Below are 230,686 nucleotides of genomic sequence, written 5' to 3'. Positions count from 1 at the left end.
CGCCACCGGCAAGCTGGATGTGGACACCGCCGCCCGCGTTATCACCGGCATTGCCGAAGGCTGCAAACAATCTGGTTGCGCACTGGTGGGCGGTGAAACCGCCGAAATGCCCGGCATGTACCACGGCGACGACTACGATGTGGCCGGTTTCTGCGTCGGCGTGGTGGAAAAAGCCGATATTATCGACGGCAGCAAAGTCCGTGAAGGTGACGCGCTGATCGCGCTGGCGTCCAGCGGCCCGCACTCCAACGGCTACTCGCTGATCCGCAAAATCCTCGAAGTGAGCGGCGCCAACCCGGAACAGGTTCAACTGGACGGCAAACCGCTGGCGGACCATCTGCTGGCCCCGACCAAAATCTACGTCAAATCGGTGCTGTCATTGATTGAAAACGTGGACGTACACGCCATCTCCCATCTGACCGGCGGCGGCTTCTGGGAAAACATCCCGCGCGTACTGCCGGAAGGCATGCAGGCGACCATCGACGAATCCAGCTGGCAGTGGCCGGCAGTGTTCGAATGGCTGCAGCAGAGCGGCAATGTTAGCCGTCATGAAATGTACCGCACCTTTAACTGCGGCGTCGGCATGATCATCGCCCTGCCGGCGGATCAGGCGGATAAAGCCATTGCTCACCTCAACGCCAGCGGCGAAACCGCCTGGAACATCGGCGTGATTACCCGCACCGACGGCGGAGAGACAGTGGTTATTCAGTGATGAAAAACATCGTTGTCCTGATTTCGGGTCAGGGAAGCAATCTGCAGGCGTTGATCGACGCCTGTCAGAGCGGCCGCATCGCAGGGCGAATTACCGCAGTATTCAGTAACAATCCGGACGCTTTCGGTCTGGAACGAGCGCGTGACGCCGGCATCGCCGCCCACGCGCTGTTGCCGGGCGATTACGCCAACCGCGCGGATTTCGACCAGGCGCTGGCGGCGGAAATCGACCAATACCAGCCGGACGTAGTGGTGTTGGCCGGCTACATGCGCATCCTCAGCACCGGGTTCGTGACGCGCTTCCTTGGCAAGATGCTGAACATCCACCCATCGTTACTGCCGAAATATCCCGGTCTGCACACCCATCGTAAGGCGTTGGAAAACGGCGACGACGAACACGGTACCTCGGTACATTTCGTGACCGAAGAGCTGGACGGCGGCCCGGTGATCCTGCAGGCCCGAGTGCCGATTTTCCCCGGCGATACCGAGCAGGACGTTCAGGAACGGGTGCAAACGCAGGAATACAGCATCTACCCGCTGGTGGTGGGCTGGTTTCTGGCTGGACGGCTGGCGTTGCGCGACAATCAAGCCTGGCTTGATGGCGAGGCCATTCCCGTCGGCGGTTACGCCGCCGAGTAAGCGTACCTTTTCCCTACTACGCTGGTTACCTACTCGCCCTGACGCTTTGTCGGGGCGTTTTCCCTGAGTGATACTCCTCCGACGAGCGTTGCCACACCTGGTCGCCGTCATTCTTGCCAGATAATGACCTTCGTCACAAAGGTTACAGAATTGTATGTAACCGCTTTCATTGCTGTGACCTGACTCACGCAGTCTCTCCATAACGCCTGACAGAATAGTCCGAACAGCTTGAGTGTCAGGGCCGCCCTCGTGAACTTTTTCTTCTGTGGTGAGTATTGATGATTACCATTCGTGATGTCGCGCGCCAGGCAGGCGTTTCCATCGCCACCGTTTCCCGCGTGCTCAACAACAGCAGCTCGGTCACCCAACAGACGCGCGAGCTGGTACTGCAGACGGTCGAGCAGTTGGGCTACCGACCCAACGCCAATGCGCAGGCGTTGGCTTCGCAGGTCAGCGACACCATCGGCGTGGTGGTGATGGACGTGTCTGACCCGTTCTTCGGCGCTATGGTCAAAGCGGTGGACACCGTGGCGCAGCGCCTGCAAAAACATGTGCTGATTAACAACTCCTATCATCAGGAAGAAAAGGAGCGGCACGCCATCGAAGTGCTGATCCGCCAGCGCTGTAACGCGCTGATCGTACATGCAAAAGCCTTATCTGATGAAGAACTGGCGGAGTTCATGGACCAGGTGCCCGGTATGGTGCTGATCAACCGGTTGCTGCCGGACTACCCGCACCGCTGCGTTTGCCTCGACAACGTCAGCGGCGCGATGATGGCGACCCGTATGCTGTTGCAGCAGGGGCACCAGCGCATCGGTTATCTCCGCTCCAGCCACCCGATAGAGGACGTGACGGAACGCCTTACCGGCTGGCGACAGGCGTTGCAGGAACAGGGTACCGAGCCGCCCGACGAGTGGATCGCCAGCGGCGAGCCTGACCTACAGGGCGGTGAAGCGGCGATGGTGGAACTGTTGGGGCGCAACCAGCAACTGACCGCGGTGTTCGCCTACAACGATGGCATGGCGGCCGGCGCGTTGATGGCGCTGAAAGATAACGGCATCACGGTGCCGGAGCGGTTTTCGGTGGTCGGTTTCGACGATATCCCGATTTCCCGTTACACCGACCCGCGCCTGACGACCATCCGCTACCCTATTGTTTCTATGGCGAAAATCGCCACGGAACTGGCGCTAAAAGGCGCGGCCGGACTGCTGGACCCCACCGCCAGACACTGTTTCATGCCGACGTTGGTGCGGCGGCATTCGGTGGCAGCCCGTTAACATTCGGTGGCTGCCGTTAAAATGTGGGAGCTGTCACTAATTCTTTCAAATCCTCCATGTAACCGCTTTCAATCTGTGAGTAAATTCACAGTTAATTAACATTGCGCTCTCTATGATGAGGGCGTACTGCGTAGGCCGGACGCCTTGTAATACGGTCGCCCAGTCAGTTGAATCGTTAGCGGCCGCCACGGCGAAAACGTTCACAATATCGGTTTCAGGACGCTATCTGTTTCAGGATGCATTACCGGGCGGCGCCACCGAACAGGTGAGCACTGCCTGAAAACAGGGAAGTCAGGCTTTAAGCGGGCCATGCCTGCAAACTCCGTCAGCCTGGCGTTACGACGCCGCACTGACGATGACTAACTGACTGCCGTACTACGTCTACCCTGCGTCGTGCGGCCGGACTGAGAACTACCCTGCATAAACCCGGAGATATCATGAATAAGAAGGTTTTCACTCTCACCGCCCTGGTTGCCAGCATGATGTTCGGAGCCTCCGCCCATGCCGCGGATACCCGTATCGGCGTCACCATCTACAAATACGACGATAACTTCATGTCGATGGTACGCAAAGATATTGAAAAAGAAGCCAAGGCTCTGGGTGGCGTCGAGCTGCTGATGAACGACTCACAGAACGACCAATCCAAACAGAACGATCAGGTGGACGTGCTGCTGGCCAAAGGCGTGAAAGCGCTGGCTATCAACCTGGTTGACCCGGCCGCCGCCGCGATTGTGGTGCAGAAAGCGAAGGCCGCCGACGTACCGGTGGTGTTCTTTAACAAAGAACCGAATGCCAAAGTTCTGGCCAGCTACGACAAAGCCTACTACGTCGGTACCGACTCCAAAGAGTCCGGTATCATTCAGGGTCAGTTGATCGCCAAACACTGGAAAGCGAATTCGTCCTGGGATCTGAACAAAGACGGCACCATTCAGTACGCCCTGCTGAAAGGCGAACCGGGACACCCGGATGCCGAAGCCCGCACCAAATATGTGGTGGACACCCTGACCAAAGAAGGGTTGAAAGTCCAGCAATTGCAGATGGACACCGCCATGTGGGATACCGCGATGGCTAAAGACAAGGTTGACGCCTGGATGTCCGGTCCTAACGCCAACAAGATCGAAGTGCTCATCGCCAACAATGACGCGATGGCGATGGGTGCGGTAGAAGCGCTGAAAGCCCACAACAAGAGCAGTATTCCGGTGTTCGGCGTTGACGCCCTGCCGGAAGCGCTGTCGCTGATCAAATCCGGCGCGCTGGCCGGCACCGTGCTGAACGATGCGGAAAACCAGGCCAAAGCCACGCTGGATCTGGCGAAAAACCTGGCGCTGGGTAAACCGGCGGGCGAAGGCACCAACTTCAAAATTGAAAACAAAGTGGTACGCGTACCGTACGTGCCGGTTGATAAAGACAACCTGACGCAGTTCCTGAAGTAATCTCGTCGGGGCGCGGCAACCGCTGCGCCCCTACTGCTTGAACGAATGATTTTTTCAGCCAGGCAGTCATGTTCGGCCCGGCAACGTTTCAGCCAGGTAATTATTTCGACCAGGTAAAATATGACCAGTGACACTCTAACCACTCAGCGCGAATTCCTGCTGGAGATGACCAATATCAGTAAGTCGTTTCCCGGTGTAAAGGCATTGGATAATGTCAACCTGAAGGTGCGCCCCCACTCCATCCATGCCCTGATGGGAGAAAATGGCGCAGGAAAATCGACGCTGCTGAAATGTCTGTTCGGCATTTACCAGAAAGATTCGGGCAGCATTCAATTTCAGGGGCAGGAAGTCGATTTCAAAAGCGCCAAAGAAGCGCTGGAGAATGGCGTATCCATGGTTCATCAGGAATTGAACCTGGTTTTACAACGTTCGGTCATGGATAACATGTGGCTCGGGCGTTACCCGAAAAAAGGACTGTTCGTCGATCAGGAAAAAATGTATCGCGACACCAAAGCGATTTTCGATGAACTGGATATCGATATCGATCCGCGCGACAAAGTGGCCTCGCTGTCGGTGTCGCAAATGCAGATGATCGAAATTGCCAAAGCGTTTTCCTACAACGCCAAAATCGTCATCATGGACGAACCCACCTCGTCGCTGACGGAAAAAGAGGTGAACCATCTGTTCACTATCATCCGCAAGCTGAAAGACCGGGGCTGCGGCATCGTCTACATCTCCCACAAAATGGAAGAGATCTTCCAGCTGTGTGATGAGATCACCATACTGCGTGATGGTCAGTGGGTCGCCACCCAGCCGCTGGAAGGCCTGAATATGGACCAGATCATCGCGATGATGGTCGGCCGTTCCCTCAATCAGCGTTTTCCGGACAAAACCAACACGCCCGGCGACGTCATGCTGGAAGTGCGCGGCCTGACCTCAATGCGCCAGCCGTCGATCCGCGATGTGTCGTTCGACCTGCGTCAGGGCGAGATTCTGGGAATTGCCGGTCTGGTCGGCGCCAAACGCACCGACATCGTCGAAACCCTGTTCGGTATCCGCGAAAAACTCAGCGGTACCATCAAACTGCACGGCAAAGACATCAACAACCATACCGCCAACGAAGCCATCAACAACGGCTTCGCGCTGGTCACCGAAGAGCGCCGCTCTACCGGTATTTACGCCTATCTGGATGTCGGCTTCAATTCGCTGATTTCCAACATTCACAAATACAAAAACAGCCTTGGCCTGCTGGACAACAAACGCATGAAAAGCGATGTGCAGTGGGTCATTGATTCCATGCGGGTGAAAACCCCCGGCCACCACACCGCCATCGGCTCGCTGTCCGGCGGTAACCAGCAGAAGGTGATTATCGGACGCTGGCTGCTGACCCAACCGGAAATCCTGATGCTGGACGAACCGACCCGCGGCATTGACGTCGGCGCCAAATTCGAGATTTATCAGCTTATTTCAGAGCTGGCGAAAAAGGGCAAAGGAATCATCATCATCTCGTCTGAAATGCCGGAATTGCTGGGCGTTACCGACCGCATTCTGGTGATGAGTAATGGCCTCGTCGCAGGCATTGTCGAAACCAAGAACACCACGCAGAACGAAATTCTCCGTTTAGCGTCGTTACACCTTTAATGATGCAAGGGCTGTTACCATGAAAGCTACAACTAAAAAAAGTGCGCTCACCTGGCTGAAAGACAGCGGCATTTACGCCGTGCTGCTGGTATTGCTGGTGATTATTATTATCCAGGATCCCACCTTTCTCAGTCTCACCAACCTGAGTAACATTCTGACCCAGTCTTCGGTGCGCGTGATCATCGCGCTCGGCGTGGCCGGGCTTATCGTCACTCAAGGCACCGACCTGTCGGCCGGTCGTCAGGTCGGCCTCGCCGCGGTGGTCGCCGCCACGCTGTTGCAGGCGATGGATAACAGCAACAAGGTATTCCCGCACCTTGAAACTATGCCGATTCCGCTGGTAATCCTGATTGTCTGCGCCATTGGCGCGCTGATCGGTCTGGTCAACGGCATCATCATCGCCTACCTGAAAGTGACGCCGTTCATCACCACATTAGGTACGATGATCATCGTCTACGGCATCAACTCCCTGTATTACGACATCGTCGGCGCGTCGCCGATCGCCGGCTTTGACGACCGTTTCTCCACCTTCGCGCAGGGTTTTATCCGCTTCGGTGACTTCAAACTGTCCTATATCACCTTCTATGCGGTGATTGCAGCGGTGTTCGTGTGGATCCTGTGGAACAAGACCCGCTTTGGCAAAAATATCTTCGCTATCGGCGGCAACCCGGAAGCAGCCAAAGTCTCCGGCGTGAACGTCTCGCTGAACCTGATTCTGGTGTACATGCTGTCCGGTGTGTTCTATGCCTTCGGCGGTATGCTGGAAGCCGGCCGTATCGGCAGCGCCACCAACAACTTAGGCTTCATGTATGAACTCGACGCCATCGCGGCGTGCGTGGTCGGCGGTGTGTCCTTTGCCGGCGGCGTGGGTACGGTGGCAGGCGTGGTGACCGGGGTTATCATCTTTACCCTTATCAACTACGGTCTGACTTACATCGGCGTCAGCCCTTACTGGCAGTACATCATCAAAGGCGGCATCATCATCTTCGCCGTAGCGCTGGACTCTCTGAAATACGCCCGCAAAAAATAACGCGCGCGCCGTACATCGCACCGTCAAACCTGCCACCCCGGTGGCAGGTTTTTCTTTTTTATAGGACTAATAGCGCTCATATGGCGCCGCCAATCACCGATGCTTATGCCCTTCCCCCTGTTCGTCCGACGAAGACCTTATTTTGCACACGCCCGCTGCTGCTATAAGATAGAGGGCTTTTGTGATTTCCATTGACGGGACGCGGCAGGCAGCCCCGCGTTGTCCGTCGTGACGCTAGTTTGTAGGGAAAATGGATGAAAAAACTTCTCGCACTGATGGCGCTCGGTCTCAGCGCCTGTTTCATGCTCAGCGCCGCGCAGGCCGGCAGCACGCTGGATCGGGTAAAACAGACCGGTGTGGTCCGTAACGTCCTGTTCAATGACTACCCGCCGTTTAGCTATCTGGACGATAAAAATCAGCTAGTCGGTTTCGATGTGGACGTCGCCAACGCGGTGGCGCAGAAGCTGGGCGCCAGACTGGAACTGGCGACGCCGGGTTGGGAAACCATCGTCGGCGGCAAGTGGCAAGGCCGCTGGAACATGTGCATCTGCTCCATGACTCCAAACGCCGAACGCGCCAAGGTGCTGGATTTCGCCACCCCCTACTACAGCACCTTCGCCGTGTTGATCGTCCATAAAGATGAGAAAAACATCCAATCCGCCGCCGACCTGAGCAACAAGAAAGTCGGTCTGGGGCTGGGTTCCAGCTACGAGAATTACCTGAACAAAAGTCTGGCGATCCCGGGCGGTAAGCCGATCGCCTTCCCGTTTGATCATGTGCAGGCGGTGCCTACCGATGAAGAAATGGCGTTCCGTAATCTGGCGCTGGGTCCGGGTAAACGGCTGGATGCGGTGATTTCCGATCGCATCACCGCCAAACCGCGTATCGAGAAGCTGCCGCAACTGCGTATCCTGCAGGAACTGTATGCCGAACCGAACTGGATTGCCGTCGACAAAGGCGACCCGGAATGGAGTAAAACGCTGGCCGATGCCATCACCGCGCTGCGCGCCGACGGCACGCTGAAAGCCATCTCCATGAAGTGGTTTGGTGAAGACATCACCGGGGTCACCCCGTAATGTCGCGTTCGTCTGCTGAAACCCCGTCTCACATGCCGCCGGCGCCTGAGCGCGCCGGATTTGGTTTTCGTCTGCGCGCCGGCCTGACCTGGCTGGTGCTGCTCAGCCTGCTGCTGTGGCTGTTTTCGTTTATGGACCTGGACACCGGCCTGATCCGGCAGAAACTGCCCTCCATGCTGGGGATGCACCTGTCGCCGGACGGTTTCATCCAGGGTGCGGTGCTGAGCGTCGTCATTACCATCATTTCCATGCTGTTCTGCATCTTGCTGGCGGTGATCACCGCCGCAGGCCGCCTGTCTTCCAGTGCGATCGCTTTCGGCTGCGCCACATTCTATGTATCGCTGTTTCGCGGCACGCCGCTGCTGGTGCAGGTGCTGATTATCTACCTCGCGCTGCCGCAGGTCGGCATCGTGATGAGCGCCTTTACCTCTGGCATCATCGCGCTGTCGTTAAACTATGGCGCCTATCTGGCGGAAACCATCCGTAGCGGCGTACTCGCGGTTCCCCGCGGTCAGAAAGAAGCCGCCATGGCGCTGGGGCTGTCGCGCTGGGTGATCACCACCCACGTGGTGGCGCCGCAGGCGCTGCGCATCATCATTCCGCCCGCCGGCTCTCAGTTCATTTCGATGATCAAAGACTCTTCGCTGGTGTCGCTGATGGGGCTGTGGGAACTGAACTTTCTGGCGCAGTCTTATGGCCGCAGCACCTACCACTACATGGAGATGCTCACCACCGCCGCCGTCATTTACTGGCTGCTGTCCATCGGGCTGGAATTGCTGCAAGGGCGGCTGGAACGCCACTTTAGCCGCGGCTACGAGCACCACGACGGTAAAACGCCCTCCTGAATCCCCGGCTCGCCTACTCACCACCCTGTCGCGGCGACTTTAATTATTTACATAACCTTTGCCAGCCCTGTGAAATATCAGGGCTTTTTCTTTTTTAGCCTCAGTTCCCTTTAGTTTCCATTGCAAATAAAAATAATTATTATTATTTTTTCCTGCCTCATTTTGACGCGAACAGCCTTATTTTTTACGAGAAAAGAACATGCGCATCGTTTTTCTCCTCTTTGTCGTGCTCGGGTTCAGCCCGCTGACGCAGGCCAAAACCGTCACTGACATCACCGGTCGTCAGGTTACGATTCCCGATAACCCGCAGCGCATCGCGCTGGGCGAAAGCCGCATGCTGTATACGCTGGCCTTGCTGGAACCGGGCAACCCGGCGCAACGCGTGGTGGGATGGCCGGGCGACCTGGCACGTTACGATGCCCAAAGCTGGAACCACTACATCGCCAAGTTTCCCGACATTGCTCGCATCCCGCAGTTGGGTAACGGCAATCTCAACAACGTCAACGCGGAAGCCCTGCTGCCGCTTAAACCGGATCTGGTGATCCTGCCGCGACTGGCTAAAGGCGCCGACAACGAACAAAGCATCCAGCAGGCGCTGACTCAGGCGGGCATCCCCTATATTTATGTCGACCTGCGCGTTGACCTGCTGAAAAACACCGTGCCCAGCCTGCGCCTGCTCGGCGACGCGCTCAATCGGTCGTCACGCGCCGACGCGTTTATCGCGTTCTACCAGCAGCACATGGACGCCGTCAAAGCGCGGCTGGCGCAGTATCAGGGCCGCAAAACCACGGTGATGCTGCACCTGCATCTTGGCCGCCGCGACACCTGCTGCACCACGGCGGTCAACGGCAATCTCGGCGAACTGCTGGCCTTCGCCGGCGGCGACAACATCGCCGCCGGCAAGGTGAAAGGCGTATACGGCGAACTCAGCCCGGAACAGGCGTTAGCCGCCAGACCGGATGTCTACATCGCCACCGGCATGGCCGGACCGGACGGCAAACGCCTTTCCGACCTGATGCTCGGCCCGGACGTTACCCCCCGGCAGGCCAGCGACAGTTTCCGCACCCTGCTGATGCAGGAACCGCTGCTCTCACATCTGAGTGCCGTCGGCACCGGCCGCGCCTGGAGCATGTGGCACAATTTTTATCTCAGCCCGTATCACGTGGTGATGGTGGAAATGTTCGCCAAAGCCCTCTATCCGACGCTGTTTGGCGACATCGACCCGCAGCGCACCTTACAACAACTCTATCAACAGTTTTTACCGCTTGATTTTTCAGGGACCTATTGGAGTCAGTTAACACATGAATAACCTTCATTGGCAAAAGGGCTGGCCGCTGCTGGCCCTGCTGCCTTTCAGTCTGCAAGCCGCCACCACGTCGGCCGATAGCGACGCCGCCGCAAAAAATACCAAAAAGCAGGACGACACGATGGTGGTGACCGCCAGCACGCCTGCCAGCGGCGCACGGGAAACCGGCTACCAGCCGCACAACGCCGTCACCGGCACCCGCACCGACAGCCGCCTGCTGGACATCCCGCAAGCCGTCAATGTGGTGCCACAGCAGGTGCTGGAAGATCAGGCGGCCAGAAATCTTGATGAAGCGTTGTACAACGTCAGCGGCATCACCCAGGCTAACACCCTCGGCGGGACGCAGGATGCGGTGATGAAGCGCGGTTTCGGCGATAACCGTGACGGTTCCATCCTGCGCGACGGCATGCGTTCGATTCAGGCGCGCAACGTCACCCCAACCACCGAACGGGTGGAAGTGCTGAAAGGACCGGCGTCGATGCTGTACGGCTGGGGCGAACCCGGCGGTATGATCAACATCATCAGCAAAAAGCCGGAACTGGTGCAGAAAACCCATATCGAAGGCTGGAACAGCAGCTTCAACGGCGGCGGCGGTCAGTTGGACGTCACCGGCCCGCTCGGCACCTCCGGCCTGGCCTACCGCATGATCGTCGATCACGATGAAACCGACTACTGGCGCAATTTCGGCCGCAACCGCCAGACCACCATTGCGCCGTCGCTGATGTGGTACGGTGAAAACACCACCGTGCGGGTCTCTTACGAGCACATGGAATACCTGACGCCGTTCGATCGCGGCACGGTGATCGACAGCCGCACCGGCAAACCGGTCAATACCCCGCGCGAACGCCGGTTTGACGAAGCTTACAACGCCACCCGCGGCGATCAGGACACGCTGACCTTCCAGATGGAAAGCGCCATTAACGATCGCTGGAAAACCAAGCTGAATTACGCCTACAGTCGTAATACTTACAACGACAATCAGGCACGCGCCACCAGCTATAACGCCACCACCGGCATCCTGACACGTCAGGCCGATGCGACCGCCGACGCCCGCAGCCAGTCGCAGAACGTGCAACTGACGCTGAACGGCGATATCGACTGGGGCAGCATCAACCATCAGTTGCTGTTTGGCGTGGACCACGAAGCCGACCGCACCCATCGCGGCGATATGTTGCGCAGCACCCAGCGTTACAGTTTCAACGTCTATAACCCGGTCTACGGCTTGCAACCGGCCTCCACCACCGTCAGCGCGGCGGACAGCGACCAGCGCGAGAACGTCGATAGCACCGGTATCTTTATGCAGGATGCTATGCGTCTGGATGAAAACTGGATGCTGCTGGGCGGCGTGCGTTACGACCGCTTTGATGTGATGTCAGGCAAAGGGCGTCCGTTCGTTACCAATACCGATGGCTCCGACAGCCGACTGGTACCGCGCGCCGGGGTGGTCTACAACCTGAACTCCTGGTCATCGCTGTACGCCAGTTACAGCGAGTCGTTCAAACCCAACACCTCGATCGCCACCCAGATTGGGTCAATGGCGCCGGAAACCGGCAAGTCTTACGAAGTAGGCGCCAAGCTGGATCTGCCCAACCGCGTGACCGCCAACCTGGCGCTGTTCGATATCCAGAAGCGCAACGTAATGGTTAGCGAGCTGGTGAACGGAGAAACCGTCACCCGCACCGCCGGCAAGGTTCGTTCGCAAGGGGTGGAAGTGGATGTGGCAGGCAAACTGACCGACAGCCTGAGCCTGATTGGCACCTACGCGTTTACCGATGCCCGCGTCACCTCAGACCCGGATAATCAGGGCAATGAGATGACCAACGTGGCGCGTCATACCGCCTCGCTGTTCCTGACCAACGACTTCGGTAATCTGGGCCTGCACGCCGGCGACGATCTGCGCGCCGGCGTCGGTGCTCGCTACGTCGGCCGTCGCCCCGGCGACGCCGCCAACAGCTTCTTCCTTGACGACTACACGGTGGCGGACGCCTTTGTCACCTACAGCGTGCCGATCAACGGTTATAAGGTGAAGTGGCAGCTCAACGTCAAAAACCTGTTCGACAAAACCTACTACCCGTCGAGCGGCAATAACCTGCGTGTGGCGATTGGCGACCCGCGTGAAGTGGTGCTGCGCGCCAGCGTCGATTTCTAATCATCGGAACCACCCACTGAATCGCGCAGCCTGCATCAAGGCTGCGCGTCTTTCCACACGTTCTTTCCGCACGTACTTTCCACACTTTCGCCGCCCACCGATTGACCCGTTCCCGCAAGCTGGTTAACGTCACGCCCTAGTAGCCCACTAGCAGGATACCTTATGCCAGACACCCATGAACCCAACATCCATGAAGTCGTGCGCCTGCGGCCGCTGGAGCGCGACGACCTCAGCTTCGTCCATCAGTTGGACAACAACGCCAGCGTGATGCGCTACTGGTTCGAAGAGCCTTACGAAGCATTTGTCGAACTGAGCGACCTGTACGACAAACACATTCACGACCAGAGCGAGCGTCGTTTTATCATCGAGCACGATGCCATCAAGGTCGGATTAGTAGAACTGGTGGACATCAACCATATCCACCGCCGGGCCGAATTCCAGATCATCATCGACCCTGCTCATCAGGGCCGGGGCTATGCCAGTGCCGCCGCCCGGCTGGCGATGGATTACGGTTTTTCGATTCTCAACCTCTACAAGCTGTACCTGATTGTGGACAAGGAGAACCAGAAGGCGATCCACATCTACACCAAGCTGGGGTTTGAGGTGGAAGGCGAGTTGATTCACGAATTTTTCATCAACGGCGAATACCGCAACACTATCCGGATGTGTATTTTCCAGCATCAGTATCTGGCGAAATGCAAAAACCCCAGCGGCAAACACGGCGAAGGCAATATCACCCGTTAATAACACGACGGTTAAAAAAGCCAGAGACAAGTTCTGGCTTTTAAGCGTTTATCGCGGCATCAGGCGTGATAACGCCGGAACAGCGCATTGCCGCGCAGCAATCGCAACCCCAGCCAGCCGCCATACAGCGACAACAGCAGCGTCGCCACTACCGGCAGTCCGCCCCACAGCCACAAATTCGGCTGCCACGGAAAATCGAACACCTTGCGTTGCAGCAGCCATAACGCCGCTTCCGCGCCCAGCGCCGCCGCCACGCCGGCGGACAGCCCCAGCACCGCAAATTCCCACCACAGCGTGGCGCGCAACAAACGACGCCCGGCTCCCAGCGTGCGATACACGATCAATTCCTGACGCCGCTGGCGCATGCCAACCTGAATCTGCGCCAGCAACAACAACGCGCCGCAGAACAGCACCAGCACCACCATCACTTCCAGCGCCAGCCCCACCTGCTGCAACACGGTGCCGATCTGCTTGAGAATGGCGCCGACATCCAGCACCGTCAGCGTCGGAAACTGGCGGTTCAGTTGGGTGATCAACGTATCCCCGCCTTCATAGCGGAAACTGGTCAGCCATGACTGCGGCTGACTATCCAGCGAGCCGGGCGGAAAAATGAAGAAGAAATTCGGTCGCAGGCTTTCCCAGTCCACCTGCCGCAGGCTGCTGATCGTAGCCTGAAACGGCTGAGTATCGCCGGTGAAGGTCAGCGAATCGCCGATCTTCACCCCAAGGCGTTGCGCCACGCCTTGCTCTATCGATACCTCGCCCGCTTTCGGCGGCCACAGCCCCGCCACCAGCGGATTATGGTCCGGCAGTTGGGTCAGCCAGGTCAGGTTCAGTTCGCGGTTGACGGTTTCCCCGCCGGGGTCATCCTCATGCACCAGATCGGTGGCCCGCAGCCCGTTGATTTCCTTCAGACGGGCACGAATAATCGGGTAGAACGTTTCCGGTTTCACCTGATGCTGCGCCAGAAAATCCGTTACCTGCGGCACCTGATCGGCGCTGATATTCAGCACGAAATAATTAGGGCTGCCGGGCAGCAACTGCTGCTGCCAGCGTTCCAGCAAATCGCCGCGCAACAGCAGCAGCAACGCCAGCAGCATGAAAGACAGCGAAAACGCCGCCAACTGGCCCAGCGTCACCCACGGCTGACGCAGCAGACGGTTAATGGCAAGGCGCAGCGACAGCGTTTTCAGCGTCAGGCGGCGCAGCAGCAGCAGGCTACCCCAGCCAATGCCGCCGAGCAGCAGCGCCAACGCCAACATACCGCCCAGCAACGACCATAACAGCGCGCCGCCGCCGGACAGTATCACCAGCAAACCGATTACCACCACCGCCACTACCGGCAGGTAGTAGCGCAGCGGCCAGACATTCGCCACCACATCCTGACGCAACACCCGCAGCGGCTGGGTCGCCAGCAGTTGCCGGTAAGGACGCATCCCCACCAGCAGCGAAATCAGCACCAGCGTGCCCAGCGCCCAGCTCCACGGCCACAGCCCGGCGGCCGGTAATTCGCCGGGCAACACCGGTGAAAGCGCGCGTATCAGCAGCGCCTCGAACCCCATTCCCAGCAGACTGCCGCACAACGCCGACAACGCCAGCACCGATACCCACTGCCCGACGATTAACCGACGCAGCGCCTGCCGCCCGGCACCCAGCGTTTTCAGCACCGCCACCAGATCGTAGCGGCTACGGCAGTAATGCCCCATCGCCACCGCCACCGCCGCCACCGACAGCAGCAGGGTCAGCAATGCCGACAGCAACAGAAACTGCTGGGAGCGTTGCAGAGATTTGCCCAGCGCGCTTTGCGAATCCTCCATGCCGTACCAGCGCTGATCCGGCTTCAACTGCGGTTTGATCACGTCGCTGAAACGGGCGATTTGCGACGGCGTACCGGCAAACATATAGCGCCAGGTAATACGTCCGCCGGGCTGAATGGCGCCGGTTTTTTCCACATCCGCCAGATTCATCAGCACCCGCGGCGCCGTCTCAAACGGGTTAAAGCCGGCGTCCGGCTCCTGCACCAGCTCCCCGGCGATGATCAATGAGGTATCCCCGACATCCAGCCGGTCGCCCGCCTTCAACCCCAGCAAGGCCAGCAGACGCGGCGCGGCCAGCACCGTACCCGGCGCTACCCGCAGCCCGGCCGGCTGGGTTTTCAACTCGCCATACAGCGGATAACGCTCGTCGGTAGCCTTGACCTGCGCCAGTTGCGCGTTGTCGCCCGCGTAGGTCATGGTCATGAACGATACCTGCCGGCTCTGCGTCAGCCCCTGCTGCTGCGCCTGTTGCAGCCAGTTCTCATCCACCGGACGGGACGCCCGCAGCACGCGGTCGCCGGCCAGGAAGTCCCGACTCTGCTGGCTCAGCCCCTTCTCCATGCGGTCGCTGATAGCACCGAGCGCCAGCACGCAGGCCACCGACAGCGTCAACGCCAGCCAGACAATCAGCAACGACGGCGAGCGCCACTCCCGCCAAAACCAACGCCAGATCATGCGTCCTCCCACAGTTTGCCGTCGAGCAGCCGCAGGCAACGTTCACAGCGCGCCGCCAGTTGCTCGTCATGCGTTACCAGAATCAGGGTGGTGGCAAAGTCACGGTTGAGGGAAAACAACAGGTTGGCAATGCGCTCGCCGGTATGACGATCCAGGTTGCCGGTCGGTTCATCGGCGAACAGCACCCGAGGGCGACCGCTAAATGCGCGCGCCAGCGCCACACGCTGCTGCTCGCCGCCGGAAAGCTGCGCCGGCAGATGCTGCAACCGCGCGCCCAGACCGAGCTGCTGCAACAGTTGCTCCGCCTGCTGGCGGCTCTGGCGATCGCTTTCACCGCGCAGCAACGCCGGTAACTGCACGTTTTCCAGTGCGGTCAACGTAGGCACCAGCATAAAAGACTGGAACACGAATCCTACGTCCTTCGCCCGCAGCGCCGCCCGTCCTTCCTCGTCCAGTTGGTCCAGTTGCTGACCGAGCAGCGACACCTGTCCGCTGCTGCCGTCATCCAGCCCGGCCAGAATTCCCAGCAAGGTGGATTTTCCCGAACCGGATTCGCCCACCAACGCAATGGTCTGCGCAGGTTTGACAACCAGCTCAACTCCGGTGAGGATGGAGAGCTGATGTTCCCCCTGACCAACGTGCTTACTAAGATGATGAACTTCAAGAATGTTTTCCGCTGGCATGTCGTTGTCCTTCTATTTTGGGGCCTGTTCAGTCTGCGCGCCTTCGCGGCGGATACGTTGTTGGTACTGGGCGACAGCCTGAGCGCCGGCTATCGTATGGCGGCGAATCAGGCCTGGCCTTCGCTGCTGGATGCAAACTGGCAGTCCAGATCTCCCGCGCCCAAGGTCCGGGTGGTGAACGCCAGTATCAGCGGCGACACGGCAACGCAGGGGCTGGCGCGTCTGTCGACATTGCTGCAACAGCACCAGCCGCGCTGGGTGTTGATCGAGCTGGGCGGCAATGACGGGCTGCGTGGTTTCCCCCCGCAGAACGTAGAGCGGGATCTCGCCAGCATCATTACCCAGGTCAAGACGGCCAACGCCCAACCGCTGCTGATGCAAATCCGCTTGCCAGCCAACTACGGGCGACGCTATACCGAATCGTTCAGTGCTGTTTATCCGCGCCTCGCCAAAAAGTTTGATATTCCGTTGCTGCCGTTTTTCATGGAGCAGGTTTATCTCAAACCGGAATGGATGCAGGATGATGGCATCCATCCCAATCGCGATGCCCAGCCGTTTATCGCCGGATGGATGGCAAAACAGCTCGAACCCGTTGTTAATCAGCACTAAGAACCGATCCTATCAGGCGTCATTGGCGCAGCCAGTTCGGACACGGGAAGCCGCTGAGACAACACGCAACACATGTTGAACGGACAAGGCAATTGTCCGGCCCAACGGGCGAGCGCAGCGAGTAATAGTCCTAATGGGATAGGTTCTAAGTCAGTAAAGATTACTAGTTAACCACGACTCTTGATATTTAAGCGTTTTCATTAGGTAAAGTTATGCAAAAAGCGGTTTTGATTACTGGTTGCTCCAGCGGCATTGGCCTGATTGCCGCTCAATGTTTGCAACAACGCGGCTATCGCGTACTGGCGGCCTGCCGCCGTCATCAGGATGTGGCGCGCATGAACTCGCTGGGTTTTGAGGGGATCGATCTGGATCTCGACAGCAGCGCCAGCGTCAGGCAGGCCGCCGACGTCGTGATTACCCTGACCGGCAACCGGCTCTACGGCCTGTTCAACAACGCCGGTTACGGGTTGTACGGGCCGCTCAACACCATTTCCCGTCAGCAACTGGAGCAACAATTCTCCAGCAATCTGTTCGGTACTCATCAGTTGACCCAGTTGCTGCTGCCGGCCATGTTGCCTCACGGCGAAGGGCGAATTATCCAGACCAGCTCGGTGATGGGGTTGATCTCCACCCCGGGGCGCGGCGCTTACGCCGCCAGCAAATACGCGCTGGAAGCCTGGTCCGACGCGTTGCGCATGGAACTGCACGGCAGCGGTTTGCACGTATCACTGATCGAACCCGGCCCGATCAGCACCAGGTTCACCCACAATGTCGATCAAACGCAGCAGGATAAGCCGGTCACCAACCCCGGCATCGCCAGTCGCTTTACCCTGCCGCCGGAAGCGGTGCTGCCCAAACTGATTCACGCGCTGGAAAGCCCGCGCCCGAAACTGCGCTACCCGGTGACGCTGCTCGCCCACGGTATCACCGTACTGCGTCGCCTGTTGCCGGGCCGCGTGCTTGATCACCTGTTGCGGACAAAATCCTGATTCGGGGTTGAAGTGGCGGACATCGCCCCCATTAATGGCTGAAACGGCTAAGAGAGAATGACATGTTAGAACAACACGCCACCACGATTGATATCAACGAGACCAACCTGCATCAGGTGCTGGAACAGTCCATGAGCGCCCCGGTGCTGTTCTATTTCTGGTCCGAACGCAGCACCCATTGCCAGCAACTGGAGCCGGTGCTGGACAAACTGGCGGCGGAATACGCCGGTCAGTTTATTCTGGCCAAAGTGGATTGCGACGCCGAGCAGCGCGTGGCGGCCCAGTTCGGCCTGCGCGCCATCCCGACGGTTTATCTGTTCAAGGACGGTCAGCCGGTGGACGGTTTTCAGGGGCCGCAGCCGGAAGAGGTTATCCGCGACCTGCTGCAGCGGGTCTTGCCCAAAGCCGAAGACCTAAAACTGGCGCAGGCTCAGCAGTTGATCCAGGAAAACCAGTTGAAAGAGGCGGCCGTACTGCTGAAAGACGCCTGGCAACTGGACGCCAAACGCAGCGATATCGCGCTGCTGTTGGCGGAAGTGCAGATCCAGCTCAACCGCACCGAGGACGCGCAAACGGTGCTGGACGCGATCCCGCTGCAGGATCAGGACACCCGTTACCACGGGCTGGTGGCGCAAATCGAACTGATGAAACAGGCGGCGGATACGCCGGAAATCCAGCAATTGCAGCAGCAACTGGCGGCCTCGCCGGATAATCAGGAGCTGGCAGTGCAGCTCAGCCTGCAACTGCATCAGGTCGGGCGCAACGAAGAAGCGCTGGAACTGCTGATGGGAATGCTGAAGAAAGATTTGACCGCCGCCGGCGGCAACGCCCGTAAAACGATGATGGACATCATGGCCGCGCTTGGCACCGGCGACGCGCTGGCAGCCCGCTATCGCCGTCAGTTGTACTCACTGCTGTACTGATCCCTACCATTACTGCGGGGGCCGTTGCCCCCGCGCTCTGCGTTTCCCGACGGCGGCTTACAACGTCTCCAGCACGCTGATCCAGCCATGACCGCCATACACCGGCCAGCCATTAAGCCAGCGGCGCAGCATGTTCATCGCCAGCATCGCCACCACATCCTGATGGGTTTTACGGCTATAACGCCGCACATTCACCTGAATCGTCTGGGCGAATGTCCCTTCGGGGGTGTGCAACGCCAGCGTCAGAACCCCGTCATCAGAACGGCCGACGTACAGCGCCAGTTCCGTTTGATGGCGTTGCGCCAGCGTTTGGGTCGCCCCGGCGACGGCCGCCAGCGTCAACGCCTCGTCCTCCACCCGTAGCTCGCCGCCGGACAGCGGCACATCCGCCTCACGCAGTTGCCAGTTGAGCAGACCGGCGGTGAAGTCTTCCGCCACCGTCAGACGCAACCCACGCTCGCCAAGGCGGCGCGCCAGCTGCGCCGGCAGCCCATCGGTGCCCTCGAAAATCGCATTTTCACCGGCAATGTCGCGCACCGTTTCCCACACGGCTTCCATCTCCGCACGTCGTGTGGCCGGGCCGGTCAGCTTCAGCTCGATAATCGGCATGGAGGAGCGATACCCCAGCACCACGTCCGGCGGCAGCGGCAGTCCGTCGAGCTGGCTGGCGAGATCGCTTTCGGAACGGCCGAAAGTGGTCAGCCGCAGGCACAACGGCGGCTCGGCAACGGCAAAACGCTGACGCAGGCGCGGCAGAATCTGCTGCTCCACCATCACTTTGAATTCAGACGGTACGCCTGGGGTGAAAAACATCAGGCACTGGTTCAGTTGCATCGCAAAACCGCAGGCGGTGCCGACCGGGTTATCCACCAATTCAGCGCTGGCGGGCAATTGAGCCTGTTTGCGGTTGCTGTCGGCCATGACCCGGCCACGCTCGGTGAAGAAAGCTTCCATGCGGGCGATCCATTCGGCATGCTCGACCAGCGTTTCTCCGGCCGCCGTGGCCGCCGCCAGCGAGCTGAGGTCATCGCTGGTCGGCCCCAGACCGCCATTGACGATCAGCACATCGGCGATTTGGCTGCGCTCGGTCAACGCGGCCACCAGTTCCTCCAGCTTATCGCCCACCGTCATGCGGCTGGTCATCGGCACGCCCTGTGAAAACAGGTAATCCGCCAGCCAGGCGGCGTTGGTATCCACAATCTGGCCGTGCAGCACTTCATCGCCGGTACATAACATCTCAACCCTAAGCATCCACGTCACTCCTTATGATGGTTTCACACCACTTTAGAAACTCGACGCCATAAACACAATCACGCTCTCCGCCGGCCCCAAAAAACAAAAGGCGTGATAAGCACGCCTTTTGTTTTGGTTTGCCAACGATGCAGGAGGATCAGAAATTCAGACCCACGCCAACGTAAGCGGTATCCGCCACGCGGTTGTCGTTACCGTCTTCGCCGGACGCCATGTTGATATAGCGATACCCGACATCCAACGACAGCGGACGGAGCGGCTGCCAGCGCACGCCACCACGGGCTTCCACATAATGGTCCACATGACTGGAGAACGCGTCCGGCGAGTAATAGCCTTCGCCATACAGGGAAATGGAACTGGTCACCGGCACCTGCAAGCCGCCGCCCAGCGCGACGCCATAACCATCTTTAAAATGGTTCTGGTTCAGGTAAAGCCCTTTGGCTCCCACTTTGAGCGACGCGTTGCTCAGCGCGAAGGTGTAATCCAGACCGGCGCTGTAGACGTCATTGCTGTGTTTGTCATCATGGCTCCAGCCTGCATTGCCGGACAGACCAGGCACGCCCAGACCAAAGCCGGCGTTGACGCCCGTATAGTCACGACCCGCTTCCCCGGAAATACCGATGGCATGAGCGGAAACGGTCGCCAGCAGCAAACTTCCCGCACAAGCAATAACCCACTTTTTCATTTCTATAATCCTTAAAGACAAATAAGAACCTATCCCAATAGGCACCATTGGCGCAGCCAGTTTGGACACGGACAGCGCGGAAAAACCGGAGCGTACACGGAGTACGTGAGGATTTCGAGCACTGACCAAGTCCCAAATGGCAAGTAAAATAGCCTATTGGGATAGGTTCTACGTTAAACGCGCACAACACCGTAATGTTAACACGCATTTTACCTAAATCTTCAGCAGCCAAAAGCATAAATAACCGACGAATGATGCTGTCGCGACGAAAAACAGGGCATTTTGCTCTTCCCGGCCGATGACCGAGCGCCCGCGCTATCACGCCGCATCCCTGTCACGTTACTCAGCGCGGCTGCTGCTCCACCCAGCTTTTCACCTGCTGGCGGGATACCTTGATCCCGCCGTTTTTCAACGTAGCCGGCAGCGGATAACACGCCACCGGACGCTGAAACCCCGCCAGGCGGGATTGCCACCATGCGACCAACTGGGACAACGGCAGGGCGTTTTCCACTTCAACGACCGCCACCGGGCGCTGGCCGAACTCCGGATCATCCACCGGCACCACGCAGGCATAGGTTACATCCGGATGCTGCAGCAGAACCGCTTCCACATCTTCCGGCTGAATCCCCTCGCCGCCACTGAAGAACTGATTATCCAGCCGCCCCAGAATTCGCCATTCATGCCCATCCCACTGACCGCGGTCACGGGTATGAAACCAGCCTTGCGCATCAGTGAGCGGGCTCACCCCGCCTTCGCGCCAGTATCCCGCCGCCAGACAGCGGCCGCGCAGCAGAATTTCTTCGCCTTCCAGCCGTATTTCACGCCCCACCAGCGGCAACCCAACGCCGCCGCCGGCATCCGCGCGCTTGGCGCACACCGTGGACGCCAGTTCCGTCAGACCGTAGCCGCACCAGCAGCGGATGCCCTGCGCTTCCGCCTGTTGTGTCAGCTCCGCCGGGATCATCGCACCGCCCAGCAACACCGCACGCAGGCTGACAGGAGAGCGGTTCTGCGACAGAAGACGCCAAAGCTGGGTGGGAACCAGCGAAGCGTGAGTACACACTCGCAAGGCGACATCCAACGGCTGATCCGGTCTGACCACCAGCGATGCCCCGGCGGCCAGCCAGCGCCAGACAATCCCCTGTCCGGACACGTGAAACAGCGGCAGCGACAGCAACCAGCGATCGCCCGCGCTGAACGCCATCAGCGCCAGTACGCCTTCGGCGCTCACCAGATGAGCCTCGCAGGTGTGCACCGCCGCTTTCGGCATGCCGCTGGAACCGGACGTCAACGTCATGGTCGCCAGCCGCTGTGATTCCCACGGTAATGCCGGCTGCACGTCATCCGGCGATGACGCCGACAAGCTGAGAGGGATGATGCTCTGCGGCCACGCATAGCCATCCACGCTCAGCCCATACTCGATATTCAGCGCGGGCAACAACGCGTCCAGCAGCGTATCGGGCAGTTGAGGATTTAATGGCAACAGACGCGCCCCGCACTGCAACAGCGCCAGATAGCAGAACAGCATCTCGGTACTGTTTTTGCCGCGCAGCGCCACCCCCATGCCGGGCCTCACCCCCTGACGAACAAAGCCGGTCGCCAGTTGATTAAGATGATTCGCCAGTTGCTGCCAGCTCCAAATCCCGTCGTCGTCCATCAGCGCCGGCGCCATCGGCTGAGACGCAGCCCAGCTTCGCCACGGCCAGTCGGTCAGGCTTGCCATATCGGTTCCAGACAGTCCGCCGCGATCAACGGCAACGTGCTGTCAGGCCAGGCGCGCACCACCTGCGCCTGCATCAGATCCAGCGTATCCAGCCCCGGCAGAACGCCCGGCGTCAGCCAGCGCGCCAGCCGCGCCAGCTGCGTCAACCCCAGGCTGGACTCGATGCCGGAGCTGATCACCGCCGTCAGGCCAGCCTGACGCGCCTGCGCCACCAGTTGACGACAGCGATTCAGGCTACCGGTCAGCGAAGGTTTGATAATAATGGCGGCCACGCCCGGTTCCGCTTCAACCCGAAATCCCGGCTCGCGTACGCTTTCGTCCCAGGCGATGGCAATACCGGTATCGCGGGCGAAATCGCGCGACTCGTCGCGGGTTTTGCAGGGTTCCTCCAGAAAAGCGATGCGGGAACGATAGGCAGGCGTCACATAGCGGGCGAATCCGTCGGCTTTGGCTCGCGTCCAACTGCGGTTGGCGTCCAGTCGCAAGCGCAGTTCGGGTAGCGCGTCCAGCAACAGGTTGACGATCATGCCGTCGCGTACCGCTTCATACAGCCCGACCTTCACCTTCGCCACCGGCTCGGGCAGGCTTTGCAGCATGGCGAACAATTCATCCGGATCGCCATTGCACAGCGGCGCCTTACGATAGTCCGCGTCGTCGGGCAGCAGGCCGGACAGTTCAGCCAGCGCGCAGCTAACGCCGAAATCGACCGAGGGCAAGCCGCACTCGTCCGGCTCCTGCCCTGACAGCCAGGCTTGCAGTTGCGTCTGCGCCGCGCTGGACGCCTCCTCCAGCGTTTCCACACTGAACTGCGGCAACGGCGCGACCTCGCCCCAGCCTTCCCGCTCGCCGTCACGCAGGCGGATAAGCAGCCCGTCGCGGGTTTTCAGGCGTTGGTTGCGCAGCACCACCCCGGCGTCCATCGGCACGCTGTAACGGTAGAGGATGGCCTGACGCATCAGGGATTCCGCTTGAATTTGCTGAAGTCGGGCTGGCGTTTTTCGTTAAAGGCATTGCGGCCTTCCTGCCCTTCTTCCGTCATGTAGAACAGCATGGTGGCGTTGCCGGCCAGTTCCTGCAACCCGGACTGACCGTCGCAGTCGGCGTTCAGCGCGGCTTTCAGGCAGCGCAGTGCTATCGGGCTGTTTTGCAGCATTTCACGGCACCAGCGCACGGTTTCGCGCTCCAGCTCCGCCACCGGCACCACGGTGTTGACCAGTCCCATATCCAGCGCCTGCTGAGCATCATACTGACGGCACAAGAACCAGATTTCGCGGGCTTTTTTCTGGCCGACGATGCGCGCCATGTACGACGCGCCCCAGCCGCCGTCAAAAGAGCCGACGCGCGGTCCGGTCTGGCCGAAAATGGCGTTTTCCGCCGCGATGGTCAGGTCGCACATCATGTGCAGCACATGGCCGCCGCCGATGGAATAACCCGCCACCATCGCCACCACCGGTTTCGGGCAGGTGCGAATTTGACGCTGGAAATCCAGCACGTTGAGATGATGCACGCCGCTGTCGTCTTTGTAGCCGCCGTAATCGCCGCGCACTTTCTGGTCGCCGCCGGAACAGAACGCTTTCTCGCCGGCGCCGGTCAGGATGATCACGCCGATGCCGTCGTCATGACGGGCATTGTCCAGCGCCTGAATCATCTCTTTTACCGTTTGCGGGCGGAATGCGTTGCGCACCTGAGGACGATTGATGGTGATTTTGGCGATGCCGTCGGTCGACTTGTGATAAAGGATATCGACAAAATCCCCGCTGCAATCGTGCCATGCTACCGGTGCGTAAAGCAGTTCTTCACTGGGATAAAGCATATTGAATCTTCCTTTCGGGATGCGAAATGAACTGGCGGATCCGTTCGGCATACGCCGACGGATTCGCCTGATGAGCGTTGTGCCCGGCGCGGTCCACACTCAGCAACGGCAAACGATGCTGTGCGGCCAGCGCCTGAAATTTTGTGTCCTGACTGCCGCAGAGGTAACCGAACGGCACCTGTAACTGCCGCAGAGCGTCAACCAGACAAGGTTGGCGGGATAGCGAGGTCGCTTCCAGCATTTCGGCGACCGCCGGTCCGTGATTGCCGCGCCGTAAGGTAACCAACCGGTCGCGTTGCGCCGGCGACAGGCGGGCGAAAACCGGCTGCTGATACCAGTCCGGCAGCACGCTATCCAGCGCCTCATGGCGAAAACGCCGCGCCCAGTCGGCATCATGCCGCTGTCGTGCGTCGCGCTCCCCTGCTGACGCCAGCCCCGGATGCCCGCCTTCCACCAGCAGCCCTCGCAAACCGGCAGCGTCGCCCTGACAGGCGTGATACATGGCAATGCGTCCGCCCAGCGAATACCCCAGCAACCAGTAGTCAGCCACCGCCTGTTGCGCCAGCAGCGCGGTCAATTGCCGACTCACGTCGTTGAAATCCGCCGCCGACAACGACCGGGACGCGCCATGCCCCGGTAAATCCACCAGCAGCAACGGCCAGTCGGCCAGATACGGCAACACCGGCTGCCAGTCTTCGCCGCTGCCGAGCAGGCCATGCAGCATCACCAGCCAGGGTTGCCCCGGCTGCGGCTGACCAACCCGACGGCAATACATCGTCACCACGACGGCACCTCGGCCGACAGCCGTTTTAACGTTTCGGCGCCAGCTTTAGGCTCTACCACCACTTCCAGCAGCGTGGTGCCGCCCTGCCGCCACCCGGCGTTTACCGCATCCTGCACGTCGGGCCATTGCTGCGCCCGTGCGTAACGCAGCCCGAACAGCGCCGCCGCATGGCGAAAATCCACCTGTTGCGGCATGCAGTAAAAGGCTTCGCGCTGCGCCTCGGGCGTCGGCAATAACGAAAAAATCTGCCCGCCGTCATTGTTCACCACCACCAGCACCAGCGGCGCAGGCGGTTGACGCAACAGCGCCAGCCCGTTGAGGTCATACAACGCCGACAGATCGCCGACGATGGCGAGCATCGGCCGGGCATTGGCACGCTGTACGCCCGCCAGCGTCGACAGCAGACCATCAATACCGCTGGCGCCGCGGTTGGCATACACAGGATACCCCGCCGGCAGACGGGCAAAGGCATCCACCAGCCTCACCGTCAAGCTGTTGCCGACGAAAAACTGCCCTTCCGGCGGCAGCAGTTCGGCGACGCGATGCGCCAGCTGCGCCTCGCCGAAACCGCCGGACAAGCGGGCGGCCACCTGTTGGATGACCCGCTCCGCACAGGCTTCCACCTCCGGCGCCCAGGCCGGTTGAACAACGGCCGGATGCGCCGCCAGCCAGTCGACAATGTCGGTCACCAATCGGCGGCCGCGATGCTGCGCGGGATCAAGCCGCCCCGGAAGGCTGTCGACCAACCAGTATTGCTCGGGTGTCGACGTCGCCTGCCACTGCAGCAGGCGTTTACCGGTCAGGCTGGCGCCGAACTGCACCACGATCTCAGCCTGACGCAGCGTTTCCGCCTGCGGATGCTGAAGCCACAAATCGGCGCAGGCCAGTGGTTGACCGGTTTGCGACAGTACATCGCCAATCAGCGGCCAGCCGAGCCGGCGCGCCCAGGCGGCGATCTGCTCGCCGGCCGATGCGGACACCCGTCCGACGATCACCACGCCGCGCCGCTGCCGCCATTGCGGCCAGCCCGGTTGCATCGTTGTTACCGGCGTCGCCCGCGCATCCTGCAGCCACGGCTGCGGTTGATGCCACCAGTCGCCCAGCGCCAGCAGCCAGTCCTGAAAGGCGGCCGGATCGTCTTCGCCATATAACGGTTCGGCAAACGGGCAATTGATATGCAGCGCGCCGTGGCGCAGCTCGCTCATGGCGTTGTCGAGGGCGGAAACCAGCCAGCGGGCCGGAATATCACAGGTGGGACGCGGTAAATTAAGCGTTGATGTCGGGTGCGAGGCAAACATGCCGGGCTGCCGAATCGCCTGATTGGCGCCGCAGTCGATCAGTTCCGGCGGGCGATCCGCGGTCAGTATCACCAGCCGCTCGCCGGTCAGCCCGGCTTCAATAATCGCCGGATAGAGATTGGCCGCCGCCGTACCGGACGTCACTATCACCGCCACGGCGTCGCCAGAGGCTTTGGCCAGCCCCAGCGCCAGGTGACCAAGACCGCGCTCATCAAAATGAGTGTGACAGACCAGCGCCGGATGCGAAGCAGCCGCCAGCGTCAGCGGTGTGGAACGCGATCCCGGCGCAATACAGATATGACGGATACCCTGATGGCTGAGCGCCTCAACGATTACCGTTGCCCAGCGGCGGTTAAAAATATGTGTGGACATGATCGACTCAACAACTCCGGTTGCGGGTTGTGGCAATAATTATATTTTTTTTCATCCGGCTAACTTTGATGTAAACCAGTAACAGGCAATAAATCGCACTATGAAATAGCATCTTCCAGCAACGACTTCAGTCCGGCGGCCTTGTTTTCCAATTCCTGCCATTCTTGTTCTGGATCAGATCCCGCCACAATGCCCGCGCCGGCATACAGCGTTAGCTGCCGCTCCGCCACGCTGGCGGAGCGCAACGCCACGCTGAATTCAGACTGCTGACGCGACAAATACCCCGCCGAACCGGCATACCAGCCGCGGTGAAACGGCTCATGTCGGGCCAGAAACGCCCGCGCGGCGGCGCGCGGCAAACCTGCCACCGCCGCGGTCGGCTGCAGCAGATGCAAGCACTCGCTATCCGTACCACTGCGCAGCGTCGCCTGAATTGTTCGCCGCAAATGTTGCACCTTACGCAGACGGACGATCTCCGGCGGCATCACATCCAGCGTCAACGCCGCTTGATGCAGGCGCTGACAGATATCGTCCACCACCAGCATATTCTCACACTGGTTTTTTACGTCATTCATCAACCAGTCTGCCAGCACGGCGGCTTTTTCATCGTCATGATCGCTGGCGACCGTTCCAGCCAACGCTTCCGTTTCCAGACGGGTCTGCCGCCGCCGATAAAGCCGCTCAGGGCTGGACCCCAGAAACGCCTGATGCGGCGCGAAAGCCAGCATGAAATGATAACAGCGGTAATTGGCCGCCCGGCTAGCCGCCATCAGCGTGGTCGCCAGCAATGGCCGATCAAGCGACAGAACCGAGGCGCGGGCCGGCACCACTTTTTCCATCTGCCCGGCGGCAATGTCCGCCAGCGCCAGATGCAACAGGTCGATCCACTGCTGGCGATCCGGACAATGGCGGGTAGCTTCTATACGGGTATGCAGCGTCGGCAACGGCTGCGGCGGCAATAGCCGGCGCAGAAAATCCTGTGCGTCGCGCGCATCATCACGCAGCGAGGTATCACTACACAGATTGACCCGCAGGCGCAGGCGCCCCCCTTGCCGCAACAGGGCGATGCGTGGCAGAAACAGAAACGCGGCGGCGGAATTAGTCTTCGCTGCCGGATGCTGTTCAAACGCATTCAATCCCCAGAGGCGTACGCTGTCGTCCACATCGTGGCGTTGCAGGAAGTCTTCAGCGTGCGCGATATCGCCAAACACACGTACCTGACCACACACCGCCGCCTCTTCATCGTCCTGACGATGCTGCCAGTAAAACTGCGGATAGACAGGCTGCGAGGCCAGCCACGCCAGCAACGGCGAGCCGTCCTGTAACGACATGGTCAACGTGACTGCATGAAAGCCCGCCTGCTCAGGCAAGGGTTCGTTGAGCGCCTGATGCATCTGGCGCAGCAGGTCAGAAAATTGCTGCACATTCACCCCATAGCCTAACTGAAAGTAGGGAATTATACGGGGCTATCCCTACAAAAAAAAAGTCATTAGCTTGATACCTACCCCGTAATAACCTGCTTACCCACCCGCTATTTCCACGTTTAGGCCTTTCCCCGACCGCCTGCCGGCGAACCGAACGCGCCCGCGGCTGAATAACGCCGCGTAGAAGTGGGCACTAGCTCCACGGAGGTTTATCTCAAATTGCGGCGCCCCCCAAAACCATTGCGATAATTCATCGTTTCAATCCTGGGTTGCCGCTACGCCAAATACCCCCCTCGCTTAAACCACAATAAAAGCAGGGGTTAGTTTATTCTTTATCATGCATTTTTATTTGCAGGTTGATGCCACAAAAAGTATTCACCGTATAAAAGATTTCGTCGCTTTTTATTTTATTTTTTGACAAAAGATAACGACGGGTAACGTATTGTCATGTCAGCATATTTGGCCAGAGACACGCCAGACCAGCCAGCACGGCGCTCAACGAACGCCCGGAGGGATGGCTATATCGTAATTCCTTTATCTACGATAATGTCATCCCGTTTATATTTTCTGACGTTGTTCACCGCACAGAATGAAAAAGCAACCCGATGAAATTAGCATTAAGTGACAAAATTCTTACGACCGACAGTTCTAGAATTTCTTCGCTATCATCAAATTATTCATTCCGCTTTATCATAAATTACCTTCTTATTGCCGGGCTTGTCCCGGCATTTTTTATCCGTGCGGCTTATTATGGAACCCTTCCCGCATTTTCTGTCGGCGATACACATCCTCTTTCGATAAAACGCCGTAATTGTGGTAAAAATACCCCTCTGTCAGATTCAGCGACGATAGTTATTCAGCAATGAGTTCAATCTTGAGTTCCTCCACGCCGGGTCAGTCACAGCGACCGGACGACAAAGCGTTACAGTTCGCCACACGGGCGGCGTTTTTCATCACGGGCGCGGCGATGTCCGTCTCGGTGGCAGGCAAACAGCGAGTCATGCCCGCCGGGCTGGCCGTTGCTTCAGTCAGCACTCTCGGTTATACCGGTATTCTGACCGGTCTGGCGCTGCCCGGCTTTATCGCACAATGGAGCAGCCTGTCGCTGGCTCTGGGCTGTGTCGCGCTGTTGCTGCTGGTTGTCAGCCTCAGTATCCGTCTTCTTACCCGTTCATCAGGAGCCTGATTTCATGCCTGCGGCTATCGTGCGTTTTTTCCTGCTGTTTATTCTGTTGCTGCTGCTGATGACCGGCGCCTACAGCTATAACTACGTCAACAGCTGGATGACGGAGAAAAAATCCGCGCTGACGGACATTGCGGAAGGAATGCAAAAGCGCATCGACGCCTACCGCTTCTTCACCGATCAGATCTACAAAAATCTGATCAGCGATCCGACGCAGCCCGACACTCCCAACATCAATCTGATTACGCTGATGCCGAATGTATTTTATGTCGAGAAAAGCGGCCATAAAACGGATGCCCTGATTTTCGGACCACACGACAAAACCACGCTCGGCGCCATGCACCGGATATCGCAATATCTGGACGTATTGTGGGGCGCGAAAACCGATATCTACTCGATGTACTACCTCAACGGGCAGGACAACAGCCTGACCATGGTATCCACCCAGCCGCTGAAAGATATCTCGTCACAGTTCCGCGGCAGTTACCTCTCATCGATGGTGGAATCGCGCAAAACCGAGATGCTGCAGCAGGCGAACACGCTGGATGAACGGGAAAGCTTCTCTCCCTTGCGCAAACTGCGTTTTTACAACGACTATTACTTTACCCTGCGCACGACGTTCAATCAGCCCGGGCATCTGGCTACCGTCATTGCGTTCGACTTGTCTATCAACGATCTGATCCCGCGCAATATGTCGCGAGACAATTTCATGCTGCGTCAGCAGACACCGCCGGTAAACGCCGACGCCAACGCGGACAACGATATCCCCACCGATATTCGCCGCGAAGGCGCGCTGCTGGAAATATCGGCTCAGTTGATGAACTCGCCAATCAAACTGGTCTATGCCATTCCGCTGGGCCGGTTGGTAACCGACATGCTGCGCAACAACATCTGGGTGATTGCGCTCAATCTGGCGTTGCTGACTCTCTCGCTGATGGGGTTCTACGCGTTACGGCGCTACTACGCCCGGCCAAAGGATGACCTGTCGCATCACCTGAAAGAACAGCAGCGGATGTACGGCGAGATCGTCAGCCGTATCCCGGTAGGGGTGCTGGTTTACGATTTCAGCAACAATAAAGTGATGGTGGCGAACGCGCTGGCGGAAAGGTTGTACCCGCACCTTAGCCTGAAGAAAATCTCCACGCTGGCGGAGGAACATCAGGGCGTCATTCAAGCCACGGTGGACAACGAGATGTACGAAGTGCGAGTTTTCCACAGTCAACACACGCCGTCGCTGTGCCTGTTCCTGCTGCGCGAACAGGATCAGGAGATATTGATTACCAAAAAACTGCAGCTGGCGCAGCGCGAATTCGACAAAAACGTCTCAGTTCGCAAACGCCTGTTCCGCAACCTAAGCCAGGAATTTAAGCAACCGCTGTCCGCCGTACATCAGTTGGCGCTGATGCTGCGCAAAACCGACAATCCGCCGGAACAGCAGAAAACGATTCAAGCGCTGATTGCCGAAGCCAGCGGCGCCATCCGCCTGATGGAAAACATCGCCCTGCAGGCACGGCTGGAAACGGTGGAATGGCATATGGTCCATGATTCGTTTTCGCCGCTAACGCTGATCGACGATTTGATGCTGGAACTGCTGCCGCGCATCCAGCAAAAAGGGCTGAAACTGTTCAATCACTACAAGCTCGACCCGCGCCAGACCTATCTGGGCGACAGCGAATTGCTGAAGAAAACCCTGTCGCTGCTGCTGGATTATTCCATCACCAATACCGACTACGGCAAGATCACCCTGTCCTGCGAACCTTCGGCGCACTCTCCTGAACAGTTGCTGATCCGCATCAGCGATACCGGCACCGATATTTCCGGTATGGAACGGGACAATCTGGTGCATCCGTTCGCCACCACCCCGCTATCCGATCGCTTCCGGCACAATTCCGGATTAACCCTATTTCTATGCAATCAGCTTTGCAACAAACTGGGGGGTCAACTGCAAATCAACAGTCGACCAGGACTCGGCACCCAGTACGTGCTGACCTTGAAAATGCAGCCGGACCCGCTGCCTGCGGAAGAAGATGAGAAATTATTGGACGACATCACGCTACTCCTGAACATTACCTCGGATGAGGTGCGTACTATTGTCAGCCGCATGGTGAATAACTGGGGTGCTGATGTCGCGGTATACGACGAACGACTGGTGAGCCAGGATGCGGAAATCACCATTACCGACGATCCCAGCCGGGTAGCCGACGATACCTTGCTGGTGACCAGTGACGATACTCTACTGGTGCCGCTGGGGCATCGCCGCCTGCGTACCAACTACAATATCAGCCAGTTACTGCTGGATGGTCTGCTGAAACTGATCGAACAGCAACTGGAGACATCTCCGGACGATACCCTGCCTGAAGAACAGGACGATATCGGCTTCTATGTCCGTCAGTTACGCAATAGCGACTACTATTCCTTGTTTGTTGATACAGTACCGGAGGACTTAAAGAGACTATATACTGAGACCCAAGATGGCGATTTTTTGTCACTTGCGCAAACAGCACACCGCCTGAAAGGTGTCTTTGCCATGCTGAATCTTCATCCCGGCAAGCAGTTATGTGAAGCGCTGGAAAAGCTTATTACCACCCAGGATCGCGCGCAGATAGAAACCAACCTTCAGCAGATCGAAGGCTTTGTCACAGCATTGCTGCAGCCCGGTGGCCAACAATATGAGTAAAAAACAATGAGCAATCTAAACGTAATTATTGCAGACGACCATCCTATTGTTTTGTTTGGCATTAAAAAGTCGCTGGAACAAATCGAATGGGTTAACGTCGTGGGTGAATTCGAAGACTCGACAGCCCTGATTAACAATCTTCCCAAACTGGACGCCAATGTCCTGATCACCGATCTATCCATGCCAGGGGATAAATACGGCGACGGCATTACCCTGATCAAATATATCAAGCGCCATTTTCCGCACCTGTCGATTATTGTACTGACCATGAACAATAATCCGGCTATTCTCAGCGCCGTGCTGGAGCTGGATATCGAAGGGATTGTCCTGAAACAAGGCGCGCCGACCGACCTGCCCAAAGCGCTGGCCGCGTTGCAGAAAGGCAAAAAATTCACGCCGGAAAGCGTCAGCAAAGTGCTGGAAAAAATCAGCGCCAGCGGTTACGGCGACAAACGCCTGTCTCCCAAGGAAAGCGAGGTTTTGCGCCTGTTTGCCGAAGGATTTCTGGTCACTGAAATCGCCAGAAAACTCAACCGCAGCATCAAGACCATCAGTAGCCAGAAGAAATCGGCCATGACCAAACTTGGCGTGGACAACGATATCGCCCTGTTGAACTACCTCTCTTCCGTCGGCGTGTCGCCGTCTGACAAAGAGTAATGCTCTTGCCGGCGAGCGGGTAATCTGCTCGCCGGCCTTCCTCACCCAAACTGGCCTGGCTTACGACTGAACCGACTTGTTCTGCCTGACCAAATTACTGTAATACGACAACGACTGCTGTAACGTATCCAGCGTCACCGGTTTGGACAAACAGTTATCCATACCGGCCTGCAGACAGCGCTGCCGCTCTTCCGCCAGCGCATTGGCGGTGACGCCAATCACCGGTAAAGTCTGCTCCATTTCCCGCAGCCGCTGGGTAAAGCGATAACCGTCCATATTCGGCATGTTGACGTCGGTCAGGATAATATCCACCGGATTCTTCGCCAGTACGTCCAGTGCATCCAACCCGTCATTGGCCGTAATGACCTGATATCCCAGCGAACCGAGTTGATCGGCTAGCAAACGACGGTTAATCGGGTGGTCATCCACCACCAGAAGGCGAATATCGCTGTTTTCGCTGCGATTGTAACTGACCGATGGCAGGGACAGCGCCGCCGTGGACAATTCATCCTCACCCCGATAAATACGTTGCAGCAACACCGGCAATTCATGCAGCGCGGCCGTACTGTACAGCCAGTAACCCGCCCGAACCTCCTGTGCGGCACCTGCCTGCATACCGCTAATCTCCACACAGGCGTGCGCATTTGGCAGCGTATCCGGCACATGATCAGAAATCATCACGTCATCTCTACTGACAAGCTGCCCGTCTTCGTAACGCCGCGCATCCAGACCACAGGCATTCAGCAACCCCAGCAGATAGCGTTCCATCTGCGCATTGCGAATCTGTAACCAGCAGGTTTTCCCCTGCAAATCCGGCACCTGCAACGTCTGCGGGTAGTGAGCGCGATAAAGCGGAATACGAATGCCGAACTCGCTGCCAAGCCCCGGTTCGGATTCAATGGTGATATCCCCATCCATCAGGCTGACCAGCTTTTCACAAATCGCCAGCCCCAGCCCGGTTCCCTGAAAGTGACGCTGCACCCCAGTCCCGGCCTGAAAGAAGGGATCAAACAATTTCATCACCGCGCGGGTATCGATACCGACGCCGGTATCCCGCATCTTGAACACCAGATACCCGTCATCGCAGCACGCCACCTGGAACACGATACAGCCTGTATCGGTAAACTTGATGGCATTACTGAGCAAATTGCTCAACACCTGCTGCAACCGCACCGCATCGCCCAGCAGCCGGAAGGGTACGTTAGGGTCGATATAGCAATACAGCACCAGCCGCTTTTTCACCACCAGCGGCAGGTAGTTACTCACGATATGGTTTATCACCTCGCGCGGCGCGAATTCACCAGGTTCTATCTTCAGCTGTTCCGACTCAATCTTGGAGAAATCAAGAATGTCGCTGATGATCTTCAGCAGCAGCGCCGAAGAGTTTTGCATCGCCGTCACCAGCCGGTTGGCATCCGATGGCAACGATTTCGTTTGCAATAAATCCAGATTGCCGATGATGCCGTACAGCGGCGTGCGTAATTCATGGCTGACAGTCGCCAGAAACATCGATTTGGACTGGCTGGCCTGCTCGGCGGCGTTAGCCATCTCCTGCAACGACTCTTCCATGCGCACCCGGGCGCTGACGTCGAGCAGCACGCAGATAGCCACGTTTTCGTTGCGGTAGCGCGAGTGTACAAAGCTAATTTGCAGATGGTGATTGCGCCCGGTCACCACATCCAGCGATTTGGATTGCTGCTCGCAGATGATGCGCACAATACGCACCCGGTCTTCATACGTCAGCAGGCTGAGGTAGTTATGCGCCAGTTCGTTGCTGATAATATTGGTGCCGTCGCTGATCCTAAGAATGCAGATGCCCACCGGCGCCGACGCCACAATTTTGCGGTTGAACTGTTCGTTCTCTTCCAGCTGGAGCGCGTTGCGCTCCGCCGGCAGAAAAATTTTTCGCTCAAACAGCCGGGTCAGTAAAAACAGACAGATAGCCGATGCCAGATTCAACAACGCGATATTGATAATCAGCGTATTGAGCGACATCAGAATCACTTCCAGCGGCAGCGAATACACCACTGTCATCGACGTAGGCGGCAGCGCCTTTTTCATCAATAAGGCCCCGTAGCCATCGCTGTAGCCAAAGTAGTTGTTCGAATCCGGGTAATGGCTGAGGCTATTGCCGGACTGGCTGTCGGTAAACTGCAACAGAGCCCGATCATTCTGATCCAGTAATCTGACACTGAACGGCAGGTCGCCATTCAACATAAAGTCATCCAGCCGGATAGTCTGTTCGATCCCCATCATGGTCACCAAACGGTTATCCACATACACCGGCGTCAACGCGTACAGATACCCCGAGTCCGGCGTCGGGCCAGGCATCACCCAGAACAGGCTCTCCTCGCGACGATTCCCCGCCCGGTTGGACTTCTGATTCTGCAATCGCTCCTGCACGCTCTTCATCAAGCTGTCGCTATCCAGCGACTGATTGCGAATGCCAAAATCGACAATACACTGCTGGCTGCTGTCGACAAAAAAGATGCGATTAAGGTCATAGACCGACGAGAAATCATCATGCCATTGATCGAAAAAGCCGGTCAGCGACTGCAATTGAGCAGGGTTCTTCTCATATTGTTCGCTACAGTCAAAAGTGGACGACAGCGGATAAATGGCGGACGGCGTTTTTTTAGCGGTGCTGCGTTCCCGCGGTGCGACAGGCGTGCTGAGGCGGTTAGCAGCAATGTACCGCAGCTCGCGCGCCACATCGGTGGTATGGCGAATATACCCCAGCGATTGTTCGAAATTGAGGGAGAAAATCTGTCGCAGGTGCGATTCCCGCTGATTCAGTTCCTTGTTCACGTAAAAAACCGAAATCAGTGCGCCCAGAATCCACAGCGTGGTCGCCAGCGCCCGGAACATATACCGGGAGACTTTAAGGGTGGTCTGAAAAGAAGCGATAACTTTCAAAGGCATACCGTAAAGGTTGTCAGCAAGGGAAAATCAGATAGGGGTCAGTCGATACAGTACCGATCCTGCATAAAAAAAGCCAGCGCATCGGGCGCTGGCTCTGGTCGGTCATCACCGACGGATGAAGGGATTATTCATCGTCTGCCGGCGTATCGTCATCGTTCTCCGGTTCATCGATGTCCTCTTCCGGCAGCTCACCGTCAACCGGCACCACGCTGTCGAGCTCATCGTCTTCCACCGGTTCAGCCACGCGCTGCAGGCCAACCACTTGCTCGTCCTCGGCGGTGCGGATCAACGTCACGCCTTGGGTATTACGGCCAACGATGCTGACCTCGGATACCCGAGTACGCACCAGCGTACCGGCATCGGTGATCATCATGATCTGATCGGCGGAGTCGACCTGCACCGCACCGACCACCTTACCGTTGCGCTCGCTCACCTTGATAGAGATAACGCCTTTGGTAGCACGGGATTTCACCGGATACTCGGTAACGGCGGTACGCTTGCCGAAGCCATTCTGCGTCACGGTCAGAATATCGCCTTCGCCGCGCGGCACAATCAGCGACACCACCCGATCGTCGTCCTGCAGGTTGATGCCGCGCACCCCGGTAGCGGTACGTCCCATGGTACGCACAGCCGATTCGGAGAAACGCACCACCTTACCTTCGGCGGAGAACAGCATCACCTCGTTGCTACCGTCGGTCAGGTCGACGCCAATCAGTTCGTCGCCGTCGTTGAGATTAACGGCGATGATACCGGCGCTGCGCGGACGGCTAAACTCGGTCAACGCGGTCTTCTTCACGGTGCCGCTAGCCGTGGCCATGAACACGTTCATGCCCTCTTCGTACTCGCGTACCGGCAGAATGGCGGTGATACGCTCATCCGGCTCCAGCGGCAGCAGGTTGATGATCGGACGACCGCGAGCGCCGCGGCTCGCTTCCGGCAACTGATAAACCTTCAGCCAGTAGAGACGGCCACGGCTGGAGAAGCACAGAATGGTGTCGTGGGTATTCGCCACCAGCAGCCGATCAATGAAATCTTCTTCCTTGATGCGGGCGGCCGATTTACCTTTGCCGCCACGACGCTGAGCTTCATAGTCGCTCAGCGGCTGATACTTGACGTAACCCTGATGCGACAAGGTCACCACCACGTTCTCTTGGGAGATCAGATCTTCAATATTGATGTCGGCGCTGTTGTGGGTGATCTCGGTGCGGCGCGCGTCGTTATACTGTTCACGAATCGCTACCAGCTCTTCACGGATCACTTCCATCAGACGTTCGGGGCTGCGCAGGATGAACAGCAATTCGGCGATCTGCGCCAGCAATTCCTTGTACTCATCCAGCAGTTTTTCATGTTCCAGACCGGTCAGTTTCTGCAAACGCAGATCCAGAATCGCCTGCGCCTGCAACTCGGTCAGGTGATAGTAGCCATCGTGGATGCCGAACTCCGGCTCCAGCCATTCCGGACGCGCGGCGTCATCGCCGGCGCGTTCCAGCATGGCGGCCACGCCGCCCAGCGCCCACGCCTGCGCCACCAGCGCGGCTTTGGCGTCGGCCGGGGTCGACGCATGACGGATCAGTTCGATGATCGGGTCGATATTCGCCAGCGCAATCGCCAGCCCTTCCAGGATATGAGCCCGTTCGCGCGCTTTGCGCAGTTCGAAAATGGTACGACGCGTCACCACTTCGCGACGGTGACGGACAAACGCCGACAGAATTTCCTTTAGGGTCATCAGCTTCGGCTGGCCCTGATGCAGCGCCACCATGTTGATGCCGAACGACACCTGCATCTGGGTCTGAGAATACAGATGGTTGAGCACCACCTCGCCCACCGCATCGCGCTTGATTTCAATCACGATGCGCATGCCGTCTTTATCGGACTCGTCGCGCAGCGCGCTGATGCCTTCAATGCGCTTTTCTTTTACCAGTTCGGCGATCTTTTCAATCAGTCGCGCCTTGTTCACCTGGTAAGGGATTTCATGCACGATGATAGTTTCACGGCCGGATTTGGCATCCGCTTCGACTTCGGCGCGGGCGCGGATATACACTTTGCCGCGGCCGGTGCGGTAGGCTTCTTCAATACCCCGTTTGCCGTTGATGATGGCGGCGGTCGGGAAGTCCGGCCCTGGAATATGGGTCATCAGCCCTTCGACGCTGATGTTTTCATCATCGATATAGGCCAGACAACCGTCAATCACTTCAGACAGGTTGTGGGGCGGAATGTTGGTCGCCATCCCCACCGCAATCCCGGAAGAACCGTTGACCAGCAGATTCGGGATACGGGTGGGCATCACGTCCGGGATCTGTTCTGTGCCGTCATAGTTAGGCACAAAATCCACCGTCTCTTTCTCCAGATCGGAAAGCAGTTCGTGGGCGATCTTCGACATGCGCACTTCGGTATAACGCATCGCCGCGGCGGAGTCGCCGTCGATGGAACCGAAGTTGCCCTGGCCGTCCACCAGCATGTATCGCAGCGAGAACGGCTGAGCCATACGCACGATAGTGTCGTAGACCGCACTATCACCATGCGGGTGATATTTACCGATAACGTCCCCGACTACACGGGCCGATTTCTTATAAGGCTTGTTCCAGTCGTTACCCAGCACACTCATCGCGTACAGCACGCGGCGGTGTACCGGCTTAAGACCATCGCGAACGTCCGGTAACGCACGCCCGACGATGACGGACATGGCGTAATCCAGATATGAACTTTTCAGCTCTTCCTCGATGTTGACCGGTGTAATTTCTCTGGCTAGGTCGCTCATGGAGCCGCTATCCCTCTATTCACATCTACCCGATTTTAAAAGGTGGAAAATCATATCATAAACCGGGGTTTCAGGGGAAACTTCGCACCGGTTTCCTGACGCTTCTTTATGGAGGCGCCTCGCGTTTTGTTACCGTAATGTTACCGCCATCACAAGGCGCGAAAACCACGACGCTATCGTTAATGACGACAACACGCGTTAGCGACTACAACAAGCGCCTCCCGCTCGTTATACTCGCCCCAGTCAATATTGATGAAAGGTGATCGCTCTCCATGAACACAGACGCCATGAACACAGATGCCGCAAACGCCGGCGCCGCTAATCCTGATGTGCTGAAGGCATCCGCCCCGACCCCGAACGTCGACCACGATGAAATCGCCAAATTTGAAGCCGTCGCCTCGCGCTGGTGGGATCTGGAAGGCGAATTCAAGCCGTTGCACCGGATCAACCCGCTGCGCCTGAACTACATTCTCGAACGCGCCGGCGGTATTTTCGGCAAACAGGTGCTGGATGTCGGCTGCGGTGGCGGCATTCTGGCCGAAAGCATGGCGCGGGAAGGCGCGCACGTCACCGGACTGGATATGGGCGGCGAACCTTTGCAGGTGGCCCGGCTGCACGCGCTGGAAAGCGGTGTTCAGGTCAGTTACGTGCAGGAGACGGTGGAAGCCCACGCAGACGCCCATGCCGGCGCCTACGACGTGGTGACCTGCATGGAAATGCTGGAGCATGTGCCGGACCCGCGCTCAGTGGTGTTGGCCTGCGCCCGGCTGGTCAAACCCGGCGGCCATGTCTTTTTCTCGACCATCAACCGTAACGCCAAGGCCTGGCTGATGCTGATCGTCGGCGCGGAATACCTGACCAGGATGGTGCCGCGCGGCACGCACGACATCAAAAAATTCATCCGCCCGGCGGAACTGCTGGACTGGGTGGACCAGACGCCGCTGCGCGAGCGCCATATGATCGGTCTGCACTATAACCCGCTGCTGGACAGCTTCCGGCTCGGCGCGAATGTCGACGTCAACTATATGATCCATACCTCACACCTTGGATGATCCATACCTCACACCTTGGCTGAGCCGGTCAGACACAGATCGACCTCTCCAGTTTCCCAATCACCCCATTCCGGTGGATAAAACCACCGGCTTTTTTATCGCCAGAGAATAAGTTTTCAGGCATAAACCACGCTTCATTCGTTGTCTGACGACATATCAATCTCAGACAATTCTTAATTATTTGTCTGAAACACTGTTTTGATCAGGCAGATAGTTTTGCCTCCGGATAAGAAACCGGCGGTTGATCAATTTTTTTATTTTTTCTCCCCCCGAGGTTGACAAAAAAGGAAGCCGCGTAGTGGCTGGGATTTAGCGCGCTTGTAACATTTATTCCCTATGTTATCCACAAGAGTGGGCCGTTTTGCTCACTTGCAATGCGGAAATTTTCACATTATCTTGTTATCAAAAACCGCTCCACCCCCTATATATAGTGTTTACTTCTGACAGAAAACACTATTTTTTTATTGGCGTTTTTTGTGAATAAAAAAGCGGGTGGGCCAGGCAAAACAAAATACGTGTCAAAAAAACAGGTGCTACGCCACATGAACCAGAGTCTGCTTGTTACCAAACGCGATGGCAGTAAAGAACGCATCAACCTGGACAAAATCCACCGGGTAATTACCTGGGCAGCAGAAGGGTTACACAATGTCTCGGTTTCTCAGGTAGAACTACGTTCTCACATCCAGTTCTACGACGGCATCAAGACCGCCGATATCCACGAAACCATCATCAAGGCCGCCGCCGACCTGATCTCCCGCGAAAGCCCGGACTACCAGTATCTGGCCGCACGTCTGGCTATCTTCCATCTGCGCAAGAAAGCCTACGGCCAGTTCGAACCGCCAAAGTTGCACGACCACGTAATAAAAATGGTCGAAATGGGAAAATACGATCGCCATTTGCTGGAAGACTACACGGAAGAAGAATTTGCTCAGATGGACGCTTTCATCGATCACTGGCGTGACATGAATTTCTCCTACGCAGCGGTAAAACAGCTGGAAGGGAAATATCTGGTACAAAACCGCGTGACCGGTGACATCTACGAAAGCGCCCAGTTCCTGTATATTCTGGTCGCCGCCTGCCTGTTCTCCGGTTACCCGCGCGAAACCCGTCTGGACTATGTAAAACGCTTCTATGACGCGGTATCGACGTTCAAAATTTCGCTGCCGACGCCGATCATGTCCGGCGTGCGTACCCCTACCCGCCAGTTCAGCTCCTGCGTGCTGATCGAGTGCGGCGACAGCCTGGATTCCATCAACGCCACCTCCAGTGCGATCGTGAAATACGTCTCCCAGCGCGCCGGCATCGGCATCAACGCCGGCCGTATCCGTGCGCTGGGCAGCCCGATCCGCGGCGGCGAAGCGTTCCACACCGGCTGTATTCCGTTCTACAAACATTTCCAGACCGCGGTGAAATCCTGCTCTCAGGGCGGGGTGCGCGGCGGTGCGGCTACGCTGTTCTACCCGCTGTGGCATCTGGAAGTGGAAAGCCTGCTGGTGCTGAAAAACAACCGCGGCGTGGAAGGCAACCGCGTGCGTCACCTCGACTACGGCGTACAGCTCAACAAGCTGATGTACCAGCGTCTGGTCAAAGGCGAAGACATCACGCTGTTCAGCCCGTCCGACGTGCCGGGGTTGTACGACGCCTTCTTCACCAATCAGGATGAATTCGAGCGCCTGTACGTGAAATATGAGCAGGACGACAGCATCCGCAAGAAGCAGCTCAAGGCGGCGGAACTGTTCTCGTTGATGATGCAGGAACGCGCCTCCACCGGCCGTATCTATATTCAGAACGTCGACCACTGCAACACGCACAGCCCGTTTGATCCGCTGGTCGCACCGGTGCGCCAGTCCAACCTGTGTCTGGAAATCGCGCTGCCGACCAAACCGCTGGAAGACGTCAACGACGAAAGCGGCGAAATCGCGCTTTGCACCCTGTCGGCCTTCAACCTGGGCGCCATCAGTTCGCTGCACGAACTGGAAGAGCTGGCGACATTGGCGGTACGCGCCCTGGATGCCCTGCTCGACTATCAGGACTACCCGATTCCGGCCGCCAAACGCGGTGCGATGGGCCGTCGTACGCTGGGCATCGGCGTGATCAACTTCGCTTACTATCTGGCGAAACACGGCGTACGCTACTCCGACGGCAGCGCCAACAACCTGACGCACCGCACCTTCGAAGCGATTCAGTACTATCTGCTGAAAGCCTCGAACCAACTGGCGCGCGAACAGGGTGCCTGCCCGTGGTTTAACGAAACCACCTATTCGCAGGGCATTTTGCCGATCGACAGCTACAAGCGCGATCTGGACAGTATCTGCAGCGAACCACTGCACCATGACTGGGAAGCGCTGCGCAAAGACATCCAGACTTATGGCCTGCGCAACTCCACGCTGTCGGCGCTGATGCCGTCTGAAACCTCGTCGCAGATCTCCAATGCCACCAACGGTATTGAGCCGCCGCGCGGTCATATCAGCGTTAAAGCGTCGAAAGACGGTATCCTGCGTCAGGTGGTGCCGGAATACGAAACGCTGAAAGACGCCTACGAGCTGCTGTGGGACATGCCGTCCAACGACGGTTACCTGCAACTGGTGGGCCTGATGCAGAAATTCGTCGATCAGGCGATTTCCTCCAACACCAACTACGATCCGGCGCGTTTCCCGTCAGGAAAAGTGCCGATGACCCAGTTGCTGAAAGATCTGCTCACGGCGTATAAGTTCGGGTTGAAAACCCTGTACTATCAAAACACCCGCGACGGCGCCGAAGACGCGCAGGATGACCTGCTCGACACCGCGCCGCAGGATGACGGCTGCGAAAGCGGCGCCTGCAAGATCTAAGCACGACGCCGGGGAAATCCGTGATAGCGGATTTCCCCGGCATGACGATATTCCTAATCCTGTCGTCGCTGCCCTGCCAATAGCGCCTGACGCAGAGACGACGCAACCCGTTTGGGTTGCCAAAAGTTTAACAGCGCCGCCTTACAGGTCGCGCTGTTGGCTTGTTTGGAGAAACCATGGCCTATACCACTTTTTCACAGAATAAAAACGATCAGTTGCTGGAACCCATGTTCTTCGGCCAGCCGGTCAACGTGGCGCGTTATGACCAGCAAAAATATGAAATTTTCGAAAAGCTGATCGAAAAACAGCTTTCGTTCTTCTGGCGCCCGGAAGAGGTGGATGTCTCCCGCGACCGTATCGACTATCAGGCATTGCCGGAACACGAAAAACACATTTTTATCAGCAACCTGAAATACCAAACGCTGCTGGATTCCATTCAGGGCCGCAGCCCTAACGTCGCGCTGCTGCCGCTGATCTCCATCCCGGAGCTGGAAACCTGGGTGGAAACCTGGGCGTTCTCGGAAACCATCCACTCTCGTTCCTATACCCATATCATCCGCAATATCGTCAACGATCCGTCGATCGTGTTTGACGATATCGTCACCAATGAGGAAATCCTCAAACGGGCGAAGGACATCTCCGGGTTCTACGACGAGCTAATTGAACTGACCAGCTACTACCATTTGCTGGGAGAAGGCACCCATCAGGTCAACGGCAAGACCGTGAACATCAACGTGTATGAGTTGAAGAAAAAACTCTACCTGTGCCTGATGAGCGTCAACGCGCTGGAAGCCATCCGCTTCTACGTCAGCTTCGCCTGCTCCTTCGCCTTCGCCGAGCGCGAATTGATGGAAGGCAACGCCAAGATCATCAAGCTGATCGCCCGTGACGAAGCGCTGCATCTCACCGGCACCCAACACATGCTTAACCTGATGCGCGCCGGTCAGGACGACCCGGAAATGGCTAAAGTGGCGGAAGAGTGTCAGCAGCAGTGCTACGACCTGTTCGTGCTGGCTGCCCAGCAGGAGAAAGAGTGGGCGGAATACCTGTTCCGCGACGGCTCGATGATCGGCCTGAACAAGGACATCCTGTGCCAGTACGTGGAGTACATCACCAACATCCGTATGCAGGCGGTGGGGTTGCCGTTGCCGTTTGAAACCCGCACCAACCCGATTCCCTGGATCAATGCCTGGCTGGTATCGGACAACGTGCAGGTGGCGCCGCAGGAAGTGGAGGTAAGCTCCTACCTGGTCGGCCAGATTGACGCGGAAATCAACACCGACGACCTCAGCGACTTCCAGCTGTAACTACATTATTTATAACCACGATGACCGCTCCCACCATCACACTGCGCCTCTCCGGGGCGCAGTTGCTCTGCTCCGATGAACACACCTCCTTGCTGGAAGTGCTCGAATCCCAGCGGGTGCCGGTCGAATATCAGTGTCGTTCCGGTTATTGCGGTGCCTGCCGGTTACGGTTGACCAAAGGCAAGGTCGCCTACCGGGAAACGCCGCTGGCCTGTGTGCAACAGGACGAAATTCTGCCCTGCTGTTGTATGCCGCTGGACGATATCGAACTGGATATGTAACCGCCTCCCGGCCATTGCAGCCCGCTTTCCGTGCGGGTTCGCATAATCCCTTGTTCGCCCGCAACTTTATTACGCCAGTCACCACATCCTGCGTTACACTTTCCACAGGAAAAAACCATGGAGAGCAAAGCACATGCTGACATTTATTCCGGTTCTGATTGTCGTTGCGCTGGTGATTGTCTGGTCCGGCATCAAGATCGTGCCGCAGGGCTACCAGTGGACAGTCGAACGTTTTGGCCGCTACACCCGCACTCTGATGCCCGGTCTGAATCTGGTGGTGCCGTTCATGGACCGAATTGGCCGCAAGATCAATATGATGGAGCAAGTGCTGGAAATTCCCTCACAGGAAATTATCTCCAAGGACAACGCCAACGTCACCATCGACGCCGTCTGCTTTATTCAGGTGGTGGACGCACCACGCGCCGCCTATGAAGTCAGCAATCTGGAACTGGCCATCATCAACCTGACCATGACCAACATCCGTACTGTACTCGGCTCGATGGAACTGGATGAAATGCTGTCCCAGCGCGATAGCATCAACACCCGGCTGCTGCATATCGTGGATGAAGCCACCAACCCGTGGGGCATCAAGGTCACCCGTATTGAAATCCGCGACGTGCGCCCGCCCGCCGAACTGATCGCCTCAATGAACGCCCAGATGAAGGCGGAACGTACCAAACGTGCTGATATTCTCGAAGCGGAAGGGATCAGGCAGGCAGCCATCCTGAAAGCCGAAGGGGAAAAGCAGGCGCAAATTCTTAAAGCCGAGGGGGAACGTCAATCCGCCTTCCTCGAAGCGGAAGCCCGCGAGCGCGCCGCCGAGGCTGAAGCCCGCGCCACCCAGATGGTGTCCGAAGCGATCGCCGCCGGCAACATTCAGGCCATCAACTACTTCGTGGCGCAGAAATACACCGACGCGTTGCAGACCATCGGCGCCGCCGGCAACAGCAAAGTCATTATGATGCCGCTCGACGCCAGCAACCTGATGGGCACCATCGGCGGCATCAGCGAGCTGATTAAAGAGAGCCAGGCGGACCGGAGAAAGTAATCATGATCGCGCTGGTGCTGGAAAACGCCCACTGGTTCTGGCTATCGCTCGGCGGCTTGCTGCTGGCGGCGGAAATGCTGGGCGCCGGCGGTTATCTGCTGTGGAGCGGCATCGCCGCGCTGCTTACCGGGATCCTCGCCTGGCTGTTGCCGTTGGACTGGACATGGCAATGCATCGCCTTCGCCGTGCTGACGGTGGTGGCGGCGCTGCTGTGGTGGCAGTGGCTGCGTCGGCGCATCGAAAAGCAACCGCCCCCGGTGCTCAACCAGCGCGGACAGCAATTGATTGGTCTGCATACCACGCTGACCGAACCGTTGGTTAACGGCTTCGGTCGGGTCAACATCGGCGACAGCAGTTGGCGGGTACAAGCGGAACAGGATTTACCCGCCGGTACGGTGGTGGAGATTGTCGCCGTGGAAGGGATTACGCTGCGGGTGCGGCCGCGTACCTGATACGCCGGGGCGTGCATTTCGTTGATACGCGACGTTGCCGCTATCCGATGACATAACCGTTAGATGGCATCACCGCTAATGGACACTAACCGTTTATGAACACTAACCGTTGATGAACACACCGTTGATGGACACTAATAGCCGCTAATGCTTGCCATGCTCTCCTGACGATGCGTGGCAGCAGCCCGCCAGTTGAGTAATGATCGGGCACTCGGCGCTACTGTCGCCGGGGCAGGACTCCGCCAGCGCAAGCAGACGCTGACGCATCGCCTTGAGTTCCTCGATCTGCTGTTCGATATCGTCCACTTTCTGCAATGTACGCGCCTTAACGTCGGCGCTGTGCCGTAGCGGGTCATTGAACAACGTCACCAGTTCGCGGCACTCCTCCAGCGTGAACCCCACCTGACGCGCCTGACGCAACAAGGTCAGTTCCTCAATATGGTGGAGATCATAACTGCGGTAACCATTTTCACATCGCAGCGGCGCCGTCATCAGCCCTTTTTCTTCATAGAAACGGATGGTCTTGCTGGTCAGCCCGGTTTTTTTCGCCACATCGCTGATATTCATGATTCCCCCTTGACCCTTCCCTTGCTGGAAGGTTTACGCTTCAGGTAGTGCTTAGAACTAATCAAAATCACGCTTGCGGTCAATGTCTTTGACGTTCGGCTGTGATCACTGAGGAATATTATTATGTCGCAAACCATACTGCTTTCATTGCAGGGATTATCCTGCGAACACTGCGTCGGCAGGGTAAAAAAAGCCCTGGAAGCCCGCCCGGATGTGGAACAGGCTGATGTATCGCTGAAATACGCCAACGTCACCGGCGAAGCCGATAGCCAGTCGCTGGTAGCGACAATCGAAGCCGCCGGCTATGAAGCCAGCCCAGCTACCGTGCCGAATATCACCTTGCAGCTCTCCGGCCTCAACTGCCAGCATTGCGTCGCATCGACCCGCAAAGCGCTGCAAGCGGTGCCAGGCGTAGCGGCGACGGACGTTACCCTACAACAGGCGGCAGTCTATGGCGATGCCGAACCACTGGCGCTGGTGCAGGCGATCGAACAAGCCGGTTTTCATGCCACGCTGGCGCAGGAGAACACCCTCCCAAAATCTGAGCCGCTGACACCCCACGCCTCCTCGCCGGACAGGCTGTCAGCGGCTTTCAACCCGGTTCCGGCAAACACCGTTCATGATGACAACGTCGCCCATGATGATGGCAACCGTATTCATGATAACGGCGGCATTCATGACATCAGCAACGTTCATGATAACGACAGCGTTCATGATAACGACAGCGTCCAACTGTTGCTGAGCGGCATGAGCTGCGCCAGTTGCGTCAGCCGGGTACAGCGGGCGCTGCAAAGCGTCCCCGGCGTTACGCAGGCGCGCGTCAATCTGGCCGAGCGCAGCGCGCTGGTCAGCGGCGACATGCCGCATCAGGCGCTGATCGATGCAGTACAAAACGCAGGCTACGGCGCAGAAATCATTCTTGATGAAGCCGAGCGGCGCGCCCGGCAGGAGCAAACGTCTCGTCAGGCTATCCGACGTTTTCGCTGGCAGGCCGCACTGGGGCTGGCGCTCGGTATCCCGCTGATGGTCTGGGGTATGATCGGCGATAACATGATGCTCACCGACGACAACCGCTCCGGGTGGTTATTGGTCGGTGGGCTGACGCTGGCGGTCATGATCGCCGCCGGCGGGCATTTCTATCGCAATGCCTGGCGTAGCCTGATAAACCGCAGCGCGACCATGGATACGCTGGTCGCGCTCGGCACCGGCGCCGCCTGGCTTTACTCCATTACCGTCAACCTGTGGCCGGCGTGGTTCCCGATGGAAGCGCGTCATCTTTATTACGAAGCCAGCGCCATGATTATCGGCCTGATCAATCTCGGCCACGCTCTGGAACAAGGTGCCCGTCAGCGTTCCTCTCAGGCGCTGGAACGCCTGCTGGATTTGACGCCGCCGACCGCGCGGCTGGTGACGCCGCAAGGCGACCGCGTTATTCCGCTGGCAGAGGTGCAAACCGGCATGGCGCTGCGGCTGACCACCGGCGACCGCATTCCGGTGGATGGCCTGCTTGAACAGGGGGAGCTGTGGATTGACGAAGCCATGCTCACCGGCGAGCCGATCCCGCAACAGAAAGCGGCCGGCGACAAGGTGCACGCCGGAACCCAGGTGCAGGACGGCAGCGCCACGTTACGTGCAGGCGCGATCGGTAATCAGACCACGCTGGCGCGCATCATTCATCTGGTGCGCCAGGCGCAGAGCAGCAAACCGGCGATAGGCCAGTTGGCCGACCGGATTTCCGCCGTCTTCGTACCGGTGGTAGTGGCGATAGCGCTGCTGAGCGGCGCCATCTGGTACGTTGTCGGCCCGGCGCCCCATATCGTGTACACGCTGGTGATTGTGACTACGGTGCTGATCATCGCCTGTCCTTGCGCGCTGGGGCTGGCGACGCCGATGTCGATTATCTCCGGCGTCGGGCGGGCTGCTGAGCTGGGCGTACTGGTGCGGGACGCCGATGCGCTGCAACAAGCCAGCCAGCTTGACGTGCTGGTATTCGATAAAACCGGAACGTTGACGGAAGGCAAACCGCGCGTAGTGGCGATCCACACCTTTGGCGATATCAGCGAATCGCAGGCGCTGCGCTGGGCCGCGTCGCTGGAACAGGGAGCCAGCCACCCGCTGGCGCTGGCGATTGTTCAGCGAGCTGATGGCGTAGAACTGGGCGACGTCACGCAATTCCGCACCCTGCCCGGTTTGGGCGTCAGCGGTCAGGTCGACGGCGCGTCGCTGCTGCTCGGCAACCCGGCGCTGCTGGCGCAGCACCAGATCCCGCTGGCTGGCGGCGAAAACTCGCCGCGCGACTGGCTGGAGAACCAGTCGGCGCTCGGCATGACGCCGGTGCTGCTGGTAGCGAACGGTCAGGTGGCGGCGCTGTTTTCAGTGCAGGACACCCTGCGTCAGGACAGCATCAGCGCATTACAACGGCTGCACCGTCAGGGCTATCAGTTGGTGATGTTGACCGGCGATAATCCGACGACGGCCCAGGCCATTGCCCGCGAAGCCGGCATCGATCAGATCATCGCCGGGGTACTGCCGGACGGCAAAGCGGACGCCATTCGCCATCTGCAATCACTGGGAAAACGGGTCGCCATGATTGGCGACGGTATCAACGACGCGCCGGCGCTGGCGCAGGCCGACGTGGGGATCGCCATGGGCGGCGGCAGCGATATCGCCGTGGAAACCGCCGCCATGACGCTGATGCGCCACAGTTTGCACGGCGTCGCCGATGCGCTGGCGCTTTCCCGCGCCACGCTGAGCAACATGAAGCAGAACCTGTTGGGGGCCTTTGTCTACAACACGCTTGGCATTCCAATCGCCGCCGGTGTGCTCTACCCGTTGACCGACACCCTGCTAAGCCCGGTGGTAGCGGGAGCGGCCATGGCGCTCTCATCCATTACCGTGGTGAGCAACGCCAACCGATTGCTGCGTTTCACCCCAGCCGACGCGCCAGCCAGACGCGACTGAGTTCGGCTTTCTACCACGGCGCGGTGTTCCCTCCTGGACATCGCGCCGCTTTCCACCGCTTACGTCCTGCGGCACTTAGCGAACGCATTCCTAATTAGCGATACAACTTGCTGGCTGAACCGTTTAGCATAGAGACCTGACGACGCGAAAACGCACGTCCTGCAACTGCGCGACGCCCGATTGCAGGATAACGTCCTGAGTCGCCACTACCGGAGACGTCGATATGAAACGGTTGATACACCAGATTGCAACGTTCCTCGGCCTTCTCTCGCCCGCGGGTTACCGTTACCCGGCGTTGGACGTCGAGCTCGTCAATCAACGCCGGTTCCATTTGGTGGGCAGTATTCACATGGGTACGGTGGATATGTTTCCTCTACCGCCTGAATTGCTGGCACGGTTGGAGCAGGCGACGGCGCTGATCGTGGAGGCCGACATTTCCGGCGGCGATTCGCCGTTTGACCCAGTAGGCGCCGAACCGCCGCTAGCGGAGCGTCTGGACGACGCCACGTTGCAGCGCTTGCAGCGGTTATGCCGTGAATTATCGTTCAACTACGACAGCCTTGATCGCGTGCCGGCCTGGCAGGCAGCGCTGATGTTACAGGCGCGTCAGGCCATGATGCTGGGTCTGCGTCCGGATTACGGCATTGATTACCAGTTGATTAACGCCGCCCGGGACAAAGGGGTGGATATCATCGAACTGGAAGGCCAGCAGGCGCAGATCGACATGCTGCTGCAACTGCCGCAGGGCGGCCTGCCGTTGTTGGAAGACACGCTGACCCACTGGCATACCAACGCGCGCCTGTTACAAACCATGGTCAGTTGGTGGCTCAGTCACAAACCGACCTGGGCGGATAACGTGCCGCCCACCTTCAGCAACGAGATAACGGAAATGCTGATGAATCACCGGAATCAACGCTGGCAGCAGCAACTGGCTGCGCTGCCGCAGGGGAATTATGTGGTGTCTGTCGGCGCACTGCATTTATACGGTGAAAACAACCTGCCCGACTTGTTACAGGCCCATACGGCTACCTTTTGAAGCAAGGACAGTACATTATGACGCCCGCAGTAAAACTGCTTGAGAAGCAAAAAGTCGCTTTTACGCTTCACAGCTACCATCATGATGCAGATGAAACCAATTTCGGCGAAGAAGCCGCCCGCAAGCTGGGGCTGGACAAACAGCAGGTCTACAAAACCCTGCTGGTATCGCTCAACGGCGATGCCAAACAGCTGGCGGTGGCGGTCACCCCGGTCGCCAGTCAGCTGGATCTGAAAAAAGTAGCCAAAGCGCTGGCCGCCAAAAAAGCCGATATGGCGGATCCGCAAATCGCCCAGCGCGTAACCGGCTATCTGGTGGGCGGCATCAGCCCGCTGGGGCAGAAAAAACTGCTGCCCACCGTGATCGACGACGGCGCGCAGCAATTCGACACGATTTTTATCTCCGGCGGCAAACGGGGGTTAGACCTTGAACTGGCCGCCGTCGACCTGGCCCGGCTGTTAAAAGCGCAGTTTGCCGATATCGCCAAGCGTGATTAACCGTAAAAATGAAGACGGCGGCAGAGGGTTCCACGGCCAGTGTTGCCCTCTGCCGCCGCTTCATAAGCGTCGTTCCGCGGGAAGTGCACTCACACTCACTTCCCGGTACGTTATCGGGTAACGTTTGCCCCTTTATCCAGCAACAACGCATCCCCTTGTTTTACGTTAAGGTTCAGCCCTTTAGTCGCCAGTTCCGCATTGCGCACCCGTAGCCCTTTTTCAGCGTCAATCCGCACCTGTTCAAAATGGAAACCGCTCAGCGGCGCTTCCGGCACGCCAATAATGTACCCGGCAGCCTTGCTGCGACCGGTTGATTCCAGATCAACGATAGTGACCTGACTGAAATGCGGCGTTTTCACCTTATCGAACGGCTGGGCCGGCTCGGTATCCGGCGGATAGATTTGTTCGCCCAGCGTGAACCCGCCCGCCTGCAACAATTTGTCCACCTCGGCCTGTACGATAGGCGCAGCCTGATAGTAGCCGGAGAACACCAGCGGCACCTCGACATCCACCATGCGGGTATGACGATAGGTGACATTCTTCACCTCGCCGCCCTTGCCGCGCAGCGACTTGATACGAATGCCGTACATCGACCCTTCAAAGCGGTTATTTTCCACCAGCACATTGTTGACGCCGCCGGAGGTTTCGCTGCCGATGGAAATGCCGCGCCCCTGCTTTAACACGTTGTTGGCGATATAAATATTGTCTACCACGCCGTTCGGGAAGCGACTGTCGGGTTTTTCCGCCTTGATGGCGATATGGTCATCGTTGCAGTCGATGACGTTGTTGGTGATACGGATATTCTGGCTATCGATCGGGTCGATAGCATCCGTGTTAGGCGCGTGCCAGGGTGCAATAATATGGGTGCCGTTCACCGTGACATCATGGGCATAGCGCATCACCACATGGAAACTGGGAGAGTTGGTCAGGGTTACGCCGTCAATCAACACCCGGTTGGAACGGGTGACGTAAATCAGCCGCGGTCGGTCGGTGCCGCCTTTCTTACCGGTGGCGCGAATCGCCGCACGCCAGCGCTCCCACCACACCGCGCCTTGTCCATCAATGGTGCCTTCGCCGGTAATGGCGACATTCTGCGCGTCGGCAATGCTGATAAACGGCAGCCAGCCATTTTCCGCTTCGGCGTAACGAGTACTGTCGGTGGCGCGGTAGGTATTTTCTCCAGTCGATGCCACCAGCGTGGCATTCTTTTCCAGATGCAGGCGAACGTTGCTTTTCAGGAATAGCGGCTCCACCAGATAGTTGCCCGCCGGTACCAGCACGGTGCCGCCGCCGGCGGCGGCGCATTCATCAATCGCTTTCTGAAAAGATTCCGTGTTCAGCGCAATCTGCAAACGATGCCCTTCGGCACCATACTGGGTCACGTTGCAGACCCGGTCCGGAAACGCCACCTTTTCAGCCGCCTGAGCCGCCACACTTGCCAGTGCGCAGGACGCCAGCAACGAAAACGCCACACCTTTGTGCATAATCACCCCATAAGTAAAACAACGTTTCATTTATGGGGAATGTATCATCGCCCGCTTCCCAAAACGGTTGTAGCGATCACGATTTTGTTTGTGAAACAAGGTTTTGGAGATCTGCCTAGTTTTATTGGCAAATAATCGGAGAATTGAACAGCCGTGTAAAAAGCGGCACTGAATCAGATTGCGTTAACGCGGCATCAGGAAATAGTGGCCTCTGATCTACCCAGAGCACCGCATACCATCCGCCGCCGGTTTTATTTTCTCGCTACTTTATTTTCCCACTACTTTACTTTCCCACTACGCCGAATGACTAATCGTCAGAGTGCCGTGACTATGGCCGGCGCCGTCAGTATTGAAATAAGCCACAGATTCTTTCAGCCGCTGAGCCTGTGCTTCCAGTTCATTTGCCGCGGCTACCGCCTGTTGAACCAGGGCGGTATTCTGTTGGGTGATCGAATCAATCTGGACAATCGACTCGTTGATATAGCTAATTCCTTTTCCTTGTTCACTCGTCGCCGTAGAGATTTCCACCATAATATCAGCCACATGCTGTACAGCACTCACCACTTCCTGGATGTTGCTGTCGGCCACTTTTATCTTCGTTGAGCCGCTATTAACGCGAGAAACCGACTCTTCTATCAGGCTTTTTATCTCTCTGGCTGCCTGCGCACTACGCAGGGCAAGGCTTCGCACCTCTCCGGCCACGACGGCGAAACCACGTCCCTGTTCACCGGCTCGCGCGGCTTCCACCGCCGCGTTCAGGGCAAGGATATTGGTTTGAAAGGCAATATTATTCACCACCTCGGTAATGTTGGCGATTTTGTCGGAGCTTTCAGAAATACCATTCATCGTGTCGTTCACTTCCTGCATCACCGCCCCGCCCCGTGAGGCTATCTCAAGGGCGGAGTGCGCCAGTCGACGGGCCTGCTCCGTATTGTCAGCATTCTGTTTAACGGTGGAGGTAATTTCCTCCATACTGGCTGACGTTTTCTCCAGAGAAGTGGCCTGTCGTTCCGTGTGTGACGACAACTCCAGGTTACCGGCAATAATTTCGCCAGTGCCGGCATTGATAACCTCGGCTCCGGAACGAATATCTTCGATAACCGTGATGAGCTGTTCCCGCATCAGGCCCATCTCATGCAGCAGGCTGACTTTATCGCCAGGCAATGTCGTGACCGGATAAGACAAATTACCTGCTGCGATGCGGGCGGCCACTTCTGCGGCGTAAGTGGGTTCACCGCCAAGGATGCGCAAAATACTGCGATTTATATAATAAGCCAGAAATAAAAGTACGGCGCTAATTAATACAAAGACAATAACATTCTGATATAAAGAATAAATAAACGCCTCATTAATGTCATCAACATAAAGGCCGGTGGTAATTATCCAGTCCCAGGGAGCGTAGGGTGAATTATATGCCACTTTAGGCTGCGCAACGGTGGAACCGGGACGAGGAAAAGCGTAAGCCGTATAACCAGACTGGTTATCTCTGGTTACCGTAACCATCTCTCTGAAAAGATAGACGCCATTCGCATCTTTGAAATCCTCACCCTGCCCAATAAGTTTTTCATTGATCGGATGCATTAAGACTCGGGCCTGAGAATTTAGTATTGTGAAATACCCTGAATCGCCATAACGCAGGTCTTTTATAGCTTTCATTGCACGCTGTTGTGCTTCACTCTGAGAAATCGCCCCGCTACTGGCTTGCTCGGCATTGGTTTTTACCACCCCCAACGCCAGTTGCGTAACATGCATTAGCTCACTTTTGCGTAGCGATATCTGATCCTGCTTGATTTTTAGCGAACCATAAAACAGCGTTCCGGCCAGACACAGCAAACTAATAATAAGCGGAAACCAAAGCCTCCTGGCGAGGGATATCTTCATGGGTTGATCACCTTTTATGAGATTATGTTATCAATTTTCTATGCCATACCCACCGCTTATGACACTATTTCGAATAAAATCAGCAATACACCATCTTTTTTAAATAGCAGAAAATATAAATCTCTCTTATATGCTTTTCGAGCACAAAAAAGATTATTCATTAATAAATCCGGTTTACTCTCAACCTGAGCCAACCGGGTCCGGTACAGTGAAGAAAAGAGGCATCATCCTTACCCCACGAGCATCAACAGTATCACAGGGTTAAGGCCGCGCTCCCACAGAACGTTATAAAATTGATGCCGACGTCACTGATTTGCAACAAGACTGGTCAACGCACACTCCCCCGTTAACATTAGCGCGCCCTTTTCTTCGTTAATAACGCGAACCTATCGCCTGATTTAAATGCATTTATGAATATTGTCTTTTGGGATAAAACCATTAGAAAAGTGGGATTATTATTTAATTCCCACTGCATGCCGGAAAATAAGCATGTCCAAACTTGAGATTCAGGCAACCAGCGCTTCATATGCGCCAGCGCGCACACTCCAGATTGAGTCAGAAGGCAACGCCTTCGGAATTGAGCTTAAAAAAGCACAGGCAGAGGCGTACATCCCCTCCAGGAATGAGACTAACGTCAGGTCGCAACCCCATCTGCCCGCAGCGGCACAGGAGCATATAAAAGAAATGGCAAGAGAAGGCCGTTACCCTTCAGCGCTCCAGGCATGATTTCCTGGCTCATAATGAAGCGGCGGTTTCCATTCTCAATAACAGAACGGAAAACCATTACGGTGCGTCACGTATGACTGATGCGCTGCGCGCGCACAGGGCCTGACGCATCATTTAAAAACCAACGCCTTGCTTAGAGCAGTGTTCATGCTTACGGGTAAGATAACTGCATGACTACAACCAACGTGCTTTAGTAGAAACGACGATGTAGTAGAAACGGCGATGTAGTAGAAACTGCGATGTAGCGCCCACACCAGAAATACTGATAGAGCGCTATTTAAAGGCTAATACCACTAATCATCTACTGATGACATGAATGTATTCAGTAGTAAAACTATAAGCCTGAATCTATCTTTAAAACTAAACCCATATCCATAATTCAAATTATCTGGGAGCGAATTAGTTTGCTTTTTGTATCAGCAACGTCGCCTGACCAATATTATCATTGCAATTATCATCGCTGATATAGGCGATAAACGGTGATGTCGTTGTATCCACAACAACCGGAGTGCTGGTAACAGAGACGCCCCAACGAGAGTTTTTAAACCCACCTTGCACCATGACGGTATCGATAGGGCAACTATTACTTGATGAACTGGTACAATTCATACTATTAGAAACAAGAGACAAAACATATCTTCCTTGTTCTAACGAAAACTTTGCCGATGTGCCCGACAGGGTATCCATTGATGGCGCTGTCAGACAATTTCTTTGAGAATCAATAGTTATGCTTGTCGCCGCTTCACTGACGAAAGGAAGAAATGTCAGCATGAATATGCCAATAGAGGTATTGCGCATAATTAAATCTCCTGAAATAAATAAGGCATTGAGAAATAGCAACACTTGATTTACTGATAAAAATCCATTCTTTAAATAACTACGAGCGGCATCATCCTAATCGATAAAATCAAAAAGTGTCAACAGACTCACCTTACGACCTGCTTCGCCATCAAAATAAAAACAGAAATCATTAGCCATTTATATCAACATAGCAAATATTGCTATAATTTTAAAATAGCCACCCTATTATATTTCCCATCAAACAAAATTTAGCACTAAAAAACGACCAGAACGGATTTATTTCCAATACACTTAAAAAACAACAGCAACAATATCGCTGTCGACAACCAGCCTGTAGCATATAATAATTATTATTTTTTCGAGATACGATAAAATACACTCTTCATATATCTCGACATAATCGACACTATTAGCATGATGCCAATAAAAAACGCTAAGCAGCCTCCAATGAGGCTATCACCCGTATTTTATGATCGAATAATACCGGGGTAGCAATGTTGTCAGGTGAATAAGAATGGGGTATTCATGGATGAGATTACAGAAGGTTTTTGCAAGAGCGTTTTCAGCGGATAAAACGGCGGTCTCTATTCTCGATAGCAGAACAGAAACCGCCATACACATTAATTATTTATAAACAATCTCGCCTTTCGGCTCGTAGTCTGCCGCCTGCAATGGAGAATGTTTTTCGACGTACTGACGCAACACTTCCGCGTCCACAAAGCCGGTATTGACGTAGCTCGGCAGGTCGCTCAGTTTCGGATAGCCGTCACCACCGGTGGCGTTAAAGCTCAGGGTGGAAATACGGTAGATCTTGTCCGCCTGCAGCGGCTCGCCCTTGATCTTCACGTTCTTCACGCCGGCGCCGTCCGCTTCCAGGCTGACATTTAGGAACTGCGCATAAGCGCCGGAATCCACCTTCTTATTGGCGACCACCGCCAGGTATTTTTCCACTTCGCTACCTTTCAGGTCGGCGTATACCAGCGTATTACCGAACGGTTGTACCTTGAGCAGGGTCTTGTAGGTGATGTCGCCGGATTCAATCGAATCCCGCACACCGCCGCCGCTCATTACCGCCAAGTCTGCTTTGGCCCGCTCCAGTTGGGCGGACAGCAGCACCCGCGACAGGTTGGTTTGCACGAAGCGAACCTTGTTGCGGTCCCCTTCCAGCCGGCCGTTCACGCTACCCACTTTTACATCCAACTGCGCCTTGCCCTTTTCCTGGAACGGCGTCAGCAGTTTCATCATGTCCGGGTTTTGGTTGATTTCCTGGGTGTAGTACACGCGTTCGCTGGTGCCGTCGGCCTTCTCGACTTTCTTCTTCAGGTTAACCGGAATCAGCTGGTAGTGCGCCAGCGTCAGTTCGCCGTTACGGAAGGTGAAATCGGCGCGACCCACGTATTTGCCCCACTCATGCGCCTGCACAATCCAGGTGCCGTTCTGGCGATCCGGCGCACAGGGCGTGCCGGGCACATAATTCACCTGTTTTTTATTCTCGCTGGCCATGCACACCGGGTCCTGCGAATGGCCGCCGACGATCATGTCGAGATATCCCGCAGGCAGGCTGCGCGCCATTTCTACGTCGCCCGGCGCGTTGGAACCGTGATCGCCGTTATCGTAGTGCCCCATGTGGGTGGCGGCGATGATGACATCCGGTTTCTCTTTTTTGCGCAGCTGTTCCACCACCTTTTTCGCCTCGTCGGCCGGTTTACGGAACTCGATGTCGTGGAAATACTCCGGATTGCCGATTTTGGCGGTGTCGTCGGTCGTCAGGCCGATAACGGCAATCTTGATCCCCTGACGGTCAAACAGCGCGTAAGGCTTGAACAACCGCTTTTTGGTGCTTTTCTGGTAGATGTTGGCGGAAAGCAGCGGGAAATGCGCCCATTTTTCCTGCTGGCGCAATACCGTGAGCGGGTTATCGAATTCATGATTGCCGATCGCCATCGCGTCGTAGCCCACCAGGTTCATGCCGCGAAAGTCCGGCTCAGCGTCCTGCAAGTCGGATTCCGGCACCCCGGTATTGATATCGCCGCCAGACAACAGCAGTACGCTGCCGCCTTTGCCTGCCACTTCCTGACGAATCTGATCCACCAGCGTTTTCTGCGCCGCCAGACCGTATTCGCCGTAATCGTTCTGCCAGAAATGGCCGTGGTGGTCATTGGTGTGCAAAATCGTGATGTTGTAGGTTTTATCTTTTTCCCATGCCAGCGCGTAAGTTGACGACAGCGCCAGTGTTACCGCCATCAGGCATCCCAGATTTTTGACAGAAAAATGCATACCCACTCCCCGTAATAAAAATCCCTTATAGAATTGTTACATTAAACCTGTTGTGACGCGCACAAATTAACACAAATCAGGGCAGGATGGTTGACGCTATGATGAATATGAGGTGCCTCGCGCTCTCGCAAATCGACCATACTATTAGTCTAATTAATCGATAAGTTGAATCACGGCAGGAATAATTACGGATGCGGCTGGCGGGATTTCTCCGCAAACAGAGATTGAATTAGCTCTATATATCAACGATAAAAGCAATAATTTAACTGAAAATATGTGTTACACTATTTAAATAGATGAAAAACACCATTTATGTCTCACTCTGCCCGTCTTCCTGACGGTTTTCCCCCTCTGACGTTGAATAGTGCCATCGATATACAGATAGGGAACGGTTTGGGCCGGCAGGGTACATAAGCATTCAGGAGCCGCAACTCACTGACGGCTCAGGAATATCCGCTCATTCTCGTTACGCATGGCAAAGGAGTCGGAATGCATGATAATACCACCCCCTTAATCTCCACGATGGCCATCGGCCTGGTGCTGGCTTTTCTGCTCGGTATTCTGGCTAACCGACTGCGTATTTCGCCGCTGGTCGGGTATTTGGTGGCCGGTGTGCTGGTAGGTCCCTTTACGCCGGGTTTTGTCGCCGATACGCAACTGGCGCCGGAAATTGCCGAACTGGGCGTGATTTTGCTGATGTTTGGCGTTGGGCTGCATTTTTCATTGCGGGATTTAATGGCGGTGAAATCGATTGCCATTCCCGGCGCCGTAGCGCAAATCGTGATGGCGACCCTGCTGGGCGCCGGACTATCGGCAGTGCTGGGTTGGAGCTTGCCGGAGGGGTTGGTGTTTGGTCTTTGTCTGTCCACCGCCAGTACCGTGGTGCTGCTACGCGCGCTGGAGGAACGTCAGTTAATCGACAGCCAGCGCGGGCAAATCGCCATTGGCTGGCTGATTGTCGAAGATCTGGCGATGGTGCTGACGCTGGTGCTGCTGCCTGCTTTCGCCGATATGCTGAAAACCGATACCACCAATACCAGTAAACTGCTGCAGGACCTGGCGATTACCCTTGGCAAAGTGGTGGCGTTCATTACGCTGATGGTGGTGGTGGGCCGGCGCGTGGTGCCGTGGGTTCTGGCGAAAAGTGCCAGTACCGGCTCGCGTGAGCTGTTTACGCTGGCAGTGCTGGCAATGGCGCTCGGCATCGCGTTCGGCGCGGTTAAACTGTTTGACGTCTCGTTTGCGCTGGGCGCGTTTTTCGCCGGTGTGGTGCTGAATGAGTCAGAGTTAAGCCAGCGCGCCGCGCACGACACCCTGCCGCTACGCGATGCGTTCGCGGTGCTGTTTTTCGTTTCCGTCGGCATGCTGTTCGACCCGATGATCCTGGTGAGCGAACCGCTGGCGGTGCTGGGCACGTTGCTGATTATCGTGATTGGCAAGTCGATGGCCGCCTTTGTGCTGGTGCATCTGTTCGGGCATTCCAAACGCACGGCGCTGACCATTTCCGTCAGTCTGGCGCAAATTGGCGAGTTCGCCTTTATTCTGGCCGGCCTTGGCATTTCACTTGGCATGCTGTCGGAAAACGGCCGCAATCTGGTGTTGGCCGGCGCGATTTTGTCGATCATGCTCAACCCACTGCTGTTCGCCCTGCTGGAACGCTATCTGGCCAAGCACGAAACCATCGAAGAGCAGATCGTCGAAGAAGCGATCGAAGAGGAAAAACAGATCCCGGTTGACCTGTGCAATCATGCGTTGCTGGTGGGTTATGGCCGCGTAGGCAGCCTGATCGGTGCCCGGTTGTATCAGGCTGGCGTACCGATGGTGGTGATTGAAACCTCGCGCGCGCGCGTCGATGCGCTGCGGGAGCAAGGCATCAAAACCGTGCTCGGCAACGCCACGCGGCCCGATATTATGGACATCGCCCGTCTCGACTGCGCCAGTTGGCTATTGCTGACCATTCCCAACGGTTACGAAGCCGGAGAAATTGTGGCGGCGGCGAGAGCGCGTCGTCCGGATTTGAAAATCATCGCCCGGGCTCACTATGACGATGAAGTGGCTTACATCACCGATCACGGCGCCGATCACGTGGTCATGGGCGAGCGGGAAATCGCCGAAACCATGATCACCATGCTGAACGTCGACGAGATGGTCGCCGCCAAAGCCTGCCCGCTCTAAATCCTCCTCTGTCAGGCGCCGCCGGCGCCTGACGTCACGTACCGTACATCAATGACTTGCCTTACGCCGGCGTATTCACCAGTTGCGCCAGCAACGCAATGTGTAGCGGGTCGTCGTTCAGTGCCGGGATATACTGGAAAGACTCCCCGCCGGCATGCAGGAAAATTTCCCGGTTCTGTTCTTTGATCTCTTCCAGCGTTTCCAGACAATCAGCGGCGAAACCGGGGCAGATAACCTGAACCCGTTTCACTCCCTGCTGCGGCAACGCCTGCATGGTTTCATCGGTGTAAGGCGTCAACCAGGCTTCACGACCGAAGCGCGACTGGAAGGTCATCATCACCTGTTCCGGCGGCAAACCAAGCGCGGCAGTCAGCGCCTGAGCCGTCGCGGCACAGCGTTCAGGATAATCATCGCCTTCGTCGGCGTAGCGCTGCGGAATGCCGTGGAATGAAATAACCAGCTTATCCGGCACGCCATGCTCCGCAAATGACTGCTCGACACGGTGCTTCAGCGCCGCGATATACGCCGGGTGCTCGGCATAATCACGGATAAAACGGATGCCCGGCACCTGACGCCGGGTACTCAGCAGCTTCGCCACACCATCCCACACGGCGGCGGTGGTGGAACAGGAGTACTGCGGGTACATCGGCAACACGGTCACCTCGGTGACGCCCTGCGCCAGCAGCGCATCCAGCGCGGATTGCAGGCTCGGCGAACCGTAGCTCATGCCCAGCTCCACTGGCATATCCGGCAGGCTCGCCGCCAGCGCCTGATGCTGTCGACGGCTGTAAACCAGCAGCGGCGACCCCTCTTCCATCCACACCGACTGATAGAGCTTCGCCACTCGCGGCGAACGGGTCGGCAGAATAATGCCGCGCAGAATAGCGCCCCACAGCAGCCGATTAAGATCCACGACGCGTTTGTCACTCAGAAATTCGGCCAGATAACGTTTTACCGCCTGCGGCGTCGGCGCATCCGGCGTGCCCAGATTCACCATCAACACACCGCGTTTTTCTTTTTTCATCAACGTTTTCCTCTGCTGCCGCTTCGGCATCATCGTTTGGACGGGAACGGAGTGTCATTGTAGCGGAAACAACGCCGTGAAAAACCGGCTGACAACGTGGTTAAGGCCGATACCAGCAATTGTCGGGAGCAATAAAACAGGAGAGAACAACGGGAGAATGTGGGAAGAAGCGCCATCAACCATGATGGCGCATCCGAAACCAAAAAACGGAATCAGCCGAGGATACGGGCCAGCTCTGCGCTGACGTCGCTGACCGGGCGGGTGCCGTCAATCTTGTGGTAGCTTGTGTGGTTGGCCGCGGCTTCCTGCTGATAGTAATTCACCAGCGGCGCGGTCTGCTGGTGGTATTCCACCAGACGTTTACGTACGGTGTCTTCCTGATCATCTTTACGGATGGTCAGCTCTTCACCGGTCGCGTCATCTTTGCCTTCCACTTTGGGCGGATTGAATTTCACGTGATACACGCGACCGGACGCCGCATGCACGCGACGGCCGATGATGCGCTCGACGATCAGCTCGTCAGGCACGTCGAACTCAATCACGTGATCAACCTTAATGCCGGCTTCTTTCATCGCGTCAGCCTGAGGAATGGTACGTGGGAAACCATCCAGCAGGAAACCATTGCGGCAGTCATCTTGTGCGATACGCTCTTTGACCAAGGCAATCACCAGTTCGTCTGTCACCAGTTTACCCGCATCCATGATTTCTTTTGCCTGCTTGCCCAGTTCACTACCGGCCTTTACCGCCGCACGCAGCATATCGCCGGTGGAAATTTGCGGAATGCCATACTTCTCCATGATGAACTGAGCCTGAGTACCTTTGCCTGCGCCCGGAGCGCCCAGCAGAATAATACGCATTGCGTAATTCCCCTTGCTATGTAGTTTTTTTAAAAAAAATTTGAAAAACGCTAAACCATACCATTCCGGAGGCGCTTCCTCAAGGAACGGGCTCGGTTCAGCGGGCGCGGTACTACTGAAATCTGTGATGGCGTATGACTTTTTCAGCCGGTTCTGAGAGTGTAGACGACGAATCGACAGGCGGGAAATGGGATTGGCCGGCGAAGAAAAACGCCCCGATCAGCCGGGGCGTTACATCACTGTCGTCAGAATATGAATCAGGCGGTCAGTAATTGGTTCATTCGACGAATAAACTGGTTAGGGTCTTCCAGCGTGCCGCGTTCGGCAAACAGCGCCTGCTCCAACAGCAGTTCCACCCACTCGCCGAACTGTGCGTCATCTTGCGTGTCCGCGGCGCGTTTCACCAGCGCGTGTTCCGGGTTCAGTTCGAAAATGTACTTCACTTCCGGCGCCTGCTGGCCCGCAGCGGCGAACAGCTTCGCCATCTGGGTGCTCATGTCGTTGGCGTCGGTGGTGACGATCGCCGGCGTGTCGGTCAGGCGGTGCGTCAGACGGACCTCTTTCACCCGTTCGCCCAGCAGCGTCTTAACGCGTTCGACAAACGGCTCCAGCGCCTTCTCCGCTTCCTTCTGCGACTCGTCCGCCTCATCCGCCAGTTTGTCCAGCGATTCATCGGCCTTGCTGACCGACTGGAAGGACTTACCGTCAAACTCGGTCAGGTAGCTCATCATCCATTCGTCGATGCGATCGGAGAGCAGCAGCACTTCGATGCCTTTCTTACGGAACAGTTCCAGGTGTGGGCTGCTCTTGGCGGCGGCATAGCTGTCGGCGGTGATGTAATAGATCTTGTCCTGACCTTCCACCATGCGGCTGATGTAGTCGTCCAGCGACACGCTCTGCTCATCGCTGTCGTTATGGGTGGTGGCGAAACGCAGCAGTTTGGCGATGGTTTCGCGGTTGCCGCCATCTTCCGCCGGGCCTTCTTTCAGCACCAGACCGAACTGGCGCCAGAAGGTCTGGTATTTTTCGCCGTCGTCTTTGGCCAGTTTTTCCAGCATCTGCAGCACACGCTTGGTCAACGCGGTGCGCAGACTCTGCGTCACGCGGTTATCCTGCAGGATTTCGCGGGATACGTTGAGCGGCAGGTCGTTGGAATCGATCAGACCGCGAACAAAACGCAGGTAGTTCGGCATGAACTGTTCGGCGTCGTCCATAATGAACACGCGCTGCACATACAGTTTCAGGCCATGTTTGTGATCGCGGTTCCACATGTCCCACGGCGCCTGGGAAGGAATGTACAGCAGGCTGGTGTACTCCTGTTTCCCTTCCACCCGGTTGTGGCTCCAGCTCAAAGGCTCGGTAAAGTCATGGGCGATGTGCTTGTAGAACTCGTGGTACTCGTCATCACTGATATCAGACTTGCTGCGGGTCCACAGCGCCTGAGCCTTGTTGATCTTCTCCCAGGTGACGGTTTCTTCCCCGCCCTCTTCCTCGCTTTCAGTGCGGGATTCAATTTCCACCGGCAACGCGATGTGATCGGAATATTTGCTGATCACCGAGCGCACGCGCCAGTTGTCGAGGAACTCATCCTCGCCTTCGCGCAGATGCAGGGTGATTTCAGTGCCGCGCTCCGCTCTGGCGATGTCGGCGATGGTGTATTCGCCTTCACCGGCGGATTCCCAGAACACGCCCTGATCGGCGCTGGCGCCCGCCACGCGGGTTTTCACCGTCACCTTATCGGCAACGATAAACGCGGAGTAGAAACCGACCCCGAACTGGCCGATCAACTGGCTGTCTTTAGCCTGATCGGAACCGAGAGACTCCAGAAACGCCTTGGTGCCGGATTTAGCGATAGTACCCAGGTTGTCAATCACGTCATCGCGGCTCATGCCGATGCCGTTATCGCTGATGGTCAGGGTCCGCTGTTCCTTATCGATCGATACACGAACGCGCAACTCACCGTCGCCTTCATACAGATCCGGCGCAGACAGTGCACGGAAGCGCAATTTATCCGCCGCATCGGATGCGTTGGAGATCAATTCGCGCAGGAACACTTCTTTATTGGAATACAGCGAATGGATCATCAGGTGCAGCAGTTGCTTCACTTCAGACTGGAAGCCGCGGGTCTCTTGGCCTTTCATACTCATTATTACTTCCCTCAATACGTATTTATTCAGGCTGATTCAACGGAGGATAAGCAACAAATGGGGATAAACCGATGGGGTTTCAAGGGGGAAACGGTAATTGGTCACACGATTGATCACACGATTGATCACACTAACGGATATCAGTGTCATGTCGGCCGCCTGTCGGCGGCCGCGAAAATCAGAATCGGATCGGGTGTCGCCCGGCCAGCGAATGAGACAGCGTGGTGCCGTCCACCATCTCCAGCTCGCCGCCAACCGGCACGCCGTGAGCGATACGGCTGGCCATGACCCCATTTTCGGCGCACAACTCGGCGATGTAATTAGCCGTTGCATCGCCTTCCACCGTCGGGTTGGTCGCCAGAATCACTTCACTGATGGTTTCCGTCGCCAGACGCTCTTCCAGCCGATCCAGCCCGATATCGCCGGGACCGATGCCATCCAGCGGCGACAGATGCCCCATCAGCACAAAGTAGCGGCCGGCGAACTGCCCGGTCTGCTCGATGGCGTGAATATCCGCCGGGCTTTCCACCACGCAAATCTGGCCGTTCTGCTGACGGCGCGGATTGGCGCAGATAGTGCAGATATCCTGCTCGGTAAAGGTCCGGCAGTCCGCGCAGTGGCCGATCTCCGACATAGCACGGGTCAGCGCCTGCGCCAGACGCATACCGCCGCTGCGATCGCGCTGTAACAGGTGAAACGCCATGCGCTGCGCCGATTTTGGCCCCACGCCGGGTAAACAGCGCAGCGCCTCCATCAGCGATTCAAGAAGCGGGCTGGTTTGCATCAGAACGGCATCTTGAAGCCGGGCGGCAGCGGAATACCGCTGGAAACCGACGCCATTTTTTCCTGCTGAACTTCGGCGATACGGCGAGCCGCATCATTGAAAGCCGCAGCAATCAGGTCTTCCAGCATCTCTTTGTCGTCTTCCATCAGACTCGGGTCGATTTCAACACGACGGCAGTTGTGGGCGCCATTAATGGTCACCTTCACCAGCCCGGCGCCCGATTCCCCGGTCACTTCCAGATTGGCAATCTCTTCCTGCGCCTTCTGCATTTTTTCCTGCATCTGCTGAGCTTGCTTCATCAGATTGCCTAAACCGCCTTTACCAAACATATCGTTCTCTCTACCACTTCGGGCTGCCGGTGGGCAGCGGGGTTAAACGGGGCGGATACTCTCTTCGTCCAGTTCCGCATCGAAGAAACGCCGTAGCGTTTGAATATTATTATCATCCATGATGGACTGGCGCGCTTGCGCCAGCTTCTCTTCATAAATGGCCTGACGCCATTCCAGCGGCGTACGGACCGCCAGCGTATCGTCTTCGGTGATCGTCAGGCTGATCGGGCGCCCGTAGTACGTCGCCAACGCTTCAGACAGCGTTTTCTGCGCCGCCGCTGAATTGAGATGGCGCTGGGAAGAGCGCAGGTGCAGGTGAATCACCCCCTCTTCCGGCATCTCTTTAAACGCATTCAGCGCCAGCTGTTGTACCAGCTTCGGCAGCGTCAGACGATCGATTTCCGCCGCCCAGGCATCGCGTTCGACGGCTTCCACCGCCAGTCGCGCCGCCAGTTCCGGCGTTTTTTCATATTCCAGCGCCGAGCGCAGCGCTTTGGGCGTGGTCACCGGCGCCGTTTCAACCGGCTCGGCTTTCTTCTGCGCTCGCCAGCGATACGCTTCCTGCTTTTTCTGCTCTTCCTGCGCCACAGCTTTGGCCGCCATTTGCTGCTGGCCGCGCTCGGTCACTGAAGCCAATCGCTCCAGCGCCGAGTTTACCGGCCGCGTTTTTCCTGACGCCGCCGGTTCAGTCTTTTTTGTTGGGGTGTTTCCCTGTCGACTCAGCAACTGGCTGCGCGCCTGCAACAACTGTGCGGTCGCATCCGGCAAATTGCTGTCCGGGGCTGACGCCGCCGGCGGTTCGTTGCCAACTGCCGGAACATGACTGACCGCCGGTTCATCGCCGGATGCGACGGGCGTCGCGCCGGGTCTGATCGATGGCGGCACGCGCGCCGGTTCGGCGGGTAACGACGCGCCCGCCGCAGGCATCGCGGATGGCGCAGGAACATTAACCGGAACCGGTTCGGCGATCGTCTGGCTGGGATGAAACGCCAGCGCCCGCAACAGGGTCATTTCCACGCCCATCCGGCGATCCGGCGCGTACGGCAACTCCTTGCGCCCCACCAGCAGCGTCTGATAATAAAGCTGTACCTCGGCGGGCGGGATCACCCGCGCCAGTTCACGCAACCGCGGCGCGACCTGATTGTATTCTTCACCCAATGCGGAAGGCAGCAGTTGCAGCATGGCAATTCGGTGCAGTAGCGTCAGGGTTTCAACCAGCAACGCTTCCCAGTCAACGCCGCGCGACGCCGCCTGCCCCATCAGCGCCATGACCCCGGCGCCATCGCCTTTTACCAGCGCTTCAATCAGCGCCAGCGGCTGTTCATCATCCAACGTGCCCAGCATCTGGCTGACGGCGGCGGCGGTGACCTGCCCTTGCCCCATGGCGATCGCCTGATCGGTCAGGCTCAGCGCGTCGCGCAGGCTGCCGTCGGCGGCGCGGGCCAGCAATTGCAGCGCACGCGGTTCCGCAGCCAGCTGTTCCTGCTCCAGCACCTGTTGCAGATGCTGACGAATCTGCTCGGCATCAAGCGCTTTGAGATGAAACTGCAAACAGCGGGACAGAATCGTCACCGGCAGCTTTTGCGGATCGGTGGTCGCCAGCAGGAATTTCACATGCGGCGGCGGCTCTTCCAGTGTTTTCAGCAACGCGTTGAAGCTGTGACGGGAGAGCATGTGCACTTCGTCGATCAGGTAAACCTTGAAGCGACCGCGAGCCGGGGCGTATTGCACGTTATCCAGCAGGTCGCGGGTGTCTTCCACTTTGGTGCGGGACGCCGCGTCAATCTCGATCAGATCGACGAATCGCCCTTGTTCGATTTCCCGACAGGTATCGCACTGACCACAGGGCGTAGCCGTTATCCCGGTTTCGCAATTCAGCCCTTTCGCCAACAAACGGGCGATAGTCGTCTTGCCTACGCCCCGGGTACCGGAAAACAGGTAAGCATGATGGATACGGCCTAACGAAAGACCATTGGCTAACGCCGTCAGGACATGTTCCTGTCCGACCACGTCAGCAAAGGTTTGGGGACGCCACTTACGGGCAAGAACCTGATAGCTCATCAATACCGCAGCAGTTGAGTTATTGAGGAGGTGATGCTAACACAGTCTCGCCGCCATCGGCGAGACTGCCGTCATCAATGGCCGGGGAAATCGACCAGGCTGTAGCAGGCGATGCCCATGCTTTCGAGGCGCTGCTGTCCACCCAGGTCAAAGAGATTGATAATGAAAGCGGCGTCGGCGACCTGACCGCCGAGACGACGAATCAGTTTGACGGTTGCTTCGATCGTGCCGCCGGTCGCCAGCAGATCGTCCACCACCAGTACCTTGTCGCTGGCGGTAATGGAATCGGCGTGAATCTCCAGCGTATCGCTGCCGTATTCCAGTTCATAGCTTTCGCTCAGCGTCGCGCGCGGCAGCTTGCCCGGCTTGCGCACCGGAACGAATCCGACGCCCAACGCCAGCGCCACCGGCGCGCCAAACAGGAAACCACGCGCTTCGGTGCCGACAACTTTGGTAATGCCGACGTCCTGATAGCGTTTAACCAGCATATCGATGCTCGCCGAATAGGCCTGCGGATTCTCCAGCAGGCTGGTCACATCACGAAACAGTATGCCCGGCTTGGGATAATCCGGAATACTCTTGATACTGTTTTTAATCAATTCTGGCTGCTGATGCTGAGTTGCGGTCATAATGTTGTGCCTGATAAAACCTTATATTCACTGAACACCGCCACGGATCTTCGCCATGCCGCCCGCAGGCGCTGGCGATAAAAAATACGGTGGCGGCTCGCACACGAAAACGCTCAAATCTAGTCAAACTGACCGGCAAATGCAACCGGCCCGCGTAGATCTGCGCGTTTTTATCGCAGGCTATTGCTTCGGATCAATAACCGGCAAACGCAGCATAAAGGTTAGCAACGCAACCAGAATCACCAACAGCAAGCCCCTGACCCAGTTAATCTCCACCAGCCACAGCGACACGGCAAACGTAGCGATAATCACCAGCACCGCCTTGGTCTTGACGCCCGGCGGCAGCGCACGATGCTGCTGCCAGTGACGCAAATAGCCGCCGAACCAGGAGCGGTACAGCAGCCAGTAATGGAAGCGCGGCGATGACCGGGCAAAACACCAGGCTGCCAGCAGCAGAAAAGGCGTGGTCGGCAACAATGGCAGCACCACGCCCAACGCCGCCAGCACCACCGCCAGCCACCCCACGCTTATCAGCACTACTCGATACATCTTGCTCCACTCCGTTTCCACACGCGCCTTCATTCCCCGAACCGGCCACAACAGACCCGATCGCAATCTACAGGAATCGTTGTATCATACCGCCACGTTAACTCAATCCGTCCGCCGTACATGTTTGATCATTCCATCCTCGACCCCATTCATGCCTTTCTTACCGTCACGACGCCAGATGAGTGGATCGACGAAGCTCGCAAACCGGAAAATCTGCCCCTATTGCTGCGCGATCATCTGCTGTGCGAACTGAAAGCCGCCCAGAGCGCGCTGTTTCTGATCCGTCGTTACGCGGTGGATCAGGCGAGCCGGCATCAATTGCAGGACTGGATTGCCCCGTACGAGAATTTTGCTTTCCGACAACTGGGCGACGTGCAGGCGCTGAAAGCTGGCGGGCAAATTACCCGTCAGATCACCGCCCGTACCGGCTGCCATTACAGTCAGGATATGATCGATAAAATGGTGATGCTGATTCGCGAAGAACTGCACCATTTCTATCAGGTGCTGGACGTCATGGAACAAAAGGGCATTCCTTACCAGAACGTCCCTGCCAGCCGTTACGCCCGCGGCATGACGCAACATATGAAAACGCATGAGCCGGATGCGCTGGTGGATAAACTGATCATCGGCGCCTTTATCGAAGCGCGTTCCTGCGAACGCTTCGCCAGACTGGCGCCGCATCTGGAAGAAGACGTGCGCAAGTTCTACATTTCATTGTTGCGTTCCGAAGCGCGTCACTATCAGGATTATCTGGCGCTGGCGGAACAGATTGCCGGTAAAGATATTACCGCGCGCGTCGCCTTTTTTGCGCAAACGGAAGCGCAGTTAATTACCAGCCCGGACCACGATTTCAAATTCCACAGCGGCAAACCGGTGTTCAGCACCCACTGAACCGGCCCGTGATTCCACATGCCGCGGTTTACGGATGCCGCGGTCGACCGACGGAGGAAACGCCATGGAAACACAGGCACTGCTGGCCGTGCTGGAACGCCAGATTGATACGCTGGCGCGGGATGTCGAGCCGATTGCCGCGCGACAGGCGCCCCGTTCGCGTTTTGATCGCCAGCTATTTAGCTGTTACGGCACCCGGCTGGGCGATTATCTCGACGAGATCCGTCATAACTACCAGCACCTGCAGCAATATGTACAGGAGCAACGTCTGGATCGGGTGGCGTTCATGGCGGAGAAATTGCTGGCGCAAATGACGGCGTTGCAGCGGGAACTGGCGACCCAACCGCTGCGGGAGCAAGAACCCGCGACGCCGGAGCCACAGGACCGCTATCAGAAACTGGCGGAATATCAGGGCTATGAGCGTCGTTTGCTGGCGATGATTCAGGATCGGGAAAGCATGCTGGCGACCCAGAGCCAACTCAGCGAACAGCAACGCCTGCAACGCGAGCTGGCGGCGCTGGAAGGCCGGCTGACTCGCTGCCGTCAGGCGCTGTCGCGGCTGGAGCGTCAGATTGAACGTCAGGAGCAGGGGTTTTGACCTTTCGTGACCCTCGTTCACTATTCTCTGCTATGTTTTAAAAAAAACAGAACAGGATCGGAGTGAGGTAGAAAAATCATGTCGCTGGAAAATGAAACGCCAGAAGTTAAGCTGGCGGTCGATCTCATCATGCTATTGGAAGACAACCAGATAGCGCCGAACGTGGTGCTGGCGGCGCTGGAAATCGTACGCCGTGACTATCAGTCGAAGACCAACGATCAGTCGAAGGCCGACGCCCCGCCCCACCAGGCGCCCGCCTGACGCCGGAGCAGGCGGGCCCGCTCCGGCGCATATTCTCCGTCACGTTATTTATCGGCTTTCCACCACATCCTGCGGCTGGGTCAGTACGCGGGATATTTCCTGTACCTCGTTGCCCTGCGCGTTATGCAGGTGTACTTCCAACTGGTTGAAGGCGATGTCGATATTGTTCTCGCGGCACAGGCGATCGATGGTGCGGTTCAGTTCATCGACGGTGTAGCTGCGATCCCGCAGTTCCCGCACGTACAGACGCAGTTCATGATCCAGTGAGCTTGGACCGAACGACAGGAAAAATACCTGTGGCTCCGGGTCGGTCATCACGCGTGGGTTATCACGCGCCGCCTGCAACAACACCTCTTTCACCTTGTCCAGATCGGAACCGTAGGCGACGCCGATACGGATCAGCACACGCGTGATGGTATCCGACAACGACCAGTTGATCAGACGTTCAGTGACAAACGCCTTGTTGGGAATGATCACTTCCTTGCGGTCAAAATCGGTAATCGTGGTGGCACGGATACGGATCTTGCTTACCGAACCGGAGAAGGTGCCGATGGTGATGGTGTCGCCGATGCGCACCGGCCGTTCGAACAGGATAATCAGGCCCGACACGAAGTTAGCGAAGATTTCCTGCAAACCAAATCCCAGCCCTACCGATAACGCCGCCACCAGCCACTGCAGCTTGTCCCAGGAAACCCCGAGCGAGCTGAGCGACGTGACCGCGCCGACGGCAGTAATCAGATAGGTCAGCACGGTGGTGATGGCATAAGAGGCGCCCTGTCGCAGTTGCAAGCGCGACAGCACTAGTACCTCCAGCAAACCGGGCAGGTTGCGGGTCATCACATAGGCCACGCCGCCAATCACCATCGCCACCAACAGGTTGCCCAGCGTCACCGGCTGCATGACGGTGCCACTGGCGCCGGCCGTGCTGTAATGCCACAGCGTGATGCTATCCAGATAGGAGAACACGGTCACCAGATCGGCCCAGATCCAGTAAAACGCGCCGGAGAACGCCAGAAACAGCACCATCGTCGTCAGACGCAAAGATTGCTGGCTGATTTGTTCCAGCGCCAGCGGCGCTTCCGGCACCGGCTCGCTGCCTTCCGCGCCTTCCTTGACCAGATTCTGGCGTCGCGCCACCGCGCGGCGATACGCCAGACGGCGGGCCGCGACGCTTAAGCCGCGAATAGTAGCGAAATAGACGATATTCCAGACGATCAACAGATACAGGCTGTCAATCCAGCGGCTGGCCAGTCGCAGCGTGGTATAGAAAAACCCATTCAACATCAGCCCGATCAGAAACAGCGGCATGGCGGCCATCATGGTCACCACAATCAACTGCACCGTGTGGCGTTCCTTTTCTCGCCAGCAGTCGCGGCATACCGGGAACACCAGAATGGTCAGCAACAGCAGATTACAGACGATAATGATCTGCCCGATAGCATCGTCCACCAGGTACAGCGGCGCTTTCTCTCCTACCACCGACCAGAACATCAGCGGCAGCAGCGCACCGCCAAGCCGCACCGTCTGACGCCGGTAATGCGCGCAGCGAGACACCGGAATATTAAAGTGACGCTCGCTCAGGCTGCCCGGCTTGAGGCTGAACCAGGCGGTGGCGAACACCATCCAGAACAACGCCAGATTTTCGCTAAGTACCCAGGCGAAGCTGCTGATCTGGCTATCCGTCCGCTTCAGCCATAGCCCCAGCGACAAAATTACCAGCACGCCCGGCAGGGTGCGCAAAATCAACAGCAGAATGGCTTTCGGCGTATGCAACTGGCTGTCGCGCTTGAGTTGCCCCACATCGTCCGCCAGCTTGCTCATATAGGCATCGATGCTTTTGCGCCGCCACAGCAACAGGCCAACCACGAGCAACGCCGGGATGGTCAGCAACAGCGAATCCATCATCCCCTGTCCCAGCTGAGCGCCTTTCAGGTTGAAATGCAGGTTTTTTATCTGCTGTTTTAGTGTCGATGGCAGATCTTTCAGCCAGTTCCAGTCCATCGGTTTATTGCTGCTGACCCAGAAGATTTGCTGAGTCAGCGTACGTTGCAGCGAGCCATTCACGCTCATCAACTGTTGACGGCTGATTTGCAGGTTAATCGCCAGCATCAGCTGATTGCCAAGCTGCTTATTAAGCTGGTCGAGCAGTTCGCGGCGCATGTCCAGAATCTGCTCCAGCGCATCGGTGACTTCGGCGTCTACCGTGGCATTGCTGTGAACGACCAGTTGCTGGATATATTCATCGCCACGGAACAACAGGTCGCGCTGCTGGTTGATATCAAACTGTTCCAGTCGCAGATCGGCGATTTGGGTGCTGATGTCGCCCATCGCATCGGCCGATGGCAAGTTTTGCTGTTGTTGATAAAGAATGCGCGACAGCAACAGACTACCTTTCAGCACCGTAATCTGTTCTTTCAGGTTGCGTTCCGACTGCGTGGCCCGATCCAGCCAGTTTTTTACCTGGATGCTCTCCTGAACCAGCGTATTACCGGCTTCGGTCGCTTTGATCAGACGCTGGCTGAGTTGACGGTTGGTTTCCATCTCCGTTTTTACCAGCGGGTTCTCCTGAATACGCTGCAACTCATCCGAATTCTGCGCTTCCTTGGCGGTTTTCTCCGATAGGTTGAGGCGTTTGTTGTTGATCACGCCTTGTAGCGTCTGCACCATGTGTTCCAGTTGGCCGATCTGCGCGGCGGTGTAATCCCGCTGCTTCTGCAACAGATCCTGCATGGTGGTGTTCACTTCCAGACTTTTGCGCTGCTGTTCCATTTGCAGCCCGACCAACGCCTGCTCCGCCTGCAACAGGATTTGCTGGCTCGGCCGCAACGGCTCCTGCGACGGATCAAGCCCACTGAGCTGGGTGCGTAGTTGCTGGCTGCGTTGCGAGGCGGCATATAACGCGCTCTGCACCCGCTCCGGCTGGGTCTGCAACGAAATCAGCTGACTATTGTAGGTAGACAGGTTTTCCTGTGCCGACTGCAAATCATCCAGCGTTTCATTCAGACGGGCCTCCAGCTGTTTTAGCGACAGCGACTCCAGCGATGTCTGAGACACCGGCACCGCGCCACCCAACGATACCAGATCTTCATTCACCTGCTTCAGCTTGGCCGGAGCCTGTGCCGCCTGCTGCTTCAGCTGGCTGGTTTCCTGCCGGACCCGGTCGATAGAATCCAACACATCCAGTGTTTGGGTTAGATCCTGCTGGGTCAGCTTGTCTACCGAAGTCAGACTTTTTTGTTTGTTGAGGGTATCAAGCCGATTCTGAATCTCAGTCCGGGTCGGCAAATCGTTACCGGCGGCAAGCGCCGACCACTGCGGCATCAATCCGAGCAGAAACGCCCAGAGATACGGCAGGCTACGGCGAACAGAATCATAAAGAAAAGAACGGAAAAGAACGGCAAACGAACCAGAAACGGCGAAACAGCGACTCATGATGCATCATCGGTTTTACAGAGATGGCGCAGTCTATCACGTCTGCCGGAAGACAAGGTATGTCGGGCTGTATTTATGCTTATCAGACCTCTGAGCTACCACTCAGGCGTAAGGCCGGGCTGGTACGCAACATATCAATAAACCCGTCAACCAGATACGGCGCTTCGCTTTTCAGGTCAAAGCTTTCCGGCAAAAACAACCAGTTCTCCATGATCCCCGACAGATAAGCGCGCATCACCACCGCTGCGCGCCGGGGATTAATGTCCGACGGCAGCATTCCCTGCCGAATACAGTTCATCAAAGAGATTTCTATTTTAACATAGCAGTCGAAATACAAATCCTTACGGGCCTTGAATGTCGGCAATAGCTCACCGACAAACTCACATTTATGGAATATGATCTCCATCATTGAGCGCCACTCGGCATCGGACTCCGTCAAGGTCAGTATATAAATCAGTAACTCTCTGAGAACATGCAGTGGATCATCAGGAAATTTTGCCTGATACTCTATTTCGAAATCAGAAATTTTGGCTTCTGATCGCGCCCATATCTCATCAAACAGTTCAGCTTTGTTTTTAAAGTGCCAGTAAATAGCACCGCGAGTCACGCCGGCGGCAGTCGCAATATCGGACAATGATGTTGAGGAAACACCATGCTCAGAAAACAGGCGCAGTGCTGCGTCCATAATCTGGAGTTTGGTTTCATGAGCCTGTTGTTTGGTTTTTCGTGCCATAGCGCCGACTTTCAAGAGAAGCGAGATTTACATACATTCACGGATGTATGTAACATAGCACGGGCCTGAATTTATCGCAGCAATGGGTTTAAAAGCTTGTGATCCATTGGTCAATTAAAAATCGGATACTTGGGGTTTATCTATGAATAAAAACAGAAGGCTTACGCCTCTGGCGGCTATGCTGATATTTTCTGGCGGCCTTGTGCTCACAGGATGTGACAACAATGCGTCTCAAGAAGGGGCTCACCAGGGAGGCGCACCGGAAGTCGGCATCGTTACGATAAAATCACAAACTCTGAATATCATCACCGAACTGCCGGGCCGCACAAGCGCCTATCGTATTGCTGAAGTACGCCCTCAGGTAAACGGTATTATTCTGAAGCGCAACTTTGTGGAAGGCAGCGACGTCAAAGCAGGCACCTCGCTGTATCAGATTGACCCGGCCACGTATCAGGCCCAGTACAACAATGCCAAAGCCGCACTGGTCCAGGCGCAGGCCAACGCCGAAATCGCACGGCTGACCGTCAACCGCTACAAACCGCTGCTCGGCACCAACTACGTCAGCAAACAGGATTACGATCAGGCGGTAGCCACCGCGCGCCAGACCGAAGCTTCTGTCGCCGCGGCGAAAGCCACCCTCGACAACGCCCAGATTAGCCTGAACTATACCCGCGTAACGGCCCCGATTACCGGCCGCGTCGGTAAATCCACCGTGACGGAAGGCGCGCTGGTGTCCAACGCACAGACGACAGCGCTGACCACGATCCAGCAGTTGGATCCGATCTATGTGGACGTTACCCAGTCCACCAACGATTTTCTGCGCCTGAAAAAGGAACTGGAAAACGGCACCCTGCAACAGACCAACGGCAAGGCCAACGTCCAACTGACGCTGGATAACGGCACCCGCTATAGCCAGCCTGGGACGCTGGAATTCTCCGACGTTACCGTGGATGAAACCACCGGCTCCATTACGCTGCGCGCCGTGTTCCCCAATCCGGATCACAACCTGCTGCCGGGGATGTTTGTCCGCGCGCAATTGGATTCCGGCGTCACTCCCAACGCGATTCTGGTGCCTCAGCAAGGCGTGAGCCGCACACCACGCGGCGACGCTACCGTGATGCTGGTCGGTGAAGGCGATAAAGTGGAAGTTCACTCGATCACCACCGGCAAGGCTATTGGCGATAAATGGCTGGTGACGTCGGGCGTCAAGCCGGGTGACCGTATCATCTTGACAGGCCTGCAGAAAATCAGACCGGGTATGCAGGTAAAAGCGCAGGAAGTGGCCGCAGGTAATGCGCAACAGCAGCAACCGCAGTCCCAACCCGCTAAGTCTTAACAGGAGCCGGTAATCCATGGCCAAGTTTTTCATAGATCGCCCGATTTTTGCCTGGGTCATCGCCATCATGGTGATGCTCACCGGGACACTGGCAATCCTGAAGTTGCCTATTGCGCAGTACCCGACCATCGCGCCGCCCGCGGTTCAGATAACCGCAAACTACCCGGGCGCGGATGCGAAAACCCTGCAGGATACCGTGACGCAGGTAATCGAACAGAACATGAACGGGATCGACAAGTTACTGTATATGTCTTCCAACAGTGACTCGTCAGGTACCGTGCAGATCACGCTGACGTTCGATGCCGACGCCAACCCGGACATTGCACAGGTGCAGGTACAGAACAAACTGCAACTGGCAATGCCGTTGCTGCCGCAGGAAGTGCAGCAGCAAGGCGTTAGCGTGCAGAAGTCCAGCAGTAGCTTCCTGATGGTGCTCGGTTTTATCAGCGATGATAACAACATGACCCAGCAGGACATCGCGGACTTCGTCGGTGCCAGCATCAAAGACCCGATCAGCCGCGTACGCGGGGTGGGTGATACCCAGTTGTTCGGCGCCCAGTACGCCATGCGTATCTGGCTCGACCCGGACAAACTGAACAATTACCAGCTCACTACCAGCGACGTAGTCTCGGCGATTCAGGTGCAGAACAACCAAATCGCCGCCGGTCAGCTTGGCGGTACGCCGCCGGTTCCCGGTCAGAAGCTGAATGCGTCGATTATTGCGCAGACCCGGCTGAATTCGCCGGAGCAGTTCGGCAATATTCTGCTCAAAGTGAATCAGGACGGTTCACAGGTTCGCCTGAATAATGTGGCCCGCATTGAGCTCGGCGGCGAAAGCTACAGTGTCATCGCCCGCTATAACGGTCGTCCGGCCGCCGGTTTGGGTATTAAGCTTGCCACCGGCGCCAACGCGCTGGATACCGCTTCAGCGGTAAAAGCGGAAATCACCAAATTGCAGTCGACCTTCCCGGCCGGGCTGAAAGTGGTTTATCCGTATGACACCACGCCGTTCGTAAAAATCTCCATTTACGAGGTGGTGAAAACCCTGCTTGAAGCGATCGTGCTGGTGTTTGTGGTGATGTATCTGTTCTTGCAGAACTTCCGTGCCACGCTGATTCCCACTATCGCGGTGCCGGTGGTGCTGCTGGGTACATTCTCCATTCTGTCCGCCTTTGGCTATTCGATTAACACACTGACCATGTTCGCCATGGTGCTGGCCATCGGCCTATTGGTGGATGACGCCATCGTCGTGGTGGAGAACGTGGAACGCGTGATGGCGGAAGAGGGATTATCGCCCAAAGAAGCCACCCGCAAGTCCATGGGGCAGATTCAGGGCGCGTTGGTCGGTATCGCTCTGGTGCTGTCTGCGGTATTCATACCGATGGCGTTTTCCGGCGGTTCGACCGGCGCAATCTACCGCCAGTTCTCCGTCACTATCGTATCTTCCATGGTGTTGTCGGTACTGGTTGCGTTGATCCTGACACCGGCGCTGTGTGCGACCATCCTGAAACCGATCACCAACCATGGCGAGAAAAAAGGCTTTTTCGGCTGGTTCAACCGTCTTTTCGACAAGAGTACCCATCACTACACCAATAGTGTCGCTAATATCCTGCGCAGCACTGGTCGTTATGTTGTGGTGTATCTGATCGTTGTTGCCGGTCTGGGTCTGATGTTTACCCGTCTGCCAAGCTCCTTCCTGCCGCAGGAAGACCAGGGCGTATTGCTGACGATGGTGCAGTTGCCGGTAGGCGCCACTCAGGAAAGCACCCAGAAAGTGCTTGATCAGGTGAATGATTACTACCTGCAACACGAAAAAGAAAACGTAAAATCGGTCTTTACCGTTAACGGCTTTGGCTTCGCCGGTCGTGGTCAGAACATGGGTATCGCCTTCGCCAGCCTCAAAGACTGGGATGAGCGCTCTGGAGCGGCCAACAAAGTTGATGCAATTATCGGTCGTGCCTTTGGCGCCTTCTCGCAAATCAAGGAGGCGCTGGTCATCCCGTTCAACATACCGGCGATCGTCGAACTAGGTACCGCCAGTGGTTTTGACTTTGAACTGATCGATCAGAACAACCTCGGCCACGATAAGCTGATGGCTGCCCGTAACCAACTGCTGGGAATGATTGCGCAGCATCCCGATACGCTGGTGCGTGTTCGTCCCAACGGGATGGAAGACATGCCGCAATACCGGCTTGAGATCGATCAGGAAAAAGCGGAATCGCTTGGAGTATCGATTGCCACCATCAACGCCACGCTGTCCACCGCGCTGGGGGGAACCTACGTCAATGACTTTATTGACCGCGGCAGGGTGAAAAAAGTGTACGTCCAGGCTGAGGCCAAATTCCGTATGTTGCCCAACGATATCCAGAAATGGTATGTCCGCGGCACCTCCGGTCAGATGGTCCCCTTCTCGGCTTTCGCTTCCGAGCGCTGGGAATACGGTTCACCACGTCTGGAACGTTACAACGGCCTGCCGGCAGTAGAATTGGTCGGTGAAGCCGCGCCCGGCAAGAGTACCGGTGAAGCTATGGCGCTGATGGAGGAACTGGCGGCGCAGTTACCGCCGGGAATCGGCTTCGACTGGACCGGTATGTCCTATCAGGAACGGTTGGCCGGTAACCAGGCGCCGGCGTTGATTATTATCTCCGCTATCGTGGTGTTCCTGTGTCTGGCCGCGTTGTATGAAAGCTGGTCAATTCCCTTCTCTGTTATGCTGGTGGTACCGCTGGGTGTATTTGGTGCGGTGATGGCCGCCGGCCTGCGCGGTCTGGAAAACGATGTCTACTTTAAGGTTGGCCTGCTGACAACCATCGGTTTATCCGCCAAGAACGCCATTCTGATCGTCGAGTTCGCCAAGGACCTGATGGAGAAAGAAGGGAAAGGACTGGTGGAAGCGACGCTGGATGCTGTGCGTATGCGTCTGCGCCCCATTCTGATGACATCGCTGGCGTTCATTCTGGGCGTCGTACCGCTGGTGATCAGCACCGGCGCAGGCTCTGGCGCACAGAACGCGGTCGGTACCGGTGTAATGGGCGGGATGATCACCGCTACCGTACTGGCTATCTACTTCGTGCCGGTGTTCTTTGTGGTGGTACGCCGCCGCTTCGGCAAGAAAAAGGAAGCGGACGACTCACATAACGAGCACACCCAGACCAGCCACTAACGCATTATATCGCTTCTAAAAGGCCGCCTGTGCGGCCTTTTTCTTTTTAGGCAACAAGCATATGACGCGCGCTCCCCTCTCCCCCACCACCTCGCTATCTCCCTGTAAATCGTAACGTTGATCATAACGTCAAAAAAGCGCAGAATATAGATATGTTATAACATAACAATGAGGTCAACATGAAAGCGGGTATCCATCCCAACTACCGCACTGTGCTGTTCCACGATACCAGTGAGAATGTATTTTATAAAATCGGCTCCACGATCAAAACCGATCGAACCTATGAGCACGAAGGCGAAGTCTATCCTTACGTCACTATCGACGTTTCTTCCGCTTCTCATCCTTATTACACCGGCAAGCAGAAAGAATACGCCAAAGAAGGTAGCGCTGCGCGTTTCCAACAGCGTTTCGGCCGTTTTCTGAAATCGTAATCTGGGGAATTATCCATGCAGGTATTAAGTTCTCTTCGCAGCGCCAAAACGCGTCACAAAGATTGTATCGTGGTCAAACGGCGCGGGCGTGTCTATGTCATCTGTAAGAGCAACCCACGTTTCAACGCGGTGCAGGGTAGGAAAAAGAAAAAGCGCTAATTATTATTTGCTCAAAAATTATCAGAAGGTGCTCATCACTGCACCTTCCTTCACTACACTCATTCATTAATCCCCTTTAAAAACAAAAAGATAAAATAAATATCTTTTTGCCTCATCAAAATCTTTACAAATAAAGACAAGCCAGAAAAACTAATTAACACTGTGATTCTTGCTAACACAGAAAAAAATTAAATATACTTACTCTAGTGGTCGATAAATATATCACGGCACACCGGAAGCAGCCCGCACCGATGGCAGCTATCGTCATAAAATTGGTTCGACCACACCGTAAACGTTGGCTTTTTTGCTATAATGAATTCAGAATGATTGTTGACAGTGACGTCGAGTCATTCTCTGGCATTCACCGTGTTACCCCTGTCCGTCTTAAGATTAAGGGAAATTGAGGCATACTGAGGGGCATTCTATCTTCTGCACTTCATCACACCACCTGTCTGACCGAGTGGTGGCCCTAAGTGACACTAAATCGTAGCTTACGGAGGGATAGAAATGGATGAGTACACACCTCAACATTATGATATTGCCCAACTCAGATTCTTGTGTGAAAATCTGCACGACGAAAGTATCGCGACATTAGGTGACAGCAGTCGTGGCTGGGTGAATGATCCGACCTCTGCGGTCAACCTTCAACTAAACGAACTTATCGAACATATTGCGGCATTTGTTGTTACCTACAAAATAAAATATCCGCATGAAGCGGCGTTATGTGAACGGGTTGAGAAATATCTAGACGACACTTATATTCTTTTCAGCAATTACGGTATAAATGACACCGAGTTGCGGAAATGGCAAAAATCCAAGTCACAATTATTCAGAATGTTCTCAGAAAAGAGCATCTGTACGGTAGTAAAAACTTAAGCAATAATTTGTTTCATACTTAATTTAAATCCAGGAAAATTAACAAGGTCACTATGAAAAAAATCGACTATTTGATGCGTTTGCGTAAATGTACAACCATCGACACGCTTGAACGTGTTATAGAAAAAAACAAGTACGAGCTTTCCAACGACGAGCTTGAAATGTTCTATTCAGCTGCAGACCACCGCCTGGCAGAGCTGACGATGAATAAACTTTACGACAAAGTACCGACTGCTGTGTGGAAATACGTTCGCTAAGCATTAAAAACAGCAACTTAAATACATAAAAACACTGTGCCGATATTCTGTCGGCCTTTGTTTTTATGGACTGTAAAAAATAACGCTCCCTTTGTAACAAGAAGTATCACGCATTACTTAAATTTCCCTTTATTAATTCGTTCACTCTCGCTGGAATTAAATCGAACCTTTCTGATTAGCAACCTTTTCACCGAATTTATCGTATAAAAAACGCTGTATCTTTTATTGATAAAGTATCAGACGGGAATATTAGAATAACGTTACAGCCGGGGAAGAGAGATAAAATGGTGGAGGCCCCGCCAGCTACATCCCGGCACACACGTCGCCTGCTGCGGCTGCTTCCTTCCGGACCTGACCGGGTCCACAGGTTAGTGTTGCGGGAGAACCAACGGGGCCTCCATTGACAGCCCCACTGTTGTGGAGCGGAGGGCATTATCGGCGATGAACTGGGCAATTGCAAGTTACCACCGCCTAACCGCTGTTTTCTTACCCATCGCCAGCTTTTATACTGCTGATACCGTTCATTCCCTACCGGTTTCAACATATTGGATCCCGCCATGACTACCGAAGCGGACAATTTTCGTCAGCGTGTCATCCACGTTATCGCTGCCATTCCTTACGGCTACGTCGTTACTTATGGCGATGTCGCACGTCTTGCCGGTTCTGCCCGAGCCGCGCGACAGGTAGGAGGTATACTGCGGGGTCTCCCCGCCGGCAGCCAGCTCCCCTGGTATCGGGTGATTAATCGAAAGGGGGAGATTTCGCTTACCGGCCCGGATTTCCAGCGGCAAAAATCGGCCCTTCAATCTGAAGGAGTGGTACTAGATTCGGAAGGGAAGATCGATCTGGACAGATTTCGCTGGCGGTACGTGCAGGATTTATTGTAGGCAGGTACCGCCAGCGCGATTAACAACACTCTAATATGAGAGTGATGACGAATCTGAAACACCATCGGACGCTGCTGGCGCATTCGGCGTCAAAAACCCGCCGGGCTTCGCCGGCACTGGTACAGTCGGAACCGGTATCAGTGTCAGATCAGCGTTATTCACCCCATTGCTCACCACCGGCATCACATGCTCGGTAATCAGTGTCACCCGATGATTAATGGCAACGGCGGCGCTGAGCAGGATACGAGCGTCCGGCCGGATTTCCGCCGGGTTATAAGGCAGCACAAACCGGAATGGCGCCTGCTGCCCTTCCGTGCGGATAACCCGCTGGGAAATCACTTTTGAAGGTACATCCGGAATCGATGCATCTGATACGGTCACCGTCAGCACCGAATCCGGCGGCAACGCGATTTTTTGGCGAATATTGACTGTGCCGGTCACAGCGGGCATGCCGCTAACAGGTTGAGAAAGAGTCTGAGTCTGCTCCGTTGCCGGCGCAGTCGCTTCAGGAGCAACACCATGGTTATTCACACACCCAGAGAGCGCGATCGATACCGTGATACCACCAAAGATATGCCATAATCTCATAGGTAAGTCTCCTTAATTATTTTATCAGGATGACGGTCAGAAAAACCGCCACCTGTTAAGAAGTATGAACCAACCGTCATAACAATTATGGTGGAAAATTCCGATAGTTATTGTGTCAGCGCCTTAACATCCCGGATGCCTGCCACTATCTTCGTGTCTCAATTTGACAAAAAACGTTCTTTTAAGCGCACGATGAGCCGTTCGCGTAATCATGATTAACCCAAAGGCGGAGCTATGAGCCAGGCATTACAAAATCTTCTCGACCTGTTAAATCTGGAAAAACTTGAAGAAGGCCTGTTCCGCGGCCAGAGTCAGGATCTGGGGTTACGCCAGGTATTTGGCGGTCAGGTGGTCGGTCAGGCGTTATCAGCCGCTAAACAGACCGTGCCGGCGGAACGCTTTATTCACTCGTTTCACAGCTACTTCCTGCTTCCCGGCGACAGCCAGAAACCGATTATCTACGATGTGGAGACATTGCGGGACGGCAACAGTTTTAGCGCCAGACGCGTCAGCGCCATTCAGAATGGTCGCTCGATTTTTTACATGACGGCCTCTTTTCAAACCCGGGAAAGCGGCTTTGAGCACCAGAGCAACATGCCGCAGGTGACGCCGCCCGACGATTTACCATCAGAGCAGGATATCGCCCGCAGTATGGAACATCTGATCCCGCCGGTTATGCGCCAGATTTTTACCAATGACCGGCCGATCGAGATTCGTCCGGTAAAATTCCACAACCCGTTAAAAGGCGAAGCGGCCCCGCCGATCAGGCAGGTATGGTGCCGGGCCAACGGCGCCATGCCAGATGACGAGCGAACCCATCAATATCTGCTCGGCTATACCTCCGATTGCCATTTTCTGCTCACCGCGCTGCAACCGCATGGCGTGGGATTTCTGGAACGGGGTATGCAAGTCGCGACGATTGATCACGCTATGTGGTTCCACCGACCGTTCCGACTGGACGACTGGTTGCTTTACTCGGTCGAAAGCCCCTCGGCTTCCGGTGCCCGCGGGTTTGTTCGCGGCCAGTTCTATACCCGTGAAGGGGTGCTGGTGGCATCCAGCGTACAGGAAGGCGTCATCCGGCGTCACGGTCAGTAAACACGGTGTCAGACATAAAAAAACCACCTTTTTCAAGGTGGTTTTTTTGTTTGGTGCATGACGATAACCGTTATTATCGATTACCGAACAGGAATTACTGGTTGTACGCGTTTTCGCCGTGGCTGTTGACGTCCAGACCTTCACGCTCTTGTTCTTCCGGTACGCGCAGACCAACAGCAATATCCGCGACCTTGAAGGAGATGAACGCTGCGACGCCGGACCATACGATAGCGACGATCACACTGAACAGCTGTACCCATACCTGATGAGCCATGGTCACACCCTGCGCATAACCGGTCCCCCCCAGCGATGCGGCGGTGAACACGCCGGTCAGCAAACACCCTACGACGCCGCATACGCCGTGCACACCGAATACATCACACGGATCGTCGACGCGCAGCCATTTTTTCAGCACGGTCACGCCCCACAGACCAGCAAAGCCACCTGCAAAACCGATAACCATCGCGCCACCGATACCCACGGTGCCCGCGGCCGGCGTAATGGCAACCAGACCTGCGATACAGCCAGAACAGGCGCCCAGCAGAGACGGTTTGCCGCGAGTAATCCACTCGCCAACCACCCAGGCCAGAATCGCAGCAGCCGTCGCCACCACGGTGGTCAGGAACGCCAGACCCGCTACGTTGTTGGCGGCAGCGGCAGAACCGGCGTTGAAACCGAACCAGCCGATATACAGGATAGCCGTGCCCAAAAATACCATCGGCAGGTTATGCGGCTTGAAAGCCTCTTTGCCGAAACCGACACGTTTGCCTAACAACAACGCGCCAACCAGACCCGCCACAGCGGCGTTGATGTGTACTACGGTACCGCCGGCGAAGTCCAGCGCCCCGTCCGCCGCCAGATAACCGCCGCCCCATACCATGTGGGTCATCGGCAGATAAGACAAGGTGAACCACAATCCGGAGAAGATCAGCACAGCGGAGAAACGAATACGCTCGCCCAGCGCGCCAATCACCAGCCCCACGGTAATGCAGGCAAAGGACGCCTGATAAGCCACATGGATAAACTGGTAGAAAGTACCGCTGACAGAGTTGATATCAATACCATTCAGCATGAAATTGGTCAGGCCGCCGAAGAACGGGCTGCCCGTGCTGAATGCCACGCTGTAGCCATAAATCACCCACAGAATGCAAACCAGCGCAAAAGCCACCATAATCTGAGTCAGCATGGACAGCACGTTTTTGCTACGAATCAGGCCGCCGTAAAACAGCGCCAATCCTGGAATCGTCATGAACAGCACCAACGCGGTACAAATCATCATGAACGCATTGTCCGCTTTGTCCGCCACAGGCGCCGGCGTATCCGCCATGGCCCATGCCGGAAGCATGGCAGCCGCCCCTAAACCTAATGACAAGGAAAGTTTCTTCATTTTTTCTTCATCCCTATTTAATAAGGCTAAATCAGGTAATTGTTATAGTGCGGCTTCGTCAGTTTCGCCGGTGCGGATACGGATGACACGCTGCAGTTCCGCGACAAAGATTTTGCCGTCGCCAATCTTACCGGTGTAGGCGGCTTTGCTGATGACATCGATAACTTCATCCAACTGGTCGTCGGCAATCGCAATATCGATTTTCACCTTTGGCAAAAAGTTAACGCTGTACTCCGCGCCACGATACAGTTCCGCATGCCCTTTCTGACGCCCAAACCCTTTCACCTCAGTGACGGTGAGCCCCTGGATGCCCACAGAAGACAATGCTTCACGTACGTCTTCCAGCTTGAACGGTTTAATTACCACAGTAACCAGTTTCATCCTCATCCCCCTAACCATGTAAGTTCAGGCCCGCGCCCGTCACTCTCAAATATGTCCACGCATCACTTAAAGCAAATCGTGTGCCATAAATGTTGAACCGAAGCAAAAGCGATAAAACGCGACCCGTTAGGGACAGAACGGAAGATGACTGTATGAAGTATGGACAATGAACAGGAAAAACAGGAGCGCGCGACGCACAAAAATAGTGCGTCGCGCTTGGTTTCAGTGCAGCGCACTGCACAACAAGGCGGGCTCTGCCAAATTATGGTGCGAAACGCTGCACTGCGTTGGTTGTCATGGTGCCTGAGATATCAGTTCGGAAGAATCGTGCGGTTGCGAAAAGGCTAACTCTCTGCTCGCCTGCTGCAACTGGTACATCTGGTAATAGCGCCCTTCTCTGGTCAGCAACTGTTCGTGTGTTCCCTGCTCCACCGTTTTACCGTGGTGCAGCACCAGAATGTTGTCCGCCTCGACAATGGTTGACAGACGATGCGCGATCACCACGAGCGTGGTATGGGAACGTACCAGCCGCAACGCTCGCTGGATAGCCTGCTCGGTGCCGGAATCGATATTGGCGGTCGCCTCATCCAGAATCAGAATTCTGGGGGCCGCTACCAGCACTCTGGCCAGCGCCAGCAGCTGTTTTTGCCCAACCGACAGGTTGTTGCCCTGCTCGCCGATACGGCTATGAAGGCCTTCCGGCATGGCTCGCACCAGCGGCGCCAGTTGCACCGCTTCCAGCACCTGCCAGACGTTTTCCTCACTGATGTCGCGCCCCAGCGTGACATTGGCGTACATGGAATCAGCCAGCACCACCGGGTCCTGTTGCACCATTGCCACATGCTGACGCAGCACCTGATGCGACAACGTCGACAACGGACGGTCATCCAGACGGATTTCCCCGCTATCCGGCACGTAATACCCCATCAACAGACTTGCCAGCGTACTCTTACCGCTTCCGGTATGCCCAACCAACGCGACAAATCCTCGATCCGGCACATGCAACTCAATGTCATGCAGTACTGGCTTGCCTTTATGATAGGAAAACGTCACCTGACTGATATCGATACGCCCGCTCTCCAGCGCACGTACATCGTCGCCATAACGCTGGCGGGCGCCGTCCATCAGCTCAAAAATACGCTCTCCCGCTACGACAGCCTGCTGTAACATCGACTGCTGGGTGGTCAGTTCGATCAGCGGCTCATTCAGGCGGCCCAGATAGTTGATAAAAGCATACAATACCCCGACCCCAACAGAACCGACCGAACTGAAACCAAACTGCAGCAACAGACCGCACATCACCAGTGCCGAAAACAGGCTCAACAGCGGACGCAGCAGGAAGCCATCCAGCCGCAGCGTCTGCATGCGCGTATCATAATGCGACCAACTGGCCTCACTCAGCTTTTTGCCAAATCGTCTCTGCTGACGGAACTGTTGGATGACGCTCATGCCGCTGATGGATTCGTTGAAACCATCGTTGATTTCCGCCAGGTAGCTACGCATCCGCCGGACAATCGGCGTGCTGTAGCGCTGATAAATTACCATGACAATCGCGACCGCCGGGAAAATGGTCAACGCCACCAGCGCCATACGCCAGTCCAGGGTGAACATGGCTATCAGCATCGCCCCGATCAGCGCGGCGCTGCGCAGCACGCTGCCTACCACCATTACATACAGATCCCGAACCACTTCCGTATCGTTGGTCACGCGGGAGATCAGTTGCCCGACCGGCTGGGTATCAAACACCGCTAACGGTTGACGCAAAGCCGCATCCATCACATCAATACGCAACTGCTGCACGACGCCGACCGCTACTCGGTTGAACATCAGCGCCTGAACATAATGCAACAACGCCGCAATCCCCTGCAGCACGACATAGCCTGCCGCCAACTCGGCCGCCACCATCAGCGGAAATTCGCCTTTGCTCACCAGATGATCGATGAAATAGCTGACCAGCACAGGCCCCGCCACTTCCGCTCCCGCCGCCACCCACAGTAGCAAAACCCCAGCCCCTACCGTTTTCTTCCACGGCAGACCGTAAGCCAGCAACCGTTTCAGCGTCGGCCATAATGCGCGGGAATTACTCATTCGGTTGCTCCTCATGAGGGGAATCATCCAGCGCGGCTTCCAGTTGTTGATAACGATACATATCGCGATACCACCCGGCCTGCTGCGACAGTTGCCCATGAGCGCCGCGTTGCGCGACATACCCTTGCTGCAACACCAAAATTTCATCGGCATCCACTAGCGCCGACAGACGATGCGAACTGATGATCAGCGTTCGCCTCTGCCCCCACTGACGTAAATTGCTCAAAATCTGATGCTCCGTGCGGCCATCCACCGCTGACAACGCGTCATCCAGCACCAGCACTTCGGCCTCCAGCAACAACGCGCGGGCAATAGCAATGCGCTGTTTCTGGCCGCCAGACAGCATCACCCCTCGTTCGCCGACTTCGGTCTGATAGCCCTGCGGCAAGCGAAGAATATCGTCATGCACATTTGCCAGCCGCGCCGCTTCTTCGATCTGCTGTTGGGAAGCATCGGGGCGCCCCAGCGCAATATTGTTGGCTACCGAGTCCGAAAACAGGAACGGCGTCTGACCGACCACCGCAAACCGGCTCCGCAGTTCATCCAGTCGAATCTGGTGTAATGGCTGTTGGTGATAGGTTATCCGACCTTGTTCAACATCAAAATAACGCAGCAGCAATGCCAGCAGCGTACTCTTGCCAGAACCGGTCGGGCCGCACAGCCCTAGGGTTTTACCTGGCTCCAGCGTAAAACGGACATCATTGAGCACCGACGCCGGATGTCCCGGATAATGGAAAGCAGCGATCTCCGCCGCCAGCGTCCCCGACTCGGCAGGCAACGGCTGAGAGCCATCCACCACCACCGGAGCCTCAGACAAAAGCTGACGGATACGGCTATAGGCGGCGCTACCGCGCTCGACAATATTAAACATCCAGGCCATCGCCAGCATCGGCCAAATCATCAAGCCAAGGTACATGACGAAACTGGTCAACGCCCCCAACGTCATGGAACCGTTAATCACCATCCAACTGCCGCCCCCGACCGCCAGCAGGTTGGAGAAGGCCACCGCGATATAAATCGTCGGGTCGAAACGCGCATCTACCCGCGCCACTCGCATGTTTTTCCGACCGGCGTCGGCGGCGACGCGGGCGAAACTGCCCGACTGGTGATCTTCCAGACCAAACGCTTTAATCATGCGAATACTGGTGAGGCTCTCCTGAGCATGGTCATTGAGCGAGGAGAATGCCGCCTGCGCGTCTTTGAAACGCTGATGCAACTGCGTACCATAGCGCTTGATGATCACCGCCATCAGCGGCATCGGCGCCAGCGCCATTAGCGTCAGTTGCCAACTGAGTTGGGTGCACATCACCACCAGCACCGCACACCCCATCACCAGCGAATCCACCAGCGTCAACACCCCTTCCCCGGCGGCAAATACCACCCGATCCACGTCATTGGTCGCGCGGGCGATCAGGTCGCCGGTGCGATGGCGAAGATAAAAAGCAGGATGCTGTCGGCTCAGTTGGCGATAGAAATCTTCACGCAGCTCAACGGCCAGTTGATAGGCTGCGCCAAACAGCCAGATGCGCCAGAAATAACGCAACAGATAGGTCAATAACGCAACCAGCAGAATCCCGCCGATCCACCACAGTACCGTGGTCGTGGCCATTTGACGCTGCGTTACGCCGTCAACAATGATGCCAACCAGTCTGGGCGGCAGCAATTGCAGGATAGCAATCACAATCAATAGGATTACCGCCCCCAGATAACGCTTCCATTCACGGCGGAAATACCATCCCAGTTGAACAAAAAGTCTCACGCGATTTCAGTCCATTAGCTACAGAATTATGATGCAGTAAACAAATTATTATACATAAAGTGTATGGCGAATAAATTTTATACCTGCAAAGGCAAAGCCGTTGTCTGTTTCATGCATTCCATAGCGAAACTGGACGTGACATCAACTAACCCCGGAATGCCATTGACCAGCCGTTTGTAAAATGCGTCATAGCTTTTCATATCCGCCACCTGAACCTGCATCAGATAGTCGTATTCTCCCGCCATGCGGTAAAACGCCAGCACTTCGGGCATATCGGAGACGAAATGGGAAAACTCCTGGTACCAGGCGCTGTTGTGCTGTTGGGTTTTCAATAGTACAAATGCCGTCAGCCCCAATCCCAGTTTTTCGTTATCCAGCAAAGCGACGCGGGACTTAATGTACCCGTCATCCTCCAGTCGCTTTAGCCGTTTCCAGCAAGGGGTGGACGTCAGGTTCACCGCCTCGGCCAGCGCCTGTAACGATAGAGTACAATCCTGCTGTAGCAATGACAGCAACATACGATCAGTTTTATCCAGCATGACGATATAAAAGAGAAAAATTTTCTCCCATTACTCCTTTTTACAAACAAAAAGGCAATCTTTTTTTCTGCGAAAACCGATACGCTAAATTTGAAAACATAACTCTTATTCAGCAGGACAACATCACACATGACCAGCACCTGGGTACGCGACGCCGTCAGCGCGATTGAAGCCGATTTTCAACGCTCGGCAGACACTCACCTGATTCGCCTGACCTTGCCGGGCTACCCCGGCATCTACTTTTATCTCAAAGATGAAAGCACGCATCCGAGCGGCAGCCTGAAACATCGCCTTGCCCGCTCGCTGTTTCTGTACGGTCTGTGCAACGGTTGGATTAACGAAGGCACGCCGATTATTGAAGCCTCGTCCGGCAGTACCGCCGTGTCGGAAGCCTATTTCGCCCGTTTGCTGGGGCTGCCGTTTATTGCCGTGATGCCTGCCTGTACCGCCAGACGGAAAATCGAACAGATCACGTTCTATGGCGGGAATTGCCATTTCGTTGAACAATCCGGCCAGATTTACGCCGCCTCCGAAGCGCTGGCCAAAGAACTGCACGGCCACTACATGGATCAGTTTACTTACGCCGAACGCGCCACCGATTGGCGCGGCAACAACAACATCGCAGACAGCATCTACCGGCAAATGGAGCGCGAACCATTCCCGGTGCCGGACTATCTGGTGATGAGCGCCGGCACGGGCGGGACGTCCGCCACGCTGGGGCGTTACATCCGCTATAAAGGTCTGGATACGCAACTGGTGGTGGTAGATCCAGAAAATTCGGTGTTCTACGACTGCTATCGCCAGCAAGATCGTACACTCACCGGGAAATGCAGCAGCCGTATCGAAGGAATTGGCCGCCCGCGCGCCGAACCCTCGTTTATCCCCGGCGTTATCGACGACATGATGAAAGTGCCCGACGCCGCCAGCATCGCCACCCTTTACTGGCTGGAGCAAATTCTGGGACGCAAGGTCGGCCCGTCCACCGGCACTAATGTCTGGGGGATGCTGCAACTGGCCGGGCAGATGGTGGCGGAAGGGCGTCGCGGCGCGATCGTCACGCTGCTGTGCGACAGCGGCGAACGTTATCTCGACACTTACTACAATCAGGATTGGGTACGTACCCAGATTGGCGATATTACCCCTTATCTTCAGCAACTGACTGAAGGATATCGAGTTCCCTGATGGCATTCCGGGAGGCCGCGTTGCCCTTACGCTGAACTGCGCCAGGATTTCAGGTACCATAACCGCCAGAATATGTTTGACGGATAGCGGCCGCCTGGCGGCTCCCACGCATGAGGGTGAACGAGAATGACAAGCGCAGTTGTAGTTTTCAGCGGTGGCCAGGATTCCACCACCTGCCTGATACAGGCCCTGCAGCAGTATGATGAAGTCCATTGCGTCACATTTGATTACGGGCAACGCCATCGTGCTGAAATCGACGTCGCCGCGGAACTGGCGCAAACGTTGGGAGCCCGAGCGCACAAGGTGCTGAATGTCGGTTTGCTCAACGAGCTGGCGGTCAGTAGTCTGACCCGTGACAATATCCCGGTCCCCGAATTTGATGCCAATGCCGACGGGTTGCCCAGTACCTTTGTTCCCGGTCGAAATATTCTTTTTCTGACTCTGGCCTCGATTTACGCCTATCAGGTGGGAGCTGACACCGTCATTACCGGCGTCTGCGAAACCGACTTTTCCGGCTATCCCGACTGCCGGGACGAATTCGTCAAGGCGTTGAATCAGGCGATAACGCGGGGTCTGGCAAGAGACATTCGCTTTGTCACACCGCTGATGTGGCTCAACAAGGCGGAAACCTGGGCGCTGGCGGACTATTATCAACAGCTTGATACCGTTAAAAACCATACGCTCACTTGCTACAACGGCATTAAAGGAACCGGGTGCGGGCAGTGTGCCGCATGCCACCTGCGGGCAAAAGGGCTGGCGGAATACCAGCATAATCCATCGGCCGTGATGGCTTCCCTGAAGCACAAAACCGGTCTGAAATGAAAGTAGCGGGTACCAGACAAGCCAACGCTTGCCTGGTACTGACCTTTCACATTCGCTTTTTGCCACTGACGGGGAACAGGCGCACTTGTCAGTATCCCCGAGAATGAATCGGTTTACAGACGCAAGCGGGACTGGTTACGTTCGATCAGCGCATTGCCAATTCCCGGCACTTCCTGCAGTTGTTCAATCTGGGTAAACGGCCCATTTTGTTCACGATAGGACACTATCGCCTGCGCCTTTTTCAGCCCCACCCCATTGAGCGCCGCGGCCAGTTGTTCCGCCGTTGCGGTGTTAATACTCACTTCTTCTTCATCTGTCGCCGCCTTGGCCGCCTTTTCAGGCTTCTGCTCCGGCGAAGCGGACTTCACCACAGCAACCCCGGTTTTATCCGGCGTCGTTGCAGCCGGCGAAGCATGAAGCCATGTTGATACTCCGGCGAAACTCATCCCCACAATCAGACATAACGCTTTGATTCCTGATTTTTTCATGCTGCTTCCTCCTTGTGTTTGACAGCACGGTCACAATGCCCGAGCGTTCAAAACACGGCAAACAGCAAACTGAAAATGTGGAAAAGGCCGCGAAAGCGGCCTTTGGATGTTGCAGTGATTTGCAGAATTCTGCGAGGCTTATTGCACTTCTTGTGCCGCGCTACCGTACTTGATTTTCGCCTGGCTACGCAGGCTCGTCAGCAGGGTATCAAACAGCGCGCCGACAGAACTCTGTTCCAGTTGGGCGCCAAACTGTTTTTTCTGGTCATCCGACAAGACATGCGGCTTCACTGCGTCCAGCGCGATCAACACCACATTGCCGGCCTGATCCTGAGCCACCGCGTAAGAAGGCTTGTCTTTCTTCGGTTGCTGCATCGCAAACACGGTTTCCGCCAGCACATCGGTCTGCCCGGTCGAGGACATCTCTTTCGCGGCGCCAAAGCTCAGGCCAGCGGCTGTCATGCTGTCGGTTTTCCCCTGATAAAGATCAGCCAGAATCTTCTCAGCTTCAACTTTGGCCTGCTGCTCGGCTTTCTGGCGCTTCAGCGTCTGAACCACCTGCTCACGCACCTGATCCAGCGGCTGGGTCGTTTCCGGTTTATGCTCGGTCACGCGCAATACAAACGCCCGGTCGCCTTCAACGCTGATCACATCCGAGTTATTACCCGGCGTGCCATTCTCACCGACCAGCGAACCACCGAAAATCGCCTGAGTGACCGGCTGGAAGTTCAGTGCAGCCGGCACATTGTCACGCGTGAACCAGTCGGTTTGAACCGCTTTGATGTTGGCGACCTTCTCAGCGGAAGCCAGCGACTCGTTATCATTGCTGGCGGCTTCGCTGATCTTCTGCTGCAGAGAATAGAACGCATCCAGTGATTTCTCGCGTTTTACCTTCTCCGCCAAATCGGCACGAACTTCGTCCAGCGCCTTGACGTGCTGCGCCTGAATGTCATCCAGACGGATAATCAGGTAACCTACCGAGGATTTGATAACGTCAGACAATTGGCCTTTCTGCTTCAGACCGGCCTGTTTGATTTCATCCACGGTGGATCCGTCATCCATCCAGCCCAGGTCACCGCCATTGCGACGGGAAACGATGTCAGTGGATTTTTCTTTAGCCAGCGCGGCAAAATCAGCGCCTTTCTTCAACTGCTCCAACGCGGCCTTGGCATCGGCTTCGGTTTTCAACTGAATGACGCTGTACTTTTTACGTTCCGGCTGGGTGAACTCGCTCTTATGCTGCTCGTAATACGCCGCGATATCAGCGTTATCCACTTTGGTTTTATCCATGATGGAAGCCGCATCCAGCATGATATAGCTGACTTTGAACTGCTCAGGCGCCAGATAACGGTTCTTGTTCTGATCGTAGAAGTTTTTCACTTCCTCGTCAGAAACCGTCTGGTTCCTGGCACGGGCGCTCAGATCGATAGTCGCCGTGCGAATGGTGCGATCCTGCGATGCCATCGCCACCAGGTTATCGAGCTCCTGCTGCAATACGAAATCAGTATTGCCCAACCCGCGAATCAACTGCTGGGTTAACAGCTGCTTGCGCAGGAACTGCGCGTAAGCATCCGGCGTCAGCCCCAGCTGACGCACCTGCGCCAGGTATTTATCATTATCGAAACGGTTGTTGGTCTGGAATTCAGGCACGGAGAAAATCGCCTGCTTGACCTGCTCGTCGCTGATATTCAGCCCCAGGGTGTGGGCATACTGCACAACCAGCGTTTCATCAATCAGCTGTGACAGCACCTGCTTGCGCAACTGCTGCATATACCCCTCGTTGGCGGCCAGCGCGGAGAAGTTTTCTCCCAGCATCTCCTGCTGACGACTGCGTTCGTTCTGTACGCCCTGCTCAAGCTGAGCCCGGGTAATTTCCTGCCCATTCACCTTGGCCGCGTAGTCACCTGAACCTCGTATCAGGTAGTCCCCCACGCCGGTCAACACGAATGAACCAATAATCAAGGCAAGAATAATTTTCAGCACGACGTTATTAGCGGCCGCGCGTAAATTGTCCATCATAATGTGACAACACTCCGCTGTAGAATGGATAACACTTCCCCTGCGCAGGCCGTAGCCATGCCTCCCTGCTATTGCTATAGCCGCACTCGGCTAGGGCGCACTCAAGTATTTGCCTGATAACAGTAATCTTAATGACCTGTAAAAAAAGGCACATCATACCATGATGCGCCTTATATCTTACCCTACCCATCACGCTGAGTCAGGTAGTTGTTTGGACTGGAAAACCGTCCCACCTCAGATTTTGCTACTTATATCATCAATTCACTGAGTCTTTCAGTGCTTTGCCAGCACGGAAACCCGGCACTTTAGCGGCCGGAATACTGATTTCTTTCCCGGTTTGCGGATTACGACCGGTGCGTGCTGCACGCTCACGCACGGAGAACGTACCAAAACCGACTAAAGCAACGTCATCCCCTGCTTTCAGAGATTCAGTAACAGACCCAATAATTGCATCCAACACACGCCCTGCTGCCGCTTTGGAAATATCAGCATCTGCGGCAATTTTGTCGATCAATTGTGACTTGTTCACACTCTCATCCCCTCTGAAATACTGTTATTACGCCAGAGCGTCCAGCGCAACACGTAGCTTTATGAATTCAGTCAAGCCGCAGGTTATCTGCCAGCAGGCTCAACAGTGCTCTAACTTAGCGGCACGAAAAAAGGCTGGCAAGCATCATTTTACTTACCAGCCTTTATTTTCTCAGTGGTTTTTGCGATAGGTCACTATTTTTTGGCTACCGACTTCACCACATCCATGCCATAAGGCGAGTTCTGCAAAGCAATAGTGAGCACTTCCTCAATACGCTTGACCGGATGAATCTCCAGATCGGCGATCACATTCTGCGGAATTTCTTCCAGATCACGCTTATTCTCTTCCGGAATCAGCACGGTCTTGATCCCGCCACGATGTGCGGCCAGCAGTTTTTCTTTTAACCCGCCTATCGGCAACACCAGCCCGCGCAGGGTAATTTCACCGGTCATCGCCACGTCGGCGCGCACCGGGTTGCCGGTCAGGCAGGATACCAATGCCGTACACATGGCGATACCGGCGCTCGGGCCATCTTTCGGCGTCGCGCCTTCCGGTACATGCACATGGATATCGCGTTTTTCATAAAAGTCGGAATTGATCCCCAACTTTTCGGCTCTGGCGCGGACTACGGTCAACGCAGCCTGAATCGACTCCTGCATGACTTCGCCCAGCGAACCGGTATAGGTCAGCTTGCCTTTGCCCGGAACGCTGGCGGTTTCAATGGTCAGCAGGTCGCCGCCGACTTCCGTCCAGGCAAGACCCGTTACCTGGCCCACGCGGTTCTCTTCGTCCGCACGGCCGTAATCGTAGCGTTGAACGCCGAGATATTCCTTCAGGTTGTCGCCGGTGATCTGGATATGCTTGAGAGCTTTGTCCATCATCAGCGATTTTACCGCCTTACGGCACAGTTTGGAGATTTCGCGCTCCAGACTACGCACCCCGGCTTCGCGGGTGTAATAGCGAATGATGCCGATAATGGCGCTGTCTTCGACCGTCAGCTCGCCTTTTTTCAGGGCGTTGCGCTCAATCTGCTTCGGCAGCAAATGCTGGCGGGCGATATTGAGTTTTTCATCCTCGGTATAACCGGACAGACGAATCACTTCCATACGATCCAGCAGCGGTGCCGGAATATTCATGGAGTTGGACGTCGCCACAAACATGACGTCGGACAGATCATAATCCACTTCCAGATAGTGATCGTTAAACGCCACGTTCTGTTCCGGATCCAGCACTTCCAGCAAAGCGGAAGCCGGGTCGCCACGCATATCGGAGGACATCTTGTCGATTTCGTCCAACAGGAACAGCGGGTTTTTCACCCCCACTTTCGCCATCTTCTGGATCAGCTTGCCCGGCATGGAACCGATGTAAGTACGGCGATGGCCGCGGATTTCCGCTTCGTCACGCACGCCACCCAGCGCCATACGCACATATTTACGGCCGGTAGCTTTGGCGATCGACTGACCCAGAGAGGTTTTCCCCACCCCCGGCGGCCCAACCAGACACAGGATCGGCCCTCTGATCTTGCTGACCCGGCTCTGCACCGCCAGATATTCGAGGATGCGTTCCTTGACGCGTTCCAGACCATAGTGATCGCTGTCCAACATCTCCTGAGCTTTGACCAGATCTTTCTTCACTTTGCTGCGCGCCTGCCACGGCACCTGCACCATCCAGTCAATGTAGCTGCGCACCACGGTCGCTTCAGCCGACATCGGCGACATCATACGCAGCTTCTGCAACTCGGCTTCGGCTTTTTCGCGCGCCTCTTTCGGCATGCTGGCGGATTCGATCTTGCGTTTCAGCGCTTCCTGTTCGTCAGGCGCATCATCCATTTCTCCCAGCTCTTTCTGAATGGCCTTCATCTGCTCATTCAGGTAATACTCGCGCTGGCTTTTTTCCATCTGTTTTTTAACGCGGCTACGGATCCGTTTTTCCACCTGCAACAGGTCAATTTCGGACTCCATCATCGCCATCAGGTATTCCAGACGTTCGGTCACGTCGGACATTTCCAGCACGGACTGCTTGTCCGCCAGCTTCAGCGGCATATGCGCGGCAATGGTATCGGCAAGACGCGCCGCATCATCAATACTGTTAAGAGACGTTAATACTTCAGGGGGAATTTTCTTGTTCAGTTTGATGTAGCCTTCAAACTGATTGATGGCCGTGCGCATGAGCACTTCCTGCTCACGCTCTTCAATTGCCGGCGACTCCAGGTATTCCGCCTGAGCCGCAAAATGTTCTCCGCTATCAGAGAGTGTCGTGATGCGCGCTCGCTGCAAGCCTTCCACCAGCACCTTCACGGTGCCATCAGGCAGTTTCAGCATTTGAAGAATAGAGGCGACCGTCCCTACCGAGAAAAGATCGTTAACACCAGGCTCATCCGTTGAGGCTTCTTTCTGTGCCACCAGCATGATCTTTTTGTCGTGATCCATAGCCGCTTCAAGGCACCGAATTGATTTCTCCCGACCAACAAACAACGGAATGACCATGTGCGGATAAACCACCACATCGCGCAACGGCAATACGGGGATTTCTATGCGTTCGGAACGCTCAGGGTTCATAGAGCTCTCTCTTAGTTTCGTTTCCGCCAGGTTAAGGGAATCCGTGAAACGCGGGCATCACGGGTTTCGCCTATAGGTAATCGAGTATATGGGGATAAATATCTCACATTCAACGACTGAACGTATGTAAAAAAAAATGGGGGGCTAAAACCCCCCATTTTATCGTTTACCGTTGTTTTTTAGGCTAATTATTCGCCAGATGCCTGCTGTGCTTCAGGCTTGCCGTAAATCAGCAGCGGCTCGGTTTGCCCCGAAATGACAGAGTCGTCGATCACCACTTTATCCACGTTTTCCAGAGAAGGCAGGTCGTACATGGTTTCCAACAGCGCCGCTTCTACGATAGAACGCAAACCACGTGCGCCGGTCTTACGCGCCATAGCTTTCTTCGCAATGGCGGTCAGCGCTTCGTCACGGAATTCCAGCTCCGCGCCTTCCAGTTTGAAAAGCGCCTGATACTGTTTGGTCAACGCATTCTTCGGCTCGCGCAGGATCTGGATCAATGCTTCCTCATCCAGCTCTTTCAGCGTCGCCACCACCGGCAAGCGACCGATAAACTCGGGGATAAGGCCAAACTTGATCAAATCGCCCGGCTCCACCTGGCTCAGCAGTTCACCCTCTGTCGCCTTTTGGGACAGGCCCTTCACGGTGGCGTTGAAACCAATGCCGCGACCAGTATCGGTACGCTGTTCAATAACCTTGTCCAACCCGGCGAATGCGCCGCCACAGATAAACAGGATTTTGGAGGTATCCACCTGCAGAAACTCCTGCTGCGGGTGCTTACGCCCCCCCTGCGGTGGAACAGCGGCGATGGTGCCTTCAATCAGCTTCAGCAACGCCTGCTGCACCCCTTCGCCGGATACATCGCGGGTGATGGACGGGTTATCGGACTTACGGGAAATCTTGTCGATTTCATCGATGTAGACAATACCGCGCTGCGCTTTCTGCACGTCGTAGTCACACTTCTGCAGCAGCTTCTGGATAATGTTTTCAACGTCCTCGCCCACGTAGCCGGCTTCGGTCAGCGTGGTGGCGTCAGCCATAGTGAAAGGCACGTCCAGGAAACGAGCGAGCGTTTCCGCCAGCAATGTTTTCCCGCTACCGGTCGGACCGATCAGCAGGATGTTGCTTTTGCCCAGTTCGATACTATTATTGCTGTCGCCATTACGCAGACGTTTGTAGTGGTTGTAGACAGCAACCGCCAGCACCTTTTTCGCCTGCTCCTGACCGATCACATAATCGTCCAGATGACGGCGGATTTCGTGTGGCGTCGGCAACGCACTGCGCTCACGGTGTGGCGCTACCTCTTTGATTTCTTCGCGAATAATGTCGTTACACAAATCAACACATTCATCGCAGATATACACTGACGGCCCGGCGATCAGCTTACGAACCTCGTGTTGGCTTTTGCCGCAGAAAGAACAGTACAGCAGTTTTCCTGAACCGTCTTTGCGCTTATCTGTCATGAGTTAAACCTCTTCTCTAGTCTCTTGCCCGCAGGCCAACCACATAGCAATCGCGCCACAGCAAACGCCAGCCTGCTACCATAACGGCCGGCAACCCGCGTCATCTGGCTATTTCGCATCCATGGCATTATTCACGATGGGTAAGTACAGAATCCACTAACCCATAGTCTACTGCCTCGGCGGCAGAGAGGAAACGGTCACGCTCCGTGTCGTTTTCTATCACTTCAAGAGGCTGACCGGTATGTTTGGCCATCAACTCGTTCATCCGGGCCTTCACCTTGAGGATCTCTTTGGCGTGAATCTCGATATCCGTCGCCTGTCCCTGGAATCCGCCCAGCGGCTGATGGATCATCACCCGGGAATTCGGCAGGCAGAAACGCTTGCCCTTGGTACCCGCCGTCAGCAGGAAAGCACCCATCGACGCCGCCTGCCCCATACAGATGGTGCTGACGTCCGGTTTAATAAATTGCATGGTGTCGTAAATCGACATGCCGGCGGTAATCACGCCCCCTGGAGAGTTAATGTACAGGTAGATATCTTTTTCAGGGTTTTCGGCTTCCAGAAACAGCATCTGCGCCACAATCAGGTTAGCCATGTGATCCTCGACCTGACCGGTCAAAAAGATCACGCGTTCCTTCAGAAGTCGAGAATAGATATCGTAAGAACGCTCCCCACGCGAAGTCTGCTCAACTACCATCGGCACCAAAGCCATGTGAGGGGCCTGTTTTTCTTGTTCGCCACTGTATGACATTAACGTCTCCTAGATAAAATGCATTTGGCGCATACCGCCTGATTCTACTTGAGATGGAAAGTGATGACCATGCTCAGACACGCAGTTAGCCATCTCTCCGTCGCCGGAATCGGGCGGATTTCCCTGACGATGCAATCTACGCGGTATTAACCAATTGGGGACCGATGCATCCTTTTTCAAGCTTACACCAGCGATTCATTTTGGTTAAAGCGATATCCTGCGCTGAAAGCGGGTTTGATTGCGCCGTGAATAATCAGCTATCGATGATTAATCGCTATTAATCATAGTGCAGATTTGGCAGGACCTGGCGGCAGGCCGTTCAGTTTGTCGCATCCGGGAAGAAAAAAGCCCGCAGCAAGCCGCGGGCTTTTGAAGAAACGATTTAAGGTGAAAAATCGTGGTTAGGCAGCGGTCGTCTGATTCATCAGCTCGTTGAAGCTGACCGCTTTTTCTACTACTTTCGCCTTGGACAGCAGCGCTTCGATAGCCTGTTCTTCCAGGGCAACGTTACGCATGTTGTTCATCATTTCTTTGTTTTTCTTGTAGTACTCAACCACTTCACGCGGATCTTCGTACGCGGAGGCGATTTCGTCGATCAGCACGTTGACGCGGTCTTCATCGGCTTTCAGCTCGTTGGAAGCGATCACTTCGCCCAGCAGCAGGCCAACAACAACGCGGCGTTTAGCCTGTTCTTCGAACAGTTCACGCGGCAGTTCCAGCGCCTGTTTCTCATTGCCGCCGAAACGCTGAGCAGCCTGACGACGCAGTACGTCGACTTCGCTGTCGATCAGTGCGGCCGGCACGTCAATGTCGTTCGCCTTGACCAGGCCGTCGATAACCTGAGATTTCACGCGATTGCGGATCGCGCCTTTCAGTTCGCGCTCCATGTTCTTACGGACTTCGGCGCGCAGGCCATCCAGAGAACCGTCGTCAACGCCAAAACGCTTGATGAAATCGGCAGTCAGTTCCGGCAGTTCACGCTCTTCCACTTTCTTCAGCACGATGGCGAATTTAGCGTCCTGACCTTTCAGGTTTTCAGCGTGGTAGTCTTCCGGAAATTTCACCTCAATGGTGAACTCATCGCCCGCCTTGTGACCAACGATACCGTCTTCAAAGCCCGGGATCATACGGCCCTGGCCCATAGCCAGAACGAAATCGGAGGCTTTGCCGCCTTCGAATTCTTCACCGCCGACAGAACCGGTGAAATCGATGGTTGCGCGGTCTTCAGCCGTCGCGGCACGATCGGTTTCTTTCCAGGTTGCCTGCTGTTTGCGCAGGGTATCCAGCATGCCGTCGACGTCGGTTTCAGAAACGTCCACCAGCGGTTTTTCAACCTCGATAGTGTCCAGACCTTTCAGCTCGACTTCCGGATAAACTTCGAACTCTACGGAGTAGGTAAAATCACCACCAACCTGGTACTCGCCCGGAACATAGTTCGGCGCGCCAGCCGGATTGATTTTTTCTTTGATGATGGCATCAACGAAGTGACGCTGCATCAGATCGCCCAGCACGTCCTGACGGACGGATGCGCCGTAGCGCTGCTCAACAATTTTCGCCGGCACTTTGCCTTTGCGGAAACCATCGATACGAACTTTTTTAGCCACATTGCCCAGTTCGCTCTTAACGGCATTCTCAATGCTGTCAGCAGCAACGGTAATCGTTACGCGGCGCCCAAGGCCTTGAGTGGTTTCAACTGAAACTTGCATCTTGTTACCTCAAAAAATCACAGTGCTCGGTCAACCTCAGAGGCCGTTTTCATAAAGCGCCCTGGGGCGACCTTGCTGATCACAGTCTCACAGAACCAGGACGGCCACTTTACCGGACCAGTTCCCTATAGTCAGAAGCGTCCCGAATACATTCCGGAAAATAAGACGCGGCATTATAGCGGCATCGATAGACCGAGTCGAGGAGAGTAACCAGACTATTGGCGGAGGGCTTTCACACTTTTCATTTGCAAACACATTTTTTATCTGCAAACACATTTTTCGTCTGCAAACCCTCTGCAAATGGGTCGACCGGCGTTGCCGGCGGTTCGTCGCCGGACGGTTTAAGATCGCTCAGCGCTGTAATCCCGCGCCGCCGCAGGCCGGAGAAGAAGGCACAGCCATTTGCAGGTCCAGCCACTCTTTCGGCGTGTAGGTATGCAGCGCCAGCGCATGCACCGCCCCGGCCAGCTCATCAGCCAATACGCGGTAAATCGCGCGATGGCGGCCAATCACCCGCTCGCCGGTAAAACATTCACTGACCAGCACCACCTTGAAATGGCTTTCAGAACCGGCAGGTACGTTGTGACGGTAACTTTCATCAATGACTTCAAGGTGTTGCGGCTCAAACTCCGAACGCAATTTGGCTTCTATCGTTTCACGAATCATAGGGTTACCTTTTTCCGGCATCAGTGAAAATTGTGTCGATAAAACGGGTTTTATCACTGACTGCACGCTTATCCACTTCAATTTTAGTCATTTTTTGATTATTAATGGAAACAATTGATTATCAGGATACGCGCAGACGAGCGGATTTGTCATTCCGGCATGTCATCATCCGGTTTCGAACCTCATTCGCGCTAAGTACGATGGAAAAAAGGAATGCGGCTCATAAGGATACTGGCCACTTTCTGCTCTTTCCCTTGTCCAAGACGATGATATGATACCGAACTATGTTTATTAGCCCACCACCGTTTCATGACGAGAAGAGACGCATGTTAAAAAAATTCATTTTCCCGCTGTTCGCCGCCCTTGTGCTGGCTGGCTGTGCCAGCAAGAGCAACACGCTGGATGTCACCCCGAAAATCACCCTGCCCTCGCAGGATCCGACACTGATGGGCGTGACCATCAGCATCAACGGCGCCGACCAGCGTGCCGACCAGTCGCTGGCGCGGGTCAATCGTGACGGCCAGTTGGTGACGCTGACGCCGTCGCGCGACCTGCGTTTCCTGCTGCAGGAAGTACTGGAGAAACAAATGTCGGCCCGCGGTTACATGATCGGCACCGGCGGTCCGGTGGCGCTGCAGGTGGTGGTTAATACCCTGTACGCGGATGTCACCGAAGGCAACCTGCGCTACAACATCACCACCCGCGCGGATATCTCCATCACCGCGCAAGCCGCCAACGGCAATAAGCAGATCAAAAACTATCGCGCCAGCTATAATGTACAGGGTGCGCTTACCGCGACCAACAGCAAGATTACCGAGTCGGTCAATCAGGTGCTGAGCGATGTCATTAACGATATGGCGCAGGACACCAGCATCAGCACGTTCATCAAAACCAACTCCCGGTAATCGTTTATTCGTCTCATCCCCTTGCCCTGTCAGGGCAAGGGAAAAGGACCTCGCATGCTCAGCCGTCTTTTGTCGCTTTTCCGTGAACCCAACAGTGTCATTCTTCTGATTTTGGGTTTTGCCTCGGGTTTACCGCTGGCGCTGACCTCCGGCACGTTGCAGGCGTGGATGACGGTGGAGAATGTGGATCTGAAAACCATCGGGTTCTTTTCGCTGGTGGGGCAAGCCTACGTCTTCAAATTTCTGTGGTCGCCGTTGATGGACCGCTACACGCCGCCGTTTATGGGGCGCCGCCGCGGCTGGCTGCTGGTGACGCAGCTGGCTCTGGTCGCGGCGATTGTCGTTATCGGCACGCTGACCCCCTCGCATCATTTATGGTGGCTGGCGATGCTGGCTGTGATTATCGCGTTCTGTTCCGCATCGCAGGATATCGTGTTTGATGCATACAAAACCGATTTGCTGCCGCCCGAGGAACGCGGCAGCGGCGCGGCCATTTCGGTTCTGGGCTACCGGTTGGCCATGCTGGTTTCCGGCGGTCTGGCGTTGTGGATTGCCGACCGTTTTCTCGGCTGGCACGCCACCTACTGGCTGATGGCGGGTCTTTTGTTACTGTGTACGCTGGCGACCTGGCTGTCGCCGGAACCCGTCGTCAGAGAACCTGCGCCACGATCTCTTGAACAGGCGGTCTTCGCACCGCTGAAAGATTTTTTCAGCCGCAATAATGCCTGGCTGATTCTGATGTTGATTGTGCTGTACAAACTGGGGGACGCGTTTGCCGTCAGCCTCAGTACCACCTTTCTGATCCGAGGAGTCGGTTTTAATCCCGGCGAAGTGGGATTGGTCAACAAAACGCTGGGTCTGTTTGCCACGATTATCGGCGCGCTATACGGCGGAGTGCTGATGCAACGCTGGACACTGTTCCGGTCATTGATGCTGTTCGGCCTGCTGCAAGCCGTGTCGAATGCCGGTTACTGGCTACTGGCCGTCACGGACAAGCAGTTAGTGACCATGGCATCGGCGGTATTTCTGGAGAACTTGTGCGGCGGCATGGGAACCGCGGCCTTTGTGGCGTTATTGATGATGCTTTGTAACAAATCGTTTTCCGCCACCCAGTTCGCCCTGCTGTCCGCCCTGTCGGCAGTCGGACGGGTTTATGTCGGTCCGATTGCCGGCTGGTTTGTCGAACTGTATGGCTGGGCATGGTTTTACCTGTTTTCGATCATCGTCGCCGTCCCAGGGCTGCTCTTGCTGAAAATTTGCCGTCCATCGCTGGAACAGACGCAATCAGGAGGCGATTTCACCCGTCGCAACGCCTATCCACATTTTTATGCGCTGGCTTCCCGCCTGTTTTTTATCGGCTGCGCGCTGTTTGCCGGCGGGCTGATTGCCTGGGGAATGATGGGCCTGGGCTGGTTGGGAAAGGCCGGCGTGGAAAAGATACTGATGGCCGCCGGCGCTATACTGGCGGTACTGGCGATGCTGCTTGGTGGCATGCTGGATTATCTATCTTCACGCCGTCGGTAAATCAGCCGGTTGTAAATCAGCCGGTTGTAAATCAATAAATGGGGGCTATCGCTAAAAAACGGACCTCCATTATCTATTATCACTTTATTAAATTATTTTTCTTCTCAGGCATCAGCGAGTAGAAACATTTATTTCATTATTCTTAATAATTTCGCCTGGCCATGTTATTTAATGCAACGTTATAGAAACGAAATATTAACACCAGAGCGAAATAGTATTCAGAAATAGTTGTAATTCCTGAAAAGCGATACATACTTTTTCTGTAGTCGGTTTACCCACTGTTTTTAAAAGTAATTTTGAGAAATGTATCTCAGATGTGACAGGTCAGGCAAAAACTGTAAACAGCAGGCTGACATCTCTTTAATCATGTTTACAGTACGGTAACCTTCCCGTAAAATGCCCGCTCGCGTGAAATGACAATAGAGCCCTTGTAATTGAGGTCGCTAGATGAGACTCAGGAAATACAATAAAATTTTTGGGATGTTGTCTTTAATCGCAACCGCACTGCTCCTCAGTGGTTGTGATATGGCATTGATGAACCCCAAAGGACAAGTCGGGTTAGAGCAACGTTCGTTGATACTGACAGCACTCGGTTTGATGCTGATCGTTGTTATCCCGGTGATCATTATGACGATTGCCTTCGCCTGGAAGTTCAGAGCTTCCAACGAAAAAGCGAAGTACACGCCAAACTGGTCGCACTCCAACAAAATCGAAGCCGTTGTCTGGACGGTTCCCATCATCATTATCATCATCCTTGGGACGATCACCTGGAAAACCACCCATTCGCTTGATCCCTACAAGCCTCTGGATTCCAATGTCAAACCCATCAATGTTGAAGTGGTGTCGCTGGACTGGAAATGGCTGTTCATCTACCCGGACCTTGGCATCGCCACGGTCAATGAACTGGCGTTCCCGACCAATGTTCCGGTCAATTTCAAGATTACGTCCGATACGGTGATGAACTCCTTCTTTATTCCGCGTCTTGGTGGTCAGATCTACGCCATGGCAGGTATGCAGACCAAGTTGCATCTGATCGCCAACGAGCCGGGCAAGTACGACGGCATTTCCGGCGGTTATAGCGGCAAAGGGTTCTCCGGCATGAAATTCACCGCCATCGCGACCCCGGATCAGCAAGCGTTTGACCAATGGGTTGAGAATGTACGCAAGTCATCCAAGACGCTGAGTACGATGAATGACTTTAACAAACTGGCGCAACCGACCGAGTACCATCCGGTGGAGTACTACTCTCAGGTTCAACCTGAGCTGTTCAGCCAGATCATTACCAAATTCATTGGCAACAACATGAACATGCAGCACGGTGCCGAAGGCGAGCCTAAGAAAGAAGAAGGCATGCAGAACCACCAGGGCATGAACATGAGCGAGCACTCCTCTCATTAAAAGGAGTCGAGGGATAAACGATGTTCGGAAAATTAACTCTTGATGCGATCCCCTACCATGAGCCGATTATCATGGTCACGGTGGCGGCAATCATTGTAGGCGGATTGGCGCTGCTGGCTGCCGTTACCTATTTTGGTAAATGGAAATGGCTGTGGTCCGAGTGGTTCACCTCCGTGGACCACAAGAAAATCGGTATCATGTACATCATCGTCGGCCTGGTGATGATGCTGCGTGGTTTCGCCGATGCCATCATGATGCGTGGTCAGCAGGTGCTGGCCTCCGCCGGTGAAGCGGGTTTCCTCAACCCTCACCACTATGACCAGATCTTCACCGCGCATGGCGTGATCATGATCTTCTTCGTGGCGACGCCGTTCGTGGTCGGTCTGATGAACCTGGCGGTTCCGCTGCAGATCGGCGCACGCGATGTTGCCTTCCCCTTCCTGAACTCACTCAGCTTCTGGCTGTTTGTAGCCGGCGTGATTCTTATCAACCTGTCTCTGGGAATCGGCGAGTTCGCCCAGACCGGTTGGGTAGCCTATCCGCCTCTGTCAGGCAAGGAGTACAGTCCCGGCGTCGGTGTAGACTACTGGATCTGGAGTCTCCAGATTTCCGGTGTAGGTACCACGCTGACTGGCGTTAACTTCTTCGCCACCATCATGAAAATGCGTGCGCCTGGCATGACGCTGATGAAAATGCCGGTGTTCACCTGGACGGCGTTGTGCACCAACGTACTGATTATTGCCGCTTTCCCGATTCTGACGGTCACCATCGCCCTGCTGACGCTGGACCGTTACCTCGGCACCCATTTCTTCACCAATGATATGGGCGGCAACATGATGATGTACATCAACCTGATTTGGGCCTGGGGCCATCCGGAAGTGTACATTCTGGTGCTGCCGGTCTTCGGTATTTACTCCGAAGTGGTGGCAACCTTCTGTAAAAAGCGTCTGTTCGGTTATACCTCGCTGGTATGGGCGACCATCGCTATTACCGTCCTGTCGTTCATCGTTTGGCTGCACCACTTCTTCACCATGGGGTCGGGCGCCAACGTTAACGCCTTCTTCGGTATAGCGACGATGATTATTTCAATCCCGACCGGGGTTAAAATCTTCAACTGGCTGTTCACCATGTATCAGGGGCGCATTCAGCCGCATTCCGCCATGCTGTGGACCACCGGCTTCATTATTACCTTCTCCATCGGTGGTATGACCGGGGTACTGCTGGCCGTGCCGGGCGCCAACTTTGTACTGCACAACAGTCTGTTCCTGATCGCTCACTTCCATAACGTGATCATCGGCGGCGTGGTGTTTGGCTGCTTTGCCGGTATCACTTACTGGTTCCCGAAAGCGTTTGGCTTCAAGCTGAATGAAACCTGGGGCAAACGCGCCTTCTGGTTCTGGATCATCGGCTTCTTCGTCGCCTTTATGCCGCTGTACGTGCTGGGCTTCATGGGGATGACCCGTCGCCTGAGCCAGCAGATCAATCCGGAATTCCACCCGCTGCTGGTGGTGGCCTCTATCGGCGCCGGCCTGATTGCACTGGGCGTGCTGTGCCAGATCATCCAGTTTGCCGTCAGTATCCGCGACCGTGACCAGAACCGCGATCTGACCGGCGACCCGTGGGATGGCCGTACGCTGGAATGGGCAACATCTTCTCCGCCTCCGTTCTACAACTTTGCCATTGTGCCGCATATTCAGGAACGCGATGCATTCTGGGAAATCAAAGAAAAAGGCGATGCTTATCGCAAACCGGCCCAGTATGAAGAAATTCATATGCCGAAGAATACCGGCGCAGGCGTGATCATCTCCGCATTCAGCCTGGTATTTGGTTTCGCGATGATCTGGTACATCTGGTGGCTGGCGATTATCGGCTTTGTGGGCATGGTTGCGACCTGGATCGTGCACAGCTTTAATCAGGACGTGGATTACTACGTGCCGGTTAAAGAGGTCGAACAAATCGAAAATCAAAACTTCGATAAACTCAGCAAAGCAGGCGTGAAAAATGTCCACTGATACGTTAACTCATCACAATGCAGCCCATGCCGAGCATGGGCACCACGACACCGGCGCCAATAAGGTCTTCGGTTTCTGGATCTACCTGATGAGCGACTGCATCCTGTTCGGGATGTTGTTCGCGACCTACGCCGTTCTGGTGAACGGCACCGCTGGCGGCCCAAGCGGCAAAGAACTGTTCGATCTGAAGTTCGTGCTGGTGGAAACTTTTGCCCTGCTGTTCAGTAGTATCACCTACGGCATGGCGATGATTGCCATGAACAAAGGCAACAAGAGCCAGGTTAACGCCTGGCTGGGTTTGACCTTTCTGTTCGGGCTGGTGTTCATCGGGATGGAAATCTACGAATTCCATCACCTGATCGCCGAAGGCGCCGGTCCTGACCGCAGCGCGTTCCTGTCCGCGTTCTTTGCGCTGGTCGGCACCCACGGTATCCACGTGACCTCCGGTCTGATCTGGATTGCCATCATGATGATCCAGGTAACGAAATACGGCCTGACCAGTCGCAATAAGACCCGTCTGATGTGCCTGAGCCTGTTCTGGCACTTCCTTGACGTGGTATGGATTTGTGTCTTCACTGTTGTTTATCTGATGGGGGCGATGTAATGAGTCATTCCACACACGATCATGCCGGCGCCAGCCACGGTAGCGTGAAGTCCTATCTGATTGGTTTCGTCCTGTCCATCATCCTGACCGTTATTCCATTCGGTCTGGTGATGAACGGTTCGGCTTCCCACAGCGTCATTCTGCTGACCGTGCTGGGCTGCGCCGTTGTCCAGATTCTGGTTCATCTGGTGTACTTCCTGCATCTCAATACCTCATCAGAAGAGCGTTGGAATGTGGTAGCCATTGTGTTTACCGCCCTGATTATCGCAATCGTGGTGGTGGGATCCCTGTGGATCATGATGAATGCGCACCACAACATGATGATTCAGTAACCGAGCCTTTTACATGATGATTAAGCAATACCTGCAGGTCACCAAACCGGGCATTATTTTTGGCAACCTGATTTCCGTTATCGGTGGATTCTTGCTGGCGGCCAAAGGCACCATCAACTATCCGCTATTTGTCGCGACCCTGATCGGGGTGTCGCTGGTCGTTGCATCGGGTTGCGTCTTTAACAACGTTATCGATCGCGATATCGACAAAAAAATGGAGAGGACCAAGAATCGGGTTCTGGTGAAGGGGCTGATTCCGCTGAAAAACACGCTGATTTACGCTTCGCTGTTGGGTATTGCCGGCTTTACGTTACTGTACCTCGCGGCAAATCCGCTGGCCATGTGGCTGGCGGTGATGGGGTTTGTGGTCTATGTCGGCGTTTACAGCCTGTACATGAAACGCCATTCGGTCTACGGCACGTTGATTGGCAGTCTGTCAGGCGCCGCGCCGCCGGTAATCGGCTATTGCGCCGTCAGCAACCAGTTTGACGCCGGTGCGCTGATTCTGCTGCTGATTTTCAGCCTGTGGCAAATGCCGCACTCCTATGCCATCGCCATTTTCCGCTTTAAGGATTATCAGGCCGCCAATATTCCGGTACTGCCGGTCGTCAAAGGCATCTCAGTGGCGAAGCATCATATTACGCTGTATATCCTGGCGTTTATGATTGCGACGCTGATGCTGTCGCTGGGCGGTTACGCCGGGTACAAATACCTGGTGGTGGCGGCGGCGGTCAGCGTCTGGTGGCTCGGCATGGCGTTGTCCGGCTACAAAAACCCGAACGACGATCGCGTGTGGGCAAGAAAGCTGTTCGTGTTTTCCATCGTGGCCATCACGTCCCTGAGCGTCATGATGTCGGTGGATTCAATGGCGCCGATGCAGGAAACCCTGCTGACTTACCTGCACTGATATTCATCAGCACACGCTTACAGACAGACGGGCTTGCCCGTCTGTTTTTTATTTCATGCGATGAACGGCGCCGAATTTGGCTAATCTACGCCAAGACCAGCCACACCACTGCGAGTTTTTCCAAGCATCAGCCTGACCAAAATCACATTCACACGTCCGCTCTCCCCTCCCCCAGCAAGCCTCGCTGAGTATCGAGTAAGTCGGGAAACGCTGAAAAATCTGGTCCCCAAACGCCGGACGCTTTAGGATAAAAACCCACTTTTATTTGCCAATCGTCCGCGAGCGCTGATGGATCCTCTTTCCGATGTTTTAGCTTTATTGAAGCCAGTGAATTACATGTCTACCGGATTCGACGGCGGCGGCGACTGGGCGATTCAATTCCCCGACCAAACGGGAACCATCAAGAGTGGTGCGATAGTCACGGGTCGCTGCTGGCTAGCGGTGGAAGGGGTTGACGAGCCGCTTCAACTCGAAAGCGGCGACTGTTTTGTTCTTCCACGAGGAGAGCCATTTCACCTTGCCAGCCAAATGGGTGTTCAGCCGGTGCAAGCGGCAGAGGTGTTCACGGGAGCGGAAAGCGGCGGCATAGTTAGCTGGAACGGCGGTGGCGACGTATTTATCGTCAGTAGCCGTTTCTCCGTTTCCGAACTGCATGCCGACATGCTGTTGAAGCTTTTGCCCCACATCGTCCACATCCGTAGTACCTCGGATCAAACGACACTGCGGTGGCTGGTCGAACGGATGATGCAGGAACTGCGAGCACCGCAGCCCGGCAGCGTCCTCATCTTGCAGCATTTGGCGCACATGATCCTGGTGCAAGCGCTCAGGCTGCATCTGGATTGCCGCGGCGTCGGGCTGCTATCAGCGTTAGCCGACAAAAACGTTGGGGCGGCAATCGCCGCCATGCATGAAAAACCGGCACTGAACTGGACGGTTCAGGAACTGGGCAAACTGACGGGAATGTCACGATCCTCATTCGCACAACGTTTTAAAGAAACTGTCGGTACGTCCCCAATCGATTATCTGACGCGATGGCGTATGTTGCTCGCCAGCGATCGACTAATGAACTCAGACGATCCGATTTCCACCATCGCCTTTTCGCTTGGGTATGAATCGGAAAGCGCGTTCAGCACCGCGTTCAAGCGAATTATAGGGCGCTCGCCAAGGCAATATAGCCACTCGGTTAAACCGCGAGCATAACTTGCCTTAGCACTACTTGCCTTAGCACTACTTGCCTTAGTACTAGTTGCCTTAGCACTTACGTTCGGATGAAACCCCAAGAACGCCATATCCCTCCCTCTTAATTCAGGGTAGCATTTTGCCAAAAAAGCCGCCCCCAAATCTGGACGATAGCGAAAGATATTTGGATTTTCCGGTATAGATCGTACAGAACGGGTTCAATAGAATGCCCCAACAGCTTGAGATTGAGGAACGCAATCACCCGCAATCATCAGCCGTTATTTTCACCCGTGTTCTCCACCAGGAAATGAAAAAGGGGCTCGACCATGCGAATTTTTGTTACTGGAGCCAGCGGATTCGTCGGCTCTGCGGTTGTCCGCGAACTGATCGCTAACGGATACCAGGTTCTCGGACTTGTCCACTCGGACAAGTCCGCCGATGATTTACGGGCCATCGGCGGGTCGGCTCATCGTGGCGATATTCAGGATCTCGATAGCGTCCTCGCTGGGGCAGCGGTCTGTGACGGCATTATCCATACCGCCTTTGACAATGATTTTTCCAAATTTCAGGCCAACTGCGAAACTGATCGCCGCCTGATCGAGGCGCTAGGATCCGTTGTGGAAGGGTCTACGCGCCGGCTTGTGATTACATCAGCCATTGGCATTCTTCCCAAGAGCCAAAGAACCACCGAGGACTCCATGCCCGCGATGGGGTCTGCCGCGAATCCCCGCGCAGCAACGGAAGACGCTGCCGACAAGATAATCGCAAAGGGCGTACATACCTCAATCGTCCGGCTCGCCTCATCCGTTCACGGCGAAGGCGACCACGCGTTCGTACCTTTACTGATCGACATTGCACGCAGAACGGGGGTTTCAGCCTACATTGGAGATGGCCAAAATTGCTGGCCAGCCGTGCATCGTCTTGATGCCGCCATGTTGTATCGTCTCGCACTGGAACGAGGTACGTCGGGCGCTCGCTATCATGCCGTCGACGAGGAACGCATTCCGTTCAGGGACATCGCCATTGCTATCGGTCGTGGGTTAGGCGTGCCCATCGTTTCGAAGTCCCCGGCAGAAGCTGAAGCGCACTTCGGATGGTTCTCGCATTTTGTTTCATTTGACCTGGACGCGTCGAACAGCCTGACGCGGGAAAGGCTCGGCTGGAACCCGATTATGCCTTCGCTGCTTTCCGACCTCGAAGGAGACATGTACTTCCAGACTCCTGAGTCTTCCCGCACCTAGCGTCGACTGAACAGGTAATGTGTCCTGGAATGCAATCTGCTAAACAGGCAGTAAAAGCTCTAAGGAGGCAAACATGAAACAGATTTATCCCGATCTCTGGCAAACCCGTGTAGAGCACCCATTTTCGGGCGTAAACTCCCACGCCTACCTGCTGGTACAAGACACCGGCAACATCCTCTTTTACAACTCCGGCTCGCGGGAGGAGTATCAACACATTCAAGAACTGGGCGGGATAGCCTATCAGTTTTTGAGCCACCGGGACGAGGTAGGCGGCGCGCTCGCCGAGATCAAGACGCTTTTTGGCTCGAAACTCTGTTGCCACCGGCTGGAAGAACCGGTCGCCAGAAAGGTAACGCCGGTTGATTACCTATTCGATGACAGGGAAACCCTTCAGGGCAACATTGAGGTAATACCAACACCCGGTCACACCAAAGGCAGCGTGTGTTTTCTGGTTCGGTCAGTTCATGGGCAGACATACCTCTTTACCGGAGACACTCTGTATATGAATCACGGAATTTGGGAGACGCGTACCAATTGGTATGAAGGCGGATCGAAATCGGACCTCAAGAGCAGCCTTATGCTACTACGCGACCTCGACCCCACACGCGATCTCGACCCCATGGTAATTATTTCAAGCGCCTCGGTTGGTGCCGTGCCGTTCAAAGCGGTCTCCGCAGAAGAATGGCGGTCTGACATCGACAATGTCCTTCGCACGCTGTCCTAACGTTGCTTTAGCAGAGTATCCGGATCTCGCGCTTTCGCTTTTGGGGGCCGGAGAAAACACACGCCATATGATGGAGGGCAAACAGTGAGTTAGCATGAACTAACCTGTGCCCTCCTGCTTGCCACCGCGATGCTCCGCTGTGGCTCCCTTCACATAAAACGCCGACGCCGCGCAAAGGTTAAAACTCTGCCTAATTCATTGCGTTATTTTATATCTATCACCACTACCGGCCGTACAACGAACCTGATAGCGAACATTTTTTATCCCCCTCCCCTGTTTTGCCAAATACAGAAACAAACCTGTCGTTTACGCTTGTGTGCCCGGACACTAAAATAGCGCTAACGAAATGTCAGAGGTAGCAATGAACGATAATCGCATGACCCCTGTTGAGCAGAGGGCGACATGGGGACTGGGTCTGGTTTTTTCACTTCGCATGCTGGGCATGTTTATGGTGCTTCCGGTGCTGACCACATACGGCATGGCCCTGCAGGGTGCCAGCGAATCGCTGATTGGCGTTGCGATAGGTATTTATGGCCTGATGCAGGCGATCTTCCAAATCCCATTCGGATTGATGTCCGACCGCATTGGACGTAAGCCGCTGATTGTCGGCGGCCTGCTGATATTTGTGCTGGGTAGCGCCATCGCCGCGCTCAGCGACTCGATCTGGGGCATTATTCTCGGTCGTGCGCTGCAGGGCTCCGGCGCGATATCCGCTGCGGTCATGGCGCTGCTGTCGGATTTAACCCGTGAGCAAAACCGTACCAAAGCGATGGCGTTCATCGGCGTCAGTTTCGGCATTACCTTTGCTATCGCTATGGTGGTCGGCCCGATTGTCACCCACGCGTTAGGTCTGAATGTGCTGTTCTGGGGGATCGCGTTGCTGGCGCTGCTGGCTATCGTTATTACCCTGGCCGTCATCCCCTCGTCGTCATCCCATGTGTTGAATCGCGAGTCCGCCATCGTTCGCGGCGGCGTCAGCAAAGTGCTGGCCAACAGCCGGCTGCTGAAACTCAACTTCGGCATCATGTGCCTGCACATCCTGCTGATGTCGAGCTTTGTGGCATTACCGCGAGTGATGGAACAGGCCGGCCTGGCGCCGCAACACCATTGGAAAGTTTATCTGGTGACGATGCTGGTGTCGTTCGCCGCCGTCGTGCCGTTCGTCATCTATGCCGAGGTCAAACGGCGGATGAAGCAGGTATTTATTGCCTGCGTTATGATTCTGATTGCGGCGGAGCTGGTATTGCTACAGGCAGGCAATCATGCCTTGTGGCCGATACTCATCGGTATTCAGCTGTTCTTCCTGGGATTCAACGTGATGGAAGCGCTACTGCCATCCCTGATCAGCAAGGAGTCGCCTGCCGGTTACAAAGGCACCGCGATGGGGGTCTATTCCACCACCCAGTTTATCGGGGTGGCGATTGGCGGCAGCCTCGGCGGCGCGCTGTACGACCTGCATGGCGCATCGCTGGTGTTCAGCGCGGGTGCGCTGCTGGGGTTGGTCTGGCTACTGGTCAGCTTCACCATGCAGGAGCCGCCTTATCTGAGCAGTCTGCGCATCACCCTGCCGGATGAAGCGCTGCGGGATAATGCGCTGTCCGATAAGCTGCAACAGCATCCGGGCGTGGCGGATGTGGTGATTGTGCCGGATGAATTCAGCGCCTACGTGAAAATCGATCGCAAGAAGACCAGCCGGCAGCAGTTGGAGCAGTTGGTCAGTCAATAGGGTTCGACGGCTTGCCCAAACCGGAGCAAGCCGTATCAAAACATCCCGTTGGTATTGGCGCTCGTTTCAGGTATCGGTTGTACCACATCCCAGTGTTCCACGATTTTGCCGTTATCAACACGCAAGATATCCATCACCGCACGGCCCCGATCGGTAAGATCATTTCTTGCAAATACATGCAGATAAACCAGATCGCCGTCGGTAGCGGTGCGGATAATGCGGTGTTCGGATTGAGGATAGCGGCTAAACAGCTCACGGAAGAAGGCCACAAAGGCGTCCCGCCCGGTAGCGGCATACGGATTATGCTGAATGTAATCCGCACTCAGGTACTTATCAGCCAAATCGACGCGTCGGTTGCTGAGCACTTCGGTATAGAATTCAACGACCAGCGCCCGGTTTTTCTCTTCCTGTATCACATCACGTTGGCTCACCGGCCTGACGACTTCAGCACCATTCCCCAACGAGGAACTAGCGGCCAGAGACAATACCGGGGAAACGCCTGTCAGGCATAACGCCAGTACCGCAAACTTTTTTATCATTATCCTACTCCCGGTAAATCAAAAGAAACGGGCAGGCCGCACAGTCCACTCACCTGCAACAAACAGGCGCAAACAAGCCGCGCAAGCTTGCGCCATCTTAAATCAGGCCGGTACCGGAGCATTGGGTGCAATCAGTCCTTCACGGCGTAATGTTTCCCAAAATGCAGGAGGAATCGCCACCTTCATAGAATCCGCATTAGCCCGTACCTGCCCCGGTACGCGAGCCCCTGGGATCACGGCTGAAACGATAGTGGGAGCGGCAGCAAACTGCAGCGCTGCGGTACGAATATCAACGCCAAACCGATCGGCGATCGTCGCCAGTTGCGCACGTTTTTCGACTGCACCCGGCGGAATCTTATCGCTGAAATGGTAACGGCTACGCCCACCCAGAAAACCGTCATTCAGCGGGGTGCCGACCACAACGGAAATACCTTTCTTTTGTAGCACCGGGAAGGTTTTATTCAGTGTGTCTGCATGGTCCAGCAGCGAATACTGGCAGGCCAGCAGCACGATATCCGGTGTCGGCACGTCGGATTCGGCCGCCAGCACCGCGGCATTAGGCGTATTGATGCCAAACCCCCAGCCACGGATCAACCCTTCATCCCGCATACGTGACAGCTCCACCATCGCGCCTTTAGCCGCCTGCGTAAAATGCGTCTGCCAGGGGAGCGGTAACTCGGTGTTATCCGGTGAAAGATCGTGGATATAGACGATATCAATTTGGGGTATACCCAGCCGTTGCAGACTGTCTTCAACCGAACGACGCGTACCGGCAGCAGAGAAATCGTACTCATAACTGAATGGCGCGGGAGATGCCCACAACGCGGCGTTAGCCACAGGTTGGGTCGTTGGTCTTAGCACCCGGCCGACTTTAGTGGAAACGATGTACTCATCTGGCTGTTTGCCACGCAAAAATCGCCCAAGACGGTATTCACTCAATCCGTAGCCATAAAACGGCGACGTATCGAAATAACGCACCCCCGACGCCCAGGCGGCTTCCAGTACGTTATGCGCCTGTTCATCGCTGATAGCGGCAAAAATATTACCGATTTGTGTTCCTCCCATGCCAAAGCGATACGGCGTACGGTAACGCATGCCAGGTATCGCCTGATTCAGCGGTAGAGTAGAACGAACAATGTTTCCCCGGGTTGGCAAAATAGATCCACGCTCTTTTAGCGATGATGGAATGACTGTTGCAACTGTTGCAGAAGAACTACTGCCGCCTTGCGTTTGAGCAATAGCATTAAAAGCCATCGTGGTGATGGCACTGCCGGCAGCGACCTTAAGAAAGTGTCGACGATTCATGATGTTCTCCTGGAAACAGTTTTTTTAATAAGCTCGACACACTCAATGCACGAGACAATACGGTGCATTTCTGATCGAAATATCCGCTGAATCCTAAATGAGCATGCGTGTACTTTTTTACCGTTACCGCTTACTTTCTGTGAAGTACTTACAGTGATGTAAGCTATTGAAAATAGCGATTTAATTTTTCATCGCATTGATTTGAAATGTAATTTATTTTTTGTCAGCACAACCAGGAAAACTTTACATTACGAGGTAAAAACAGAAAGGTCACAGCCCAAAAAAGGCGCCTCAGGCGCCTCATTCACAAGCTACGCATTTCCGCCACGGATGAGCGGCAGCGGGAATAGCGTGGATCAATCGCGGAAATTATTGAACTGGAAGGGTTGCCCCAGACCGGCACCGCGCACCAGCGCGATCACGCCTTGCAGGTCATCGCGGGATTTCCCGGTAACGCGCACCTGCTCGCCCTGAATCTGCGCCTGAACCTTGAGCTTGCTGTCTTTGATCAGTTTGACGATCTTCTTCGCCAACGTGGCTTCGATGCCCTGTTTCAGCTTGGCTTCCACGCTGTAGGTTTTACCGCTGTGCTCCATTTCTTCAGGGATTTCCAGCGAGCCGCCCTCAATTCCGCGTTTTGCCAGCTTTTCCCGCAGAATTTCAATTAATTGCTTAACCTGAAAATCAGATTCGCTGGCCGCTTTGATCGTTTGTGCTTTTTCATTCAGCTCAAAGCTGGCCGGCACATTACGAAAGTCCCAGCGGGTGCCCAGCTCGCGGGTGGCGTTTTCCACCGCATTGAGGACTTCCTGCATATCGATTTCCGAAACAATATCGAAAGATGGCATAATTTTTTCTCCTGACAATAGCTGCCGAGCATGATACCCGCTCACGCCAAATAAGCAAAATTCGCCCTGCTTCCAACGACTCGCGCAACAAGCGGCGGGCGGACGGCAGCGGAATACTTTATGATAAGCCGGAGAAGCACAGGCTGGCTCCCCTCGATAAAGGAAACCGCGGATGAAAATTACTGTTCTTGGCTGTGGCGCCATCGGTCAACTCTGGCTCAATGCGTTACACCGGCAAGGGCATGATGTACAAGGCTGGCTACGTATCCCGCAAGCGTTCTGCCAGGTTAACGTTACGATGCTCTCAGGCGAGCGTTGTAACCTTAATCTAACAGCCAACAACGCCGAACACCTGGCACAGAGCGAGCTGTTGCTGGTCACGCTAAAGGCCTGGCAGGTATCCGATGCGGTTTCCGCTCTGCTGCCCCGCTTACGCCCCGACTGCACCATTTTGCTGTTGCACAATGGAATGGGAACCTGGGAAGAACTGCCGGCCATTAGTCAGCCGCTGCTGCTGGGGGTGACCACACATGCCGCACGGCGGGATCCGGCGACGGTAGTGCACATCGCGGCGGGCATCACCCATATCGGTACGCTTGACCGCTCGACACACTGGGAAGAAGAGCAAAGCCAACTGGCGGAGACGCTGCATCAGGCCCTGCCTGACGTCGCCCGGCATAACCACATTACCGCAACCTGCTGGTTAAAGCTGGCCGCCAATTGCGTCATCAATCCGCTAACTGTGTTGCACCAGTGCACCAACGGAGAATTGCAAGCCTACCCGGAGCAGGTTGAGGCACTCTGTCAGGAAGTCGCACAGGTCATGGACCGCGAAGGCTTCCATACCTCGTCGGAAAGCCTGCAGCTCTACGTAAACCAAATCATCCAGAACACGGCGGCCAATACCTCCTCGATGCGTCAGGACGTACTGGCGCAGCGCCATACGGAAATCGACTACATCACCGGTTACCTGCTGCGCCGCGCCCGCGCTCACGGGTTATTCCTGCCGGAAAACAGCCGCCTGTTCGACTATATCAAACGAAAGGAGAATGAGTATGACCACCTCGGTTCTGGTCTGTCTGGCACCTGGTAGCGAAGAAATCGAAGCCGTGACCACCATCGATCTGCTGGTCAGGGCAGGAATCCGCGTGACCACGGCCAGCGTGGCGAGCGATGGCAGCACGGAAATCACCTGCTCCCGCGGCGTCAGGCTGATTGCCGACGCGCCGCTGGTGGCCGTTGCCGATCATGACTTTGACGCGGTAGTGCTGCCCGGCGGCCTGCAAGGCGCAGAATGTTTCCGCGACAGCCCGCTGCTGGTTGAGCGCCTGCGGCAAACCCATCAGGAAGGCAAAATCGTGGCGGCGATCTGCGCGTCTCCGGCAATGGTGCTGGAGCACCATCAGTTGTTTCCGGTCGGCAATATGACCGGCTACCCAACGCTGAAAGAACGGATTTCGCCGGAAAAATGGCTGGAAAAGCGCGTGGTGTTCGACCCGCGCGTCAATCTGCTGACCAGCCAGGGCCCCGGTACCAGTATCGACTTCGCGCTGAAGCTGATCGATCTGCTGCTGGGCAAAGATAAAGCAGCGGAAATCGCCGCGCAGCTGGTGCTGCCGCCGGGAATCTACGACTATCAGGATCCGGCCTGACGCACAGAGACAAAAAAAAGCGCCGGATGAGGCGCTTTTTTTCTGGTTCACGTCATGAACGGCCGGTTAGGGGCGATACACCTTGACGTTGTTGAACCCTTGCTCGCGCAGGTACAGCGCCTGCAAACGACTCATCACCCCGCGCTCGCAATACAGCAGGTAGGTTTTGCTCTGATCCAGATCGCCAAACTGCGTTCCCAGCTTGTAGAACGGCAGCGATTTGATTTCCACCTGTTCCAGCGCCAGCGGGCGCTCATCCTGCTCATCCGGCGAACGGATATCCAGCAGGATATCGCTCGCGGCAAACGCGCCGACCGTTTCCACTTCGGTCACATCCTGCTGAGTCTGCTCGGCAATCTCACGGATGTCGATGTTACGCGCTTCCGCCACCACCCGATCAAGAATCGAGAAATCAAACAGACTTTCTTCATGCTCGATTTTGGCCTTCACCGCCTTCACCGTCGGGCTTTTGGAGATCACACCGCAATATTCGGGCATGGTTTTGGCGAAATCCTCGGTGCCAAGCTCACGCGCCATACGGATGATATGCTCTTTATCGTGAGAAATCAGCGGACGCAGAATCAGCGTATCCGAAGCATTATCGATCAGTCGCAGGTTGGTCAGCGTCTGGCTGGAAACCTGCCCCAACGCTTCGCCGGTTACCAGCGCCTGCACGCCATAGCGTTCGGCAATGCGCGACGCCGCCCGCACCATCATGCGTTTGAGCACCACACCCATCTGGCCGTCGTCCACCTTCTCCAGGATTTCACCGACCACCGGTTCGAAATCAATGGCGACAAAACGCACCCGGTGCGAACTGCCGAAACGGTTCCACAGGTAATGCGCTACCTGACGCACGCCGATTTCGTGCGCGGCACCGCCAAGATTGAAGAAGCAGTAGTGCACCCGGCAGCCGCGGCGCATCAGCATGTAGCTGGAAACACCGGAGTCGAATCCGCCGGAGATCAGCGACAACACGTCTTCCTGCGTGCCGATCGGGAAACCGCCGATGCCTTCATAGCGCCCCTTGATCAGCAGCAGGCGATCCTGTTCGATTTCCAGATGCACCGTAACCTGCGGAGCGGTCAGATTAACGCGCGCGCTCTCGATATGTTGATTCAGTCCACCGCCGACGTAGCGTTCCACATCCTGGGAGCTGAAATCGTGCTTGCCGCGACGCTTCACCCGCACACAGAAGGTTTTTCCCTCTAGTTGCTCGCGGTAGGTGGTCAGCGTTTGTTCAAAAATATGGTGGACATCGGTGTAGTCGCACTCTTCCACGTCAAGAATATGGTGAATGCCTGGGATACGCGTCAGCGCATCCCGTATCGCGATACGTTGACTTTCGTCTTTGGCGCGAACGTCGATATGATCCCAGTGACGGACAACCGCCAGCGTTTCATCATACTGTTTTAAAACGTTACGGATGTTACCGGTAAGAATTTTTATAAAGCGCAATCGCACAGATTGGCTCTTGATGGTGATTTCCGGGAACAATTTAATGATAAACTTCATGGCGGCTATCGTTAGTTGATTCTGAAGGCGTAAAACACGGGTACGCGGACAAAACGCGGGTACCCTGAGCGCTAAAATTACGTTATCGGTAAAACCATCCTTGTCCGGGTGGCGTTACCAATAGCATCCAGGGCGCGGAGTATACCACCATATTGCGGTAAGCTGCGCAGATTAAGCGCATAATTGCGCACCATTGAGGCGCTTGCCGTGACAATCCGGTGGCGTCGGCGCCGACAGGCGCGTATAAACAAGATCCGGAAACGAATATGCCGAAAAAAACTGAACAACCCGTCAGCTTTGAAAGCTCGCTCGCCGAACTGGAACAGATCGTGTCGCGTCTGGAATCGGGCGAACTGCCGCTGGAAGAGGCGCTGAACGCCTTTGAGCAGGGTGTCCAGCTTGCCCGTCAGGGGCAATTGAAATTGCAGCAGGCCGAGCAGCGCGTTCAGATTCTGCTGAATGACGATCCCGATGCTGCCCTGACACCTTTTACGCCGGATAATGAGTCGTTATGACAGATTTTCTCAAGCAGCTCACAGCTCACCATCAACGCATCAACGCCACGCTCAACCAGTTTATTTCCACCCTGCCTTTTCAGAGTAGTCCACTGGTGGAAGCGATGGCGCACGGGGCATTGTTGGGGGGCAAGCGTCTGCGCCCTTTTCTGGTCTATACCACCGGCCAGTTGTTCGGTATCTCGCAGGATAACCTCGACGCGCCGGCCGCCGCTGTCGAATGCATTCATGCCTATTCCCTGATTCACGATGATTTACCGGCCATGGATGATGACGATCTGCGGCGCGGCCAGCCTACCTGCCATGTCAGATTCGGCGAGGATAAGGCGATTCTGGCGGGCGATGCCTTACAGACGCTGGCGTTCTCCATTCTGGCGGATGCGCCGATGCCGGAAGTCAGCGACCGCGATCGGCTGGCGATGATCTCCGAGCTAGCCAGCGCCAGCGGCGTGGCGGGCATGTGCGGCGGTCAGGCGCTGGATCTGGAAGCGGAAGGTCATCAGGTTGATCTGCTGGCGCTGGAGCGCATCCACCGTCATAAAACCGGTGCGCTGATTCGGGCCTCGGTACGGCTGGGGGCGCTGGCCGCCGGCGAACGCGGACGCCTCGCCCTGCCTTGTCTCGACCGCTATGCCAACGCTGTCGGGCTGGCCTTTCAGGTGCAGGACGATATTCTGGATGTGATTGGCGACAGCGCTACCACCGGCAAACGTCAGGGCGCCGACCAGCAACTCGGTAAAAGCACCTACCCAGCCCTGCTGGGACTTGAGCAAGCCAAAATCAAAGCCCGGGAACTGTGTCAGGAATCCCTCTCGGCGCTGAATGAACTGGAAGACACGCTGGACAACCCGGCCGCCATTGCGCCATTACGGTCGCTGGCGAACTATGTCGTTGAACGCGATAAATAATTTTAATATCAAATACCGCTTGATGAGTATCCGATGACCTTTGATATAGCGAAATACCCCACGCTGGCGCTGGTGGAAAACCCCGAGGAACTGCGCCTGCTGCCAAGGGAAAGCCTGCCCAAATTGTGCGACGAGCTGCGACAGTATCTGCTGGACAGCGTCAGCCGCTCAAGCGGGCATTTTGCCTCGGGTCTGGGTACGGTCGAGCTGACCGTAGCATTGCATTACGTCTATAACACCCCGTTCGACCATCTGGTATGGGATGTGGGCCATCAGGCCTACCCCCACAAAATCCTGACCGAACGACGCGACCGCATCGCTACCATCCGTCAGAAAGGCGGCCTGCATCCGTTTCCCTGGCGCGGCGAGAGCGAGTACGACGTGCTGAGCGTCGGCCATTCCTCGACGTCCATCAGCGCCGGCATCGGTATGGCGGTGGCCGCCGAGCGTGAAGGACAGGGCCGCCGAACTGTCTGCGTGATCGGCGACGGCGCCATCACCGCGGGCATGGCGTTTGAAGCCATGAACCACGCCGGCGACATCAAACCGGACATGCTGGTAGTGCTGAACGACAATGAAATGTCGATTTCCGAAAACGTCGGCGCGCTGAATAATCATCTGGCGCAACTGCTGTCCGGCAAGCTCTACTCCACCCTGCGCGAAGGCGGCAAAAAAGTGCTGTCCGGCCTGCCGCCCATCAAGGAACTGGTCAAACGTACCGAAGAGCACCTGAAAGGCATGGTAGTGCCCGGTACGCTGTTTGAAGAGTTGGGGTTCAACTATATTGGCCCGGTGGATGGCCATGACGTGCAGTCACTGGTACAAACGCTGAAAAATATGCGCAGCCTGAAAGGCCCGCAACTGCTGCATATAATGACCAAGAAAGGCAAAGGCTATGCGCCGGCCGAACAGGACCCGATCAGCTGGCATGCGGTGCCGAAATTCGATCCGGCCAGCGGTACGTTGCCGAAAAGCAAAGAGGCGTTGCCTACCTACTCCGCGATTTTCGGCCAGTGGCTGAAGGAAACGGCAGCGACGGATAACCGGCTGATGGCGATTACCCCGGCCATGCGTGAAGGCTCCGGCATGGTGGCGTTTTCACGTGAATACCCGCAGCAATACTTCGATGTCGCCATCGCCGAGCAACATGCGGTGACCTTTGCCGCCGGGCTGGCAATCGGCGGTTATCGCCCGGTGGTGGCGATTTACTCCACCTTCCTGCAACGCGCCTATGACCAGGTGATTCATGACGTCGCCATCCAGAACCTACCGGTGCTGTTCGCCATCGATCGCGGCGGCATCGTCGGCGCCGATGGTCAGACCCATCAGGGCGCGTTTGACCTTTCGTTCCTGCGTTGCATCCCGCAAATGGTGATCATGACGCCCAGCGACGAAAACGAGTGCCGACTGATGCTGCATACCGGTTATCACTATCAGCAAGGACCCTGTGCGGTACGCTACCCACGCGGCAACGTGCTGGGTGTAGAACTGACGCCGCTGGAAACCCTGCCCATCGGCAAAGGGGTAATAAAACGTCAGGGCGAGAAGATCGCCATTCTGAATTTCGGCACCCTGCTGTCGGAAGCGCAACAGGCGGCCGAGGCGCTCAACGCGACGCTGGCGGATATGCGATTTGTCAAACCGTTGGACGAAGCGCTAATCGCCTCGCTGGCCGCCAGCCATGACGTGCTGGTCACCCTGGAAGAGAATGCCGTTATGGGCGGCGCAGGCAGCGGCGTGAACGAATATCTGATGGCGCAACGCCTGCCGGTGCCGGTGCTCAACCTTGGCCTGCCGGACTACTTTATTCCGCAGGGCACCCAGACGGAAATCCGTGCCGATCTGGCGCTGGACGCGGCAGGCATTGAACGCCGCATCCGCGACTGGCTGGCCTGACCGGCGCCAATCGGACGGGTATAAAAAAACCGGGCTTCCCCGGTTTTTTTATAGCAGCAGTATTTTTACAGCCACAAACAAAATAGTCGCGCTGTTGCTTGCAGCCGCTATATCACATAGTGCCCGACGACGTACAAAACCGCGGCGGAAATCACCCCGGCAACGATATCGTCGACCATAATACCCATGCCGCCATGCACATTGCGATCAAACCAGCGAATCGGCCAGGGCTTGAAAATGTCCAGAACCCGGAAAATCACAAACCCGGCAGCTACCCATCCCCAGTGGCTCGAAGGCACCGCCATCAACGTGATCCACATTCCGACAAACTCGTCCCAGACGATGCTGCCGTGGTCATGCACGCCCATGTCTTTGGCAGTGCGATGACACAGATAAACGCCGATGCAGATACTGAGCATCACCAACAGCGAATAGAGCTGCAACGGCAACAGCATCAACAGATACCACACCGGGATAGCCGCCAGCGAGCCGGCGGTGCCGGGCATCCACGGCGACAGACCGCTGCCGAATCCGGTCGCCAGCAAATGCCACGGATTGCTCATCCGCAGGCGGCTTTTGGCAACTAAAGATCCTTTGTTCTCATGCGCCAAAATGGTCATACCCTTTCAGATTGATCGTCACCGGTTGCCCTGAACGGAGGAAGCTCAGCCCTTCAGAGGCCGGCCCAATCTGACCAATGCAGGTATAGCGGGCGCCCAGATGACCGATCGCCACCTCCAGCGCCCCCCGGTTCAGCTCCGGTACGGTAAAGCACAATTCATAATCTTCACCCCCGCTCAGCGCCCAGCGCATCGCCTGTTCCGGGTCGTCATGACGCAGCAACGCGTTGGAATACGGCAGCGCATCCAGATTGATGCGCGCGCCGCAATCGCTGGCCTTGAGAATATGCCCCAGATCAGACGCCAACCCGTCAGACAGGTCGATAGCCGAACTGGCCAGATCGCGCAGCGCCTGCCCGTGCAGAATACGGGGCTGAGGACGCAAATGGCGTTGCAGCAGCCATTGACGATCGTCCGCGTCAGGCACCTGCAGCCGTTCCTGCAAAACAGCTAAGCCAGCGGCGCTGTCGCCCAGCGTTCCGGTCACGTAAATCCAGTCGCCGACGCGCGCTCCGCTGCGTTTCAGCGCTCGGCCTGCCGGCACCAGCCCCTGAATAGTCAGCGTCATGCTGAGCGGCCCACGCGTGGTGTCGCCGCCGATCAGTTGCATATCGTAGTACGCCAACTGTTCAAACAGGCTGTCGCTGTAGGCGGCCAGCCAGTCGGCATCAATAGCAGGTAAAGTGAGCGCCAGTGAGACAAAGGCGGGGTCGGCGCCCATCGCGGCCAAGTCGCTCAGATTGACCGCCAGAGACTTGTACGCCAGATCGGCCGGATCGATGTCGGGTAGAAAATGAATACCGGACACCAGCGTGTCCGTGCTGACCGCCAGCAACTGTTTGTCCGGAATGTTCAGCAGGGCGCAGTCATCGCCGATCCCCAGTTCCACATCCCGCCGTGAATAGCCCACCCGGTTGAAATAGCGGGCAATCACATCAAACTCACCTTGAGCCATAATCTTTCCAGATCGTGGTAACCTAAAAAAACCAAGGCCGGAAAACCGGCCCTGACTGACTTATTTTTTGCCCGGCCGCAGATGGGGCCCGGCCTTGTCCAGCACACCGTTAACGAACTTGTGGCTGTCTTCGGCGCCAAACACTTTAGCCAGCTCAATCGCTTCGTTGATGGCAACCTTGTAAGGCACATCCTCGCGCTTGCTGAGCTCATACACCGCCAGACGCAGAATGGCTCTCTCCACCTGACCGAGTTCGTCCAGTTGACGGGAAAGATACGGCGCCATCTGGGCATCCAGCTTTTCCGCCTGGGTGGCAACGCCCGCCAGCAACTCGCGGAAATAGGCGATGTCCACGCCTTTGACATCCTGCTCGCTCAGGAACTGGAGTTCAACATCGGCAATATCGTTTTTGGACAACTGCCAGGAATAAAGCGCTTGAACCGCACATTCACGAGCGCGGCGACGAGCAGCAGGTTTCACGGAATACCCCTTACAAAATAAATCAGGCTGACTTGATTGAGTGTAATACATTGATCATTTCAAGCGCGGTCAAAGCGGCTTCCGCCCCTTTGTTCCCCGCTTTGGTACCGGCGCGCTCGATGGCCTGCTCGATACTTTCCGTAGTCAGCACACCGAAGGCGACCGGAATGTCGCTGTTCATCGCGACGTGAGACAGACCGGAGCTGCATTCGCCGGCAACAAATTCAAAATGGGCGGTACCGCCGCGAATCACCGTACCCAGCGCCACTATGGCGTCGTATTTCTGGCTGTTGGCCAGCGCGCGCACGGTCAGCGGCAGTTCATAGGCGCCCGGCACCCAAACGACGGTGACGTTTTCTTCTTTCACCTGGCCGATACGCTTGAGCGCGTCCAACGCGCCTTCCAGCAGGCTGTCATTGATGAAATGATTGAAACGGGCAATAGCAATCGCCACGCGGGCATTCGGAGCGGCAACAACACCTTCAATAATGTTCATAGCTTTCCTTTGACTGTTTTACGACCCCGCAGGGGGGCGGATTCTATCATATTCTTCCGGGCGCGTATCCGCTTTTGACCCTGTAGCGGAGATCCATCGCCCGGCACGCACAGAGGCGTGTTATTGCGGCTTCAGCGTCAGGCGGAGATCCGGCCCCACCTGACAGACGTCCGTCATCGCAAACGCGGGCGCCTGCGACAGCTGTTCCAATCCCGGCAGCACGCACAGCGGCCGGGCCGCGTCCCCCAATAATTTGGGCGCGAGATAAACAATCAGTTCATCCACCACGCCGGCCTGCAGCAACGCGCCTGCCAGACGGGGGCCCGCTTCCACCCACACCGTATTGATCTGGCGTTTGCCCAGCGTCATCATCAGCGCGACCAGATCGATGCCGCCGCCGTGCAGCGGCATATCCAGTTGCTCCACGCCGTCCGGCCATGGCTGACCATCCTGACGCGGACGCGCCAGCCAGGTTTGCCCCGGCTGGCTTATCAGACGATGCTGCGGAGTCACGCGCGACTGGCTATCGACAACCACGCGCACCGGCTGGCGCACGGCGCTTTCAGGATAGAATCGCTGGGTATCCGCATCCAGTTCCGACCAGCGTACGGTCAGCGACGGATCATCCGCCAGCACGGTGGCGCTGCTGCTGAGGATCGCCGAACTCTGCGCCCGGAAACGCTGTACATCCTGGCGTGACTGCGGCGAGGTGATCCACTGGCTTTCACCGGACGCCATCGCCGTACGGCCATCCAGTGAGGCGCCGAGTTTAAGCTGCACATAAGGGAAACCGGTGCGCATCCGTTTCAGAAAGCCGCGGTTAATTTTTTCCGCCTGTTCCATCAACACGCTGTGACGCACCTCGATGCCGGCTTGCTGCAAGCGGTGCAGGCCACGCCCCGCCACCTGCGGATTCGGGTCCTGCATCGCCGCCACGACCCGCGCCACGCCGGCCGCGAGCAGCGCATCGGCGCACGGAGGCGTGCGGCCGTGATGACTGCACGGTTCAAGCGTCACATACGCCGTGGCGCCGCGCGCCTTGTCACCCGCCATGCGCAACGCATGCACTTCCGCATGCGGTTCGCCCGCTTTCTGGTGATACCCTTCCCCCACGATCTCGTCATCTCTGACGATCACGCACCCGACGTTCGGGTTCGGCGACGTTGTGAAGCGCCCGCGGCGAGCAAGTTCCAGCGCGCGGGCCATGTAAAACTCATCAGAATATGTAGCCATCCGGTGCTTATCCTGGATTCAGAACCATATAGGGAAAGCGCGATAGGTAAAAACCGACGCGCCGTTAATCCTGCAGACGGGCGATCTCTTCGCCAAACTCGCGGATATCTTCGAAACTGCGGTATACCGACGCAAAACGGATGTAGGCCACCTTGTCGAGCTTTCTTAGCGCATCCATCACCAGATTGCCCACCATTTTGGCGGTCACTTCCCGCTCGCCGGTCGCACGCAACTGAGATTTGATGTGAGTGATGGCCATTTCCACGTCATCAGAGCTGACCGGGCGTTTCTCCAGCGCCTTCAGCATACCGCTACGCAGTTTGTCCTCATTGAACGGCTCGCGCACATCATTACTCTTGATGACGCGCGGCATCACCAGCTCCGCCACTTCAAAAGTGGTAAAGCGCTCGTTGCACACCAGACACTGCCGGCGACGACGAACCTGAGAACCCTCGCCCACCAGGCGAGAATCAATCACTTTGGTATCCACTGCGGCACAAAAAGGACAATGCATAACGTTTCCAGACCATAGCCTTATAACCTTGACCTAGTTTACCCCGAATTTCGTCTATAACCCAAATCCCGACATGACGCTGTTTTTCCCCGCCGACCTCACCGCGGTTTAGGTTCGATTGAGGTGACTTGCGCTAAAGTAACGCCGCATTCTGGTCATACTGTTTGTGAACGACGGGTGGATTGCCCACCGCCGCTTAGCATGTCCAGGCTATCAAACGGAAACCGCCCCGGTTTCGCATTTTTTCACTACCGGAGACCCCCCTCAATGGGACCTGACCCTAATCCTCACCCAGGACAAAGCGTCATTCACCGGTAAGTCAGCTTTTACGCTGTCTTGCCGGTTAACACAGGCAAGGCAGCGGCGCCCCGATCGTCCCTGCTGATTGCGTTACAAGCCACGCGCAGGCGGATTACTTCTGCGTGTTATCAGGCTGCAGCCTTTTTCTGGCCGCGGCAGGGAGATATTTATATGCGTTTTATTCAACTCACACGGCAATGGCTCTCACAACTCGGCCACCATTTACCGCGCCGCCTGTTCCAGCGCGACCCGATGCCGGATGGAAAATTGACCGGCAGCCAGACCATGAGCGACGTCATGGCGGCACGCTGTCTGCGGTTGGCCCGCCTGGACGAAGCCGCCTTGTATCAGGAATTCAGCAGTCATCCGGAAGGGTTGCTGCCGGCTGAGGCCGAGCAGGCGCGGGCGCGCCACGGCGATAACCGTATCCCCGGCGAGCAAGCTGAACCCTGGTGGCGACACTTATGGCGTTGCTATCGCAACCCGTTCAACCTGCTGCTGACGCTGCTGGGCCTGATTTCTTACGCCACGGAAGACCTGACCGCCGCGCTGGTCATTGCACTGATGGTGCTGATTTCCACCCTGCTTAATTTCATTCAGGAAGCGCGCTCCGGCAAAGCCGCCGATGCCCTTAAAGCGATGGTCAGCAACAAGGTGACCGTGTTGCGCAGCGATGTCCAAACCGGCTACAGCGACTATCAGGATATCCCGCTGGATCTACTGGTGCCGGGCGATATCGTCAAACTGGCGGCGGGCGACATGATTCCGGCCGACCTGCGTATCTTGCAGGCCCGCGATCTGTTCATCAGCCAGGCATCGCTGACCGGCGAGTCGCTGCCGGTGGAAAAAGTGGCGAACAGCCGCCAGAGCGAGCAGATGACGGCGCTGGAATGCGACACGCTCTGCTTTATGGGCACCAACGTGGTTAGCGGCACCGCGCTGGCGATGGTGATTGCCACCGGCGGTAATACCTGGTTCGGCCAACTGGCCGGTCGCGTGGTGCAGCAGCCCGGCGAAGCCAACGCCTTTCAGCAAGGCATCAGCCGCGTCAGCTGGCTGCTGATCCGTTTCATGCTGGTGATGACGCCAATTGTGTTGCTTATCAACGGCTATACCAAAGGCGACTGGTGGGAAGCCGCGCTGTTCGCCCTGTCGGTCGCCGTCGGCCTGACGCCGGAAATGCTGCCGATGATCGTCACCTCGACGCTGGCTAAAGGCGCGGTGAAGCTGTCGCGTCAGAAAGTGATCGTCAAACGGCTGGATGCTATCCAGAACTTCGGCGCCATGGATATCCTGTGCACCGATAAGACCGGCACGCTGACGCAGGATAAAATCGTACTGGAATGCCATACCGATGCGTTTGGCAATGCCAGTCAGCGGGTGCTGTGCCACGCCTGGCTAAACAGCGCCTACCAGACCGGGCTGCGCAATTTGCTGGATCAGGCGGTGCTGGAAGGCATCCCGCCGCAGGAACAACAGGCCGCCCTGTCCCGCTGGCGCAAAGTGGACGAAATCCCGTTTGATTTTGAACGCCGCCGCATGTCGGTGGTGGTAGCGGAAAACGATAACGAGCACTGGCTGATCTGCAAAGGTGCGCTGGAAGAAACCCTTGGCGCCTGCGCCCGGGTGCGTCACGGCGAGCGACTGTTGCCGCTGGACGCGCCGCTGCTGTCGCGCATCCGTCAACTGACGGATGACCTTAACCGTCAGGGGCTGCGCGTGGTGGCGGTCGCCAGCAAAGTGATGCCCGCCGATCGTCAGGATTACGGCCGGGTGGATGAATCCGACCTGATTCTGGAAGGTTATATCGCCTTTCTCGATCCACCGAAAGAGAGCACCGCGCCCGCGCTAAAAGCGCTGAAAGACAACGGCGTGACGGTGAAAATCCTCACCGGCGACAGCGAACTGGTGGCCGCCAAGGTGTGTCGCGAAGTGGATATTGAATTGACCGGTGTCTTGACCGGCCGCGACATCGACGCCCTGAGCGATGAACAACTGGCGCACGCGGCCCGCGACACCACGCTGTTTGCCCGCCTGACGCCGCTGCACAAAGAACGGATTGTGCGTCTGCTGCGTTCGGAAGGCCATGTGGTCGGTTTCATGGGCGACGGTATCAATGACGCGCCGGCGCTGCGGGCGGCGGATATCGGCATTTCGGTAGATTCGGCGGTGGATATCGCCCGCGAAGCGGCGGATATCATCCTGCTGGAAAAAAGCCTGATGGTGCTGGAAGAAGGTGTTATCGAAGGTCGTCGCACCTTCGTCAACATGCTGAAATACATCAAGATGACCGCCAGCTCCAACTTCGGTAACGTCTTCAGCGTGCTGATCGCCAGCGCCTTCCTGCCGTTCCTGCCGATGCTGCCGCTGCATCTGTTGATCCAGAACCTGATGTACGATATTTCGCAGATCGCCATCCCGTTCGACAACGTGGACGACGATCAGGTCAAAAAACCGCAGCGCTGGAATGCCGGCGATCTCGGGCGGTTTATGGTGTTCTTCGGCCCGATCAGCTCGATTTTCGACGTTCTGACCTTCGCGCTGATGTGGTGGTTCTTCCACGCCAACACGCTGGAGGCGCAAACGCTGTTCCAGTCCGGCTGGTTTATTGAAGGCCTGCTGTCGCAAACGCTGATTGTGCACATGATCCGCACCCGCCGCATCCCGTTCATCCAGAGCCGCCCGTCCTGGCCGGTAATGGTGATGACCTTGTTAATCATGGCGACCGGCATCGGGCTGGTGTTCTCGCCGCTGGCCGGCTTCCTGCAATTGCAGGCGCTGCCATTAAGCTACTTCCCGTGGCTGCTGGCGATCCTGAGCGGTTATCTGTTGCTCACCCAGACCATGAAAGGCTTCTTCGCCCGCCGCTACGGCTGGCAATAACGGCAACCGGCGCGGCGGCTGATTACCGCTGCGCCCTCGTTTTCCACTCTTGATTCAGCCTGTTCTGCTTATCTTTTTTCCCAAAACGTCATTTAATTTACGGTATACACTGACACTACATTGAATAACGATATGACCCGCTACGGGCTTAGGGAGAAACAGGATATGATTTTTCACCGCCGCGTTATCCCGATGTTATCCGTCATGGTGTTGCTCGCCGGATGTGCGCAACCGCAAACCACCCGTGTGCAGAACGAACTGGGTCAAATTAACCAGAAACTACGTGACCTCACCGACCGCGCCGTGGCGCTGGAACAGCAGAATACGTTAAACGCCAACTCCACCTCCGGCGTTTATCTGCTGCCTGCCGCCCACAATCGGGCATTGCTCGACAGCAGCATCGGCAAGTTAAGCCTGGAACTCAGCAAGGTGGAATCGGAAGCCAACGGCACGCGCGCCCTGCTCACTATCCGCACCATGAACACGCTGACGTTACCGGCCTTCCGGGCGCAACTCGACTGGGGTGCGCTTGATCCGGTCAGCGGCGAGCCGTTGACCGGCGACACGCAGACTCAGTTACTGGCTATCCCACTAACGCTAACGCCGGTTTCGGAAGTCACGGTAGAGATACGGCTTTCCGGCCTGACGCCGGAGCAGCTCGGTTTCGTGCGGGTGCATGATGTGACGGCGGACCCGACGCTACGTCGCAGCGAACCAAGTCAGTAACAGCCCTGAATTGCCCATAGCGCCAACCGTAAAAAAACCCCGCCAGATGGCGGGGTTTATGTTTGCAATTCCGGGCGGTGAAAAGCGGTTACGGCAACAGCGACGGCTGGTCCGCGCCCTCTTTTTCCACTTTCTGCACCAGCATGTGCTCGCGCTTCATACCCAGTTTGAGCGCCAGTGCCGATGCCACATAGATGGAAGATGCCGTACCAATGGTGACGCCGATCAGCATCGTCAGCGAGAACCCCTGCAACATCGCGCCGCCGAACAGATACAGCATCAGGATCACCACCAGCGTCGTACCCGACGTGATCAAGGTCCGGTGCAGCGTTTGGGTCAACGACACGTTGAAAATCTCGTAAGGCGTGCCGCGACGGATCTTACGGAAGTTTTCACGGATACGGTCAGAAACCACGATGCTATCGTTCAGCGAGTAACCGATGACCGACATCAGCGACGCCACAGTGGTCAGGTCGATTTCAATCGAGAACAGCGACAGCACGCCCATGGTGATAACCACGTCGTGCGCCAGCGCGATAACTACCCCGGCAGCCAGACGCCATTCGAAACGGAAGCCGACGTAAACCAGAATACTGATTAACGCCGCCAGCAACGCCATGGCGCCGGTCTGCGCCAGATCCGCGCCCACGCTCGGCCCAACGAACTCGATGCGTTTAACCGCGGCATTCTGGCTGGTTGCTTCGTTGATCACGCTGACGACCTTGCTGCCCAGCACCTGACCGCCGGTTTCATCGTGAGCAGGCGGCATGCGCACCATAATGTCACGGCTGCTGCCGAAGTTCTGCACCAGCGGATCGGCAAAACCGGCTTTCTCCAGCGCCCCGCGCATCTGCTCCAGCTCCGCGGATTTTTCCAGCGAAATCTCGATAACCGTACCACCGGTGAAATCCAGCCCCCAGTTGAAGCCGCGCACGCCCATCACGACGATAGACAGCAGCAACAGCAGACCGGACAAGCCGAAGGCCCAGTAGTCCCAGCGCATAAAGTCATAAACTTTACGGCCGTAGTTCAATTGTTCAACAGTATATTCCTGTGCCACAACGCACTCCTCAGATAGACAGCTTTTTGATGCGTTTGCCGCCGTACAGCAGGTTTACGATGGCACGGGTACCAACAATCGCAGTAAACATGGACGTCGCCACGCCAATACCGGTCGTAATCGCAAATCCTTTAATCGAACCGGTACCGATCGCATACAGGATAAGAACCTTAATCAGCGTCGTGACGTTCGCATCGAAGATGGAGCTGAACGCGCCCCGGTAACCTTCGTCAATCGCCTGCTGAACGGTGCGTCCGTTGCTCAGTTCTTCTTTGATACGCTCGTTAATCAGTACGTTGGCGTCCACCGCTACCGCAAGGGTTAACACGATGCCCGCAATCCCCGGCATGGTCAGTGTAGCCCCCGGCAGCAGCGACATAATGCCGACAACCAGCACCAGGTTCAACAGCAGCGCGGACGTCGCAATCATGCCGAACTTCTTATAGAAGAAGATCATGAACAGGATTGACACCACCAGGCCCCACAGGCAGGCTTCCAGCCCCTGGGTAATGTTCTGCATACCGAGGGTTGGGCCGATGGTGCGTTCTTCCACAATCTGAATCGGCGCAATCAGCGCGCCGGCGCGCAGCAGCAGCGACAGCTGACGGGCTTCGTTCGGGTTGTCGATGCCGGTAATACGGAAGCTGTTGCCCAGACGAGACTGGATAGTGGCGACGTTAATCACCTCTTCCTGTTTTTCCAGAATCGCACGGCCGTTGGCGTCTTTCTTGCCGCTATCCTTATACTCCACGAACAGGGTCGCCATCGGTTTGCCGATGTTGTCCTTGGTGAAGTTGGACATCGCGTTGCCGCCGGCGCTGTCCAGCGAGATATTGACCTGCGGACGGTTGTATTCATCGTTGCCGGAGGTGGAGTCGGTAATGTGATCGCCGGTCAGAATCACGCGCTTATACAACGCCACCGGTCCGCCATCACGCATATTCATCACTTCGGTGTCGCCCGGCACACGGCCGCTGGCCAGCGCGGCAGGATCGACATTGCTGTTGACCAGACGGAACTCCAGTGTGGCGGTCGCGCCCAGAATTTCTTTGGCGCGCGCGGTGTCCTGAATCCCCGGCAGTTCCACCACGATGCGGTCGGCGCCCTGACGCTGCACCAGCGGTTCGGCTACGCCGAGCTGGTTAACACGGTTGCGCAGGATGTTGATGTTCTGCTGCACCGCATATTCGCGAGCTTCGCGCAGACGGGCATCGCTCATCACCGCACGCAGCGTATCGCTGCCGCTGGCGCTAATCACCAGATCGCGATGGCGGGAGGTCAGGTAATTGAGCGCATCGTCACGCAGTTGGCCGTCGCGGAACAGAATGTCCACGCCATAGTTGTCCGACTTGCGAACAGAAGCATACTGGATGCCTTTCTCGCGCAGATCGCTGCGCAGGGAATCCATCGTCTGCTCCTGCAGCTTGCCTAACGCGGTGTCCATATCCACTTCCATCAGGAAGTGCACACCGCCACGCAGGTCAAGACCCAGTTTCATCGGTTCCGCTCCCAGCATTCTCAGCCAGGTTGGGGTAGCGGGCGCCAGGTTGAGCGCGACCACATATTTCTCGCCCAGCGCGTTCAGCAGAACTTCACGAGCGTGAAGCTGCACGTCCGGCGTAGAGAAGCGCGCGAGAATGGCACCGTTTTCCAGCGCAATAGACTTGCTGGCGATATTTTGTTCTTTCAAAACATTCTGGATCTGGACCAGCGTAGATTCACTGGCGGCGGTTCCTCGCGCGCCAGTGACCTGAATTGCCGGATCCTCACCATACAGGTTAGGAAGTGCGTAGAGCAGACCAATGACGATCGTCACGATCAGCATCAGGTACTTCCACAGAGGATAGCGGTTTAACACGGTAGTTCCCTTCGGGAAAGTCGAAAAATTACAGGGCCTTCATGGTACCCTTCGGCAGTACGGACGTCACGTAGTCACGCTTGATCACGACTTCGTTGGTATCGTTCAGCGCAATGGTGATAAATCCATTATCAGCCACTTTGGTCACACGACCCACCAGGCCGCCGTTGGTCAGCACTTCGTCGCCTTTGCTGATCGAATCCATCAACTTTTTGTGTTCCTTGGCGCGTTTTTGCTGAGGGCGCAGGATCATGAAGTAAAAAATCAGACCGAACACGGCCAGCATAATCACCAGAGAGTACGGGCTTCCTTGAGCCGGAGCACCTGCGGTTGCTGCCACAGCGTCGGAAATGAAAAAACTCATTTAAATGTCCTCTTTAGTTATCAAAACAACAGTTATCAACACGAAAAGTTATCAATACTAAAAACCATCAAACGAAAATCATCACGAAAAGCGATCGGTAAAACGCTCATGCCACGCAAACGTGCTTACTGCGGCGCATGACCTTCATGGTCATTTCCCGCCGCGTTGTCGACCAACGGCGGCACCGGTTTACCGATGCGCTGGTAAAACTCGGTCACAAAGCTCTCTAATCTACCTTCCTCGATAGCCTGACGTAAACCCGCCATCAGGCGCTGATAATAGCGCAAGTTGTGGATGGTATTGAGGCGCGCGCCGAGTATTTCGTTACAACGGTCCAGATGGTGCAAGTAGGCGCGACTATAATTGCGACACGTGTAGCAATCACAGTGCTCATCCAGCGGTCCGGTATCATCTTTATGTTTGGCGTTACGGATCTTGACCACGCCGTCCGTTACGAACAGATGGCCGTTACGGGCGTTGCGGGTCGGCATCACGCAATCAAACATGTCGATACCGCGGCGCACCCCTTCCACCAAATCTTCCGGTTTACCCACCCCCATCAGATAGCGGGGTTTATCCGTCGGCAACTGCGGGCAGACATGCTCCAGAATGCGATGCATATCGGCCTTCGGCTCGCCGACCGCGAGGCCGCCCACAGCGTAACCATCAAAGCCGATGTCCACCAGCCCTTTTACCGACACATCACGTAAATCTTCGTAAACACTGCCCTGAACGATGCCGAACAGTGCGTTTTTGTTGCTTAATTCGTCAAAACGCTGACGACTGCGCTTCGCCCAGCGCAGCGACATTTCCATTGAGCGCTTGGCGTAGTCCCAATCGGCCGGGTAAGGAGTGCACTCATCGAAAATCATTACGATATCGGAACCGAGATCGTACTGAATTTCCATGGATTTTTCCGGGCTGAGGAAAATAGCGTCGCCGTTGATCGGATTGCGGAAATGTACGCCTTCTTCGGTGATTTTGCGGATATCGCCCAGGCTAAACACCTGAAAACCGCCGGAATCGGTCAGGATCGGGCCATGCCACTGCATGAAGTCATGCAGGTCGCCGTGCCGTTTCATGATTTCCTGCCCTGGGCGCAGCCACAGGTGGAATGTGTTGCCCAGAATGATCTGAGCGCCGGTGTCTTTAACTTCTTCCGGCGTCATCCCCTTAACGGTGCCGTAGGTGCCGACCGGCATAAACGCCGGGGTTTCCACCATACCACGATCAAAAACCAGACGACCGCGACGCGCGCGGCCATCCGTTTGCAACAGTTCGTACTTCACTTAACCTCCAGCATCAGAAAACAGTCTGATGACGTTATTGATATACCCACAGAACCTGGCCTGCGGTATGAGAATAGTTCGGCAGTGGATTGGATTACCCCACCAGCTCCTGTTCCGCCGACGGATTACGGGTGATGAACATCGCATCCCCGTAGCTGAAAAAGCGGTATTGCTCCTCCACCGCCTGCTGGTAAGCCGTCATGGTATGGCGGTAACCGGCGAACGCCGAAACCAGCATAATCAGCGTCGATTCCGGCAGGTGGAAGTTGGTCACCAGCGCATCCACCACGCGGTAGCGATAGCCGGGATAGATAAAGATGCGGGTATCGCCGAAAAACGGCGCGATAATCTCGCCGGTACTGGCCTGAGCCGCGCTTTCCAGCGAACGTACCGACGTCGTGCCGACCGCGATAACGCGATTGCCGCGCGCCTTGCAGGCCAGTACCGCATCCACTACCGCCTGCGGCACTTCGGCATACTCGGCGTGCATGATGTGATCTTCGATGGACTCCACCCGCACCGGCTGGAATGTGCCGGCGCCGACATGCAGGGTAACGAAGGCCATTTCCACCCCTTTCTCCTTCAGGGCGGCCAGCAGCGGCTCATCAAAATGCAGACCGGCGGTCGGCGCCGCTACCGCGCCGGGGCGCTGGCTGTACACCGTCTGGTACAATTCGCGGTCCGCCGCTTCATCCGGACGGTCGATATAGGGTGGCAGCGGCATATGCCCGATGTCATTGAGAATGGTCAACACATCGCGCGTATCGTCAAACTGAATCTCGAACAACGCGTCATGACGCGCCAGCATGGTGGCTTTCACGCTCTCGTCTTCGCCAAGCAACAGTTCAGTGCCGGGCTTCGGCGCTTTGGAGGCGCGCACATGCGCCAACACGCGCTTGTCATCCAGCATGCGCTCCACCAGCACTTCCAGCTTGCCGCCGCTAACCTTGCGGCCAAACAGACGCGCCGGGATCACCCGGGTATTGTTGAACACCAGCAGATCGCCCGGCTGCAACTTATCAAGCAGATCGGTAAACACGCCGTGCGTGAGCGCACCGGTGGGGCCATCCAGCGACAACAGGCGGCAACCGCTGCGTTTTGCCTGCGGATAACGGGCAATCAGAGACTCAGGCAATTCAAACGAAAAATCGGCAACACGCATGACCATTCACTTAATTTTCGGCACAGAGGAACAAAAGAAGCGGCCTAGTCTAGAGCCCGTCGGGACCGGCTGCAAGAAATAAGCGGGACAGGGCGCCGCCTTCCTCTATACTTGCCGCATTGATTACGCCCCCTTCACCTTTCAAGGACCGCGCCGACGCCATGAATTTTCTCGCGCATCTGCACCTCGCCACGCTGGCGCAAAGCTCGCTGACCGGAAACCTGATGGCGGATTTCGTGCGCGGTAACCCCGACAGTTTGTACCCGCCTGACATCGTCGCCGGTATTCGTCTGCACCGACGCATCGACGTGTTAACCGACAGCCTGCCGGAAGTACGCGCCGCCTGCCGTCATTTCAGCGCCGACTATCGCCGGGTCGCGCCGATCGCGCTGGATGTGCTGTGGGACCATTTTCTGGCGCGCAATTGGCCGGAGCTGGAACCAGCGACGCCGCTGACGCACTTCGTCGCCGATGCCGAGCAGCAGATCGCGCCCCACCTGGCCGATAGCCCGGAGCGCTTTCGCAACCTGAATCATTACCTGTGGCCGGAACGCTGGCTGGAACGCTACGCCGAACTACCGTTTATCGCCGACGTGCTGCACCGTATGTCGGTACGCCGACCGAAGCTGGCGGCGCTTTCCGGTTCGTTCGGCGATATTGAACGTCACTACCATCAATTTGAAACATTATTCTGGCAGTTCTATCCTCGTATGATGCATCTGGCAAAAACAGGTCAGCTTGATGGCCCGGCTGACGCCGCACGGTAAAACGATGAACAGCACGCCAGGCTGTTCATCTGCCAGTGAAAAGAATTATCAATTGATTCGATAGACAAAAGCTATCTTATTGATTGGTCGCTTTCGCTTTATTCACCGGCAGGCTGTACCTATACTTACGGCGTTCATTACATCCACCTATCATTAACAGCTATTTACAGGAGTAATTATGGTCCTGGTAACTCGTCCTGCCCCCGACTTCACTACCGCTGCCGTACTGGGAAGTGGGGAAATCGTTGAGAATTTCAATCTGAAAAAGCACATCAACGGTAAACCGGCTGTGATCTTCTTCTGGCCGATGGACTTCACCTTCGTGTGCCCGTCCGAGCTGATCGCTTTCGATCACCGCTACGAAGAGTTCAAGAAGCGTGGCGTTGAAGTGGTTGGTGTGTCTTTTGACTCCGAATTCGTGCACAACGCCTGGCGTAAAACCCCGGTCGAGAACGGCGGTATCGGCGAAGTGAAATACGCGATGGTCGCTGACGTTAAACGCGAAATCCAGAAAGCCTACGGTATTGAACACCCGGAAGCCGGCGTGGCGCTGCGTGGTTCTTTCCTGATCGACAAAAACGGCATCGTGCGTCACCAGGTGGTGAACGATCTGCCGCTGGGTCGTAACATCGATGAAATGGTGCGTATGGTTGACGCGCTGCAGTTCCACGAAGAGCACGGCGAAGTGTGCCCGGCTCAGTGGGAAAAAGGCAAAGCCGGTATGGGCGCGTCTCCGGACGGCGTCGCTAAATACCTGAAAGAAAACGCCAGCAACCTGTAATCGATCCTTTCGATATCAGTAATCAGCCAGCGGCTTCGCCGCTGGCTTTTTTATGCCCGCCAGTCGACGGCGGGCGATACAGAGTTATGCGCTCAGGCGCGACGCCGACGCAGCGCGTAGCTTGCCAGCAACAACGCAATCCACACCATGCCGGCGTACAGCGCAATGCGGGTATCCGGGAAGTAGCCGATCAGGCCGATGATAAACACCAGGAACACGATACCGACCGCTGCGGTCGCCGCGCCGCCCGGCAACGGAAACGCCAGCGCTTTAGCCTGCTCGCGGCCCAGTTTGCGACGAAAGGCAATCTGCGAGCACAAAATCATGATCCACACCCATACGGTGGCAAAGGTCGCCAGCGAGGCGATCACCAGAAACACTTTCTCCGGCATGATGTAGTTGAGGTACACCGCCACCAGCAGCGCCAGCACCATCACCACCACCGTAACCCAGGGCGTGCCGCGCTGCGACAGACGGCCGAACACCTGCGGCGCATGCCCCTGTTCCGCCATGCCGTGCAGCATGCGGCCAACACCGAACACGTCACTGTTGATGGCGGAGAGCGACGCGGTAATCACTACAAAATTGAGGATACCGGCCGCCGCCGTGATGCCCATATGCTGGAAGGTCAGAACGAACGGGCTTCCGCTGGTTCCCACCTGATTCCACGGATAAATCGACATGATCACGAACAGGGTGCCGACATAGAACACCAGAATACGCCAGGGCACCGAGTTGATGGCGCGCGGAATCGATTTATGCGGCTCTTTAGCTTCGCCGGCGGTAATCCCGATGATCTCCACGCCGCCGTAGGCAAACATCACCATCTGCAACGACAGAATCATCCCCATCACGCCGTTACTGAAGAAACCGCCGTTGGTCCACAAATTATGGATGCCGGTAGGCTCGCCGCCGTTGCCGATCCCCCAGACGATGATGCCGATCCCGGCCACGATCATCACCACAATGGTCGCCACCTTGAAAAACGACAGCCAGAATTCCAGCTCGCCGAACACCTTCACGTTCATCAGGTTGATGGCGCCGATGATCAGCACCACGCTCAGCACCCAAATCCAATGCGGCACCGCCGGAAACCATACGCCCATATAGATGCCGAAGGCGGTAACGTCGGCAATCGCCACAATCAGCATCTCAAAACAGTAGGTCCAGCCGGTGATGTAGCCCGCCAATGGGCCGAGGTAGTCGCGGGCGTAGCGGGAAAAGGAGCTGGCTTGCGGGTTGTTGACGGACATCTCGCCCAGCGCGCGCATAATGATATAGGCAAACACGCCGCCAATCAGGTACGCCAGCAACACGCTGGGGCCCGCCATCTGGATGGCGCTGGCCGAACCATAAAATAGCCCGGTGCCGATGGCAGAGCCCAGCGCGATAAAACGAATATGCCGCGTACTTAAGCCGCGCTTGAGTTTGGATTGTTGTTCCATAAGTTTGGATTGTTGTTCCATAAATAAATAAGCAACCCTGTCTTTACACACGAAAAAACCACAGGCAAACGCCTGTGGTGAAAAACATCCCTCAAACCGTACTCAGGAATGTGCGGTGACTTCCTGACGACCGGTGATGCGGTCATAAATCGCCACCACCAGCAGAATGAGCAGCGACGGCGGCAACCAGGCCAACCCTTGCTCGCTCATCGGCAGGCTCTGCGTCCAGCCCGGCAGCAACGACTGGAAGGCGGATGACTTGATGCCGTCAATCAGGCCAAACAGCAGGCTGACCAGCATCACCGGCGCGATGACGTGCGTGCTGTTGTTCCACCAGCGGCGGGTGAAGCTCAACAACACCAGCACAATGCACGGCGGATAAATCGCGGTCAGCACCGGCACCGACAGTTGAATCAGGTGACTCAGCCCCAGATTGGATACCACCATGGAGAACAGCCCCAGCACAAACACCAGCGCACGGTAGGACAGCGGCAGGTACTGGGCGAAGAATTCGGCGCAGGCGCAGGTCAGGCCCACCGCCGTGACCATACAGGCGATAAAAATCAGCAGCGCCAGGAAGCTACTGCCCATGTTGCCGAAGGTGTACTGCACATAGGCGTGCAGGATCTCGGCGCCATTCTGCGCGTTCGGCACCAGCGAGCCGCTAAAGGAACCGAGGTGGAACAAACTCAGGTACACCAGCGTCAGCCCCAGCCCGGCGATCAGCCCGGCCCAAATGGTGTAACGGGTTAACAACGCCGCGTCGCTAACGCCGCGTGAACGGGCGGCGTTGACAATCACAATGCCGAACACCATCGCGCCCAGCGTATCCATGGTCAGGTAGCCGTTGACGAAACCACTGGAGAACGGCACCTGCTGGTAGGCCTCGGCCGTCGGCATCGGCGTGCCGGCTGGCCATAACAGCGCCGCGATGCCCAGCACGGTCAGCGCGATGATTTTTACCGGCGCCAGAATATGCCCAACGGTATCCAGCAAACGGCCGGGATAGAGCGAAATCGCGATCACGATGGCGAAGTAAATCAGGCTGTAAATCAACAGCGGCGAGGCGCCTTCGCCCACCAACGGCGCGATCCCTACTTCGAACGACACCGTGGCGGTGCGCGGCGTGGCGAACAACGGCCCCACCGCCAGATAGCAGACCGTCGCCAACAGCACGCCGGCTTTCTTGCCGATCGGGCTGCTCAGCGTATCGATGCCGCCGCCCACGCGGGCCAGCGCGATCACCGTCAGCACCGGCAGGCCCACCGCGGTAATCAGGAAACCGAGCGCAGCGATCCACACGTGTTCACCAGCCTGCTGGCCAACCATCGGCGGGAAAATAATGTTTCCGGCGCCGACAAACAGGGCAAAGGTCATGAAGCCCAATGCCACGATATCTTTGGAAGTTAAACGATGACTCATATGTATGTTGTTGTTGCCTGTAAAAATGGTGTTGCCGGTGAAACCGGGCGCTAAAGCGGCGCACGCGAAGAGCGAGACGTCCGTGCGATGTGCAGGATTATGGATGTGAGTTTTTATTGCACAGCGTTAATGGGGGCTAAGTAAAACGTTTATAGCAATAAAAGGCAATACGCGATCGGTAAACCAGAACATTAATCTAATATTTTGTATAAATTCAGCATCTCGATTTATCTTTTCACGATCAGACTATACATGATTTGTGCATCAAAACAGTTTTCAGCGCGAAAGATCAGCTCAAAAATCCGACAAAGAGCAATAATTATCCATATTAAAAACTTATAGAAATAAAAAACGCCGGTAATAAGCACCGGCGTTATAAAAAAAGTGTACTGACCTGCAGAATCGGCCGTTACCAGACGCGTTTGGCGATATCCACCACCAGTTTCAGTTTGGCCCACTGCTGCTCTTCCGACAGCGTGTTGCCCTCTTCGGTAGACGCAAAGCCGCACTGCGGGCTTAAGCACAGTTGGTCCAGCGCAATATATTGCGTCGCTTCGGCGATGCGCTGCTGCACGTCGTCCGCTTTTTCCAGCGCCCCGGTCTTGGTGGTAATCAGGCCCAGCACCACTTTCTGGTGACCCGGTTTGATGAAACGCAGCGGTTCGAACCCGCCCGCCCGCTCGGTGTCGTATTCGAGGAAGAACGCGTCCACATTGACTTCGCCGAACAGGGTTTCCGCCACCGGCCCATAGCCGCCTTCGGAAATCCAGGTGGAACGGAAGTTGCCGCGGCAAACATGCAGGCCCACTACCAGATCGGCAGGTTTGCCTTCCAGCGCCTTGTTCAGCACCTGCGCATAGGTGCGACGCAGATAATCCGGATCATCGCCACGTTCACGGATCTGGCGTTTCTGGTCTTCGGAGCACAGATAAGCCCATACGGTGTCGTCCAGTTGCAGATAACGGCAGCCCGCTTCATAAAACGCGTGGATCGCATCATGCCAGGTCTGCGCCAGATCGTCGAAGTAGTCGGCCAGATCCGGATAAACGGTACTGTCGATCACGCTACGGCCGCCGCGGAAGTGCAGCACGCTCGGGCTGGGGATAGTCATTTTGGCGACGGCATCGCCGGCCACGCTTTTAAGGAAACGGAAATCGTCCAGCATCGGGTGCTGCGGATTAAAACTGACCTTGCCGGTGACTTTTACGCCGCGAGCTTTGGTCTGCACGCCGTTGAACTGGATGCCCTGCTCCGCTTCATAGCGCTCCACGCCATTCAGGTTGTCAAAGAAGTCAAAATGCCACCAAGCGCGGCGAAACTCGCCGTCGGTCACCAGTTGCAGACCCGCCGCGCGCTGCAATTCCACCGCACGCTGAATTTCCTGATCTTCGACGCGGCGCAACGCAGCGGCATCAATCTCACCGGCCTGAAACTGTAAACGCGCCTGCTTGATGGCAGCCGGACGCAACAAACTGCCGACCACATCGGCACGGAACGGAGGAAGGGCTTGTGTCATGGTTTGCTCCTGCATTTCAGCTGACACGAAACAACCTGGTTTCAGGCAGTTGGTTTTCAGATGAATGGTTTTTAGATGAAACAATTACGCCGCTGAACTTTATAGCCATCCAGACGGCTAGAAGTGAAGCTATCCTGTCATGCGTTTTTCTCAACGACAATAGAAGAATTTTCACGACACATGAAATAAATTCATTTTGCTCATCAGTTTTTCGCAGGATCGCTCTCCGATGCCGGCGTCGCATCGTCAAGCCCGAGCAGTTGTCTGGCCTGTTCGCGCGTGATTTCCGGTAGCGGCAGGTAACCATCCTGGCTGACCAGCGCCTGCCCCGGCGCTGACAACACCCGGTCAAGAAACGCGGCGGTCAGCGGTTCCAGCGGTTTACCCGGCATTTTATTGACGTAAATGTAGAGATAACGCGTATAGGGATAGCGCCCGCTGCGGATGGTGTCGGCGGTCGGCAACACGTAATCGTCCTTGTCGCTGGCCGCCAGCGGCAACACCCGCACCCCGCTGGCGCGAAAACCGATGCTGGCGTAACCGATGGCGTTGACCGACGCCGCTACCGCCTGCACCACCGAGGCGGAGCCGGGCAATTCGTTGACCTGCGGCAGGAAATCGCCGCCGCACAGCGCCTGTTGTTTGAAGAAGCCATAGGTGCCGGAGGCCGAATTGCGCCCATAACGCAGCAGCGATCGTTGTTGCCAGACGCCGTTCAGCCCCAGTTCCTGCCAGCGTTGCACCGTTTTCCCGGCGCCGCAGCGTCGCGTCACGGAGAAGATGGCGTCAAGCTGGCGCACCGTCAGCCCGGTAATCGGGTTGTCCTGATTGACCAGCACCACCAGCGCGTCCAGCGCCACCGGCACCGCTGTCGGCGCATACCCGTAATGCTGTTCGAACGCTTCGATTTCGCTGCTCTTCATCGGCCGGCTCATCGGCCCCAGCTGTGCCGCCCCTGCCGCCAGCGCCGTCGGCGCCGACGACGAACCGGCCGCCTGAATCTGCAGGTTAACGCCGGGGTAATGCTGGCTGAAATCCGCCGCCCAGAAGGTCATCAGGTTTGCCAGCGTGTCGGAGCCGGCGCTGGATAGGTTGCCCGCCAGCATAGCCTGCGGCGCAGCGGCGGCGGCCTGACCGAACAGGCACAACAGCAAGGCAAGCAGGCGGCGGGTGGGTATCATCTGTGGTTTCCATCGGGGTAAGAGACAAGAACCCGCTATTTTCGGCACAGCGGCGGGGACAATCAAGCCCCGCCGCAGCTATCACAACTGTGGGTTCGCCGTGTTCTGATTCAGCACCGAACGGACAATCAGCCGGTTCGGCAACGTGAACATGAAACGGGAGCCGGCGCCTTCTTCGCTGAGAATTTCCAGCCGGGAGTCGTGGTGGCTGAGCGCATGCTTGACGATCGCCAGCCCCAGCCCGCTGCCGCCGGTCTGGCGCGAACGGGCCTTGTCGACACGATAAAAACGTTCGGTCAGGCGCGGAAGGTGTTCGGCGGCGATGCCCGGCCCGTTATCGCTGACCTGGAACTGCGCGCCCTGCGGCGTCTGCTGCCAGCACACCTCAATGCGGGTGCCCTGCGGCGTATGGTTGACGGCGTTATACACCAGGTTCGACACCGCGCTGCGCAACTGTTCTTCGTTGCCGAACACCTGCAGTTGCTCATTGACGCGAAACACAATCTCGTGACGCCCCTGACTCAGGGTATCGGCTTCACGCTTGAGCAGCCGCAGCATCAGCGGGATATCCACCTTCTCGTTGAGATCGATGGCGGCGGCGGCTTCGATGCGCGACAGCGTCAGCAATTGCCGCACCAGCCCGTCCATGCGGCGGGTTTGCTCCTGCATGGTGTGCAACGCCTTGGACTGCAACGCGCCATCCAACGATTCGTCGTTCATCATCTCCAGATAGCCCTGCAACACCGTCAACGGTGTGCGCAGCTCGTGGCTGACGTTGGCGAAAAAGTTGCGCCGCGCGCCCTCCAGTTGATGCATCTGGGTCACATCGCGGGCCACCATCAGCAGTTGGCCTTCCGAATAGGGCATCACCCGGAATTCTACGTGGTGGGCGTTTTTCAACGTCAGCGTCAGCGGGCGGCTGAAATCCTGCAGTTGCATGTACTGGGTGAATTCCGGGTAACGCAGCAGGTTGAGGATGTTCTGGCCGTTGTCTTCCGGCCAGCGAAAGCTGAGCAGGTGCTGGGCCAGCCGGTTACACCAGATGATGCCGCCCTCTTCGGTAGTGATCACCACCGCATCCGGTAATGATTCCGCCCCACTGCGAAAGCGTTTGATCAGCAGCGCCAGCTCACGCCGGCGGCGGCGGTTACGCAGTTGCATCTGATACAAGCCGTAAAACAGAGGTTCCCAGCTCCAGCGGCCGGGCGGCGGGGTCATGCTGCGGTCAACCCACAGCCAGTAAGATAAACGCAGCTGGTTATAGAAGTTCCAGCACAGCGCCGCCAGTACCGACGCCAGCAGGAACCAGGGCAGATAGCCGATAATCAGCCCCAGCAGCAGACCGGGCAAACAAAAAAAAGCCAGCTCCAGCGCCAGCTTTTTCCAGGACAAACGTTCTAGCACGTCAGATTTTCTCCGGGACTCACGCTATCAGTAACGTGTTGAGAAACGGTATCCAGTTCCCCGAACGGTCTGAACCATCTTGTCGTGTCCACTGGTTTCCAGCGCCTTGCGCAGGCGGCGGATATGGACATCCACAGTCCGATCCTCAACATAAACGTTAGTGCCCCATACATGATTCAGCAACTGCTCACGACTATATACCCGTTCCGGATGGGTCATAAAGAAGTGCAGTAGCTTGAACTCCGTCGGCCCCATATCCAGCGCGTGTTCTTCCGTAGTCACCCGATGGGACGAGGGGTCCAGGCTCAACCCGCGCATTTCAATCACTTCTTCAACCGCCATCGGCGAAATCCGGCGCATCACCGCTTTGATGCGCGCCACCAGCTCTTTGGGCGAAAACGGTTTGGTGATGTAGTCGTCGGCGCCCACTTCCAGACCGCGCACGCGATCTTCTTCTTCACCACGCGCCGTCAGCATCATGACCGGAATATCACGGGTCAGCGCTTCGCGTTTCATGTGCTTGATAAACTGCAAACCGGACCCGCCGGGTAGCATCCAGTCCAGCAGCACCAGTTCAGGATAAGGTTCGGCCAGCCGGGTAACGGCGCTGTCATAATCCTCAGCCTCAACCGGCTGATAGCCGTTCTGTTCCAGCACGAAGCACACCATCTCGCGGATCGGCGCTTCATCTTCCACCACCAAAATACGTCTTGCCATATCAATCCTGCCGTTAATCGTCACGGTTAGCGTGCGGTGTGCATTATGCGTCAGTTTTATGACAGATTTATGAAAAACGGCACCCCTGCCCGCGGCGCGTTTCCTCCCCGACGGCCGCGGCCCCCGGCCGATGCCGGAGAGCGTCGGCGCGCTAAATTTCTCATATTATCCGCCTGCAACAACGCAGCCAAACATCCCCAGGTAGCCGGGGCCATACAGATATTATGGGACATGCCCTAAACTGCACGCCTATAATCGCCGATGATAAAGACGCGGCGTTTCGCCATGACATACAGGTGCCCGCCTTATGCCCTTGTCCGCGAACACCGCCAAAACAATATATCGTTTGCACTCAATATCGTTTGCACTCACCTGCAGGGAGTCTCATGCGAATTATTCATACGTCTGACTGGCATCTCGGTCAGTACTTTTATACCCGGAGCCGTGCGCCTGAGCATCAGGCGTTTTTGCACTGGCTGGTTCAGCAGGTTGAGCAGCATCAGGCCGATGCAGTAATAGTAGCAGGTGATGTGTTCGATAACGGCGCACCGCCCAGTTATGCCCGTGAAATGTATAACCATTTTGTGGTGGCGTTGCAGCGCACCGGCTGCCAGTTGGTGGTAATGGGCGGCAACCACGATTCGGTCGCCACGCTGAATGAATCACGCGCGCTGCTGGCCTGCCTGAATACCCGGGTGATTGCCGGCTTTGACGGCGATATCAACGAGCAGGTGCTGGTGCTGAACAACCGCGCGGGCGAGCCAGGCGCGCTGCTGTGCGCCGTTCCCTTTCTGCGTCCGCGCGACGTGCTCACCAGCCAGGCCGGCCAGTCCGGCGCGCAAAAACAGCAGGCGTTGCAGGACGCCATCGCCAGCCATTATCAGCGCTGTTATCAGCTCGCCTGCGAGCAGCGAGAAACGCTGGGCCGCGAACTGCCGATTGTCCTGACGGGCCACCTCACCACGGTGGGCGTCGCCACGTCCGATTCGGTGCGCGATATCTATATCGGCACGCTGGACGCGTTCCCGGCGCAGGCATTCCCCCCGGCGGACTACATTGCGCTCGGCCATATTCATCGCCCGCAGCGAGTAGCGCAATGCGAGCACATCCGTTACAGCGGCTCGCCGATTCCGCTGAGTTTTGACGAACTGAATCATGAGAAATCAGTGTATCTGGTGCATTTCGAGCAGGGTAAACTGCACGAGGTTACCGCACTGACCATACCGACCGAGCAGCCGATGCAACTGGTCAAAGGCAATCTGCCGGAGATCGAACGCCGGCTGGCCGGATTCCGCGACTATCATGGCGACAAAGCGGTGTGGCTGGATATTGAAATCGCCACCCAGGATTATCTGAGCGACATGCAGCAACACATTCAAACGCTGACTGAACCGCTGAATGTGGAAGTGCTGCTGCTGCGCCGGGCGCGGGAACAGCAACAACAAATGCTGGTGCAACTGGAGAAGGAAACGCTGGAGGAGCTACATCCCGCCGAGGTGTTTGCCCGGCGTCTGGCGCAGGAGAACGATTTGGACGAGCCTCGTCAGCAGCGCCTGAAAGGCTTGTTCGATCGGGTTATTCAGGAAATTGACGAGCAGCGACGGGAGGCGTCCGCATGAAAATTCTTAGCCTGCGCCTGAAAAACCTCAACTCGCTACAGGGCGAGTGGAAAATCGATTTCACCCGCGAGCCGTTCGCCAGCAACAGCCTGTTTGCCATCACCGGTCCCACCGGCGCAGGCAAAACCACGTTGCTGGACGCCATCTGCCTCGCGCTGTACCACCAGACGCCGCGCCTGAAAGTCGGCCCCAGCCAGAACGAACTGATGACGCGCCACACCGCCGAATGTCTGGCGGAAGTGGAATTCGAGGTGAAGAACGTCGCTTACCGCGCCTTCTGGAGCCAGCGCCGCGCCCATAACAGCCCGGAAGGCAATCTGCAGCCGCCCAAGGTGGAACTGGCGCTGTGCGCCGACGGCAAAATCCTTACCGACAAAGTGAACGATAAGCTGACGCTGATCGCCGATATCACCGGGCTGGATTTTGAGCGTTTCACCAAATCGATGATGCTGTCCCAGGGGCAATTCGCCGCCTTCCTGAATGCCGATGCCAATCAGCGTGCCGAGTTGCTGGAAGAGCTGACCGGCACCGATATTTACGGCCAGATCTCGGAGCGGGTATTCGAGAAACACAAAGACGCCCAGAGCCAGTTGGAAACCCTGCGGGCGCAGGTCGCCACGCTGGAGCTGCTGAGCGACGAGCAGCGTCAGGCGCTGGAGCAGCAGTTGGAAGCCATCCGCCAGCAGGAACAGTCGCTGTCGCTGCACCGGGAAGAGGTGCTGGAGCATCAGCGCTGGTACGACACGCTGTTGCAGCACCAACAGGCGCAACAGCAGGCTCAGCAGCAGCACGCCGCGCAGGAACAATTGCAGCAACAGTCGCAAACGCAGTTGGATAAATTGCAGCGTAGCGAACCAGCGGAAAAACTGCGTCCGCGCTTTGATGAACGCGAGCGCGCGCTGCGGGAGAAACAGCGCCTGACCCACCAGTTGAATAGCGTTCGCCAGCAGGTCGGCCGCCAGCAGGATGCGCTCAATCTGTTGAAAGCCCAGTTGGAAAAAACGCTGTCCGCCCGCCAGCAACACGCCGAGCATCGCCAGCAGCAGGAAACGTTGATTAATGAACGTATTCTGCCGCTCGACCATCACATCGCCACCCAGCAGGCCCAGCGCGCCCAGCAGCAACAGGCGCTGGATAGTCTGCTTGAACTGCAGAAAACGCTGATCGCCAGCCTGAGCAAACTGCAGCGCCAGCAGGAACAGACGCGGCAACGGCTGGCCGACATCGAAGCCTATCGCCAGCAACATAGCCGCCACCAGCATCTGGGCAGCCATATTCCGCTATGGCAGGCGCAATTTCCCCAGCAGCAGAAATGGCAGCAGGACTTGCAGGTGCTGCAGGAAAAAGCGGCGCAGCAGCAGATTCAGGCGGAGTACCTTGACCAGCAGCGCGCTTCGCTCGCCGAAAAACAGCAGGCGCAGCAAAGCGCCTGCGAACGCGCCCGGCAACTGCTGGCCGAACATCTGCAACAGGATGAACAACTGGAGGCGGAGCAACCGCTGGCAAACCTGCGCCAGCAACTGGCCCGGCTTATGGCCGAGCGGCCGGATCGCCAGCAGTTAGCCACCAGCGCCGCCGTGTTACAGCAGTTGATGAGCCAGCGCACCTTACTGGACGCGCAACAGCTGGATACCCAGCGCCGTATTCAGGCGCTGGAAGAGCAACAGACCCAGCAGCGTCAGGACTATCAGCGTCAGGCCGATCATCTGGCCGACCTCGACAAGCGCCACGAGCTGGAGCTGCGCATCGTCAGTCTGGAACGCGAGCGTCAGCAACTGCAACCGGGCAAAGAGTGCCCGCTGTGCGGCTCCCCGCATCATCCGGCGGTGGAGCGCTATCAGGCGCTACGCCCGTCGGAAACTCAGCTCCGGCTGCATGCGCTGCGTCAGGAAGTCGAGGCGCTGAAAGCCAGCGTGGTGCAGACCGAAACCCAGCTTCAGTTGCAAAAACAGCACCGCCAGCAGCAGCAAAACGCGCTCGACGGCGTTCGCCGCGATTACGAGTCGCTGCAGTTGCAGTGCCAATCAGTCAGTGAACGCTTACTTGTTGACTTCGATCCGCTGCAACTGCCGGCCTTGCATCAGTGGATTGAAGAAGCCAACGCGCAGGAGCAGTCGCTGCAGGCGCAGATCGCCAGCCGTGAACGCAATCAGCGCCATATTCAGGAAAGTAAGGATTTACTCACCTCGGCGCAGCAACTGCTGGCGCAAACCGTCCAGCAACTGGAGTTGAATACCCAGCAGCAAACATCGCTGCACGCCTCTCGGGACGAACTACGGCTGTTGCTGGAAAAAACCGAACGCGAGTTACAACGCCTGCACGACAGCCTTAGCCAGACGATGGAAACGTTTGAACTAACGGCGCCCGCGCTGGCGCAGCAGGAAGACTGGCTGCGTCAGCGCCAGACGGAATGGCTGCGCTGGCAGGAAAACGAACACGAACAACATCAGTGTCAGCCGCAACTGGCCGCACTGGAAGCGGAAATCATCGCCAGCCAGCAGCGACAGGAAGAAACCGACGCCGCCATCAAAACTTATCAGCAGCAACTGGCCGATACCCAGCACACGCTGGAACAGGCGCAGCAACAGCGCTGGCAACTGATGGGCAATCAGGCGGTGAACGACGTGCTGAAGCAGTTGCGGCAGGTCAGCCAGACGCTGGAGCTGGAAAGCCAGCAGGCGCAGCAGCAATGGCAACAGGGCCAGTCGCAGCAAAGCCGCCTGAACGGGGAAATCGACAGTCTGGAACAGCAACACCAGCATGCCGAAACTGCATTGCAGCAGCTTCAGGCCCAGTTTGCGGAAGAATTGACCGCCGCCGGCTTCGACGATGAAGCCGCCTTCCGTCACGCCTTGCTGAACGAGGCCGAGCGCCATCAACTCCTCACGCTGAAGGAACGGCTCAGTCAGCGCCAGCAGCAGGTGGAGGCGCTGTTGCAGCAGGCGAACAGCACGCTGGAGCAGCACATGGCGACCCGGCCGGAATCGATGCCGGAAGGCATCAGCGACTGGGATATCCGTCAGTTGCTCTCCGGACTCGGGGACATGGTGAAAACCGAAGTCGAACATCAGGGCCAACTGCGCCAGCAGCTTGCCAGCGATCAGCAACGCCGCGACAAACAACGCCTGCTGCTGGAGGCAATCGCCCGCGGTCAGCAACAGTGCGACGACTGGGGCTACCTCAACCAGTTGATTGGCTCGCAGAAAGGCGACAAGTTCCGCCGCTTCGCACAGGGGCTGACGCTGGACCATCTGGTGTTTCTGGCTAACCGCCAGCTATCGCGCCTGCATGGGCGCTATCTGCTGCAACGCAAGGCATCCGACACGCTGGAATTGCAGGTGGCCGATACCTGGCAGGCCGACGCGGTGCGCGATACCCGCACGCTGTCCGGCGGCGAAAGCTTCCTGGTCAGTCTGGCGCTGGCGCTGGCGCTATCCGACCTGGTCAGCACCAAAACCCGCATCGACTCGCTGTTCCTCGACGAAGGCTTTGGCACGCTGGACGGCGAGACGCTGGATACCGCGCTGGACGTGCTGGATAACCTGAATGCGTCCGGTAAGAGCATCGGCGTCATCAGCCACGTGGAAGCGATGAAAGATCGTATCCAGGTACAAATCCGGGTCAGAAAGCGCAACGGTCTGGGCGTCAGCCAGCTCGACAGCGCGTACGCGGTGAAATAAACCCAGCGGGGGCGCATCCGGCGTCCCCGCTGAACCTTACCGCTGTTGCGGCCATAGCCAGGCGGCGCCGCGCACGCCGCTTGAGTCGCCGTGCATCGCCTGTCGAACCGGCGTATCGCACTCGCCGCCAAACACCCACTGTTTCAGCAAACCGGGCACGGTGTCATACAACCGTGTGACGTTGCTCATGCCGCCGCCCAGCACAATCACATCCGGATCCAGCAGATTGACGATATGCGCCAGCGATTTAGCCAGCCGCCGCTCATAGCGTTGCAATGCCTGTTCCGCCAGCGCATCGCCTTGCCCGACCCGCGCGATAATCTCATGGCCCTGACGCGTCTGGCCGCTCAGACGCTGGTAATCCGCGCCAAAGCCGGTGCCGGAGATAAACGTCTCGATGCACCCCGTGCGGCCGCAATAGCACGGCATCGCCTGCTGGTCGCGCCATTCATCGGCGTCCATCCACGGCAACGGGTTATGGCCCCACTCGCCAGCCACGCCGTTGCGCCCGATGTGCGTCTGTCCGTTCAACGCGATCCCGGCGCCGCAGCCGGTACCGATAATCACCGCGAACACCTTGTCTGCACCCGCCGCCGCGCCATCCACCGCCTCGGATACCGCAAAGCAGTTGGCATCGTTCGCCATCCGCACCGGCCGACCTAACAGCTGCGCCAGATCCTGATCCAGCGGCTGCTGATTCAGCCAGACCGAATTGGCGTTTTTTACCCGGCCGGTCACCGGCGACAGCGTGCCGGGAATACCGACGCCCACGCTGCCGCGCTGCCCGGTGGCCTGCTCCGCCATAACCACCAGATCGGCGATGGTTTGCAGGGTTTGACGATAATCGTGGCGCGGCGTCGCCACCCGGTGGCGAAAAGCCTCGCGCCCCTCGTCCGTCAGCGCAATGACTTCGATTTTGGTCCCGCCTAAATCAATACCTATTCGCACGTTGTCTCCTGTTTATCCACCGAACTCGCGTGTTCCTGATGATGACATTATCGTACCGTCCCTCAACACAATTCGTTATCATGCCCGTTGCGAATAACCCCTGCGTCCTGATACTTGCTCCACGCTATCACGTGGAACCGCACCAGAGACGCGCCAGTCTGGGAAGAAAAATGCTGTGGTTTAAAAATTTGATGATTTATCGCCTGAGCCGCGATATCAGCCTCTCTGCGGACGCCATGGAGACACAGCTGGCCTCCCTCGCCTTTACCCCCTGCGGCAGTCAGGATCCGAGCAAAACCGGCTGGGTCTCGCCGATGGGTCCGCACGGCGATGCCCTGACCCACGTGGTCAACGGCCAGATTCTGATCTGCGCCCGCAAAGAAGAGAAGATCCTGCCTGCGCCGGTCATCAAGCAGGCGTTGCAAGCCAGGATCGATAAGCTGGAAGGCGAACAGCACCGCAAGCTGAAGAAAACCGAAAAAGACTCGCTGAAAGACGAGGTGCTGCACAGCCTGCTGCCCCGCGCGTTCAGCCGTTTTAGCCAGATTTCGCTGTGGATCGACACCGTCAACCATTTGATCATGGTGGATGCCGCCAGCGCCAAGAAGGCCGAAGACACGCTGGCGCTGCTGCGTAAAACGCTGGGGTCGCTGCCGGTGGTGCCGCTGACCATGGAAAATCCGATCGAGCTGACGCTGACCGAATGGGTACGCTCCGGCCAGACGCCCGCCGGTTTTGCGCTGCAGGACGAAGCCGAGCTGAAAGCGGTACTGGAAGACGGCGGCGTCATTCGCTGCAAGAAGCAGGAACTGGTCAGCGACGAAATCGCCACCCACATCGAAGCGGGTAAAGTGGTGACCAAACTGGCGCTGGACTGGCAGGAGCGTATCCAGTTGGTGCTGGCGGACGACGGCTCGCTCAAGCGTCTGAAATTCGCCGATACCCTGCGCGAGCAGAACGACGACATCGACCGGGAAGACGTGGCTCAGCGATTTGACGCCGACTTTACGCTGATGACCGGTGAAGTGGCGGCGCTGATCGCCAGCCTGACGGACGCGTTGGGGGGCGAGGCGCAGCGGTAATTCCGCCGGTCGCGTTGGGCTGTTGACAAATCAGCCGGTTTGTTTTGCAAATGGTGATGTCTGTCCGACCTGTGAGTGATTTCGTGCGGAATAAACGATGGAATATCCTTGCTATTTCATCGCACGCACGACAAGAAGAGGTTTGTCGGTAATCATAGGGCGCCGGTTCACCCGGCGCCCTATCGTTTTACAACTTGAAGTGACTGATCGAGGAGTGCAATTCCTCAGACTGCGACTGCAACGAGGCGAAGGCGGACGCGGCTTCCTGCACCATCGCCGCGTTCTGCTGCACCATCGAATCCAGCTGCGCCACCGCTTTGTTGATCTCCTGAATCCCGCGCATCTGCTCCCCCGACGCATGGGTGATTTCCGACATCACCGTACTCACGGAAGACACGCCGCCGACAATCTCATTCATGGTGTTGCCGGCCTGACGTACCTGCCGTGAACCGGCATTCACACTCAACACGGTGGATTCAATCAACGTCTTAATCTCTTTCGCCGCCTGCGCGCTGCGTTGCGCCAGCGAGCGTACTTCACCCGCCACCACCGCGAAGCCGCGCCCTTGCTCACCGGCGCGAGCGGCTTCCACCGCGGCGTTCAGCGCCAGAATATTGGTCTGGAAGGCGATGCCGTCGATCACACCGATGATGTCGCCAATCTTGCCGGACGCGACTTCGATCTCTTCCATGGTGGTGATCACTTCAGACACCACTTTGCCGCCGGCGCTGGCATCGGTCGCCAGCGAGTGGGTACGATCGTTCACCTGCTGGGCGGAACCGGCCGACTGGGTAACGGTGGCGGAAATCTGCTCCAGCGCCGCCGCCGTCTGTTGCAGGCTGGCCGCCGCCGCTTCGGTACGAGACGCCAGATCGTTGTTGCCGGTCGCCACTTCGTCGGTCGCAGTTTGCAGCGATGCGCTGATGTCGCGAATCTGCAACATAATCATGCTGAGTTTGTCGACAAAGGTGTTGAACGAGCGGGCGATCTGCGCCACTTCATCATGACCGTCATCCGGCAGACGCAGGGTCAGGTCGTTGGTGCCGTGGCTGATGTCGTCCATCGCATCGCGAATCTGCAGCAGACGTTTGAGCGAGGCGTTGATCAGCAACCCCAGCACCACCGAGCCCAGAATACTGATGATCACCAGCGCGATCACCGATGTCCACAACAGCGAGCCCATACCGGCGGTGGCTTCCGCCTTGTCCAGCGCGACCAGTACATACCAGTCGGTGCCGGTCACCGGCTGGGTTCTTACCAGCATGTCGCGCCCGCTGATGTTAAGTTGCACCGGATGGTCGGATTTCAGCACCTGTCCCAGATTCACCTGCGGGGCAATCTCGGTCAATTTTTTCAGCGTCAGCTTGGCGTCCGGATGGGCGATGATAGTGCCATCGGCCTGAATCAGAATGCCGTAGCTGGCGGGCGTCGGGTGGATGGCCTTGACGTTGGCGATGACGCTGTCCATGGTCACGTCGCTGCCCAGCACACCCTTGACGCTGCCGCCATCCAGCACCGGCGCCACAAACGACACCACAATGGTATTGGTCGCCATATCCAGATACGGCGCGGTCGCAATGGCTTTGCCCTCTCTCACCGCCTGCTGATACCAGGGGCGAACGGTAGGGTCATAATTAGCCGGAATGCCGCCGGGGTCGGAGAATTTGGCGGTGTGGTTGGCATATCCCATATACACGTTGATAAAGCTGCCTGCCGCCGCCATCTGTTTGAATACCACAATCGGATCGTCGTTGGTCAGTACCACGGTATTGAGTGACGTAATGATTTGTTTTTTGGCGGCCACCCAGTCGCTGATGGCCAGGCTGTGACCAGCGGTCACGGCGGTAAGCAGGTTATTGATGGATTCATCATTATATTTATCAGTCACCCGGTAATTCAAAAAAGTATTAATTATCAGAGCAACCACAATGATAGCCGTGCACACGGCCAGAATACGAGCACGAGTTGTTTTAAGCATAGTGACCACGTAATTATTGAAAGGCTTTTTTTAGATAACCACAACGATCGCCTCATTAGTTACGAGGCATTCCATTCGAGAAAATAAAACTGTCTGCCAGAAACATCTCCTCCCATCACGCGGACTAACGCACCGCAGCCAAAAGAAAGGCCCTGTCACAGGAAAATACAATGGCCGCTATCAGATTTACAGATTTATCTGAAATTTTTCTTATAAGAAAAGAATATGATTTTTCTAATTAATAACAAATCAACAATATAGATAAATATATATTTTCAAATCACCATCGTTTCGCCTGATAATTACCAAACGTCATTATCACTATAAGACGATATAGCAAAGCGTATCGACAATCATATGACGGCAGAATGACAGGCAGATTGCACTGGCGGTATGATTCATGCGGGGATCACAACCTGATAACAAAAAGCGACAACTTAATATCAGAAAACGGCTGCCGGTATTGCTGACAGCCGATTATCACGAAAGGAAAATAGTGCGGAAATTACAGATAGCGGCACAGATAGGACGACGGTTCGGACACTTTCAGTTTGAACTCGCTTTTTTCCGGCACGTTGAAAACCGCACCGGCTTCGAACAGCTGCCACTCCTGCGCGCCCGGTAGCAGCACGTTCAGCGCGCCGCTGACTACCGTCATTTCTTCCGCCTGCCCGGTGCCAAAGGTATATTCGCCGGCTTCCATCACCCCGACGCTGGCGCGGCCGATACGGCTGCCGTCAAAACCGATGGATTTTACTTTCCCTTCAAAATACTCATTTACATTCAGCATAATGCCCAACCTTTCTGTTAAAAAATCGATTGACCGTCAGGCCGCCGGCAGACTCAGCGTCTGCACCAGTTCCGAAACAATCACGGCCGGCGCCTGGGTGGCGTCCACCACGTAGTGCGCCACATCCTGATACAGCGCTTCACGCTCTCTGAGCACCGCTTCCATCTCCTCGGCGATCGGCCGCCCGGTCAACGTCGGCCGCTGATGCGCCTGCGGACTGGCCTGCAACCGCTGCGCCAGCGCCTGCGCCGGCGCGTGTAGGTAGATAACGATCCCCTGAGCGCGCATAAACCGACGATTCTGTTCCAGCAGCACCATACCGCCGCCGGTCGCCACAATCCGGTTCGGCGCCGTTACCGCGTGCAGCGCCTCGCTTTCCCGGCGGCGAAATCCCGGCCACCCTTCGGCGGCGACCACATCCGCCACGGTCAGGCCGCTGGTGTGCTGCATAAAAATATCCGTATCGACAAACTCATAGCCAAGCGCCCGCGCCAGCTCATCGCCAACCGTGGTTTTTCCGCACCCTCTGGCACCGACCATAAAAATGGGTTGTGTCATGTCACGACCAGTCCTTATTTTTCTCAGGCCTGCCAGCCGCAGCGGGGAGTGCTGTCAGCCGGCGCCTGTCGTACCAAGAGCAGAATCATACAGGCAATAATCCTCATTAAGAAAGCCTCCGCGCCGCGCCGGCATGGGGAAAGCCACTTCACGCCAGCTTTCCGGTTAAATTCAGCACAACACGCCATCATGTTTACCAAATACGGCAAGTTACGCCGTAAAAACCGGCCTGATGCCGCCGGTCGCGTCACAAACAGTCAGGCCGCCGGTCGGCGGCCTGTTCGTACGGCAAAAGCGCCGATCAATAGGTGTGGAAATAGTCCTGGATCACCGCCGGATCGCTGGTGCGGGTCAATGCCAGCATCAACAGGATTCGGGCATGCGCCGGGTTGAGCGAATCCGCGACCAGGCCCGGCAGCGCTTCATCCGGCGGCACGATGCCGTTGCCGGTGCGGGAAGAGCGCATCACCACCACGCCTTTATCCTGCGCCTTGCGCATTCCGGCTATGCCACGCACCGATACCGAACCCGCGCCCATACCGGCATAAACGATGCCTTTCACTCCGTGGCTGATGGCGGCGTCGTACAGGTATTCCGAGTCATCCTGATACCCATAAAGAATATCGACTTTCGGCAGCGAGGCCAGGCCGCGCACATCGAATACCGAACGGTTGGTATGCAGTTTGTCGAGGCGATTCTGATAATAGATATGGTTACCGATCACCACGCCCAGATAACCTTCTTCATTCGCCCGGAAACTGTCCAGCGTCGAGGCATTGCTCTTGGTGATATAACGGGCGGAACCGATACGGTCGTTGAGCACTACCAGCACGCCGCGGCCGCGAGACTGTTTGTCGCTCGCCACGCGAACCGCTTCCAGCAGGTTCATCGGGCCGTCGGCGCTGATGGCCGTGGCCGGGCGCATCGCCGCCGCAAACACCACCGGCTTGTCGCTTTTCACCGTCAGGTGGAGGAAATAGGCCGACTCCTCCAGCGTGTCCGTACCGTGAGTAATCACCACGCCGTCCACATCGTCACGCGCCAGCAGCGCGTTCACGCGCTGGCTCAGTTTCAGCACCACATCGCCGGTCATGTTTTCGCTGGCCATGTTGGCGAATTGCTCGCCTTTTACGTTCGCCAGTTTTTTCACCTCGGGCACGGCGTTGATCAGCGTATCCACGCCAAGCGCGCCGGCCTTGTAACCGGTAGTCTGGGTACCCGTCGCCGCCGAACCGGCAATAGTACCGCCGGTCGCCAGAATGACGATGTTTGGCAGTTTATCTGCCGCATTGGCCGTAGAAACAAAGAGGAAAGCAATAATAAACAGAGATTTAAACCATCGTTCCATAACAGATTCTCTTTAATAGCTCAGAGGACGATCGGGCTGTTCCTGCCCGAAAACCGGCATCAGCCGATCGTTTTTTTATCGAAAAAATCCTTATCTGCCAGCCGTAAGGCTGGCATCGGCGCTTATGTTGCAGCGCCCCCCAAAGGCTGTATAGCGTCAGATGACCAACAGGAGAGCCAGATCACTGAATAAGCGACCTATTTTCAGCGGCATTCACTTCAGCGAGGCTGATGCGGGCGACCGCATCGCGGCTTGCCTCGCGACGGGCGTCGCCAACCAGCTCCACCAGCGCGCCGGCGCGCATTTCCAGCAACCGGTCCGCCTGTTCGAAATAGTGGTCGTCATGGCTGATGGCGATAACGGTTTTCCCCTCCGCGCGCAGCTGCGGCAATAACACCTGATAAAACACCCGGCGGAATTGCGGGTCCTGATCGGCGGCCCACTCGTCCAGCAGCAGAATATCGCGCTGCTCCGCCACCGCCAGCAGCAGCGCCACCCGCTTGCGCTGCCCTTGCGAGAGCGACAGATTCAGGATGCGCTGTTCCGTGATGTGCAGTTTCTGGCGCATATTGAGCCGGTCGAGCCAGTCGGATACCAGCGATGCGTCCGGCGCGCCGCCCTGCGGCCCCATCAGGCGATCGAACAGGTGGAAATCGGTAAACACCGCCGAAAACAGCGTCTGATACTGCTCCAGCGGCACCGGCCGGTCATCCAGCGTCAGCTCGCCCGACACCGGCGTATATAATCCGGTCAACAGCATCGCCAGCGTTGACTTGCCGCTGCCGTTGCCGCCGATCAGAAACACCAGCTCGCCGCGCCGCAACGTAAGATTGATCGGCCCGACTTCAAACCCGCCGTCGTCGTAGCGAAAGCAGACATCACGCAGCGTCAGGATTTGCCACTGACCGGGGGCGGGCGCCGACGAAAAACCCGCCTGATAATCGACCAGCCTCAACTGGCGCAGCTTATCAAACGCCACCTGAGCGCTGACCAGCGTAGGAAACGCGCCCACCGCCTGCAGCAGCGGCGTGCGCAAAAACAGCAAAATCAGGGAATAGGTGGCGGCCACCGCGTTATCGGCCCAGCCCAGACTGTTGGCCATAAAGAACACCGCGCCGATCGCGCCCAGCATCATGATATTCGACCAGTTGATGGCGCTCAGATGGTAGGTATCCGCCCGGATAATATGGTGACGGTAGTCGTCGGCATGGCGCTGAAAGTCCTGCTCGTATAGCTGGCGCGCCCGGTCACGGTTCAGCGACAGCTCTTTACAGCCGTCGATCACCCGTTGGTAATCTTCGTGCAGCCGGTTTTCCTCTTCGCGCACCCGGCTGAAATGGCGATACACGCGGGAAACCAGCCAGTAACCGCCCCAGATGGTGAGCGCCACCCACAACGCCGTCACCAGCATCATGCGGGGGGAAAGCCAGGCCAGATAGGCGGCGCAGCCGAACGTCAGAATGATGCCCTGCACCAGTTCCGGCAGGCGTACAAACGCCATCGTGATGGTGCGGATATCGCTGGCAAGGCTGGCCTGCAACTGCGCGGGACCAATCTGCCGCAGCCGCTCCAGCCCGGTGTCGAGAATACGTTTGATCAGTTGCCCGCGCAGGCGGCAGACAAAATGGTGGCCCAGCACGGTCAGCGCCAGTTGCGAAGCCAGCGTCACCGCCATCAGCAATATCAGCAAGCCGATGAACCCCGGTAACACCTGCAAAGTCGGACTAACGGCCTCAATCAGTTGCCGGTTAATGAAGGCGATCAAACCGATCCCCAACGCCGCGCTGGCAAGGCTAAGCAAGATGACGGTCAGGAACGGCCAGCGATACTGCCGGTAGACCAGGCGAAGTAACTCCATAATATCCACTTTTCTGTAACAACGAGCGCAGCCAGTTTAATCAGCGCCAAAGCGATATCAAGAATTACTATCATCACCAATATTCAATCTTTCAGCAGGTTACTCCGGCAGTGTCCAGATCTCGCGGGCAATATTCACCATATGCCGCAGTTTGGCCCACTGTTGATCTTCCGTGATGCCGTCTTTGCCGCAGTGTCCGAAGCCGCACTTCGGGCTGATGGCTAGCTGTTGCAGCGGTATATACAACGACGCGGTATTGATCGCCATCTTGACCGAATCCGGCGTTTCCAGGCACGGCGCTGCGGGCATCCATCACGCCCAGCACCACTTTCTGGCAACTCACCTGACGCAACGGCTCCAGCCCGACCGGACGCCGGTCATCGTACTCGATGAACAGACTGTCCACCGCCAGATTCGCCATCGCGTACCCCATCACTTCCCGCCCGCTGCCATGCACCCAGTTAGGAGAAAAACGCCGGCAGCACATATGCAGGCTGATGAACATATCGGGCGGGCGTTGCGCCAGCGCCTGATTCAGCGTTCGGGTACAACGCTCCAGCAGATCGCGCAATTCGAACCCGGCGGCGTTTTCCCGTTCCATTACCCGGCCGTCGCACAGGCGCGCCCAGAACAGGTCGTCCAACTGGAGATAACGGCATCCCTGAAGGTAAAACGCCTGGATCACTTTGCGGTATACCGCGGCCAGATCATCGCAAAACGCGTCCAGCGACGGGTAAACGTCGTTGTTGCGGATAGCCGGATACATCAGCATGTTCGGGCTGGGAAGCGTCTGTTTCGCCAGAATCTCCCCGTCGTCGCCCACCGCCTGATGCAAAAAGCGGTAATAGGTCAGAAAAGGGTGCGCGTCGTCAAAATCGAGTTTACCTACCACCCGCAACCGGCAAGGCGTATCGCCGTCCGGCAGAGCGGCGTCATCGACGTCAATGCCCGTCAGGCAGGAGAAAAAATCGGTGGTCCCGTCACGAACACGCAGCTCGCCATCGGTAATCGCGCTCAGGCCGCAAGCCTTCTGGCGCTCGACCACGTTCAGCACTTCTTCGTTTTCGATTTCCGTCAGACGATCGTGGGTCATGACCCCTCGCCGCCATGCCTGCCGGGCCTGCTTTAAGCGGTGCGGCAATAAAAAACTGCCTACATGCTCGGCGTGAAACGGCGGATAAGGTTTTTTCACTGTGCGCATCTCACGCGTCCTTTTGTTTTACTCGACACTGTTGGTTTAAATGACACTGTCGGCGCTTCAATGCGCGTCTGTTTACTCGGGTTATCGTTCAGGCGGCGGACTGTTACCGATCCGTTCACCGATGTCAATCAACGGGCGGTGATTGTCGCACCGATTACTCCCCATCGACAAATAACAAATTTTAACTATTTCAATGCTATTTATTTACCCCATTCCGCAGCGCCGAATTTGTCTGCTGTCGCAGGTTTTCCAGCGCATTTTTTTACACAAAGGGAAATTGTCTCCACAGGCCGCCATCGTTATGATTCAACGAACGATTTCCGTCAACCAGCACGGTCATATCGTCTTATTATTGTGCGCGTTCACTCGTAAGGATGGCTTTATGGAATGCACGATCCTTTCTGTCTGGCGCCGGTTGTTAACGGCAAAAACGCTGGCGCTGTTGCTGGCATTCGGGCTACCAACGCTCACGGCGTGCGGCCGTTCCACCACGCCCCCGCTGGGGCAATCCTCCTTCGCCGACTATCAGCAGCAAACCGAACAATGGGTACGGCAACACCGGGCGTTTCAGTCCGGCGATACCCGGCAGGAGCTGAGCTGGAACACACCGCAGGAAACTCGCCCCGCCGGTCAACCCCGTAAAGGCATCCTGCTGGTGCACGGGCTGGGCGATGCGCCCGGCACGTTTAGCGATGTCGCCCCGGTGTTGGCGCAGCAAGGATACCTTGTCCGCACGGTGCTACTGGCCGGACATGGCACCCGGCCGGAGGACATGATCCCGGTGTCGATCGACGACTGGCGGCAGGTGGTCGCCGAGCAGGCCAGGCTGCTGCAACGCGATGTGGATGAGGTGTACCTGGGCGGATTCTCCACCGGCGCCAACCTGGCGCTGGAGTATGCGCTGGAACATCCTGAAATCCGCGGGCTGGCGCTGTTCTCTCCCGCCATCCGCTCCAATGAAACCTTTGACTTTCTGACGCCGCTGGTTGCCCCGTTCAGGGACTGGCTACGAACGCCTCGTCCCGGCTCGCCCGCACAGTTGACGACCCGCTACCTGCGGGTGCCCACCAACGGGTTAGCCCAGTATTATCGCTCCAGCCTGGCGGTACGACGTCTGCTGTGGCGCCACGAGTACGATCGTCCGGTGCTGATGGTGGTGGCCGAACACGACTCGGTGCTGGATGCGCGCTACCTGCGACAGCTATTCCGTACCCACTTCCCCAACCCCGCCAGCCGTCTGATCTGGTACGGTCAGCCGGACAGCGCCGTGACCAGCCGGGAGCGCGTGCGTGCCGATCGCCTGCCGGAATGGCGCATCAGCCAGTTCTCGCACATGTCGGTGCTGTTCTCGCCGGATAACCCGCTGTATGGCAACAACGGCTCGGTGATACTCTGTGGCAACGGCCCAACGTCACCCACGGGCGATCAATGTCGCGATCGCAGTCGGCTGTGGTATTCAGACTGGGGTTATCAGGAAGAGGGTAAAACCCATGTACGCCTGACCTTCAACCCATACTTCAACTGGCAGAATGGTATCATGCGGGAGGTTCTGGCGGCGTCCGACCAGACACCACCGCGCTGACGCGCGACTGTCATCATTGGCCGATACACTGGTACGCGGCGGTTATGCGCCCGCCGCACCATCCGCCGCGACCGCCTGATACCCGTTTTTCACTTCCGGAGGACCCCAATGGATTTAGCCCTGTTTGATCTGGACGAAACCCTGATCTGCGCTGACAGCACCGGCCTGTGGCTGCGCTGGCTGGAATCGCAGGGATTTGCCGGCGCGGAACTGTTACAGCGGGAACAGCACCTGATGCAGAGTTACTATCAGGGCACGCTGGCGATCGAGGATTACATGTATCTTTCGCTGTCGCCGCTGATTGGGCTGAGCGCCGAAACGGTTTCCGCCTGGGTGGACCGCTTTATCCGGCGCGACATCCTGCCCCGGCTCTACCCGGCGGCGCGCGAGCGAATGGAGTGGCACCGCCAGCGCGGCGATACCTTGATCATTATTTCCGCCAGCGGCGAGCATCTGGTGCAGCCGATCGCCCATCATCTGGGGGCTAATCATGCGCTGGCGATCGGCGTTACGCTGGAGGACGGGCGCTTCACCGGCGACATCCACGGCGTGCCGACCTATCAGCACGGTAAAGTGATCCGCATCCGCGAATGGCTGGCCCAGCGCGACGGCGAACCGTTCAGCCAACTGCACGGCTACAGCGACTCACTCAACGACCGGGCGATGCTGGAATTCGTCGATCAAGCTTACGCCGTCAACCCGGCCCCCGAACTGGCGGCGCTGGCGCAGGAAAACGGCTGGCGCATCTGCCGCTGGCAGCGCTAGCCAGGCGTTTAACAACTAACGGAACGTCATCTAACGGAACGTCATCGGTTCCAGCCCGATCTCCGCCGCCAGACGCGCGTGCTCACGATCCAGCTCGTCGATGATAAAGGTGATGAAATGGCTTAACGCGGCGGAGCGATGCTTACCCGCCAGCGTCTGCACCTGCAGGCTGCGCTGGGTCAGCGGCTCGCTGCGCACCGGTTTGAGCAGCAACCCGTCCTCCCGCGCCCGGTACAGCACCGAGAAATGGCTGCAGGCGGTGACGGCGTCCGGCGTTTGCTGCATGAAATAGTACAGCGCGGAGAAGTTGTTGCAACTGAGCGCCGGCTCCAGAAAGGTGCCGCTCATCCGGCAGGAGAGATCGAACAATTGGCGGATGGTGGTGCCCTGCTGCGGCAGTACCAGCGGAAAGCCGTGCAGATCCGCCAGTTGGATGGCTTTGTCCACCAGCGGGTGATCCGGCCGCATCAGCAGCAGCACCGGCGCCGGGTAAGACGCCATCACCTCGACGCCGCGCTCCGGCGACAGGCTGAACTGAAATGCCACATCACATTCGCCGTTGCGCACCATTTCCGACACCTGTAGCGCGGTGCCGACCTGCAGGAAAAACGTCACCGCCGGGTTATCCTGCCGGAAACGGGCAAACAGCCCCGGCAACAGGTCAAACGCCATACCGTCAGTACAGGCGACCCGCACAAACGTTCGCCGCACCGCCTTCAGCCCCTGAATCTCGGCGATGGCGTATTCCATGTCCATCATGCTTTTGCGCACGTGGTTTTCCAGAATTTGCCCGGCGTCGGTCAACACCATGCCACGGGCATGACGTTCAAACAGCGGCGCGCCGATGCGTTCTTCCAGTTTGTGGATCTGTCGGCTGATGGCCGACACCGCCACAAACAGCTGCTGGCTGGCGGCGCTCAGGGAGCCGGTATTGGCGACCGCCAGAAAATACCTGATTTCATTGCTATGCATCGCCCCTCCGCCTGCCTCGTTTTTGTGCAATAAAGCTTTATATTAAAAGCAAAGCTTGCTTGCAATTATTATTATTGTGGCAATGCTGGCGATGATTTAGAACGTGGTTAACACCATGACATAAGCAATACGCATAACAAGCACGACATAAAAACATCACCACAGACAGGTACAACATGACAACACCACAGGTTATCCAACAGGCGCTGGCGTATTTCGACAGCGGCCGCTTCCAGGAAGTGCTGGCGCGCCGCGTCGCTATCGCCAGCGAAAGCCAGCGCCCCGACCGGGACGCGGCATTACAACAGTACCTCACCGAAGAAATCATGCCCGCCCTGCAAGCGCTGGGTTTCGAATTACGGCAAATTGATAACCCGGCCGCGGCCAACCGCCCGTTTTTGATAGCCTCCCGCATCGAAGACGCCGCACTGCCCACCGTGCTGTGTTACGGCCACGGCGATGTGGTATTCGGCGACGACGAGCACTGGAGCGACGGGCTTTCTCCGTGGCAGTTGGTGGAACAGGCAGGCCGCTGGTACGGTCGCGGCAGCGCCGACAACAAAGGCCAACACTCGATCAATATTGCGGCGCTGGAGCAGGTGTTTCAGGCCCGTCAGGGGCGACTCGGTTTTAACTGCAAATGGCTGTTCGAAATGGGCGAAGAGATCAGTTCGCCGGGCCTGGCCGAGGTGTGCCGCCAGCACGCGCAGGCGCTGCAAGCCGACCTGTTCATCGCCTCGGACGGCCCGCGCCTCAACGCCGAACGCCCGACGCTGTTCCTCGGCTCGCGCGGCTGCGTCAACTTCCGCCTGACCATTAGTGCCCGCGAGCGGGATTACCACTCCGGTAACTGGGGCGGTCTGCTGAGCAACCCCGGCACCCAACTGGCCAACGCCATCGCCAGCCTGGTCAACCAACACGGACAGATGCAGGTGGAAGCGCTGAAACCGCCGCGCCTGACCCCGGCGCTGCGCACGATCCTGGCGGATATCGCGCCCGGCGGGCAGGCGACGGATCCGGCCATCGATCCACTGTGGGGCGAAGCGGGGCTGAGCCCGTCCGAACGGCTGTTCGGCTGGAACACGCTGGAGGTGCTGTCATTCCTGACCGGCAACCCGCAACGGCCGATGAACGCCATTCCCGGTCACGCCACCGCGGTATGCCAGTTGCGCTTTGTCGTCGGCACCGACTGGCAGCAACTGGCGCAGCATCTGCGCCGTCACCTCGACGAGCACGGCTTCACGATGGTGGAGATCAGCGACGTACGCGGTACGCCGGCGACCCGTCTTGACCCGACCGACCCGCTGGTGGACTGGACGCTCGACCTGATGCGCCAGACCAGCGATAAAAAGCCGGCGTTGCTGCCCAACCTCGGCGGCTCGTTGCCCAACGAAGTGTTTGCCGAGATTCTCGGCCTGCCGACGCTGTGGATCCCGCACTCTTACCCGGCCTGCGGTCAGCACGCCGTGGATGAGCACATGCTGGTCAGCGTTGCCCGCGAAGGCTTGCAGATCATGACCCGCCTGTTCTGGGAACTGGGGGAACAGGGCCACGCCGTTCTGGCGCAACACCGCGCACACCGTACCGCCCACGAGCGCAGCTGAGGTGACCCATGACGACGACTTCCGTTTCTCACACCCCGGCCGCGCGCCCCAGCCTGTACAAAACGCTGTTCGCCACCTGCATCGGCAACGCGCTGGAATGGTTTGACATCGCGGTATACGGCTTCTTCGCCAATTACATCGCCCATGCGTTCTTCCCCACGCAGGATCCGGCGGTATCGTTGTTGCTGGCCTTCGGCAGCTTCGGCGTCTCTTTCCTGATCCGACCGCTGGGCGCCGTCGTGCTGGGCGCTTACGCCGACCGCGCCGGGCGCAAAGCGTCGCTGCTGCTGTCCATCAGCCTGATGCTGCTGGGCGGCGCGATGATTACCTTTATGCCCACCTACGCCAGCATCGGGTTAGCCGCGCCGATCCTGATTATGCTGGCGCGCCTGATTCAGGGCTTTTCCGCCGGCGGCGAGTTCGGCAGTTCCACCGCTTTTCTGGTGGAACACTTCCCGGAACGCCGCGCGTTTATCGCCAGCTGGCAGTTCGCCACCCAGGGCGCCAGCACCCTACTGGCTTCGGCGTTCGGCCTTGGGTTATCGCAGTCGCTGAGCGAAGCCCAGATTCAGGAGTGGGGCTGGCGTATCCCGTTCGCCTTCGGTCTGCTGATCGGGCCGGTGGGCTTGTATATCCGCCGCCACGTGCATGAACCGGCAGGCTTCGAACAGGCCGAGAAAAGCCATGCGCCGATCAAAATCCTGTTTACCCGGCAGAAAGCGCTGTTTCTGATTGCGGTCGGCCTGATGGTGATTTCCACCGCCATCAACTACATGCTGAACTATGTTCCTACTTACGCCACCAAGACGCTGCACCTGCCGTCCGGCACCGCCTTCAGCGCCACGCTGATCGCCGGCATCATCCTGACGGTGGTCACGCCGCTGGTCGGGCTGTGGGCGGAAAAAGTCGGCCGATTGCCGCTGATGTGGGGGTCGCTGCTGTTGCTGGCGGTCACCATCTACCCGGCGTTCTGGCTGATGACGCAGTATCTGTCGGCCACGTCGCTGATTGTGGTGGTGGGCTGGATGGCGCTGTTGAAGTCGGTGTACTTCTCCACCGTGCCGTCGATGATGGCCGATCTGTTCCCGATCTCCACCCGCGCCAGCGGCATGGCGATCAGCTACAACGTGGCGGTGACGGTGTTCGGCGGCTTCGCGCCGTTCATCTGTACGTTGCTGATCAGCGCCACCGGCAGCAGCCTGGCGCCGAGTTACTACCTGATGATCACGGCGCTGCTGAGCGTGCTGGCGCTGTGGCAGGCACAGCAACGCCAGCGCTAACTGCACGTTTCCCGTCAGGGCGTAACGCTTACGCCCTGACGGAGACGCCCGCGAAATCAGTCATCGGGTAACGGAACCGCTTGCGCCGTACGCTGGCGCGTCAGATAGAGCAACAACGCGGTCAGGGTGATCAGACAGGCTACGCCGAAAGAAAACATCAGAACGCCCCGATCGCCGATCGATATCCTGAGCGCCGCATAGACCGACGGCGCCGCGGCGGAAAAAAAGAACCCCGGCGTCAGCAACAGCCCGATCCGGGAGGAGTAACGCGCCCGGCCGAACAATTCCAGCGGCAATGCCGCCTTCACCAGCGTACTGAGTCCATTCGCCGCGCCATATCCGGTGACAAACAGCACCACGGCTATCAGCGATTGCTCTCCCAACAGCGCCAGCAGAAAACAAACCGGCAACCCCGCCCCCAGAAACAGACTCAGTTTCAACGCCGGAATACGCCCGCCCATCAGCACATCGCCCACCCGGGCGCACACCTGCCCCACGCCCCACAGCGCGCCCAGCGAAGCCGATACGCCAAATCCGGTCAGTATCGCCAGCAGGTGCGCGGAAATACCGGCGGACAGAAAACTAAACAACGCCATCAGCAACGCATACAGCACCGCGGGAAGGACGGCCTGCGTTCCCGCGCTCGGCGAGGTTTGGGCCTGTTCCTCTGTCCGGGGCGACAACCGCGACGCCGGTTGCGGCAACGCCCGCAACCACAGCAGGCCCGATAACACGATCACGCCGTAAATCGCCACGCCCCAGCGCCAGCCCAATCTGTTCAACAACGTCATGCCCAACGGCCAGAACAAGGACGATGAAATGCCGCCAAACAACGTGACCAACGAAATGGCGCGCCGGGCCTCGCCGCCATACAGCGCGACCAGCGTGGCGAAGGCCGCTTCATACAGCGACAGCCGCATCCCGACGCCCAGCATGACCCAGGCGATAAAATAATCCGCCATACCGGTGCTGGCGGCCATCAGCAGACAACCGGCGGCGCTGCTGGCCGCGCCCAGCGTCATCACGCGCCGGCCGCCCACCCGGTCGAGCAACCAGCCGGCGTAAGGCGACAGGCACCCCATCACTACCAGCGCCAGCGTGGCACCGGAAAACGCCAGCGTCGGGCTCCAGCCACGATCCGCCGCGATGGCGGCGCAAAACACGCCGGGCAGGTAGAACGCGGTTCCCCAGTTAATCAACTGAGTCATGCCGATGCAGACGGTGACCCGGCGACGTTCGGCGGATTCAGACAGGCGGCAACGAGGCATCACCTTCCCCCAGCGCTCGTTGCAGCAATGCGGTATCCACCCAACGCCCGTGCTTCATTCCTACCGAACGCAACATCCCTACCTGCGCAAATCCCAGCGACAAATGTAATTGCAGCGAGGCCTGATTGCCGCTGTCAGCAACGACCGACACCACCTGGCGATGCCCTTGTTGTTCCGCCTGTAACAATGCGGCGGATAACAAACGCTTGCCGACGCCTTTCCCCAGATGATCCGGATGCAGATAAATCGAATCCTCCAGTGTGAAACGGTAAGCATAACGGGCACGATAAAACCCCAGATAGCAGTACCCCAGCACCTGTTTGTTTTCTGTCGCCACCAGCCAGGGCAAGCCGGCATCGCGGATTTTCTGCCAACGGTCGCGCATTTCCGCTTCATCGGGCGGCTCAGTTTCAAAGGTGGCGAGACTATGCAGGACATGGTGAGCATAAATATCCCTGATGGCGGCGATATGTTCCGCCCCGGCATCCTCAATTACAATGGCGCTCATTGGTGTATCCTTGTCAGAACAGCGAGTTAGCGATTAGGCGGCGCCTCGTTGCCGCACAAACCCACGCGTGCGGCAACGGGACTCCAGCCAGCATAACCAGCATACGATATCGGCAACAGACACAAACACTTATGCTCGTCATAAAGGAAAGTTTGATATGGCAAGGTTGAATCTGGAACTGCTGGAAACCTTTACCACGGTGATGCGGGAGGGTAGTTTTTCCGCGGCGGCTAACCGGCTCAATCTGAGTCAGCCTGCCGTCAGCCAGCAATTCCGCCAGCTGGAGCACTATTTTGGCGTACGGCTGGCCGAACGCAGCGGTAAAAACCTGCGGCCAACGCCGGCGGGCGCTACGCTGTTAATCAAAGCGGAACAGATTCGCCAGTTGGTGGGCGAAACTCGTCAGGCCATCGCCGAATATACCGAAGAGGTGATGGGGCATGTGATTCTGGGCACCGGCGCCACGGCCTGTATTCACCTAATGCCGCCGTTACTGCGCCAGTTGCGACAGGACTACCCCCGGCTAACGGTGGGGGTGCGCACCGGCAATACCCGCGACATCATTCAGGCGGTGATTGACAACCGCATCGATGTTGGGCTGGTGACCCTGCCCATCCCCAGCGCCAACGTCGCGGTTACGCCGGTGATGGAAGACGAACTGGTCGCCATCAGCAACGACCCCACCTTCCCCGAAAGCATCTCGCCGGCGTTTCTGCATACCCGGCCGCTTATTCTATTCGAGCGCGGCAGCAGCACCCGCACGTTGATTGACCGCTGGTTCAACGATGCAGGCACACAACCGCAACCGGTAATGGAGTTGGGTAGTATCGAAGCACTCAAAGAAATGGTACTGGCCGGGCTGGGATACAGCATCATACCGAAAATGTCGGTGGGTTCTGACATGCCGGCGTCAATGTTTCATATCCGACCGCTGAATCCGACGTTGAGCCGAACACTGGCTATTGTTATGCGACAGGATAAACCACTGAATAAGGCGCTACGCCTGGTGCTGGAAAGACTGAAAAAAGGGAAGACATAAAAGAAAAACATAAAAGGAAAAGCATAAAAATAATTAACTACCTGATAATTTATCAGGCCGTTGATATTTTTTTAAATAACAAAAATAGCGTCGATTATTTTTTTACACATCAACTTGATTGCGGCAATTCACTTCCGCTGCCCGGCAGCATCGTCCAGGAAGCCTCGCCGGAATGCGCGCCCATCAACTGCTGTATTTTCTCGTAAACTTCGGCCGCCGACATACCGCTATATAAGCCCTGGCTATAATAACCAAACTCGGCATTGCCGGCTTGCGTACGGGAGCCAATCAGGCTCGCATCAGTGGACGTAATACGTTTACCGGTAAATACGTTATAACTTTCGCTTTGGCCATCCGGATATTTCACCACGGAAACCAGCACACCGCCATAAAGCGGGATACCGGTCATCCGCAGTGAGCGCTCAACGGAAGATTCGCTCTGCTGTTTCTGAAGTTTTTCTTTAGTCAGTCTATCATCCAGCGATTTAGTACGATCGCCCACATCAATAGTATCGCCGGAATTGTTATCCGCGAATTGATTATTTAGCGAATCATTCATTTTGCCGGTTTTAAGGGAACCGGATTTATTGGTTCCAACAGCATCACCGCCGGCGTTATCCCCAAGACCAAGACTGCTATTGGCGACATAAGTCGACTGAGGATAAGAAGACGTAATGTTTTGACTCTGAATACCTGATATGGCCACGATGTCACTCCTTTTTATTTTTTAACGATAGCATGCCTCTAAGGGCACTGATTTATTACGACGCACCAACACCTGCACACCGGAAGAAAAACAGCACACCCGCCAAAGCGAGTATGAAGCAGGACGGCTAAACAAATTCATGCCATCCAAAGCTATCAGGAAATAGAAGAGTGGTTGACGAACCACACGGTGCAGTCTCATTTTTCGCACAGCATTCACGGAATAGAAAAGACAGACCTACCTCTAAAATATATCGGCCAATTTATTTTTTTATTAATACGAAAAAGGCATAAAAACGCTCATGAAACGACCACGTCAGCAATATTTAGTCATGAGTGTAAAGATAAACCTGACAATTCCTTAGCATTTCAGCGACCTGTCATGTTTTCGTCATCTATCGCTGTTACCGTGGCGGTAGCTTATTTTCCCAGAAAGACAAGACAATGAGTGCCTTACCGCCACAGGAACATCGGTTACGCTGCGTTTCTTTCCCAAGTGCACGCGACTTGTGTATCACCACGCCGGATGTGTCTCCCACCACTGATAACGCCACCGTATTGCACCTGTTCAGCCGCCACAAAGATCTGGTTAGCCTGCCGGTAGTGGAAGACGGACGGCCGTTCGGCCTGATCAACCGTCACAGTTTCCTGTCGCAAATGGCCCGCCCTTACTACCGCGAACTGTATGACCGAAAAAGCTGTATCGCTTTCATGGATAAAACCCCGCTGATCGTCGAAGCCGGCGCCTCGTTGAGCGATGTGGCGGACAAGGCGGTAATCAGCGGCGACCGCTTTCTGGCCGATGGCTTCATTATTACCGAAAACGGCCGTTACCTCGGCATCGGCCTGGGTATCGATCTGTTCCGCATCGTGTCGGACACCCACGTCCGCCAGCATCAGCACATCGTACAAAGTATAGAATATGCCAGCGTGATTCAGGGGGCGATGCTCACGCCGTTCCGGCAAACGCTGGCCGACACGCTGAAAGACTGGTGCCTGGTCTGGGAACCGCGCGACTGCGTCGGGGGCGACTGCTATGCCTTCAGGCGCTATGAACACGGCTGGCTGGCGGTGCTCGCCGACTGTACCGGTCATGGCGTGCCCGGCGCCTTCATGACGCTGATTTTCAACTCGGCGCTGGAGCAGGCGCTGACGCAACACCGCCCGGACCAGCCGGGGCGATTACTCAGCGGCATCAATCGTTATATCAAGGACACGCTGGGCCAAAAGAGCAGCTATCCAGGGCAAACCACGGCCTCCGACGACGGCTGCGACGCGCTGGTGGTGTACGTGAATACCGCCGAGCAGACCCTCAACTGGGCCAGCGCCCGTATGACGGCGTTTCTGATCGATGCGCAAAGCGGCGAGTTGCTGACGCTCGACAGCGACCGCATGGGCGTGGGTTATACCAACACACCATACGATTACAGCTGGCCGGCCTTTCAGCGCCCGCTGTCGCCGCAAGACCTGTTCTTTTCCACCACCGATGGTCTGCTCGATCAGATCGGCGGCGAGCGACAAATCAAATTCGGCAAACGCCGCCTGCAAAACCTGCTGCAACGCGTCAGGGAATTACCCATGAGCGCGCTGGCAAACCAACTATTACAACACCATCACACCTGGCAGGGATCCCAGGGAAGACGGGACGATCTTACATTTTGGGGCTTCAGGCACCCGTGAACATTATCAACCAGGTAAAACCGGAACATGTCCGAAACGAAGTACGCTGAATTCTTTGACCTCACCCAACAGCAAAATATCGCGCTGTACTACGTGGGGTACTTTTCGCAAAACATCATCTGCTCGCTGGCGGAAACGGTGCGGCTGCAACTGGAAAAAAGCCGGGTGCCGCCCAATGTGCGCCGCAAGCTGTTTTCCAGCTTTGTGGAAATGGTGCAGAACATCATCCATTACTCCGCCTCGGCGCTCACGTCGGAAGAGCAGAAAAATGAAATCCGTCACGGTTCGGTGTGTATCGGTTTTGAGGCGGGAAAATACTTTTTGTTGAGCGCCAATCGGATCTATCCGGCGGATGCGGAAAAACTGCGTCAGCGGCTGGAGCCGCTGTGCGCGATGACGCTTGATGAAATCCGGCTTGCCTATAAGGCCTCGCTGCGTGAAGACGTTCCGACTTCCAGCAAAGGCGCGGATATCGGCCTGTTGACCGTGGCCCGCGACGCCAGCGAGCCACTGCAATTCACCTTTCGTAGCGATGCCACCACCGGGCTCTCCACGTTTTATCTGAAGGCGGTGATTTAACCATGACAGACATAATAACAACGGACAATCTCTATCTCGCCGGCACGGCCAGCACGCCGACTGTGGATTTTCGCTTTGACACACATCAGCTTTCGCTGTCCGGGGAGTCTTATCCGGAAAACGCGGCGGCATTTTACGGCCCTCTGATTGAGCGGATTCAGCGCTATCTGCAGGCTCGCCTCGCCACCACGGCAACGCCGTCGGCACGCATTGATGTGCATGTGTCGCTGCCCTACTTCAACAGCTCCAGCACCAAAATGCTGTTCAGCCTGTTTAATATTCTCGATCAGGCCGCGCAGCAGCAGCTTCCCATCGCGCTGCACTGGTATTACGACCAGGAAGACGACATCGCCGAGGAGTTCGGGCAGGAGCTGCATATCGATTTTTCGGCGCTCGAATTCCACCCTCACATTCTGGAGTAACGGCATGAGTAGCTATGAACTGTTCACCCCCGAATACGACATCCTGCTGTCGGCCCGCAACATCGCCGCACAGGCCGATATGCCGGCGGAGGTGTACCGGGAAAGCCTGATTATGCTGGCGGAACACTATCAGCGGCTGGTGCGGGAAACTCACCGGTTGATTACCCGCAGCGACCGCGCGGAACGGGAACTGACCCGCCTTAATACCCAATTACATCAGTTAGCGGTGGAACTGGAGTACAAAGCCACCCACGACCCGCTGACCGATGTATTCAACCGCAGCGCGATCATCGACCTGGTCGACCATGCGCTGGAGCAGGATCAGGCGGCGCTGATTGTGCTGGATATCGACCACTTCAAGCAGGTCAACGATGCCTACGGTCATCCGACCGGCGATGCGGTGATCTGCTCGCTGATCGCCCGTATCCGCGACGTCTTGCAGGGAAAAGGCAGTATTGGCCGCGTCGGCGGCGAGGAATTCACCATCCTGCTGGATGGCTACACCTTGATGGCGGCGGTGGACGTCGCCGAGCACATCCACGCCAGTCTGAATGGCGCCGCGCTGGAAGCGCTGCCTCAGCAGAAGGTGACCGCCAGCTTCGGCGTCAGTTGGGCGCCGCCGCGCACCGGATTCGACACCCTGTACAGTACAGCCGACACCGCGCTGTACCGGGCCAAGCATCAGGGCCGCAATCGGGTGGAATACATGCCGATCGACGCGGTCAGCTAAAAAACAGCGCCGCCCAGAGCAATCCGGGCAGCGCGATACATTAATTGCTAATTGCTAATTGCTAATTGCTAATTGCTAATTGCTAATCGCTAGCGTTCAGGTCAGTTTTTCTTCACAAATTCAGATTTCAGCTTCATCGCGCCAAAACCGTCGATCTTGCAATCGATATTGTGATCGCCTTCCACCAGACGAATCCCCTTCACGCGGGTGCCGATTTTCAGCGTCGACGAGCTGCCTTTGACTTTCAGATCCTTGACGACGGTAACGGTATCGCCGTCCGCCAGCAGGTTGCCGTTGGCGTCGCGCACCACCAGCCCTTCTTCCTGCGCGCCGCTGTCGCCCTGCGCCGACCACACGTGCCCGCATTCCGGGCAGTTAAGCATGGCATCATCCTGCCAGGTGTATTCAGACTGACATTTCGGGCAAGCGGGCAACTGTTGCATACAAATCCTCATTAAAACCAAATAAGTTAGATAAAATTTAAAGATATCAATGGATAAAAAATCCTGTATTTCTTATTTTATCGCCTTTCCCCGTGCGCCGACAGCGAAAAGAGCCGGACAAATCAATATTCCTAACCTTTAGCCATCAAAGCCACTCAATTCATTCACTTTTCTTTTCATCACCACGTTATCTTAACGGCCACCACGTGCCGTAGGTTTTCAATACGCTCTAGCGCACATCATCCGTTATTTTTTACTTACATCTGTGGAGAAAACTTCAGTTTAATAAAACAACAGCTTGGGTAAACTGAACACTTTTCATTACAACCGCCGTCGTGGATAACAACCTGTGGAAACCGCTTCCCCACTTAAAAACCCCACTTTTCTGTGTTTCTGGCTTGGACAAATCGCCTCTTCCTTCGCATTTCAGATGCTGGTGGTCGGGATTGGCTGGCAGATGTATGACCTGACCAACAGCGCCCTGAATCTGGGACTGGTCGGATTGGCGCAGTTTCTGCCACAGCTGGCGCTGACGCTGGTTGCCGGCCACACCGTGGATCAGTACAACCGCCGCGTGATTATCCTGTGCTGCCGCCTGCTGATGGCCGCCACCATACTGGTGCTGGTAATCGGCAACGTCACCCATACCATCAGCGCCGCCATGATTTACGCCTGCTCGGCGCTGCTGGGCGCGACGCGGGCATTTGAAATGCCGGCCACGCAGGCGCTGCTGCCGAACCTGATCGCGCCCGCTCTGCTGTCCCGCGCCGTGGCGCTGATGGCGTCCGCCCGCGAAGCCACGGTCATCGTCGGCCCGGCGCTCGGCGGCCTGATTTACCTGATCGGCGCCACCACGCTTTACGCCACCAGCGTAGCCTGCTTTCTGCTGTCGTTTCTGGTGTTGCTCAACCTGCGCTATGAATACAAGGCGCTGGCCCGCACGCCGGTGAGCCTGGAAAGTCTGTTTGGCGGCATGAACTTCATTCGCCGCAATCCGGTGATTCTGGGGTCCATCTCGCTGGATATGTTCGCCGTGCTGCTCGGCGGCGCCACCGCGCTGTTGCCCATCGTCGCCAAAGATATCCTGCACACCGGCCCGTGGGGACTGGGGCTGCTGCGCTGCGCGCCCGCGCTCGGCGCGGTACTGATGTCTGTTTATCTGGGCCGGCGTCCGCTCACCCGCAACGTCGGTAAAATCATGTTCTCGGCGGTCGCGATGTTCGGTGTCGCCACCATCGCGTTTGGCCTGTCCACCAATCTGTTTCTGTCGTTGTTCGCGTTGCTGTTTCTGGGCGCGTCCGACATGGTCAGCGTGGTGATCCGTTCAACGCTGGTGCAACTGGAAACGCCGGATGACATGCGCGGCCGGGTCAGCGCCGCCAACTCCATCTTCATCGGCACTTCCAATCAACTGGGGGAATTTGAATCCGGCGTGACCGCCGCCTGGCTGGGGGTCGTGCCGGCCATCGTTCTGGGGGGCGCCGGCACCCTGCTGGTGGTGGCGCTGTGGATGAAATACTTCCCGACGCTGACCCAGCGCCAGACGCTGGAGGCGGGAGAAAACACGTAGGACTTGCCGGTATGGATAACGGGGCGGATTCGCCCCGTTCATACTGCGCATCGTACCGTGACGATTAAAACACCTGCACCCGCCACAGCTCACGACCGCGCGATGCTTCGGTCATCGACAGCCGGCCGTGCAGCGTCTGCCAGTTATCGATGATCAGCAGGTCGCCCTGATCCCAGTCATGGGCAATCATGCAGCGCTCATCGTACACCAGTCGGTCAAGTTCCTCGATGAAGGCCTGGCTTTCCTGCCCGGAAACGCCTTCCACCTCAACGGTAAACTTCTGCAGCTCGGAGTCGCTGCCCTCCTGATAGCGGAACGCCTTTTTACCGGTTTTCGGGTGCGCGTACACCAGCGGATAAGTACGAGGTTTGCCGCCGAAATAGGTCATCGGGGTGTTATAGGTGATGTGAACGTCTTCCCATTTTTTCACCACGTCCGGGCCGACCATATCCATCACGATACGGCCATCCACCACCGTGGTGCTGCCTTCGCCTTTCTTCGGCGGGGTTTTGCAGTACAGCATGAAGCGCTCCGCGGTAAACCAGGGGTTGCCGCCGACCTGCTCGTGATCCAGCCGGATCATGCTTAGGTCCCAGTGTATCGGCGTTTTCTCCAGCGAATGTACGAATCCGCTTGGTTTTTCCTCCGGTTTCACCACATGCACCGCGCCGAACTGCCACTGGAAAATCTCGCCGAACGGCTGGCAAAAACTTTCCAACTGCTCGCTGCGCTCAAACTGCACGCCCTTGATACACACGAAGCCAAACTGGGCGGACAGGAACGCCAGAAACGCCGGCGACAGCGCCTCAACCCCCAGCCCCTGCGGATCGTCAATCTTCAGGCCGAACAACGGTTGCTTGAGTAACTCGTAATCAAACTTCCTGGCGCTGGCGTCCCCGGTTTCCACATACACCCAGGGATGTCCCTGATAGGTCACCAGCACATGGTGGTCTTTATCAACGCTGGCATGGCCCAGCAGGGAAACATTTCCCGACGCCGACAGCACCGGCACGCTGTGCCACGGTTGGCGCACGGTGGCGAGGCCGTCGGCAAAACCAAAGGTAAATTTCGGGCCGTCGTTGTCATACTGATGAACCGACAGGCGAATCGCGTCAGGGAAGGCTCGCTCCACCAGCGCGCTCAAGGCCTGGCCGCGGTACATCATCTGATAGGCTTTTTCCGCCACACTGTTCAGGTAGTCTTCATTAGACTGCTGAGGCTGCCGGTTCAGCCGCACATCGTTATACAAATAACTGCAGACTTTATCGTGCGTCGCCGCCAGCTCCTCATGATTCCCGACGCGCTTGATAAAATCAGCGATTCCTTTGTACGGTAATCCGGCTGATTTAATCAGCGCTTTACGAGTGTCATCGTCCGAGCGCGTTTCCGGGAGGAAATCTCCGAGCGCTTTCCATTCAATATAAGGTGACTGAATCAACGCGCGTAGCTGCTGGTTATATTCTTTACGGGTCGTATCCGGAACCTCGACAATATCATTAAAGGTTGTGCCATCGCTCAGAATGGTTACCTGACAGCCGGGTTCATATAACGCCTGAATCGCTTTCGCCAGTAATTCCAGACGATTGATGGAAATCACGTCGCCATAATCCGGCAAAACGCCGAACGTCTTATCGACAATATTGGGGGATTTGCAGGGGAAACCTGGCAGCACAAACCTGACGGGCTCACCAGCGCTCAGGAAGGCGCTGATTTGTTTTTCCAAAAATACACGTCCTTCCGGCTCAAAGCGATCATCCTGTGTCTGAACCAGATAGGATTTTACGATATCGGCTATCTTGTTAGCCGTCTCATTCAAATTATCGTGCATAATTCTACTCCATTAATATTGGGTATTTTCCATTGTTTCCGCTCAGGGTAAAAACTTGTTTCCACTCAAATGAAAAACAATGCATCGAATTTTCCTTGCACTCATAGCTAATAGATAGGCACGCCATTTCACACTGAAACAGCGCCGTATCCAGAAAAATAAAAATATAAATTAAAATATAAAGACAACGAATTATTAATAATATCCGACGCCACCGGCATCATTGCTGATGAATATCAATCAGAAAAAGTACGCTTTCCCGCTTTTCAGCGAGAGGTAACAAGCGCCTGTAATGTCAGGTGCTGACGCAGGCAGGTATTTAATTCCACCACGTCATGGCAAACAGAATTCGGCTGCCAGTCGGCCATGTTATCGCCATATCCCCACGTCACGTAAGCGACGTAAACGCCGGCGCGATTTGCCGTTTGTACGTCAATCGACGTATCGCCCACATACAGACACTGCTCGCTCGTCGTCTCCAGTGCGGTCATCACCTGCTGCAAACCGCTAATATCCGGCTTGAGCGGTCGATCGGACCGGGCGCCATATACCAACTCAAAAGTATCTGGCGGAAATAACGCCTGCAGGATGCGGTTGGACAGCACGTCATCTTTATTGGTCAATACCGCCAGCCGGACGCCCTGCGCTTTTAGCTCGGCAACCAGTTCCTTCACGCCGGCATAGCAGACGGTATCGTGCAGACAATGCGCCTGATACAGCGCATGGTAGCGTTGCGACAGCGCCGCCGTATCCCCAATACCATGATGTCTGGCGGCGGCGGCCAGCATGTTCCCCGACCCGCCGCCGATATGCGCCCTGACAATGAACGCCGGGTCCGGCGTTACGCCTAATCCGCTCAGCGCCTGACGCAACGCAAACGCGATGCCGGGCAAGGTATCGACCAGCGTACCGTCCAGATCGAAAATCGCCGCTTTATTTACCGACATAGATTACTCCGCCTTTATTTGAGTACTGGCGTCGTTTATTTGGGTACTGACGCTATTTATTTGAGTATTGGTATTTTTTATTTGACTATTGGTATTGTTTATTTGAGTACTAACATAGTGAAAAGGACGTCCCGATTTGAAGATCAGGTGATAATGGCGTTCATCCACATTGCTGCGCTTTTCCAGATAAATATCAGCGCCCCGCTTCACCGCCACCGAATGCCACGGCGTCCGCCAGCGATCTTTTACCGGAGCCAGCCTGATGCCGATTTTTTTGGAAATACGAAATTGCGGGTGAATCGACAGGCGCACCGCCTGCGGGAATCTCTCTTCCAGATGTTTGCTCCAGGCTTCACTGCGCTGAATCACGCGGTAGGCCGCCACGCGGGCCACTTTCTGGATTTGCGCGTTGCTGACGCCGGCAAACTCATCCATGCCGCCGTAATCCTCGCACAGAAAACGCGTCACGCCTTTATACATGGAGGCGGCCTCAGGTTCTTCTTTTACCCTATTCTTCAGCGCCAATAACGACGTGCCGTACTGAATCATCAATTCTTCCCGCAGGGAATCGAGATGCTTGATTTCCGGATAGGTATTAATCAGGTCATACATAAAAAACATACCCGGATATTTTTTCGTGCAATAGTCGCCGATAATATCCGTGTAATCTTTTACCTGACTGTCGGGGATTTTGACCACATCGGAAAATACATAGCCGTCAGAACAAATACCGATAACGGCGCCAGGCTGATAAACGCGGCGAATCTCCTGACATAACTCATGCAAATTATCCAGTGCATAAAGTTCGGCATAATCAGGAAGATGCCCCAGCGTTTTCTTGCGATTCGGCGACTTTCCCGGAAAGGCGGGAAGAATCATGACTATCGGTTGCTGCTGACTGACCGCTTGCATCACCGTATCGAGATGCGGCGCGACTTCATCTTCATAACGGTAATTTTCCTGACCGCTCCCTTCCACCAGACAACGGCGTGCGAATATCTTTTCAATAATCGCCAACGCGATTTCTTTCACGCCGGTCTCCATCAGAAAATCATTGGCACCATTCAGCCAGCTTTCTTTTCTCTGAATATTCATCTGAATAACCTTAATATATGTTTTATACCCGTCATACATCAGATGACAGGTACCGCGGCGGCGTTATACCCGCCATACTTCACGTTGCAGGTGTGTTGGCTGCATTCAAATCGACTTACGCCGATTTGTCGCTCACCCAAATCACTTACCTGAGTAAGCTCATCGGGATTCACGCGCTTCCTATTTTCCTGCAATTTGTTTCCTGCAATTTGCATTGTTTAGGGTATAACACCCGTTACTAATCAAGTTATTTGATTAAGAATCCGGTTTTTTCTCAAAAAATGAGAGCATGAAAAAATATCTTATCTGCGGGAAATTTCGCTGTGAGCTTAAGTCGATATTTTTAGGTCGTCAATAGAACTTATTGAATATAAAACCCACCTTTTTTGAATAATGGAAAATGCTCTACTGCAACTATTTACACGCGAAATTTATAATAAAAAAATCAATAGAATTACAATATGACTATTACTTTCCATAAAAGATACACGCGACCGGTCGCAAAGCTATTTTCTTAACCAGAAAATAATAAGAAAATAATTTCCATCCCGTCTCTCCATCCACATGCTTATCCGGCAACTAAAACGATTCATGAACGAAGAAAAACCAGCCAAAACGCTGTCGCCACAAAAATAACTGATGGATAACAGCCAGAAAAACAGCCATTTTTCATCACATCATTCGCATTCAGATATTTAACACGTTTATTGTCGCCTTTATTTCCCGCCAATTACCCTATGATTACTGACTACTCGTCACCAGGCTCATAGAGTGTAATTTCCTTTTCCGTATACAGAACATCGTTTTCGTATACAGAACATTGTTCGGATATCGCCTGCATTGAAAATAATTCATTTCATCTGATGCTAATCATTTCCCGTGAATTTAATATTTCACCACCACATATTTGTAACAATATATTTACCCATCATCAACGCAACGGTTCAGCGCTTCCGGTAGCAAGCGGCTCGCCATCGGCGAAAGCGTCAGGATAGAATTAGCGAACCAATGATGAAGGGAAGAGTGGTATGAAAAAAGGGTATCGCAATATTATTCTGCTGTTCATCGGGCAAGGGTTAACCGGCTCCATCGTTTCTTTACTGACGTTGACCTCTACCCTGGCGGGCAAAAGTCTGTCCCCGGTTCCCTCTCTCGCCACCTTACCCGTCACCGCCACCGTATGCGGCTCCACGCTGATGGTCTATTTCGTCTCTTCGCTGATGAGCCAATACGGCAGAAGAACGGCATTTTTGATCGGCGGCCTCATCGGGCTTATCGGCAGCGTGCTGGCCGCGATTGCACTGTATTACCGCTCTTTTACCTTATTTACCTTGTCCACGTTGATTCTGGGAGGCGCCACGGTATTCAACCAGTATTATCGTTTCGCCGCCGCCGAAGTGTCGGACAATGACGCCAGGAATAAAAAAGCGACCTCGCTGGTGATTGGCAGCGGCGTCATCGGCGGTTTTTTAGGTCCCTTCGTCGCCGGGCACGGCATCATGATGTTTGACCGCTATCCGTATCTGGGCGCCTTTCTTATCGCCGCCGTCATTTTTTTACTGGTGCTGGCGACGCAAAATTTTATCAATCTGCCGCATACCACGCCCTCGCCCGCGATGCGGACCGGCGCGCCGGGTAACACGCATTACCCGGCAGCGCTGCGATCGCCGGCCTTTATAACCGGCACCGTCAGCTGCGCGGTCGGATTCGCCATCATGACCCTGATCATGAATTCGACGCCGCTGGCGATGTCTCATCATCATTTTGATATCCATGCGAGCGCAACGGTGCTGCAATGGCATTTCTTCGCCATGTACGCGCCGGCGCTGTGTTTACCGTTGCTGATGAATATCCTGAGCACACCGGTGACGATCGTTATCGGCGCCTTGTTTTTCATCGCCGGCACCGGCACCGCGTTAATCAATACGGACATGACCGGTTACGTCCTCTCGTTGATGTTGGTGGGACTGGGCTGGTCTTTTATGTTCAGTGGCGGCACGTTCCTGATTAACGGCATAAAAGAGGAAACGCTCAAACATAAACTGCAGGGGATCAATTCACTGGCGACCTATTCCTTCAACCTGATCGCGGCATTGGGGGCAGGCTTGTTCATGAGCGGGGAAGGCGGCTGGCGCGTGGTGAATATCGTCTCGCTGGCGATTATGGCGTTCTTCGTCCTCTATTTGTGTCTGACCAGCAAATTCTGTCCGACCAATAAACCAAAGGACAAAGCGATATAGCCTGATGCGTTTGAATCGCGCACCGGCCTAGACAATGATTCCGCGTACGTATCGCTACGCGCGCCAGGGGACCGGAGCCAGTAACGCTTTCAGTATTTCAACGAACCGCTCCATACGGGCCGCGCGCCCGGCACGAGGCCCGAGCAGAGCGACGACATCCGCGTTTGGCAGGCGCCAGTCAGGCATCACCTCGACCAGACGCCCGGCTTTCAGGTCGTCGGCGATCGCCCATTCGGAGCGCTGAATCAGGCAAAGCCCGGCGACGGCCCAGTTCCTGACTACCTCACCGTCATTGCTGGTAAAGACGGGCCTGATACGCACGGTCTTTGTCTCGCCATCGTCGCGACGAGCGAATCCCCACAACGACGCATCCGCCCGGTCTTCCCGCAGCACGCCGCACACATGGCGGGGAAGATCCATCGGATGCGTGGGCATACCGTGTTGCGCCAGATAATCCGGCGCGGCGCACAGAATACGGCGGTTGGGCGCCAGCGGCCGCAGCGCCAGGCTGGAATCGGTCAACGGACCGACATGAATCAACACATCCCAGTCATCAATATCCAGCGTACCAATCGGCGCATCCGACAGCATCAGCGAGGGTTCGATGGTTGGAAACTGTCGACACATGCGCGTCACCGCCTCCGCCACATAGGCGCGCCCAAACCCCAGCGGCGCCAGCACCCTCAACGGGCCGATCACCTCATTTCGCCGCTCGGCAAGCAAGGCCGCGATCCCCTCGATTTGATCCAAAACATCGGCGCCCTTCTCCGCCAGCAAGGCGCCTTCCGCCGTCAGGTGGTAGCGATGGCTGGAACGATCGACAAGTTGCACCCCCAGACGCTGTTCCAGCGCCTGCAGGCGTTGCGTCACGGCCGGCGCCGTCACATCCAGCGCTCGCGCGGCCGCAGCCAGCGAAGAAGCGCCGGCAAGAACGGAAAAGAAATGCAGGTCCCGGGAGGTGATCATTAATGTCAGTCTTAATAACAGATGCAGTTTTGGTAAATTCCATTCTAAATGGCGGCAGGGTAAAAATCTCATACCGACAGAGCAAAAATGAGAACCACGCCATGACATTGACCGATCGGCTATCGGCTTTACCCACTCCCTCGCTCGTACTCGACGAAAAAATCATGCTGGCCAATATCGCGCGCCTGCGTGACCGCCCGGAACTCGCCGGCATCACCTTACGCCCCCACCTGAAAACGGCAAAGTCGGTGGATGTCGCCCGTCGGCTGCTCACCGGCGGCACCGGGCCGGCGACCGTTTCGACGCTGCGTGAGGCGGAAGTGTTCTTCGAATCCGGCATCAGAGACATCCTGTACGCGGTGGGCATTGCGCCGCAGAAGCTGGCCCGCGTCATCGATTTGATAAAAGCCGGTTGCGACCTGACCGTACTGCTGGACTCGATGGAGCAGGCACAAGCGGTTGTCGATGCGTCTCGCGCCTCCGGCGTCAGCATCCCAGCGCTGCTTGAGGTCGACAGTGACGGCCACCGCAGCGGTCTGCCGCCGGCATCGCCGTCGCTGATTGCGATCGGTCGCGTGCTGCACGACGGCGGCGGATTGCTGCGGGGCGTACTGACACATGCGGGAGAAAGCTACGGCGTGGCCGGCGCCGGCGCCCACGCGGCGTTCGCCGAACAGGAGCGTAGCGCGGCGGTGACCGCGGCCGACAACCTGCGTCAGGCCGGCTTGCCTTGCCCCATCGTCAGCGTCGGTTCAACGCCCACCGCACACGCCGCCCGCAATCTGGCCGGCGTGACCGAAGTGCGGGCTGGCGTCTACGTCTTTTTCGATCTGGTGATGGCCGGGATCGGCGTATGCCGAACCGACGATATCGCCCTGTCCGTGCTGACCACCGTTATTGGTCATCAGGCCGCGCGCGGCTGGATCATGGTCGATGCCGGCTGGATGGCGCTCTCGCGCGATCGCGGCACCGCGAATCAGGCGGTCGATCAGGGATACGGCCTCGTCTGCGATGACCACGGCAAGATCATCCCCGATCTTATCGTCACCGCGGTCAATCAGGAGCACGGCATTATTGCATTGCGCCCCGGCAGCGACAGACCGTTGCCGGATCTGCCGGTCGGCACGCGGCTGCGCGTTCTGCCGAATCACGCCTGCGCGACGGCAGGCCAGTTCGGCGCCTATCAGGTTATTCCTGCGCAAGCGGACGCGCCGCTGTCGCAATGGTCACGTTTCGGTGGATGGTGAGGTAGCAATCATGTTTTTAATCAATGAGAAAGACAGTGCAACATTAGCCAGTCACGCGATGGCCTATGAGGCGGTGCGTGCCGCGCTGATCGATGCGGTGCATCCCGCCACCGCCAACTTCCCCGTCGTCCACGGTCATGGTTCCGATCCCGGCAACCGGTTTACCGTGAAGTCAGGCGCCACGCCGGAGCTGGCAGGGCTGAAAGTAGGTTCTTACTGGCCGGGAAACCTGGCCGACGGGCTGCCGTGCCATAACTCGATCATTTTTCTTTTCGACCAGTCGAGAGGAGTTATCGACTCAGCGGTAGAAGCTGGAACGCTTAACGCCTATCGCACCGCAGCCGCCGATGCGGTTGCCACCGATGTGCTGGCGCGTGCCGACGCCTCGGTGCTGGCGGTTTTCGGCACCGGTCATCAGGCACGCTACGAGGTTGAAGCGGTAGCGCGCATCCGCCCGATTAAAGAGATTCTCGTGGTCGGCCGTTCCGACGCCGCCACCCAAAATATGGTGGACGCTCTGCGCGCCAACGCGCTGCCGGCGCGGGCGTGTCAGGCGGAAGCGGCCTGTCGGGCGGCGGACATTATCATTACCGCCACCACCGCCAGAGCGCCGCTCTTTGATGCCGCCTGGGTCCGCCCCGGCACGCACGTCTCCTCAATGGGGTCGGACGCCGCCGGCAAACAAGAGCTGCCTGTCGAATTGCTGGCGGCCGGCAAATTGTTCTGCGATCTGCCGGCGCAATCCCGCCGTATTGGCGAATTCCAGCACGCGGGCGACGATAAAGCCGTTTTCGCCATTGGCGATGTGCTTTCCGGCAACATCACCGGCCGTGAAGCGGCGTCTGACATCACCGTTTTCGACAGTTCCGGCCTGGCGATTCAGGACCTGTATGTGGCGAAAGCCGTGATTGAGGCCTGGCGACGTCAGCACGCTTAAGCCGCACAACGTAACGATAAAACCGAACACCGTCCCATCAGGCACAGGGCTTGATGAATGACGGTGTTTGATGCGAAAAGTCGATAAATATCAGGCGGTGTGACAGGAAAATCGCTCTCCGCTGCGCGGCGGAGAGCGCCAAGAGCAGCGACCAACCTCTCAAACGGTTACTGCGCCGGACGGCCGTAGTAAGCGGTGAAACTGGCTTTAGCCAGCGTATTGGCATTAATCATGTAGCCGCCAAGCGCCGGATTGGCCTCTTTAGCAACATCCAGCGTTTTGGTCTTCAGCGCGTAGACGGTAAAGATGTAGCGGTGCGGTTTGTCGCCCGCCGGCGGACAAACGCCGCCCCAGGCCTCTACCCCGTAGTCGATACGCGCCTGACGCGCGCCGGCTGGCAGGCGTTTACCGCCAATTTCGCCGGCGTTAGCGGCAAGGCCGTTCACATTCGCCGGAATATTGAACACCATCCAGTGCCACCAACCGGAACCGGTCGGCGCATCCGGATCATAAACGGTAACGGCAAAACTCTGGGTACCCGTCGGCGCGCCACGCCAGTTAAGAGCAGGAGACTGATTCAAGCCGTTACAGCCGAAACCGTTGAACTCAAAGCTGGCTGGCAGCGTGCTATTGGGGGCGATAGTCGGGCTGGAGAGCGTCAGGGTCTCCGCGTGCGCCGCAACGTTCATAAATAAACCGGCGAACAGCGGCGCGCAGACGCGAATCAGGGGTAAACCCGTTTTCATAGTAGTATTCCTGTGACTCATGGTAGGCTTGGCTGGCCATCCATCGCCATGCCGCGCATGACGGCGATAGCGGGGATGAATGTCAGAACACAGACTGAACTGTGCTGCCAATGGTAGCGCGCCGGCGCCCTTCCCACTGTTCCGCCTCGCGCAACCTCTGTTCCATTTTCACCACGGATGCCGGATGACACTTACCGACCTCAACCTGCCCCTGACGCATTCGGCCGAGCCGATACCCCGTCATACGCCTGCGGGCCCGTCGCTTGCCCATCAGATTATCGCCCGCAGTCAGTATACGCTGCGTACGGTGGTGATGCGTACCGACCTGATTGGTCTGGTCGTTTCCGGAACCAAGCAGTTGCTGACGCCGGCAGGCAGCAGCGTTTTTACCTCCGGCGAACTGTTCATCCTGCCGCGCGGCACCCAATGGGATGTGATCAACGACCCGGCGCCGCAGGGGCGCTATGTGGCGCGGATTCTAAACCTGCAACCTGAAACGATAGCGCGCTTTTACCAGTCGTTTGGTCAGTTCGCCGCGCTGGAACCGGTGCGAAACGTGGCCAAAGTAACGGACGGCCGCACGATAGGAGCCGCGTTTTTGCGCGCCGCCGATGCGCTAAGTGATGCCGCTTGTTCAGCGGCGCTCGGCGAGCATCGGGTGCTGGAAGTGTTGCTCTTGCTGGCGGAGCAGTCCGGCGTTGTGCTGACGCCGCCGGGCGCGCTGAACTGGAGCGAACGGGTGCGGCGGCTGGTAGCGCAGCGTCCGTATGACCACTGGTCGGCGGACCGGGTAGCGCAAGCGCTGTCCACCACCGCCAGCACCCTGAACCGCCGGCTGGCGCTGGAAGGCAACACCATCGCCGCCTGCGTACGGGAAACCCGGCTGGAAGCGGCGATGGTACTACTGCAATCATCCGATCGACCGGTCGCCGCCATCGCCCTTGATGTCGGCTATGAATCCCACAGCAAATTCACCGCGGCTTTCCGCCGCCGCTTCGGCGTAGTGCCGTCGGCGTTGCGCGGTTGATGCGCGCGGCCTACGCCCAGGCGCCCCATCCCGGCATGGCGTACCGGGCAACATTCTCAAGCTCAGCACGGCTGGTGCCATGCCGACTTGTACCGCCAGCACATAACGTGCAAGCCCGTTAATATTCACCGAAGCCGCGAGTTCCCCCGCGCTGGCCGCTTGCAAAAACCGGTCCTCCAGCTTTCGAAGCGCCCGTGCTCGCCCGTCTCACACTCGTTCGCCAAGAGTGGGTTCGCCAAGAGTGGGGTTGCCCTCTTCGCCGACGGCCGGCAAAGCGCGTTGGGGTCTTTCTGGTTGATCCAATGCCCTACGCTTTTTTCTGCTCAATATTCACATCGGAAACATTCACATCGGAAACGCCGGGGATGATGAATCTTAACGGCCAATGAACCTGGCTCTTTCAGGCTATCGCACAAATTACCTATAGCAGATATTTTATTCAGCCGGTTAGGCCTGCTATCATTTATCTATTGCACTAGATTATCACTCAACAGATTTTTTCTATGAACAATAAACATCGCCGGGAAATCGGCACCGAACTCTCCTTTGCGTTATACGGCGCAGCCAACCGGATGAACCGGATGCACAAGATCTTCCTCGATCCGCTCGGGCTGACCTTTCCGCAGTACCTTGTGATGCTTGAACTGTTTAACCGGACACCACGAACCGTAGGCGAACTGGGCAACAAACTGGGGATGGATACGGGCACCATCACACCGCTTCTGAAACGGCTTGAAACCGCCGGTAGGGTACAACGCACACGCGATACGAGCGACGAGCGACGCGTGCTGATAACACTCACCGAAGCCGGCGAGGCACTTCATGACGAGCTCTGGAGCATTACCGGAAAAATAAAGTCGGTCTGTCAGCTTACTGAAGAAGAGCTGACTCAGCTTCGCGACACGCTTAACGCTTTTGCTCACCCCGCTTCTGAATAACGACGGCGCATTCTCACAGAAGGAAACCTCATGATTATTAGCATCATTGGCGCAGGCAATATTGGCGCATCACTGGCCAGAAAGCTTTCTGCCAGCGGGCATATCGTAAAAATCACCAACTCCAGAGGGCCCGACACTATTCGTGACATCGCCCGCGACGCTGGCGCCAGGGCGGTTACACACGAGGAAGCCATCCGTGATGTTGACGTGATTATCCTTGCCATTCCTTTCGGGAAGCACAGTGAACTCGCGACCTTGCTAAGCAAGGCACCGGCAAATGCGACCGTCATCGATACGTCGAATTACTATCCGTTTCGCGACGGTTCGATTGCCGATGTTGAGCATGGAAAACCTGAAAGCGTCTGGGCCGGCGAGCAAGTCGGGCGGCCACTCATCAAGGCGTGGAATGCCGTGCTGGCCGCCACCCTGTCAGACAAAGGCCTGCCAGCCGGTGCCGCCGGAAGAATCGCCCTCCCTGTTGCCGGCGACGACGAAAAAGCAAAATCCATCACGATGGCATTAGTGAGTGAAACGGGGTTTGAACCCGTAGACGCAGGCTCGCTGACCGAATCCTGGCGTCAGCAACCTGGCACGCCGGCGTACTGCACTGAATTGTCTCCTGCTGAACTAAAAACAGCGCTGCTGGATGCAGACAAAGCCCGTGCGCCAAAAAACAGAGATGCTCTGATGGATGAGTTTATGTCTGCCGGAGAAGCCCTTACCCACGATCACATTGTGGCTCGTAACAGAGCAGTTTCGGCTTGATTCCAGAGAATTAAGCCCGCTACAGGAGGTACAAATGAACAGCACGATACTTACCCAACCGCAGTCCCCCCTTCATGACGCACAGTCCTTTAGCAAAACAGTAAGGCTTCGTCGTTCTTACCGGGGTTTTCTTCCGACTCCTGTTCCGGAGGAAATATTGCGCAATGTATTAGAAGACGCCCAGCACGCTCCTTCTAACTGCAATACCCAGTCGTGGAATGTACATATCGTTTCAGGCAACAAGCTGACGGAACTGGCGAAAATACTCCATGAGAAGAATAATGCCGGGGCGTTTACTCCCGATTTTACCTTCGATATGGACCATTTTTATGGCGTATACGGCGAACGTAAAAATGCACAGGGCAAGGCTTATTATGAAGCCATGAATATTGCCCGTGAGGACAAAGAGGGGCGCCACCGGGCTGTCGCCTATAATTACTCTTTTTTTTAACGCTCCGCATGTTGCACTGCTCTTCATGCCGACGTTTGGTGACAATGTCCGCGTAGCAGGCGATATCGGCATGTACGGCCAGACTTTTCTGCTGTCTCTTGCTGCGCACGGGCTGGGCGGCATCCCGCAAACCTCTCTCGGATTTTTTGCCGATCCTATACGTCACTTCCTCGGTATCCCCGATAATTTGAAGCTATTGTTTGGCATCTCCTTTGGTTATCCCGATGAAGCCGCACCGGGTAACCGCATGAGAATGGATCGCGTAAATATCAGCGAATCAGTGACCTTCCATAACTAATCATTAATAGCGGTACCGGATATCGCGCCACGTTAGCCAGCCCATGCTTATTTCCGGGTGATGGGCTGGTCAACGCCACAAAAACGCCACAAAGTAGTGCGTTTTTCCACAACTACCCTATTGAACCGCCTGGGTGATTGCGCATTCAGCACCCGACTTTACCTGGTCAGTTACGTTCTTCGATATCCCCTTGGTTAAAAGCCCCCCTTGCCGCCGCCAGAACAAGGCACCACTAAAAAAGCGCGTCGAAAGCAGGCCGCCCTCATTATTTGGCTACTACTAAATGCCATTGTTTCGAGCACGCTCGAAGAATACGGCCGCCCCTCTTATTTTCCTGCCTTAAAGACTCCGTTATCATGCAGCCTGCATACCAATGAAAGCCATGCTGGTCGAACATTCCCCCTCTTCCGGGGTAATAACCAGACCGGCCAGCAGTAAAGCACAGGATTTCATGAGAGCTAATGAGCATCGCCAGTATCGTTAACTCATTAAAATTTAAGAAGATGGACATCACAACGCGATGAGTACACCAGAGAGTTTAGACGCCCACACCCCCATGATGCAGCAGTACCTGAAGCTGAAAGCCCAGCATCCCGATATTTTGCTGTTTTACCGCATGGGCGACTTCTATGAACTGTTTTACGGCGATGCCAAACGCGCCTCGCAATTGCTGGATATCTCGCTGACCAAACGCGGCGCTTCCGCCGGCGAACCGATTCCGATGGCCGGTGTCCCTCATCATGCAGTAGAAAACTATCTGGCCAAACTGGTGCAGTTGGGTGAATCGGTCGCAATTTGTGAACAGATTGGCGACCCGGCCACCAGCAAAGGGCCGGTAGAACGCAAAGTGGTGCGCATCGTCACCCCCGGCACCATCAGTGATGAAGCGCTGTTACAGGAAAAGCAGGATAACCTGCTGGCCGCCGTCTGGCAGGAAGGCCGGGGATTCGGCTACGCCACGCTGGATATCAGTTCCGGCCGTTTCCGGCTGGTGGAGCCAGTTGACCGGGAAACCATGGCGGCGGAATTGCAGCGCACCAATCCGGCGGAATTGCTCTATCCGGAAACCTTTGAGGCGATGTCCCTGATTGAACATCGCCACGGGCTGCGCCGCCGTCCGCTGTGGGAGTTCGAACTGGACACCGCCCGCCAGCAGTTAAATCTACAATTCGGCACCCGCGACCTGACCGGTTTCGGCGTAGAACAGGCGCACATGGGGCTGCGTGCCGCCGGTTGTCTGTTGCAATACGCCAAAGATACCCAACGAACCTCGCTGCCGCATATCCGCAGCATCACCGTGGAACGCCAGCAAGACGGCATCATCATGGATGCGGCGACGCGCCGTAATCTGGAACTGACCCAGAACCTGTCCGGCAGCGGTGAAAATACCCTGGCTTCAGTACTGGACCGTACCGTGACGCCAATGGGCAGCCGTATGCTTAAGCGCTGGCTGCACGCGCCGATTCGTGACGCTCAGGCGCTGCTGCGGCGCCAGCAGGCCATCGGCGCACTGCGGGATGTGGCAGCCGAGCTGCAGCCGTATCTGCGTCAGGTGGGCGATCTGGAGCGAATTCTGGCGCGTCTGGCGCTGCGTTCGGCGCGTCCGCGCGATCTAGCCAGAATGCGTCATGCCTTTCAGCAACTGCCGGATATTCACGTGTTGCTGGAAACAGTCGGCGCTGAAGCGGTACAACAACTGCGCACCCAGGTCGGGCAGTTTGATGAGCTGCGCGACCTGCTGGAACGCGCAGTGGTGGAAGCGCCGCCGGTGTTGGTGCGCGATGGCGGCGTCATCGCCGGCGGCTACAACGACGAGCTGGATGAGTGGCGTATGCTGGCCGACGGCGCCAGCGACTATCTGGAAAAACTGGAAATCCGCGAACGCGACCGGCTCGGTATCGATACCCTGAAAGTCGGGTTCAACGGCGTGCACGGTTACTACATTCAGGTCAGCCGCGGGCAGAGCCATCTGGTGCCGATGAATTATGTACGCCGCCAGACGCTGAAAAACGCCGAGCGCTACATCATACCCGAACTGAAAGAATACGAAGACAAGGTACTGACCTCAAAAGGCAAGGCGCTGGCGCTGGAAAAAGCCCTGTACGAAGAATTGTTCGACCTGCTGCTGCCGCATCTGGCGGACCTACAGCAAAGCGCCGGCGCGCTGGCGGAACTGGATGTCCTGACCAATCTGGCCGAGCGCGCCGACACGCTGAACTACGTCTGCCCCACCCTCAGCGACAAACCGGGGATCAGGATTACCGGCGGCCGCCACCCGGTGGTGGAACAGGTACTGAGCGAACCCTTTATCGCCAACCCGCTGTCGCTGTCGCCTCAGCGCCGGCTGCTGATCATCACCGGCCCCAATATGGGCGGGAAAAGCACCTACATGCGCCAGGCGGCGCTGATTGTATTGATGGCGCATATCGGCAGCTACGTCCCGGCCGAGCAGGCGGTGATTGGCCCGGTGGACCGGATCTTTACCCGTGTCGGCGCAGCCGATGACCTGGCCTCCGGTCGCTCAACCTTCATGGTGGAAATGACGGAAACCGCCAATATTCTGCATAACGCCACCGAACAGAGTCTGGTGTTGATGGACGAAATCGGACGCGGCACCTCGACTTACGACGGTCTGTCGCTGGCCTGGGCCTGCGCTGAAGCGCTGGCGAACAAAATCAAGGCCATGACCCTGTTCGCCACGCACTATTTCGAGCTCACCAACCTGCCGGAAAAAATGGAAGGCGTGATCAACATCCATCTCGACGCACTGGAGCATGGCGACACCATCGCCTTTATGCACAGCGTGCAGGACGGCGCGGCCAGCAAGAGTTACGGGCTGGCCGTAGCGGCGCTGGCCGGCGTGCCGAAAGAAGTTATCAAGCGGGCAAGACAAAAGCTGAAAGAACTGGAGTCACTGGCAGGCCACGCTTCGGCCAGCCATGTCGACGGCTCGCAGCTCGCGTTGCTCGCGCCGGAAGAACCGTCGCCGGCGCTGGACGCGCTGGAAGCCATCGACCCGGATGCGCTAACGCCGCGTCAGGCGCTGGACTGGCTGTATAAGCTGAAAGGAATGATGTAAAACCGTCGAGCGGAGAACAACGGTTTTTCGGTTCTCCGCTCACGCTATCTCAGCCCGCTCGTCGCTCCCGGGCTGTGTCACAGGGCCACAGGATAGGCGACCACGCGGGAATAAGAGTAATAGCTCACACGCACGGTAGCGATCTCCGGTTCCATCGTAACGGAAAACACATGCCCATCCGGTCGATTCGTCATATAACGCTCAACAGCGGCCGTTATCGCGCGCATATCACGGCCGGAAAGCTGGCTCAGACAGGCGGGCGCGACTGGTTTCTCCTGTTTATCCACGGCAAACAGACGGTAACGCTGAGTGGCGGCTTCCAACGGCTGACCGTCATCGCCCAAGGCTTCAAGGTCATTATTTAACGGGCGGAAATAACGCTTCTCGCCATCGTTATCGGTCAGCACCAGCCGTTCAGCGGTACGGCTCCAGCGGCCCGATTCGGCAACGGTCGCGTTGCCGTCAGCCCCGGACGGGTAGCTCTCCTGCATGACGAAACTGCCGTCCGCGTTCAAAAACAGCGACGTATCCATCTCGCCACACGCGCCGCAGGGCAACTTACCGCGGTAATACTGCGCCATCGGGCGCAATGGTTCTTCCTGAATCTGAGTGCGGGAATGGCATCCCATCAACCCCGATAATAAAAGAGCAAGCAATACCCCTGTCGCCAGTTTTTTCATCCTTATTCTCCTGCTGTGTTGTGCTGGCATGCTGTCAGATCATCCTTAACCTTGGGCAATTTGCCAGCTACTGAACGACAATTCCAGATTATTCTGATCGTCAGACAGCCAGATAGTTCCTTCCTGCAACGTCGCCTGTAATGTCATGGAGCGCTGCGCCAGCGCAGCCAGGCTCGCCAGTTGCTGATCATCGAGAAAAAGCACGGTCAGATTGCTCAGAGACGCCGCCTTGTCGGCCATGTTTTGCCACCATACCCGGGCGGCGCGTTCGCCGTAGGCATACAGCACCACCTCGGGCGACAGACTACAGGCTTTTTTCAGGCGTTTTTCATCGGGCAGGCCCAGCTCAATCCATAGCATCAGCTGACCGTCGTCGCTGTGTTGCCAGATTTCCGGTTCGTCATCGGCACTCAATCCCTTGGTGAAACGCAGCCGGTCATCGGCATGGCAGATCCACGCCAGTAGCCGCAGCATCATGCGCTGGTCGGTTTCGGAAGGGTGCTGAGCCAGCGTCAGGCTGACATCCTGAAAAAACGCGCGATCCATATCGGCGATGTTGACGCTGGCTTTGTAAACGGTTGCTTTTAAGGCCATTCTCTACCCCTGGTTACAGAGCCGTTAGTCTACCTCAGCAGCGACGTACATCACAGTCGCATGCGCGTTACGGGCGGTAACAGCAGAATTATGCTGTTGCATTATGCTGATAACCTGCCGGGGCCTATGCTATAGTCGGAAAGAAGATGAGAGTTTATCTTCGTAGACTTACATTGCAGTCACGATAACAATGAAGGGTGCATGAATCTCTACCGGGTTAAGCTCTAAGGGAGGATATTATGCAACAATACAGTGAATTAGTACGCCGTCTGTACGCGGAGATCGCCAGTGGCGATCTGGGGTTTATACCCGACGCGCTGGGTTGTGTATTGAAAACCCTGGATGGCATCGCGACGAACAGCGAATTACCATCCTCTGTCAGGGAACAGGCGGCCTATGCCGCTGCTAACTTATTGGTGAGCGATTATGTCAATGAGTAATGAATATCAACCCATCAATTGTGATGACTACGATAACCTGGAAGCCACCTGCCAGCAGCATCTGACGCTGACGGTCGAACTGCGCACCGGCGAGGTCGTAGTCGGTAAAGCCAGCGATATGATCTCTCGAAAAAATATCGAATATCTGGTGATTGAAGAGGCGGGCCAGAAACACGAACTCCGCCTCGACCATATCCTCAGCTTCAGTCACCCTGAAATTGGTAAAGTGGTGGTCAGCGAGCCCTGACAACCCTCTTCATCTACAGCAACGGACAACGAGGGTTGTCCGTTTTTATTTCGGTTCGCTCCAGTCGATAAACCACCCGCTATCCTCCGACGCCGCCTGCCCTTCACGGGTCACAAATCGCCCGACCGCCGCAATTAACCGATCGTTATAGAAAATCAGCGGCGTACGTTCCCGCAGCCACGGCGGCACATCCAGCTCCTGCCATAGCTTCTTGATAGGGCGGCCATGAGCACGCCCGACTATCTGCACGTACCCCTGAAAACCGAAACGCACCGTGACGGCTTCATCATCGTGCGGCTGCCGCATCCAGGTTCCTTGCGCCGAAACCCGCAGTTGCCCGAGGTTATCCGGCAACGGCAACGGCGCTGCCGCTGGCTGCCACGGCAGCACATATTCGGTTAACGGGTTCATCGCCGGCAGCAGATACAGGTAGTGGCGAAACCGCCTGACCTGCCACGCACCGAGCTGCAGGCACGGGTTGGCATCATCACGGCTGGCCGCCACGTCTTCCCACAATCGCGTTAGTTGCCCGCGAGACGGCATGTGCGCGCCCTGCTCCGCCAGCCAACGACGCAACAAGGCGAAACGGCGGGCGGCGCTCATCGGCGCCAACGCCGCCACGCTCAACGCGCCATAGGCATTGCGCAGCGTCGCCAGCGACTCAGCCAGCAGCTCATCCAGCAGTTGTTCCTGTTCAGCGCACAGTTCGGCGCTGCGCGCTACCGCCGACGGGAAATGAGGCCAGCGCCGTTTCAGCAATGGCAACACCTGCCGGCGCAGAAAATTGCGGTCGTAGCGCTCATCGGCATTACTATCGTCCTCCACCCAGGCCAGTTGGTAAGCCCCGGCATAAGCGTCCAGCTGTGCGCGGGTTATCCCCAGCAGCGGGCGTTGCAGCCGAACGCCGTTCGGTTGCGCGGTCGCCGCCATCGACGCCAGCCCGGCGGGCCCACTTCCACGCTTAAGCGCCAGCAGGAACGTTTCGCTCTGATCATCCTGATGTTGGGCCGTCAGCAGCGTTTCCCCGTCATGCAAATGCTGTTGCAACGCCTGATAACGCGCCGCCCGTGCCGCGGCTTCAACGCCGCCGTCGTGGGCATCCACCTGAACCGGCAATACATCAAACGACACCTGCCAGCGCAAACACTGGGCGCGGCAATGTTCGGCCCACGTATCGGCGTGCGCGCTCAGGCCGTGATGCACATACACCGCCCGCAGAGACAACGCGCGCCGCCGGCGCAGGCGCGTCATCAGATGCAGCAGCACGCTGGAGTCCAGACCGCCGCTGTACGCCACCAGATAGCGCCCGTCCGCCGCGATCTGCGCATCAATCGCCGCCAGCAGTTCAGGGAAGATGTCGGTATCAGCGTTCATACAGCTCAAGCGGCAATCCGTCCGGATCGGCAAAGAAAGTAAAACGGCGACCGGTGTACTCGTCTGTCCGCACCGGTTCACAGTCGACTCCCGCTCCGTTCAGCGCAGTGACCGCCTGTTCGATATCGTCAACGGCAAACGCCAGATGGCGCAGCCCACAGGCTTCCGGCCGACTGACGCGCGCCGGCGGCGAAGGGAATGAAAACAGTTCGATCAGATAATGGCCGTTAAGCGCCAGATCGCCTTTCCAGGAGTCGCGGGCAGCCCGGTAGACCTCCTGTTGCAGCGTAAAACCGAGCACGTCGCAATAGAAACGCTTACTGCGCTCATAATCCGAGGCAATAATCGCGATATGGTGAACATCCAGCAATGTCAGCATCAGAGTAATTTCCCTGAATGGCAGGCAACCACGCTCGCCGATGCCATGTCATGGTTGAGGAGAAAAAATGCAGATCGTGCAATACGCCGCCGCAGGGATGGCGCATCGCCTAAAAGCGTTATCAGCATAACAAAAAGTCCGCGATCGTTCCCAATCGCGGACTTGTTTGATGCATAGCGAGGTAAATCAGCAGTAGCCGTAATTCATCAAACGCTGGTAACGGCGGTTCAGCAATTCCTGTTCGCTCAGCGTATCCAGCTCGTTCAAATCGGACAGTAACTGGGATTTCAGCGATGCGGCCATCGCCGCTACATCACGGTGGGCTGAGCCCAGCGGTTCCGGGATCACCGAGTCAATCAGCTTCAGCTCTTTCAGACGCGGTGCGGTAATCCCCATCGCTTCCGCGGCCAGCGGCGCTTTGTCGGCGCTTTTCCACAGAATCGAGGCGCAGCCTTCCGGCGAAATAACCGAATAGGTGCTGTATTGCAGCATGTTCACCTTGTCGCCGACACCGATAGCCAGCGCGCCGCCGGAGCCACCTTCGCCGATCACAGTACAAACGATCGGCACGCTCAGGCTGGACATTTCACGCAGGTTGCGGGCGATCGCTTCGGACTGGCCGCGCTCTTCCGCCCCCACGCCCGGATACGCGCCTGGGGTGTCGATAAAGGTGATGATCGGCATTTTGAAGCGTTCGGCCATCTCCATCAGGCGCAGCGCCTTGCGGTAACCTTCTGGCGCCGGCATCCCGAAATTGCGACGGATTTTTTCTTTGGTTTCACGGCCTTTCTGATGACCAATAATCATCACCGGACGTCCGTCAAGACGGGCGATGCCCCCGACGATCGCCTTGTCATCGGCATAAGCGCGATCGCCAGCCAGCTCGTCAAAGTCGGAGAAAATGTGCTGAACGTAGTCCAGGGTATAAGGACGCTGTGGATGGCGCGCCAGTTGGGCAATCTGCCAGGCACCCAGATCGGCGAAGATTTTGCGCGTCAGTTCTACGCTCTTTTCGCGCAGACGCTTAACTTCTTCATCCAGATTAATATCCAATTTTTCATCTTGGCGGCTGACTGCGGTCAGGGAATCAATCTTTGCTTCCAACTCTGCAATCGGCTGCTCAAAATCAAGAAAATTCAGACTCATAGTATTCCTATTTTAGTCAAATTCCAGTTCTACCTGTTCATTACCAACCAGGGTACGTAAATCATTCAACAACCCATCGGTGGGCGTGATACGCCATGCCGCACCGAAACGTAGCCGGGCACGCGCATCCTGGCGCTGGTAGTAGAGATGCACCGGAATCGTCCCCGATCGATGGGGTTCCAACGACTGACGGAGACGGTTTAACAACTGGTCATCAATTTGCCTGTCAGTCAGCGAGATAGCAAGCCCGCGCGCGTATTTTTCCCGCGCTTCGCTGATATCCATTAGCTCTCTGACCGTCATTTTAAGTCCACCGCTGAAGTCATCAAAGCTGACCTGTCCGCTGGCAATCAAAATACGATCCTGCTCCAGCAGGTGCTGATATTTGTCCAGCGCGTCGGTAAACAGCATGACTTCCAGACGACCAGAACGATCATCCAGCGTGCAGACGCCAATACGGTTGCCCCGTTTGGTCACCATCACCCGGGCGGCAAGCACCAGCCCGACGGCGGTGGTCATTTTTCCCCGCTCCGTGGGATGCATGTCTTTTAAACGCACGCCTCCCGCATAGCGTTCAATTTCCTTCAGATATTGGTTGATGGGATGCCCGGTTAAGTACAAGCCCAGCGTTTCCCTTTCGCCGTCCAGCACTACCTGTTCCGGCCACGGCGGCACCGTGCTGTAGGACTGCTCCACCTGTTCAGGCGTTTCCGCCAGCACCCCGAACATATCCGCCTGACCGATGGCCTCTGCCTTCGCGTGCTGTTCCGCCGACTTCATGGCGTCCGCCAGCGAATTCATCAGCGCCGCCCGATGCGGCCCCAGCCGGTCGAATGCGCCGGACATGATCAGTTTTTCCAGCACCCGCCGGTTCAGTTTCTTGATATCGGTACGGGCGCACAGATCAAACAAATCACGGAAATAGCCATCGTTATTACGCGCTTCGATGATGGCCTCGATCGGCCCTTCCCCCACGCCTTTGATGGCGCCGATGCCGTAGACGATCTCGCCGTCATCGTTGACGTGGAAATGGTATAAACCGCTATTGATATCCGGCGGCAGGATCTTCAGCCCCATGCGCCAGCATTCGTCCACCAGCCCGACGATCTTGTCGGTGTTGTCCATATCCGCGGTCATCACCGCCGCCATGAACTCCGCCGGGTAATGGGCCTTCAGCCACAGCGTCTGATACGATACCAGCGCGTAGGCGGCCGAATGCGACTTGTTGAAGCCGTAACCGGCGAATTTCTCCACCAGGTCGAAGATTTTCATCGACAGCTCGCCGTCGACGCCCATCGTCTCCGCGCCCTCTTTAAACACCGAGCGCTGCTTGGCCATCTCTTCGGGTTTTTTCTTACCCATCGCACGGCGCAGCATATCCGCGCCGCCGAGGGTATACCCCGCCAGCACCTGGGCAATCTGCATCACCTGTTCCTGATACAGGATGATACCATAGGTCGGCTCCAGCACCGGCTTCAGCGTCTCGTGCTGCCACTCGATATCCGGGTAGGAAATCGCTTCGCGCCCGTGCTTACGGTCGATGAAGTTATCCACCATGCCTGACTGCAGCGGCCCCGGACGGAACAGTGCCACCAGCGCGATCATATCCTCAAAACAGTCCGGCTTAAGGCGTTTGATCAGGTCTTTCATGCCGCGCGATTCAAGCTGGAACACCGCCGTGGTTTCCGAGCGCTGCAGCATATCGAAGCTTTTCTTGTCGTCCAGCGGGATGGCCGCAATGTCTATCGGCTCCAGCTCCTGCTTAGCGCGCCGGGCGTTGATCATCTCCAGCGCCCAGTTGATGATGGTCAACGTGCGCAGGCCGAGGAAGTCGAATTTCACCAGACCGGCGTATTCCACGTCGCTCTTGTCGAACTGAGTGACCGGGTGATTGCCTTCCGGGTCGCAGTACAGCGGCGCAAAGTCGGTAATTTTGGTCGGCGAAATCACTACGCCCCCGGCGTGCTTGCCGGCGTTGCGGGTCACCCCTTCCAGTTTGCGCGCCATGTCGATCAGCGCCTTAACCTCTTCATCCGCTTCGTAAATTTCGCCCAGCTGCGGCTCGGCGGCGAAGGCTTTCTCCAGCGTCATGCCCGGGTCGGGCGGCACCAGTTTGGAAATGCGGTCGACAAAGCCGTACGGATGCCCCAGCACCCGACCGACGTCGCGAATAACCGCTTTAGCCGCCATGGTGCCGAAGGTGATGATTTGCGACACCGCGTCGCGGCCGTACATGTCCGCCACGTGATCAATCACCAGATCGCGTTTTTCCATGCAAAAGTCGACGTCAAAGTCAGGCATCGACACACGTTCCGGGTTAAGGAAACGTTCGAACAGCAGGTCGAATTCCAGCGGATCCAGATCGGTGATTTTCAGCGCATACGCCACCAGCGAACCGGCGCCGGAGCCTCGTCCCGGCCCTACCGGCACGTCGTTGTCCTTCGACCACTGGATAAACTCCATTACGATCAGGAAGTAGCCGGGGAAGCCCATCTGGTTGATGACGTTGAGTTCAATTTCCAGACGTTCGTCGTATTCCGGGCGGCGCTGAGCGCGAACCTCCTCATCCGGGAACAGGAACGTCAGACGTTCTTCCAGCCCTTTTTTAGAGCACATCACCAGATAATCTTCGGTCGACATGTCGCCGGTCGGGAATTGCGGCAGGAAATACTCGCCGAGCCGGATAGTGACGTTACAGCGTTTGGCGATCTCCACCGTGTTGATGAGCGCTTCGGGGATATCGGCGAACAGCTCGCACATCTCCTCCTCGCTGCGCATGTACTGCTGCACGCTATAATTTTTGGGGCGTTTCGGGTCGTCCAGCGTGAAGCCGTCATGAATCGCCACGCGGATCTCATGGGCCTCGAAGTCATCCTGACTGATAAAGCAGACATCGTTGGTGGCGACGACCGGTAAGCCGTGCGCGGTCGCCAGCTCTACCGCTGCATGCAGGTAGCTTTCCTCATCCGGCCTACCGGTGCGAACCAGCTCCAGATAAAACCGCTGCGGAAAATGCTGTTGATAAAAGGCGACGCTTTGTTCCACCAGCACCTGATTGCCGCGCAGCAGAAACTTGCCGATGTCGCCATGACGCCCGCCGGACAACAGCAGCAATCCAGCCTGATGTTCTACCAGCCATGCCCGATCAATCGTCGGCCCGTCGGCACCGTACCCGCGCTGATAGGCGCGGGAAATCAGCAGCGTCAGGTTCTGATAACCTTCATTGTTCATCGCCAGAATGGTGAGGTGCGCCAGTTCGTCGCCTAGCTCTTCACTCTGCAGATAAAAATCCGCGCCGATGATCGGCTTGATGCCGGCGCCATGCGCGCCGCCATAGAATTTCACCAGCCCGCACAGGTTGGTAAAATCGGTGATCGCCAGCGCCGGCATGCCCAGCGCAGCCGCTTTTTTTACCAACGGGCCGGTTTTCGCCAGCCCATCGATCATGGAATAGTCACTGTGAACACGCAGGTGAACAAAACGTGGTTCGGCCATTTCCGGATCCCATAATCTCTTCAGTAACCCGCCTGGTGAACAACATCAGGCACATATGCGTTTTATGCGTTTGCGTTATGCCAGGCCCAGCGCCCGTTTGACCGGGGCGAAACTGCGCCTGTGATGAAGGGTGGCGCCCAGCGTCGCCAGCTTTTCAAGATGATACGCCGTAGGATACCCCTTGTGCTGCGCAAATCCATACTCTGGAAACTGCTGGTCCAGCACTTCCATTTCACGATCTCGCGTCACTTTGGCCAGAATCGAGGCCGCGCTGATTTCCGCCACCCGACTGTCGCCTTTGACCACCGCCTGCGACGGCATCGGCAAAGACGGGCAGCGATTACCGTCGATCAGCACAAAATCCGGTGTAATGGGCAATCCGGCTACCGCGCGCTGCATCGCCAGCATGGTGGCGTGCAGGATGTTGAGCGAATCGATCTCTTCCGGTTCGGCGCGACCAAGGCTCCAGGCCAGCGCTTTTTCACTGATTTCGTCGTACAGCGCCAGACGGCGTTTCTCGCTAAGCGTTTTGGAATCCGCCAACCCGGCAATCGGCCGGTTAGGGTCCAGAATGACCGCCGCCGTCACCACCGCGCCTACCAGCGGGCCGCGCCCCACTTCATCCACGCCGGCAATACAATGCGCCGGGGGATAAACAAAAGCCTCACTCATGACCGCCACAGCTCCAGTACAGCCTGCGCCGCCTGTTCATCGGCGTCGCATCGAATCTGCTCATGCAGGTGCAAGAAGACCTGCTGCAATTGCTGCGCCGCTTCACCACCCGCCAGCCAGGGCTGCAGCGCCGCTGACAGCTTGTCAGGCGTGCAGTCATCCTGCAGCAATTCCCTGACCAGCTCGCGCCCGGCCAGTAAATTGGGCAACGACACCCACGGCGTTTTCACCAGTCGTTTCGCCAGCCAGAACGTGAAAGGCTTCATCCGATATCCAACCACCATCGGACTCTTCGCCAGCATGCACTCCAGCGCGGCCGTACCGGACGCGAGCAGTGTGGCGTCGCTGGCGGTCATCGCCTCACGCGCCTGCCCATCCAGCAAATGGACATCCATCTCCGGCGCAACCTCGGCTTTAACCCGTTCAAACTGTTCGCGGCGGCGTTGGTTGACCAGCGGCACCACGACTTCCAACCCAGGATAGGTTTGTCGCAGCAATTGCGCCGTTTTTAGAAAATCGGCGCTCAGCATTTCCACTTCGGCGCTGCGGCTGCCGGGCAATATCGCCAGACAACGCGCATCCTCCGCCAGCCCCAGCGCTCGCCGGGCCGCGGCTTTGTCCGGATGCAACGGCATCGCATCCGCCATGGTATGGCCGATAAAACGGCAAGGGACATTGAAACGATCGTAAAACGCTTTCTCGAATGGCAAAAATGCCAGCACCAGATCGGTGGCTTTGCCTATCTTGAAGACGCGTTTCTGTCGCCACGCCCATACCGATGGGCTGACATAGTGAATGGTTTTTATGCCATTGCGCTTGAGACGGCCTTCCAGAGTAATGTTGAAATCGGGGGCGTCGATACCGACAAACACATCCGGTTGCAATTCGCTGAAGCGCTGGGTCAAGTCACGGCGGATTTTCAGTAAACGCGGCAGGCGCCCCAGCACCTCAACCACGCCCATCACCGCCAACTCCTCCATCTCGTACCAGGCTTCACAGCCTTCCGCTTGCATACGCGGCCCGGCCACACCGACAAAGCGAGCGTCGGGCACGTGCGTTTTCAGCGCGCGAATCAGACCTGCGCCAAGAATATCGCCGGAGGTTTCTCCGGCGACCAGTCCGATAGTCAGGGGACGCTGTGCCATAACTCAGCGAATAATGCCGCGCGTCGAGCGGGTAAAGAAATCGAGGTATGCCTGCACCGCCGGGTGCTCCGCCGCCAGCGCTTCGAGATCGGCTTTCACTTCGTCCAGCGTTCTGCCGCTGCGATAGATCAGCTTGTAAGCGTTGCGGATAGCATGCAGGGTCTCTTTTTCAAACCCACGGCGTTTCAGCCCTTCGATGTTGATGCCGAACGGCGTGGCATGGTTACCCTGTGCGATCAGATACGGCGGGACGTCCTGCGCCACACCAGAGCAGCCGCCCACCATCACGTGCGCGCCAATGACGCAGAACTGATGCACCGCCGTCATGCCGCCAATAATCGCGAAATCATCAATGGAGACATGACCGCCCAGCGTGGCGTTGTTCGCCAGAATACAGCGATTGCCGATGGCACAGTCATGAGCGACATGCGTATTGATCATCAGCAGGTTATCATTACCGACTTTAGTCAACCCGCCGCCCTGCGCTGTGCCACGATGAATGGTCACGCTTTCACGGATACGGTTACGGTCGCCCACTTCAACACGAGTAGGCTCGCCTGCGTATTTCAGGTCCTGATTGACTTCACCAATAGTGACAAACTGATAGATTTCGTTATCACAACCAATCTTGGTGATACCGTTAATGACGACATGAGATTTCAGTACCGTACCCGCGCCGATCTCAACCTGCGCACCGATATGGCAGAACGGCCCAATATGCACACCGGCGCCGATGACAGCACCATCTTCAACAATGGAACTGGGGTGAATAAAGGCGGTTTGATCAATCACAAATCAGCCCTCCCGACGACGAGCGCACATCATTTCAGCTTCACAAGCAATTTCGCCATCAACTTTGGCAACGCCTTTGAATCGTGCAATACCGCGGCGTTCCTTGAGGAACTCGACTTCCAGGATCATTTGATCGCCGGGCGCCACAGGACGTTTGAAACGCGCTTCGTCTACGGCGGCAAAATAGTACAGCTCGCCCGGTTCCAGTTTGCCCAGGCTCTTGAACGCCAGAATGCCGGTAGCCTGAGCCATGGCTTCCAGAATCAGCACGCCGGGGAAAATCGGTTTGCCTGGGAAATGCCCCTGAAAGAACGGCTCGTTAAAAGAGACATTTTTTACCGCGCGCAGGAATTTTCCTTTCTCAAAATCCAGTACACGATCCACCAGCAAGAACGGATAGCGGTGCGGTAGTAGATCCAGAATCTCTTCAATATGCAGAGTATGCGTGTCTGTATTCAAAATACTCTTCCTGTCAATAAAAACGATAGCATCAACAACACGGCCTGCACATTCCCCAACAAGGGAGGAACAACATGCAGGCCGCAAATAAAAATTGCGCACATGGCGCCAGTCTTGCATCCGAAACGCAGGTTGCGAATACGGGTGATTAACGGTCTTCGAGCTTACGCTCGACAGCTTTGAGCCGTTTGCTCATCTCGTCAATATTCATCACCAGCGCAGCAGTCTTACGCCAGACCTTGTTCGGCTGCAATGGGATACCGGAAGAATAAACCCCCGGCTCAGTGATCGGCCGCATGACCATCCCCATCCCTGTGACTGTGACCTTGTCGCAAATCTCCATGTGACCATTGATCACACTGGCGCCGCCAATCATACAGTAACGGCCAATCTTCAGACTGCCCGCCATGATGACCCCGCCAGCAACCGCGGTATTGTCCCCAATCACAACGTTGTGTGCAATCTGACATTGGTTATCAATGATGACACCGTTACCAATAATGGTATCGTCCAACGCGCCACGATCGATGGTGGTACTCGCGCCGATCTCGACACGATCGCCGATGATGACCGTTCCCAACTGGGGAATTTTGATCCAATTACCGCGATCGTTGGCGTAACCGAAGCCATCCGAACCGATGACCGCACCGGACTGAATCAAGCATTGTTCGCCCAACACAACGTTATGGTAAATCGTGACGTTGGCCCATAACCGGGTTCCAGCCCCGATACGGGCATTCTTGCCGATAAAGCAGCCCGCGCCAACGATCGCGCCATTACCCAGTTCCACGCCGGATTCGATAACAGCATTCGCACCCACCGAAACCCCATCTCCTAAACGCGCATCAGGAGCAATCACCGCGGAAGGTGAGATCCCCTGTGCAGGCGCTGGCGTTGTATCCATCAACTGCGCCATACGCGCATAGGCCAAATAAGGATTCTTTACCACCAGAGCAGCCGTGTCGCAAAACGGCAAATCGGCCTCTGTCAGCACCACGGCGGAAGCCTGAGTGCTGTTCAGTTGCTCACGATAGCGGCTATCGGATAAAAACGTAATCTGTCCTGCCTGCGCTGAATGCATAGAAGCAACAGCGGTGATGACGATATCGCCATCACCGTGTAATTGTGCATCCAACTGTTGAGCCAAGGCGTCCAGTCGAATTGAAAACATGAATTATTTAACCTGTTTCAGCACATCTGCAGTAATGTCTTTCGCGTTGTCAGCATAGGCAACCGCGTTAGCGTCGATAACCACGTCATAACCTTGCTTAGTGGCAACCGCTTTCACCGCGTCCTGAATACGGCTCAGGATTTTGTTGCGCTCTTCCATCTGACGACGACGGTTGTCTTGATCAAACGCCTGAGCTTTGCTGGAGAATTGCTCGCGCTGAGCCATCACGTCGCTTTCCATCTTGGAGCGGTCGCTGGCTTTCATGGTAGAACCATCACGCTGCAACTTCTGCATTTTTTCCTGCAGAGCACGCTCCATGGACTGCAGTTCAGAGGCGCGGCCTTTGAACTCGTTTTCCAGCTGTTTACCTACCGCTTCACGCTGCGGCAACTGTTGGAAAATGCTGGAAACGTTGACAATCGCAATCTTGTCGGCAGCCTGAGCACCGGCAGACACAGCCAGCGTTAAACCTAAACCTGCGGCATACAACCACTTTTTCACTTTAAAACTCCTCACCCTAAGTATTTCTGCGCTGATAGCGCTTATCGTAATCGCGGCATCGGCAGCCAAGCTATACGCTTAAACCGCCACCGGATGCCGGTATATCTTCCTTTCAACCCCAAACACCAGGTAATTCTGCTTACCAGGTCTTACCGATGTTGAACTGGAACTGCTCGGAGCGATCCCCATCGTATTTCTTAAACGGCTGGGCATACGAGAACACCAGCGGCCCCAGCGGCGACATCCATTGCACAGCAAGACCTGAAGACATACGAATATTACCAGGCGTGCTGTAATCCGGCACGCCGGCCGCCAGTGTCTGAGCGGTGTTTTCCCAGTGAGTATCCCACACTGTACCGGCATCGACGAAGAAAGATGTACGAATAGAACTGGAGTACTTGTCGCTAATGAACGGCGTCGGCACGATCAGTTCCGCACTGGCGACCGCCATCGCGTTACCGCCCACCGCATCTCTCATTTTGGTGGAGTCAATGCTGCAAGACGACACGTTCGCTGTACTGCACCCGGTGTAGTAAGCCGCTTTCGGACCAATAGTATTGGAGCGGAAACCACGCACCGAACTGGAACCACCGGCAAAGAAGTTGTCGTAGAACGGCACTTCCTTACCACTCAGACCATCGGCATAGCCGGCTTTGGTTCTCGCCATCAGCACCCAGTTATGGTTTTCGCTGAGCGGGAAGTAACTCGCCGAATCGAAGGTCAGTTTATAGTATTCGTTGTCCGAACCCGGCACGGTCACCTTGGCGTTCAGGTTAGCGCGGTTGCCCGCCGTCGGGAAGTAACCGCGGTCAAGGTTATTGTAGGTCCAGCCAGACGTCAGGAAGAAGTCGTTGGCGTCGAAACTGGCGCTCGACGTCGTACTTGGGTCTGGATCCACGCCGGCTTTGCTCAGATAACGCCACATCGCCACCTGAGGTTTCATGTCGGACAAGGAGTTGTGCACATAATCCAAACCAACGCGCAACGAGTTGTTCTCGTTGATCGGGAAGCCCAACGTCGTGCCCGCACCGTAACTTTGGTTGGTGTAGTCGGACAGGTCCGCATCCAGCGCTTTAAAGTTGTTGTAGAAAATACGGCCGCCGAGGCTGACGCCATCCACCGTGAAGTACGGATCGGTCATCGACAGTTCGACATAGGTCTGGTAGTCGTTGCGGGTACCGCTGATACCAACCGAGTTGCCCGTCCCCAGCCAGTTATCCTGCTGGACGCCGGCCTGGAAGCTGACACCGCTTTCAGTACCAAAACCGATACCGAAGTTAAGGCTACCGGTGTTACGTTCCTTAACCTTGTAGACTACGTCTACCTGATCCGGAGTTCCCGGCACGCGCTGGGTCTCAACATCCACGCTTTCGAAATAACCCAGGCGGTTCAGTCGTTCTTTACCCTGTTGCACCAGGTCGTTGCCGAGCCAGCCGCCTTCCATTTGACGCATTTCGCGACGCAGTACGGAGTCTTTGGAAACATCGTTGCCGTCAAAGCGAATGCGGCGCACGGTGAAGCGATTGCCGGCATCGACGTTGATGTTCAGGCGCACGGTCTTGTCGGTATCGTTGATTTCCGGCTGGGTCACCACGCGGGGATAGGCATAGCCATAGCGTCCCAGCAGTTTTTTGATGTCCTCTTCCATCCGGGTCACTTTGGTGCCGTTATACAGCTCGCCCGACTGGACGCGGGTCAAATCTTCGATTTCTGTGGCATGCCCTACCAAATTACCGCGCACCACCACGCCGGACAGCTTGTACTGATCGCCTTCGGTGATGTTGACGGTGATGTAGATGCCTTTCTTGTCCGGCGTCAGGCTAACCTGGGTGGAGTCGATGTTGAAACGCGCATAACCGCGATCGAGATAGAAGCTGCGCAGGGTTTCCAGGTCGCCGGAAAGTTTCTGCTTCTCGTATTTGCGATCCCCGACCACGTTCCACCACGGTACTTCATCACGCAACTGGAAACGGGAAATCAATTCATCAGAGCTGAAGGACTTGTTGCCGACGATGTTGATTTGCTGGATCTTGGCGGATACCCCTTCGGTAAACACCAATTTGAGGTCGACGCGATTGCGGGGCAGCGGCGTCACGACGGCTTTCACCGTGGCGCTGTATTTACCTACGCTGTAGTAGAAATCTTCCAGCCCTTTCTCGATGTTGGACAAGGTGGTGCGGTCCAGCGCCTCGCCGACGCGAACACCGGAGGCCTCAAGATTCTCCTTGAGCATCTCCTCTTTCACCGCCTTGTTGCCGGAGAAGGTCAGGCTGGCAATCGTCGGACGCTCCTTGACCTGAATCAGCAGCGAATCCCCATCTCGCAGGACGCGGACATCTTCGAAGTTTCCGGTCGCAAACAAAGCCCGAATGGTGTTACCGATATCCTCATCAGTGACGGTATCTCCCACCCGGACAGGCATACTGAGCAATGCCGCACCGACGGCAACCCGCTGCAGGCCCTCGAAATGAATATCTTTCACTACGAACCCGTCTGCACCGTATACGGTGGCGCTGCTAAACAGCAGCGACGCTATGAGCAACTTTTTCATCGCCATCGTTGTTATGCGTTTTTCCTAACCTGTTCCACACCTAAAGGCGGGAGAAATCATTGAAAAGTGCGAGTCCCATTAACATCATCAGCAACACCGTGCCAATACGATAGCTAACGTCCTGCACACGCTCGGAAACCGGTCCGCCCTTCAGCTTTTCAATCGCCAGAAAGAGCAGATGACCACCATCCAGTACTGGCAGAGGGAACAGATTGATAATCCCCAGGTTGACGCTGATCAACGCCAAAAACATCAGGTAATACACCAATCCGTAGTCTGCTGACATACCTGCTCCCTGCGCGATGGAAATCGGGCCGCTCAGATTATTCAGCTTCACGTCACCGGTAATCAGCTTACCCAGCATACTGACCGTCAGCTTCATCAGCAGCCAGGTTTTATTCCCAGCTTCATAGATGGCGCTGAACGGCCCATACTGGCGCACGGTTTTGTACTCATCAGGCAAAGGGGTGACTTTCGGCACCACACCAGCAAACCCTTCCAGCCGGTTCTTCCCCACCGTTTTGCTGTCAGGCGTCAGAGCAACGGACAGCGAATCTCCGCCTCTTTCCACCTCCAGCGTAATCGGCTTGCCTGGGTTATCACGCACGGCAATGACAAACTGCTGCCAACGAGCCAGCAGTTGACCATCGACTTTAACGATCCTGTCCCCGACTTGCAAACCCGCTTTTTCAGCCGCAGAACGCGGCTGCACCTGCGTCAGTACCGCTTCGACCTGCGGTCCTTTGGGCACAATCCCCAGCGATACCGCCGGATCCTGCCTTTCCGGATCGAAATGCCAGTCTTGCAGTTCAAGCCGTTTACTCTCGGTTCTGGCGACGCCCAACGGCGCGGTTTCAATCACCACGTCGGGTTCGCCAATCTTGCCGATCAGGGCCAAACGCGCGCTATCCCAGTCAGGCGTTTCGATGCCATCAATCGACTTTAGTTCCATCCCCGGCGAAATTTGAGCCTGCGCGGCAATCGAACCGGGTAAAACCTCGCCAACCACCGGGCGGACGCCCGGCACGCCAATGATAAACACCAGCCAATAGGCGATAACGGCAAAAATAAAGTTGGCGATCGGCCCGGCGCTGACAATCGCCGCCCGTTGCCAGACGGTCTTATGATTGAATGCCTGATGCTGAAGCCCCGCCGGCACCTCATCAACCCGACCATCCAGCATTTTCACATAACCGCCCAACGGAATCAGCGCGATCACATACTCGGTTCCCTGACGGTCGCGGCGACGCCATAGCGCCTTGCCGAAACCGATGGAGAACCGTTCGACACGAACGCCGCAACGGCGGGCAACCCAGAAATGCCCAAATTCGTGCACGGTGATCAGCACACCGAGTGCGACGATAAATGCAGCCAGGCTCCAGAGAATATTCAGCATAAACAGACTCTACCTGTGTTCCTAAACGGCCTTGAACAGCAACAGCATCAGGCAGGCAAATACCGGTATGGCTGCGGTCAGGCTGTCAATACGATCCAGTATCCCACCGTGACCCGGAATCAGGTGACTGCTGTCCTTGATACCGGCCTCACGCTTGAACATGCTCTCAGTCAGATCGCCCAGTACCGAAGCCAGCGTCGCCACGACGGAACACACCAGCAAGGTAAAGGTAGAAATAGACAATGGCGCATAGTGGCTAAACAGTAACGCAATCACCGCCGACGTTGCCAGCCCGCCGATAAATCCCTCCCAGGTTTTCCCCGGCGAGACCTTCGGCGCCAGCTTATGCCGGCCAAACAGTTTGCCGAACAGATAAGCGCCGCTATCGGCACCCCAAACCAACACCATTACATACAACAACCACCAGGCGCCGCTAAAAGGGTTGGTTTCATATTCGAACTGACGCAGCGCCACCATACCCCAGAAAAAAGGCACAATGGTCAACAGGCCAAAACACAGACGCAGTACGCGGGAATGGCGCCACAGCGCAGCGGAAGACGGATAAAACAGCACCATCAGCAACGCCACGCTCCACCAGGCAAGGGAAAGCCAGAGAAGGCAAACCGGCGCAAGCGCAACGGAATAGTGATAATCAGGCAGACTCAGCAACATCGCCGCCAGTACGAAGCCGCAGGCGATGGACAGCCAGATTCGCTGTGTGTAAGAAACCAAACCAGCCAGTTGCCCCCACTCCCAGGCGGCCAGCATGCACACGGCCAGCGTCACCAGAGAGAAAACCAACGGCGGCAGGAAAAAAAGCGCCGCAATAACCAAAGGAATAAGAATCAGCGCAGTAATCAGGCGATACTTCAGCAAAAATACCCCCTACGATGCGCTCGCATCGTCAGGCGTGGTTCCCCCAAAGCGACGCTCACGTTGAGTAAAGGCATGAATGGCACCTTCAAAGGTTTGTTCGTCAAAATCCGGCCAGAGAACATCGGTAAAATAGAGTTCTGCATACGCAATCTGCCACAGCAGAAAATTGCTGATGCGATGTTCCCCACTGGTTCTTATTAGCAGATCAACCGGAGCCAGATCGTTCAAGCACATGTAACGACTCAGAGTCGACTCATCAATGGTATCAGGACGCAGCAGCCCTTCCTGAACCTGTTCGGCGATTTTTCTGACCCCGTGGATAATATCCCAACGCCCGCCATAATTCGCGGCAATATTCAGGGTAAGACCAGTATTATTTTCCGTCACGGCCTCCGAGCGGCGAATAAGTTCCTGCAATCGACTACTGAAGCGACTGATATCACCGATAACTCTTAGACGGACATTGTGCTTGTGCAGGTTCTTGACTTCGCTATCCAGCACGCGCACAAACAACTGCATCAGCGCGGAGACCTCCTGCGCCGGACGATTCCAGTTTTCGCTGCTGAACGCATATAACGTCAGTGCTTCAAGGTTCTGGCCGACCGCATAACTGATCGCACGGCGTACTGACTTCACTCCCGCCTGATGACCGAAGATCCGCAGCTTTCCCCTCTGTTTAGCCCAGCGGCCATTGCCATCCATGATTATCGCTACATGGCGCGGGCCGTTAGGTAACAACTTCTGACTACCGTGTTGATTTTCGGAGGGCATAGCGTGTATTGATTTCCTCGAGCAAGAAAATGATTATCCAGTCGCAGCCAAACCTGACAGCATAAAAAAAGCTGTGAACACACAGCCTTCCATCACCGTGGCTTTTATTAATAACCACCTGCATCAAGCGGCGCAGACTATACCATTTCAGGCGCATGTGAACAAACACACCAGCGTAAGGTTACTGATAACGCCGCAATACATTTTCTGCGGCTTGTCTTGCCCAGGTATCGATAGACAATACATCATCAACGCTTTGCGGCTCAGGTAATGTCAATTGTTCCATCACGCTCTGATTGACTGCGGCAATATCGGTAAAACGGATACCGGATTGTAAAAATGCCGCAACCGCAATTTCATTTGCCGCATTGAGCGCCGTGGTGGCGGCCTGCCCTTGGTTGCATGCGTCGATCGCCAGACGCAAACAGGGGTAGCGCTGGAAATCCGGCGCAGAGAAGGTCAAAGCCCCTAACCGGCAGAAATCAAGCGCCGGCGCACCGGAAAAAACACGCTCGGGATAAGCCATCGCATAGGCTATGGGGGTCCGCATATCGGGCGTACCCAATTGCGCCAACACACTGCCATCCCGGTAACGCACCATGGAATGGATGACTGATTGAGGATGGATAACCACTTCCATCTGTGCTTCCGAGGCGTTAAACAGCCAGCGCGCCTCGATATATTCCAGTCCCTTATTCATCATGGTGGCGGAATCCACCGAAATTTTTCGCCCCATAGACCAGTTTGGATGGGCGCACGCCTGATCAGGGGTGACGCAATCCAATGCGGCAAACGGAATCTCGCGGAATGGCCCACCTGAACCGGTCAGCACAACCCGCTCAACCCCGTATTGCTTCAGGGAAGCATATCCCAGTTGCCGTTGGATTGGCTCAGGTAAACTCTGAAAAATGGCGCTGTGCTCACTATCAACCGGCAACAGTTGCGCCCCGTTCTTCGATACCTCGTCCATAAACAGGCGGCCGCAGGTCACCAGAGATTCTTTATTGGCCAGCAGCACCTGCTTGCCGGCGCGAATCGCCGACAGTGCCGGCAACAAACCGGCTGCTCCCACAATCGCCGCCATCACCTGATCGACCTCGTCCAGCGCCGCCAGCTCACAGGCAGCCTTCTCGCCTGACAGCACGGTTGTCTGACTACCGGCTTCACTTAACCGGATACGGAGTTCGCGCGCAGCGTCTTCGTCTGCCATTGAGGCGTATGCCGGGCAAAACTCCAGGCACTGTTCAGCCATCAGGGAAACATTGCGTCCGGCAACCAGTGCCGTTATGGAAAATTTGTCTGGATTGGCCCTGACCACGGACAGGGAACTGACGCCAATAGAACCGGTAGAACCGAGGATTGTCAGTTGCTTCATGAATATGACCTGATAAAGCTGAGTTTGATAACAGGCGTGGTGCCAGTCTGTAACGTCAGCGCCGACCTGTCGATAAGGCTGGTGTGAAAATGCGCGGCGTTACGCAAAACATCTCGCATCCAAAAGCTGAAAAGCAAAACGCCGCAGGAGGCGCGGGCCTGACCCTGCACCTGCCGCGGCGCTGTGCCTGACTGACGGATCAGAAATCCATCAGTTCTTTTTCTTTCTCGGCCAGAACGGCATCGATCTTCTTGATAAAGCTGTCAGTGAGCTTCTGAACATCGTCCTGAGAACGGCGTTCATCATCTTCGCTGATGGTCTTCTCTTTCAGTTGCGCCTTCAACTTGTCGTTAGCGTCGCGACGAACGTTACGCACCGCCACACGGCTCTGCTCGGCTTCACCGCGCACTACCTTGATCAGGTCTTTACGGCGTTCTTCCGTCAGCGGCGGCAGCGGAACACGGATAACCGTACCGGCAGACATCGGGTTGAGACCCAGGTCGGATGCCATGATGGCTTTTTCCACCGCCGGGCCCAACGTCCGGTCAAATACGGTGACAGCCAGCGTACGCGTGTCTTCCACCACAATGTTGGCTAACTGGCGTAACGGGGTTGCGCTACCGTAATATTCCACATGAATGCCGTCCAGAAGACTGGGGGACGCGCGGCCAGTACGCACTTTGCTGATCTGGTTCTTGAAAGCTTCTACGCATTTGTCCATGCGCGTTTCAGCGTCTTTTCTGATTTCATTAATCACGTTGTGAACCCTTGAAAACTGGTTGCCAGTCAGGTCACGCGCGGCTTGCATGACCCAGCGAATCATTGATTACCAGCGGCAGGCTGGCAATGTATGGCGCAATCTTGTGTCACCAAAACAAGATATTACCTTAAATTAGACGTCAGCCGTTATTACTGATCAACGTCCCTTCTTTTTCGCCCATCACGACGCGACGCAGCGCGCCCGGCTTATTCATATTGAACACCCGGATCGGCAGATTGTGGTCACGCGCCAGCGTGAAGGCCGCCAGATCCATCACTTTGAGTTCGCGCTCCAGCACTTCCTGGTAGCTCAGCGATTCATAGAGCGTCGCGTTGGGGTCCTTAACCGGATCAGCCGAGAATACGCCGTCCACTTTGGTGGCTTTCAACACCACATCCGCCTCGATTTCAATCCCGCGCAGGCAAGCTGCGGAGTCGGTAGTAAAGAAGGGGTTGCCGGTACCGGCGGAGAAAATCACCACGCGGTTGTTGCGCAGCAGGCTGATGGCTTCAGCCCAGCTGTAATTATCACACACGCCATTGAGTGGAATGGCTGACATCAGGCGGGCGTTGACATAAGCACGATGCAGCGAATCACGCATCGCCAGACCGTTCATGACGGTAGCCAACATCCCCATATGATCACCCACCACACGGTTCATGCCTGCTTTGGCCAGACCGGCGCCGCGGAACAGGTTGCCGCCGCCGATCACCACACCGACCTGAATGCCCAGCTCAACCAGTTCCTTCACTTCCTGGGCCATACGATCGAGGATGCTCGCATCGATACCGAAACCTTCAGCTCCCTGCAGCGCTTCGCCACTCAGCTTCAGCAGGATACGTTGATATACGGGTTTTGCGTTGGTTGCCATGGTGTTCTTGTCCTAACAGGCTGTCATCGTACTGGGGGTTATTACTGCCGCACCCGGCGCGCCGCAGACGGGGTTGCCAGATGCCATGAAATTGCTTGTACCACGAATTACGGGTATCGCGAATAGCTTGGCTGGATAAAAAGGAACCGCCAACTGGCGGCTCCTTTTTTATTAAGACTGCTTGCTCATTGCTGCGACTTCAGCAGCAAAGTCAACTTCAGCTTTTTCAATGCCTTCACCCACTTCGTAGCGGATGAACGTGCTTACAGAAGCATTGTGCTCTTTCAGCAGTTGACCAACGGTTTTGTTCGGGTCCATTACGAAATTCTGACCGGTCAGAGAGATCTCGCCGGTGAACTTGCGCATACGGCCTTCAACCATTTTCTCAGCGATTTCGCGCGGCTTGCCGGACTGCATGGCGATGTCCAGCTGGATCTGATGCTCGCGGGCAACTACGTCAGCCGGTACGTCTTCAGCATTAACGTATTCCGGTTTGCTGGCGGCGATGTGCATGGCAACGTGCTTGATCAGCTCTTCGTCAGCACCGGTAGCGGCAACCATAACGCCGATACGAGCGCCGTGCATGTAAGAACCCAGCGCGTCGCCAGTCTGCACAGCGATACGACGAATGTTGATGTTTTCACCGATTTTCGCTACCAGCGCGGTGCGCTGTTCTTCGAATTTCGCTTTCAGAACTTCAACATCAGTGATGCGTTCGTTCAGCGCGGCGGCGATAACTTCTTCGCCAAACGCTTTGAAGCCGGCGTCTTTTGCTACGAAGTCGGTTTCGCAGTTCAGTTCAACGATGACGCCGTATTTGCCGTCAGCGGCAATTTTGGTCAGGATCACGCCTTCAGCGGCAACGCGGCCTGCTTTTTTCGCAGCTTTAGCCTGGCCGGATTTACGCATGTTGTCGATTGCCAGCTCGATGTCGCCATTAGCTTCAACCAGAGCTTTTTTACATTCCATCATGCCTGCGCCGGTACGTTCGCGCAGTTCTTTTACCAGGGCAGCGGTAATTTCAGCCATTATCTTTTCCTCGGTTATCTCGTGGCGGAGATAAGTAAGAGATAAGTAAAAAGGGGGCCTGACAAGGCCCCCTAACCAACATATGTCAATACCTGGTTAATAAGGGCTCAACAGAGCTGGCCTTATTATTCAGCTTCGACGAAGCTCTCTTCTGCCTGTTCAGCCAGATCCTGAGAACGGCCTTCACGGACAGCGGTGGCAACAGCGCCCAGGTACAGGCTTACTGCACGGATGGCGTCGTCGTTACCAGGGATGATGTAATCAACGCCATCCGGATCGGAGTTGGTATCAACAATTGCAAATACCGGGATACCCAGGTTGTTTGCTTCTTTGATAGCAATGTGTTCGTGATCGGCGTCGATAACGAACAGCGCGTCAGGCAGACCGCCCATGTCTTTGATACCGCCCAGGCTGTTTTCCAGCTTGTCCAGTTCACGGGTGCGCAGCAGCGCTTCTTTCTTGGTCAGCTTGTCGAACGTGCCGTCCTGAGCCTGAGTTTCCAGATCTTTCAAACGCTTGATGGACTGACGAACGGTTTTCCAGTTAGTCAGCATACCGCCCAACCAGCGATGGTTCACAAAGAACTGGTCGCAGTTGTTAGCAGCTTCTTTTACCGCTTCGCTTGCTGCGCGTTTAGTACCGACAAACAGAATCTTGCCTTTACGGGAAGAAATTTTGCTCAGCTCAGCCAGGGCTTCGTTGAACATCGGTACGGTTTTCTCAAGGTTGATGATGTGAACTTTGTTACGAGCACCGAAGATGAACGGTTTCATTTTCGGGTTCCAGTAACGAGTCTGGTGACCAAAGTGTACGCCCGCCTTGAGCATGTCGCGCATGGAAACAGTTGCCATGATTACCTCTGTAGATTAAGTATGGGGTTATGCCTCCACGTGTCCCATTGCGCCGACCCGAATGGAGCAAACCACTCAGGCACCCCGGCGAATGTGCCGACACGTGTGTGTTATACACATAGTGAGTTCAGTTTGAACCGGCAGAACTCAGTCATCTGAAAATTCCAGCCGGAACACCGGCGCGCTTTATACCATAAACCGCCCCCGGACACCAACTTTTGTTGCATTCTAGCGCCGTGCGCCACATCCCCGATGACACTCCCATGACGGAATGATGATTTGGCAGTGTCAGGCAGGGCTGATACCATAAATCACTATTTATCGACCCTCTTTCGCCGGCAAAGGCGATACCTGTGGACTGAATTCAATGGCAATCTCAATCAAAACCTCTGAAGATATCGAAAAAATGCGTGTGGCCGGCCGTTTGGCGGCGGAAGTGCTGGAAATCATCGAACCGCACGTGGTGCCGGGCGTGAGCACCGGCGAGCTGGACCGCCTCTGTCATGACCACATCACCAACAAGCAAAACGCGGTTTCCGCCAGCCTCGGCTATCACGGCTTTCCGAAATCCGTCTGCATCTCCGTCAACGAAGTAGTGTGCCACGGCATTCCGAGCGACGAAAAAATCCTCAAAGACGGCGATATCGTCAACATCGACGTTACGGTAATTAAAGACGATTTTCACGGCGACACCTCCAAAATGTTCATTGTCGGCAAACCGACCATTCTGGGGGAACGCCTGTGCAAGGTTACTCAGGAAAGCCTGTATCTGGCGCTGCGGATGATTAAACCGGGCGTCCGGTTGCGCACGCTGGGCCGCGAAATCCAGAAATATGTGGAAGCGCAGGATTTCTCCGTCGTGCGCGAGTACTGCGGTCATGGCATCGGCCGCGGTTTCCATGAAGAGCCGCAGGTGCTGCACTATGACGCCGACGACGGCGGCATGGTACTGCAGCCGGGCATGGCGTTTACCGTGGAGCCAATGGTCAACGCCGGCGATTACCGCATCCGCACCATGAAAGACGGCTGGACGGTAAAAACCAAGGATCGCAGCTTGTCGGCACAATACGAGCATACTATTGTGGTAACTGAAAACGGCTGCGAAATAATGACGTTGCGTAAGGATGACACCATCCCCAACATCATCACGCATCAGGAATAATTGAACATAAGCCGGCTGATGCCGGCTTTTTTTATGGTTATGGTGGCGCAACTATGATCGACAGAGACCTTCCGCACGATACTCCCGGTTCCACCACCACGGTTCACCCGGCACCGGCTTCTCCCCTCACCTTCACGGACGACATGCTGAAATGCCAGACGCTGAAAACCCATCTGGAACAGTTCCAGAGTTGGTTGACGGAGGAATTCAAAGCCGGCGTCAGCGCGGAAGCGTTGATCGATGCCCGCACGCTGTTTATCGATCACCTGATGCAACGGCTATGGCGCTTTTACGGTTTTGAGCGTGTGCCGCAAACCGCGCTGGTGGCGGTAGGCGGCTACGGGCGCGGGGAATTACACCCGCTATCGGATATCGACCTGCTGGTCCTGAGCCAACACAAGCTGACGGATGCTCAGTCACAGGCTATCGGCACCTTTATCACATTGCTGTGGGACCTGCGGCTGGAAGTCGGCCACAGCGTGCGCACGCTGGACGAATGTCTGGAAGAAGGCCGGGCGGATATTTCCGTCGCCACCAACCTGATCGAATCCCGCATGATTTGCGGGGACGTGGCGCTGTTCCTGATGCTGCAAAAACACATTTTCAGCGACGCGTTCTGGCCCTCGGAAACCTTTTTCCCCGCCAAGATCGCCGAGCAGCGGGAACGCCATCAGCGCTACCATAGCACCAGTTACAATCTGGAGCCGGACATCAAAAGCAGCCCCGGCGGGCTGCGGGATATCCACACTCTGCTGTGGGTCGCACGCCGCCATTTTGGCGCCACGTCGCTCAACGAAATGGTAGGGTTCGGTTTTCTGACCGAAGCCGAGCGCAATGAACTGAACGAATGCCAGAGTTTTCTGTGGCGCATTCGCTTCGCTCTGCATTCGATCCTGCCACGTTACGATAACCGCCTGTTGTTCGACCGCCAGCTCAATGTAGCGCAACTGCTGCAGTATCAGGGCGAAGGCAACGCGCCGGTAGAACACATGATGAAAGACTTCTACCGTATGACGCGTCGGGTGGGCGAACTCAATCAGATGTTGCTGCAACTGTTCGACGAAGCCATTCTGGCGTTGGATGCCAGCGAGAAACCCCGCCCGCTGGATGAGGAATTCCAGTTGCGCGGCCAGCTTATCGACCTGCGTGACGAAACCCTGTTCGAGCACAAACCCGAAGCCATTATCCGCATGTTCTACCTGATGGTGCGCAATCAGGAAATCACCGGCATCTATTCAACCACATTGCGCCACTTGCGCCATGCGCGCCGGCATCTGACCCAGCCGCTGTGCACCATCCCGGAAGCGCGCAACCTGTTCATGAATATTTTGCGCCATCCGCGTGCCGTCAGCCGGGCCTTGCTGCCGATGCACACCCACAGCGTGCTATGGGCCTATATGCCGTTGTGGGGCAATATCGTCGGGCAGATGCAGTTTGACCTGTTCCACGCCTATACCGTGGATGAGCACACCATCCGGGTATTGCTGAAACTGGAAAGTTTTACCGAAGAAGCCACCCGCGCATCGCATCCGCTGTGCGTGGAACTGTATCCACGGTTGCCGCAGCCGGAATTGTTGCTGCTGGCGGCGTTGTTCCACGACATCGCCAAAGGGCGCGGCGGCGACCACTCGGAACTGGGCGCCAAAGACGCGCTGGAGTTCGCCGTGCTGCACGGGTTGAACTCGCGGGAAACCCAATTGGTGGCCTGGCTGGTACGCTGTCATCTGTTGATGTCGGTCACCGCGCAACGCCGCGACATTCAGGACCCGGCGGTGATCCAGCAATTCGCCGAACAGGTACAAAGCGAAACCCGGCTACGCTATCTGCTGAACCTGACCGTGGCGGATATCTGCGCCACCAATGAGACGCTGTGGAACAGTTGGAAACAGAGCCTGCTGCGCGAATTGTATTTCGCCACCGAGAAACAACTGCGCCGCGGCATGCAGAACTCGCCGGACCTGCGCGAGCGGGTGCGTCATCACCGGTTGCAGGCGCTGGCGCTGTTGCGTATGGACAATATCGACGAAGAAGCGCTGCACCACATCTGGAGCCGCTGCCGCGCCGACTACTTCCTGCGCCATTCCCCCAATCAACTGGCCTGGCACGCTCGCCATCTACTGGAGCATGACGTCAACAAGCCGATGGTGCTGATCAGCCATCAGGCCAGCCGCGGCGGCACCGAAATCTTTATCTGGAGCCCGGACCGCCCTTATCTGTTCGCCGCGGTCGCCGGCGAACTGGACAGGCGTAACCTGAGCGTGCACGACGCCCAGATCTTCACCAGCCGCGACGGCATGGCGATGGATACCTTTATCGTGCTGGAGCCGGACGGCAGCCCGCTGGCGCCGGATCGGCACGACATGATCCGCCACGCTATCGAGCAGGCGCTGACCCAACGGGATTACCAGCACCCGAGAGTGCGCCGGCCCTCCTCACGCCTGCGACACTTCAGCGTGCCGACGGAAGTCGGTTTTCTGCCGACGCATACCGACCGGCGTAGCTACATGGAGCTGATCGCGCTCGATCAACCCGGCCTGCTGGCGCGGGTGGGTGAAGTGTTCGCCGACCTTAATCTGTCGCTGCACGGCGCCCGTATTTCCACCATCGGCGAACGGGTAGAAGACCTGTTTATTCTGGCGGATAGCGAAAGACGGGCATTAAGCCCCGAATTACGGCTTAAGTTGCAACAACGGTTGACAGAAGCCCTCGACCCAAACGATAAAGTAGCTTCTTAAATATTAAGCCGCGCCCCGCATAGCGGCACGCGGCCTGGTTTGATTAATAACGAAAGAGAAACAGGATGCAGCAATTACAGAACATCATCGAAACCGCATTTGAGCGTCGCGCAGACATCACCCCGGCCAATGTGGACACGGTGACACGCGAAGCGGTGAATCAGGTTATCAGCCAGTTAGACAGCGGTATGCTGCGCGTGGCTGAGAAAATCAACGGCCAATGGGTGACGCATCAGTGGCTGAAGAAAGCGGTGCTGCTCTCTTTCCGCATCAATGATAACCAACTGATGGAAGGCTCCGAAACCCGCTACTACGACAAAGTGCCGATGAAATTCGCCGGTTACGATGAAGCGCGCTTTCAGCGCGAAGGTTTCCGCGTCGTGCCGCCTGCCAGCGTACGTCAGGGCGCGTTTATCGCCCGTAACACCGTGCTGATGCCGTCTTACGTCAACATCGGCGCCTACGTCGACGAAGGCTCGATGGTCGACACCTGGGCGACCGTCGGCTCCTGCGCTCAGATCGGCAAAAACGTGCACCTGTCCGGCGGCGTCGGCATCGGCGGCGTGCTGGAACCGCTGCAGGCTAACCCGACCATTATCGAAGACAACTGCTTCATCGGCGCCCGCTCCGAAGTCGTGGAAGGCGTGATCGTGGAAGAAGGCTCGGTGATCTCGATGGGCGTATTCATCAGCCAGAGCACCCGCATTTACGACCGTGAAACCGGCGAAATCCATTACGGCCGCGTGCCGGCGGGCTCGGTGGTGGTATCCGGCAACCTGCCCGCTAAAGACGGCAGCCACAGCCTGTATTGCGCAGTGATCGTGAAAAAAGTGGATGCGAAAACCCGCGGTAAAGTGGGGATTAATGAGTTATTACGCACTATCGACTAATACCACTATCGACTAAACTGAATGGCGGGCTATCACCCGCCATTTTTTACGGCATCAAGCCGTCACGACCAACAACACTGGCCCAGTTTTTCAAGCCGACGTAAAACAAGAAAGGTGGTGTTATGTACGACAATCTGAAAAGTCTTGGGATTTCCAACCCGGAAGATATCGACCGCTATAGCCTCCGTCAGGAAGCCAGCAACGATATTCTGAAAATTTACTTTCGCAAGGATAAAGGGGAATTTTTCGCTAAAAGCGTCAAGTTCAAATATCCGCGCCAGCGCAAGACCATCGTCGCAGACAACGCTGGGCAGGGTTACAAGGAAATCAACGAGATCAGCCCCAATCTGCGTTATGTGGTGGACGAGCTCGATCAGATTTGCCAGCGCGATCAGGTTGAGGTGGATTTGAAGCGCAAGATACTGTCCGACCTGCGTCATCTGGAAAGCGTCGTCACCAACAAGATCAGCGAAATCGAATCCGATCTGGAAAAACTGACCCAGCGCTAAGTAGCGTCGACAACCAGGCTGCAACGCAGCCAATCCGGCATAAGAAACGGGGCCTGAGGGCCCCGTTTTCACAACCTACGCCCGACATAGGCATTAGCAATTACGCATCCAGCAGCGCCGCCCAGGACTCCACCCACGGGCAGGAAACCACCTCGGGTTCCGGATGCTCGGTTGCATCAATTTCCAGCAGCTCGCCCACGCGCTTCGCGCCCATCTCCTGTAGCAAGGCATCAAACTGATGGCCGCCGCCGCAGAAGTTATCGTAGCTGCTGTCTCCCAGCGCAATCAGCCCGTAGCGTAAATCCGGCTGATAACCGACTTTCTCGCGCAGCGTTTCGTACAACGGCACGATAGACTCCGGCAACTGCCCCTGCCCAGTTGTAGAGGTCACCACCAGCACCGTCTGCTGACTGTAAGCCAGCCAGTCATCTACCGAGGCTTCCTCGAAAACCTTTACTTCATGCCCGTGCGCCTTAAGAATGCTTTCCGCTTCTTCCGCCACCAGCAACGCGTTGCCATACACCGTGCCAACAAAAATACCGACTTGCGCCATGACGCTGATTCTCCTGTTTTATGCTGACGTCAGGTCGTTATCCTGACCCGACGCCAGAGGAAACTCAACCCTTTCAACATCAGGGAGACTGCCTTGCCAGCCAAACTGCGTCATTACGCCCTGCCAGGGATCATCCCAGCGTGCCGAGATAGCCAGCGGTTCGTTGGTAACCGGGTGAGTCAGCGACAAACAGCTGGCGTGCAACATCAGGCGGGCGCAGTCGAAGTGCGCCGCCATGCCGCGGTTCTGGCGCAGGTCGCCGTGGGTGGTGTCGCCAATAATGGGATGGCGCAAATGCGCCATATGTCGCCGCAGTTGGTGCTTACGCCCGGTCTTGGGGTTCAATTGCAGCAGGCTGTAGCGGGCGGTGTCATAACGCCCGATCGCCACCGGCATTTCGGCACGAGCCAGTACCCGATAGTGGCTGACGGCAGGCTGCGGCGCTTTGTCGGGGTCGGCAAATTTGTCGGCGATGCGATCCAGCTCTTCCGTCAGCGCGTAATCAATCACGCCGTCCTCCATCACATAGCCGCGAACCACCGCATGGTAGGTTTTCTCCATCTGATGCTGCTCGAACTGCTGCGCCAGTAGCCGCGCCACTTCGGGGGACAACGCCATCAACAGCACGCCGGAAGTGGGACGGTCCAGACGGTGCACGGTAAACACGTGCTGACCAATCTGGTCGCGCACCGTTTGCATCACCACCACTTTTTCCTTGCGATCCAACCAGCTGCGGTGCACCAGCCAACCGGCCGGTTTGTTCACCGCAATCAGATGCTCATCCTGATAAACAATCTCCAGCATCCTCACTCCTCAAACAGGGCGTCCAACGCCCCCAACTGCGCCAGCAACTCGCCGACGTCATCCGAGCGCCCATCGAACGCCACCTCGAAGTAAGGCAGGATAGCAAGCCGGGCCGGCAACGGCGCGCCGCTGTCCAGTAACGCGTGCATGCGCGGCAGAAATACCCATTGCAACCACTGCTCGGCCGCCATGGTATCGATGCAGAACGGCTCCTGGCTGGCAAACGCCGCCTCATCAGGCGCGGAAGGCTGCCATAACGGGCTCGCCTTCAGGGCATGCTCGATAGCGAACAGCGATTGTCGGATGCGAATCTCTACACTCATGGGCCGGGATCTCGTCAGGCTCGGTAACAGGGCGGCAAAGCATAGCATCGTTGTTCGGTTCTGGCACCCCGGACGCGCCCCGCCGCCGGGAGACGCAGACTGAACGGCAACAGGCAAAAACGAAAAGAGGGAACCGATTTCTCGGTTCCCTCTTAGTTCGTTTGCAGCAGTCCCGCTACCTTGTTGCTTCCCTGCTCGTCCTTGAAAACTTGTCCCTGATGGTCCTCCTAACCCACAATCCTTGCTGGCGATCCCTCTTTCATCCGTGACGGTCGATCCTTCATAATCATCCGTGATCGCATTCCTTTAGGCTCCTGCCCCACCGGCATTCCCAGGCCGGCTCTCATTCTCCATCCTGGAGGTGTCCCTAATTTCATCCTGAAAAAAGAGTCTGGTTGTAACAGAAATTGGCTTCCTGCCCTCCTGGCATGGTCGACATAACCTGTTACCGTGTTACGAAACTGAATAATAAGATGTATTAATTAAACCGAATCAGCAACCCACCCAAACGCCCCAATAGCCGTACAAAAATCGCGGTTTATAGACGAACACCATTAATTCATTAATTAATAATGTAAAAATTAAACGGAAATCTTAGTTTAATATTAAAGATAAGAGATCGCTTACACGCAATGTAAGAGATATCTCACACGCCGAAAAGCGAAACGCGATTCAGCATTATGGAATCAATGGCAACAGCTTATGGAGAAAATCAACCAGATCCGATGACAACACTCGACGCTGACGTGTACCAAATTCCTCCAGCACAACTTCGCCGCTCAGGTTGCACAAAGAGATTAGCGCCATTTCAGAATCCGTCGTCGCAAGAAATAACGTAGGTGACAACTTTAGTCGTTTTTGTGTCAAAAGATGACCAATCAGGTTCTCCTGCAGGCGAATAAAATCGTCCTCGCTCCAGGCCTGAAGCAGCGTGCATTCCAGATCGTCAAAACGGGCCGTCATGTCGCCGGCGAACTGGCTGGTGAAAAAGGCGTGCGCATCCGGGTGCAGCTGAATATCCAGCGCCCGTTCAACGCCATCCAAGCGCGCCGCCACGCTCTGCGCCCGCGGCAGCCAGTGCACACGGCTATCCTGCGTGGCGACGATACAGGGCGAAGCCACGCCATACAGCTCATCGCTGGCTGGCGGATGTCCCGTTTCCCGCTGCCATAACTCGACATAACGCTGGGTGAATGCGTTCAGCGCCTGTGATACCTGCTGCTCCATCTTACCTCTCACTCTGGGTCCGTCGGATTTCACTGAATACACATTCTATCCCGATTATGGCGCCTGCCGTCGACAGAATGCGCATCAAAGTGCGTAACGCCGCGCAACTTTATCGTCGGGAGGTTACCATGCCTTGGCAAAAGGCTATGCGACACGTTAAGGTGAGACAGCAAAGAAACGTATCACACAAACGCATCTAAACCTGCGTGTTGGGCAAACGTCTTGAACAACTGTCGTCGCACACTGCGTTTCAGGGAGTAGTATGATCACACATATCAGCCCGCTAGGGTCCATGGATTTACTGTCGCAGTTGGAAGTGGATATGCTGAAAAGCACGGCCAGCAGCGATCTTTACCGGCTATTCCGCAATTGTTCCCTCGCCGTCCTGAACTCCGGCAGTCAGACGGACAACAGCAAGGAGTTGCTCTCCCGTTACGAGGATTTCGACATCAACGTGCTACGCCGTGAGCGCGGCGTGAAGCTGGAACTGGTCAACCCGCCGGAAGACGCATTTGTCGACGGGCAAATTATCCGTTCGCTGCAGGCCAACCTGTTCGCCGTGCTGCGAGATATTCTGTTTGTGAACGGGCAGATCGCCAGCGCCGGCCGTTATCAAAATCTGGATCTCGAAGATTCCACCCACATCACTAATCTGGTGTTCTCCATCCTGCGCAACGCCAGAGCGCTGCATGTCGGCGAGGAGCCGAATCTGGTGGTGTGCTGGGGCGGTCATTCGATCAATGAAACCGAATACCTGTACGCCCGCAAAGTCGGCAGCCAGCTCGGCTTACGCGAGCTGAACATCTGTACCGGTTGCGGACCGGGCGCGATGGAAGCCCCGATGAAAGGCGCCGCCGTAGGCCATGCTCAGCAGCGTTACCGGGACGGGCGCTTCATCGGCATGACCGAGCCGTCCATCATCGCCGCCGAGCCGCCCAATCCGCTGGTGAATGAACTGATTATCATGCCGGATATTGAAAAACGACTGGAAGCGTTTGTGCGCATCGGTCACGGCATCATTATTTTCCCTGGCGGGGTCGGCACTGCGGAAGAATTCCTCTATTTGCTGGGCATCATGATGGACCCGGACAACAGCGAGCAGGTGTTGCCGATTATTCTCACCGGCCCGCAGGAAAGCGCCGACTACTTCCGGGTGCTCGACGAATTCATCGTCAGTACGCTGGGCCGTCAGGCACGCCGTTATTATTCCATCATCATCAACGACGCCGCCGAAGTGGCTCGCCAGATGAAAAAAACCATGCCACAGGTGAAAGAGCATCGCCGCCATACTGGCGACGCTTACAGCTTCAACTGGTCGCTGCGCATCGCGCCGGACTTGCAACTGCCGTTCGAACCGACGCACGAGAACATGGCTAACCTTAACCTGCATCCTGACCAGCCGGCCGAACAGTTGGCTGCGACGTTGCGTCGGGCGTTTTCCGGTATCGTAGCAGGTAACGTCAAAGAGGCGGGCATTCGGGCCATCGAAGAGCACGGCCCTTACAAACTGCACGGTAATGCCGACATCATGAAGAGCATGGACCAACTGTTGCAGGACTTCGTGTCCCAGCAGCGTATGAAGCTGCCCGGCAGCGCTTACGTTCCGTGCTACGAAATCAGTTCCTGACCACCAGTTCGCCGCCGACGACGCTAGTCCGGCGGCGACTCAGACTCACATGACTACCGCTTATGGCCGTACATCTGCTTATTGTCGACGCACTCAACCTGATCCGACGCATTCATGCGGTACAAGGCTCCCCGTGCCTGACTGCCTGCCAGCACGCGCTGGGCCAGTTGATACAGCACAGTCAACCCACTCATGCCGTTGCCGTCTTTGACGATGAACAGCGTGACCAGAGCTGGCGCCACCAGTTGCTGCCGGAATACAAGGCTGGCCGCGCGCCCATGCCGGAAAATCTGTCGCAGGAACTGCCGCAAATCAGGGACGCCTTTCTGGCGTTAGGGGTGGACAGTTGGCACTCGCCGGGCAATGAAGCCGACGATCTGGCCGCCACGCTGGCCTGCAAGGTCGCCGCGCAAGGTCACCAGGCCACCATTGTCTCGACCGATAAAGGTTACTGTCAGCTATTGGCGCCGACCATTCGCATTCGGGATTACTTTCAGAAGCGCTGGCTGGATGTGCCGTTCATCCAGCAGGAGTTCGGCGTGCAGCCCGAACAATTGCCGGATTACTGGGGGCTGGCGGGTATCAGCAGCAGCAAAATCCCCGGCGTGAGCGGCATTGGGCCGAAAACCGCCGCTCAGTTATTGCAACAAGCTGGTTCGCTGGAGGCGCTATACCAGCAGTTGGAACAGATACCGGAGAAATGGCGCCGCAAGCTGGAATCCCAACAGGACATGGCTTACCGCAGCCGTGAGGTCGCCACGCTCAGAACCGATCTGGTACTCAATGGCAACCTGCAACAGCTACGCCTGCCCGCATCGGGCTAGGCGGCGTTAAACCGCCGGCACGCCGAGAGATTAGCGACCGGCGGTGGAAATCAGCGTTCGTCGCGTCGGCCGGGAATCGCACCCCAGATACGCCGTGCATGAACGGTGACCTCTTCACGATCGTGATAGAGATGTTTGGCGTGAATTTCAAAATTGATGCTGTTCTCTTCCAGCCGCTGCGCCAGCAAGGCCAGATTCTGGGTCACTTCTTCGTAGCGCTTTTTCATCGGCAGCTTCAGGTTGAAGATCACTTCACGGCACCAGCCATTGACCAGCCAGTCGGCCATGCGGTTGGTGACTTTAGCTGGTTTTTCCACCATATCGCACACCAGCCAGTAGATATTGTTGCGCGGCGGCTCAAAGCGGAAACCGTCTGCCTGATGGTGAATGACCTGCCCGGTATCCATCAGGCTTGGCGCCATCATACCGTTATCGACGGCATGCACCATCATACTGCGTTTCACCAGTTGATAGGTCCAGCCGCCGGGGCAAGCGCCCAGATCAACCGCATACATGCCGCTGCCCAATCGTTCGTCCCACTCGTCCGCCGGCACGAAGGTATGAAAGGCTTCTTCCAGCTTCAGCGTCGAGCGGCTGGGAGCATCGGCGGGGAATTTCAGCCGCGGAATCCCCATATAGAACGGCGAATTGTTATTGCTGTAGGAGTAGCCGACATAGCAGCAACCGGGGGCGATGAACAATACATGGATAACCGGGCGGTTGGCTTTCTCCTGCGCCAGCAGGATGCGGTTTTCCCGCAGCGCGGCGCGCAGCGGCACCGTGAACTTGCGGCAGAACTTCATCAGTTCCTTGCTTTCGTTGGTATCCGGCACTTCCACCCGCAGCTCTCCGGCCCGTTCTATCGCCCCGGTCAGCATCCCGACTATCGGCGTGATGCGATCCTCCGGCGGCAGATCGCGCAGCAATTCGCCGCATACCATCATCTGACGTGCGAACACCAGTTCCCGGAACGGTAATTCCTTAATCAGCCGATCGGCGTCTTCGTGCTGGTAGCACTCAAAAATCACATATCCGCTGTTATCCTTTACCCGCACAAAGCCATAGACGTTATAACGCGCCGCCTTGTCGGTAATTTCCGCCGCGCACTCTTTCTCAAATCCAGGGCGGCAGTACAAAATCACTTTATTCATGCTACTCAGCCTTTTTCTTTAAGCGTAAGGCTCCAATTAACAGTAACAGCCAGCCCGCCAGGAAGCACAAGCCCCCCACCGGAGTGACAAATACCCATAGTTTGAGGTGCGACAACGCCAGACAGTACAGGCTGCCGCTAAACAGCAGCGTACCCAGCGCCAGAAACGCCGCACTCCAGTAAAACCAGACATTCGCCCGTTGATGCATCGCCACCGACAGCGCCATAATCGCCAGCGTGTGAAACGCCTGATACTGGAGCCCGGTATGCAACCAGGACATTTCCGCCTCGCCCAGCGATTTACTCAGCACATGCGTGCCGAACGCCCCCAGCGCCACATATACAAACCCGCTGATGGCGGCGAATATCAGCATGAAACGGCTGTTCATCGTGCGATCTATTCCGTTATCAAGAAAAAAGGGCTGAACCCGGCGGATTCAGCGTGAACGGTTGTTCAACGAGCGTTTTGTTCAACGAGCCTGTTGTTCAACGAGCCTGTTGTTCAACGAGAACCGTTGTCGTAGCGGAAGCGGAACTTTTCCTGTTCGCTGGCCGCACGAGCCAGAATCCATTGGCGAAAGGCGGCTATTTTACCCAGTTCCGCCTGACTGTCATGACAAACCAGATAAAATGCGTTTTTGCTGACCAGTACGTCATTGAACGGACACACCAGCCTGCCCGCTTCAATCTCCGTCTGCGCCATCACATTGTTGGCCAGCGCAACCCCCTGGCCGTGAATCGCCGCCTGCAACACCATCGCGCTATGACTGAAAATCGGCCCTTGCTGCACATTAATCTGAGTTATCCCCAACTGGCGGGTATAGGCCATCCAGTCACGCCGCGAGGCGTCATGCAACAGCGTATGCCATACCAGGTCTCCCGGCGTTTTCAGCGGGTGTTCCCCGGCCAGCAATTGCGGCGAGCAAACCGGCAACAAATACTCCGCGTACAGTTTTTCTACCCGCAATCCCGGCCAGTTGCCGCGTCCGTAGAAAATAGCCACGTCCACATCGTCCGACAGTCGTTCCTCTTCCCGGTCCACCGCCTGAATACGCACATCAATGCCTGGGTAATCCGAGTTGAAACTCGACAAGCGCGGCACCAGCCAGTGAATGGCAAAGCTGGGCAACAGGCTGACCGTCAGCGCGCCTTTGGCGCTACGAGCCTGTAGTTTACGGGTCGCTTCATTGAGCGCGGAAAAGATTTCTTTGATATCCAAAAAATAGCTCTGCCCTTCTTCCGTCAGCAACAGGGAACGGTTACGGCGGCGGAACAGTTTCAGGCCGAGAAAATCTTCCAGCGATTTGATCTGATGACTGACGGCAGCCTGTGTAACGAATAACTCTTCGGCCGCACGGGTAAAACTGAGGTGGCGGGCAGCAGCATCAAAGACGCGCAAGGCATTGAGAGGCGGCAATCGTTTCGACATAAACCGGATTCTTCGTATGCGGCCCACCCCGGTAAATGCTACCGTGATTTGCCATTAGTTTTTGTAATCCGATGCATTATAAATTGTCCGTTGAGGATGCACCAGCAAATACCTATAGTAGCGCCACTTCCCTGAGCCGGAACGAAAAGTGCGAAAGGTTGACTGACGTGCTTTTGGCTTGTGGTTGTGATGTTGTGTTTGCTATTTGTTTACTGTCTGCATTTCAGACGCGGTAGCGATGCTACCTTTCATTTCCTGTACATTTACCCTGTCTGTCTAAGTGATTTTTGCATAGCACCGCGTTTTGCGGTGCTTTTTTTTTTGCCCGTATTGTATTGACCAGAAGAGATCGATCACTTCGCTTCCGTCATCGATCTCAAAGCATCACGATTAATCTGTTGATGGTGACCGTAGGCATCGGTGTAGCTGATGAGACCAGTTTCTTCATCCACCTTCGGCTTGCCATCGGCAATGATGGTCCGTCCGTCGGAGGTTTCCAGCACATAATTGCTGGAACAGGCTGACAGCGATAATGCCAGACCCAGGGCGGCAATAATTGAAATCTTATTCTTCATATTTTACTACCAGTATTTTTAAATGCCTAAATTAAGGCATTAGTCATTATTAAATTCCAAATAAAGCAAGGTTAAGGGTAGCAAGCTGAACGGAGTTTTCGTTCAGGATCGTCCTAAACTTGTTTCAGCCGCAAAAATGGGACAGGATCTGTCGCTCAACAGAGGATCGACATGAAACCGTTTAACGCCCCGTATTTTCGCCAGCAATTTCCCGCGCTTCGCCAGTCTGGCGTCTATCTTGACAGTGCCGCCACGTCGCTGAAACCCGAAGCGGTTATCACCGCGGTTCAGCACTACTACGCCAGTGAAACGGGTAATGTTCATCGCAGTCAGCACCGTGCCGCCCGACAGTTGTCGGAAGCGTTCGAGCAGGCGCGTGAAAAAGTGGCGGATTTCATTGGCGCAGCACAGGCGCGCGGCATCGTCTGGACCAAAGGCGCGACGGAAGCGATCAATCTGGTGGCGCAATGTTATGCCCGCCCGCGTTTACAACCCGGCGATGAAATCCTGGTCAGTGAAGCCGAGCACCATGCCAATCTGATCCCGTGGCTGATGGTGGCGCAGCAAACCGGTGCGCGGGTGGTGAAGCTGCCGCTGGGCGCGGATTATCTGCCCGATCTTCAACTGCTGCCCTCGCTGATCAACGCCCGAACCCGCCTGCTGGCTATCGGGCAGATGTCAAATGTGACGGGCGGCATGCCGGACCTGAAACGGGCGATTACGCTGGCG

Annotated in this window: 201 protein-coding genes, 1 other RNA gene and 1 other annotated feature (2 of these 203 cut by a window edge); of the genes, 93 read left to right on the top strand and 109 right to left on the bottom strand. The window is 56.5% G+C overall.

All coding sequences use genetic code 11. The annotated features are described in order from the left end of the window. The 11 genes from purM to speG form a co-directional block, all read left to right on the top strand. Positions 1-712, top strand: the 3' portion of a protein-coding gene (purM, locus tag DDA898_RS06190; RefSeq protein WP_038910573.1) for a phosphoribosylformylglycinamidine cyclo-ligase. Its footprint begins 326 nt before the window's first position; the window shows 712 of its 1,038 coding nt (coding positions 327-1,038); its start codon lies beyond the left edge, outside the window; it ends in the stop codon at positions 710-712. Beyond that, a complete protein-coding gene (gene purN / locus DDA898_RS06185) occupies positions 712-1,350 on the top strand; it encodes a phosphoribosylglycinamide formyltransferase (RefSeq protein WP_038910570.1) in 639 nt (212 codons plus the stop codon). Before purM ends, purN begins: the two co-directional genes overlap by 1 nt. A 278-nt stretch (positions 1,351-1,628) precedes the next feature. Further along, positions 1,629-2,627 (top strand): HTH-type transcriptional regulator GalS, encoded by a 999-nt coding sequence (gene galS, locus DDA898_RS06180; protein WP_038910568.1) that lies wholly within the window; start codon positions 1,629-1,631, stop codon positions 2,625-2,627. A 437-nt stretch (positions 2,628-3,064) separates the two neighbouring features. After that, complete coding sequence (mglB, locus tag DDA898_RS06175; protein ID WP_013316932.1) at positions 3,065-4,060, top strand: galactose/glucose ABC transporter substrate-binding protein MglB; 996 nt, start codon at positions 3,065-3,067, stop codon at positions 4,058-4,060. Positions 4,061-4,180: 120 nt separating this feature from the next. Beyond that, positions 4,181-5,701 carry a galactose/methyl galactoside ABC transporter ATP-binding protein MglA gene (gene mglA, locus DDA898_RS06170; protein ID WP_013316931.1) on the top strand — a complete coding sequence of 507 codons (1,521 nt, stop codon included), beginning with the start codon at positions 4,181-4,183 and terminating at the stop codon, positions 5,699-5,701. Between the two features lie 19 nt (positions 5,702-5,720). Further along, positions 5,721-6,731, top strand: coding sequence for a galactose/methyl galactoside ABC transporter permease MglC (gene mglC / locus DDA898_RS06165; RefSeq protein ID WP_013316930.1), 1,011 nt, complete (start codon positions 5,721-5,723; stop codon positions 6,729-6,731). A gap of 254 nt (positions 6,732-6,985) precedes the next feature. Continuing rightward, positions 6,986-7,807, top strand: coding sequence for an ABC transporter substrate-binding protein (locus tag DDA898_RS06160; RefSeq protein WP_038910567.1), 822 nt, complete (start codon positions 6,986-6,988; stop codon positions 7,805-7,807). Further along, on the top strand, positions 7,807-8,652 hold the full coding sequence (locus DDA898_RS06155) for an amino acid ABC transporter permease (RefSeq protein ID WP_081639221.1): 846 nt from the start codon (positions 7,807-7,809) through the stop codon (positions 8,650-8,652). The genes DDA898_RS06160 and DDA898_RS06155 overlap by 1 nt, the downstream gene beginning before the upstream one ends. Before the next feature lie 199 nt (positions 8,653-8,851). After that, positions 8,852-9,961 (top strand): ABC transporter substrate-binding protein, encoded by a 1,110-nt coding sequence (locus tag DDA898_RS06150; protein ID WP_038910566.1) that lies wholly within the window; start codon positions 8,852-8,854, stop codon positions 9,959-9,961. After that, positions 9,954-12,107, top strand: coding sequence for a TonB-dependent siderophore receptor (locus DDA898_RS06145; RefSeq protein ID WP_038910564.1), 2,154 nt, complete (start codon positions 9,954-9,956; stop codon positions 12,105-12,107). Before DDA898_RS06150 ends, DDA898_RS06145 begins: the two co-directional genes overlap by 8 nt. A gap of 162 nt (positions 12,108-12,269) precedes the next feature. Further along, positions 12,270-12,851 carry a spermidine N1-acetyltransferase gene (gene speG, locus DDA898_RS06140; protein ID WP_050570211.1) on the top strand — a complete coding sequence of 194 codons (582 nt, stop codon included), beginning with the start codon at positions 12,270-12,272 and terminating at the stop codon, positions 12,849-12,851. Between the two features lie 59 nt (positions 12,852-12,910). On the opposite strand, the gene ybbP is transcribed toward speG, so the two are convergent. Next, positions 12,911-15,343 carry a putative ABC transporter permease subunit YbbP gene (gene ybbP / locus DDA898_RS06135; protein ID WP_038910563.1) on the bottom strand — a complete coding sequence of 811 codons (2,433 nt, stop codon included), beginning with the start codon at positions 15,341-15,343 and terminating at the stop codon, positions 12,911-12,913. Next, complete coding sequence (ybbA, locus tag DDA898_RS06130) at positions 15,340-16,026, bottom strand: putative ABC transporter ATP-binding protein YbbA (protein ID WP_013316923.1); 687 nt, start codon at positions 16,024-16,026, stop codon at positions 15,340-15,342. The genes ybbP and ybbA overlap by 4 nt, the downstream gene beginning before the upstream one ends. On the opposite strand from ybbA, the gene tesA reads away from it, so the two are divergent. From tesA to DDA898_RS06115, 3 genes are all read left to right on the top strand, one after another. Next, positions 15,994-16,635: a multifunctional acyl-CoA thioesterase I/protease I/lysophospholipase L1 gene (gene tesA / locus DDA898_RS06125; protein ID WP_152490670.1), complete on the top strand. Its 642-nt coding sequence runs from the start codon at positions 15,994-15,996 to the stop codon at positions 16,633-16,635. The genes ybbA and tesA overlap by 33 nt on opposite strands. 212 nt (positions 16,636-16,847) lie before the next feature. Next, positions 16,848-17,624 (top strand): SDR family oxidoreductase, encoded by a 777-nt coding sequence (locus DDA898_RS06120; protein ID WP_013316921.1) that lies wholly within the window; start codon positions 16,848-16,850, stop codon positions 17,622-17,624. Positions 17,625-17,686: 62 nt separating this feature from the next. After that, complete coding sequence (locus DDA898_RS06115) at positions 17,687-18,547, top strand: co-chaperone YbbN (RefSeq protein WP_038900598.1); 861 nt, start codon at positions 17,687-17,689, stop codon at positions 18,545-18,547. A 57-nt stretch (positions 18,548-18,604) separates the two neighbouring features. Here the strand turns inward: DDA898_RS06115 and DDA898_RS06110 are convergent, their stop codons facing one another. From DDA898_RS06110 to menF, 8 genes are all read right to left on the bottom strand, one after another. Further along, positions 18,605-19,798 (bottom strand): nicotinamide mononucleotide deamidase-related protein YfaY, encoded by a 1,194-nt coding sequence (locus DDA898_RS06110; protein ID WP_038910562.1) that lies wholly within the window; start codon positions 19,796-19,798, stop codon positions 18,605-18,607. A gap of 139 nt (positions 19,799-19,937) precedes the next feature. Continuing rightward, positions 19,938-20,483 (bottom strand): YfaZ family outer membrane protein, encoded by a 546-nt coding sequence (locus DDA898_RS06105; protein ID WP_038910561.1) that lies wholly within the window; start codon positions 20,481-20,483, stop codon positions 19,938-19,940. Between the two features lie 343 nt (positions 20,484-20,826). Beyond that, positions 20,827-22,206: an o-succinylbenzoate--CoA ligase gene (gene menE / locus DDA898_RS06100; protein WP_038910560.1), complete on the bottom strand. Its 1,380-nt coding sequence runs from the start codon at positions 22,204-22,206 to the stop codon at positions 20,827-20,829. After that, entirely contained in the window at positions 22,194-23,162 is a 969-nt protein-coding gene (menC, locus tag DDA898_RS06095) for an o-succinylbenzoate synthase (protein ID WP_038910559.1), read from the bottom strand. Before menC ends, menE begins: the two co-directional genes overlap by 13 nt. After that, entirely contained in the window at positions 23,162-24,019 is an 858-nt protein-coding gene (gene menB / locus DDA898_RS06090) for a 1,4-dihydroxy-2-naphthoyl-CoA synthase (RefSeq protein ID WP_038910558.1), read from the bottom strand. Before menB ends, menC begins: the two co-directional genes overlap by 1 nt. After that, positions 24,003-24,794, bottom strand: coding sequence for a 2-succinyl-6-hydroxy-2,4-cyclohexadiene-1-carboxylate synthase (gene menH, locus DDA898_RS06085; RefSeq protein ID WP_038910557.1), 792 nt, complete (start codon positions 24,792-24,794; stop codon positions 24,003-24,005). The genes menB and menH overlap by 17 nt, the downstream gene beginning before the upstream one ends. A gap of 2 nt (positions 24,795-24,796) precedes the next feature. After that, a complete protein-coding gene (gene menD / locus DDA898_RS06080) occupies positions 24,797-26,473 on the bottom strand; it encodes a 2-succinyl-5-enolpyruvyl-6-hydroxy-3-cyclohexene-1-carboxylic-acid synthase (protein ID WP_038910556.1) in 1,677 nt (558 codons plus the stop codon). A gap of 98 nt (positions 26,474-26,571) precedes the next feature. Beyond that, the gene (gene menF / locus DDA898_RS06075) at positions 26,572-27,903 is read right to left on the bottom strand and encodes an isochorismate synthase MenF (RefSeq protein ID WP_050570210.1); all 1,332 of its coding nucleotides are present in this window, start codon (positions 27,901-27,903) and stop codon (positions 26,572-26,574) included. 599 nt (positions 27,904-28,502) lie between these two features. Here menF and DDA898_RS23065 point away from each other — a divergent pair. From DDA898_RS23065 to rcsB, 4 genes are read left to right on the top strand one after another with little or no spacing between them, the layout of a single operon-like run. After that, positions 28,503-28,763 (top strand): hypothetical protein, encoded by a 261-nt coding sequence (locus tag DDA898_RS23065; protein ID WP_013316911.1) that lies wholly within the window; start codon positions 28,503-28,505, stop codon positions 28,761-28,763. Then, positions 28,760-29,083 (top strand): MFS transporter, encoded by a 324-nt coding sequence (locus DDA898_RS23965; protein WP_161450821.1) that lies wholly within the window; start codon positions 28,760-28,762, stop codon positions 29,081-29,083. Before DDA898_RS23065 ends, DDA898_RS23965 begins: the two co-directional genes overlap by 4 nt. A 4-nt stretch (positions 29,084-29,087) precedes the next feature. After that, the gene (rcsD, locus tag DDA898_RS06065) at positions 29,088-31,757 is read left to right on the top strand and encodes a phosphotransferase RcsD (protein ID WP_038900589.1); all 2,670 of its coding nucleotides are present in this window, start codon (positions 29,088-29,090) and stop codon (positions 31,755-31,757) included. A gap of 6 nt (positions 31,758-31,763) precedes the next feature. Continuing rightward, a complete protein-coding gene (gene rcsB, locus DDA898_RS06060) occupies positions 31,764-32,414 on the top strand; it encodes a response regulator transcription factor RcsB (RefSeq protein ID WP_013316908.1) in 651 nt (216 codons plus the stop codon). A 60-nt stretch (positions 32,415-32,474) separates the two neighbouring features. Here rcsB and rcsC read toward each other — a convergent pair whose 3' ends face one another. Both rcsC and gyrA read right to left on the bottom strand, forming a co-directional pair. Further along, positions 32,475-35,336 carry a two-component system sensor histidine kinase RcsC gene (rcsC, locus tag DDA898_RS06055; protein ID WP_071604509.1) on the bottom strand — a complete coding sequence of 954 codons (2,862 nt, stop codon included), beginning with the start codon at positions 35,334-35,336 and terminating at the stop codon, positions 32,475-32,477. Positions 35,337-35,460: 124 nt separating this feature from the next. Continuing rightward, entirely contained in the window at positions 35,461-38,094 is a 2,634-nt protein-coding gene (gyrA, locus tag DDA898_RS06050; protein WP_013316906.1) for a DNA topoisomerase (ATP-hydrolyzing) subunit A, read from the bottom strand. Between the two features lie 287 nt (positions 38,095-38,381). Between gyrA and ubiG the strand changes: the two genes are divergently transcribed. The 6 genes from ubiG (at position 38,382) to DDA898_RS06020 (ending at position 45,065) form a co-directional block, all read left to right on the top strand. Further along, positions 38,382-39,146 carry a bifunctional 2-polyprenyl-6-hydroxyphenol methylase/3-demethylubiquinol 3-O-methyltransferase UbiG gene (gene ubiG, locus DDA898_RS06045; RefSeq protein WP_244191041.1) on the top strand — a complete coding sequence of 255 codons (765 nt, stop codon included), beginning with the start codon at positions 38,382-38,384 and terminating at the stop codon, positions 39,144-39,146. A gap of 542 nt (positions 39,147-39,688) precedes the next feature. Continuing rightward, positions 39,689-41,977, top strand: a complete 2,289-nt coding sequence (gene nrdA, locus DDA898_RS06040; protein WP_038900587.1) for a class 1a ribonucleoside-diphosphate reductase subunit alpha — start codon at positions 39,689-39,691, stop codon at positions 41,975-41,977. Positions 41,978-42,153: 176 nt separating this feature from the next. Next, positions 42,154-43,284, top strand: a complete 1,131-nt coding sequence (nrdB, locus tag DDA898_RS06035) for a class Ia ribonucleoside-diphosphate reductase subunit beta (protein ID WP_038910552.1) — start codon at positions 42,154-42,156, stop codon at positions 43,282-43,284. 20 nt (positions 43,285-43,304) lie between these two features. Continuing rightward, positions 43,305-43,565 (top strand): class I ribonucleotide reductase maintenance protein YfaE, encoded by a 261-nt coding sequence (yfaE, locus tag DDA898_RS06030; RefSeq protein WP_038910551.1) that lies wholly within the window; start codon positions 43,305-43,307, stop codon positions 43,563-43,565. A gap of 133 nt (positions 43,566-43,698) precedes the next feature. Then, positions 43,699-44,613: an SPFH domain-containing protein gene (locus DDA898_RS06025; protein WP_038910549.1), complete on the top strand. Its 915-nt coding sequence runs from the start codon at positions 43,699-43,701 to the stop codon at positions 44,611-44,613. Between the two features lie 2 nt (positions 44,614-44,615). Next, complete coding sequence (locus DDA898_RS06020; protein WP_201765885.1) at positions 44,616-45,065, top strand: NfeD family protein; 450 nt, start codon at positions 44,616-44,618, stop codon at positions 45,063-45,065. 144 nt (positions 45,066-45,209) lie between these two features. Here the strand turns inward: DDA898_RS06020 and cueR are convergent, their stop codons facing one another. Further along, complete coding sequence (gene cueR, locus DDA898_RS06015) at positions 45,210-45,632, bottom strand: Cu(I)-responsive transcriptional regulator (protein ID WP_013316899.1); 423 nt, start codon at positions 45,630-45,632, stop codon at positions 45,210-45,212. 123 nt (positions 45,633-45,755) lie between these two features. On the opposite strand from cueR, the gene copA reads away from it, so the two are divergent. The 3 genes from copA to ybaK all read left to right on the top strand — a co-directional run bounded on the left by copA (position 45,756) and on the right by ybaK (position 50,126). Further along, the gene (gene copA, locus DDA898_RS06010; protein ID WP_038910546.1) at positions 45,756-48,593 is read left to right on the top strand and encodes a copper-exporting P-type ATPase CopA; all 2,838 of its coding nucleotides are present in this window, start codon (positions 45,756-45,758) and stop codon (positions 48,591-48,593) included. Between the two features lie 223 nt (positions 48,594-48,816). Then, on the top strand, positions 48,817-49,629 hold the full coding sequence (locus DDA898_RS06005) for a TraB/GumN family protein (protein WP_033111691.1): 813 nt from the start codon (positions 48,817-48,819) through the stop codon (positions 49,627-49,629). 17 nt (positions 49,630-49,646) lie between these two features. Beyond that, entirely contained in the window at positions 49,647-50,126 is a 480-nt protein-coding gene (gene ybaK / locus DDA898_RS06000) for a Cys-tRNA(Pro)/Cys-tRNA(Cys) deacylase YbaK (RefSeq protein WP_022632598.1), read from the top strand. Positions 50,127-50,236: 110 nt separating this feature from the next. Here ybaK and DDA898_RS05995 read toward each other — a convergent pair whose 3' ends face one another. Both DDA898_RS05995 and DDA898_RS05990 read right to left on the bottom strand, forming a co-directional pair. Then, on the bottom strand, positions 50,237-51,610 hold the full coding sequence (locus tag DDA898_RS05995) for a glycoside hydrolase family 28 protein (RefSeq protein WP_038910545.1): 1,374 nt from the start codon (positions 51,608-51,610) through the stop codon (positions 50,237-50,239). Between the two features lie 294 nt (positions 51,611-51,904). After that, positions 51,905-53,491, bottom strand: coding sequence for a methyl-accepting chemotaxis protein (locus DDA898_RS05990; protein WP_038910544.1), 1,587 nt, complete (start codon positions 53,489-53,491; stop codon positions 51,905-51,907). Between the two features lie 489 nt (positions 53,492-53,980). On the opposite strand from DDA898_RS05990, the gene DDA898_RS05985 reads away from it, so the two are divergent. After that, positions 53,981-54,217 (top strand): hypothetical protein, encoded by a 237-nt coding sequence (locus tag DDA898_RS05985; RefSeq protein ID WP_038910541.1) that lies wholly within the window; start codon positions 53,981-53,983, stop codon positions 54,215-54,217. Positions 54,218-54,616: 399 nt separating this feature from the next. Here DDA898_RS05985 and DDA898_RS22105 read toward each other — a convergent pair whose 3' ends face one another. Next, positions 54,617-55,015 (bottom strand): hypothetical protein, encoded by a 399-nt coding sequence (locus tag DDA898_RS22105; protein ID WP_022632594.1) that lies wholly within the window; start codon positions 55,013-55,015, stop codon positions 54,617-54,619. Between the two features lie 627 nt (positions 55,016-55,642). Further along, the gene (gene ushA, locus DDA898_RS05980) at positions 55,643-57,295 is read right to left on the bottom strand and encodes a bifunctional UDP-sugar hydrolase/5'-nucleotidase UshA (protein ID WP_038910539.1); all 1,653 of its coding nucleotides are present in this window, start codon (positions 57,293-57,295) and stop codon (positions 55,643-55,645) included. A gap of 489 nt (positions 57,296-57,784) precedes the next feature. On the opposite strand from ushA, the gene ybaL reads away from it, so the two are divergent. Continuing rightward, positions 57,785-59,470 carry a YbaL family putative K(+) efflux transporter gene (gene ybaL, locus DDA898_RS05975; protein WP_013316888.1) on the top strand — a complete coding sequence of 562 codons (1,686 nt, stop codon included), beginning with the start codon at positions 57,785-57,787 and terminating at the stop codon, positions 59,468-59,470. A gap of 61 nt (positions 59,471-59,531) precedes the next feature. Here the strand turns inward: ybaL and hemH are convergent, their stop codons facing one another. From hemH to DDA898_RS05935, 8 genes are all read right to left on the bottom strand, one after another. After that, positions 59,532-60,494, bottom strand: coding sequence for a ferrochelatase (hemH, locus tag DDA898_RS05970; protein WP_038910538.1), 963 nt, complete (start codon positions 60,492-60,494; stop codon positions 59,532-59,534). 212 nt (positions 60,495-60,706) lie between these two features. After that, complete coding sequence (gene adk / locus DDA898_RS05965) at positions 60,707-61,351, bottom strand: adenylate kinase (RefSeq protein WP_013316886.1); 645 nt, start codon at positions 61,349-61,351, stop codon at positions 60,707-60,709. 257 nt (positions 61,352-61,608) lie between these two features. Further along, on the bottom strand, positions 61,609-63,492 hold the full coding sequence (gene htpG, locus DDA898_RS05960) for a molecular chaperone HtpG (RefSeq protein ID WP_161624734.1): 1,884 nt from the start codon (positions 63,490-63,492) through the stop codon (positions 61,609-61,611). A 184-nt stretch (positions 63,493-63,676) separates the two neighbouring features. Further along, positions 63,677-64,282 (bottom strand): recombination mediator RecR, encoded by a 606-nt coding sequence (gene recR, locus DDA898_RS05955; protein WP_013316884.1) that lies wholly within the window; start codon positions 64,280-64,282, stop codon positions 63,677-63,679. Continuing rightward, positions 64,282-64,611: a YbaB/EbfC family nucleoid-associated protein gene (locus DDA898_RS05950; protein ID WP_016942050.1), complete on the bottom strand. Its 330-nt coding sequence runs from the start codon at positions 64,609-64,611 to the stop codon at positions 64,282-64,284. The genes recR and DDA898_RS05950 overlap by 1 nt, the downstream gene beginning before the upstream one ends. Positions 64,612-64,653: 42 nt before the next feature. Next, a complete protein-coding gene (dnaX, locus tag DDA898_RS05945; protein ID WP_038910536.1) occupies positions 64,654-66,672 on the bottom strand; it encodes a DNA polymerase III subunit gamma/tau in 2,019 nt (672 codons plus the stop codon). Further along, positions 65,263-65,327, bottom strand: a sequence feature (DnaX frameshifting element). Its footprint overlaps the gene before it by 65 nt. A 74-nt stretch (positions 66,673-66,746) precedes the next feature. Continuing rightward, positions 66,747-67,301 (bottom strand): adenine phosphoribosyltransferase, encoded by a 555-nt coding sequence (gene apt, locus DDA898_RS05940; protein ID WP_038900577.1) that lies wholly within the window; start codon positions 67,299-67,301, stop codon positions 66,747-66,749. A gap of 180 nt (positions 67,302-67,481) precedes the next feature. Further along, positions 67,482-67,850: a DUF454 family protein gene (locus tag DDA898_RS05935; RefSeq protein ID WP_013316880.1), complete on the bottom strand. Its 369-nt coding sequence runs from the start codon at positions 67,848-67,850 to the stop codon at positions 67,482-67,484. Positions 67,851-67,970: 120 nt separating this feature from the next. On the opposite strand from DDA898_RS05935, the gene miaE reads away from it, so the two are divergent. The 3 genes from miaE (at position 67,971) to rsmS (ending at position 69,600) form a co-directional block, all read left to right on the top strand. Continuing rightward, complete coding sequence (gene miaE / locus DDA898_RS05930) at positions 67,971-68,741, top strand: tRNA isopentenyl-2-thiomethyl-A-37 hydroxylase MiaE (protein ID WP_038910535.1); 771 nt, start codon at positions 67,971-67,973, stop codon at positions 68,739-68,741. Between the two features lie 64 nt (positions 68,742-68,805). Then, positions 68,806-69,339 (top strand): primosomal replication protein PriC, encoded by a 534-nt coding sequence (priC, locus tag DDA898_RS05925; RefSeq protein ID WP_013316878.1) that lies wholly within the window; start codon positions 68,806-68,808, stop codon positions 69,337-69,339. 78 nt (positions 69,340-69,417) lie between these two features. After that, positions 69,418-69,600, top strand: coding sequence for a pleiotropic regulatory protein RsmS (gene rsmS / locus DDA898_RS05920; protein WP_038910534.1), 183 nt, complete (start codon positions 69,418-69,420; stop codon positions 69,598-69,600). Between the two features lie 48 nt (positions 69,601-69,648). Here rsmS and mscK read toward each other — a convergent pair whose 3' ends face one another. Together mscK and acrR are read right to left on the bottom strand one after the other, a co-directional pair. Beyond that, complete coding sequence (mscK, locus tag DDA898_RS05915) at positions 69,649-73,032, bottom strand: mechanosensitive channel MscK (protein WP_038910533.1); 3,384 nt, start codon at positions 73,030-73,032, stop codon at positions 69,649-69,651. A gap of 82 nt (positions 73,033-73,114) precedes the next feature. Beyond that, positions 73,115-73,765, bottom strand: coding sequence for a multidrug efflux transporter transcriptional repressor AcrR (gene acrR, locus DDA898_RS05910; protein WP_038910532.1), 651 nt, complete (start codon positions 73,763-73,765; stop codon positions 73,115-73,117). A gap of 142 nt (positions 73,766-73,907) precedes the next feature. Between acrR and DDA898_RS05905 the strand changes: the two genes are divergently transcribed. The 6 genes from DDA898_RS05905 to DDA898_RS05885 all read left to right on the top strand — a co-directional run bounded on the left by DDA898_RS05905 (position 73,908) and on the right by DDA898_RS05885 (position 79,987). Further along, positions 73,908-75,101: an efflux RND transporter periplasmic adaptor subunit gene (locus tag DDA898_RS05905; protein WP_038900573.1), complete on the top strand. Its 1,194-nt coding sequence runs from the start codon at positions 73,908-73,910 to the stop codon at positions 75,099-75,101. 16 nt (positions 75,102-75,117) lie between these two features. Then, positions 75,118-78,264: an efflux RND transporter permease subunit gene (locus DDA898_RS05900; protein WP_013316873.1), complete on the top strand. Its 3,147-nt coding sequence runs from the start codon at positions 75,118-75,120 to the stop codon at positions 78,262-78,264. A 179-nt stretch (positions 78,265-78,443) separates the two neighbouring features. Continuing rightward, a complete protein-coding gene (locus DDA898_RS05895; RefSeq protein WP_013316872.1) occupies positions 78,444-78,695 on the top strand; it encodes a type B 50S ribosomal protein L31 in 252 nt (83 codons plus the stop codon). A gap of 15 nt (positions 78,696-78,710) precedes the next feature. Further along, the gene (gene ykgO, locus DDA898_RS22100) at positions 78,711-78,854 is read left to right on the top strand and encodes a type B 50S ribosomal protein L36 (RefSeq protein ID WP_013316871.1); all 144 of its coding nucleotides are present in this window, start codon (positions 78,711-78,713) and stop codon (positions 78,852-78,854) included. A 507-nt stretch (positions 78,855-79,361) separates the two neighbouring features. Continuing rightward, complete coding sequence (gene tomB / locus DDA898_RS05890) at positions 79,362-79,730, top strand: Hha toxicity modulator TomB (RefSeq protein WP_013316870.1); 369 nt, start codon at positions 79,362-79,364, stop codon at positions 79,728-79,730. A gap of 53 nt (positions 79,731-79,783) precedes the next feature. Further along, on the top strand, positions 79,784-79,987 hold the full coding sequence (locus DDA898_RS05885) for an HHA domain-containing protein (protein WP_009114000.1): 204 nt from the start codon (positions 79,784-79,786) through the stop codon (positions 79,985-79,987). A 294-nt stretch (positions 79,988-80,281) separates the two neighbouring features. On the opposite strand, the gene ffs is transcribed toward DDA898_RS05885, so the two are convergent. Continuing rightward, an RNA gene (gene ffs / locus DDA898_RS22095) (signal recognition particle sRNA small type) lies at positions 80,282-80,378 on the bottom strand. Between the two features lie 166 nt (positions 80,379-80,544). Between ffs and DDA898_RS05880 the strand changes: the two genes are divergently transcribed. Further along, entirely contained in the window at positions 80,545-80,874 is a 330-nt protein-coding gene (locus DDA898_RS05880; RefSeq protein WP_038900571.1) for an MGMT family protein, read from the top strand. Between the two features lie 30 nt (positions 80,875-80,904). On the opposite strand, the gene DDA898_RS05875 is transcribed toward DDA898_RS05880, so the two are convergent. After that, entirely contained in the window at positions 80,905-81,462 is a 558-nt protein-coding gene (locus DDA898_RS05875) for a YbaY family lipoprotein (RefSeq protein WP_038910531.1), read from the bottom strand. 234 nt (positions 81,463-81,696) lie between these two features. Here DDA898_RS05875 and tesB point away from each other — a divergent pair, with 234 nt between their 5' ends. Then, positions 81,697-82,560, top strand: coding sequence for an acyl-CoA thioesterase II (tesB, locus tag DDA898_RS05870; RefSeq protein WP_038900569.1), 864 nt, complete (start codon positions 81,697-81,699; stop codon positions 82,558-82,560). 94 nt (positions 82,561-82,654) lie between these two features. On the opposite strand, the gene amtB is transcribed toward tesB, so the two are convergent. The 5 genes from amtB to DDA898_RS05845 form a co-directional block, all read right to left on the bottom strand. Further along, entirely contained in the window at positions 82,655-83,947 is a 1,293-nt protein-coding gene (gene amtB, locus DDA898_RS05865) for an ammonium transporter AmtB (protein WP_013316866.1), read from the bottom strand. A 42-nt stretch (positions 83,948-83,989) separates the two neighbouring features. Beyond that, on the bottom strand, positions 83,990-84,328 hold the full coding sequence (glnK, locus tag DDA898_RS05860; RefSeq protein ID WP_002208627.1) for a P-II family nitrogen regulator: 339 nt from the start codon (positions 84,326-84,328) through the stop codon (positions 83,990-83,992). A gap of 294 nt (positions 84,329-84,622) precedes the next feature. After that, positions 84,623-86,416, bottom strand: coding sequence for a SmdB family multidrug efflux ABC transporter permease/ATP-binding protein (locus DDA898_RS05855; RefSeq protein ID WP_038910530.1), 1,794 nt, complete (start codon positions 86,414-86,416; stop codon positions 84,623-84,625). Next, positions 86,409-88,175, bottom strand: coding sequence for a SmdA family multidrug ABC transporter permease/ATP-binding protein (locus DDA898_RS05850; protein ID WP_038910529.1), 1,767 nt, complete (start codon positions 88,173-88,175; stop codon positions 86,409-86,411). Before DDA898_RS05850 ends, DDA898_RS05855 begins: the two co-directional genes overlap by 8 nt. A gap of 77 nt (positions 88,176-88,252) precedes the next feature. Continuing rightward, positions 88,253-88,714, bottom strand: a complete 462-nt coding sequence (locus DDA898_RS05845) for an Lrp/AsnC family transcriptional regulator (RefSeq protein ID WP_013316862.1) — start codon at positions 88,712-88,714, stop codon at positions 88,253-88,255. A gap of 129 nt (positions 88,715-88,843) precedes the next feature. Here DDA898_RS05845 and DDA898_RS05840 point away from each other — a divergent pair, with 129 nt between their 5' ends. Together DDA898_RS05840 and queC are read left to right on the top strand one after the other, a co-directional pair. Then, positions 88,844-89,896: a PLP-dependent cysteine synthase family protein gene (locus DDA898_RS05840; RefSeq protein ID WP_038900567.1), complete on the top strand. Its 1,053-nt coding sequence runs from the start codon at positions 88,844-88,846 to the stop codon at positions 89,894-89,896. A 126-nt stretch (positions 89,897-90,022) separates the two neighbouring features. Continuing rightward, positions 90,023-90,718 carry a 7-cyano-7-deazaguanine synthase QueC gene (gene queC / locus DDA898_RS05835; RefSeq protein ID WP_038910528.1) on the top strand — a complete coding sequence of 232 codons (696 nt, stop codon included), beginning with the start codon at positions 90,023-90,025 and terminating at the stop codon, positions 90,716-90,718. A 113-nt stretch (positions 90,719-90,831) separates the two neighbouring features. On the opposite strand, the gene DDA898_RS05830 is transcribed toward queC, so the two are convergent. The 8 genes from DDA898_RS05830 to bolA all read right to left on the bottom strand — a co-directional run bounded on the left by DDA898_RS05830 (position 90,832) and on the right by bolA (position 100,898). Further along, entirely contained in the window at positions 90,832-91,206 is a 375-nt protein-coding gene (locus tag DDA898_RS05830) for a ComEA family DNA-binding protein (RefSeq protein WP_038910527.1), read from the bottom strand. A gap of 138 nt (positions 91,207-91,344) precedes the next feature. Beyond that, positions 91,345-93,225, bottom strand: coding sequence for a peptidylprolyl isomerase (gene ppiD / locus DDA898_RS05825; RefSeq protein WP_038910526.1), 1,881 nt, complete (start codon positions 93,223-93,225; stop codon positions 91,345-91,347). A gap of 256 nt (positions 93,226-93,481) precedes the next feature. After that, positions 93,482-93,754: a nucleoid-associated protein HU-beta gene (hupB, locus tag DDA898_RS05820; RefSeq protein WP_012770737.1), complete on the bottom strand. Its 273-nt coding sequence runs from the start codon at positions 93,752-93,754 to the stop codon at positions 93,482-93,484. 194 nt (positions 93,755-93,948) lie between these two features. Next, on the bottom strand, positions 93,949-96,312 hold the full coding sequence (lon, locus tag DDA898_RS05815; protein ID WP_013316856.1) for an endopeptidase La: 2,364 nt from the start codon (positions 96,310-96,312) through the stop codon (positions 93,949-93,951). Between the two features lie 188 nt (positions 96,313-96,500). Beyond that, positions 96,501-97,775 carry an ATP-dependent protease ATP-binding subunit ClpX gene (gene clpX / locus DDA898_RS05810; RefSeq protein ID WP_013316855.1) on the bottom strand — a complete coding sequence of 425 codons (1,275 nt, stop codon included), beginning with the start codon at positions 97,773-97,775 and terminating at the stop codon, positions 96,501-96,503. Positions 97,776-97,902: 127 nt separating this feature from the next. Continuing rightward, on the bottom strand, positions 97,903-98,526 hold the full coding sequence (clpP, locus tag DDA898_RS05805; protein ID WP_038910524.1) for an ATP-dependent Clp endopeptidase proteolytic subunit ClpP: 624 nt from the start codon (positions 98,524-98,526) through the stop codon (positions 97,903-97,905). A 401-nt stretch (positions 98,527-98,927) separates the two neighbouring features. After that, positions 98,928-100,232: a trigger factor gene (gene tig / locus DDA898_RS05800; protein ID WP_013316853.1), complete on the bottom strand. Its 1,305-nt coding sequence runs from the start codon at positions 100,230-100,232 to the stop codon at positions 98,928-98,930. A 351-nt stretch (positions 100,233-100,583) separates the two neighbouring features. Continuing rightward, the gene (gene bolA / locus DDA898_RS05795) at positions 100,584-100,898 is read right to left on the bottom strand and encodes a transcriptional regulator BolA (protein ID WP_038910523.1); all 315 of its coding nucleotides are present in this window, start codon (positions 100,896-100,898) and stop codon (positions 100,584-100,586) included. 326 nt (positions 100,899-101,224) lie between these two features. Between bolA and DDA898_RS05790 the strand changes: the two genes are divergently transcribed. The 11 genes from DDA898_RS05790 (at position 101,225) to DDA898_RS05740 (ending at position 113,450) form a co-directional block, all read left to right on the top strand. Further along, positions 101,225-101,803, top strand: coding sequence for a lipoprotein (locus DDA898_RS05790; RefSeq protein ID WP_013316851.1), 579 nt, complete (start codon positions 101,225-101,227; stop codon positions 101,801-101,803). 54 nt (positions 101,804-101,857) lie between these two features. Continuing rightward, on the top strand, positions 101,858-103,327 hold the full coding sequence (ampG, locus tag DDA898_RS05785; protein WP_038910522.1) for a muropeptide MFS transporter AmpG: 1,470 nt from the start codon (positions 101,858-101,860) through the stop codon (positions 103,325-103,327). Between the two features lie 447 nt (positions 103,328-103,774). Continuing rightward, the gene (cyoA, locus tag DDA898_RS05780; protein WP_013316849.1) at positions 103,775-104,725 is read left to right on the top strand and encodes a cytochrome o ubiquinol oxidase subunit II; all 951 of its coding nucleotides are present in this window, start codon (positions 103,775-103,777) and stop codon (positions 104,723-104,725) included. Between the two features lie 20 nt (positions 104,726-104,745). Beyond that, positions 104,746-106,737 (top strand): cytochrome o ubiquinol oxidase subunit I, encoded by a 1,992-nt coding sequence (gene cyoB / locus DDA898_RS05775; RefSeq protein ID WP_038910521.1) that lies wholly within the window; start codon positions 104,746-104,748, stop codon positions 106,735-106,737. Beyond that, positions 106,727-107,341, top strand: coding sequence for a cytochrome o ubiquinol oxidase subunit III (locus DDA898_RS05770; protein ID WP_038910520.1), 615 nt, complete (start codon positions 106,727-106,729; stop codon positions 107,339-107,341). Before cyoB ends, DDA898_RS05770 begins: the two co-directional genes overlap by 11 nt. Further along, on the top strand, positions 107,341-107,673 hold the full coding sequence (locus DDA898_RS05765; RefSeq protein ID WP_013316846.1) for a cytochrome o ubiquinol oxidase subunit IV: 333 nt from the start codon (positions 107,341-107,343) through the stop codon (positions 107,671-107,673). Before DDA898_RS05770 ends, DDA898_RS05765 begins: the two co-directional genes overlap by 1 nt. A 16-nt stretch (positions 107,674-107,689) precedes the next feature. Further along, on the top strand, positions 107,690-108,580 hold the full coding sequence (cyoE, locus tag DDA898_RS05760) for a heme o synthase (protein WP_033112244.1): 891 nt from the start codon (positions 107,690-107,692) through the stop codon (positions 108,578-108,580). A 288-nt stretch (positions 108,581-108,868) separates the two neighbouring features. Then, positions 108,869-109,780 (top strand): AraC family transcriptional regulator, encoded by a 912-nt coding sequence (locus DDA898_RS05755; RefSeq protein WP_038910519.1) that lies wholly within the window; start codon positions 108,869-108,871, stop codon positions 109,778-109,780. Positions 109,781-110,085: 305 nt separating this feature from the next. Then, positions 110,086-111,000: an SDR family oxidoreductase gene (locus DDA898_RS05750; RefSeq protein ID WP_038910518.1), complete on the top strand. Its 915-nt coding sequence runs from the start codon at positions 110,086-110,088 to the stop codon at positions 110,998-111,000. Positions 111,001-111,073: 73 nt separating this feature from the next. Continuing rightward, entirely contained in the window at positions 111,074-111,724 is a 651-nt protein-coding gene (locus DDA898_RS05745) for an MBL fold metallo-hydrolase (RefSeq protein WP_038910517.1), read from the top strand. A 361-nt stretch (positions 111,725-112,085) separates the two neighbouring features. Further along, positions 112,086-113,450, top strand: coding sequence for an MFS transporter (locus DDA898_RS05740; RefSeq protein ID WP_038910515.1), 1,365 nt, complete (start codon positions 112,086-112,088; stop codon positions 113,448-113,450). Between the two features lie 35 nt (positions 113,451-113,485). Here the strand turns inward: DDA898_RS05740 and DDA898_RS05735 are convergent, their stop codons facing one another. The 3 genes from DDA898_RS05735 to DDA898_RS05725 all read right to left on the bottom strand — a co-directional run bounded on the left by DDA898_RS05735 (position 113,486) and on the right by DDA898_RS05725 (position 116,142). Next, entirely contained in the window at positions 113,486-113,989 is a 504-nt protein-coding gene (locus DDA898_RS05735) for a nuclear transport factor 2 family protein (protein ID WP_050570207.1), read from the bottom strand. A gap of 102 nt (positions 113,990-114,091) precedes the next feature. Next, positions 114,092-115,084 carry an aldo/keto reductase gene (locus tag DDA898_RS05730; RefSeq protein WP_236616707.1) on the bottom strand — a complete coding sequence of 331 codons (993 nt, stop codon included), beginning with the start codon at positions 115,082-115,084 and terminating at the stop codon, positions 114,092-114,094. Positions 115,085-115,650: 566 nt separating this feature from the next. Next, the gene (locus tag DDA898_RS05725) at positions 115,651-116,142 is read right to left on the bottom strand and encodes a YajQ family cyclic di-GMP-binding protein (RefSeq protein WP_013316838.1); all 492 of its coding nucleotides are present in this window, start codon (positions 116,140-116,142) and stop codon (positions 115,651-115,653) included. Positions 116,143-116,314: 172 nt separating this feature from the next. Here DDA898_RS05725 and panE point away from each other — a divergent pair, with 172 nt between their 5' ends. Both panE and yajL read left to right on the top strand, forming a co-directional pair. Next, entirely contained in the window at positions 116,315-117,235 is a 921-nt protein-coding gene (gene panE, locus DDA898_RS05720) for a 2-dehydropantoate 2-reductase (RefSeq protein WP_013316837.1), read from the top strand. Continuing rightward, positions 117,198-117,794, top strand: a complete 597-nt coding sequence (gene yajL / locus DDA898_RS05715) for a protein deglycase YajL (RefSeq protein WP_033111682.1) — start codon at positions 117,198-117,200, stop codon at positions 117,792-117,794. Before panE ends, yajL begins: the two co-directional genes overlap by 38 nt. A gap of 66 nt (positions 117,795-117,860) precedes the next feature. On the opposite strand, the gene thiI is transcribed toward yajL, so the two are convergent. Further along, positions 117,861-119,309, bottom strand: coding sequence for a tRNA uracil 4-sulfurtransferase ThiI (gene thiI, locus DDA898_RS05710; RefSeq protein ID WP_013316835.1), 1,449 nt, complete (start codon positions 119,307-119,309; stop codon positions 117,861-117,863). 266 nt (positions 119,310-119,575) lie between these two features. Here thiI and xseB point away from each other — a divergent pair, with 266 nt between their 5' ends. The 3 genes from xseB to dxs are packed head-to-tail and all read left to right on the top strand — an operon-like array spanning position 119,576 to position 122,628. Next, positions 119,576-119,824, top strand: coding sequence for an exodeoxyribonuclease VII small subunit (gene xseB, locus DDA898_RS05705; RefSeq protein WP_013316834.1), 249 nt, complete (start codon positions 119,576-119,578; stop codon positions 119,822-119,824). Continuing rightward, a complete protein-coding gene (gene ispA / locus DDA898_RS05700; RefSeq protein ID WP_038900551.1) occupies positions 119,821-120,732 on the top strand; it encodes a (2E,6E)-farnesyl diphosphate synthase in 912 nt (303 codons plus the stop codon). The genes xseB and ispA overlap by 4 nt, the downstream gene beginning before the upstream one ends. A gap of 33 nt (positions 120,733-120,765) precedes the next feature. Further along, positions 120,766-122,628 (top strand): 1-deoxy-D-xylulose-5-phosphate synthase, encoded by a 1,863-nt coding sequence (gene dxs, locus DDA898_RS05695; protein ID WP_038910511.1) that lies wholly within the window; start codon positions 120,766-120,768, stop codon positions 122,626-122,628. Between the two features lie 107 nt (positions 122,629-122,735). Here dxs and pgpA read toward each other — a convergent pair whose 3' ends face one another. The 6 genes from pgpA to nrdR form a co-directional block, all read right to left on the bottom strand. After that, complete coding sequence (gene pgpA, locus DDA898_RS05690; RefSeq protein WP_038910510.1) at positions 122,736-123,248, bottom strand: phosphatidylglycerophosphatase A; 513 nt, start codon at positions 123,246-123,248, stop codon at positions 122,736-122,738. Then, on the bottom strand, positions 123,229-124,203 hold the full coding sequence (gene thiL, locus DDA898_RS05685) for a thiamine-phosphate kinase (RefSeq protein ID WP_038910509.1): 975 nt from the start codon (positions 124,201-124,203) through the stop codon (positions 123,229-123,231). Before thiL ends, pgpA begins: the two co-directional genes overlap by 20 nt. Positions 124,204-124,263: 60 nt before the next feature. Beyond that, on the bottom strand, positions 124,264-124,683 hold the full coding sequence (gene nusB, locus DDA898_RS05680; protein WP_016941768.1) for a transcription antitermination factor NusB: 420 nt from the start codon (positions 124,681-124,683) through the stop codon (positions 124,264-124,266). 22 nt (positions 124,684-124,705) lie between these two features. Continuing rightward, positions 124,706-125,179 (bottom strand): 6,7-dimethyl-8-ribityllumazine synthase, encoded by a 474-nt coding sequence (gene ribH / locus DDA898_RS05675; RefSeq protein ID WP_013316828.1) that lies wholly within the window; start codon positions 125,177-125,179, stop codon positions 124,706-124,708. 120 nt (positions 125,180-125,299) lie between these two features. Next, positions 125,300-126,412, bottom strand: a complete 1,113-nt coding sequence (ribD, locus tag DDA898_RS05670; RefSeq protein ID WP_038910508.1) for a bifunctional diaminohydroxyphosphoribosylaminopyrimidine deaminase/5-amino-6-(5-phosphoribosylamino)uracil reductase RibD — start codon at positions 126,410-126,412, stop codon at positions 125,300-125,302. Between the two features lie 64 nt (positions 126,413-126,476). Continuing rightward, complete coding sequence (gene nrdR, locus DDA898_RS05665) at positions 126,477-126,926, bottom strand: transcriptional regulator NrdR (RefSeq protein WP_012883737.1); 450 nt, start codon at positions 126,924-126,926, stop codon at positions 126,477-126,479. Positions 126,927-127,397: 471 nt separating this feature from the next. On the opposite strand from nrdR, the gene mgtA reads away from it, so the two are divergent. Together mgtA and DDA898_RS05655 are read left to right on the top strand one after the other, a co-directional pair. Beyond that, the gene (mgtA, locus tag DDA898_RS05660; RefSeq protein ID WP_038910507.1) at positions 127,398-130,109 is read left to right on the top strand and encodes a magnesium-translocating P-type ATPase; all 2,712 of its coding nucleotides are present in this window, start codon (positions 127,398-127,400) and stop codon (positions 130,107-130,109) included. A 165-nt stretch (positions 130,110-130,274) separates the two neighbouring features. Beyond that, positions 130,275-130,835, top strand: a complete 561-nt coding sequence (locus DDA898_RS05655; RefSeq protein WP_038900546.1) for a SadB/YajI family lipoprotein — start codon at positions 130,275-130,277, stop codon at positions 130,833-130,835. An 88-nt stretch (positions 130,836-130,923) separates the two neighbouring features. On the opposite strand, the gene secF is transcribed toward DDA898_RS05655, so the two are convergent. From secF to queA, 5 genes are all read right to left on the bottom strand, one after another. Continuing rightward, positions 130,924-131,895, bottom strand: coding sequence for a protein translocase subunit SecF (gene secF / locus DDA898_RS05650; protein WP_038910506.1), 972 nt, complete (start codon positions 131,893-131,895; stop codon positions 130,924-130,926). 10 nt (positions 131,896-131,905) lie between these two features. After that, entirely contained in the window at positions 131,906-133,753 is a 1,848-nt protein-coding gene (gene secD, locus DDA898_RS05645) for a protein translocase subunit SecD (RefSeq protein WP_071604508.1), read from the bottom strand. 28 nt (positions 133,754-133,781) lie between these two features. Beyond that, entirely contained in the window at positions 133,782-134,117 is a 336-nt protein-coding gene (gene yajC, locus DDA898_RS05640; protein WP_012770768.1) for a preprotein translocase subunit YajC, read from the bottom strand. A gap of 125 nt (positions 134,118-134,242) precedes the next feature. Beyond that, complete coding sequence (gene tgt, locus DDA898_RS05635) at positions 134,243-135,406, bottom strand: tRNA guanosine(34) transglycosylase Tgt (RefSeq protein WP_038910503.1); 1,164 nt, start codon at positions 135,404-135,406, stop codon at positions 134,243-134,245. A gap of 94 nt (positions 135,407-135,500) precedes the next feature. After that, positions 135,501-136,568 carry a tRNA preQ1(34) S-adenosylmethionine ribosyltransferase-isomerase QueA gene (queA, locus tag DDA898_RS05630; protein WP_038910501.1) on the bottom strand — a complete coding sequence of 356 codons (1,068 nt, stop codon included), beginning with the start codon at positions 136,566-136,568 and terminating at the stop codon, positions 135,501-135,503. Between the two features lie 161 nt (positions 136,569-136,729). On the opposite strand from queA, the gene DDA898_RS05625 reads away from it, so the two are divergent. Both DDA898_RS05625 and DDA898_RS05620 read left to right on the top strand, forming a co-directional pair. Next, a complete protein-coding gene (locus DDA898_RS05625) occupies positions 136,730-137,335 on the top strand; it encodes an acyl carrier protein phosphodiesterase (protein ID WP_038910500.1) in 606 nt (201 codons plus the stop codon). Positions 137,336-137,513: 178 nt separating this feature from the next. Continuing rightward, positions 137,514-138,116, top strand: coding sequence for a peroxiredoxin C (locus DDA898_RS05620; RefSeq protein WP_038910498.1), 603 nt, complete (start codon positions 137,514-137,516; stop codon positions 138,114-138,116). Positions 138,117-138,208: 92 nt separating this feature from the next. Here DDA898_RS05620 and proY read toward each other — a convergent pair whose 3' ends face one another. The 6 genes from proY to phoB all read right to left on the bottom strand — a co-directional run bounded on the left by proY (position 138,209) and on the right by phoB (position 145,801). After that, complete coding sequence (proY, locus tag DDA898_RS05615; RefSeq protein WP_038900540.1) at positions 138,209-139,561, bottom strand: proline-specific permease ProY; 1,353 nt, start codon at positions 139,559-139,561, stop codon at positions 138,209-138,211. Between the two features lie 102 nt (positions 139,562-139,663). Continuing rightward, positions 139,664-140,983, bottom strand: a complete 1,320-nt coding sequence (brnQ, locus tag DDA898_RS05610) for a branched-chain amino acid transport system II carrier protein (protein WP_038900539.1) — start codon at positions 140,981-140,983, stop codon at positions 139,664-139,666. Between the two features lie 409 nt (positions 140,984-141,392). After that, a complete protein-coding gene (locus tag DDA898_RS05605) occupies positions 141,393-142,499 on the bottom strand; it encodes a cobalamin-independent methionine synthase II family protein (RefSeq protein ID WP_033111679.1) in 1,107 nt (368 codons plus the stop codon). Positions 142,500-142,702: 203 nt separating this feature from the next. Next, entirely contained in the window at positions 142,703-143,680 is a 978-nt protein-coding gene (locus tag DDA898_RS05600; RefSeq protein ID WP_038900538.1) for a PstS family phosphate ABC transporter substrate-binding protein, read from the bottom strand. An 81-nt stretch (positions 143,681-143,761) separates the two neighbouring features. After that, a complete protein-coding gene (gene phoR, locus DDA898_RS05595; protein WP_038910497.1) occupies positions 143,762-145,084 on the bottom strand; it encodes a phosphate regulon sensor histidine kinase PhoR in 1,323 nt (440 codons plus the stop codon). A 27-nt stretch (positions 145,085-145,111) separates the two neighbouring features. Continuing rightward, entirely contained in the window at positions 145,112-145,801 is a 690-nt protein-coding gene (phoB, locus tag DDA898_RS05590) for a phosphate response regulator transcription factor PhoB (RefSeq protein ID WP_012770778.1), read from the bottom strand. 386 nt (positions 145,802-146,187) lie between these two features. Between phoB and sbcD the strand changes: the two genes are divergently transcribed. After that, positions 146,188-147,420, top strand: a complete 1,233-nt coding sequence (gene sbcD / locus DDA898_RS05585) for an exonuclease subunit SbcD (RefSeq protein WP_038910495.1) — start codon at positions 146,188-146,190, stop codon at positions 147,418-147,420. Then, complete coding sequence (locus DDA898_RS05580; protein WP_038910494.1) at positions 147,417-151,100, top strand: AAA family ATPase; 3,684 nt, start codon at positions 147,417-147,419, stop codon at positions 151,098-151,100. Before sbcD ends, DDA898_RS05580 begins: the two co-directional genes overlap by 4 nt. Before the next feature lie 36 nt (positions 151,101-151,136). On the opposite strand, the gene mak is transcribed toward DDA898_RS05580, so the two are convergent. After that, positions 151,137-152,048 (bottom strand): fructokinase, encoded by a 912-nt coding sequence (mak, locus tag DDA898_RS05575; protein WP_038910493.1) that lies wholly within the window; start codon positions 152,046-152,048, stop codon positions 151,137-151,139. A gap of 170 nt (positions 152,049-152,218) precedes the next feature. Between mak and rdgC the strand changes: the two genes are divergently transcribed. Beyond that, positions 152,219-153,130, top strand: a complete 912-nt coding sequence (gene rdgC, locus DDA898_RS05570) for a recombination-associated protein RdgC (RefSeq protein ID WP_013316810.1) — start codon at positions 152,219-152,221, stop codon at positions 153,128-153,130. A 187-nt stretch (positions 153,131-153,317) separates the two neighbouring features. On the opposite strand, the gene DDA898_RS05565 is transcribed toward rdgC, so the two are convergent. From DDA898_RS05565 to DDA898_RS05540, 6 genes are all read right to left on the bottom strand, one after another. Further along, positions 153,318-155,108 (bottom strand): methyl-accepting chemotaxis protein, encoded by a 1,791-nt coding sequence (locus DDA898_RS05565; protein WP_038900533.1) that lies wholly within the window; start codon positions 155,106-155,108, stop codon positions 153,318-153,320. A gap of 505 nt (positions 155,109-155,613) precedes the next feature. Beyond that, positions 155,614-155,898, bottom strand: a complete 285-nt coding sequence (gene ppnP, locus DDA898_RS05560; RefSeq protein WP_012770784.1) for a pyrimidine/purine nucleoside phosphorylase — start codon at positions 155,896-155,898, stop codon at positions 155,614-155,616. Between the two features lie 36 nt (positions 155,899-155,934). Beyond that, positions 155,935-156,456, bottom strand: a complete 522-nt coding sequence (gene aroL, locus DDA898_RS05555) for a shikimate kinase AroL (RefSeq protein WP_038910491.1) — start codon at positions 156,454-156,456, stop codon at positions 155,935-155,937. Positions 156,457-156,757: 301 nt separating this feature from the next. After that, a complete protein-coding gene (locus DDA898_RS05550) occupies positions 156,758-157,804 on the bottom strand; it encodes an asparaginase (protein ID WP_038910490.1) in 1,047 nt (348 codons plus the stop codon). Positions 157,805-157,985: 181 nt separating this feature from the next. Beyond that, the gene (locus DDA898_RS05545) at positions 157,986-159,662 is read right to left on the bottom strand and encodes a multidrug ABC transporter permease/ATP-binding protein (RefSeq protein WP_038910488.1); all 1,677 of its coding nucleotides are present in this window, start codon (positions 159,660-159,662) and stop codon (positions 157,986-157,988) included. A gap of 91 nt (positions 159,663-159,753) precedes the next feature. Continuing rightward, a complete protein-coding gene (locus DDA898_RS05540) occupies positions 159,754-160,863 on the bottom strand; it encodes a uroporphyrinogen decarboxylase/cobalamine-independent methonine synthase family protein (protein WP_236616706.1) in 1,110 nt (369 codons plus the stop codon). Positions 160,864-161,245: 382 nt separating this feature from the next. Between DDA898_RS05540 and DDA898_RS05535 the strand changes: the two genes are divergently transcribed. Both DDA898_RS05535 and DDA898_RS05530 read left to right on the top strand, forming a co-directional pair. Then, positions 161,246-162,445: an alpha/beta hydrolase gene (locus DDA898_RS05535; protein ID WP_033111677.1), complete on the top strand. Its 1,200-nt coding sequence runs from the start codon at positions 161,246-161,248 to the stop codon at positions 162,443-162,445. A 108-nt stretch (positions 162,446-162,553) separates the two neighbouring features. Continuing rightward, positions 162,554-163,210: an HAD family hydrolase gene (locus tag DDA898_RS05530; RefSeq protein WP_013316802.1), complete on the top strand. Its 657-nt coding sequence runs from the start codon at positions 162,554-162,556 to the stop codon at positions 163,208-163,210. Positions 163,211-163,240: 30 nt separating this feature from the next. On the opposite strand, the gene DDA898_RS05525 is transcribed toward DDA898_RS05530, so the two are convergent. Next, on the bottom strand, positions 163,241-164,182 hold the full coding sequence (locus tag DDA898_RS05525) for a LysR family transcriptional regulator (RefSeq protein WP_038910487.1): 942 nt from the start codon (positions 164,180-164,182) through the stop codon (positions 163,241-163,243). A 176-nt stretch (positions 164,183-164,358) separates the two neighbouring features. Between DDA898_RS05525 and DDA898_RS05520 the strand changes: the two genes are divergently transcribed. Both DDA898_RS05520 and DDA898_RS05515 read left to right on the top strand, forming a co-directional pair. Next, on the top strand, positions 164,359-165,786 hold the full coding sequence (locus DDA898_RS05520; protein WP_038910486.1) for a M20 family metallopeptidase: 1,428 nt from the start codon (positions 164,359-164,361) through the stop codon (positions 165,784-165,786). Between the two features lie 8 nt (positions 165,787-165,794). After that, positions 165,795-167,066, top strand: a complete 1,272-nt coding sequence (locus DDA898_RS05515; RefSeq protein ID WP_038910485.1) for an MFS transporter — start codon at positions 165,795-165,797, stop codon at positions 167,064-167,066. A 56-nt stretch (positions 167,067-167,122) separates the two neighbouring features. On the opposite strand, the gene DDA898_RS05510 is transcribed toward DDA898_RS05515, so the two are convergent. Next, positions 167,123-168,334 (bottom strand): MFS transporter, encoded by a 1,212-nt coding sequence (locus DDA898_RS05510; RefSeq protein ID WP_038910484.1) that lies wholly within the window; start codon positions 168,332-168,334, stop codon positions 167,123-167,125. Beyond that, complete coding sequence (locus DDA898_RS05505; RefSeq protein WP_038910483.1) at positions 168,312-168,842, bottom strand: GNAT family N-acetyltransferase; 531 nt, start codon at positions 168,840-168,842, stop codon at positions 168,312-168,314. The genes DDA898_RS05510 and DDA898_RS05505 overlap by 23 nt, the downstream gene beginning before the upstream one ends. Positions 168,843-168,999: 157 nt before the next feature. Between DDA898_RS05505 and DDA898_RS05500 the strand changes: the two genes are divergently transcribed. Then, positions 169,000-169,881 carry a LysR family transcriptional regulator gene (locus DDA898_RS05500; protein ID WP_038910482.1) on the top strand — a complete coding sequence of 294 codons (882 nt, stop codon included), beginning with the start codon at positions 169,000-169,002 and terminating at the stop codon, positions 169,879-169,881. A 109-nt stretch (positions 169,882-169,990) separates the two neighbouring features. Here DDA898_RS05500 and DDA898_RS05495 read toward each other — a convergent pair whose 3' ends face one another. Further along, on the bottom strand, positions 169,991-170,587 hold the full coding sequence (locus DDA898_RS05495; RefSeq protein ID WP_038910481.1) for a hypothetical protein: 597 nt from the start codon (positions 170,585-170,587) through the stop codon (positions 169,991-169,993). A 443-nt stretch (positions 170,588-171,030) separates the two neighbouring features. On the opposite strand from DDA898_RS05495, the gene DDA898_RS05490 reads away from it, so the two are divergent. From DDA898_RS05490 to DDA898_RS05475, 4 genes are read left to right on the top strand one after another with little or no spacing between them, the layout of a single operon-like run. Continuing rightward, the gene (locus tag DDA898_RS05490) at positions 171,031-172,266 is read left to right on the top strand and encodes a SpoIIE family protein phosphatase (protein ID WP_038910480.1); all 1,236 of its coding nucleotides are present in this window, start codon (positions 171,031-171,033) and stop codon (positions 172,264-172,266) included. Between the two features lie 27 nt (positions 172,267-172,293). Continuing rightward, positions 172,294-172,845: a SiaB family protein kinase gene (locus tag DDA898_RS05485; RefSeq protein ID WP_038910479.1), complete on the top strand. Its 552-nt coding sequence runs from the start codon at positions 172,294-172,296 to the stop codon at positions 172,843-172,845. A 2-nt stretch (positions 172,846-172,847) separates the two neighbouring features. After that, positions 172,848-173,267 (top strand): DUF1987 domain-containing protein, encoded by a 420-nt coding sequence (locus tag DDA898_RS05480; protein WP_013316791.1) that lies wholly within the window; start codon positions 172,848-172,850, stop codon positions 173,265-173,267. Between the two features lie 4 nt (positions 173,268-173,271). Next, positions 173,272-173,997 carry a GGDEF domain-containing protein gene (locus DDA898_RS05475; protein ID WP_013316790.1) on the top strand — a complete coding sequence of 242 codons (726 nt, stop codon included), beginning with the start codon at positions 173,272-173,274 and terminating at the stop codon, positions 173,995-173,997. A 101-nt stretch (positions 173,998-174,098) separates the two neighbouring features. Here the strand turns inward: DDA898_RS05475 and DDA898_RS05470 are convergent, their stop codons facing one another. Beyond that, complete coding sequence (locus tag DDA898_RS05470) at positions 174,099-174,440, bottom strand: zinc ribbon domain-containing protein YjdM (RefSeq protein ID WP_013316789.1); 342 nt, start codon at positions 174,438-174,440, stop codon at positions 174,099-174,101. A gap of 349 nt (positions 174,441-174,789) precedes the next feature. On the opposite strand from DDA898_RS05470, the gene DDA898_RS05465 reads away from it, so the two are divergent. Then, positions 174,790-176,010: an MFS transporter gene (locus DDA898_RS05465; protein WP_038900522.1), complete on the top strand. Its 1,221-nt coding sequence runs from the start codon at positions 174,790-174,792 to the stop codon at positions 176,008-176,010. Positions 176,011-176,074: 64 nt separating this feature from the next. On the opposite strand, the gene DDA898_RS05460 is transcribed toward DDA898_RS05465, so the two are convergent. The 3 genes from DDA898_RS05460 to DDA898_RS05450 form a co-directional block, all read right to left on the bottom strand. Further along, the gene (locus DDA898_RS05460; protein ID WP_038910478.1) at positions 176,075-177,838 is read right to left on the bottom strand and encodes an L-tyrosine/L-tryptophan isonitrile synthase family protein; all 1,764 of its coding nucleotides are present in this window, start codon (positions 177,836-177,838) and stop codon (positions 176,075-176,077) included. A 266-nt stretch (positions 177,839-178,104) separates the two neighbouring features. Beyond that, the gene (locus DDA898_RS05455) at positions 178,105-178,785 is read right to left on the bottom strand and encodes an HAD family hydrolase (RefSeq protein WP_038910477.1); all 681 of its coding nucleotides are present in this window, start codon (positions 178,783-178,785) and stop codon (positions 178,105-178,107) included. Positions 178,786-178,788: 3 nt separating this feature from the next. Further along, positions 178,789-179,880: an L-tyrosine/L-tryptophan isonitrile synthase family protein gene (locus tag DDA898_RS05450; RefSeq protein ID WP_107768443.1), complete on the bottom strand. Its 1,092-nt coding sequence runs from the start codon at positions 179,878-179,880 to the stop codon at positions 178,789-178,791. 1,028 nt (positions 179,881-180,908) lie between these two features. Between DDA898_RS05450 and DDA898_RS05445 the strand changes: the two genes are divergently transcribed. Beyond that, complete coding sequence (locus DDA898_RS05445; protein ID WP_038910476.1) at positions 180,909-182,120, top strand: MFS transporter; 1,212 nt, start codon at positions 180,909-180,911, stop codon at positions 182,118-182,120. A gap of 54 nt (positions 182,121-182,174) precedes the next feature. Here DDA898_RS05445 and DDA898_RS05440 read toward each other — a convergent pair whose 3' ends face one another. Then, positions 182,175-183,086, bottom strand: coding sequence for a LysR family transcriptional regulator (locus tag DDA898_RS05440; RefSeq protein WP_038900518.1), 912 nt, complete (start codon positions 183,084-183,086; stop codon positions 182,175-182,177). A gap of 101 nt (positions 183,087-183,187) precedes the next feature. Here DDA898_RS05440 and DDA898_RS05435 point away from each other — a divergent pair, with 101 nt between their 5' ends. Both DDA898_RS05435 and DDA898_RS05430 read left to right on the top strand, forming a co-directional pair. Continuing rightward, entirely contained in the window at positions 183,188-184,333 is a 1,146-nt protein-coding gene (locus DDA898_RS05435) for a DSD1 family PLP-dependent enzyme (RefSeq protein ID WP_038910475.1), read from the top strand. 10 nt (positions 184,334-184,343) lie between these two features. After that, the gene (locus tag DDA898_RS05430) at positions 184,344-185,270 is read left to right on the top strand and encodes an ornithine cyclodeaminase family protein (RefSeq protein ID WP_038910473.1); all 927 of its coding nucleotides are present in this window, start codon (positions 184,344-184,346) and stop codon (positions 185,268-185,270) included. A 167-nt stretch (positions 185,271-185,437) separates the two neighbouring features. Here the strand turns inward: DDA898_RS05430 and DDA898_RS05425 are convergent, their stop codons facing one another. Beyond that, positions 185,438-186,016, bottom strand: a complete 579-nt coding sequence (locus DDA898_RS05425) for a YbhB/YbcL family Raf kinase inhibitor-like protein (protein WP_033111673.1) — start codon at positions 186,014-186,016, stop codon at positions 185,438-185,440. A 184-nt stretch (positions 186,017-186,200) separates the two neighbouring features. Between DDA898_RS05425 and DDA898_RS05420 the strand changes: the two genes are divergently transcribed. The 6 genes from DDA898_RS05420 to mutS all read left to right on the top strand — a co-directional run bounded on the left by DDA898_RS05420 (position 186,201) and on the right by mutS (position 192,574). After that, positions 186,201-187,043, top strand: a complete 843-nt coding sequence (locus DDA898_RS05420) for a helix-turn-helix transcriptional regulator (RefSeq protein ID WP_038910472.1) — start codon at positions 186,201-186,203, stop codon at positions 187,041-187,043. A 503-nt stretch (positions 187,044-187,546) separates the two neighbouring features. Beyond that, positions 187,547-187,981 carry a MarR family winged helix-turn-helix transcriptional regulator gene (locus DDA898_RS05415; RefSeq protein WP_013316777.1) on the top strand — a complete coding sequence of 145 codons (435 nt, stop codon included), beginning with the start codon at positions 187,547-187,549 and terminating at the stop codon, positions 187,979-187,981. Between the two features lie 30 nt (positions 187,982-188,011). Next, positions 188,012-188,746: an NADPH-dependent F420 reductase gene (locus tag DDA898_RS05410; RefSeq protein WP_038910471.1), complete on the top strand. Its 735-nt coding sequence runs from the start codon at positions 188,012-188,014 to the stop codon at positions 188,744-188,746. A 34-nt stretch (positions 188,747-188,780) separates the two neighbouring features. Beyond that, positions 188,781-189,197 (top strand): nitroreductase family protein, encoded by a 417-nt coding sequence (locus DDA898_RS23780; RefSeq protein ID WP_269077940.1) that lies wholly within the window; start codon positions 188,781-188,783, stop codon positions 189,195-189,197. A gap of 25 nt (positions 189,198-189,222) precedes the next feature. Further along, positions 189,223-189,495, top strand: a complete 273-nt coding sequence (locus DDA898_RS23775; protein ID WP_269077939.1) for a nitroreductase family protein — start codon at positions 189,223-189,225, stop codon at positions 189,493-189,495. Positions 189,496-190,015: 520 nt separating this feature from the next. After that, entirely contained in the window at positions 190,016-192,574 is a 2,559-nt protein-coding gene (gene mutS / locus DDA898_RS05400; RefSeq protein ID WP_038910469.1) for a DNA mismatch repair protein MutS, read from the top strand. Between the two features lie 77 nt (positions 192,575-192,651). On the opposite strand, the gene DDA898_RS05395 is transcribed toward mutS, so the two are convergent. Both DDA898_RS05395 and DDA898_RS05390 read right to left on the bottom strand, forming a co-directional pair. Beyond that, positions 192,652-193,254, bottom strand: coding sequence for a copper resistance protein NlpE N-terminal domain-containing protein (locus tag DDA898_RS05395; RefSeq protein ID WP_038910467.1), 603 nt, complete (start codon positions 193,252-193,254; stop codon positions 192,652-192,654). A 45-nt stretch (positions 193,255-193,299) separates the two neighbouring features. Next, positions 193,300-193,848, bottom strand: coding sequence for a YaeQ family protein (locus DDA898_RS05390; RefSeq protein ID WP_038910466.1), 549 nt, complete (start codon positions 193,846-193,848; stop codon positions 193,300-193,302). A gap of 239 nt (positions 193,849-194,087) precedes the next feature. On the opposite strand from DDA898_RS05390, the gene DDA898_RS05385 reads away from it, so the two are divergent. Beyond that, positions 194,088-194,288, top strand: coding sequence for a YaeP family protein (locus tag DDA898_RS05385; RefSeq protein ID WP_013316770.1), 201 nt, complete (start codon positions 194,088-194,090; stop codon positions 194,286-194,288). After that, positions 194,275-194,535 (top strand): Rho-binding antiterminator, encoded by a 261-nt coding sequence (rof, locus tag DDA898_RS05380; RefSeq protein WP_022632468.1) that lies wholly within the window; start codon positions 194,275-194,277, stop codon positions 194,533-194,535. The genes DDA898_RS05385 and rof overlap by 14 nt, the downstream gene beginning before the upstream one ends. A 45-nt stretch (positions 194,536-194,580) precedes the next feature. On the opposite strand, the gene tilS is transcribed toward rof, so the two are convergent. The 19 genes from tilS to rpsB all read right to left on the bottom strand — a co-directional run bounded on the left by tilS (position 194,581) and on the right by rpsB (position 216,149). Next, the gene (gene tilS, locus DDA898_RS05375) at positions 194,581-195,909 is read right to left on the bottom strand and encodes a tRNA lysidine(34) synthetase TilS (protein WP_038910465.1); all 1,329 of its coding nucleotides are present in this window, start codon (positions 195,907-195,909) and stop codon (positions 194,581-194,583) included. Further along, a complete protein-coding gene (locus tag DDA898_RS05370; RefSeq protein ID WP_013316767.1) occupies positions 195,899-196,288 on the bottom strand; it encodes a VOC family protein in 390 nt (129 codons plus the stop codon). The genes tilS and DDA898_RS05370 overlap by 11 nt, the downstream gene beginning before the upstream one ends. 186 nt (positions 196,289-196,474) lie before the next feature. Next, positions 196,475-197,434 carry an acetyl-CoA carboxylase carboxyl transferase subunit alpha gene (gene accA / locus DDA898_RS05365; protein ID WP_038900504.1) on the bottom strand — a complete coding sequence of 320 codons (960 nt, stop codon included), beginning with the start codon at positions 197,432-197,434 and terminating at the stop codon, positions 196,475-196,477. 12 nt (positions 197,435-197,446) lie between these two features. Further along, on the bottom strand, positions 197,447-200,929 hold the full coding sequence (gene dnaE / locus DDA898_RS05360) for a DNA polymerase III subunit alpha (RefSeq protein WP_013316765.1): 3,483 nt from the start codon (positions 200,927-200,929) through the stop codon (positions 197,447-197,449). Between the two features lie 75 nt (positions 200,930-201,004). Beyond that, complete coding sequence (rnhB, locus tag DDA898_RS05355; RefSeq protein ID WP_038910464.1) at positions 201,005-201,601, bottom strand: ribonuclease HII; 597 nt, start codon at positions 201,599-201,601, stop codon at positions 201,005-201,007. Beyond that, positions 201,598-202,746: a lipid-A-disaccharide synthase gene (lpxB, locus tag DDA898_RS05350; protein ID WP_038910463.1), complete on the bottom strand. Its 1,149-nt coding sequence runs from the start codon at positions 202,744-202,746 to the stop codon at positions 201,598-201,600. The genes rnhB and lpxB overlap by 4 nt, the downstream gene beginning before the upstream one ends. A 3-nt stretch (positions 202,747-202,749) precedes the next feature. Beyond that, the gene (gene lpxA / locus DDA898_RS05345; protein ID WP_038910461.1) at positions 202,750-203,538 is read right to left on the bottom strand and encodes an acyl-ACP--UDP-N-acetylglucosamine O-acyltransferase; all 789 of its coding nucleotides are present in this window, start codon (positions 203,536-203,538) and stop codon (positions 202,750-202,752) included. Between the two features lie 3 nt (positions 203,539-203,541). After that, positions 203,542-203,997 carry a 3-hydroxyacyl-ACP dehydratase FabZ gene (fabZ, locus tag DDA898_RS05340; protein WP_013316761.1) on the bottom strand — a complete coding sequence of 152 codons (456 nt, stop codon included), beginning with the start codon at positions 203,995-203,997 and terminating at the stop codon, positions 203,542-203,544. Between the two features lie 148 nt (positions 203,998-204,145). Continuing rightward, entirely contained in the window at positions 204,146-205,168 is a 1,023-nt protein-coding gene (gene lpxD, locus DDA898_RS05335) for a UDP-3-O-(3-hydroxymyristoyl)glucosamine N-acyltransferase (protein WP_013316760.1), read from the bottom strand. A gap of 3 nt (positions 205,169-205,171) precedes the next feature. Then, a complete protein-coding gene (gene skp, locus DDA898_RS05330) occupies positions 205,172-205,669 on the bottom strand; it encodes a molecular chaperone Skp (protein WP_013316759.1) in 498 nt (165 codons plus the stop codon). A 139-nt stretch (positions 205,670-205,808) separates the two neighbouring features. Further along, positions 205,809-208,226, bottom strand: a complete 2,418-nt coding sequence (bamA, locus tag DDA898_RS05325; RefSeq protein WP_013316758.1) for an outer membrane protein assembly factor BamA — start codon at positions 208,224-208,226, stop codon at positions 205,809-205,811. A 34-nt stretch (positions 208,227-208,260) separates the two neighbouring features. Then, the gene (gene rseP, locus DDA898_RS05320) at positions 208,261-209,616 is read right to left on the bottom strand and encodes a sigma E protease regulator RseP (protein WP_013316757.1); all 1,356 of its coding nucleotides are present in this window, start codon (positions 209,614-209,616) and stop codon (positions 208,261-208,263) included. A gap of 21 nt (positions 209,617-209,637) precedes the next feature. Then, the gene (gene cdsA, locus DDA898_RS05315) at positions 209,638-210,492 is read right to left on the bottom strand and encodes a phosphatidate cytidylyltransferase (RefSeq protein WP_013316756.1); all 855 of its coding nucleotides are present in this window, start codon (positions 210,490-210,492) and stop codon (positions 209,638-209,640) included. Positions 210,493-210,501: 9 nt separating this feature from the next. Then, entirely contained in the window at positions 210,502-211,263 is a 762-nt protein-coding gene (gene ispU / locus DDA898_RS05310; protein ID WP_013316755.1) for a (2E,6E)-farnesyl-diphosphate-specific ditrans,polycis-undecaprenyl-diphosphate synthase, read from the bottom strand. 181 nt (positions 211,264-211,444) lie between these two features. Further along, positions 211,445-212,638, bottom strand: a complete 1,194-nt coding sequence (gene ispC / locus DDA898_RS05305; RefSeq protein WP_013316754.1) for a 1-deoxy-D-xylulose-5-phosphate reductoisomerase — start codon at positions 212,636-212,638, stop codon at positions 211,445-211,447. Between the two features lie 199 nt (positions 212,639-212,837). Further along, positions 212,838-213,395 (bottom strand): ribosome recycling factor, encoded by a 558-nt coding sequence (gene frr, locus DDA898_RS05300; RefSeq protein WP_013316753.1) that lies wholly within the window; start codon positions 213,393-213,395, stop codon positions 212,838-212,840. Positions 213,396-213,537: 142 nt separating this feature from the next. Next, positions 213,538-214,269: a UMP kinase gene (gene pyrH / locus DDA898_RS05295; protein ID WP_013316752.1), complete on the bottom strand. Its 732-nt coding sequence runs from the start codon at positions 214,267-214,269 to the stop codon at positions 213,538-213,540. A 171-nt stretch (positions 214,270-214,440) separates the two neighbouring features. Continuing rightward, positions 214,441-215,298, bottom strand: a complete 858-nt coding sequence (gene tsf, locus DDA898_RS05290) for a translation elongation factor Ts (protein WP_013316751.1) — start codon at positions 215,296-215,298, stop codon at positions 214,441-214,443. 125 nt (positions 215,299-215,423) lie between these two features. After that, entirely contained in the window at positions 215,424-216,149 is a 726-nt protein-coding gene (gene rpsB / locus DDA898_RS05285; RefSeq protein ID WP_013316750.1) for a 30S ribosomal protein S2, read from the bottom strand. 367 nt (positions 216,150-216,516) lie between these two features. Between rpsB and map the strand changes: the two genes are divergently transcribed. The 4 genes from map to DDA898_RS05265 all read left to right on the top strand — a co-directional run bounded on the left by map (position 216,517) and on the right by DDA898_RS05265 (position 221,445). Continuing rightward, complete coding sequence (map, locus tag DDA898_RS05280) at positions 216,517-217,311, top strand: type I methionyl aminopeptidase (protein ID WP_038910460.1); 795 nt, start codon at positions 216,517-216,519, stop codon at positions 217,309-217,311. Between the two features lie 53 nt (positions 217,312-217,364). Beyond that, complete coding sequence (gene glnD, locus DDA898_RS05275; protein ID WP_038900499.1) at positions 217,365-220,046, top strand: bifunctional uridylyltransferase/uridylyl-removing protein GlnD; 2,682 nt, start codon at positions 217,365-217,367, stop codon at positions 220,044-220,046. Positions 220,047-220,111: 65 nt separating this feature from the next. After that, positions 220,112-220,936, top strand: coding sequence for a 2,3,4,5-tetrahydropyridine-2,6-dicarboxylate N-succinyltransferase (gene dapD, locus DDA898_RS05270; protein WP_038900498.1), 825 nt, complete (start codon positions 220,112-220,114; stop codon positions 220,934-220,936). 122 nt (positions 220,937-221,058) lie between these two features. After that, positions 221,059-221,445 (top strand): DUF3461 family protein, encoded by a 387-nt coding sequence (locus DDA898_RS05265; protein ID WP_013316746.1) that lies wholly within the window; start codon positions 221,059-221,061, stop codon positions 221,443-221,445. 100 nt (positions 221,446-221,545) lie between these two features. Here the strand turns inward: DDA898_RS05265 and DDA898_RS05260 are convergent, their stop codons facing one another. The 4 genes from DDA898_RS05260 to syd form a co-directional block, all read right to left on the bottom strand. Beyond that, entirely contained in the window at positions 221,546-221,998 is a 453-nt protein-coding gene (locus tag DDA898_RS05260) for a flavodoxin (protein ID WP_038910458.1), read from the bottom strand. 18 nt (positions 221,999-222,016) lie between these two features. Then, entirely contained in the window at positions 222,017-222,802 is a 786-nt protein-coding gene (gene truC / locus DDA898_RS05255) for a tRNA pseudouridine(65) synthase TruC (protein WP_038900497.1), read from the bottom strand. 2 nt (positions 222,803-222,804) lie between these two features. Further along, the gene (locus DDA898_RS05250; RefSeq protein ID WP_013316743.1) at positions 222,805-223,125 is read right to left on the bottom strand and encodes a YqcC family protein; all 321 of its coding nucleotides are present in this window, start codon (positions 223,123-223,125) and stop codon (positions 222,805-222,807) included. 678 nt (positions 223,126-223,803) lie between these two features. Further along, positions 223,804-224,352: a SecY-interacting protein gene (syd, locus tag DDA898_RS05245; protein WP_038910457.1), complete on the bottom strand. Its 549-nt coding sequence runs from the start codon at positions 224,350-224,352 to the stop codon at positions 223,804-223,806. Between the two features lie 262 nt (positions 224,353-224,614). Here syd and ppnN point away from each other — a divergent pair, with 262 nt between their 5' ends. Together ppnN and xni are read left to right on the top strand one after the other, a co-directional pair. After that, complete coding sequence (ppnN, locus tag DDA898_RS05240) at positions 224,615-225,979, top strand: nucleotide 5'-monophosphate nucleosidase PpnN (RefSeq protein WP_013316741.1); 1,365 nt, start codon at positions 224,615-224,617, stop codon at positions 225,977-225,979. A gap of 62 nt (positions 225,980-226,041) precedes the next feature. Then, positions 226,042-226,803, top strand: a complete 762-nt coding sequence (gene xni / locus DDA898_RS05235) for a flap endonuclease Xni (protein ID WP_013316740.1) — start codon at positions 226,042-226,044, stop codon at positions 226,801-226,803. A gap of 50 nt (positions 226,804-226,853) precedes the next feature. On the opposite strand, the gene rlmM is transcribed toward xni, so the two are convergent. The 4 genes from rlmM to DDA898_RS05215 all read right to left on the bottom strand — a co-directional run bounded on the left by rlmM (position 226,854) and on the right by DDA898_RS05215 (position 229,957). Then, positions 226,854-227,954: a 23S rRNA (cytidine(2498)-2'-O)-methyltransferase RlmM gene (gene rlmM / locus DDA898_RS05230; protein ID WP_038910455.1), complete on the bottom strand. Its 1,101-nt coding sequence runs from the start codon at positions 227,952-227,954 to the stop codon at positions 226,854-226,856. 1 nt (position 227,955) lies between these two features. Continuing rightward, entirely contained in the window at positions 227,956-228,342 is a 387-nt protein-coding gene (locus DDA898_RS05225; protein ID WP_038910454.1) for a DUF423 domain-containing protein, read from the bottom strand. 113 nt (positions 228,343-228,455) lie between these two features. Then, positions 228,456-229,382, bottom strand: coding sequence for a transcriptional regulator GcvA (locus tag DDA898_RS05220; RefSeq protein WP_013316737.1), 927 nt, complete (start codon positions 229,380-229,382; stop codon positions 228,456-228,458). Positions 229,383-229,735: 353 nt separating this feature from the next. After that, entirely contained in the window at positions 229,736-229,957 is a 222-nt protein-coding gene (locus tag DDA898_RS05215) for a YgdI/YgdR family lipoprotein (RefSeq protein WP_038900493.1), read from the bottom strand. A 171-nt stretch (positions 229,958-230,128) separates the two neighbouring features. On the opposite strand from DDA898_RS05215, the gene csdA reads away from it, so the two are divergent. Continuing rightward, positions 230,129-230,686: the 5' end (the start) of a cysteine desulfurase CsdA gene (gene csdA / locus DDA898_RS05210; RefSeq protein ID WP_038910453.1), read on the top strand. It continues 648 nt past the right edge of the window; the window shows 558 of its 1,206 coding nt (coding positions 1-558); it begins with the start codon at positions 230,129-230,131; its stop codon lies off the right edge, out of view.

Source organism: Dickeya dadantii NCPPB 898 (assembly GCF_000406145.1).
Lineage (GTDB): Bacteria > Pseudomonadota > Gammaproteobacteria > Enterobacterales > Enterobacteriaceae > Dickeya > Dickeya dadantii.
The sequence above is the reverse complement of the archived record's forward strand: the minus strand, read 5'-3'. Positions and strand labels throughout refer to the sequence as shown.

Excerpts from the sequence above, each read along its gene's own strand:
- purN (WP_038910570.1), top strand. The coding sequence starts at position 712 with ATGAAAAACATCGTTGTCCTGATTTCGGGTCAGGGAAGCAATCTGCAG.
- galS (WP_038910568.1), top strand. The coding sequence starts at position 1,629 with ATGATTACCATTCGTGATGTCGCGCGCCAGGCAGGCGTTTCCATCGCC.
- mglB (WP_013316932.1), top strand. The coding sequence starts at position 3,065 with ATGAATAAGAAGGTTTTCACTCTCACCGCCCTGGTTGCCAGCATGATG.
- mglA (WP_013316931.1), top strand. The coding sequence starts at position 4,181 with ATGACCAGTGACACTCTAACCACTCAGCGCGAATTCCTGCTGGAGATG.
- mglC (WP_013316930.1), top strand. The coding sequence starts at position 5,721 with ATGAAAGCTACAACTAAAAAAAGTGCGCTCACCTGGCTGAAAGACAGC.
- DDA898_RS06160 (WP_038910567.1), top strand. The coding sequence starts at position 6,986 with ATGAAAAAACTTCTCGCACTGATGGCGCTCGGTCTCAGCGCCTGTTTC.
- DDA898_RS06155 (WP_081639221.1), top strand. The coding sequence starts at position 7,807 with ATGTCGCGTTCGTCTGCTGAAACCCCGTCTCACATGCCGCCGGCGCCT.
- DDA898_RS06150 (WP_038910566.1), top strand. The coding sequence starts at position 8,852 with ATGCGCATCGTTTTTCTCCTCTTTGTCGTGCTCGGGTTCAGCCCGCTG.
- DDA898_RS06145 (WP_038910564.1), top strand. The coding sequence starts at position 9,954 with ATGAATAACCTTCATTGGCAAAAGGGCTGGCCGCTGCTGGCCCTGCTG.
- speG (WP_050570211.1), top strand. The coding sequence starts at position 12,270 with ATGCCAGACACCCATGAACCCAACATCCATGAAGTCGTGCGCCTGCGG.
- ybbP (WP_038910563.1), bottom strand. The coding sequence starts at position 15,343 with ATGATCTGGCGTTGGTTTTGGCGGGAGTGGCGCTCGCCGTCGTTGCTG.
- tesA (WP_152490670.1), top strand. The coding sequence starts at position 15,994 with ATGATGAACTTCAAGAATGTTTTCCGCTGGCATGTCGTTGTCCTTCTA.
- ybbA (WP_013316923.1), bottom strand. The coding sequence starts at position 16,026 with ATGCCAGCGGAAAACATTCTTGAAGTTCATCATCTTAGTAAGCACGTT.
- DDA898_RS06120 (WP_013316921.1), top strand. The coding sequence starts at position 16,848 with ATGCAAAAAGCGGTTTTGATTACTGGTTGCTCCAGCGGCATTGGCCTG.
- DDA898_RS06115 (WP_038900598.1), top strand. The coding sequence starts at position 17,687 with ATGTTAGAACAACACGCCACCACGATTGATATCAACGAGACCAACCTG.
- DDA898_RS06110 (WP_038910562.1), bottom strand. The coding sequence starts at position 19,798 with ATGCTTAGGGTTGAGATGTTATGTACCGGCGATGAAGTGCTGCACGGC.
- DDA898_RS06105 (WP_038910561.1), bottom strand. The coding sequence starts at position 20,483 with ATGAAAAAGTGGGTTATTGCTTGTGCGGGAAGTTTGCTGCTGGCGACC.
- menE (WP_038910560.1), bottom strand. The coding sequence starts at position 22,206 with ATGGCAAGCCTGACCGACTGGCCGTGGCGAAGCTGGGCTGCGTCTCAG.
- menC (WP_038910559.1), bottom strand. The coding sequence starts at position 23,162 with ATGCGTCAGGCCATCCTCTACCGTTACAGCGTGCCGATGGACGCCGGG.
- menB (WP_038910558.1), bottom strand. The coding sequence starts at position 24,019 with ATGCTTTATCCCAGTGAAGAACTGCTTTACGCACCGGTAGCATGGCAC.
- menH (WP_038910557.1), bottom strand. The coding sequence starts at position 24,794 with ATGTATTGCCGTCGGGTTGGTCAGCCGCAGCCGGGGCAACCCTGGCTG.
- menD (WP_038910556.1), bottom strand. The coding sequence starts at position 26,473 with ATGTCCACACATATTTTTAACCGCCGCTGGGCAACGGTAATCGTTGAG.
- DDA898_RS23065 (WP_013316911.1), top strand. The coding sequence starts at position 28,503 with ATGAAATTAGCATTAAGTGACAAAATTCTTACGACCGACAGTTCTAGA.
- DDA898_RS23965 (WP_161450821.1), top strand. The coding sequence starts at position 28,760 with ATGAGTTCAATCTTGAGTTCCTCCACGCCGGGTCAGTCACAGCGACCG.
- rcsD (WP_038900589.1), top strand. The coding sequence starts at position 29,088 with ATGCCTGCGGCTATCGTGCGTTTTTTCCTGCTGTTTATTCTGTTGCTG.
- rcsB (WP_013316908.1), top strand. The coding sequence starts at position 31,764 with ATGAGCAATCTAAACGTAATTATTGCAGACGACCATCCTATTGTTTTG.
- rcsC (WP_071604509.1), bottom strand. The coding sequence starts at position 35,336 with ATGCCTTTGAAAGTTATCGCTTCTTTTCAGACCACCCTTAAAGTCTCC.
- gyrA (WP_013316906.1), bottom strand. The coding sequence starts at position 38,094 with ATGAGCGACCTAGCCAGAGAAATTACACCGGTCAACATCGAGGAAGAG.
- ubiG (WP_244191041.1), top strand. The coding sequence starts at position 38,382 with ATGAACACAGATGCCGCAAACGCCGGCGCCGCTAATCCTGATGTGCTG.
- nrdA (WP_038900587.1), top strand. The coding sequence starts at position 39,689 with ATGAACCAGAGTCTGCTTGTTACCAAACGCGATGGCAGTAAAGAACGC.
- nrdB (WP_038910552.1), top strand. The coding sequence starts at position 42,154 with ATGGCCTATACCACTTTTTCACAGAATAAAAACGATCAGTTGCTGGAA.
- yfaE (WP_038910551.1), top strand. The coding sequence starts at position 43,305 with ATGACCGCTCCCACCATCACACTGCGCCTCTCCGGGGCGCAGTTGCTC.
- DDA898_RS06025 (WP_038910549.1), top strand. The coding sequence starts at position 43,699 with ATGCTGACATTTATTCCGGTTCTGATTGTCGTTGCGCTGGTGATTGTC.
- DDA898_RS06020 (WP_201765885.1), top strand. The coding sequence starts at position 44,616 with ATGATCGCGCTGGTGCTGGAAAACGCCCACTGGTTCTGGCTATCGCTC.
- cueR (WP_013316899.1), bottom strand. The coding sequence starts at position 45,632 with ATGAATATCAGCGATGTGGCGAAAAAAACCGGGCTGACCAGCAAGACC.
- copA (WP_038910546.1), top strand. The coding sequence starts at position 45,756 with ATGTCGCAAACCATACTGCTTTCATTGCAGGGATTATCCTGCGAACAC.
- DDA898_RS06005 (WP_033111691.1), top strand. The coding sequence starts at position 48,817 with ATGAAACGGTTGATACACCAGATTGCAACGTTCCTCGGCCTTCTCTCG.
- ybaK (WP_022632598.1), top strand. The coding sequence starts at position 49,647 with ATGACGCCCGCAGTAAAACTGCTTGAGAAGCAAAAAGTCGCTTTTACG.
- DDA898_RS05995 (WP_038910545.1), bottom strand. The coding sequence starts at position 51,610 with ATGCACAAAGGTGTGGCGTTTTCGTTGCTGGCGTCCTGCGCACTGGCA.
- DDA898_RS05990 (WP_038910544.1), bottom strand. The coding sequence starts at position 53,491 with ATGAAGATATCCCTCGCCAGGAGGCTTTGGTTTCCGCTTATTATTAGT.
- DDA898_RS05985 (WP_038910541.1), top strand. The coding sequence starts at position 53,981 with ATGTCCAAACTTGAGATTCAGGCAACCAGCGCTTCATATGCGCCAGCG.
- DDA898_RS22105 (WP_022632594.1), bottom strand. The coding sequence starts at position 55,015 with ATGCGCAATACCTCTATTGGCATATTCATGCTGACATTTCTTCCTTTC.
- ushA (WP_038910539.1), bottom strand. The coding sequence starts at position 57,295 with ATGCATTTTTCTGTCAAAAATCTGGGATGCCTGATGGCGGTAACACTG.
- ybaL (WP_013316888.1), top strand. The coding sequence starts at position 57,785 with ATGCATGATAATACCACCCCCTTAATCTCCACGATGGCCATCGGCCTG.
- hemH (WP_038910538.1), bottom strand. The coding sequence starts at position 60,494 with ATGAAAAAAGAAAAACGCGGTGTGTTGATGGTGAATCTGGGCACGCCG.
- adk (WP_013316886.1), bottom strand. The coding sequence starts at position 61,351 with ATGCGTATTATTCTGCTGGGCGCTCCGGGCGCAGGCAAAGGTACTCAG.
- htpG (WP_161624734.1), bottom strand. The coding sequence starts at position 63,492 with ATGAAAGGCCAAGAGACCCGCGGCTTCCAGTCTGAAGTGAAGCAACTG.
- recR (WP_013316884.1), bottom strand. The coding sequence starts at position 64,282 with ATGCAAACCAGCCCGCTTCTTGAATCGCTGATGGAGGCGCTGCGCTGT.
- DDA898_RS05950 (WP_016942050.1), bottom strand. The coding sequence starts at position 64,611 with ATGTTTGGTAAAGGCGGTTTAGGCAATCTGATGAAGCAAGCTCAGCAG.
- dnaX (WP_038910536.1), bottom strand. The coding sequence starts at position 66,672 with ATGAGCTATCAGGTTCTTGCCCGTAAGTGGCGTCCCCAAACCTTTGCT.
- apt (WP_038900577.1), bottom strand. The coding sequence starts at position 67,301 with ATGACCGCAACTCAGCATCAGCAGCCAGAATTGATTAAAAACAGTATC.
- DDA898_RS05935 (WP_013316880.1), bottom strand. The coding sequence starts at position 67,850 with ATGTATCGAGTAGTGCTGATAAGCGTGGGGTGGCTGGCGGTGGTGCTG.
- miaE (WP_038910535.1), top strand. The coding sequence starts at position 67,971 with ATGTTTGATCATTCCATCCTCGACCCCATTCATGCCTTTCTTACCGTC.
- priC (WP_013316878.1), top strand. The coding sequence starts at position 68,806 with ATGGAAACACAGGCACTGCTGGCCGTGCTGGAACGCCAGATTGATACG.
- rsmS (WP_038910534.1), top strand. The coding sequence starts at position 69,418 with ATGTCGCTGGAAAATGAAACGCCAGAAGTTAAGCTGGCGGTCGATCTC.
- mscK (WP_038910533.1), bottom strand. The coding sequence starts at position 73,032 with ATGAGTCGCTGTTTCGCCGTTTCTGGTTCGTTTGCCGTTCTTTTCCGT.
- acrR (WP_038910532.1), bottom strand. The coding sequence starts at position 73,765 with ATGGCACGAAAAACCAAACAACAGGCTCATGAAACCAAACTCCAGATT.
- DDA898_RS05905 (WP_038900573.1), top strand. The coding sequence starts at position 73,908 with ATGAATAAAAACAGAAGGCTTACGCCTCTGGCGGCTATGCTGATATTT.
- DDA898_RS05900 (WP_013316873.1), top strand. The coding sequence starts at position 75,118 with ATGGCCAAGTTTTTCATAGATCGCCCGATTTTTGCCTGGGTCATCGCC.
- DDA898_RS05895 (WP_013316872.1), top strand. The coding sequence starts at position 78,444 with ATGAAAGCGGGTATCCATCCCAACTACCGCACTGTGCTGTTCCACGAT.
- ykgO (WP_013316871.1), top strand. The coding sequence starts at position 78,711 with ATGCAGGTATTAAGTTCTCTTCGCAGCGCCAAAACGCGTCACAAAGAT.
- tomB (WP_013316870.1), top strand. The coding sequence starts at position 79,362 with ATGGATGAGTACACACCTCAACATTATGATATTGCCCAACTCAGATTC.
- DDA898_RS05885 (WP_009114000.1), top strand. The coding sequence starts at position 79,784 with ATGAAAAAAATCGACTATTTGATGCGTTTGCGTAAATGTACAACCATC.
- DDA898_RS05880 (WP_038900571.1), top strand. The coding sequence starts at position 80,545 with ATGACTACCGAAGCGGACAATTTTCGTCAGCGTGTCATCCACGTTATC.
- DDA898_RS05875 (WP_038910531.1), bottom strand. The coding sequence starts at position 81,462 with ATGAGATTATGGCATATCTTTGGTGGTATCACGGTATCGATCGCGCTC.
- tesB (WP_038900569.1), top strand. The coding sequence starts at position 81,697 with ATGAGCCAGGCATTACAAAATCTTCTCGACCTGTTAAATCTGGAAAAA.
- amtB (WP_013316866.1), bottom strand. The coding sequence starts at position 83,947 with ATGAAGAAACTTTCCTTGTCATTAGGTTTAGGGGCGGCTGCCATGCTT.
- glnK (WP_002208627.1), bottom strand. The coding sequence starts at position 84,328 with ATGAAACTGGTTACTGTGGTAATTAAACCGTTCAAGCTGGAAGACGTA.
- DDA898_RS05855 (WP_038910530.1), bottom strand. The coding sequence starts at position 86,416 with ATGAGTAATTCCCGCGCATTATGGCCGACGCTGAAACGGTTGCTGGCT.
- DDA898_RS05845 (WP_013316862.1), bottom strand. The coding sequence starts at position 88,714 with ATGCTGGATAAAACTGATCGTATGTTGCTGTCATTGCTACAGCAGGAT.
- DDA898_RS05840 (WP_038900567.1), top strand. The coding sequence starts at position 88,844 with ATGACCAGCACCTGGGTACGCGACGCCGTCAGCGCGATTGAAGCCGAT.
- queC (WP_038910528.1), top strand. The coding sequence starts at position 90,023 with ATGACAAGCGCAGTTGTAGTTTTCAGCGGTGGCCAGGATTCCACCACC.
- DDA898_RS05830 (WP_038910527.1), bottom strand. The coding sequence starts at position 91,206 with ATGAAAAAATCAGGAATCAAAGCGTTATGTCTGATTGTGGGGATGAGT.
- ppiD (WP_038910526.1), bottom strand. The coding sequence starts at position 93,225 with ATGATGGACAATTTACGCGCGGCCGCTAATAACGTCGTGCTGAAAATT.
- lon (WP_013316856.1), bottom strand. The coding sequence starts at position 96,312 with ATGAACCCTGAGCGTTCCGAACGCATAGAAATCCCCGTATTGCCGTTG.
- clpX (WP_013316855.1), bottom strand. The coding sequence starts at position 97,775 with ATGACAGATAAGCGCAAAGACGGTTCAGGAAAACTGCTGTACTGTTCT.
- clpP (WP_038910524.1), bottom strand. The coding sequence starts at position 98,526 with ATGTCATACAGTGGCGAACAAGAAAAACAGGCCCCTCACATGGCTTTG.
- tig (WP_013316853.1), bottom strand. The coding sequence starts at position 100,232 with ATGCAAGTTTCAGTTGAAACCACTCAAGGCCTTGGGCGCCGCGTAACG.
- bolA (WP_038910523.1), bottom strand. The coding sequence starts at position 100,898 with ATGATTCGTGAAACGATAGAAGCCAAATTGCGTTCGGAGTTTGAGCCG.
- DDA898_RS05790 (WP_013316851.1), top strand. The coding sequence starts at position 101,225 with ATGTTAAAAAAATTCATTTTCCCGCTGTTCGCCGCCCTTGTGCTGGCT.
- ampG (WP_038910522.1), top strand. The coding sequence starts at position 101,858 with ATGCTCAGCCGTCTTTTGTCGCTTTTCCGTGAACCCAACAGTGTCATT.
- cyoA (WP_013316849.1), top strand. The coding sequence starts at position 103,775 with ATGAGACTCAGGAAATACAATAAAATTTTTGGGATGTTGTCTTTAATC.
- cyoB (WP_038910521.1), top strand. The coding sequence starts at position 104,746 with ATGTTCGGAAAATTAACTCTTGATGCGATCCCCTACCATGAGCCGATT.
- DDA898_RS05770 (WP_038910520.1), top strand. The coding sequence starts at position 106,727 with ATGTCCACTGATACGTTAACTCATCACAATGCAGCCCATGCCGAGCAT.
- DDA898_RS05765 (WP_013316846.1), top strand. The coding sequence starts at position 107,341 with ATGAGTCATTCCACACACGATCATGCCGGCGCCAGCCACGGTAGCGTG.
- cyoE (WP_033112244.1), top strand. The coding sequence starts at position 107,690 with ATGATTAAGCAATACCTGCAGGTCACCAAACCGGGCATTATTTTTGGC.
- DDA898_RS05755 (WP_038910519.1), top strand. The coding sequence starts at position 108,869 with ATGGATCCTCTTTCCGATGTTTTAGCTTTATTGAAGCCAGTGAATTAC.
- DDA898_RS05750 (WP_038910518.1), top strand. The coding sequence starts at position 110,086 with ATGCGAATTTTTGTTACTGGAGCCAGCGGATTCGTCGGCTCTGCGGTT.
- DDA898_RS05745 (WP_038910517.1), top strand. The coding sequence starts at position 111,074 with ATGAAACAGATTTATCCCGATCTCTGGCAAACCCGTGTAGAGCACCCA.
- DDA898_RS05740 (WP_038910515.1), top strand. The coding sequence starts at position 112,086 with ATGAACGATAATCGCATGACCCCTGTTGAGCAGAGGGCGACATGGGGA.
- DDA898_RS05735 (WP_050570207.1), bottom strand. The coding sequence starts at position 113,989 with ATGATAAAAAAGTTTGCGGTACTGGCGTTATGCCTGACAGGCGTTTCC.
- DDA898_RS05730 (WP_236616707.1), bottom strand. The coding sequence starts at position 115,084 with ATGCGTTACCGTACGCCGTATCGCTTTGGCATGGGAGGAACACAAATC.
- DDA898_RS05725 (WP_013316838.1), bottom strand. The coding sequence starts at position 116,142 with ATGCCATCTTTCGATATTGTTTCGGAAATCGATATGCAGGAAGTCCTC.
- panE (WP_013316837.1), top strand. The coding sequence starts at position 116,315 with ATGAAAATTACTGTTCTTGGCTGTGGCGCCATCGGTCAACTCTGGCTC.
- yajL (WP_033111682.1), top strand. The coding sequence starts at position 117,198 with ATGACCACCTCGGTTCTGGTCTGTCTGGCACCTGGTAGCGAAGAAATC.
- thiI (WP_013316835.1), bottom strand. The coding sequence starts at position 119,309 with ATGAAGTTTATCATTAAATTGTTCCCGGAAATCACCATCAAGAGCCAA.
- xseB (WP_013316834.1), top strand. The coding sequence starts at position 119,576 with ATGCCGAAAAAAACTGAACAACCCGTCAGCTTTGAAAGCTCGCTCGCC.
- ispA (WP_038900551.1), top strand. The coding sequence starts at position 119,821 with ATGACAGATTTTCTCAAGCAGCTCACAGCTCACCATCAACGCATCAAC.
- dxs (WP_038910511.1), top strand. The coding sequence starts at position 120,766 with ATGACCTTTGATATAGCGAAATACCCCACGCTGGCGCTGGTGGAAAAC.
- pgpA (WP_038910510.1), bottom strand. The coding sequence starts at position 123,248 with ATGACCATTTTGGCGCATGAGAACAAAGGATCTTTAGTTGCCAAAAGC.
- thiL (WP_038910509.1), bottom strand. The coding sequence starts at position 124,203 with ATGGCTCAAGGTGAGTTTGATGTGATTGCCCGCTATTTCAACCGGGTG.
- ribH (WP_013316828.1), bottom strand. The coding sequence starts at position 125,179 with ATGAACATTATTGAAGGTGTTGTTGCCGCTCCGAATGCCCGCGTGGCG.
- ribD (WP_038910508.1), bottom strand. The coding sequence starts at position 126,412 with ATGGCTACATATTCTGATGAGTTTTACATGGCCCGCGCGCTGGAACTT.
- nrdR (WP_012883737.1), bottom strand. The coding sequence starts at position 126,926 with ATGCATTGTCCTTTTTGTGCCGCAGTGGATACCAAAGTGATTGATTCT.
- mgtA (WP_038910507.1), top strand. The coding sequence starts at position 127,398 with ATGCGTTTTATTCAACTCACACGGCAATGGCTCTCACAACTCGGCCAC.
- DDA898_RS05655 (WP_038900546.1), top strand. The coding sequence starts at position 130,275 with ATGATTTTTCACCGCCGCGTTATCCCGATGTTATCCGTCATGGTGTTG.
- yajC (WP_012770768.1), bottom strand. The coding sequence starts at position 134,117 with ATGAGTTTTTTCATTTCCGACGCTGTGGCAGCAACCGCAGGTGCTCCG.
- queA (WP_038910501.1), bottom strand. The coding sequence starts at position 136,568 with ATGCGTGTTGCCGATTTTTCGTTTGAATTGCCTGAGTCTCTGATTGCC.
- DDA898_RS05625 (WP_038910500.1), top strand. The coding sequence starts at position 136,730 with ATGAATTTTCTCGCGCATCTGCACCTCGCCACGCTGGCGCAAAGCTCG.
- DDA898_RS05620 (WP_038910498.1), top strand. The coding sequence starts at position 137,514 with ATGGTCCTGGTAACTCGTCCTGCCCCCGACTTCACTACCGCTGCCGTA.
- proY (WP_038900540.1), bottom strand. The coding sequence starts at position 139,561 with ATGGAACAACAATCCAAACTCAAGCGCGGCTTAAGTACGCGGCATATT.
- brnQ (WP_038900539.1), bottom strand. The coding sequence starts at position 140,983 with ATGAGTCATCGTTTAACTTCCAAAGATATCGTGGCATTGGGCTTCATG.
- DDA898_RS05605 (WP_033111679.1), bottom strand. The coding sequence starts at position 142,499 with ATGACACAAGCCCTTCCTCCGTTCCGTGCCGATGTGGTCGGCAGTTTG.
- DDA898_RS05600 (WP_038900538.1), bottom strand. The coding sequence starts at position 143,680 with ATGATACCCACCCGCCGCCTGCTTGCCTTGCTGTTGTGCCTGTTCGGT.
- phoB (WP_012770778.1), bottom strand. The coding sequence starts at position 145,801 with ATGGCAAGACGTATTTTGGTGGTGGAAGATGAAGCGCCGATCCGCGAG.
- sbcD (WP_038910495.1), top strand. The coding sequence starts at position 146,188 with ATGCGAATTATTCATACGTCTGACTGGCATCTCGGTCAGTACTTTTAT.
- DDA898_RS05580 (WP_038910494.1), top strand. The coding sequence starts at position 147,417 with ATGAAAATTCTTAGCCTGCGCCTGAAAAACCTCAACTCGCTACAGGGC.
- rdgC (WP_013316810.1), top strand. The coding sequence starts at position 152,219 with ATGCTGTGGTTTAAAAATTTGATGATTTATCGCCTGAGCCGCGATATC.
- DDA898_RS05565 (WP_038900533.1), bottom strand. The coding sequence starts at position 155,108 with ATGCTTAAAACAACTCGTGCTCGTATTCTGGCCGTGTGCACGGCTATC.
- ppnP (WP_012770784.1), bottom strand. The coding sequence starts at position 155,898 with ATGCTGAATGTAAATGAGTATTTTGAAGGGAAAGTAAAATCCATCGGT.
- aroL (WP_038910491.1), bottom strand. The coding sequence starts at position 156,456 with ATGACACAACCCATTTTTATGGTCGGTGCCAGAGGGTGCGGAAAAACC.
- DDA898_RS05550 (WP_038910490.1), bottom strand. The coding sequence starts at position 157,804 with ATGGAACGATGGTTTAAATCTCTGTTTATTATTGCTTTCCTCTTTGTT.
- DDA898_RS05545 (WP_038910488.1), bottom strand. The coding sequence starts at position 159,662 with ATGGAGTTACTTCGCCTGGTCTACCGGCAGTATCGCTGGCCGTTCCTG.
- DDA898_RS05540 (WP_236616706.1), bottom strand. The coding sequence starts at position 160,863 with ATGCGCACAGTGAAAAAACCTTATCCGCCGTTTCACGCCGAGCATGTA.
- DDA898_RS05535 (WP_033111677.1), top strand. The coding sequence starts at position 161,246 with ATGGAATGCACGATCCTTTCTGTCTGGCGCCGGTTGTTAACGGCAAAA.
- DDA898_RS05530 (WP_013316802.1), top strand. The coding sequence starts at position 162,554 with ATGGATTTAGCCCTGTTTGATCTGGACGAAACCCTGATCTGCGCTGAC.
- DDA898_RS05525 (WP_038910487.1), bottom strand. The coding sequence starts at position 164,182 with ATGCATAGCAATGAAATCAGGTATTTTCTGGCGGTCGCCAATACCGGC.
- DDA898_RS05520 (WP_038910486.1), top strand. The coding sequence starts at position 164,359 with ATGACAACACCACAGGTTATCCAACAGGCGCTGGCGTATTTCGACAGC.
- DDA898_RS05515 (WP_038910485.1), top strand. The coding sequence starts at position 165,795 with ATGACGACGACTTCCGTTTCTCACACCCCGGCCGCGCGCCCCAGCCTG.
- DDA898_RS05510 (WP_038910484.1), bottom strand. The coding sequence starts at position 168,334 with ATGCCTCGTTGCCGCCTGTCTGAATCCGCCGAACGTCGCCGGGTCACC.
- DDA898_RS05505 (WP_038910483.1), bottom strand. The coding sequence starts at position 168,842 with ATGAGCGCCATTGTAATTGAGGATGCCGGGGCGGAACATATCGCCGCC.
- DDA898_RS05500 (WP_038910482.1), top strand. The coding sequence starts at position 169,000 with ATGGCAAGGTTGAATCTGGAACTGCTGGAAACCTTTACCACGGTGATG.
- DDA898_RS05490 (WP_038910480.1), top strand. The coding sequence starts at position 171,031 with ATGAGTGCCTTACCGCCACAGGAACATCGGTTACGCTGCGTTTCTTTC.
- DDA898_RS05485 (WP_038910479.1), top strand. The coding sequence starts at position 172,294 with ATGTCCGAAACGAAGTACGCTGAATTCTTTGACCTCACCCAACAGCAA.
- DDA898_RS05480 (WP_013316791.1), top strand. The coding sequence starts at position 172,848 with ATGACAGACATAATAACAACGGACAATCTCTATCTCGCCGGCACGGCC.
- DDA898_RS05475 (WP_013316790.1), top strand. The coding sequence starts at position 173,272 with ATGAGTAGCTATGAACTGTTCACCCCCGAATACGACATCCTGCTGTCG.
- DDA898_RS05470 (WP_013316789.1), bottom strand. The coding sequence starts at position 174,440 with ATGCAACAGTTGCCCGCTTGCCCGAAATGTCAGTCTGAATACACCTGG.
- DDA898_RS05460 (WP_038910478.1), bottom strand. The coding sequence starts at position 177,838 with ATGCACGATAATTTGAATGAGACGGCTAACAAGATAGCCGATATCGTA.
- DDA898_RS05455 (WP_038910477.1), bottom strand. The coding sequence starts at position 178,785 with ATGTCGGTAAATAAAGCGGCGATTTTCGATCTGGACGGTACGCTGGTC.
- DDA898_RS05450 (WP_107768443.1), bottom strand. The coding sequence starts at position 179,880 with ATGAATATTCAGAGAAAAGAAAGCTGGCTGAATGGTGCCAATGATTTT.
- DDA898_RS05445 (WP_038910476.1), top strand. The coding sequence starts at position 180,909 with ATGAAAAAAGGGTATCGCAATATTATTCTGCTGTTCATCGGGCAAGGG.
- DDA898_RS05440 (WP_038900518.1), bottom strand. The coding sequence starts at position 183,086 with ATGATCACCTCCCGGGACCTGCATTTCTTTTCCGTTCTTGCCGGCGCT.
- DDA898_RS05435 (WP_038910475.1), top strand. The coding sequence starts at position 183,188 with ATGACATTGACCGATCGGCTATCGGCTTTACCCACTCCCTCGCTCGTA.
- DDA898_RS05430 (WP_038910473.1), top strand. The coding sequence starts at position 184,344 with ATGTTTTTAATCAATGAGAAAGACAGTGCAACATTAGCCAGTCACGCG.
- DDA898_RS05425 (WP_033111673.1), bottom strand. The coding sequence starts at position 186,016 with ATGAAAACGGGTTTACCCCTGATTCGCGTCTGCGCGCCGCTGTTCGCC.
- DDA898_RS05420 (WP_038910472.1), top strand. The coding sequence starts at position 186,201 with ATGACACTTACCGACCTCAACCTGCCCCTGACGCATTCGGCCGAGCCG.
- DDA898_RS05415 (WP_013316777.1), top strand. The coding sequence starts at position 187,547 with ATGAACAATAAACATCGCCGGGAAATCGGCACCGAACTCTCCTTTGCG.
- DDA898_RS05410 (WP_038910471.1), top strand. The coding sequence starts at position 188,012 with ATGATTATTAGCATCATTGGCGCAGGCAATATTGGCGCATCACTGGCC.
- DDA898_RS23780 (WP_269077940.1), top strand. The coding sequence starts at position 188,781 with ATGAACAGCACGATACTTACCCAACCGCAGTCCCCCCTTCATGACGCA.
- DDA898_RS23775 (WP_269077939.1), top strand. The coding sequence starts at position 189,223 with ATGCCGACGTTTGGTGACAATGTCCGCGTAGCAGGCGATATCGGCATG.
- mutS (WP_038910469.1), top strand. The coding sequence starts at position 190,016 with ATGAGTACACCAGAGAGTTTAGACGCCCACACCCCCATGATGCAGCAG.
- DDA898_RS05395 (WP_038910467.1), bottom strand. The coding sequence starts at position 193,254 with ATGAAAAAACTGGCGACAGGGGTATTGCTTGCTCTTTTATTATCGGGG.
- DDA898_RS05390 (WP_038910466.1), bottom strand. The coding sequence starts at position 193,848 with ATGGCCTTAAAAGCAACCGTTTACAAAGCCAGCGTCAACATCGCCGAT.
- DDA898_RS05385 (WP_013316770.1), top strand. The coding sequence starts at position 194,088 with ATGCAACAATACAGTGAATTAGTACGCCGTCTGTACGCGGAGATCGCC.
- rof (WP_022632468.1), top strand. The coding sequence starts at position 194,275 with ATGTCAATGAGTAATGAATATCAACCCATCAATTGTGATGACTACGAT.
- tilS (WP_038910465.1), bottom strand. The coding sequence starts at position 195,909 with ATGAACGCTGATACCGACATCTTCCCTGAACTGCTGGCGGCGATTGAT.
- DDA898_RS05370 (WP_013316767.1), bottom strand. The coding sequence starts at position 196,288 with ATGCTGACATTGCTGGATGTTCACCATATCGCGATTATTGCCTCGGAT.
- accA (WP_038900504.1), bottom strand. The coding sequence starts at position 197,434 with ATGAGTCTGAATTTTCTTGATTTTGAGCAGCCGATTGCAGAGTTGGAA.
- dnaE (WP_013316765.1), bottom strand. The coding sequence starts at position 200,929 with ATGGCCGAACCACGTTTTGTTCACCTGCGTGTTCACAGTGACTATTCC.
- rnhB (WP_038910464.1), bottom strand. The coding sequence starts at position 201,601 with ATGAGTGAGGCTTTTGTTTATCCCCCGGCGCATTGTATTGCCGGCGTG.
- lpxB (WP_038910463.1), bottom strand. The coding sequence starts at position 202,746 with ATGGCACAGCGTCCCCTGACTATCGGACTGGTCGCCGGAGAAACCTCC.
- lpxD (WP_013316760.1), bottom strand. The coding sequence starts at position 205,168 with ATGTTTTCAATTCGACTGGACGCCTTGGCTCAACAGTTGGATGCACAA.
- bamA (WP_013316758.1), bottom strand. The coding sequence starts at position 208,226 with ATGGCGATGAAAAAGTTGCTCATAGCGTCGCTGCTGTTTAGCAGCGCC.
- rseP (WP_013316757.1), bottom strand. The coding sequence starts at position 209,616 with ATGCTGAATATTCTCTGGAGCCTGGCTGCATTTATCGTCGCACTCGGT.
- ispU (WP_013316755.1), bottom strand. The coding sequence starts at position 211,263 with ATGCCCTCCGAAAATCAACACGGTAGTCAGAAGTTGTTACCTAACGGC.
- ispC (WP_013316754.1), bottom strand. The coding sequence starts at position 212,638 with ATGAAGCAACTGACAATCCTCGGTTCTACCGGTTCTATTGGCGTCAGT.
- pyrH (WP_013316752.1), bottom strand. The coding sequence starts at position 214,269 with ATGGCAACCAACGCAAAACCCGTATATCAACGTATCCTGCTGAAGCTG.
- tsf (WP_013316751.1), bottom strand. The coding sequence starts at position 215,298 with ATGGCTGAAATTACCGCTGCCCTGGTAAAAGAACTGCGCGAACGTACC.
- rpsB (WP_013316750.1), bottom strand. The coding sequence starts at position 216,149 with ATGGCAACTGTTTCCATGCGCGACATGCTCAAGGCGGGCGTACACTTT.
- map (WP_038910460.1), top strand. The coding sequence starts at position 216,517 with ATGGCAATCTCAATCAAAACCTCTGAAGATATCGAAAAAATGCGTGTG.
- glnD (WP_038900499.1), top strand. The coding sequence starts at position 217,365 with ATGATCGACAGAGACCTTCCGCACGATACTCCCGGTTCCACCACCACG.
- dapD (WP_038900498.1), top strand. The coding sequence starts at position 220,112 with ATGCAGCAATTACAGAACATCATCGAAACCGCATTTGAGCGTCGCGCA.
- DDA898_RS05265 (WP_013316746.1), top strand. The coding sequence starts at position 221,059 with ATGTACGACAATCTGAAAAGTCTTGGGATTTCCAACCCGGAAGATATC.
- DDA898_RS05260 (WP_038910458.1), bottom strand. The coding sequence starts at position 221,998 with ATGGCGCAAGTCGGTATTTTTGTTGGCACGGTGTATGGCAACGCGTTG.
- truC (WP_038900497.1), bottom strand. The coding sequence starts at position 222,802 with ATGCTGGAGATTGTTTATCAGGATGAGCATCTGATTGCGGTGAACAAA.
- DDA898_RS05250 (WP_013316743.1), bottom strand. The coding sequence starts at position 223,125 with ATGAGTGTAGAGATTCGCATCCGACAATCGCTGTTCGCTATCGAGCAT.
- syd (WP_038910457.1), bottom strand. The coding sequence starts at position 224,352 with ATGGAGCAGCAGGTATCACAGGCGCTGAACGCATTCACCCAGCGTTAT.
- ppnN (WP_013316741.1), top strand. The coding sequence starts at position 224,615 with ATGATCACACATATCAGCCCGCTAGGGTCCATGGATTTACTGTCGCAG.
- xni (WP_013316740.1), top strand. The coding sequence starts at position 226,042 with ATGGCCGTACATCTGCTTATTGTCGACGCACTCAACCTGATCCGACGC.
- rlmM (WP_038910455.1), bottom strand. The coding sequence starts at position 227,954 with ATGAATAAAGTGATTTTGTACTGCCGCCCTGGATTTGAGAAAGAGTGC.
- DDA898_RS05225 (WP_038910454.1), bottom strand. The coding sequence starts at position 228,342 with ATGAACAGCCGTTTCATGCTGATATTCGCCGCCATCAGCGGGTTTGTA.
- DDA898_RS05220 (WP_013316737.1), bottom strand. The coding sequence starts at position 229,382 with ATGTCGAAACGATTGCCGCCTCTCAATGCCTTGCGCGTCTTTGATGCT.
- DDA898_RS05215 (WP_038900493.1), bottom strand. The coding sequence starts at position 229,957 with ATGAAGAATAAGATTTCAATTATTGCCGCCCTGGGTCTGGCATTATCG.